The sequence below is a fragment of the Streptomyces sp. NBC_00385 genome (assembly GCF_035917155.1).
Taxonomy (GTDB): Bacteria; Actinomycetota; Actinomycetes; order Streptomycetales; family Streptomycetaceae; genus Streptomyces; species Streptomyces poriferorum.
The window spans coordinates 4,941,849-5,172,534 of sequence record NZ_CP107951.1 but is presented as its reverse complement, the minus strand read 5'-3'; the positions used below and the strand labels follow the sequence as shown (position 1 = coordinate 5,172,534).

197 protein-coding genes, 3 tRNA genes and 5 pseudogenes (2 of these 205 only partly in view) are annotated in these 230,686 nt (G+C 70.4%); 100 read left to right on the top strand and 105 right to left on the bottom strand.

What is annotated here, in order from left to right; genetic code table 11:
- Positions 1-1,636 carry the 5' portion of a phosphoenolpyruvate carboxylase gene (gene ppc, locus OG959_RS23170; protein WP_326661315.1) on the bottom strand. 1,094 nt of this gene lie to the left of the window's left edge, so 1,636 of the gene's 2,730 nt are visible here — the first part of the coding sequence; it begins with the start codon at positions 1,634-1,636; its stop codon lies off the left edge, out of view.
- A 341-nt stretch (positions 1,637-1,977) separates the two neighbouring features.
- Here ppc and OG959_RS23165 point away from each other — a divergent pair, with 341 nt between their 5' ends.
- The 4 genes from OG959_RS23165 to OG959_RS23150 all read left to right on the top strand — a co-directional run bounded on the left by OG959_RS23165 (position 1,978) and on the right by OG959_RS23150 (position 7,421).
- Positions 1,978-2,958 carry an acyl-CoA desaturase gene (locus OG959_RS23165; RefSeq protein WP_326661313.1) on the top strand — a complete coding sequence of 327 codons (981 nt, stop codon included), beginning with the start codon at positions 1,978-1,980 and terminating at the stop codon, positions 2,956-2,958.
- A complete protein-coding gene (locus OG959_RS23160) occupies positions 2,955-3,641 on the top strand; it encodes a TetR/AcrR family transcriptional regulator (RefSeq protein WP_219570392.1) in 687 nt (228 codons plus the stop codon). The genes OG959_RS23165 and OG959_RS23160 overlap by 4 nt, the downstream gene beginning before the upstream one ends.
- Positions 3,642-3,861: 220 nt before the next feature.
- Entirely contained in the window at positions 3,862-5,583 is a 1,722-nt protein-coding gene (locus OG959_RS23155; RefSeq protein ID WP_326661310.1) for a VCBS repeat-containing protein, read from the top strand.
- A 128-nt stretch (positions 5,584-5,711) separates the two neighbouring features.
- On the top strand, positions 5,712-7,421 hold the full coding sequence (locus OG959_RS23150) for an FG-GAP-like repeat-containing protein (RefSeq protein ID WP_326661308.1): 1,710 nt from the start codon (positions 5,712-5,714) through the stop codon (positions 7,419-7,421).
- A gap of 40 nt (positions 7,422-7,461) precedes the next feature.
- On the opposite strand, the gene OG959_RS23145 is transcribed toward OG959_RS23150, so the two are convergent.
- Together OG959_RS23145 and OG959_RS23140 are read right to left on the bottom strand one after the other, a co-directional pair.
- Positions 7,462-7,845, bottom strand: coding sequence for a VOC family protein (locus tag OG959_RS23145; RefSeq protein ID WP_326661306.1), 384 nt, complete (start codon positions 7,843-7,845; stop codon positions 7,462-7,464).
- The gene (locus tag OG959_RS23140; protein WP_326661305.1) at positions 7,842-8,642 is read right to left on the bottom strand and encodes a trans-aconitate 2-methyltransferase; all 801 of its coding nucleotides are present in this window, start codon (positions 8,640-8,642) and stop codon (positions 7,842-7,844) included. Before OG959_RS23140 ends, OG959_RS23145 begins: the two co-directional genes overlap by 4 nt.
- An 88-nt stretch (positions 8,643-8,730) precedes the next feature.
- On the opposite strand from OG959_RS23140, the gene OG959_RS23135 reads away from it, so the two are divergent.
- Positions 8,731-9,228 carry a MarR family winged helix-turn-helix transcriptional regulator gene (locus OG959_RS23135; protein WP_148019081.1) on the top strand — a complete coding sequence of 166 codons (498 nt, stop codon included), beginning with the start codon at positions 8,731-8,733 and terminating at the stop codon, positions 9,226-9,228.
- On the opposite strand, the gene OG959_RS23130 is transcribed toward OG959_RS23135, so the two are convergent.
- A complete protein-coding gene (locus OG959_RS23130; RefSeq protein WP_326666559.1) occupies positions 9,187-9,984 on the bottom strand; it encodes a response regulator transcription factor in 798 nt (265 codons plus the stop codon). The genes OG959_RS23135 and OG959_RS23130 overlap by 42 nt on opposite strands.
- 279 nt (positions 9,985-10,263) lie before the next feature.
- Here OG959_RS23130 and OG959_RS23125 point away from each other — a divergent pair, with 279 nt between their 5' ends.
- Complete coding sequence (locus OG959_RS23125) at positions 10,264-10,731, top strand: GNAT family N-acetyltransferase (protein ID WP_326661304.1); 468 nt, start codon at positions 10,264-10,266, stop codon at positions 10,729-10,731.
- Between the two features lie 14 nt (positions 10,732-10,745).
- Here the strand turns inward: OG959_RS23125 and galK are convergent, their stop codons facing one another.
- From galK to galT, 3 genes are read right to left on the bottom strand one after another with little or no spacing between them, the layout of a single operon-like run.
- Positions 10,746-11,912 carry a galactokinase gene (gene galK, locus OG959_RS23120; protein WP_326661303.1) on the bottom strand — a complete coding sequence of 389 codons (1,167 nt, stop codon included), beginning with the start codon at positions 11,910-11,912 and terminating at the stop codon, positions 10,746-10,748.
- Positions 11,909-12,889, bottom strand: coding sequence for a UDP-glucose 4-epimerase GalE (gene galE, locus OG959_RS23115; protein WP_326661301.1), 981 nt, complete (start codon positions 12,887-12,889; stop codon positions 11,909-11,911). Before galE ends, galK begins: the two co-directional genes overlap by 4 nt.
- Positions 12,886-13,929 (bottom strand): galactose-1-phosphate uridylyltransferase, encoded by a 1,044-nt coding sequence (gene galT, locus OG959_RS23110; RefSeq protein WP_326661299.1) that lies wholly within the window; start codon positions 13,927-13,929, stop codon positions 12,886-12,888. Before galT ends, galE begins: the two co-directional genes overlap by 4 nt.
- Before the next feature lie 234 nt (positions 13,930-14,163).
- Between galT and OG959_RS23105 the strand changes: the two genes are divergently transcribed.
- Entirely contained in the window at positions 14,164-15,834 is a 1,671-nt protein-coding gene (locus OG959_RS23105) for a sodium:solute symporter family protein (protein WP_326661297.1), read from the top strand.
- Positions 15,835-15,849: 15 nt separating this feature from the next.
- Positions 15,850-16,146, top strand: coding sequence for a hypothetical protein (locus OG959_RS23100; RefSeq protein ID WP_326661295.1), 297 nt, complete (start codon positions 15,850-15,852; stop codon positions 16,144-16,146).
- An 88-nt stretch (positions 16,147-16,234) separates the two neighbouring features.
- On the opposite strand, the gene OG959_RS23095 is transcribed toward OG959_RS23100, so the two are convergent.
- Both OG959_RS23095 and OG959_RS23090 read right to left on the bottom strand, forming a co-directional pair.
- Positions 16,235-16,930, bottom strand: a complete 696-nt coding sequence (locus tag OG959_RS23095; protein ID WP_326661293.1) for a helix-turn-helix transcriptional regulator — start codon at positions 16,928-16,930, stop codon at positions 16,235-16,237.
- 468 nt (positions 16,931-17,398) lie between these two features.
- Positions 17,399-17,821, bottom strand: a pseudogene (locus OG959_RS23090) (RNA-guided endonuclease InsQ/TnpB family protein); the annotation flags it as partial.
- Positions 17,822-17,866: 45 nt separating this feature from the next.
- Between OG959_RS23090 and tnpA the strand changes: the two are divergent.
- Positions 17,867-18,133: pseudogene (gene tnpA / locus OG959_RS23085) on the top strand (IS200/IS605 family transposase); the annotation flags it as partial.
- Positions 18,134-18,327: 194 nt separating this feature from the next.
- On the opposite strand, the gene OG959_RS23080 reads toward tnpA, so the two are convergent.
- The 4 genes from OG959_RS23080 to OG959_RS23065 form a co-directional block, all read right to left on the bottom strand.
- Positions 18,328-20,205 (bottom strand): outer membrane protein assembly factor BamB family protein, encoded by a 1,878-nt coding sequence (locus OG959_RS23080; RefSeq protein ID WP_326661291.1) that lies wholly within the window; start codon positions 20,203-20,205, stop codon positions 18,328-18,330.
- A 112-nt stretch (positions 20,206-20,317) separates the two neighbouring features.
- Positions 20,318-22,165 (bottom strand): outer membrane protein assembly factor BamB family protein, encoded by a 1,848-nt coding sequence (locus OG959_RS23075; RefSeq protein ID WP_326661289.1) that lies wholly within the window; start codon positions 22,163-22,165, stop codon positions 20,318-20,320.
- A gap of 252 nt (positions 22,166-22,417) precedes the next feature.
- Positions 22,418-24,127, bottom strand: coding sequence for an outer membrane protein assembly factor BamB family protein (locus OG959_RS23070; protein ID WP_326661287.1), 1,710 nt, complete (start codon positions 24,125-24,127; stop codon positions 22,418-22,420).
- A 172-nt stretch (positions 24,128-24,299) separates the two neighbouring features.
- Entirely contained in the window at positions 24,300-26,117 is a 1,818-nt protein-coding gene (locus OG959_RS23065; protein WP_326661285.1) for an ABC-F family ATP-binding cassette domain-containing protein, read from the bottom strand.
- A gap of 194 nt (positions 26,118-26,311) precedes the next feature.
- Here OG959_RS23065 and OG959_RS23060 point away from each other — a divergent pair, with 194 nt between their 5' ends.
- The 3 genes from OG959_RS23060 to OG959_RS23050 all read left to right on the top strand — a co-directional run bounded on the left by OG959_RS23060 (position 26,312) and on the right by OG959_RS23050 (position 27,569).
- On the top strand, positions 26,312-26,968 hold the full coding sequence (locus tag OG959_RS23060) for a lipoprotein (protein WP_326661283.1): 657 nt from the start codon (positions 26,312-26,314) through the stop codon (positions 26,966-26,968).
- Between the two features lie 92 nt (positions 26,969-27,060).
- Entirely contained in the window at positions 27,061-27,312 is a 252-nt protein-coding gene (locus OG959_RS23055; RefSeq protein ID WP_326661281.1) for a type II toxin-antitoxin system Phd/YefM family antitoxin, read from the top strand.
- Entirely contained in the window at positions 27,309-27,569 is a 261-nt protein-coding gene (locus OG959_RS23050) for a Txe/YoeB family addiction module toxin (RefSeq protein ID WP_326661278.1), read from the top strand. The genes OG959_RS23055 and OG959_RS23050 overlap by 4 nt, the downstream gene beginning before the upstream one ends.
- Here OG959_RS23050 and OG959_RS23045 read toward each other — a convergent pair.
- From OG959_RS23045 to rsmI, 6 genes are all read right to left on the bottom strand, one after another.
- Positions 27,557-28,462, bottom strand: coding sequence for a 4-(cytidine 5'-diphospho)-2-C-methyl-D-erythritol kinase (locus OG959_RS23045; protein ID WP_326661276.1), 906 nt, complete (start codon positions 28,460-28,462; stop codon positions 27,557-27,559). The two genes, OG959_RS23050 and OG959_RS23045, sit on opposite strands and share 13 nt — an antisense overlap.
- Positions 28,459-29,331 carry a 16S rRNA (adenine(1518)-N(6)/adenine(1519)-N(6))-dimethyltransferase RsmA gene (gene rsmA / locus OG959_RS23040; RefSeq protein ID WP_326661274.1) on the bottom strand — a complete coding sequence of 291 codons (873 nt, stop codon included), beginning with the start codon at positions 29,329-29,331 and terminating at the stop codon, positions 28,459-28,461. Before rsmA ends, OG959_RS23045 begins: the two co-directional genes overlap by 4 nt.
- 72 nt (positions 29,332-29,403) lie before the next feature.
- On the bottom strand, positions 29,404-30,609 hold the full coding sequence (locus OG959_RS23035) for a ubiquitin-like domain-containing protein (RefSeq protein WP_326661272.1): 1,206 nt from the start codon (positions 30,607-30,609) through the stop codon (positions 29,404-29,406).
- 114 nt (positions 30,610-30,723) lie between these two features.
- On the bottom strand, positions 30,724-31,590 hold the full coding sequence (locus OG959_RS23030; RefSeq protein ID WP_326661270.1) for a TatD family hydrolase: 867 nt from the start codon (positions 31,588-31,590) through the stop codon (positions 30,724-30,726).
- Positions 31,591-31,624: 34 nt separating this feature from the next.
- Positions 31,625-31,987 (bottom strand): hypothetical protein, encoded by a 363-nt coding sequence (locus tag OG959_RS23025; protein ID WP_326661268.1) that lies wholly within the window; start codon positions 31,985-31,987, stop codon positions 31,625-31,627.
- A 159-nt stretch (positions 31,988-32,146) separates the two neighbouring features.
- Complete coding sequence (gene rsmI, locus OG959_RS23020) at positions 32,147-33,043, bottom strand: 16S rRNA (cytidine(1402)-2'-O)-methyltransferase (protein WP_326661266.1); 897 nt, start codon at positions 33,041-33,043, stop codon at positions 32,147-32,149.
- 53 nt (positions 33,044-33,096) lie between these two features.
- On the opposite strand from rsmI, the gene OG959_RS23015 reads away from it, so the two are divergent.
- The 10 genes from OG959_RS23015 to OG959_RS22970 all read left to right on the top strand — a co-directional run bounded on the left by OG959_RS23015 (position 33,097) and on the right by OG959_RS22970 (position 43,440).
- The gene (locus tag OG959_RS23015) at positions 33,097-34,875 is read left to right on the top strand and encodes a dolichyl-phosphate-mannose--protein mannosyltransferase (RefSeq protein WP_326661264.1); all 1,779 of its coding nucleotides are present in this window, start codon (positions 33,097-33,099) and stop codon (positions 34,873-34,875) included.
- A gap of 133 nt (positions 34,876-35,008) precedes the next feature.
- Positions 35,009-36,652, top strand: a complete 1,644-nt coding sequence (locus OG959_RS23010) for a penicillin-binding transpeptidase domain-containing protein (RefSeq protein ID WP_326661262.1) — start codon at positions 35,009-35,011, stop codon at positions 36,650-36,652.
- Between the two features lie 34 nt (positions 36,653-36,686).
- Positions 36,687-37,454, top strand: a complete 768-nt coding sequence (locus OG959_RS23005) for a hypothetical protein (RefSeq protein WP_326661260.1) — start codon at positions 36,687-36,689, stop codon at positions 37,452-37,454.
- 19 nt (positions 37,455-37,473) lie between these two features.
- On the top strand, positions 37,474-38,325 hold the full coding sequence (locus OG959_RS23000; RefSeq protein WP_326661258.1) for an EamA family transporter: 852 nt from the start codon (positions 37,474-37,476) through the stop codon (positions 38,323-38,325).
- A 141-nt stretch (positions 38,326-38,466) separates the two neighbouring features.
- Positions 38,467-39,051 (top strand): Uma2 family endonuclease, encoded by a 585-nt coding sequence (locus OG959_RS22995; RefSeq protein WP_326661256.1) that lies wholly within the window; start codon positions 38,467-38,469, stop codon positions 39,049-39,051.
- The gene (locus tag OG959_RS22990; protein WP_326661254.1) at positions 39,048-39,266 is read left to right on the top strand and encodes a helix-turn-helix domain-containing protein; all 219 of its coding nucleotides are present in this window, start codon (positions 39,048-39,050) and stop codon (positions 39,264-39,266) included. The genes OG959_RS22995 and OG959_RS22990 overlap by 4 nt, the downstream gene beginning before the upstream one ends.
- 313 nt (positions 39,267-39,579) lie before the next feature.
- Positions 39,580-40,689: a DUF1996 domain-containing protein gene (locus OG959_RS22985; protein WP_326661252.1), complete on the top strand. Its 1,110-nt coding sequence runs from the start codon at positions 39,580-39,582 to the stop codon at positions 40,687-40,689.
- Positions 40,690-40,801: 112 nt separating this feature from the next.
- Positions 40,802-42,559 (top strand): discoidin domain-containing protein, encoded by a 1,758-nt coding sequence (locus tag OG959_RS22980; RefSeq protein WP_326661250.1) that lies wholly within the window; start codon positions 40,802-40,804, stop codon positions 42,557-42,559.
- Positions 42,560-42,578: 19 nt separating this feature from the next.
- Entirely contained in the window at positions 42,579-43,028 is a 450-nt protein-coding gene (locus OG959_RS22975; RefSeq protein ID WP_326666557.1) for a DoxX family protein, read from the top strand.
- Between the two features lie 82 nt (positions 43,029-43,110).
- Positions 43,111-43,440 (top strand): MarR family winged helix-turn-helix transcriptional regulator, encoded by a 330-nt coding sequence (locus OG959_RS22970; protein WP_326661247.1) that lies wholly within the window; start codon positions 43,111-43,113, stop codon positions 43,438-43,440.
- A 40-nt stretch (positions 43,441-43,480) separates the two neighbouring features.
- Here OG959_RS22970 and OG959_RS22965 read toward each other — a convergent pair whose 3' ends face one another.
- The 5 genes from OG959_RS22965 to OG959_RS22945 all read right to left on the bottom strand — a co-directional run bounded on the left by OG959_RS22965 (position 43,481) and on the right by OG959_RS22945 (position 48,154).
- Positions 43,481-44,275, bottom strand: coding sequence for an SDR family NAD(P)-dependent oxidoreductase (locus OG959_RS22965; protein WP_326661245.1), 795 nt, complete (start codon positions 44,273-44,275; stop codon positions 43,481-43,483).
- Positions 44,272-45,432 carry a serine hydrolase domain-containing protein gene (locus OG959_RS22960; RefSeq protein WP_326666555.1) on the bottom strand — a complete coding sequence of 387 codons (1,161 nt, stop codon included), beginning with the start codon at positions 45,430-45,432 and terminating at the stop codon, positions 44,272-44,274. The genes OG959_RS22965 and OG959_RS22960 overlap by 4 nt, the downstream gene beginning before the upstream one ends.
- A 123-nt stretch (positions 45,433-45,555) precedes the next feature.
- Positions 45,556-46,335: an energy-coupling factor ABC transporter ATP-binding protein gene (locus OG959_RS22955; RefSeq protein WP_326661243.1), complete on the bottom strand. Its 780-nt coding sequence runs from the start codon at positions 46,333-46,335 to the stop codon at positions 45,556-45,558.
- A complete protein-coding gene (gene cbiQ / locus OG959_RS22950) occupies positions 46,332-47,093 on the bottom strand; it encodes a cobalt ECF transporter T component CbiQ (protein ID WP_326661241.1) in 762 nt (253 codons plus the stop codon). The genes OG959_RS22955 and cbiQ overlap by 4 nt, the downstream gene beginning before the upstream one ends.
- On the bottom strand, positions 47,093-48,154 hold the full coding sequence (locus tag OG959_RS22945) for an energy-coupling factor ABC transporter permease (RefSeq protein ID WP_326661239.1): 1,062 nt from the start codon (positions 48,152-48,154) through the stop codon (positions 47,093-47,095). The genes cbiQ and OG959_RS22945 overlap by 1 nt, the downstream gene beginning before the upstream one ends.
- Positions 48,155-48,341: 187 nt before the next feature.
- Here OG959_RS22945 and OG959_RS22940 point away from each other — a divergent pair, with 187 nt between their 5' ends.
- Positions 48,342-48,704, top strand: coding sequence for an SsgA family sporulation/cell division regulator (locus OG959_RS22940; protein WP_326661237.1), 363 nt, complete (start codon positions 48,342-48,344; stop codon positions 48,702-48,704).
- A 192-nt stretch (positions 48,705-48,896) separates the two neighbouring features.
- On the opposite strand, the gene OG959_RS22935 is transcribed toward OG959_RS22940, so the two are convergent.
- Together OG959_RS22935 and OG959_RS22930 are read right to left on the bottom strand one after the other, a co-directional pair.
- Positions 48,897-51,122, bottom strand: a complete 2,226-nt coding sequence (locus OG959_RS22935; RefSeq protein ID WP_326661235.1) for an MMPL family transporter — start codon at positions 51,120-51,122, stop codon at positions 48,897-48,899.
- Between the two features lie 120 nt (positions 51,123-51,242).
- Positions 51,243-51,815, bottom strand: a complete 573-nt coding sequence (locus tag OG959_RS22930; protein WP_326661233.1) for a TetR/AcrR family transcriptional regulator — start codon at positions 51,813-51,815, stop codon at positions 51,243-51,245.
- A 175-nt stretch (positions 51,816-51,990) separates the two neighbouring features.
- On the opposite strand from OG959_RS22930, the gene OG959_RS22925 reads away from it, so the two are divergent.
- The 3 genes from OG959_RS22925 to OG959_RS22915 all read left to right on the top strand — a co-directional run bounded on the left by OG959_RS22925 (position 51,991) and on the right by OG959_RS22915 (position 57,227).
- On the top strand, positions 51,991-55,275 hold the full coding sequence (locus tag OG959_RS22925) for a S41 family peptidase (protein ID WP_326661231.1): 3,285 nt from the start codon (positions 51,991-51,993) through the stop codon (positions 55,273-55,275).
- 383 nt (positions 55,276-55,658) lie between these two features.
- Positions 55,659-56,645, top strand: a complete 987-nt coding sequence (locus tag OG959_RS22920; RefSeq protein ID WP_326661229.1) for a MarR family transcriptional regulator — start codon at positions 55,659-55,661, stop codon at positions 56,643-56,645.
- A gap of 81 nt (positions 56,646-56,726) precedes the next feature.
- On the top strand, positions 56,727-57,227 hold the full coding sequence (locus tag OG959_RS22915) for a hypothetical protein (protein ID WP_326661227.1): 501 nt from the start codon (positions 56,727-56,729) through the stop codon (positions 57,225-57,227).
- A gap of 85 nt (positions 57,228-57,312) precedes the next feature.
- On the opposite strand, the gene OG959_RS22910 is transcribed toward OG959_RS22915, so the two are convergent.
- The gene (locus OG959_RS22910; protein ID WP_326661225.1) at positions 57,313-58,986 is read right to left on the bottom strand and encodes a tetratricopeptide repeat protein; all 1,674 of its coding nucleotides are present in this window, start codon (positions 58,984-58,986) and stop codon (positions 57,313-57,315) included.
- A gap of 474 nt (positions 58,987-59,460) precedes the next feature.
- Between OG959_RS22910 and OG959_RS22905 the strand changes: the two genes are divergently transcribed.
- The gene (locus tag OG959_RS22905) at positions 59,461-61,578 is read left to right on the top strand and encodes a PrsW family glutamic-type intramembrane protease (protein WP_326666553.1); all 2,118 of its coding nucleotides are present in this window, start codon (positions 59,461-59,463) and stop codon (positions 61,576-61,578) included.
- An 11-nt stretch (positions 61,579-61,589) separates the two neighbouring features.
- On the top strand, positions 61,590-62,081 hold the full coding sequence (locus OG959_RS22900; RefSeq protein WP_326661223.1) for a hypothetical protein: 492 nt from the start codon (positions 61,590-61,592) through the stop codon (positions 62,079-62,081).
- A gap of 267 nt (positions 62,082-62,348) precedes the next feature.
- Here OG959_RS22900 and OG959_RS22895 read toward each other — a convergent pair whose 3' ends face one another.
- Together OG959_RS22895 and OG959_RS22890 are read right to left on the bottom strand one after the other, a co-directional pair.
- Positions 62,349-62,810 (bottom strand): ATP-binding protein, encoded by a 462-nt coding sequence (locus tag OG959_RS22895; protein WP_326661221.1) that lies wholly within the window; start codon positions 62,808-62,810, stop codon positions 62,349-62,351.
- A complete protein-coding gene (locus tag OG959_RS22890) occupies positions 62,807-63,025 on the bottom strand; it encodes a hypothetical protein (protein ID WP_326661219.1) in 219 nt (72 codons plus the stop codon). Before OG959_RS22890 ends, OG959_RS22895 begins: the two co-directional genes overlap by 4 nt.
- 120 nt (positions 63,026-63,145) lie before the next feature.
- Here OG959_RS22890 and OG959_RS22885 point away from each other — a divergent pair, with 120 nt between their 5' ends.
- Complete coding sequence (locus tag OG959_RS22885) at positions 63,146-64,024, top strand: helix-turn-helix domain-containing protein (RefSeq protein ID WP_326661217.1); 879 nt, start codon at positions 63,146-63,148, stop codon at positions 64,022-64,024.
- Complete coding sequence (locus tag OG959_RS22880) at positions 63,981-64,184, top strand: DUF397 domain-containing protein (RefSeq protein WP_326661215.1); 204 nt, start codon at positions 63,981-63,983, stop codon at positions 64,182-64,184. The genes OG959_RS22885 and OG959_RS22880 overlap by 44 nt, the downstream gene beginning before the upstream one ends.
- Before the next feature lie 18 nt (positions 64,185-64,202).
- On the opposite strand, the gene OG959_RS22875 is transcribed toward OG959_RS22880, so the two are convergent.
- Together OG959_RS22875 and OG959_RS22870 are read right to left on the bottom strand one after the other, a co-directional pair.
- Positions 64,203-64,631: a nucleoside deaminase gene (locus OG959_RS22875; protein ID WP_326661213.1), complete on the bottom strand. Its 429-nt coding sequence runs from the start codon at positions 64,629-64,631 to the stop codon at positions 64,203-64,205.
- Entirely contained in the window at positions 64,628-65,479 is an 852-nt protein-coding gene (locus OG959_RS22870; protein ID WP_326661211.1) for an LLM class flavin-dependent oxidoreductase, read from the bottom strand. The genes OG959_RS22875 and OG959_RS22870 overlap by 4 nt, the downstream gene beginning before the upstream one ends.
- A gap of 94 nt (positions 65,480-65,573) precedes the next feature.
- Here OG959_RS22870 and OG959_RS22865 point away from each other — a divergent pair.
- Positions 65,574-66,054 (top strand): annotated as a pseudogene (locus tag OG959_RS22865) (Lrp/AsnC family transcriptional regulator).
- Positions 66,055-66,169: 115 nt separating this feature from the next.
- Here OG959_RS22865 and OG959_RS22860 read toward each other — a convergent pair.
- The 4 genes from OG959_RS22860 to OG959_RS22845 all read right to left on the bottom strand — a co-directional run bounded on the left by OG959_RS22860 (position 66,170) and on the right by OG959_RS22845 (position 69,882).
- Positions 66,170-66,400, bottom strand: a complete 231-nt coding sequence (locus OG959_RS22860) for a hypothetical protein (protein ID WP_326661209.1) — start codon at positions 66,398-66,400, stop codon at positions 66,170-66,172.
- Positions 66,401-66,488: 88 nt separating this feature from the next.
- Positions 66,489-67,400, bottom strand: coding sequence for an SDR family oxidoreductase (locus OG959_RS22855; protein WP_326661208.1), 912 nt, complete (start codon positions 67,398-67,400; stop codon positions 66,489-66,491).
- Complete coding sequence (locus OG959_RS22850) at positions 67,397-68,314, bottom strand: alpha/beta fold hydrolase (protein ID WP_326666552.1); 918 nt, start codon at positions 68,312-68,314, stop codon at positions 67,397-67,399. Before OG959_RS22850 ends, OG959_RS22855 begins: the two co-directional genes overlap by 4 nt.
- Before the next feature lie 23 nt (positions 68,315-68,337).
- The gene (locus OG959_RS22845) at positions 68,338-69,882 is read right to left on the bottom strand and encodes a flavin-containing monooxygenase (RefSeq protein WP_326661207.1); all 1,545 of its coding nucleotides are present in this window, start codon (positions 69,880-69,882) and stop codon (positions 68,338-68,340) included.
- A 194-nt stretch (positions 69,883-70,076) separates the two neighbouring features.
- Here OG959_RS22845 and OG959_RS22840 point away from each other — a divergent pair, with 194 nt between their 5' ends.
- Positions 70,077-70,718, top strand: a complete 642-nt coding sequence (locus tag OG959_RS22840; RefSeq protein ID WP_326666551.1) for a MerR family transcriptional regulator — start codon at positions 70,077-70,079, stop codon at positions 70,716-70,718.
- Between the two features lie 13 nt (positions 70,719-70,731).
- Here OG959_RS22840 and OG959_RS22835 read toward each other — a convergent pair whose 3' ends face one another.
- On the bottom strand, positions 70,732-71,547 hold the full coding sequence (locus tag OG959_RS22835) for an exodeoxyribonuclease III (protein WP_326661205.1): 816 nt from the start codon (positions 71,545-71,547) through the stop codon (positions 70,732-70,734).
- 49 nt (positions 71,548-71,596) lie between these two features.
- Here OG959_RS22835 and OG959_RS22830 point away from each other — a divergent pair, with 49 nt between their 5' ends.
- Entirely contained in the window at positions 71,597-72,079 is a 483-nt protein-coding gene (locus tag OG959_RS22830; RefSeq protein WP_326661203.1) for a GNAT family N-acetyltransferase, read from the top strand.
- Here the strand turns inward: OG959_RS22830 and OG959_RS22825 are convergent.
- Both OG959_RS22825 and OG959_RS22820 read right to left on the bottom strand, forming a co-directional pair.
- Complete coding sequence (locus OG959_RS22825) at positions 72,076-72,894, bottom strand: alpha/beta fold hydrolase (protein WP_442805610.1); 819 nt, start codon at positions 72,892-72,894, stop codon at positions 72,076-72,078. The genes OG959_RS22830 and OG959_RS22825 overlap by 4 nt on opposite strands.
- Positions 72,891-73,685, bottom strand: coding sequence for an SAM-dependent methyltransferase (locus tag OG959_RS22820; protein ID WP_326661201.1), 795 nt, complete (start codon positions 73,683-73,685; stop codon positions 72,891-72,893). Before OG959_RS22820 ends, OG959_RS22825 begins: the two co-directional genes overlap by 4 nt.
- A gap of 186 nt (positions 73,686-73,871) precedes the next feature.
- Here OG959_RS22820 and OG959_RS22815 point away from each other — a divergent pair, with 186 nt between their 5' ends.
- The 3 genes from OG959_RS22815 (at position 73,872) to OG959_RS22805 (ending at position 76,079) form a co-directional block, all read left to right on the top strand.
- The gene (locus tag OG959_RS22815) at positions 73,872-74,858 is read left to right on the top strand and encodes an aldo/keto reductase (protein WP_326661199.1); all 987 of its coding nucleotides are present in this window, start codon (positions 73,872-73,874) and stop codon (positions 74,856-74,858) included.
- Positions 74,859-75,006: 148 nt separating this feature from the next.
- Positions 75,007-75,558, top strand: a complete 552-nt coding sequence (locus OG959_RS22810; RefSeq protein WP_326661197.1) for a hypothetical protein — start codon at positions 75,007-75,009, stop codon at positions 75,556-75,558.
- The gene (locus OG959_RS22805; RefSeq protein WP_326661195.1) at positions 75,555-76,079 is read left to right on the top strand and encodes a hypothetical protein; all 525 of its coding nucleotides are present in this window, start codon (positions 75,555-75,557) and stop codon (positions 76,077-76,079) included. Before OG959_RS22810 ends, OG959_RS22805 begins: the two co-directional genes overlap by 4 nt.
- A 98-nt stretch (positions 76,080-76,177) precedes the next feature.
- Here OG959_RS22805 and OG959_RS22800 read toward each other — a convergent pair whose 3' ends face one another.
- Positions 76,178-77,071, bottom strand: coding sequence for an alpha/beta fold hydrolase (locus OG959_RS22800; protein ID WP_326661193.1), 894 nt, complete (start codon positions 77,069-77,071; stop codon positions 76,178-76,180).
- Between the two features lie 85 nt (positions 77,072-77,156).
- Between OG959_RS22800 and OG959_RS22795 the strand changes: the two genes are divergently transcribed.
- Positions 77,157-77,633: a MarR family winged helix-turn-helix transcriptional regulator gene (locus OG959_RS22795; protein WP_326661191.1), complete on the top strand. Its 477-nt coding sequence runs from the start codon at positions 77,157-77,159 to the stop codon at positions 77,631-77,633.
- A 58-nt stretch (positions 77,634-77,691) separates the two neighbouring features.
- Here OG959_RS22795 and OG959_RS22790 read toward each other — a convergent pair whose 3' ends face one another.
- Entirely contained in the window at positions 77,692-78,717 is a 1,026-nt protein-coding gene (locus OG959_RS22790) for a HEAT repeat domain-containing protein (RefSeq protein WP_326661189.1), read from the bottom strand.
- Positions 78,718-78,848: 131 nt separating this feature from the next.
- On the opposite strand from OG959_RS22790, the gene OG959_RS22785 reads away from it, so the two are divergent.
- Positions 78,849-79,253: a DUF6416 domain-containing protein gene (locus OG959_RS22785; protein WP_326661187.1), complete on the top strand. Its 405-nt coding sequence runs from the start codon at positions 78,849-78,851 to the stop codon at positions 79,251-79,253.
- A gap of 97 nt (positions 79,254-79,350) precedes the next feature.
- On the opposite strand, the gene OG959_RS22780 is transcribed toward OG959_RS22785, so the two are convergent.
- Complete coding sequence (locus OG959_RS22780) at positions 79,351-80,400, bottom strand: aldo/keto reductase (protein ID WP_326661185.1); 1,050 nt, start codon at positions 80,398-80,400, stop codon at positions 79,351-79,353.
- A gap of 109 nt (positions 80,401-80,509) precedes the next feature.
- Here OG959_RS22780 and OG959_RS22775 point away from each other — a divergent pair, with 109 nt between their 5' ends.
- Positions 80,510-80,926, top strand: a complete 417-nt coding sequence (locus OG959_RS22775) for a MerR family transcriptional regulator (RefSeq protein ID WP_326661183.1) — start codon at positions 80,510-80,512, stop codon at positions 80,924-80,926.
- A 297-nt stretch (positions 80,927-81,223) separates the two neighbouring features.
- On the opposite strand, the gene OG959_RS22770 is transcribed toward OG959_RS22775, so the two are convergent.
- From OG959_RS22770 to galU, 7 genes are all read right to left on the bottom strand, one after another.
- Positions 81,224-81,297: transfer RNA gene (locus tag OG959_RS22770), tRNA-Ala, on the bottom strand.
- 98 nt (positions 81,298-81,395) lie between these two features.
- A complete protein-coding gene (gene sepX / locus OG959_RS22765) occupies positions 81,396-82,571 on the bottom strand; it encodes a divisome protein SepX/GlpR (RefSeq protein WP_326661181.1) in 1,176 nt (391 codons plus the stop codon).
- A 169-nt stretch (positions 82,572-82,740) separates the two neighbouring features.
- Complete coding sequence (locus tag OG959_RS22760) at positions 82,741-83,358, bottom strand: GNAT family N-acetyltransferase (RefSeq protein WP_306070414.1); 618 nt, start codon at positions 83,356-83,358, stop codon at positions 82,741-82,743.
- 17 nt (positions 83,359-83,375) lie between these two features.
- Entirely contained in the window at positions 83,376-83,891 is a 516-nt protein-coding gene (locus OG959_RS22755; protein ID WP_326661177.1) for a MogA/MoaB family molybdenum cofactor biosynthesis protein, read from the bottom strand.
- Positions 83,888-84,388 (bottom strand): cyclic pyranopterin monophosphate synthase MoaC, encoded by a 501-nt coding sequence (moaC, locus tag OG959_RS22750; protein ID WP_326661175.1) that lies wholly within the window; start codon positions 84,386-84,388, stop codon positions 83,888-83,890. The genes OG959_RS22755 and moaC overlap by 4 nt, the downstream gene beginning before the upstream one ends.
- A 123-nt stretch (positions 84,389-84,511) precedes the next feature.
- Positions 84,512-85,822 (bottom strand): molybdotransferase-like divisome protein Glp, encoded by a 1,311-nt coding sequence (gene glp / locus OG959_RS22745; protein ID WP_326661173.1) that lies wholly within the window; start codon positions 85,820-85,822, stop codon positions 84,512-84,514.
- A 4-nt stretch (positions 85,823-85,826) separates the two neighbouring features.
- Complete coding sequence (gene galU, locus OG959_RS22740; protein ID WP_219572692.1) at positions 85,827-86,729, bottom strand: UTP--glucose-1-phosphate uridylyltransferase GalU; 903 nt, start codon at positions 86,727-86,729, stop codon at positions 85,827-85,829.
- Between the two features lie 107 nt (positions 86,730-86,836).
- Between galU and OG959_RS22735 the strand changes: the two genes are divergently transcribed.
- Positions 86,837-87,424, top strand: coding sequence for a 5-formyltetrahydrofolate cyclo-ligase (locus tag OG959_RS22735; protein WP_326661171.1), 588 nt, complete (start codon positions 86,837-86,839; stop codon positions 87,422-87,424).
- Positions 87,425-87,453: 29 nt separating this feature from the next.
- Here OG959_RS22735 and OG959_RS22730 read toward each other — a convergent pair whose 3' ends face one another.
- Positions 87,454-90,204 carry a penicillin acylase family protein gene (locus tag OG959_RS22730; RefSeq protein ID WP_326661169.1) on the bottom strand — a complete coding sequence of 917 codons (2,751 nt, stop codon included), beginning with the start codon at positions 90,202-90,204 and terminating at the stop codon, positions 87,454-87,456.
- A gap of 276 nt (positions 90,205-90,480) precedes the next feature.
- Between OG959_RS22730 and OG959_RS22725 the strand changes: the two genes are divergently transcribed.
- The 6 genes from OG959_RS22725 to OG959_RS22700 all read left to right on the top strand — a co-directional run bounded on the left by OG959_RS22725 (position 90,481) and on the right by OG959_RS22700 (position 96,721).
- On the top strand, positions 90,481-92,043 hold the full coding sequence (locus tag OG959_RS22725) for a potassium/proton antiporter (RefSeq protein ID WP_326661167.1): 1,563 nt from the start codon (positions 90,481-90,483) through the stop codon (positions 92,041-92,043).
- A gap of 304 nt (positions 92,044-92,347) precedes the next feature.
- Positions 92,348-93,634 (top strand): MFS transporter, encoded by a 1,287-nt coding sequence (locus OG959_RS22720; protein WP_326661166.1) that lies wholly within the window; start codon positions 92,348-92,350, stop codon positions 93,632-93,634.
- A 203-nt stretch (positions 93,635-93,837) separates the two neighbouring features.
- Entirely contained in the window at positions 93,838-94,212 is a 375-nt protein-coding gene (locus OG959_RS22715; protein ID WP_326661164.1) for an FmdB family zinc ribbon protein, read from the top strand.
- A gap of 118 nt (positions 94,213-94,330) precedes the next feature.
- Entirely contained in the window at positions 94,331-95,164 is an 834-nt protein-coding gene (locus OG959_RS22710; RefSeq protein ID WP_148019146.1) for an S-methyl-5'-thioadenosine phosphorylase, read from the top strand.
- Between the two features lie 345 nt (positions 95,165-95,509).
- Positions 95,510-96,076: a hypothetical protein gene (locus OG959_RS22705; RefSeq protein ID WP_326661160.1), complete on the top strand. Its 567-nt coding sequence runs from the start codon at positions 95,510-95,512 to the stop codon at positions 96,074-96,076.
- 123 nt (positions 96,077-96,199) lie between these two features.
- Entirely contained in the window at positions 96,200-96,721 is a 522-nt protein-coding gene (locus tag OG959_RS22700; protein ID WP_326661158.1) for an MscL family protein, read from the top strand.
- A gap of 25 nt (positions 96,722-96,746) precedes the next feature.
- Here the strand turns inward: OG959_RS22700 and OG959_RS22695 are convergent, their stop codons facing one another.
- From OG959_RS22695 to OG959_RS22670, 6 genes are all read right to left on the bottom strand, one after another.
- On the bottom strand, positions 96,747-96,956 hold the full coding sequence (locus OG959_RS22695) for a hypothetical protein (RefSeq protein WP_148019148.1): 210 nt from the start codon (positions 96,954-96,956) through the stop codon (positions 96,747-96,749).
- 129 nt (positions 96,957-97,085) lie between these two features.
- On the bottom strand, positions 97,086-97,463 hold the full coding sequence (locus OG959_RS22690) for a hypothetical protein (protein ID WP_326661155.1): 378 nt from the start codon (positions 97,461-97,463) through the stop codon (positions 97,086-97,088).
- Positions 97,460-98,173 carry a Rieske (2Fe-2S) protein gene (locus tag OG959_RS22685; RefSeq protein ID WP_326661154.1) on the bottom strand — a complete coding sequence of 238 codons (714 nt, stop codon included), beginning with the start codon at positions 98,171-98,173 and terminating at the stop codon, positions 97,460-97,462. The genes OG959_RS22690 and OG959_RS22685 overlap by 4 nt, the downstream gene beginning before the upstream one ends.
- Positions 98,170-98,772 carry a 4Fe-4S dicluster domain-containing protein gene (locus tag OG959_RS22680; RefSeq protein ID WP_136327991.1) on the bottom strand — a complete coding sequence of 201 codons (603 nt, stop codon included), beginning with the start codon at positions 98,770-98,772 and terminating at the stop codon, positions 98,170-98,172. Before OG959_RS22680 ends, OG959_RS22685 begins: the two co-directional genes overlap by 4 nt.
- Before the next feature lie 7 nt (positions 98,773-98,779).
- Entirely contained in the window at positions 98,780-101,104 is a 2,325-nt protein-coding gene (locus OG959_RS22675; RefSeq protein WP_326661151.1) for a molybdopterin oxidoreductase family protein, read from the bottom strand.
- Entirely contained in the window at positions 101,101-102,252 is a 1,152-nt protein-coding gene (locus tag OG959_RS22670) for an MFS transporter (protein ID WP_326661149.1), read from the bottom strand. The genes OG959_RS22675 and OG959_RS22670 overlap by 4 nt, the downstream gene beginning before the upstream one ends.
- Positions 102,253-102,526: 274 nt before the next feature.
- Between OG959_RS22670 and OG959_RS22665 the strand changes: the two genes are divergently transcribed.
- Together OG959_RS22665 and OG959_RS22660 are read left to right on the top strand one after the other, a co-directional pair.
- Positions 102,527-103,678: a P1 family peptidase gene (locus OG959_RS22665; protein ID WP_326661147.1), complete on the top strand. Its 1,152-nt coding sequence runs from the start codon at positions 102,527-102,529 to the stop codon at positions 103,676-103,678.
- Positions 103,679-103,811: 133 nt separating this feature from the next.
- Positions 103,812-104,591 carry a DUF6227 family protein gene (locus OG959_RS22660; RefSeq protein WP_326661145.1) on the top strand — a complete coding sequence of 260 codons (780 nt, stop codon included), beginning with the start codon at positions 103,812-103,814 and terminating at the stop codon, positions 104,589-104,591.
- 98 nt (positions 104,592-104,689) lie between these two features.
- Here OG959_RS22660 and OG959_RS22655 read toward each other — a convergent pair whose 3' ends face one another.
- Positions 104,690-106,231, bottom strand: a complete 1,542-nt coding sequence (locus tag OG959_RS22655; RefSeq protein ID WP_326661142.1) for an MFS transporter — start codon at positions 106,229-106,231, stop codon at positions 104,690-104,692.
- 62 nt (positions 106,232-106,293) lie between these two features.
- Here OG959_RS22655 and OG959_RS22650 point away from each other — a divergent pair, with 62 nt between their 5' ends.
- Positions 106,294-107,262 (top strand): helix-turn-helix transcriptional regulator, encoded by a 969-nt coding sequence (locus tag OG959_RS22650; RefSeq protein WP_326661141.1) that lies wholly within the window; start codon positions 106,294-106,296, stop codon positions 107,260-107,262.
- A gap of 122 nt (positions 107,263-107,384) precedes the next feature.
- Here OG959_RS22650 and OG959_RS22645 read toward each other — a convergent pair whose 3' ends face one another.
- Positions 107,385-108,383 carry a sigma-70 family RNA polymerase sigma factor gene (locus OG959_RS22645; RefSeq protein WP_148019156.1) on the bottom strand — a complete coding sequence of 333 codons (999 nt, stop codon included), beginning with the start codon at positions 108,381-108,383 and terminating at the stop codon, positions 107,385-107,387.
- 148 nt (positions 108,384-108,531) lie between these two features.
- Here OG959_RS22645 and OG959_RS22640 point away from each other — a divergent pair, with 148 nt between their 5' ends.
- The gene (locus tag OG959_RS22640) at positions 108,532-109,086 is read left to right on the top strand and encodes a GNAT family N-acetyltransferase (protein WP_326661137.1); all 555 of its coding nucleotides are present in this window, start codon (positions 108,532-108,534) and stop codon (positions 109,084-109,086) included.
- Positions 109,087-109,125: 39 nt separating this feature from the next.
- Here the strand turns inward: OG959_RS22640 and OG959_RS22635 are convergent, their stop codons facing one another.
- Positions 109,126-109,908 carry a dioxygenase family protein gene (locus OG959_RS22635; RefSeq protein ID WP_326661135.1) on the bottom strand — a complete coding sequence of 261 codons (783 nt, stop codon included), beginning with the start codon at positions 109,906-109,908 and terminating at the stop codon, positions 109,126-109,128.
- A 135-nt stretch (positions 109,909-110,043) separates the two neighbouring features.
- Here OG959_RS22635 and OG959_RS22630 point away from each other — a divergent pair, with 135 nt between their 5' ends.
- Positions 110,044-110,556 (top strand): MarR family winged helix-turn-helix transcriptional regulator, encoded by a 513-nt coding sequence (locus tag OG959_RS22630; RefSeq protein WP_326661133.1) that lies wholly within the window; start codon positions 110,044-110,046, stop codon positions 110,554-110,556.
- A gap of 145 nt (positions 110,557-110,701) precedes the next feature.
- On the opposite strand, the gene OG959_RS22625 is transcribed toward OG959_RS22630, so the two are convergent.
- Both OG959_RS22625 and OG959_RS22620 read right to left on the bottom strand, forming a co-directional pair.
- The gene (locus OG959_RS22625) at positions 110,702-112,234 is read right to left on the bottom strand and encodes an MFS transporter (RefSeq protein WP_326661131.1); all 1,533 of its coding nucleotides are present in this window, start codon (positions 112,232-112,234) and stop codon (positions 110,702-110,704) included.
- A gap of 179 nt (positions 112,235-112,413) precedes the next feature.
- A complete protein-coding gene (locus OG959_RS22620) occupies positions 112,414-113,076 on the bottom strand; it encodes a TetR/AcrR family transcriptional regulator (protein ID WP_326661130.1) in 663 nt (220 codons plus the stop codon).
- Between the two features lie 269 nt (positions 113,077-113,345).
- Here OG959_RS22620 and OG959_RS22615 point away from each other — a divergent pair, with 269 nt between their 5' ends.
- The gene (locus tag OG959_RS22615; protein WP_326661129.1) at positions 113,346-114,623 is read left to right on the top strand and encodes a M6 family metalloprotease domain-containing protein; all 1,278 of its coding nucleotides are present in this window, start codon (positions 113,346-113,348) and stop codon (positions 114,621-114,623) included.
- On the opposite strand, the gene OG959_RS22610 is transcribed toward OG959_RS22615, so the two are convergent.
- Positions 114,610-116,154, bottom strand: a complete 1,545-nt coding sequence (locus tag OG959_RS22610; RefSeq protein ID WP_326661128.1) for a class I adenylate-forming enzyme family protein — start codon at positions 116,152-116,154, stop codon at positions 114,610-114,612. The two genes, OG959_RS22615 and OG959_RS22610, sit on opposite strands and share 14 nt — an antisense overlap.
- A 529-nt stretch (positions 116,155-116,683) precedes the next feature.
- Between OG959_RS22610 and OG959_RS22605 the strand changes: the two genes are divergently transcribed.
- Positions 116,684-117,307, top strand: a complete 624-nt coding sequence (locus tag OG959_RS22605) for a glyoxalase (protein ID WP_326661126.1) — start codon at positions 116,684-116,686, stop codon at positions 117,305-117,307.
- Between the two features lie 38 nt (positions 117,308-117,345).
- Here the strand turns inward: OG959_RS22605 and OG959_RS22600 are convergent, their stop codons facing one another.
- On the bottom strand, positions 117,346-117,789 hold the full coding sequence (locus OG959_RS22600) for a hypothetical protein (protein ID WP_326661124.1): 444 nt from the start codon (positions 117,787-117,789) through the stop codon (positions 117,346-117,348).
- 119 nt (positions 117,790-117,908) lie between these two features.
- On the opposite strand from OG959_RS22600, the gene OG959_RS22595 reads away from it, so the two are divergent.
- A complete protein-coding gene (locus OG959_RS22595; RefSeq protein ID WP_326661122.1) occupies positions 117,909-118,820 on the top strand; it encodes an alpha/beta hydrolase family protein in 912 nt (303 codons plus the stop codon).
- A gap of 65 nt (positions 118,821-118,885) precedes the next feature.
- On the opposite strand, the gene OG959_RS22590 is transcribed toward OG959_RS22595, so the two are convergent.
- The 4 genes from OG959_RS22590 to OG959_RS22575 all read right to left on the bottom strand — a co-directional run bounded on the left by OG959_RS22590 (position 118,886) and on the right by OG959_RS22575 (position 132,916).
- A complete protein-coding gene (locus OG959_RS22590; protein WP_326661120.1) occupies positions 118,886-119,962 on the bottom strand; it encodes an alpha/beta hydrolase in 1,077 nt (358 codons plus the stop codon).
- On the bottom strand, positions 119,959-122,259 hold the full coding sequence (locus tag OG959_RS22585; protein ID WP_326661119.1) for a thioester reductase domain-containing protein: 2,301 nt from the start codon (positions 122,257-122,259) through the stop codon (positions 119,959-119,961). The genes OG959_RS22590 and OG959_RS22585 overlap by 4 nt, the downstream gene beginning before the upstream one ends.
- Positions 122,260-122,293: 34 nt before the next feature.
- Positions 122,294-131,068: an HAD-IIIC family phosphatase gene (locus OG959_RS22580; protein ID WP_326661117.1), complete on the bottom strand. Its 8,775-nt coding sequence runs from the start codon at positions 131,066-131,068 to the stop codon at positions 122,294-122,296.
- A gap of 87 nt (positions 131,069-131,155) precedes the next feature.
- A complete protein-coding gene (locus OG959_RS22575) occupies positions 131,156-132,916 on the bottom strand; it encodes a fatty acyl-AMP ligase (protein ID WP_326661116.1) in 1,761 nt (586 codons plus the stop codon).
- 172 nt (positions 132,917-133,088) lie between these two features.
- Here OG959_RS22575 and OG959_RS22570 point away from each other — a divergent pair, with 172 nt between their 5' ends.
- Positions 133,089-133,730, top strand: a complete 642-nt coding sequence (locus OG959_RS22570) for a TetR/AcrR family transcriptional regulator (RefSeq protein WP_326661114.1) — start codon at positions 133,089-133,091, stop codon at positions 133,728-133,730.
- Between the two features lie 67 nt (positions 133,731-133,797).
- Here OG959_RS22570 and fabI read toward each other — a convergent pair whose 3' ends face one another.
- Both fabI and OG959_RS22560 read right to left on the bottom strand, forming a co-directional pair.
- Positions 133,798-134,577, bottom strand: a complete 780-nt coding sequence (gene fabI / locus OG959_RS22565; RefSeq protein WP_326661112.1) for an enoyl-ACP reductase FabI — start codon at positions 134,575-134,577, stop codon at positions 133,798-133,800.
- Positions 134,574-135,431: an alpha/beta hydrolase gene (locus OG959_RS22560; protein WP_326661110.1), complete on the bottom strand. Its 858-nt coding sequence runs from the start codon at positions 135,429-135,431 to the stop codon at positions 134,574-134,576. The genes fabI and OG959_RS22560 overlap by 4 nt, the downstream gene beginning before the upstream one ends.
- A gap of 149 nt (positions 135,432-135,580) precedes the next feature.
- Between OG959_RS22560 and OG959_RS22555 the strand changes: the two genes are divergently transcribed.
- From OG959_RS22555 to OG959_RS22525, 7 genes are read left to right on the top strand one after another with little or no spacing between them, the layout of a single operon-like run.
- Positions 135,581-135,754, top strand: a complete 174-nt coding sequence (locus OG959_RS22555) for a hypothetical protein (RefSeq protein WP_219569885.1) — start codon at positions 135,581-135,583, stop codon at positions 135,752-135,754.
- Complete coding sequence (locus OG959_RS22550) at positions 135,751-136,701, top strand: hypothetical protein (protein WP_326661107.1); 951 nt, start codon at positions 135,751-135,753, stop codon at positions 136,699-136,701. The genes OG959_RS22555 and OG959_RS22550 overlap by 4 nt, the downstream gene beginning before the upstream one ends.
- Complete coding sequence (locus tag OG959_RS22545) at positions 136,698-137,048, top strand: ferredoxin family protein (protein ID WP_326661106.1); 351 nt, start codon at positions 136,698-136,700, stop codon at positions 137,046-137,048. The genes OG959_RS22550 and OG959_RS22545 overlap by 4 nt, the downstream gene beginning before the upstream one ends.
- Positions 137,032-138,822, top strand: coding sequence for a fatty acyl-AMP ligase (locus OG959_RS22540; protein WP_326661104.1), 1,791 nt, complete (start codon positions 137,032-137,034; stop codon positions 138,820-138,822). Before OG959_RS22545 ends, OG959_RS22540 begins: the two co-directional genes overlap by 17 nt.
- Complete coding sequence (locus tag OG959_RS22535) at positions 138,819-139,085, top strand: MoaD/ThiS family protein (protein ID WP_326661102.1); 267 nt, start codon at positions 138,819-138,821, stop codon at positions 139,083-139,085. The genes OG959_RS22540 and OG959_RS22535 overlap by 4 nt, the downstream gene beginning before the upstream one ends.
- A gap of 4 nt (positions 139,086-139,089) precedes the next feature.
- Positions 139,090-139,938 carry an acyl-CoA thioesterase gene (locus OG959_RS22530; protein WP_326661100.1) on the top strand — a complete coding sequence of 283 codons (849 nt, stop codon included), beginning with the start codon at positions 139,090-139,092 and terminating at the stop codon, positions 139,936-139,938.
- Positions 139,935-141,662 carry an acyl-CoA dehydrogenase family protein gene (locus OG959_RS22525; RefSeq protein ID WP_326661098.1) on the top strand — a complete coding sequence of 576 codons (1,728 nt, stop codon included), beginning with the start codon at positions 139,935-139,937 and terminating at the stop codon, positions 141,660-141,662. Before OG959_RS22530 ends, OG959_RS22525 begins: the two co-directional genes overlap by 4 nt.
- 250 nt (positions 141,663-141,912) lie before the next feature.
- Here the strand turns inward: OG959_RS22525 and OG959_RS22520 are convergent, their stop codons facing one another.
- The gene (locus OG959_RS22520; protein ID WP_326661096.1) at positions 141,913-142,059 is read right to left on the bottom strand and encodes a hypothetical protein; all 147 of its coding nucleotides are present in this window, start codon (positions 142,057-142,059) and stop codon (positions 141,913-141,915) included.
- Here OG959_RS22520 and OG959_RS22515 point away from each other — a divergent pair.
- Together OG959_RS22515 and OG959_RS22510 are read left to right on the top strand one after the other, a co-directional pair.
- Complete coding sequence (locus tag OG959_RS22515) at positions 141,992-142,219, top strand: acyl carrier protein (protein ID WP_326666548.1); 228 nt, start codon at positions 141,992-141,994, stop codon at positions 142,217-142,219. The genes OG959_RS22520 and OG959_RS22515 overlap by 68 nt on opposite strands.
- Positions 142,216-144,603, top strand: coding sequence for an acyl-CoA dehydrogenase family protein (locus OG959_RS22510; RefSeq protein ID WP_326661094.1), 2,388 nt, complete (start codon positions 142,216-142,218; stop codon positions 144,601-144,603). Before OG959_RS22515 ends, OG959_RS22510 begins: the two co-directional genes overlap by 4 nt.
- A gap of 62 nt (positions 144,604-144,665) precedes the next feature.
- On the opposite strand, the gene OG959_RS22505 is transcribed toward OG959_RS22510, so the two are convergent.
- The 14 genes from OG959_RS22505 to OG959_RS22440 form a co-directional block, all read right to left on the bottom strand.
- Complete coding sequence (locus tag OG959_RS22505) at positions 144,666-145,100, bottom strand: nuclear transport factor 2 family protein (protein WP_326661092.1); 435 nt, start codon at positions 145,098-145,100, stop codon at positions 144,666-144,668.
- 51 nt (positions 145,101-145,151) lie between these two features.
- A complete protein-coding gene (locus OG959_RS22500) occupies positions 145,152-146,336 on the bottom strand; it encodes an FAD-dependent monooxygenase (protein ID WP_326661090.1) in 1,185 nt (394 codons plus the stop codon).
- Position 146,337: 1 nt separating this feature from the next.
- Positions 146,338-153,651: a non-ribosomal peptide synthetase gene (locus OG959_RS22495; RefSeq protein ID WP_326661089.1), complete on the bottom strand. Its 7,314-nt coding sequence runs from the start codon at positions 153,649-153,651 to the stop codon at positions 146,338-146,340.
- 41 nt (positions 153,652-153,692) lie between these two features.
- Positions 153,693-154,685, bottom strand: a complete 993-nt coding sequence (locus OG959_RS22490; protein ID WP_326661087.1) for an acyl-ACP desaturase — start codon at positions 154,683-154,685, stop codon at positions 153,693-153,695.
- 122 nt (positions 154,686-154,807) lie between these two features.
- The gene (locus tag OG959_RS22485; RefSeq protein ID WP_326661086.1) at positions 154,808-156,259 is read right to left on the bottom strand and encodes a DHA2 family efflux MFS transporter permease subunit; all 1,452 of its coding nucleotides are present in this window, start codon (positions 156,257-156,259) and stop codon (positions 154,808-154,810) included.
- A 109-nt stretch (positions 156,260-156,368) separates the two neighbouring features.
- Positions 156,369-157,229 carry an alpha/beta fold hydrolase gene (locus tag OG959_RS22480; RefSeq protein ID WP_326661085.1) on the bottom strand — a complete coding sequence of 287 codons (861 nt, stop codon included), beginning with the start codon at positions 157,227-157,229 and terminating at the stop codon, positions 156,369-156,371.
- Positions 157,226-158,680 (bottom strand): class-II fumarase/aspartase family protein, encoded by a 1,455-nt coding sequence (locus tag OG959_RS22475; RefSeq protein ID WP_326661082.1) that lies wholly within the window; start codon positions 158,678-158,680, stop codon positions 157,226-157,228. The genes OG959_RS22480 and OG959_RS22475 overlap by 4 nt, the downstream gene beginning before the upstream one ends.
- On the bottom strand, positions 158,677-160,650 hold the full coding sequence (locus OG959_RS22470; protein ID WP_326661080.1) for an FAD/NAD(P)-binding protein: 1,974 nt from the start codon (positions 160,648-160,650) through the stop codon (positions 158,677-158,679). The genes OG959_RS22475 and OG959_RS22470 overlap by 4 nt, the downstream gene beginning before the upstream one ends.
- A gap of 56 nt (positions 160,651-160,706) precedes the next feature.
- On the bottom strand, positions 160,707-161,603 hold the full coding sequence (locus OG959_RS22465) for a prephenate dehydrogenase (protein ID WP_326661078.1): 897 nt from the start codon (positions 161,601-161,603) through the stop codon (positions 160,707-160,709).
- A complete protein-coding gene (locus tag OG959_RS22460; RefSeq protein ID WP_326661077.1) occupies positions 161,603-162,520 on the bottom strand; it encodes a phytanoyl-CoA dioxygenase family protein in 918 nt (305 codons plus the stop codon). Before OG959_RS22460 ends, OG959_RS22465 begins: the two co-directional genes overlap by 1 nt.
- A 212-nt stretch (positions 162,521-162,732) precedes the next feature.
- Positions 162,733-163,797 (bottom strand): 4-hydroxyphenylpyruvate dioxygenase, encoded by a 1,065-nt coding sequence (gene hppD / locus OG959_RS22455; protein WP_326661076.1) that lies wholly within the window; start codon positions 163,795-163,797, stop codon positions 162,733-162,735.
- A 17-nt stretch (positions 163,798-163,814) separates the two neighbouring features.
- Entirely contained in the window at positions 163,815-165,080 is a 1,266-nt protein-coding gene (locus OG959_RS22450; protein WP_326661074.1) for a beta-ketoacyl-[acyl-carrier-protein] synthase family protein, read from the bottom strand.
- Positions 165,077-166,726, bottom strand: a complete 1,650-nt coding sequence (locus tag OG959_RS22445; protein ID WP_326661073.1) for a class I adenylate-forming enzyme family protein — start codon at positions 166,724-166,726, stop codon at positions 165,077-165,079. Before OG959_RS22445 ends, OG959_RS22450 begins: the two co-directional genes overlap by 4 nt.
- Before the next feature lie 180 nt (positions 166,727-166,906).
- A complete protein-coding gene (locus OG959_RS22440) occupies positions 166,907-167,170 on the bottom strand; it encodes an acyl carrier protein (RefSeq protein ID WP_326661071.1) in 264 nt (87 codons plus the stop codon).
- Positions 167,171-167,187: 17 nt separating this feature from the next.
- Here OG959_RS22440 and OG959_RS22435 point away from each other — a divergent pair, with 17 nt between their 5' ends.
- Positions 167,188-167,856, top strand: a complete 669-nt coding sequence (locus OG959_RS22435; protein WP_326661069.1) for a 4'-phosphopantetheinyl transferase family protein — start codon at positions 167,188-167,190, stop codon at positions 167,854-167,856.
- A gap of 5 nt (positions 167,857-167,861) precedes the next feature.
- Here the strand turns inward: OG959_RS22435 and OG959_RS22430 are convergent, their stop codons facing one another.
- Positions 167,862-169,166: a class I adenylate-forming enzyme family protein gene (locus tag OG959_RS22430; protein ID WP_326661067.1), complete on the bottom strand. Its 1,305-nt coding sequence runs from the start codon at positions 169,164-169,166 to the stop codon at positions 167,862-167,864.
- 408 nt (positions 169,167-169,574) lie between these two features.
- The gene (locus tag OG959_RS22425; protein WP_326661065.1) at positions 169,575-170,654 is read right to left on the bottom strand and encodes an alpha-hydroxy acid oxidase; all 1,080 of its coding nucleotides are present in this window, start codon (positions 170,652-170,654) and stop codon (positions 169,575-169,577) included.
- 144 nt (positions 170,655-170,798) lie between these two features.
- Between OG959_RS22425 and OG959_RS22420 the strand changes: the two genes are divergently transcribed.
- The 11 genes from OG959_RS22420 (at position 170,799) to OG959_RS22370 (ending at position 180,299) form a co-directional block, all read left to right on the top strand.
- Positions 170,799-171,443 carry a TetR/AcrR family transcriptional regulator gene (locus OG959_RS22420; protein ID WP_326661063.1) on the top strand — a complete coding sequence of 215 codons (645 nt, stop codon included), beginning with the start codon at positions 170,799-170,801 and terminating at the stop codon, positions 171,441-171,443.
- A gap of 46 nt (positions 171,444-171,489) precedes the next feature.
- A complete protein-coding gene (locus OG959_RS22415; RefSeq protein ID WP_326661061.1) occupies positions 171,490-172,440 on the top strand; it encodes an alpha/beta hydrolase in 951 nt (316 codons plus the stop codon).
- 3 nt (positions 172,441-172,443) lie between these two features.
- On the top strand, positions 172,444-173,787 hold the full coding sequence (locus OG959_RS22410; RefSeq protein WP_326661059.1) for an aminotransferase-like domain-containing protein: 1,344 nt from the start codon (positions 172,444-172,446) through the stop codon (positions 173,785-173,787).
- A gap of 157 nt (positions 173,788-173,944) precedes the next feature.
- Entirely contained in the window at positions 173,945-175,393 is a 1,449-nt protein-coding gene (locus OG959_RS22405; RefSeq protein ID WP_326661057.1) for a cytochrome P450, read from the top strand.
- A 228-nt stretch (positions 175,394-175,621) separates the two neighbouring features.
- Complete coding sequence (locus tag OG959_RS22400; protein ID WP_326661055.1) at positions 175,622-176,224, top strand: TIGR03086 family metal-binding protein; 603 nt, start codon at positions 175,622-175,624, stop codon at positions 176,222-176,224.
- 88 nt (positions 176,225-176,312) lie between these two features.
- Complete coding sequence (locus OG959_RS22395; RefSeq protein WP_219575382.1) at positions 176,313-176,573, top strand: hypothetical protein; 261 nt, start codon at positions 176,313-176,315, stop codon at positions 176,571-176,573.
- A gap of 26 nt (positions 176,574-176,599) precedes the next feature.
- A complete protein-coding gene (locus tag OG959_RS22390) occupies positions 176,600-177,565 on the top strand; it encodes a hypothetical protein (protein WP_326661051.1) in 966 nt (321 codons plus the stop codon).
- On the top strand, positions 177,555-177,893 hold the full coding sequence (locus OG959_RS22385; RefSeq protein WP_326661049.1) for a holo-ACP synthase: 339 nt from the start codon (positions 177,555-177,557) through the stop codon (positions 177,891-177,893). Before OG959_RS22390 ends, OG959_RS22385 begins: the two co-directional genes overlap by 11 nt.
- The gene (locus OG959_RS22380) at positions 177,890-178,315 is read left to right on the top strand and encodes an acyl-CoA thioesterase (protein WP_326661047.1); all 426 of its coding nucleotides are present in this window, start codon (positions 177,890-177,892) and stop codon (positions 178,313-178,315) included. Before OG959_RS22385 ends, OG959_RS22380 begins: the two co-directional genes overlap by 4 nt.
- A complete protein-coding gene (locus tag OG959_RS22375) occupies positions 178,312-179,829 on the top strand; it encodes an AMP-binding protein (protein ID WP_326661045.1) in 1,518 nt (505 codons plus the stop codon). Before OG959_RS22380 ends, OG959_RS22375 begins: the two co-directional genes overlap by 4 nt.
- Positions 179,830-180,226: 397 nt before the next feature.
- Positions 180,227-180,299: transfer RNA gene (locus OG959_RS22370), tRNA-Arg, on the top strand.
- 47 nt (positions 180,300-180,346) lie between these two features.
- Here OG959_RS22370 and OG959_RS22365 read toward each other — a convergent pair.
- Together OG959_RS22365 and OG959_RS22360 are read right to left on the bottom strand one after the other, a co-directional pair.
- On the bottom strand, positions 180,347-182,008 hold the full coding sequence (locus tag OG959_RS22365; RefSeq protein ID WP_326661043.1) for a site-specific integrase: 1,662 nt from the start codon (positions 182,006-182,008) through the stop codon (positions 180,347-180,349).
- Positions 182,005-182,685, bottom strand: coding sequence for a helix-turn-helix domain-containing protein (locus tag OG959_RS22360; RefSeq protein ID WP_326661042.1), 681 nt, complete (start codon positions 182,683-182,685; stop codon positions 182,005-182,007). The genes OG959_RS22365 and OG959_RS22360 overlap by 4 nt, the downstream gene beginning before the upstream one ends.
- Positions 182,686-182,779: 94 nt before the next feature.
- On the opposite strand from OG959_RS22360, the gene OG959_RS22355 reads away from it, so the two are divergent.
- From OG959_RS22355 to OG959_RS22335, 5 genes are all read left to right on the top strand, one after another.
- A complete protein-coding gene (locus tag OG959_RS22355) occupies positions 182,780-183,010 on the top strand; it encodes a hypothetical protein (protein ID WP_103492428.1) in 231 nt (76 codons plus the stop codon).
- A 215-nt stretch (positions 183,011-183,225) separates the two neighbouring features.
- Complete coding sequence (locus OG959_RS22350) at positions 183,226-184,461, top strand: DUF3631 domain-containing protein (protein ID WP_326661041.1); 1,236 nt, start codon at positions 183,226-183,228, stop codon at positions 184,459-184,461.
- Between the two features lie 195 nt (positions 184,462-184,656).
- Entirely contained in the window at positions 184,657-185,466 is an 810-nt protein-coding gene (locus tag OG959_RS22345) for a DUF2637 domain-containing protein (RefSeq protein ID WP_326661039.1), read from the top strand.
- 266 nt (positions 185,467-185,732) lie between these two features.
- Complete coding sequence (mobC, locus tag OG959_RS22340; RefSeq protein ID WP_326661038.1) at positions 185,733-186,182, top strand: plasmid mobilization relaxosome protein MobC; 450 nt, start codon at positions 185,733-185,735, stop codon at positions 186,180-186,182.
- The gene (locus OG959_RS22335) at positions 186,183-187,829 is read left to right on the top strand and encodes a relaxase/mobilization nuclease domain-containing protein (RefSeq protein WP_326661036.1); all 1,647 of its coding nucleotides are present in this window, start codon (positions 186,183-186,185) and stop codon (positions 187,827-187,829) included.
- Between the two features lie 147 nt (positions 187,830-187,976).
- Here the strand turns inward: OG959_RS22335 and OG959_RS22330 are convergent, their stop codons facing one another.
- From OG959_RS22330 to OG959_RS22305, 6 genes are read right to left on the bottom strand one after another with little or no spacing between them, the layout of a single operon-like run.
- Positions 187,977-188,414 carry an NUDIX hydrolase gene (locus tag OG959_RS22330; protein ID WP_326661034.1) on the bottom strand — a complete coding sequence of 146 codons (438 nt, stop codon included), beginning with the start codon at positions 188,412-188,414 and terminating at the stop codon, positions 187,977-187,979.
- Between the two features lie 30 nt (positions 188,415-188,444).
- Positions 188,445-189,236 (bottom strand): SDR family NAD(P)-dependent oxidoreductase, encoded by a 792-nt coding sequence (locus OG959_RS22325; RefSeq protein ID WP_326661032.1) that lies wholly within the window; start codon positions 189,234-189,236, stop codon positions 188,445-188,447.
- Complete coding sequence (locus tag OG959_RS22320; RefSeq protein WP_326661030.1) at positions 189,217-190,335, bottom strand: hypothetical protein; 1,119 nt, start codon at positions 190,333-190,335, stop codon at positions 189,217-189,219. Before OG959_RS22320 ends, OG959_RS22325 begins: the two co-directional genes overlap by 20 nt.
- Positions 190,332-192,278 (bottom strand): nucleotidyltransferase domain-containing protein, encoded by a 1,947-nt coding sequence (locus tag OG959_RS22315; protein ID WP_326661028.1) that lies wholly within the window; start codon positions 192,276-192,278, stop codon positions 190,332-190,334. Before OG959_RS22315 ends, OG959_RS22320 begins: the two co-directional genes overlap by 4 nt.
- 18 nt (positions 192,279-192,296) lie before the next feature.
- Entirely contained in the window at positions 192,297-192,476 is a 180-nt protein-coding gene (locus OG959_RS22310) for a hypothetical protein (protein ID WP_326661026.1), read from the bottom strand.
- Complete coding sequence (locus OG959_RS22305) at positions 192,473-192,802, bottom strand: hypothetical protein (RefSeq protein WP_326661024.1); 330 nt, start codon at positions 192,800-192,802, stop codon at positions 192,473-192,475. The genes OG959_RS22310 and OG959_RS22305 overlap by 4 nt, the downstream gene beginning before the upstream one ends.
- A gap of 174 nt (positions 192,803-192,976) precedes the next feature.
- Between OG959_RS22305 and OG959_RS22300 the strand changes: the two genes are divergently transcribed.
- Positions 192,977-194,296 carry a tetratricopeptide repeat protein gene (locus OG959_RS22300; protein ID WP_326661023.1) on the top strand — a complete coding sequence of 440 codons (1,320 nt, stop codon included), beginning with the start codon at positions 192,977-192,979 and terminating at the stop codon, positions 194,294-194,296.
- Positions 194,297-194,500: 204 nt separating this feature from the next.
- Here the strand turns inward: OG959_RS22300 and OG959_RS22295 are convergent, their stop codons facing one another.
- On the bottom strand, positions 194,501-195,460 hold the full coding sequence (locus tag OG959_RS22295) for a hypothetical protein (RefSeq protein ID WP_326661021.1): 960 nt from the start codon (positions 195,458-195,460) through the stop codon (positions 194,501-194,503).
- A 1-nt stretch (position 195,461) separates the two neighbouring features.
- Positions 195,462-199,961: an AAA domain-containing protein gene (locus OG959_RS22290; RefSeq protein WP_326661020.1), complete on the bottom strand. Its 4,500-nt coding sequence runs from the start codon at positions 199,959-199,961 to the stop codon at positions 195,462-195,464.
- Between the two features lie 373 nt (positions 199,962-200,334).
- Here OG959_RS22290 and OG959_RS22285 point away from each other — a divergent pair.
- The 3 genes and pseudogenes from OG959_RS22285 to OG959_RS22275 all read left to right on the top strand — a co-directional run.
- Positions 200,335-200,537, top strand: a pseudogene (locus tag OG959_RS22285) (hypothetical protein); the annotation flags it as partial.
- A gap of 128 nt (positions 200,538-200,665) precedes the next feature.
- On the top strand, positions 200,666-202,174 hold the full coding sequence (locus OG959_RS22280) for an AAA family ATPase (RefSeq protein ID WP_326661018.1): 1,509 nt from the start codon (positions 200,666-200,668) through the stop codon (positions 202,172-202,174).
- Positions 202,174-203,073: a hypothetical protein gene (locus OG959_RS22275; RefSeq protein ID WP_326661016.1), complete on the top strand. Its 900-nt coding sequence runs from the start codon at positions 202,174-202,176 to the stop codon at positions 203,071-203,073. Before OG959_RS22280 ends, OG959_RS22275 begins: the two co-directional genes overlap by 1 nt.
- Positions 203,074-203,398: 325 nt before the next feature.
- Here OG959_RS22275 and OG959_RS22265 read toward each other — a convergent pair whose 3' ends face one another.
- On the bottom strand, positions 203,399-207,061 hold the full coding sequence (locus OG959_RS22265) for a KAP family P-loop NTPase fold protein (protein WP_326661014.1): 3,663 nt from the start codon (positions 207,059-207,061) through the stop codon (positions 203,399-203,401).
- Between the two features lie 413 nt (positions 207,062-207,474).
- On the opposite strand from OG959_RS22265, the gene OG959_RS22260 reads away from it, so the two are divergent.
- The 4 genes and pseudogenes from OG959_RS22260 (at position 207,475) to OG959_RS22245 (ending at position 209,942) form a co-directional block, all read left to right on the top strand.
- Positions 207,475-207,544, top strand: a tRNA-Leu gene (locus OG959_RS22260).
- Between the two features lie 170 nt (positions 207,545-207,714).
- Positions 207,715-207,867, top strand: a pseudogene (locus OG959_RS22255) (SAM-dependent methyltransferase); the annotation flags it as partial.
- A gap of 194 nt (positions 207,868-208,061) precedes the next feature.
- Positions 208,062-208,553 (top strand): NUDIX hydrolase, encoded by a 492-nt coding sequence (locus OG959_RS22250; RefSeq protein ID WP_326666547.1) that lies wholly within the window; start codon positions 208,062-208,064, stop codon positions 208,551-208,553.
- A gap of 456 nt (positions 208,554-209,009) precedes the next feature.
- Positions 209,010-209,942: a GDSL-type esterase/lipase family protein gene (locus OG959_RS22245; protein ID WP_442805609.1), complete on the top strand. Its 933-nt coding sequence runs from the start codon at positions 209,010-209,012 to the stop codon at positions 209,940-209,942.
- A gap of 90 nt (positions 209,943-210,032) precedes the next feature.
- On the opposite strand, the gene OG959_RS22240 is transcribed toward OG959_RS22245, so the two are convergent.
- The 5 genes from OG959_RS22240 to OG959_RS22220 all read right to left on the bottom strand — a co-directional run bounded on the left by OG959_RS22240 (position 210,033) and on the right by OG959_RS22220 (position 216,861).
- Positions 210,033-210,773 carry a class I SAM-dependent methyltransferase gene (locus OG959_RS22240; RefSeq protein ID WP_326661011.1) on the bottom strand — a complete coding sequence of 247 codons (741 nt, stop codon included), beginning with the start codon at positions 210,771-210,773 and terminating at the stop codon, positions 210,033-210,035.
- 138 nt (positions 210,774-210,911) lie between these two features.
- Positions 210,912-211,136: a hypothetical protein gene (locus tag OG959_RS22235; protein WP_326661010.1), complete on the bottom strand. Its 225-nt coding sequence runs from the start codon at positions 211,134-211,136 to the stop codon at positions 210,912-210,914.
- Positions 211,137-211,257: 121 nt separating this feature from the next.
- The gene (locus OG959_RS22230; RefSeq protein WP_326661008.1) at positions 211,258-212,103 is read right to left on the bottom strand and encodes an adhesin; all 846 of its coding nucleotides are present in this window, start codon (positions 212,101-212,103) and stop codon (positions 211,258-211,260) included.
- A gap of 147 nt (positions 212,104-212,250) precedes the next feature.
- The gene (locus tag OG959_RS22225) at positions 212,251-214,086 is read right to left on the bottom strand and encodes an MFS transporter (RefSeq protein WP_326661007.1); all 1,836 of its coding nucleotides are present in this window, start codon (positions 214,084-214,086) and stop codon (positions 212,251-212,253) included.
- 234 nt (positions 214,087-214,320) lie between these two features.
- Positions 214,321-216,861 carry a serine hydrolase gene (locus OG959_RS22220; RefSeq protein WP_326666545.1) on the bottom strand — a complete coding sequence of 847 codons (2,541 nt, stop codon included), beginning with the start codon at positions 216,859-216,861 and terminating at the stop codon, positions 214,321-214,323.
- Between the two features lie 194 nt (positions 216,862-217,055).
- Between OG959_RS22220 and OG959_RS22215 the strand changes: the two genes are divergently transcribed.
- The 3 genes from OG959_RS22215 to OG959_RS22205 all read left to right on the top strand — a co-directional run bounded on the left by OG959_RS22215 (position 217,056) and on the right by OG959_RS22205 (position 219,345).
- Positions 217,056-217,778, top strand: a complete 723-nt coding sequence (locus OG959_RS22215; RefSeq protein ID WP_148019213.1) for a GOLPH3/VPS74 family protein — start codon at positions 217,056-217,058, stop codon at positions 217,776-217,778.
- Positions 217,779-218,025: 247 nt separating this feature from the next.
- Positions 218,026-218,895, top strand: coding sequence for a helix-turn-helix domain-containing protein (locus OG959_RS22210; protein ID WP_326661004.1), 870 nt, complete (start codon positions 218,026-218,028; stop codon positions 218,893-218,895).
- Positions 218,896-219,138: 243 nt separating this feature from the next.
- Positions 219,139-219,345, top strand: coding sequence for a DUF397 domain-containing protein (locus tag OG959_RS22205; protein ID WP_326661003.1), 207 nt, complete (start codon positions 219,139-219,141; stop codon positions 219,343-219,345).
- 143 nt (positions 219,346-219,488) lie between these two features.
- On the opposite strand, the gene OG959_RS22200 is transcribed toward OG959_RS22205, so the two are convergent.
- Complete coding sequence (locus OG959_RS22200; RefSeq protein WP_326661002.1) at positions 219,489-220,358, bottom strand: hypothetical protein; 870 nt, start codon at positions 220,356-220,358, stop codon at positions 219,489-219,491.
- Positions 220,359-220,437: 79 nt separating this feature from the next.
- On the opposite strand from OG959_RS22200, the gene OG959_RS22195 reads away from it, so the two are divergent.
- Together OG959_RS22195 and OG959_RS22190 are read left to right on the top strand one after the other, a co-directional pair.
- Positions 220,438-221,220 (top strand): SDR family oxidoreductase, encoded by a 783-nt coding sequence (locus tag OG959_RS22195; RefSeq protein WP_326661000.1) that lies wholly within the window; start codon positions 220,438-220,440, stop codon positions 221,218-221,220.
- Between the two features lie 377 nt (positions 221,221-221,597).
- Positions 221,598-223,169: a sodium:solute symporter family protein gene (locus OG959_RS22190; protein WP_326660999.1), complete on the top strand. Its 1,572-nt coding sequence runs from the start codon at positions 221,598-221,600 to the stop codon at positions 223,167-223,169.
- 117 nt (positions 223,170-223,286) lie between these two features.
- Here OG959_RS22190 and OG959_RS22185 read toward each other — a convergent pair whose 3' ends face one another.
- Positions 223,287-224,402, bottom strand: a complete 1,116-nt coding sequence (locus OG959_RS22185; RefSeq protein ID WP_326660997.1) for an ADP-ribosylglycohydrolase family protein — start codon at positions 224,400-224,402, stop codon at positions 223,287-223,289.
- Positions 224,403-224,531: 129 nt separating this feature from the next.
- Positions 224,532-224,840 carry a hypothetical protein gene (locus OG959_RS22180; protein WP_326660996.1) on the bottom strand — a complete coding sequence of 103 codons (309 nt, stop codon included), beginning with the start codon at positions 224,838-224,840 and terminating at the stop codon, positions 224,532-224,534.
- A gap of 139 nt (positions 224,841-224,979) precedes the next feature.
- On the opposite strand from OG959_RS22180, the gene OG959_RS22175 reads away from it, so the two are divergent.
- Both OG959_RS22175 and OG959_RS22170 read left to right on the top strand, forming a co-directional pair.
- Positions 224,980-225,804: a helix-turn-helix domain-containing protein gene (locus tag OG959_RS22175; protein ID WP_326660995.1), complete on the top strand. Its 825-nt coding sequence runs from the start codon at positions 224,980-224,982 to the stop codon at positions 225,802-225,804.
- Complete coding sequence (locus OG959_RS22170) at positions 225,801-226,001, top strand: DUF397 domain-containing protein (RefSeq protein WP_326660993.1); 201 nt, start codon at positions 225,801-225,803, stop codon at positions 225,999-226,001. The genes OG959_RS22175 and OG959_RS22170 overlap by 4 nt, the downstream gene beginning before the upstream one ends.
- A 23-nt stretch (positions 226,002-226,024) precedes the next feature.
- Here OG959_RS22170 and OG959_RS22165 read toward each other — a convergent pair whose 3' ends face one another.
- Positions 226,025-227,053: a S66 family peptidase gene (locus OG959_RS22165; protein WP_326660992.1), complete on the bottom strand. Its 1,029-nt coding sequence runs from the start codon at positions 227,051-227,053 to the stop codon at positions 226,025-226,027.
- 239 nt (positions 227,054-227,292) lie between these two features.
- Here OG959_RS22165 and OG959_RS22160 point away from each other — a divergent pair, with 239 nt between their 5' ends.
- From OG959_RS22160 to OG959_RS22145, 4 genes are all read left to right on the top strand, one after another.
- Positions 227,293-227,799, top strand: a complete 507-nt coding sequence (locus OG959_RS22160; protein ID WP_326660990.1) for a carboxymuconolactone decarboxylase family protein — start codon at positions 227,293-227,295, stop codon at positions 227,797-227,799.
- 64 nt (positions 227,800-227,863) lie between these two features.
- Positions 227,864-228,772: an aminoglycoside phosphotransferase family protein gene (locus OG959_RS22155; RefSeq protein WP_326660988.1), complete on the top strand. Its 909-nt coding sequence runs from the start codon at positions 227,864-227,866 to the stop codon at positions 228,770-228,772.
- Positions 228,773-228,866: 94 nt separating this feature from the next.
- Complete coding sequence (locus OG959_RS22150; protein ID WP_326660986.1) at positions 228,867-229,958, top strand: tyrosine-protein phosphatase; 1,092 nt, start codon at positions 228,867-228,869, stop codon at positions 229,956-229,958.
- Positions 229,959-230,164: 206 nt separating this feature from the next.
- Positions 230,165-230,686: the 5' portion of an SDR family oxidoreductase gene (locus OG959_RS22145; RefSeq protein WP_326660984.1), read on the top strand. The gene runs 411 nt beyond the window's last position; 522 of the gene's 933 nt are visible here — the first part of the coding sequence; its start codon is at positions 230,165-230,167; its stop codon lies beyond the right edge, outside the window.

Here is a 230,686-nt window from a genome sequence, read left to right as displayed (position 1 = left end):
GGTAGGACGGGTCGGCGAGCATCTCGTCGAGGATGACGTCGGCGGCCTTGAGCTCGTCGGTCGTCTCCAGGAGCGGCACGATGCCGATCTTGGCCCAGCCGCCGTGCAGGTCGAGGAGTCCGGCCTCACGGGCGAGGACGGCCGCGGCGAAGACGTCGTCGGCGCCCTGGCACATCGAGATGATGTAGGACTCGATGACCTCGGGGCCGAAGCGCTCGAAGGCCTGGCTGATGGTGTGGAAGACGCCGAGGGTCTTCTCGCCCGCGGCGTCCAGCGGGGCCGGGGTCGGGGCGAGCGGGCGACGGGAGCGGAGCTCCTTGGCGAGGAGCTTCTGCCGGTAGTCGCGCGGCATGTCGGCGTAGCGCCAGGACTCCTCGCCGAGGCGGTCGAAGAGCTGGCCGAGCGCGTGGTGGTGGGCGTCGGCGTGTTCGCGTACGTCCATGGTGGCGAGCTGGAGGCCGAACGCGGAGAGCGTGCGGATGGTGCGGTCCATCCGGCCGTCGGCGACGATGCCGCCCTTGTGCTCGCGCAGCGAGGTCTGGATGAGGGCCAGGTCGGCGATGAGCTCGGCGGTGCCGAGGTAGTCGCAGCCGGGACGGTGCGGGGTGCCGGAGGCGAGGCGCTCGCGGGTGTTGACGAGCTTCTGCCGGATGCAGGTGGCCTTGAGCCGGTAGGGCTCCTCCGCGTTCAGCCGCTTGTAGCGCGGGCTGATCTCGGGGAGGGCCTCCAGGTCGGCCTGGAGGGAGGCGAGGAGCTCGTCGGTGGCTCCGGTGTAGCGGATGGAGTTGGAGAGCAGTCCGCGCAACTGGTCGACGAGTTCGAGGGCGTCGGTGATGCCGTGCTCGTGCTGGAGGATCAGCACGTCCCAGGTGACGGTGGGCGTCACGTTGGGGTTGCCGTCGCGGTCGCCGCCGATCCAGGTGCCGAAGGTGAGGGGGCGGGTGCCGGCGGGCAGTTCGACGCCCACGCGCTCCAGTTCGGCGGCCAGGTCCTCCAGGACGTCGCCCACGGCGTTGGCGTGGAGCTCGTCGAGGTAGTAGATGGCGTTGCGGGCCTCGTCGGCGGGCTCCGGGCGGACCACGCGCAGCTCGTCGGTCTGCCAGATGAGGTCGATGTTCTCGGCGAGCCGGATGTCCTGGCGCCGCCGGTCGGCCTCGATGACCGGGGTCTCCAGGAGTGCGGCGATGCGGCGGAGCTTGTTCAGTACGGAGCGCCGGGCGGCCTCGGTCGGGTGCGCGGTGAAGACCGGCCGGACGTTGAGGTTCTTGACGGTCTCGCGCAGGTGCTCGGGGTCCGCGTCCTTGAGCCGGTCGGCGGTGCGGGCGAGCAGACCGCCCTCGGCGGCGCGCCGGTCGCGCATCTCGTGGGCGCGGTGGACCTGCTCGGTGACGTTCGCGAGGTGGAAGTAGGTGGAGAAGGCGCGCACGAGCTGTGCGGCGGTCTCCAGGTCCGTGTCGCCGAGAAGCTCGGCCGCGGCCTCGCCGTCGGTGCGGGTCAGGGCGCGTACTCGCTCGACGAGGTCGAGGAGCTCCTGCCCCTCCTGGCGTACGAGGGTCTCGCCCAGCAGGTCGCCGAGGCGGCGGATGTCGGCGCGCAGCTCGGGGCTGGCGGCAGGGGTCTGGTCGGCACTGCTCACAGTGTGCGGCTCCTTGCAGTGGTTGAGCACGGGATCCGGGGCCCGCGGCCGGCGCGGTGCCGACGCGACCCCCCGGGTGGCAGGGTGCGGACCGCGCTGTCCGACCTCTCCAGGATAGGTGTCCGTGCTGTCGGCGCTGTTCGCGCCCCGAGGCGTGCCCGCTGTTCATGGCGGGTACGTGCGGGGTGCGTCCTCTGTCCCCTACCCCGTACGGCACCGTCCGTGCCCGGTCCGTCGTCCTCTCGTGTGGCGGGCCTTCGCGCTGCCATACTTACGACGCCGTAGGTTACGGGTGCGTAGCCCCGCCTGTCCGCTGCATTCCTACCCACAGGGGACTCCCCATGAAGTCCAGCCCCGATGTGATCGAGGCCGCCGAGGCGGCTGACGGTCAGGTTCTTCCCCCCGCCACGCTCGGCGGGGACAACAAGCGGTCGATCGAGCAGATCGCGCTCCTGCTGTTCATCGTCGTGCCGTTCGTGGCTCTGGTCGCGGCGGTGCCGCTGGCCTGGGGCCGCGGTGTGAGCTGGCTCGATCTGGGCCTGCTGGTGGCGATGTACTTCATCGGCTGCCATGGCATCACGATCGGCTTCCACCGCTACTTCACCCATGGTTCGTTCAAGGCGAAGCGTCCGCTCCGCATCGCCCTGGCCGTGGCCGGTTCGCTGGCCGTGGAGGGACCGGTGGTCCGCTGGGTGGCCGATCACCGCAAGCATCACCGCTTCTCGGACGCGGAGGGTGACCCGCACTCCCCGTGGCGCTTCGGTGAGACCCTGCCGGCCCTGATGAAGGGCCTGTGGTGGGCGCACATCGCCTGGATGTTCGACGAGGAGCGGACGCCTCAGCAGAAGTACGCCCCCGATCTGATCAAGGACCCGGCGATCCGCGGGATCTCCCGTCACTTCCTCTCCTTCACCATCGTCTCGCTGGCCATTCCGCCGCTGGTCGGCGGCCTGGTCACGATGTCGTGGTGGGGTGCGGCGACCGCGTTCTTCTGGGGCTCGCTGGTCCGGGTGGCGCTGCTGCACCATGTGACCTGGTCGATCAACTCGATCTGTCACGCGGTCGGCAAGCGCCCGTTCAAGTCCCGTGACAAGTCCGGCAACGTGTGGTGGCTGGCGGTCCTGTCGTGCGGTGAGTCCTGGCACAACCTGCACCACGCCGACCCGACGAGTGCGCGGCACGGGGTGATGCGGGGTCAGATCGACTCGAGTGCCCGGCTGATCCGCTGGTTCGAGAAGCTGGGCTGGGCGACCGACGTGCGCTGGCCCGACTCCGAGCGTATCGAGTCCCGGCGCCACCCCGCGCAGGCCGACGCGGCATGATTGACGACGTGGCGACCGATGGAAGCACGAGCAGCGAGAACACCCGCGCACCCTCCGCCCGGCGTACCCGCCGGGTGCGGATGACCGGGAAGGAACGCCGCGAGCAGCTGCTGGACATCGGTCGCACCCTCTTCGCCGACAAGGGGTTCGAGGGCACGTCGGTGGAGGAGATCGCGGCGCGTGCCGGGGTCTCCAAGCCGGTCGTGTACGAGCACTTCGGCGGCAAGGAGGGGCTGTACGCCGTGGTGGTGGACCGGGAGATGCGTCAGCTCCTGGACATGGTGACCAGTGCGCTGACCGCCGGACATCCGCGTGAACTGCTGGAGCAGGCGGCGTTCGCGCTGCTGGACTACATCGAGACGTACACGGACGGCTTCCGCATCCTGGTCCGTGACTCGCCGGTGGCCCAGTCGACGGGCACGTTCGCCTCTCTCATCAGTGATATCGCCACGCAGGTGGAGGACATCCTGGGGCTGGAGTTCAAGGCCCGGGGCTTCGACGCGAAGCTGGCTCCCCTGTACGCGCAGGCGCTGGTCGGCATGGTGGCGCTGACCGGTCAGTGGTGGGTGAACGCCCGGAAGCCGAAGAAGGCGGAGGTCGCCGCCCATCTGGTGAACCTGGCCTGGCACGGTCTGGAGAACCTGGAGTCGAAGCCTCGGCTGATCGGACACCGCAAGAGTTGAGCGGGGTGTCCCGATTGCTTCCCGCCGCCCCGCCGCGTGTCCGATCCGAGACGTCGTTCACCGCTAAAGCACTTCAGTCCCGCTGGTCACGGTTGTAGAGTCTGTGACCATCCCGGGAATGCTTCACCCTGCATGTAATGCACCTGTGAAGGCGTTTCTCCCGGTTCCACCATTTACCCCTGGGGGGGCTTTGTCTTCTGTGGAACCCGGCCGTCGTGCCATGCCCGCGCGCTCGAAGCGCGCGGGCCGGATCGCGGCCTGCACCGCTCTCGTTCTCTCGGCCGGCATGCTGCTGGCCGCCCCGGCCTCGGCCGATGACACCGCACCGCACCGCACCGCGGTCGAGCAGTCCACGCCGGCCATCGGCGCACTGCCGTCCCTCTCACTCCCGAAGCACCCGGCGAAGAAGTCGCGTGCGGCGGGTGTCGAGGGTGCCGCTGCCGCGGTCGTGCCCGCCAAGCCGCGTCTCGATGTCGACGGCGACGGTTACAGCGACACGGTCTACCGCGGTATCGACGGCGTCGTGTACGTCTCGACCAGCACCGCCGAGCACGAGTACACGATCAACGGCGACCCCTACGAGCAGTACAAGGATCTCGTCGCGCCCGGCGACCTGAACGGGGACGGCACTCCCGAGATCCTGAGCCTGACCGCCACCGGCACTCTCTCGCTCCACCCGGGCGAGAGCGAGAACGGCGCCGGTTTCGCCACCTGGTCCGGCAACGGCTGGGCCATGTACAACAAGCTGGTCGCCGCCGGTGATCTGACCGGCGACGGCCGCGGCGACGTGCTGGCCCGCACGCCCTCGGGCGAGCTGTATCTGTACGCCACCACCGGCGCGGTCGCCTCCAACCCGTTCAGGTCCCGGGTCAAGGTCGGCAGCGGGTGGGGCGTCTACGACCAACTGGTCGGCGCCAACGACGTGACCGGCGACGGCATCGGCGACCTGTTCGCCCGTACGACCGCCGGTGAGCTGTACTTCTACGCCGGCACCGGCAACGCCGCCAAGCCGTTCGCGGGGCGGGTGAAGGTCGGCAACGGCTGGAACGGCTACAACCAGATCGTCAGCGTCGACGACGCCAACGGTGACGGCCTCGGCGACATCGTCGCGCGGACCACGGCCGGCGCCGTCTACTACTACGAGTCGACGGGCGTGGGCAGCTTCCTCACCCGTTCGGGCGGCGGCACCGGCTGGAACGTGGCGTCGCTGTTCGTCGGAGCGGGCGGCAACCCCGACTTCGGCAAGAACGAGATGCTCGGTCTCGACACCCAGGGCGACCTGTACTGGTACTACCCGAAGAACAACGGCCTGCTCGCCGCCCGGCAGCTGGTCGGTGACAACTGGGGCGGTGCCAACATCACGTTCGCGTCGTCCTTCGACTACGACGGCCGCGCCGAGCTGATGGAGCTGTACGCCGGCACGCTGTACAACGGCGGCAACGTCATCGGCAACGGCTGGGGCGTCTACAACAGCCTCGTCGGTCCCGGTGACCTCAGCGGCGACGGCAAGGGCGACCTGCTGGCCCGCACCTCCGGCGGCACGCTCTACCTGTACCGGGGCAACGGCACGGGCACCGGGTTCGCCTCCCGGATCAACGTCGGGGGCGGCTGGGACACGTACAACAAGCTGCTCGGCGCCGGTGACTACAACGGTGACGGCCTCACCGACCTGCTCGCCCGCAGCAAGAGCGGCTACCTCTACCTGTACCCGGGTACGGGCGTCGCCTCGAAGCCGTTCAAGTCGCGCCTGAACATCGGCGGCGGCTGGAACACCTACAAGAAGCTGGCCGCGCCCGGCGACATCAACGGGGACGGCAAGGCCGACCTCGTCGGTGTGGACGCCAAGGGCGACCTGTACCGCTACACCTCGACCGGCACCGGCAAGTTCGGCGCCCGGGCCAGGGTCGGCGGCGGCTGGGGTTCGTACGTCAACCTGTACTGAGCCGTCGCACGACCGCGCCATCACGTTCCGACGGGCCCCGTCACCGGCACTCCGGTGACGGGGCCCCGGACGCTTCACCACCACCCCTGGGGGGGGTCATGCTTTCCGTGAAATCCGGCCGTCGCGCCATGCCCGCACGCTCCACGCGTGCGCGCCGCCTCGCGGCCTGCACCGCACTCGTTCTCTCGGCCGGCATGCTGCTGGCCGCCCCGGCCTCGGCCGATGACACCGCACCGCACCGCACGGCGACCGAGCGGCTCGCGCTCCCGGCGGACCTGCGGCCGTCCCTGGACCTGCCGGAGCACGCCGACCGGCTCGGGGCGGCCCTGAAGCCCCGTGCGGACTTCGACGACGACGGCTCGTTCGACCTGGTCCTGCGGACGTACGAAGGCGGACTCGGCATCATGCCGAGCAGCTCGGAAGGGGTGTACGGGTTCGAGATCCCCGGCATCGACGGGACCGCGCACAAGGACATCATTCCGGTCGGCGACCAGACGGGGGACGGGTTCTCGGACCTGCTGACGCTGTCGCCGTACGGCGCGCTGTCGTTCCGCTCGGGCATGTCCGGGGCGGGCACCGGCAACACCGAATGGACCGGCAAGGGCTGGCAGATCTACAACAAGGTCCTCTCGCCCGGCGACCTGACCGGGGACGGGCGGTCCGACCTCCTGGCCCGCACACCCGCGGGCGAGCTGTACCTGTACCCGGCCACCGGCAACACCTCCACCGCACCGTTCGGCGCACGGGTCCTCGTCGGCAAGGGCTGGGAATGGTACGACCAGCTCATCGGGGCCAACGACGTCACCGGGGACGGCGTCGCCGATCTCTACGCGCGGACCGTCTCCGGCGAGCTGTACTTCTACGCGGGCACCGGATCGGCGCGGACCCCCTTCACGGAGCGGGCCCAGGCCGGGCGCGGCTGGCACATCTACAACCAGGTGATCGGCGCCGACGACCTGGACGGCGACGGCCGCGGCGACCTGATCGCCCGCGCGGTGAACGGCGACGTCTTCGTCTACACCTCCACCGGCGACAGCGGCAAGCTCTCGGTCCGGGTCGCAGGCGGCTCCGCTCTGAACACGGCGACGCTCCTCGCCGGCGCGGGCGGCGCCCCCGACTACGGCAGGAGCGACCTTCTCGGGCTCGACACCACCGGCAGGCTCTGGGCCTACCGGTCCCTGAACAACGGCGAGCTGGACCGGCGTGCGGCGATCAGCGGCAACTGGAAGGGCAAGCCCTTCCTCGCCTCCTCGCTCAACGAGAACACCCTCGTCGACCTGATGAACGTGTCCGGCGGCGAGCTCTCCAACCACAGCTTCGGCCCGCAGGACATCCGCCGTGTCAGCAGCGGCTGGGGCGGCTACGACCTCACGATCGGCCCCGGCGACCTGACCGGCGATGGCAGGGCCGACCTGCTGACCCGTGACACCAAGGGCTACCTGTACCTCCACCCCGGCAACGGCACGGGCACCGGTCTCGCCGCCCGGATCAGGGTCGGCGGTGGCTGGAACGCGTACAACGTGATCATCGGCGCCGGTGACTTCACCGGGGACGGCCGTGCGGACGTGGTGACCCGTGACCCGGCAGGGGTGCTCAAGATGTACCGGGGCACCGGTGACAAGTACCGGCCGTTCCTCTCCCCCTTTCCCGTCGGCGGGGGCTGGAACACCTACACGAAGCTGGCCGCGCCCGGTGACCTCACCGGGGACGGCAAGGCCGACCTCCTCGGGGTCGACCGCAACGGCAGCCTCTACCTGTACGTCTCGAACGGCCGCGGTCAGTTCCCCCTCCCGGTCAGGATCGGCGGCGGCTGGAACACGTACGGCGTCCTGAACTGATCCACCGCACGACCGCACCATCACGCAGGGCGGGGCCCCGTCACCGGTCTTCCGGTGCCGGGGCCCCGTCCGGTTCCAGGAACTCCAGCCGGTTGCCCACCGGGTCGTGGCTGAAGAAACGGCGGTGGCCCGGCAGGTCCCCGTCCCAGCGGACCTCGGCGCCGCGTTCCGTCAGCCGGGCCGCGAAGGCCTCGATGTCCCGGACGCGCAGGCCGGGATGTGCCTTGCGGGCCGGGCGGAAGTCCGCCTCGATGCCCAGGTGGAGCTGGACCGGGCCGGCCTGGAACCAGCAGCCGCCGCGGGCGGCCAGGACCGGCGGCTTGGCCGTCTCCGTCATGCCGAGGGTGTGCACGTAGTACGTGCGCAGCGCCTCCTCGGAGCCCTCGGGGGCGGCCAGCTGGACATGGTCGAGGGCGGCGATCATGACTTCTCCCGGTGGGCGACGGCGAAGATGCGGCGGAACGGGAAGACCGTGCCGTGCGGGCCCGCGGGGTAGGCGGCGCGCAGCAGGTCGCGGTACTCGGCGAGGAAGGCGTCCCGGGCCTCCTCGTCGTCGGCGAGGGCGGTGAGGACCGGGCGCAGTCCCGTGCCCTTCACCCAGTCGAGGACGGCATCCCGGCCGTGCAGGAGGTGGAGGTAGGTGGTCTCCCAGACGTCTGCGGTGATGCCGGGGGCCGTGAGGTGTTCCAGGTAGCCGGCCGGGCTCAGGACCGCGTCCGCGTGGCGCAGGCTCCCTCCCAGGCGGGAGCGCCAGCGCGGGGACTCGGCGAGTTCGCGCATCAGGGCGTGCGAGGGCTGGTCGAAGTTGCCCGGGACCTGGAGGGCGAACGTGCCGCCGGGGGTGAGCGCGTCCAGCCAGTCCGGGAAGCGGCCGGCGTGGCCGGGGACCCACTGGAGCAGGGCGTTGGAAACGATCAGGTCGTGCGGGCGGCCGGGGGTCCAGGTCGTGGCGTCGGCCTCGGCGAAGTCCAGCAGGGCGGTGGCGTGGGCGCGGGCCCGTTCCAGCATCTGCGGGGAGTTGTCGTAGCCGGTGATACGGGCCCGGGGCCAGCGCTCGGCGAGCAGCGCGGTGACGTTGCCCGCGCCGCAGCCGAGGTCGGCGATGCGGGGGGCGGAGCCGTCCGGCAGCTCGGGTACGCGGGCCAGCAGGTCGTGGAAGGGACGGGTGCGATGGTCCGCGTGGCGCAGGTACTGCTGCGGATCCCAGAGGGGTGCGGTCATGCCGTCCAGGATCGACCCGAAGTATCTTGATGTCAAGACACTTGAATTCAAGAGACTTCATGTCGACAGACCCTCTACACTGATCCACATGGAGGACGAGGTCGACCGACTGGTCGCTGCATGGCGCCGAGAGCGCCCCGACCTCGACGTGGAACCGCTCGAGGTCCTCAGCCGCGTCTCCCGCCTGGCCCGCCATCTCGACCGGGCCCGCAGAATCGCCTTCGCCGAGCACCACCTGGAGCCGTGGGAGTTCGACGTCCTCACGTCGCTGCGCCGCGCCGGCTCCCCGTACCAGCTCTCGCCCGGCCAGCTCCTCACCCAGACGCTGGTCACGTCGGGCACGATGACCAACCGCATCGACCGGCTGACCAAGAAGAACCTCGTCGAGCGGCTCCCCGACCCCAGCGACCGCCGCGGTGTACTGGTCCGGCTCACCGCGGAGGGCCGCGACAAGGCCGACCAGTCACTGGCCGGCCTGCTCGCCCAGGAGCGCGCCATCCTGGGCGAACTCTCCCGTCAGCAGCGGGGCGAACTGGCGGGACTGCTACGCCAGTTGACCGCCCCGTTCGACAACGTCCCCGGCTAGGACCGGCGCCTCCAGGTCGGCGGGACCGACACCCGCCCTCCGGGCCAGCGCGACCGCCGCCAGCGTCGAGTGCACGCCCAGTTTCCCCAGCACGTTCTGCATGTGCGTACGCACCGTGTGCGGGGAGAGGAAGAGCCGCTCCGCCACCGCCTTGCGGCCCAGGCCCGCCACCATGCAGCGCAGCACCTCGCGCTCGCGCGGGGTCAGGGACTCGACGAGCTGTTCGCTCTCGGTGCGGTGCTTGCGGTCCGCCATCAGCTCCCGCAGTACGCCCGTGAGCAGCGCGGGCGGCAGATGCGTCTCGTCGCGCAGCACGCCCCGGATCACCGCGAGCAGCCGTTGCAGCGAGCTGTCCTTGGCCACCCAGCCGCAGGCGCCCGCCTGGAGCGCGAGCGCGGCCCGGCGCGGGTCGTCCTTCTCGGCGAGCACCACCGTACGCACCCGGCACCGCAGCGAGCGGATGCCGGCGACCAGGGAGATGCCGTCGACCAGGCCGTTCTCCCCCGCGTTCGGAGCGGGCACCGGGACCGGGCCTGCGGCCGGGCGGCCGGGCGGGCGCAGGATGCCCAGTTCGGCGTCGACGAGTATCACGTCGTAACCGCGGCCCTCGGACGCCGCGCGTTCCAGGCAGCGCAGAGCGGCCGGGCCGTTGCCCGCCGCGGCCACGTCGACATCGGGCTCGGCGGCCAGCGCCGCGGCGAGCGACTCGGCGAAAATGCGGTGGTCGTCGACGACGAGAACCCGGATACGGGCCACAGGCACCCCCATGCTGTGTGTTCTGGGGCACGCGAAGGATGCGGCCCCCGGCAGGGACGGACCGGCGCGGGTGCGACGCCCGGAGCGGGAAGTTGAACCGCAGTCCACGGCCGCCGCCGTGCACCGACTGCCCTCCCGCCCGGGCGTCGCACCCGGCTGTCTCGTACCCCTGAATCAGCACCGGCCCCCACCGGTGCTGTGCATCAGGGTACGGGCGGCGGCTCCGGGGGGAAGGAAATTCGCAGAACTGACGGACAGTCGGGTCCTAGGGTGTTGTTCATGTTCCGTCTTGAGACAGAAGTGGACAAAGAGCGACGTCAGCTGCTGAACAAGTGGCTGCGCGACGACAACACCGCTCGCTCACCGCGGCTGCGCGCCCTGCGCGATACGCCGGCAGCGCTCGAAGTCCCGCTGGAGGTATGGGCGCTGGACGCCGATGACCGGCTCGCCGCGGGACTGACCGGCCGCACCTGGGCGACCTGGCTCCATGTGGACCTGCTCTGGGTCGACGCCCGCCATCGCGGTTCCGGCCTCGGCTCGCGGCTGCTCGCCGAGGCGGAACGGGTGGCCCGGACCGAGCGGTCCTGCGTCCGCTCGCGGGTGGAGACCTGGGACTTCCAGGCCCCGGACTTCTACCGGAGGCGGGGTTACGAGGTGCGGGGGCGGATCGAGAACTACCCGCCGGGCATCACCGAGTTCACCCTCGTCAAGGAGCTCGGACCGGTCCGGCCGGGGGCGCGCCCCTGACCGGACCGGCGGGCTCAGACGAGCCGGCGGGCTCCCGCGGACGGCACCGCGGGGAACACGCCCGGGGCCGCGTAACCGGCTGCGGCGAACGCCTCCCGCACGGACTTGGTGACGGTGTCCTCCTGCGACTCCTCGACGAGCACGATCGCCGAGCCGCCGAAACCGCCGCCGGTCATCCGCGCACCGAGCGCGCCGGCCGCGTTCGCCGTCTCGACGACCAGGTCCAACTCCACGCAGGAGACCCGCAGATCGTCACGGAGCGAGACGTGCCCGGCGGTGAGGACCGGACCCGCCGCGCGCACCTCGCCGGAGTCGAGCAGCGCGATGACCTGCTCGACGCGCTGGTTGTCGCCGACCACATGGCGCACGTAGCGCACGACGGACTCGTCGGCGCCGGAGGCGGCCAGTGTGTCGAGCGCGGTGCCCAGCTCCGCGTACGGGAGTTCGCGCAGGGTGCGGATGCCGAGCAGCCGGGCGCCCTCCTCGCAGCCGGCCCGCCGCTCCGCGTAGGCGCCGTCGCCCAGCGCGTGCTTGACGCGGGTGTCGACCACCAGGAGCCGCAGACCGTGGGCGGCCAGGTCGAAGGGGACCTGGCGCTGGGTGAGGTCACGGGTGTCCAGGTGCAGGGCGTGGCCCTCGGTGCAGCAGGCCGACGCCATCTGGTCCATGACGCCGCAGGGGACGCCGACGAACGCGTTCTCGGCGCGCTGGGCGAGGACCGCGAGCTCGGCGGCGGTGAGGCCGAGCCCGAAGAGGTCGCTCAAAGCCAGTCCGGTCACCACTTCGAGGGCGGCGGACGAGGAGAGGCCGGCGCCGGTGGGGACGGTGGAGGACAGCTGGATGTCGGCACCGGTGATCGCGTGGCCGGCCTCGCGCAGCGCCCAGACGACACCGGCCGGGTAGGCGGCCCAGCCGTGGCCGGAGTGCGGGGCCAGCTCGTCGACGCGGAGCTGGACGACGCCGCCCGGCACATCGGTGGAGTGCAGCCGCAGCTCGCCGTCGCCGCGGCGGGCGACGGCGGCCCGTGCGGTGTGCGGCAGGGCGAGCGGCATCACGAAGCCGTCGTTGAAGTCGGTGTACTCGCCGATCAGGTTGACCCGGCCGGGGGCGGCCCAGACTCCCTCGGGCTCGGTCCCGTAGAGCTCGGTGAACGAGGCGGTCAGCTCAGCGTGGTCGGTCATGGTGCGGTGGGCTCCTCTCGGCGGGCGAACGTCCAGGCGTCGGTGACGATTCCGGCCAGGTCGGCGCGGGACGGCTGCCAGCCGAGGCGCTCCCTGGCGGTGGCGGCGGAGGCGACGAGCACGGCCGGGTCGCCGCCGCGGCGCGGGGCCGCGGTCTCGGGGACCGGGTGGCCGGTGACCCGGCGGACCGTCTCGATGACCTCGCGGACCGAGAAGCCGTTGCCGTTGCCGAGGTTGCAGACCAGGTGCTCGCCCGCGGTGGCGGCGTCGAGGGCCAGCAGGTGGGCCTCGGCGAGGTCGGCGACGTGGATGTAGTCGCGGACGCAGGTGCCGTCGGGGGTGGGGTAGTCGTCGCCGTAGACGGAGATCGACGCGCGCTGCCCGAGCGCGACCTGGAGGACCAGCGGGATGAGGTGGGACTCGGGGCTGTGCCGCTCGCCGCAGTCGCCGTACGCCCCCGCCACGTTGAAGTAGCGCAGCGAGACGGCGGCCAGGCCGTGGGCGGCCGCCTCACCGGTGATCATGTGGTCGACGGCGAGCTTGGTGGCGCCGTACGGGCTGGTCGGGGCGGTGGGGTCGGCCTCGGTGATGGGGCTGGAGACCGGTTCGCCGTAGGTGGCCGCGGTGGAGGAGAAGACCAGGGTGCGCACCCCGGCGTCGCGCATCGCGGCGAGCAGGGCGGTGGAGCCGCCGACGTTGTTGACCCAGTACTTCTCCGGGTCGGCGACGGACTCGCCGACCTGGGAGTACGCGGCGAAGTGCAGCACCCCGTCGTAGGAGGAGTCCAGCCATTTGGCGGCGTCCTGGATGCGGCCCTCGATGAACTCGGCGCCGGCCGGGACGCCCTCGCGGAACCCGGTGGAGAGGTCGTCGAGGACGGTGACGGTGTGCCCCGCCTCCAGCAGGTGCTGGGCGACCACACTGCCCACGTATCCCGCGCCGCCGGTCACCAGGTACTTCTTCGGGGACTTGCTCACTCGCTCGCTACCTCTCGCAGTCGCTGGGCCGCGGTCTCCGGCGGCACGTCGTTGATGAACACGCTCATGCCGGATTCGGAACCCGCGAGGAACTTCAGCTTGCCGGAGGTACGTCGGATGGTGAAAAGCTCCAGATGGAGCGCGAAGTCCTCCCGCCCCTCGACACCGAACGGTGCCTGGTGCCAGGCGGAGATGTACGGGGTCGGCGGCTCGCCGGGGCCGAAGATCCGGTCGAATCGCCTCAAGAGTTCCAGATAGACCTGTGGGAATTCCGTGCGGGCCGCCTCGTCGAGCTGCCGCAGGTCGGCGACGCGCCGGCGCGGGTACAGATGGACCTCGTACGGCCAGTGCGCGGCGTACGGCACGAAGGCCACCCAGTGCTCGCCGGCCAGCACGATCCGTGAACCGTCGGCCTCCTCGCGGGCGACGATGTCGTCGAAGAGGTTGCCGCCGGTCTCCGCGCGGTGGGCCGCCGCGGAGCGGAGCATCAGCTCGGTGCGCGGGGTGACGAAGGGGTAGCCGTAGATCTGGCCGTGCGGGTGGCCGAGAGTGACGCCGATCTCGGCGCCCCGGTTCTCGAAGCAGAACACCTGGCGGACCTGGGGGAGCTCGGCGAGCTCGGCGGTGCGGTCGGTCCACGCCTCCAGGACGAGTCCGGCCTGCTCCTCGGTGAGGTCGGCGAAGGAGGCGTCGTGGTCGGAGGTGAAGCAGACGACCTCGCAGCGGCCGGAGTCACCGGCGAGCGAGGGGAAGCGGTTCTCGAAGACGGCGACGTCGTAGTCCGGCTCCGGGATCTCGCTCTGCCGGCCCTCCTGCGAGGGGCAGAGCGGGCACTCGTCGGCCGGGGGGTGGTAGATGCGGCCCTGGCGGTGCGAGGCGATGGCGACGCTGTCGCCGAGGAGCGGGTCGCGGCGGACCTCGGAGGAGGTCGAGACGGGATCCAGCGGGCGCCGGTCGACCGCGTCGCGCACGACGTCGTCACGGCTGTCGTAGTAGATCAGCTCCCGGCCGTCGGCGAGCGTCGTAACCGTCTTCTTCACCAGACTCCTCCCAAACAGAACCGAACACAATGAACCACAAATCAACAGACTCGTCAATGATTCGGCATCCGCGACGTGACAGGGAATCTCGGGGGCCACGCGAGGGTTGGGACTGGCTTTTTCGGCAATACGATCACAATCCAACAAAGAACCTCATCGGAAGTGTTCAGTTTCTGAACACAAGAGCGTAGTTTCCTTCGGGTTCAGTTCGCGCAACGAAGCGAGTACCCCCACATGCAATATCTGGCTGCAGGGCTCCGGCTCCCCACGAACGGGCTCGACTACACGATCCTGGCGATCTACTTCGTCGTCGTTCTCGGCATCGGCTTCGCCGCTCGGTCGAGCGTGAAGACGAGCCTCGACTTCTTCCTGTCCGGACGGTCACTGCCCGCATGGGTGACCGGTCTGGCCTTCGTCGCGGCGAATCTCGGCGCCACGGAGATCCTCGGCATGGCGGCGACCGGCGCGCAGTACGGCGTCGCGGTCGTCCACTGGTACTGGATCGGCGCCATCCCGGCCATGGTCTTCCTGGGCCTCGTGATGATGCCCTTCTACTACCGGTCGAAGGTGCGCTCCGTACCGGAGTTCCTCCTCCAGCGCTTCGACAAGTCGGCTCACCTGCTGAGCTCCATACTCTTCGCCTTCTCGGCGGTCCTGATCGCGGGCGTGAACCTGTACGCCCTGTCGATCGTCGTGGAGGCGCTCCTCGGCTGGCCGCAGTGGGTCGCCATCGTGGTCGCGGGCCTCTTCGTCCTGATCTACATCACCATCGGCGGGCTCTCCTCCGCGATCTACAACGAGGTGCTGCAGTTCTTCGTCATCCTCGCCGCGCTGATCCCGCTGACCGTGCTGGGCCTCAAGCGCGTCGGCGGCTGGGACGGACTGAGCGACTCGCTGGAATCGAGCCACGGCGCGAACTTCATGACCGCCTGGGGCGGCACCGGCATCGGTGACGCCAACCCCCTCGGGGCCAACTGGCTGACGATCATCCTCGGCCTGGGCTTCGTGCTCTCGTTCGGCTACTGGACGACCAACTTCGCCGAGGTGCAGCGCGCCCTGTCCGCGAAGAACCTCTCGGCCGCCCAGCGCACCCCGCTGATCGCCGCGTTCCCGAAGATGTTCATCGTCTTCCTGGTGATGATCCCCGGCCTGGTCGCCGCCGTGGTCGTGCCCAACATCGGCGCCGCCGGCTCGGACACGACCTACAACGACGCCATCCCGCTGCTGATGCGGGAGTTGCTGCCCAACGGTGTGCTCGGCATCGCGGTGACCGGCCTGCTGGCCGCGTTCATGGCCGGCATGGCCGCCAACGTCTCCTCGTTCAACACCGTGTTCACCACGGACATCTGGGCGCGGTACGTGAAGAAGGACCAGCCGGACGCGTACTACCTGGGCTTCGGTCGCAAGATCACGGTGCTCGGGGTGCTGGCCTCCATCGGCACGGCGTTCATCGCCTCCAGCTTCTCCAACATCATGAGCTACCTCCAGACGCTGTTCTCCTTCTTCAACGTCCCGCTCTTCGTCGTCTTCATCATCGGCATGTTCTGGAAGCGCGCCTCGATGAAGTCGGGTGTCTGGGGCCTGCTGGCGGGCACCACGGCCGCGATGGTCAACTACTTCGTGATCTACAAGCAGGGTGTCATCGACATCCCGAGCGACCAGGGCGCCAACTTCGTCTCCGCGATCGTCGGATTCGTCGCCGGTGCGGTCGTCATGGTCGTCGTCACGCTGTTCACGGCTCCCAAGCCCGAGGCCGAACTGGCAGGTCTCGTCTACGGAACCGAGTCCCCGGACGCCGACGAGGTGCCCGCGGAGGGCGACGACGCCTGGTACCGCAGGCCCGCACTGCTGGGCTGGAGCGCGATCGTGATCGCCGCCCTGTGCTACGTCCCCTACTCGTTCTGATCGGAGTCACCCACCATGTCCGACCTGCACAAGGAAGTCTCCGATCTGGAGAAGAAGTCCGCCACGGCGGCCCGGCTGTTCGACATCCGGACGATCATCGGCGGTCTCTTCGTGGTCTACGGGGTCATCGTCACCATCGCCGGGATCAGCCCGTCCGACGCGGATCTGAAGAAGGCCGAGGGCGTCCACATCAACCTGTGGACCGGTCTCGCCATGCTGGTCCTGGGGCTGTTCTTCCTGGGCTGGATGAAGCTGCTCCCGGTCCAGCCGCCGGCCGCCGCGCCGGACACCACGGACACGCCCGGTAACTGACGCCAAATCAGCACCGCGGGCAGGGTCCTTCGTCCGGGCCCCGCTGGCCCGGCGTGATCCGAACGAGAGACCCAAGGGCCGGACACCGTCAGCCGACGGTGTCCGGCCCTTGCGGCGCCTCCAGCACCGCCCGGTCCAGCAGTCCGGTACGGGCGGCGAGCGCCGCGGCCTCCAGCCGGGAGCCGACACCCAGCTTCATCAGCACGCGCTGCACATGGGTACGGGCCGTGCTGGGCGCGATCCGCATGCCGGCCGCGATCAGCCGGGTGTCCTCGCCCTCGGCGACCCGGACCAGGACCTCGACCTCGCGCGGGGTGAGCATCCGCAGCAGCCGCCGGCCCTCGTCGTCCGGCTGCGCCGCCGGGTTGAGCAGTTCGGCGAAGGCGCCCTGGAGCAGTTGCGGCGCGATCGCCGCCTCGCCGGCGCGCACCTTGGCCATCGCCCGCTCGACGCCTTCGATGCGTTCGTCGTGCCGGACGTACCCCGCGGCGCCGGCCGCGAAGGCCGCGGCGATGCCGCGGGGGCTGGGCACCGGACCGAGGACCACCACGGCCGTCTGCGGGCGCTCGCGCCTGATCCTGACGACCGGGTCGAAGGTGCCCGGTTCGGCAGGTGCCGCCGTGCCGAACAGACAGATCTCCGGAGCCCTGCTGACGACCAGTTCCGCCGCCCCGGAGGTGGGCGCGGCGGCGGCGAGCACGCGGTGTCCGCGCAGTTTCAGTGCCGAGGCGAGCGCCTCGGCGAGCAGTCGGTGGTCATCGATCACCATGAGCCGCACACCCATCGGGCACTCCCCCCTCGCAGCGGCAGGCCCCCCGGCCCCCTACAGACCCGGCAAGTTACACGCTTGTTCGAGGCAGCGGGCCCATTGGCGGACAGAAGGATCGAGATAGCCGACTTCGGGTGCTTTGGGAGCGAGTTGATAACCCATCATGGTCGGATACTGCCTGTTGTAGTCAGCGTGCTGACCTATCCGGACCACCTTCTGGGGGAATCGCGCGCCTCAAGAACGCTCTGCTCGTCTCGGCGGACACGTGTGCGGTGCTCGCAGGGCCCGCGTTCACAGGGACGGCCGCCGCCTCCAACGCCACCGGCGGCGCCGGCACCCACTACTTTCCGATCCACCGGGTCTCCACCGGCGCCGGCACCGCATGGGGCGCGACCAGCTACGCAAACCCCGGTGGCTGGATCAGCACCGCGGATCGAGCTGTGCCAGGTGACTCCTCCCCGCCGTGAAGGGCGGGGCTTCTCGCTATGCCTGGTTGGCGTGGCGACGGACCAGCCCGGCCCGTAGGACGTTAAGTGCCCCGACCTCGTCGGCGTGGGCCTGGTGGCCGCAGTCGACGCAGTGGAACTTCTCCTGTGTGGGCCGGTTCACCTTGGCGGTGTGCCCGCATTGGGGACACGTGCGGGAGGTGTTGCGGGGGTCCACGGCCATCACTTCCCGCCCGGCACTCTCAGCCTTCGCGTTCAGGATCGTCAGGAACACCCCCCATCCGGCATCAGCGATCGAGTAGTTGAGTCCCGCCTTGGCTGCTGCCCCGTTGGGCAGGAACGCGCCCGCAGTTTCGGGGTTGGGCTTCGGAGCGGGGGCTTTGCTCATGTTGCGGATCTTGAGGTCTTCGTGCGCGATGAAGTCGTGCTCACGGACCAGGGTGAGTGCGGTCTTGTGTGACCGGAACGTCGCTTCACTCGCAGGAGTGACCATGCAAGTCAGCTCTCCGCGGCAGAGTTGCGCGAGCTCAACGGTGAGGACGACCACGTCCACCTTCCGGTGCACTACCCACCAGAGGTCCAGCTGCCCAAACCGGTCAACTTCCTCAAAGGGGTCTTCTCCCGACACCTGTGCAAGGAGTTCACCGGCCGCACCGACCGGGCAATCACGCACGGCCGTTTCTGGTCCCCGTCCTCCTTCGCAGGGTCCTGCGGCGGAGCACCACTGAGCAGCGTCAAGCAGTACATCGAGCAGCAGAAACGTCCGCTCTGAGCGTCACGTCGGAGCAGCCACGAGATCGCATTCCCGCCCGGCCTGAAGGCCGGGATTCCCTGCGAAGATCAGGGATGGTTCGTCCCGGGCCCGGTCGAGACCCACGGATACACCGAAGCGGTCTTGCGGGCGGGACGGGACATGCGTGAGGGGGTGGAGCCGGCCGGCTCCACCCCCTCACGCATGCTCTGGGGTCAGTTCGTACTGAACGAGACGACGAGGTACTCCTTGTCGTTCAGCGAACTCTCCCGCGGCTTGCTGACCATCGTCTCGGAGATGAACAGCTTGCCGCCGCCGTAGACGTACTCGGCGTAGTCCGAGGAGAAACTGGTCTCCGCGTCCCGGACGGACTCGTCGCCCGGGTTGTCCATCAGCACGGTCTGCTTGAAGGTCGCGCCGTCGATGGAGACGATCTGGCCGCCCTTGTCGTAGGGGGGCTCCTTGTACGCGATGAGGTTGCCGCCGTCCATGCGGACCGGGAACATCGAGTAACGGTCGCCCGCGTCGGCCCGGTCACTGGTCGGCTTGCCGGTCGTCAGGTCGAACGACACGATCTCGTTGGTGTTGCCGTACTCCCCGGTGCCCTCGTGCTCCTCGGTGGGCACGTAGACGCGGTTGTTGCCGACGGCGAGGTGCTGGCAGCTCTCGACCTTCGTGGCGCGGCAGCTCGCCGCGTACTTCTCGCCGTCCGCCGCGATCCGGGTGAGCAGCTTGCCGCTGGCCGCGTCGATCGAGAAGAAGTCCGAGATGCCGCTGCCGTCACCCGCGGTGTCGCCGACGTCGGCGGCGACGACCAGGGGCTTGGTGGAGACGATGCTCGCGTAGTCGACGCCGGCCGGCATCTTGTACGAGGAGAGCGGGGCGCCCGACGTCGGGTTCAGGGCCTGGATGATGAGCTGCGGGTCGTCGTAGGTACCGCACTTGCGGACCACGGCGAGTGCCTCGCCGCCGCCGTACCCCTTGTCGTAGCAGCCGTCGGTGCTGACCTTGGGCTTCCAGCGCTCGGCGCCGGTGTTCAGGTCGAAGGCCGCGCCGCCTTCGGTGCCGCCGGCGGCGACCGTGCTGCCGCTGAGCGTGACCTCGTCGAAGCGGACCGGGCGGTCGCCGCCGGTGGAGGCGGTGACCGACTTGTTCCACATGAGCTTGCCGGTGTTCAGGTCGAGGGCGCCGACCTGGTTGCAGCTGGGGTACTTGTTGGCCGTGGTCCGCTTGCCCTCCTCGAAGGCGATGGCCGTCTTGAAGTCCTTGCTCATGTGCCGGGAGGCGGCACACACCTGGCCGTCCAGCGGGATCGACCAGAGCTTGGTGCCCTTGGCCGGGTCGTAGGCGACGATCTCGTTGACGCCCGTCTTCACGTACGCCTTGTCGGTCAGCCAGGAGCCGACGACCGTCGTGACGTCGGTGACCTTGGGCTGCGGGAGCTGGAAGCCGACGTGCGCCTTGACGTCGGCCGGGGCCTTCTCCTTGCCGTCACCGCCGAGGCTGCTGCCCGAACCGCCCTTGTTCTCACCGGTGGTGCCGGCGGAGCTGACCGCCTCGTCCTTCTTGTCGTCGTCGCCGCCGCTGGACGCGAACCAGACACCCGCGCCGACGATCAGCGCAACGGCGACCGCCGCGGCGACGATGATCTGGGCCTGTGTGGAGAACTTCTTCGGCCCGTTGCCGCCGGGCTGCTGCGGCTGGTACGGCTGCTGCATCGGGGCGGTCGGGTAGCCGTAGCCCTGCTGCGGCGCCTGGCCCGGCGGGAATCCGTACCCCTGCTGCGGCTGGCCCTGCGGGGGCGTCTGCGGGAATCCGTACCCGGGCTGCGGCGGCCGGCCCTGCGGGTAGCCGTAGCCGGGCTGCTGCGGCGGCGGGCCCGCGGGCGGCGGGGTGCCGTAGCCGCCGGGGGCCGGGGGCGGCGGCGTGGCCGGCGGCTTGCCGAACGGGTCGGCGGGCGGCGGCGTCGGGGCGCCGAAACCACCGGGGGGCGGGTCCTGCGGAGCGCCGAAACCACCGGGCGGCTGGTCCTGGGGGGCGCCGAACCCGCCCTGGGGCGGGTCGTTGGGCGGCGGCTGGGGCGGCTGCGTCATGGCGTTGCGTACCTCTGGAGAAGGGGAGTCGGTCGGTGGGCGGGAACCGGTCGCGGACGGGTCTGCCGCCGTCCGCGACCGGTGGTGTTCCTGCGGGTGCCGTGGGGAGCTGTTACTTGCCGAAGGCCATCATGGTCTTCGTCTCCAGTTCCTTTTCGTCGTTGCTCGCACTGATCCGCCCGCTCGTGATGAACGAACGGCCGCCCGCGTAGAGCACCTCCTCGTCCCAGAAGGAGCTCTCGATCTGTGCCGTCGACGCCGGGTGCTGGAGCACCATCTTCGGACTGCCGCCGGAGGGGGACAGGGTGGCGATCCCGCCGCCCTTGTTGTACCCGGCGTCCACGTAGAGGAGCACGTCGGCGCCCTCCATCCGCAGCGGCTTCATGGTCTGCTCGGCCGGGGCCTTCGCCTTCCACTTCGTCCTGCCGGTGTTCAGGTTGAACGCGACGACCTGGTTGGTGCGGCCGGTGCCGCTGGTGTCGTCCTGCGTCGCCATGTAGAAGGTGTTGGCGTCGGCCGCGACACCGGTGCAGCCGTCGAGGCGCTGGCCGAAGACGGCGAACGCGCCACCGCAGTCAGGGGCGAACTTGTCGCCCTTGTCGCTGGTGATCTGGGAGCGGAGCGTGCCGTTCTCCCGGAACGCGACGATGCTCCACTTCTTGCTGTCGCCGCTGCCCTTGTTCAACGACACGACAAGCGGGCTCACCGAGTAGACCTTGTCGACCTCCACACCGCGTGCAAGCTTGTAGGTCCACTTGGGCTTGCCGGTGTTCGGATCGATCTCCTCGATCTCGTGCTGCGGATTCTCGACGTCGTCGGTACGGCAGCTGGTGGCGGCGATCAGCTTGGAGCCGCCCGCGAAGGCGAACGGCTGGCAGATGCCGGAGCGCTTGCCGAACAGTTCCTTGCCGTCACTCACCCGGAACGCGTTGGAGGCGCCGGTGCGGCCGACCGTCACGGTGTCGCCGCTGATGGCGAGGGAGATGTCCGACATCAGGTCGAAGAGCCCGCTGCTCTTGACCGGCTTCTTCCAGCCCGTCTTGCCCGTGTTGAGGTCGATCAGCTGGAGGTCGGAGCAGTCGGCCTTGTCGGACGTGCCGTTCTTGACCCCGATGACGATCCTGCCGTCCGTGGTGGTCTGCGCCGGTGCGGCGCAGATGTCCGCGGGCAGCTTCAGCGTCCACTTCTGCTTGCCGTCGGCCACCGAGTAGCCGGAGACCGTGCGGTACATGCCCTTGACGATGGTGTCGCCTACGATCCACGGCCCGTACACGTCCGCGCCGTTGCGCGGCAGGTCGACGTCGTTCTTCTGGAGCCAGAGGACCTTCGCCTCGCCGGGCTTGCGCCCGCCGTTCAGGTCGTCGCTGCCCTCACGACCGGTTCCGTCGCCGTCGCCCTCGTCGACGGTGGGCGACGTGGTCGGCTTCTGGACCTCGCCGCTCTTCTTCGCCACGGGCTTCTTCTCGTCGTCGTCCTTGCCCGCCAGCAGGAAGATGCCGCTGCCGATGACCAGGAGCGCGGCGACCGCGGCCCCGATGATCATGGCGGGCTTGCCCTTGAAGGGGTTGCCGCCGCCGGGTCCGGCCGGACCGGCGGGGGCCGGCGCGCCGGGGTACTGCTGCTGCGGATAGCCGTAACCGGGCTGCTGCGGCTGGCCGTACGGGCCGGGCTGCTGCTGCGCGTACGGGCCCGGCTGCTGCGGCTGACCGTAGGGCCCGGGCTGCTGGGCGTACGGTCCGGGCTGCTGGGGGTAGCCGTAACCGGCCTGCGGCGGCTGGCCCGGTGCCTGGGGCGGCTGCTGCGGGTAGCCGTAACCCGGCTGGCCGGCCGGTGCCTGGGGCGGCTGCGCGGGCGGCGGTGTCTGCGGCGGGCCCTGGGGCGGCTGAGGAACTCCCTGCGGCGGATCCTGCGGAGCGCCGAAGCCTCCCTGCGGCGGTTGCTGGCTGGGCGGCTGGGTCATCAGCGCGTCCCCCTTCATGCGGTCCGGTGCCCGGTCCGGACTCCCCCGCGATCGCGCCGGAGCCCCCGGAAGTCGGCGAGGACTCCGCGGATTACCAGCGAAATGGAGCGAATCGGGCATGGATCCCGCAGTGTTACGTCAGTCGAGCGGGGCTTCTTTGTACCACCCGGCCCGGCACCGGCTCCGGTTCGGTCCACCCCTGTTCCCAAGGGAGAACCGCCCCGTGATGCCGCCGTTACGCCTGAACGGCTGTCAGTTGCCGAAGGCCGCGATGGACCGCGTCTCGATCTCCTCGTCGTCCGAGCCGCTGATCCTCGAATACGTGAGGAAGCTTCGCCCGCCCACGTAGGAGACGGTCGGTTCGAAGAAGGCGCGTTCGACGAGGGTGGCCGCCGCCGGATGCCGCAGCACCATCTGCCAGTTACCGCCGGTGGACGGGACGGAGGCGATACCGCCGCCCTTGTTCTTGGCCGGCGCGAGGTACATCAGCAGCTTGCCGCCGTCCGTCCGCACGGGCGAGAGGGGCTGGTCGACCGGAGAGGTGACCGCCCACTTGAACTTGCCGGTGGACAGGTCGAAGGCGGCGACCTTGTTGCCCTCGCCGGCCTTGATGTCGACGGCCCCGGTCGCCATGTAGAACGTGTTCGCCCCGGCGGCGACCCCGACGCAGCTGTCGAGGTTGGACCCCTGGACGTGCCGGTCCTTGTCGCACTTGCGCGCGAAGTTGCCCGGTCCGCCGGAGAGCTGGGTGCGGTAGGTGCCGTCGGCGTTGAGCACGAGGACACCCCACTTGTCCTTCGTCTCCCCCTGCGTGAGCGAGACCACGATGGGGTCGGCGGAGTAGATCTGCTCGACCTGCCAGCCCTTCTTCACCTTGTACGTCCACTGCACCTTGCCGGTGGCGGGGTCGATCCGCTGCACCAGGTGTTCCTTGTGGTCGTCCGCGGCGGTCTGGCAGCTCGCCGCGGCGATCGCCACGGGGCCGCTGGCGAAGCCGAACGGCTGGCAGTTGCCGGGCAGCTTCCCGAACAGCACCTTGCCGTCGCTGACGCGGAAGGCGTCGGTCCTGCTGGTGCGTCCCACGGTCACGGTGTCGCCGTTGACCGACATCGCGAGGTCGGAGAGCCCGTCCCAGGCACCGTCGCGCACGTACGCCTTGCGCCAGCCGAGCTTGCCCGTCGTGAGGTCGACCATCTGGAGGTTGTCGCAGGACGCGTCGCTCGCGGTGCTGTGCTCGATGCCCAGGACGATCTTGCCGTCGGCGGTGGGCTGTGTGGGCGCCGCGCAGGCGTTGGCGGGCAGCCTCAGGGTCCACTTGCGCGTGCCGTCGGCGATCGAATAGCCCGTGACGGAGTGGTACATCGCCGTGACGACGGTGTCGCCGGCGAACCAGGGGCCGTAGACGTCCTCGCCGCCCTCCGGGAGGTCGATGCCGCTCTTCTGGAGCCAGAGGAGCTTCGCCTCGCCGGGCTTGCGCTCCGCGTTGATCTCGGCGGTCTCCTCGCGGGGGGTGCGCGTGCCGTCGTCGTCGCCGTCACCCTTGCCGTCGCCCTGGTCCAGGGTCGGCGAGGGCGAGGGGTCAGGCTGCCCCGAGTCGTGGCCGCCGGCCGTGGGCTTCTTGTCCGTGCCGTCCCCGTCGGAGGCGAACCAGATGCCGCCGCCGGCCAGGAGCACCACCCCGAGCACCGCGGCGACGATCACTCCGGTCCTGCCGCGGAGACGCCCGCCGCCCCGGGGGCCGCCTCCGCCGGAACGCGGCGGCTGCGGTGCCGGCTGCGGCGGGTACCCGTACCCCTGCGGCGGCTGGTGGTACGGGCCGGGCTGGTGGTACGGGCCGGGCTGGGCGCCGTACGGACCGGCCGGCTGCTGCGGGGCGGCCGGTGGCGGGTACGACCCGGGCGGCGGGTCGTAAGGAGCTCCGAACCCACCCTGCGGCGGCTGCTGTCCGGGCGGCTGGCTCATCGGCCCGTCCCCCTGTTCCGTTGTCGTTCCGTCGGTGCCTGCGCTGCGAAGTGGTCCGGCAGGTGCGCCGGGCAAGGTTTCTTTCTACCACCCGCCCCACCGGCCTCATCGGCCACACCAGTCACGGCAGTTGCACCGGCCACGCAGCAAGGCGCCCCGGAACGACGGCCGGTCAGGCGTCCTCGGCCAGTTCCAGCCAGCGCATCTCCAGCACATCGCGTTCCGCGACGAGTTCGCGCAGTTCGGCGTCGAGCTTCGCGACCTTCTCGAAGTCCGTGGCGTTGTCGGCGATCTGGGCGTGCAGCGTCGTCTCGCGGGTCGACATCTTGTCGAGCTGCCGCTCGACCTTCTGCAGTTCCTTCTTCGCCGCGCGCGCCTCCTGCGGCGAGACGCCCGGCGCCGGGGCGGCGGCGGTCCGGGAGGCCGGGGAGGGCGCGGCGGGGGCGGCGGACCCGGCCATCTGGAGCCTGCGTTCCAGGTACTCGTCGATGCCGCGCGGCAGCATCCGCAACGACTTGTCGCCGAGGAGCGCCAGCACCTTGTCCGTGGTCCGCTCGATGAAGAACCGGTCGTGCGAGATCACGATCATCGACCCGGGCCAGCCGTCGAGGAGATCCTCCAGCTGGGTCAGGGTCTCGATGTCGAGGTCGTTGGTGGGCTCGTCGAGGAAGAGGACGTTCGGCTCGTCCATCAGCAGCCGCAGGATCTGCAGCCTGCGCCGCTCACCGCCCGACAGGTCGCCGACCGGCGTCCACTGCTTCTCCTTCGAGAAGCCGAACTGCTCACAGAGCTGGCCCGCGGTCATCTCCCGGCCCTTGCCGAGGTCGACCCGGTCGCGCACCTGCTGCACGGCCTCCAGCACCCGCAGGTTCGGGTTGAGCTCCGCGACCTCCTGGGAGAGGTAGGCCAGCTTGACGGTCTTGCCGACGACGATCTTCCCGTCCGCGGGCTGTGCCTCGCCCTGGGTGCGGGCGGCCTGTTCCAGCGCCCGCAGCAGCGAGGTCTTCCCGGCGCCGTTGACCCCGACCAGGCCGATCCGGTCGCCGGGGCCGAGCTGCCAGGTGAGGTGGGTCAGCAGCGTCTTGGGGCCGGCCTGGACGGTGACGTCCTCCAGCTCGAAGACGGTCTTGCCGAGCCGGGCGTTGGCGAACTTCATCAGCGCGCTGGTGTCGCGCGGCGGCGGCACATCGGCGATCAGTTCGTTGGCGGCCTCGATGCGGTAGCGCGGCTTGGACGTACGGGCGGGGGCGCCGCGCCGCAGCCAGGCCAGCTCCTTGCGCATCAGGTTCTGCCGCTTGCCCTCCTCGGTGGCGGCGATCCGCTCGCGTTCGGCCCGGGCGAAGACGTAGTCGCTGTAGCCCCCCTCGTACTCGTGGACCGTGCCGCGCTGGACGTCCCACATGCGGGTGCAGACCTGGTCGAGGAACCACCGGTCGTGGGTGACGCAGACCAGTGCCGAGCGGCGGGCGCGCAGATGCCCGGCCAGCCAGGAGATGCCCTCGACGTCGAGGTGGTTGGTCGGCTCGTCGAGGACGATCAGGTCCTGCTCGGCGATGAGGAGCTTGGCCAGCGCGATCCGCCGGCGCTCACCGCCGGAGAGCGGGGCGATGACGGTGTCCAGGCCCTGCTCGAAGCCGGCCAGGTCGAGGCCGCCGAAGAGCCCGGTCAGGACGTCACGGATCTTGGCGCTGCCCGCCCACTCGTGGTCGGCGAGATCGCCGATGACCTCGTGGCGGATCGTGGCCTTCGGGTCGAGCGAATCGTGCTGGGTCAGGACGCCGAGGCGCAGTCCGCCGTTGTGGGTGACCCGGCCGGTGTCCGCCTCCTCCAGCTTGGCGAGCATCCGGATAAGGGTCGTCTTTCCGTCTCCGTTACGGCCGACGACACCGATCCGGTCCCCTTCGGACACGCCGAGGGACACACCGTCGAGCAGCGCACGGGTGCCGTACACCTTGCTGACCTGCTCGACATTGACGAGGTTGACGGCCACGAACGCTCCAGCTCGAAGGAGAAACACTGACCTTCAGCGTAGTCGCCATGGCGCCGGGCTCCTTACGAGCGCCCGCTCACCTGTGCGGGACGGTGCCGGGCACGGTGTCCTCGCGGACACCCCTGTGCGGTACCTTGCCCGCATTGATCAAGCCCGGGGCCGGTCCCCGGGTGTCACCCGGGGTGGGGAACTTCATGACACGACGTACGGTTCGCGGGCTGGCGCCCGTCCTGCTGGCAGCCGTGGCGCTGACCGGCTGCTCGTCGGGGTCCGACGGCGCGACGACGGTGGACACGAAGCCGGGCGGCGCCCCGGCGAAGACGACGGCGAAGGCGACGGCGGAGACGTCCGCGACCAAGGGCGGCACGGTCGGGGGCTCCGGCTCCGTGTGCAAGCTGCCCGTCGTCCTCGACACGGCACAGCACTGGACGGCGGAGGCCGTGGTCGCCGGCAAGCCCGGCTCGGACTTCGCCGAGCTCGGCATCCAGGGCCCGGTCACCCTGGCCTGCGAGATCGACGCGAAGCCCGCCGGGCACATCGGGTTCCTCCGGGTGTGGAAGGGCGACGACAAGGGGAGCACGGCGCGCCAGGCCCTGGAGGGCTTCGTGAAGGCGGACACCAATCCCTCGAAGATCACGTACACGCAGACCACGGTCGGGAAGCTGTCCGTGACCGAGGCCCGCTACACCATCTACAGCGAGCTCCTGGACGAGTCGCGCCCGAACCGGGCCTTCGCCGTCGCCACCCCGGACGGGCCGGTCGTGGTCCACCTGGGCGGGCTGGACGCGGACGAGCACAAGTCGATGCTGCCGGCCTTCGAGCTGGCGAAGCGGAGCGTGCGGCTCGGCTGAGGCCGTACACGTATCGCCGTGGCCCTCCCGGGAGTGCTGTACGTACACCTATCTGTACGTACAGCATCCTGTACAGCACTGAGGAGGCAGCCGTGCGCACGATGACCTACACCGAATCGCGGGCCAAGTACGCGGAGACCCTCAGCGCGGTCGTCGACGACCGCGAAGAGGTCATAGTGACGCGTGCCGGGCATGAGCCCGTGGTGATCGTGGCGCTCGACGAGTACGAGGCCATGAAGGAGACGGCCTACCTGTACCGGAGCCCCGAGAACGCGCGTCGCGTGCTGGCGGCGATCGATGATCTCGAGAACGGTGGCGGCTCGGTTCGGGACCTCGTCGAATGAAGCTTGTCCGGCATGAGACCGCATGGGCCGACTACGTCTGGTGGCAGGCCCAGGACCGGAAGGTCCTCAAGCGGATCAACGCCTTGCTCCAGGACGTCGTCCGCAACGGGAACGAAGGCATCGGTAAGCCGGAACCTCTGCGGCACGGATTCCACGGGTACTGGTCCCGAAGGATCAGCGACGAACACCGCCTCGTCCACCGCGTGGCCGAGGACGAGGTACGCATCGCCTCCTGCCGCTACCACTACGGCCGCTGAACCGTCGCCCCCGGCGCCGGGGACGACGCGATCCGGGCGGTGCGACAGGACCCCGAGGCGGTCAGCGCGTCGGCGATGGCGCGGGCCGACGCCTCGTCCTCGGTGAGGAACGCGGTGGTAGGCCCGGAGCCCGAGACCAGCGCGGCCCGTGCGCCCGCGACGGTGCCCGCGGCCAGGGTGCGGGCCAGCGAGGGCCGCAGCGACAGCGCCGGGGCCTGGAGGTCGTTGCTGAGGACTCCGGCGAGGGCGGCGGTGTCGCCGGACCGCAGGGCGCCCAGGAGCGCGGGCGACACGACGGGCTCGGGCACCCGGGTGCCCGCCGTGAGCCGGTCGAACTCGCGGTAGACGGCCGGGGTGGAGAGCCCGCCGTCGGCGACCGCGAAGACCCAGTGGAAGGTGCCGCCGACCTCGACCGGGGTGAGCTGCTCGCCGCGGCCGACCCCGAGGGCCGCCCCGCCGACCAGGCTGAACGGCACGTCGCTGCCCAGCTCCGCGCAGATCTCCAGGAGCTCCTCGCGGGAGGCGCCGGTGGACCAGAGCGCGTCGCACGCGAGCAGCGCGCCGGCCGCGTCCGCGCTGCCGCCGGCCATGCCGCCCGCGACGGGGATGTCCTTGGCGATGTGGAGGTGGACGTCGGGTGCGATGCCGTACCGCTCGGCCAGCGCGGTCGCGGCGCGGGCGGCGAGGTTGGAGGCGTCCAGCGGCACCTGGTCGGCGTCCGGGCCCGAGCAGGTGACGCGCAGCGCGTCGGCCGGGGTGACGGTGACCTCGTCGTACAGGCCGACGGCGAGGAAGACGTTGGCGAGGTCGTGGAAGCCGTCGGGGCGCGCGGCGCCGACCGCGAGCTGGACGTTGACCTTGGCCGGCACCCGGACGGTGACGCTCGCGCTCATGCGGACAGCTCCGGCTTGTTCTCGGCGATGGCGGCGAACTCCTCGACGGTGAGGGCCTCGCCGCGGGCCTGCGGCGAGACGCCGGCCGCGACCAGGGCCGCTTCGGCGGCGGGCGCGGAGCCCGCCCACCCGGCCAGGGCGGCGCGCAGTGTCTTGCGGCGCTGGGCGAAGGCGGCGTCGACGACCGCGAAGACCTCGGCCTTGCTCGCCGTGGTGGCGACGGGCTCGGTGCGGCGGACCAGCGACACCAGGCCCGAGTCGACGTTGGGCGCGGGCCAGAAGACCTTGCGGCCGATGGAGCCGGCGCGCTTCACGTCGGTGTACCAGTTGGCCTTCACCGACGGCACTCCGTAGACCTTGTTGCCGGGCCTGGCGGCCAGCCGGTCGGCGACCTCGGCCTGCACCATGACCAGGGTCCGCTCGATGCTGGGGAAGCGGTCGAGCATGGTGAGCAGCACGGGCACGGCGACGTTGTACGGAAGATTGGCGACCAGCGCGGTCGGCGGCGGGCCCGGCAGCTCCCGGACGAGCATCGCGTCCGAGTGGACGAGGGTGAAGCGGCCTGCGCGCTCCGGCATCCGGGCGGCGACCGTGGCCGGCAGGGCGGACGCCAGCACGTCGTCGATCTCGACGGCGACGACCCGGTCGGCCGCCTCCAGCAGAGCCAGGGTCAGCGAGCCCAGACCGGGGCCGACCTCCACCACCACGTCGTCCGGGCGGACCTCCGCGGTGCGCACGATCCGGCGGACCGTGTTGGCGTCGATGACGAAGTTCTGACCGCGCTGCTTCGTGGGACGTACGCCCAGCGTCGCGGCCAGCTCGCGGATGTCTGCGGGGCCCAGGAGGGCGTCGGGCTCTGTGGTGCTCACCTGTTAAGCGTACGGGCTGTCGCCAGGGCCTCTCGTTTGGAACAGGCGAGCCCCGCACGGCAGGGACAGCCCTCAGCCTGCCGTCCCTGCCGTGCGGGGCCCGGTACCGGCCTTCACGACCTGGCTGACCGGTTCCCGTACGACCTCGGTGGCCAGCACCCTGGGCTTCTGCCGGACGCCGTTGACGGTCCGCAGGGCGTACATGACCCGGCGCGACCCGTCCCGGCCCTCCCGTACGACCACTTCGGTGCCGGCGGCCAGGGCCCCGTCCCCGGACCGTTCCACGGCGTACGGCAGCAGTTCCTCGCGCACCACCCGGGTCGTCGCGATCCGGAGCACGGAGACGGTCTGGCCCTCGCGGGGGAAGCTCTCCGGGGCCACGGACGTGGTGTCCTCGCCGTGCAGGACGATTCCGGCCCGGGCGACGGCCTCGCGGACGGTGGCGGCGTTGGTGCGGACGGTGTGCTCGCGGCCGTCGGCCATCACGGTGACGGTGCGCTCGGTGCGCACGTCCAGCGTCAGTCCGGTGCGCCCGATCGGTGCGGCCCGGGAGACGGAGAGGTAGGCCCCGTCGGCCCGCACGCCGAGGCGGCGCAGCGCGGCGCCGACGGTGGGCTCGGAGGTCCAGACGCGGCGCCGCACCCCGTCGAGCGTGAGCGTCACCGGGCGCGGGCCGCCGACGGTGATCACGTCGCCGTCGCCGAGGCGGGTCCCGGGGGCCGGGGACACCGCCGTGCCGTCGTCCGCGGCGATGCCCTGTTCGGCGAGGAGTTCGCCGACGTCGTCCGCGAAGGTGTGCAGGGTGCGGGGCTGCCCGTCGACGTCCAGCGTCACCGCCTTGTCCTCGGCGACGAACGCGGTCGTCCCGCCCGCCAGGAACGCGACCACGAGGGCCTGCGGCACCAGGCGGCGCAGCTGCTCGGGCCGGACGGTCACCCGACGCCGCCGGGTGCCCCGCCGCGCCCCGGACCTGCCGCCGGGGGCCGGCACGGTGAGCGCGGTGACGGTGGGGGCCTGCGCGGTGCGGCCCGGGGCGTGCGGGCCCCCACCACCGGCCTGCGCGGTGCGGCCCGGGGCGCCGGTCGCGGCCGCGGTGCGCCCGGTCGGCATGTCCACGACGGTCGGGGCGCGCCGGGGCCAGGCGGCGAGCGTGAGCTCCTCGTGCGGCGGGACGGGGGACGGGCCCGGCACGACGACGGTGGCGGGCCCGCGCTTCCCGGCCGGCGACGTACGCCCTCTGCCGCGTGCTGCACGGTGACTGCCCTGCGAATTGCTCACGACGCTCGCTCCAGAAGGTCCGTACCGCCCGGCTCACTCTTGGCGCCCGGGACGATAGCCGAGGGGACGTGACTCTCCAAAGCGGCGCGACTACGCAGGGTCGCGAGAGGCGGGTCAGTAGTCGAACGCGCGCGCCGTGTTGTCGGCGATCGCCGACGCCAGGGTGTCCTCGTCCATGCCCTTGACCGCCGCCATGGCGCGCAGCGTGACCGGAATCAGATACGGCGCGTTAGGCCGTCCGCGGTACGGGGCGGGCGTGAGGAAGGGCGCGTCGGTCTCGACGAGGACCAGTTCGACCGGCGCCACGGCCAGCGCGTCACGCAGCGGCTGGGCGTTCTTGAACGTCATGTTGCCCGCGAAGGACATGAAGTACCCGGCGTCCGCGCAGATCCGGGCCATGTCGGCGTCGCCGGAGTAGCAGTGGAAGACGGTCCGCTCGGGGGCGCCCGCGTCGGCCAGGATGCGCAGCACATCGGCGTGCGCCTCGCGATCGTGGATGACGAGTGCCTTGCCGTGCCGTTTGGCGATCTCGATGTGGGCGCGGAACGACTCCTCCTGGGCCGCCATGCCCTCGGGCCCGGTCCGGAAGTAGTCGAGTCCGGTCTCGCCGACGCCACGTACGTGGTCCAGTGCGGCCAGCGCGTCGATCTCGGCGAGCGCCTCGTGGAGCGCGGCGGTCCCGCCGCCCTCGCGCGCCCCCTGCCGCGACCAGCCATCCGGATCTCCGTGCACGATCCGCGGCGCCTCGTTGGGGTGCAGTGCGACGGCGGCGTACACGGACGCGTGCGCCGCCGCGGTCTCGGCCGCCCAGCGCGAGCCCTTCACGTCACAGCCCACCTGGATCACGGTCGTCACGTTCACCGCGGCGGCCCTGGCCAGGCCCTCCTCGACGGTGCCGTCCTGCATGTCCAGGTGAGTGTGCGAATCGGCGACCGGCACCCGGAGGGGCTCGGGCAGCGGCGGGGCTTCGGTACGGCTCATGGCCACGATCGTACGAGGACCGTGGCCGGGACCCTCACTTGCGGTGGAAGGGGTGGAGCAGGTCGGAAAGGTGCCAGTGGTGGTCACCCGCGGGAGCAGCCGTGGCGGCCACGGGCTCCCGCACCTCGGCGGCCGGCCGGCGGTTCTGCAGCAGCTGCTGCACCGTGGAGACCCGGCCGGCCCGCATGATCCTCACGACGTGGCCGCCGCAGTTCGTGCAGGTCGGCGTGGAAAGCGGCGACGGCACACGTTCGCCGTCCGCCTTGTAGACCACGAATGCGTGGTTCGAGGCGTCGACGTGGTGCTCTATTTCGTAGGCCTGTTCCCAGCCGTATCCACACCTCATGCAGGCGAAGGCATACGCCTCGTGCACGGTGGTTGCTGCGATCTCGCTCATGCCTGCTCCTCTTGTCCGCCGGACAAGCACTCCGGAGAATGCGTCCTGGATCCAGTGGACGCCTTTACCGGCGGGAGCGCACCAGGCCCTGTCGAGTGTTGGAGCGGATTTGGCCTTCTCGTGGCAAAAAGGCCCGGAACGCGACTCGCGCTTTGCTTTTCACGATAGTCCTTTACCCTCCGCCGGGCCGGTCCGAGCCGCATTCTTTGCTGCGACGACCGCGTCGAACACCTCGCGTTTGGGCAGCCCCGCCGCGGCGGCGACGGCGGCGATCGCCTCCTTGCGCCGCTCCCCCGCCTCCTCGCGCACCTGCACCCTGCGTACCAGTTCCTCGGCGTCCAGTTCCTCGGCCCCGGAGTCGGCCGCGCCCTCGACGACGACGGTGATCTCGCCGCGTACGCCTTCGGCCGCCCAGACGGCGAGCTCGCCCAGCGGGCCGCGCTTCACTTCCTCGTACGTCTTGGTCAGCTCGCGGCACACCGCGGCGCGCCGGTCGGCGCCGAAGATCTCGGCCATGGCCACGAGGGTGTCGTCGAGCCGGTGCGGGGCCTCGAAGAACACCATGGTGCGGCGCTCGTCGGCGACCTCGCGGAGCTTGCCGAGGCGCTCACCGGCCTTGCGCGGCAGGAAGCCCTCGAAGCAGAACCGGTCCACCGGCAGCGCGGACAGCGCGAGCGCGGTGAGAACCGCCGACGGGCCCGGCACCGCCGTGACCTTGATGTCCTTCTCCACGGCCGCGGCGACCAGCCGGTAGCCGGGGTCGGACACGGACGGCATCCCCGCGTCCGTCACCAGCAGCACCCGGGCACCGCCCAGCAGCGCCTCGACGAGTTCGGGCGTACGGGCGGTCTCGTTGCCCTCGAAATAGGAGACGACACGCCCCGTCGTGTGGATGCCCAGCGCCTGGGTCAGCCGGCGGAGCCGGCGGGTGTCCTCCGCGGCGACGACATCGGCCGTCTCCAGTTCTGCGGCGAGGCGTGGCGGGGCGTCCGCCACATCACCGATGGGGGTCCCTGCGAGTACCAGCGTTCCAGTCGTTCCAGTCACAACGTCCATCCTCCCAGCACGGGCGACAGCACTCGCACAGATGCGTTCCCTACGATGGCGCGGTGACGAGTACTGCGCCCGAAGCCCGGCAGGGCCAAGACGCCGGGGAACTGCACGGCCCGGAGCCGACTTCCTGGCAGCAGCGGCTGCGCCGCTTCGGCCATTTCCCGCGCCCCGGTATCGGGCTGCGGGAGCGGCTGGTTCCGCCGTACACCCGCCCGGGGGGCCAGGTGTGGGCGGTGCTCGCGGTGCCCCCGCCGGTCGCGGAGCGGCTGGTGCGCTGGTCGGCCTGGGGCGGTCCGCTGCTGGTCGCGGCGGTCGCCGGGGTGCTGCGGTTCTGGAACCTGGGCAGCCCGCACGCGGTGATATTCGATGAGACGTACTACGCCAAGGACTCCTGGGCGCTCATCAAGCAGGGGTACGAGGGGTCGTGGCCCAAGGACGTCGACAAGCTGATCCTCAACGACCCGTCGCAGGTGCCGGTCCCGACCGATCCCGGTTATGTGGTGCACCCGCCGGTCGGCAAGTGGATCATCGGGATCGGTGAGCAGCTCTTCGGGTTCACGCCATTCGGCTGGCGGTTCATGGTCGCCGTGCTCGGCACGCTGTCGGTGCTGATGCTGTGCCGGATCGGCCGCAGGCTGTTCCGCTCGACGTTCCTGGGCTGTCTGGCGGGCGCGCTGCTCGCGGTGGACGGACTGCACTTCGTGATGAGCCGCACGGCGCTGCTCGACCTGGTGCTGATGTTCTTCGTACTGGCCTCGTTCGGCTGTCTGCTGATCGACCGGGACTGGGCCAGGCGCAAGCTCGCCGCCGCGCTGCCCGTCGACGAGGACGGCGTGCTGAGGCCGGACGCCGGGATCGCGGAGGGGTTGCGGCTCGGCTGGCGTCCGTGGCGGATCGCGGCCGGGATCTCGCTGGGACTGGCCTTCGCCACCAAGTGGAACGGGCTGTACATCATGGTCGCGTTCGGCCTGATGACGGTCTTGTGGGACGTGGGCGCGCGGCGGACGGCAGGCGCCGTGCAGCCGTACAAGGCGGTGCTGAAGCGGGACCTGATGCCGGCGTTCGTCTCCACGGTGCCGGTCGCGGTGCTCACGTACCTCGCCTCGTGGACCGGCTGGATCATCCACAACGACCCCGACCGGCACGGCTACTACCGGGACTGGGCGGCGACCGACGGCAAGGGCGGCAACTGGACCTGGCTGCCGGACTGGCTGCGCAGCCTGTGGCACTACGAGAACCAGGTGTACGAGTTCCATGTGAACCTGACGTCCGGTCACACCTACCAGTCCAATCCGTGGAGCTGGATCGTGCTGGGCCGGCCCGTCTCGTACTTCTACGAGGAGCAGAACGGCTGCGTCCAGTCGTCGACCGGCAAGTGCGCGCGCGAGGTGCTGGCCCTCGGTACGCCCCTGCTCTGGTGGGCCGCTTGCTTCGCCCTGCTGTACGTGCTGTGGCGCTGGTTCTTCCGCCGCGACTGGCGGGCGGGCGCGATCGCCTGTGGCGTGGCGGCGGGGTGGGTGCCGTGGTTCCTGTACCAGGAACGCACCATTTTCCTTTTCTACGCGGTCGTGTTCGTGCCGTTCCTCTGCCTGGCGGTCGCGATGATGATCGGCGCGATGCTGGGCCCGGCTGCCGGCACCGGGGAGAAACACGAACTGGGCCTGGCGAAGGGTGATCCGTCAGGTGAACGACGCCGGACCGTGGGGGCCGTCGCGGCCGGCGTCCTGGTCCTCCTGATCGTCTGGAATTTCATTTACTTCTGGCCGCTCTATACGGGGACCCCGATTCCGGAGGATTCCTGGCGGGATCGCATGTGGCTGGATACCTGGATTTGACCGGTCTGTGCATGCTGCATCGGATCGCATTCCGATAACAACCTGCTCCCCCGTCACGGCAGTCCCGTAAAGTGCCGGGAAAAGCCCCCTTGAACATGTTCAAGGGGGCCTCCTGGGGAGGGGGACTGCAGGGATGCGCAGTGGAGCGAAGGTAGCCGTGGTCGGCGGGGTGTTCGCCGTCGTGGTCGGTGGGGTGGGGTACGGGGCGTACAACGTCCTGGACGGCCTCGGCGACAGCGGGGTCGGGGGCGGTTCGGACACCAAAGCCACTTCGTCCGAGGTGAAGACGGGCCCGGTCACCGAGGACGAGATAGCCGAGACGTCGAAGGCGTTCCTCGCCGCTTGGGCGAAGGGCGAGGCGACCGTCGCGGCCGAACTGACCAACAACAAGGGCGACGCCGAGCCCGCACTGGCCGGCTACAGCGAATCGGCCCATGTCACGAAGGCCGTGATCACACCGGGCCCGGCGACCGGCTCGAAGGTGCCGTACACGGTCAAGGCGACGGTCTCCTACGAGGGCAGGACGAAGCCCTGGACGTACGCCTCCGAGCTCACCGTCGTACGCGGCCTGACCACGGGCCGCCCGCTCGTCGACTGGGTCCCGTCCGTGATCCATCCGGAGCTGGGCAAGGGCGAGTCGCTGGAGACCGGCGAGTCGAAGACCGCGTCGATCGAGGCCGTGGACCGCAACGGCAATGTGCTCACCAAGGAGAAGTACCCGTCGCTGGGCGCCATCCTGGACGACCTGCGCAAGCGGTACGGCGCGAAGGCCGGCGGCACCGTCGGCATCGAGACCTGGATCAACAGCGCGAACGCCGACGGTGCGGACAAGACGCTGCTGACCCTGGTCAAGGGGAAGCCGGGCAAGGTGCCGACCACCCTGGACGCGAACGCCCAGGCGGCGGCCGAGACCGCGGTCAAGCAGTACAGCGGGGCCTCGGTGGTGGCGGTGAAGCCGTCCACCGGCGAGATCCGCGCGGTGGCCAACAACCCGGCGACCGGCTTCAACACGGCGATGAAGGGCGAACAGGCGCCGGGCTCCACGATGAAGATCGTGACCGCCGCGCTGCTCATCGAGAAGGGGCTCGCGTCCGCGAACAGCCCCGTCGAGTGCCCCAGGGAAGTGCTCTACCAGGGCAGGACGTTCCACAACCTGAACTACTTCTCGCTCCCGTCCACGGACACGTTCACGTCCAGCTTCGCCCAGTCCTGCAACACGGCCTTCATCAAGCTGATCGACGACACGAAGGACGACGCGGCGCTCGGCAAGGAGGCCCGGGACGTCTTCGGGATCGGCCTGGAGTGGAAGACCGGTACCGTCTCCGTCGACGGCAGCGTGCCGGAGGCGACCGGTGGCGAGGCGGCGGCCCAGTACATCGGCCAGGGCACGGTGACGATGAACGCGCTCAACATGGCGTCGATCACCGCGACGGCCCGCACCGGCACCTTCCGTCAGCCGGTCCTCGTACCGCGCAGTCTGGACGGCCGTCAGCTCGCCACCGCGTCCCGGTCGCTGTCGCCAAACGTCACCGGGCAGCTGACCGCCATGATGCGGGCCACCGCCTCCTGGGGCACCGGCAAAGCGGCCATGTCCTCGGTTCGCGGCGACAAGGGGGCCAAGACCGGCTCGGCGGAGGTGGACGGGCAGTCCACGTCCAACAGCTGGTTCACCGGGTTCAGCAACGACCTCGCGGCAGCGGCGGTCGTCCAGTCCGGCGGCCACGGCGGGGACGCGGCCGGCCCGGTCGTCGCCGCGGTCCTGCGCGCGGGGCAGTGAACGTAACGACCGACACGCTGGGAGAAGAAGCACCATGATCGCCGGACTGCCCCTGCTGCTCGTCCTGGCCGCCCTCGTCGCCGCAGGCGCGGCCGGCCGGCAGCTCCACCGCTACCCGGGAGGCTGGAAGTTCGCGTTCGGCGGCGCGTACGCCGCCGCACGCCACGACCTCGACACCGCGCGCAACACACTGCGCACCCTGGAACGGGCGGCGCAGTGGGAGTTGTCCGGCGCGCAGAACGCCGTCCGGAAGGCCGACTCCACCCACCGGCGCGAGGTGCGCAGAGCCGAGGAGGAACTCGCGTATCTGCGCGAGCCCGGCCGCGGCGGGTACCGGGACGAGATCAGGGACCTCAGCCTCTACGAGCACGTCCTCGTGGCGAGCGGCACCGACGACTGGAGCGGCGACCTCCATCTGCCGCTGCACGAGATGTCCATCCGCGCCGACTACTCCGCGGGGGAGTCCCACGTCTACCTGACCGGCCCGGACGGACGCCGGCACCTGCTGACCTACCCGCACACGGAGCTCGCCGAGGAGTACGTCCGCAGGTTCGTCCTCGACGTCCAGAACGCCATCGCCACCGACAAGGCCTTCCAGCGGGACCGGCCGAGGCTCATCCGTGAGGCCGGGGCCGAGCTGCGGCGCCTGCGCAGCAGCGCCACCGGACCGACCGAGGAAGGGCGCAGGCTCGAAGAGGTCACCGCCCGTCAGAGCGGCGACCCCCGTATCCCCCGGGCCCGCCAGGAACTCGACGCGGCCCACGCACGCTGGCAGGCTCTCACCGGCCGCCGCCCCCGCTGAACGGAATCCCGGGTACCACGTGACACCGCTCGTCGCCATGGCCGTCCTGACGGCCGCCTTCACCCACGCCGGCTGGAACGCCATCGCTCATGCGATCAAGGACCAGCTGCTCTCCTTCACCCTGATCGCCGGGGGCGGTGTGCTGATCGGCGCGGCCGCCGCCTGCTTCGTCCCGTTCCCGGCCGCGGAGGCCTGGCCGTACCTGCTGGTGTCCGCCGCCCTGCACGTGGCGTACATGCTGTTGCTGATGCGGTCGTTCACGCTCGGCGACTTCGGCCAGATGTACCCGATCGCACGCGGCACGGCACCGCTCGTGGTCACCGTCCTCGCCGCCGTCTTCGTGGGCGAGCGCCCGGACGGCTGGGCGACGGCGGGCGTCGCGGTCGCCTCGGCGGGGCTGGTCGGGCTGGCCCTCTGGGGCATCCGAGGCGCCGGTAAACGCCCCCAGTGGCCCGCGATCCTGGCCGCGCTCGCCACGGGTCTGGCCATCGCCGGATACACCACGGTCGACGGCGTCGGCGTGCGCGCCTCGGGCAGTTCGCTCGGCTACATCGCCTGGCTGATGATCCTCGAAGGCCTCGCCATCCCCCTCTACGCCCTCCACCGGCGCCGCTCCGCCCTCCCGGCCCAGCTCCGCCCCCACGCGGTACGCGGCCTCCTGGGCGCCGCCCTGTCGGTGACGGCGTACGGACTCGTCCTGTGGGCGCAGACCCGCGCGGCACTCGCCCCGGTGGCGGCGCTGCGCGAGTCGTCGATCATCGTCGGCGCGGCGATCGGCGCGGTGTTCTTCAAGGAACGCTTCGGCGCCCCGCGCATCGCGGCGGCCGGGCTGATGGTGGTCGGCATCGGGCTGATGCTGCATACGAGTTGAGAGCGGTGGTGACGGCGTGGGACGGCTCACTCACGTCGCCGGCCGTCACATGGCGGGCTCCGTCAGCGCAGGACGACCCACCGGATTCCGGAGCGACTCCGGAGATCGAAGGTGGCATATGATTTTTGATATACTCGGGCCATGGTCCTGGACTATGCGTGGATGCGGAAGGTAGCCGACGAGCTGTCCGAGTATGCCGAGCATCTGGAGGGCTCCTGGAGCGTGGAGATCGGCGCCGGCGGTCCCGTCATGGCGATGATGAGGCCCGTCAACCGGCACGAGCGGATCGCGGGCCGGATCAGGGATCAGATCAATCAGCAGATCGCCTCGACGCATCCGGGGTGGATCGCCGAGACCGGGCCGGAGGTCGAGGATCCACAGATAGGCCGCATGCGCCGCCCGGACGTACTGGTATGCGAGGAGAGCGCGCTGGATTCCGACCGGGACTCACTCGTCCCGGACGAGGTACTGGCCTGCGTCGAGGTGGTCTCGAAGTCGAACCCGAGCAGCGACTACGTCGAGAAGATGGCCGACTACCCGGCCATGGGAATCGGCCTGTACCTGATCGTGGACCCGCGGGACGGCACGATCACGGTGCATGACGAGCCCTGCCACGGCACGTACCGGCACAGCGAGCCGTACATCTTCGGAGACACCGTCACCTTCGGAGCATGGAGCATCGATACCAGCACCTTTCGCCGGTACGGGAAGATCGGTGACGCATGAGGCTCGCCGAGTTGCGTGAGCAGGCCGGCCTGACCCAGGCCGAGGTCGCGACACGGATGGGTACGGCCCAGCCCAACGTCTCCCGACTGGAGCGCCTCCCGGTCGAGCAGATCAGCCAGCGACAGCTCCGCCGCTACCTTCGCGCCCTGGAGGCCGACCTCGTCCTGCTGGCCACGACGTCCACGGGCGACCGGATTCCGCTGACCGCTCCCTGACCGGCCCGCCCTCGCAGCGGCCTTCAGCGGCCACGCCGCACCCGCGCACACACACGCCCCGCCCGCCTCCGGCCGGTGCGCGCCCGCCCGTCCGGCGCAAAGGTTCACCCACCACGCGGGGTGCACACCTCGCGAACCTCCTCGCAGGTCACCGGGCAACTCCACCGCCGGCACGCCGCGTTCCGCCCCGTCCGCGCACGGCGGTCGTCGTTAACCAACTATTGACACGCTCTTGTCAGGAGCGGAACACTCCGAGTTGGGAGAGCGCTCTCCCAACTCCATGCACGCCCCCACGACGCAGCAGGAGGTCTCCATGCCCCGGAGGTCGAGAACCCTCACCGGACTGCTCTTGTTCACCTCGCTGACCCTGACCACGGCAGGGATCGCCGGCATCGCGGCGACAGCGAACGCTTCCCCCGAGAAGCCGGCCGCGGCAGCGGGCACGCACGCGGAACACGCCGCGTACTCCATGCCGGGCATGCCCGGCATGCCCGCGTCCACCCAGGCCTCCGGCGACGATCCGGACGGGGACGGCTACATCATGGCCGACCCGCCCGTCACCGGGGTCACCCCCTCGATGGAGGTCCCGCCACCGGCGTACTTCCACGAGTTCCAGGCCAAGTGCGCCCCGACCCACACCGCCCCGGACGACCCGATCGTCTACCCGGGGCAGCCCGGCAAGTCCCACGACCACACGTTCATGGGCAACACCACCACGAACGCGAACACCACCACCGCCTCGCTGGAGACGGGTGACACCACCTGCCTGGCACCCGGCGACAAGTCCGGCTACTGGATGCCGAGCCTGTTCAACGGTGACACGAAGATCCTCCCCGAGGGCGTCCAGACGATTTACTACAAGTCGGGCGTCACCGACTACACCAGCGTGCGGCCCTTCCCGCGCGGGCTGCGGTACGTCGTCGGCAGCCCGATGCAGACCGAGGACGAGTTCAAGAACCTCAAGGGCACCGTCGAGGGCTGGGAGTGCGGTGAGGCGTACAAGAACTACGACTTCCCGGCGAGCTGCCCGACCAGCCAGGACACCCAGCTCAACCTGCGCCTCCAGGCGCCCAGCTGCTGGGACGGCATCCACCTCGACACGCCGGACCACAAGAGCCACATGGCCTACCCGGTGGCGTCGGGCAACAACTACAACTCCTGCCCGGCCGACCACCCCGTCGCACTGCCGATGATCGAGTTCAAGATGGCCTGGCCGGTCAAGGGCGACATGTCCCAGGTGAAACTGGCGAGTGGCGCCGGCTTCTCCTTCCACTACGACTTCATGAACGGCTGGGACGCCGCCACGCTCGACGCGATGGCCACGCACTGCATCAAGGGCGGCCTGCAGTGCGACCCGCACGGCTACGACGAGAACCACCCCGACCAGGGTGCCGTGCTCGACGAGAACTACGAACTTCCGTAGCCCGCACCACCACACTTCCCCCCACGGAACGAGGGGCCTTTTTTCCGGCCCCGACGGAGAGCGCTCTCCAAGATCATCACGCCAACCTCCCCCACTCGCAAGGAGCAGGAAAATGCACCATCCCCCCACCCGCCGGGCCAGGCGCCTTGTGGCACCCCTCGCAGCGGCAGCCGTGCTCGGCGGCGGCCTGCTCGCCGTCCAGGCACCCGCCGCCCAGGCCGCCGGCAGCGTCGTCAAGGTCACCGGATCCCAGGGGAACTGGGCGCTGAGCGTGGACGGTTCGCCGTATACGGTCAAGGGCCTGACCTGGGGCCCGTCGGTCGCCGACGCCGAGAAGTACATGCCCGACGTGAAGTCGATGGGCGTCAACACCATCCGCACCTGGGGCACCGACGCCACCAGCAAGCCGCTCTTCGACACGGCGGCGGCCAACGGCATCAAGGTGATCGCCGGCTTCTGGCTCCAGCCGGGCGGCGGCCCCGGCGCGGGCGGCTGCGTCAACTACCTGACGGACACGCAGTACAAGAACGACATGCTCGCCGAGTTCCCCAAGTGGGTCGACACCTACAAGGACAACCCCGGTGTGCTCATGTGGAACGTCGGCAACGAGTCGACGCTCGGCCTGCAGAACTGCTACGGCGGTGACGAACTGGAGGCCCAGCGCAACGCGTACACGACCTTCGTCAACGACGTCGCGAAGAAGATCCACGAGGTCGACCCCAACCACCCGGTGACCTCGACCGACGCCTGGACCGGCGCCTGGCCGTACTACAAGAAGAACGCCCCGGACCTCGACCTGTACGCGGTCAACTCCTACCAGGCGACCTGCAACATCAAGGCCGACTGGGAGCAGGGAGGTTACGACAAGCCCTACATCGTCACCGAGAGCGGCCCCGCCGGTGAGTGGGAGGTCGACGACGACGCGAACGGTGTCCCGGCCGAGCCGACCGATGTGGCCAAGGCCGAGGGATACGAGAAGGCCTGGGGCTGCATCACCGGGCACACCGGTGTGGCGCTCGGTGCCACGATGTTCCACTACGGCGTCGAGGACGACTTCGGCGGCGTCTGGTTCAACCTGCTGCCGGGCGGCGAGAAGCGCCTTTCGTACTACGCCGTGAAGAAGGCGTACGGCGCCGACACCTCGGGTGACAACACCCCGCCGGTCATCACGGACATGGCGGTGGAAGGTGCCACTACCGGTATCCCCACCGGCAGCGACGTGAAGATCAGCACGCACACCAGTGACCCGGACGGCGACGCGATCACCTACCAGGTCCTCTTCAGCAGCAACTACATCGACGAGAACAAGGCACTGGTCCCCGCCGACACCAAGGACAACGGCGACGGCACGCTGACCGCGAACGCGCCGAGCAAGACCGGTGTCTACAAGGCCTATGTGAAGGCCACGGACGGCAAGGGCAACGTGGGCATCGAGACCACGTCCGTGAAGGTCATCCCCCCGAAGGTGGACGGGACGAACATATCCCAGGGCAAGACCGCCACGGCGTCCTCCGCCCAGACCGACCCCACGGGCGGCTGCCCGTGCGGTGCGGCCAACGCGGTGGACGGCAAGTTCGACACCCGCTGGGCCAGTGACTGGAGCGACCCGCAGTGGGTCCAGGTCGACCTCGGCGCCTCGACGAGCTTCAAGCACGTGCAGCTCGCCTGGGACCCGGCGTTCGGCAAGGCGTACGACATCCAGACGTCCGAGGACGGGCAGAGCTGGACGACGGTGAAGTCGGTGACGAACGGCAACGGCGACATCGACGACATCGACGTCAACGGTACGGGCCGCTACGTGCGGATCAACGGCACGGCCCGCGGCTCCGGTTACGGCTACTCGCTGTACGAGTTCGGCGTCTACAACTGACGGGAGGCGGACACCCATGATGGTCACTCGCCTCGGCCGGGCTCAGCCGTATGCGCTCAGCACGTTCCGGTTCGTCGTCGGGCTGCTCTTCACCTGTCACGGAGTCGCGTCGCTCTTCGGCGTGCTCGGCAGGCCGATGCTCTCCGCCGGCACCTGGCCGGGGTGGTACGCGGCCGTCATCCAACTGGCCGGCGGCATCCTGGTGGCGCTCGGCCTCGGTACGAGAACGGCCGCGTTCGTGGGCTCCGGCTCCATGGCGTTCGCGTACTTCGACGTACACCAGCAGACAGGCCTGCTGCCGATGCAGAACGGCGGCGAGGCGGCGGTCTTCTTCTGCTGGACGCTGCTCCTGCTCGTGTTCACCGGTCCGGGTGCGGTGGCCGCGGACCGGCTGTTCACCACCCCCCGGGGCGCCGCCCGCCGGGACACGGGGACACGGCGGGAGCACCGCCTGGGCGTACCCGTTTGAGGGGACGGGTACCCGCGCACCGGCCTTCCGGGACTGCCCCGGGAGGCCGGTGCCGTGTGCGGCACCCAGCAGCCGTCACACCGTGGTGTGCTCCCCCGCCCCCGCGAACTCCTCGCCCTCGGGCCGCGCCTTCTTCGGCAGCAGGCTGGACGCCTCGACGGCGGCGACGACCCTGGTGATCGACCGGCTGGTCGCGGGCGGTCACGCCCTCCGCGAGCCGCACCCCACCGATCGCCGCAAGGTGATCGTCACCCCGGCCGAGCACTGGGGCGCCACGGCGTACGAGCACGTGGCGCCGGTCATCGGCGGTGTCACCGACGCCGCCGCGGAGCTCTCGTCGGACGAACAGGCCGTCGTGGCAGCCTTCCTGGAACGGATCGTGGCCGTCTACGACGACGCGACCCCTCGCTGAACCGGTCCGAGGCCCTCCGGCAGGAACCCGGCCGGAGGGCCTATTCCGGTGCGAGCGCCTGCCGGAAACCCGTGTTCACCGCGGTCAGCCCGCCGTCCACGCACAGCGTCGTGCCGGTGACCCACGCCGCGTCGGACGAGGCGAGGAAGGCGACGGCCGCCGCGATGTCCTCCGGTTCGCCGACCCGGCCGAGCGGGTAGAGGCCGCTCACCCGGGCCAGTTCGGCCTCGCGGCCCGCCCAGCCACCGGTGCGGACCGTGCCGGGCGCGACCAGGTTGACCCGAACCCCGCGCGGTCCTGCGTGGCCCGCGAGGGTACGGGTGAGGCTCGCCAGGCCCGCCTTGGCGGCGCTGTAGGCGTGGTTACCGAAGTCCTGCACCCCGTTGACCGAGCCGATGCTCACGATCGCGCCCCGGCCGGAGGCGGCGAGATGCGGTAGCGCGGCCCGCGCGCACCGGTAGGCGCCGCTGAGCGTGACGTCCAGGTCGCGCTGCCAGACCTCGTCCGGCTCGTCCTCGAACAGCGCGGCGTCCGGGGTGCACGCGTAGGCGTTGTTGACCAGCACGTCGAGGCCGCCGAACAGGGAGACGGCATGCTCCACCGCTGCTTCGACGGCCGCCCGGTCGGCGACGTCGCAGGTCAGCGGGTCGGCCGCGCCGCCGCTCTCCCGGATTTCCGCCGCCACCGCCCGTGCCCGGTCGCCGTCCAGGTCGGTGACCAGGACACGGGCCCCCTCGGCCGCCAGCCTGCGGGCGGTGGCGGCGCCGATGCCCTGGCCGGCGCCGGTGATGAGGACGCGGTATCCGTCGAATCGCGAGAGAGCGGCAGAAGTCATAGCGCCGAACGTACTGCGCGCACCAGTGCCTGGGCACGGGGGTCGGCGGTGACTCCCTTCTGCAGACCGTTCGTCACATAGCCGAAGGCGATGCCGGATTCGGGGTCCGCGAACCCCAGCGAGCCGCCCCGGCCGGGGTGTCCGAAGGAGCCCGGGGCGAGCAGCGGGGCCGCCGGTCCGTGCAGCATGTAGCCGAGGCCGAAGCGGGTGCCCACGACCAGGACCCGGTCCGGTCCCGCCGACTCCTCGGTGCGGGCCAGGGTGAGGGTGGCGGGGGCGAACAGCCGGTGGCCGTCCACCGTGCCGATCATCGCGGCGTAGCAGCGGGCCAGGCCACGGGCGGTGGCGATGCCGTTGGACGCGGGGAGTTCGGCGGCCCGGTAGCCGGGGTCGTTCTCGTCGGGGAACGGGTCGATGGCGCCGAACGCCCGCCGGGTCAGCGAGTCCGGGTCACGGTAGGCGTCGACGACCGAGCGCTTGGGGCGTATCCGCAGCGCGCCCGTGCCGTCGCCCGCGGGCGGTTCGACCGGGCCGATCCGGCCCACCCGGTGCGCCTCGTCCGCCGGGATCCCGAACCAGAAGTCCAGGCCGAGCGGGCGGGCGATCTCCTCGGCGACCCAGCGGCCGACGGTCCGGCCGGTGACCCGCCGCACCAGTTCGCCGACGAGCCAACTGTAGGTCTGCGCGTGGTAGCCGTGGTCGGTACCGGGCTCCCACACGGGGCGCTGCGCGGCGACCGCGCGGGGCCCGCTCACCCCGTCGGCCGCCTCGTCCGGCGTCAGGGGGTGGTCCAGCGCCGGGATTCCGGCCCGGTGGGCGAGGAGGTGGCGGACGAGGACGCGTTCCTTGCCGTTCGCCTTGAACTCCGGCCAGTACGTGCCGACCGGGGCGTGCAGGTCGATCTGGCCGCGCTGGTGCAGCAGCAGCGGGACGGCGGCGGCGATGCCCTTGCCGGCCGACCGGACGACCTGCACGGTGTCGACGGCCCAGGGTTCGGCCCCGTCGACATCTCTGGTGCCGGCCCACAGGTCGACGACCTTCTGCCCGTGCCGGTAGACGGTGACCGCTGCCCCGCGGTCGCCGCGCTGTTCGAAGTTACGGATGAAAGCATCCCGGACCGGTTCGAATCCGGGCGCTGCCGTGCCCCGTACGTCCACGCCTGCTCCTGCGCTCCCGCTCATCCCCCCATGGTGCATTGCGCCGCAGGTCGCGGGTGGGGCGGGTCACCTCATGTTCACCGTCACGGAACGCGAACCGTCACCGGACCACGGACGCGAACCTCACGGAACCCGAACCGTCACGGACCGCGGGTCGAACCCGAAGGGGAGCTCCAGCCGGTGTGCGCGCATCAGTTCCTCGTCGCACAGGAGGTCCTGGGTCCGGTCGTCGGCGGCGATGACGCCCTCGCTGAGGATGACCGCGCGGCCGCAGAGCTCCAGGGCGTACGGCAGGTCGTGCGTCACCATCAGCACGGTGACGTCCAAGGACCGCAGGATGTCGGCGAGTTCGCGGCGGGAGGCCGGGTCCAGGTTGGAGGAGGGTTCGTCCAGGACGAGGATCTCGGGCCGCATGGCGAGGACCGTGGCGACGGCGACGCGGCGGCGCTGGCCGAAGGAGAGGTGGTGAGGCGGCCGGCTCGCGTACTCCTCCATGCCGACCTGCTTCAGGGCCTCGGTGACGCGCTCCTCCAGTTCGGGGCCGCGCAGCCCGCCGGAAGCCGGTCCGAAGGCGACGTCCTCGCGGACGGTGGGCATGAAGAGCTGGTCGTCGGGGTCCTGGAAGACGATGCCGACGCGGCGGCGGATCTCGGCGAGGTTGCGCTTCTCCACGGGCAGTCCGGCGACGCGGACGGTACCGGCGCCTGCGTCGAGGATGCCGTTGAGGTGGAGGACGAGGGTGGTCTTGCCGGCGCCGTTCGGGCCGAGCAGGGCGACGCGCTCACCGCGGGCGACGGTCAGGTCGACGCCGAAGAGCGCCTGGTGGCCGTCGGGGTAGGCGTAGGCGAGACCGCTGACCTCCAGGGAGGGCGGCGGAACGGGTGTGGCGGGGGGCTGGCTCATGCGGTCCATCCCAGCAGACACACGACGAGGGCGAGCACGGGGAGTGCCGCGGCGTACGCCCACTGGGTGCGCGAGGCCGTCACCTCGTCGATCACGGGCATGGAACCGGTGTAGCCGCGGCTGACCATCGCGAGGTGGACGCGTTCGCCTCGCTCGTACGACCGGATGAACAGGGCGCCCGCCGACTTGCCGAGGACACCCCACTGCCGTATGCCGCGTGCCTCGAATCCGCGCGAGCGGCGGGCGATGGACATCCGGCGCATCTCGTCGGTGATCACGTCGCCGTACCGGATCATGAAGGAGGCGATCTGGACGAGGAGCGGCGGCAGCCGCAGACGCTGGAGGCCGAGCAGCAGCGAGCGCAGTTCGGTGGTGGAGGCCAGGAGCACGGAGGCGGCGACGCCGAGGGTGCCCTTGGCGAGGACGTTCCAGGCGCCCCAGAGTCCGGGAACGCTGACGGAGAGCCCGAGGACCTGCGTCTGCTCGCCGGGGACGACGAACGGCATGAGCAGGGCGAACGCGACGAACGGCACCTCGATCAGCAGCCGCTTGAGGAGGAAGCCGGCCGGGACGCGGGCCACGGCGGCGGCGCCCGCGATCAGCAGCGCGTAGAGGCCGAAGGCCCACACCGCCTCGCGCGGGGTGGTGACGACGACCACGACGAAGGCGAAGACCGCGGCGAGTTTGCAGTGCGGCGGCAGGTCGTGGACCGGCGAGTGCCCGTGCCGGTAGAGCTTGTGGGCGTGTCCGGCGCCCATCAGACCTTCTCGTCGGTACGGGTGGTGGCAGCGGGTTCCTCGCCGGCCCGGCGGCGACGGCTGACCACGTAGAACGCACCGCTGCCGACGACGAGGGTGGCCCCGACGCCGATGATGCCGGCCAGTCCACCGGAGAGCCGGGCGTCGGACACGTCCTTGACGCCGTAGTCGGCGAGCGGGGAGTCCTTGGCGGCGTGGTCCTTGGCCTCCTTGTCGATGCCCTGGTCGGTGGCGACCTTCTCCAGGCCGTCCGGGTTCGCCGAGGCGTAGAAGGAGACGAAGCCGGCGAGGACCAGGGCGGTGACCAGGCCGGTGACCCACAGGCCCTTGGTCGGGCGGTGGGCGGGGGCGGGCGTGGGCGCGGCGGTGGGGGCGTCGACGAGTTCGCCGTCGATGCGGAGCTTGAGCGGGGCGGTGAGGCCGCGGGCGCCGTGGACCAGGTCGGGGCGGACGGCGATGACGGCGCCGACGGTCAGCGCGGTGATGGCGGCCTCACCGAGGCCGATCAGGACGTGGACCCCGACCATCGCGGTGAAGACCTTGCCGATCGGGATGTCGGTGGTGCCGCCGATCCAGTACATCAGCGTGAAGGCGGCGGCCGCGGCCGGTACGGAGACCAGGGCGGCGACGAAGGACGCGGCGGTCATGGAGCGGCGGGTGCGCGGCAGCACGCCGAGCAGACCGCGGAACAGCGCGTACGCGACGACGGTGGTCACGACGCCCATGTCGAGGATGTTCACGCCGAGCGCGGTGAGCCCGCCGTCGGCGAAGAGGATGCCCTGCATCAGCAGGACGACGGATATACAGAGCACTCCGGTGTACGGACCGACCAGGATCGCGGCCAGCGCCCCGCCGAGCAGGTGCCCGCTGGTGCCGGCCGCGACGGGGAAGTTCAGCATCTGCACGGCGAAGATGAAGGCGGCGACCAGCCCGGCCAGTGGCGCGGTGCGCTCGTCCAGCTCGCGCCGGGCCCCCTTCAGGCTGACGGCGACGGCGCCGGCGGCCACGACTCCGGCGACGGCGGACACGGGGGCGTTGATGAATCCGTCGGGTACATGCATGGGGGAGGCTCCGCTTCCTGCGTTCCTGCATTGCTGCGCGGGGTCGTGAACCTCTCAATGATAGAGCCTTGTTGCGAACCGTTCGCAAGAGCGGGGTTGTTACAACTGCCCAGAGTTCTCACAGTGCTCTTTTAGGAAAATATGGGACATTGGATGACGAAGACGCATACACAGGAGGAGCCGGCCCATGTCCCCCGTGATCAAAGAACATGCCCGAGCCCGGCTCGTCACCGACGCCCGCGACCTGCCCGTGGTGCCCGTCGAGCTGCGCTACGACACCGCCACCACCCCCGACACGATCCAGGTCGCCTTCCCCGGCGGCGCGCAGTGGGCCGTCCCACGCGATCTGCTGGAGCGCGGCCTGCGCGCCCCCGTCGGACACGACAGCTTCCGGATCTGGCCCTGCGGCCGGGCCCAGCTGGTCGTCGAGTGCCATACCGCGGACGGCGTCGAGGTGGTGCAGTTCGACTGCGCGCCGCTGATCCGTTTCCTGCGGCGCACCCACAGCCGGACGGCGACCGGGGCCAGGCCCGAGGCCGCGCCCGCCTGATCCACGACGGCATGACGCCTGATCCCACGACGGCATGACGAGAGCCCCCGTGCGCATGCGCACGGGGGCTCTCGTCGCCCCGGTCCCCCGTCCCCACAGGTAACCGGTGCTGTCCGGGGCCGCGCTCCGCTCAGACGCGGCCCCGGAGGTCAGCGGCTCGTCAAGCAGCCCAGGGGCGGCTCACCGGCCTGCTCAGACCCGGGTCAGCTCACGCGCGTCCCCGGCGTCCGGACCGGCGTCGCCGGCGGTGTCGGCCAGCTCCTTGCGCAGGCCCTCACCCTCGACGTCCACGTTGGGCAGCACCCGGTCCAGCCAGCGCGGCAGCCACCAGGCACGCTTCCCGAGCAGTGCGAGGACCGCGGGCACGATGGCCATGCGGACGACGAACGCGTCGAAGAAGACGGCGATCGCGAGCGAGAAGCCGATCATCTTGATCATCGACTCGCTGGATCCGATGAATCCGGAGAAGACCGCCATCATGATCACGGCCGCGGCCGTGACGACCCGGGCACCGTGCTTGAAGCCGGTGACGATGGCCTGCCCGGGCTTCTCGCCGTGGACGTACGCCTCACGCATCCGGGTCACGAGGAAGACCTCGTAGTCCATCGCGAGACCGAAGACCACACCCACCATGAAGATCGGCATCATCGACATGATCGGACCGGTCTGCTCGACCCCGAACAGTCCGCCGAGCCAGCCCCACTGGAAGACCGCGACGACCGCGCCCAGGGCCGCGACGACCGAGAGCAGGAAGCCGAGCGCCGCCTTCAGCGGCACCAGGATCGAGCGGAAGACCACCATCAGCAGCAGGAAGGCGAGGCCGACGACGAGCGCCAGGTACGGCAGCAGCGCGTCGTTCATCTTCTGCGAGAAGTCGATGTTCATCGCGGTGGCACCGGTGACCAGCACCTCGGCGCCGGTGTCGGACTTGATGTCCTTGCCCGCGTCGCGGATCGCGTGGACCACGTTCTCCGTGTCGACGGAGCTCGGCCGGTCCTTCGGGACGACGGTGATCATCGCCGCGTCGCCGGCCTTGTTGAAGGTGGCCGGGGTGACGGCGACGACCCCCTTCATGCCGGAGATCTCGTCACCGACCTGCTTCGCGGCGGTCTTGCCGTCGGAGCTGTTCGCCGTGTCGACGACGACCAGCAGCGGGCCGTTGAAGCCGGGGCCGAAGCCCTCGGAGAGCGCGTCGTAGGCGCGGCGCTGGGTGGTGCTGGTGGGCTGGGAGCCGTCGTCCGGCAGGCCCATCTCCAGCGAGGCCGCCGGTACGGCGATGGTGCCCAGGCCGATGACACCGACCAGCAGCACCCACACCGGCTTGCGCAGCACGAACCGCGCCCAGCGGGTGCCCATGTTCGGCTTGGCGTCGGGCTTGTTCTCGGCCTCGGCGGCCTTGCGCGCCTTGCGTCCCATGATCCGCTTGCCCACGAAGCCCAGCATGGCCGGGACGAGGGTGAGGGCGATGAGGACGGCGATCGCGACCGTGCCGGCCGCGGCGAAGCCCATCTTCGACAGCATCGGGATGTTGACGACCGCGAGGCCGACCAGGGCGATGACGACGGTGAGCCCGGCGAAGACGACCGCGGAACCCGCCGTGCCGACCGCACGGCCGGCCGCTTCCTCGCGTTCCCGGCCCTCGGCCAGTTCGGCGCGGTAGCGGGAGACGATGAAGAGCGCGTAGTCGATGCCGACCGCGAGGCCGATCATCATCGCGAGGGTGGAGGTGGTCGAGCCCAGGTCCAGCACGTTGGCCAGCGCGGTGATCGACGAGACGCCGATCCCGACCCCGATCAGGGCGGTGAGCAGGGGCAGCCCCGCCGCGATCAGCGAGCCGAAGGTGATGACGAGCACCACCGCGGCCAGCGCGATGCCGATGATCTCGGTGGCTCCGGTCTCCGGCATCACCTGGAGCGCGTCACCGCCGATCTCCACGGTCATCCCGCTCTTCTGCGCCGCCGTGCCCGAGTCCTCCAGGGCATCCCGGGTCGCGTCGGTCAGCTCCATCGAGTTGACCTTGTACGTCACCGAGATGTACGCGGTCGAGCCGTTCTTGGAGACGGCCTTCCCTGCGTACGGGTCGACGACCGAGGCGATCTGGTCGGAGCCGGACTTCAGCTCTCCGGTGATCTTGTTGACCTCGGCCTTGTTGGCCGGGTCCGTCATCTTCTCGCCCTCGGGGGCCTTGAAGACGATGCGCGCGGTCGCGCCGTCGGCGCTGGACGCGGGGAATCGCTGTTCCAGCAGGTCGAAGGCCTTCTGCGCCTCCGTACCCGGAATCGAGAAGGAGCTGGAGGTGGCGGTGGACGCGGTGGCCGCGCCGAATCCGGCGAGCGCCAGCAGTGCCACCCAGATCAGGGCGACATAGCGGCGGCGCCGGAAGGCGAGCCGTCCGAGCTTGTAGAGGAATGTGGCCACGGAGGCGTACTCCCGGTCAGGTCGAGTGGAAATGGGCGTGAGGAACCAGCCCGACGACGAGAGCGGCGTGTCAGGTGGGGCTTGGGGAGAGGGCCGTGCGGGTGCCGTGGGGACGGCGGGTCAGGCTCCGAGAGCGGGGAGAATCACGGAGTCGACGTAGTCGGAGAGGAACGCCTGGTCCACCGGGCGGTCCTCGACCATCTGCCGGGCGGCGAACGCACCGATCAGCATGTGGGGCAGGTACTTCAGCGCCGGATTGTCCGGACGCACTTCCCCCCGGTCCACGGCTCGGCGCAACAGCATGTCGAGACCGGTCATCTCCGGCTCGATCAGCAGCTCGCGCAGGGCCTGCAGAAGATCGGGGTTGTCATGGACGGCATGGCTCAGGCCCCGCATCAGCGCGGAGTCCTTCTCCATCTGACAGTCGTCACTACGGCCCAGGACGGCATGGAAGTCACCGCGCAGCGAGCCGGTGTCGACATCGCTGAGGGAAACGGGCTTGTTGTGCCGCATGGCCGTGACGACGAGCTCGGGCTTGCTCCCCCACTGGCGGTAGAGGGTGGCCTTGCTGGAACGGGTACGAGCGGCGACGGCGTCCATCGTGAGGGCGTCGTAGCCGACCTCGCGGAGCAGGTCGAGCACGGCGGCGTACAGCTCGCTCTCACGCTCGGGCGTGAGCCGTGTGCGTGCCATGGTCGACCTCCTGTTCCCTGAGCTCGGGTGTTCCGTACGTCAGCACGTCAATCAATCGAACGAAACTGTTTCGTACACATCGACGGTACCCCGCGCACCCAGCGAAACGAAATCGTTTCGCTTGTGTTCCGCACCACAAGTTGCCGCGGCCCACGCGCACCGAAAGCATTGGGGGGTGAGTGACGACGTCTCGTATCTCCGGTTCCCGCACCTCCACGAGGATCTGCTCTGCTTCGCCGCGGAGGACGATCTCTGGGTGGCCCCCCTCGTCCCCGAGGGCGAGGTGCCCGGGCGCGCCTGGCGTGTCACCGTCGACCGCACCAGAGTGAGCCATCCCCGCTTCTCCCCCGACGGGACCCGGATCGCCTACACGACCTGGCGCAGCCTGGACCCCGAGATCCACCTCGCGCCTGTCGCCGGCGGACCGTCCCGCCGGCTCACCTACTGGGGCTCGACGGACGCCCGGGTCTGCGGCTGGACCCCCGACCCCGGGGACAGCGCCCAGATCCTCGCCGTCTCCTCGCACCGGCAGCCGTTCTCGTACTTCTCCTGGGCCTACAGCGTGCCCACGGACGGCAGCCCCGGCGGCCGGCTGCCCTGGGGCCCGGTCTCCGACATCGCCGTCGCGGACATCGACGGCGAGCGCCGCACCCTGCTGCTCACCGGGAAGCCGCCGCACGAGCCGGCCGCCTGGAAGCGGTACCGGGGCGGCGCCACCGGACGGCTGTGGCTGCACGGCGAGCGGCTGCTCCCGGACATCGGCGGGCACCTCGACTCACCGATGTTCGTCGGCGGCCGGATCGCGTTCCTCTCCGACCACGAAGGCGTCGGCAACCTGTACTCCTGCCTCCCCGACGGCACCGGCCTGCGCCGCCACACGGACCACGACGCGTTCTACGCCCGGCACGCCTCCAGCGACGGACGGCGGGTCGTCTACCAGTGCGCGGGCGAGGTGTGGCTGGTCGACGACCTCCAGTCGCCCGACGCCGTGCCCCGCAAGCTGGAGGTCCGGCTCGGCGGCCAGCGCACCGGCCGTCGTACGTACCAGGTGCCGGCCGCCAGCAACGTCGACTCGCTCTCCGTGGACGAGACCGGCCGCGCCAGCGCCGTGTCGGTGCGCGGCAGCCTGTACTGGCTCACCCACCGCGACGGTCCCGCCCGCACCATCTCGGACACCCCGGGCGTCCGCGTCCGGCTGCCGGAGATGCTGGGCAGCGGCGGTCAGGTCGCGTACGTCACCGACGCGGACGGCGAGGACGCGATCGAGATCGCCTATTTGCCGCGTGCCAGCGGCGACCGCGCACCGCGCCGGCTCGCCTCGGGCCTGCTGGGCCGGGTCCAGGAACTGATCGCCGACCCGGACGGCGAACGGCTCGCCATCGCCTCGCACGACGGCAGGCTGCTCCTCCTGGACACCGACGAGGAGACGTCCACCGGCGAGCCCACGGAACTGATCCGCTCCGTCAACGGCCCGGTCCGCGATCTGGCGTTCTCCCCGGACGGTGCCTGGCTGACCTGGTCGCACCCGGGCATCGGCCGCTCGCTGCGCAAGATCAAGCTCGCCCGCATCCAGGGCCCCGGCGCCCCCACGATCGTCGATGTCACCAACGGCCGCTTCGAGGACGAGAACCCCGTCTTCACCGGCGACGGCCGCTATCTCGCCTTCCTCTCCTGGCGCGGCTTCGACCCGGTCTACGACGTACACACCGGCGACCTCTCCTTCCCCCTCGGCTGCCGCCCCTACCTCGTCCCGCTCTCCTCGGCGACGCCCTCCCCCTTCGCCCTCTCCCCCGACGGCCGGCCCGCTGCGGGCGGCCTCGACCCGGTGGACTCCGACGAGGCGGGTACGGCGGAGGGCTCCACGGTCTCCGTCGAGTTCGAGGGCCTGGAGAGCCGGGTCACGCCGTTCCCGGTCTCCGCCTCCAAGTACTCGGCGCTGTACCCGGTCAGCGGCGGCGGCCTCGTGTGGCTGCGCTGGCCGATCTCCGGAGCGCTCGGCGAGACGTTCGCCAACCCGGCGGACATGTCGGGGCGGCCGACCCTGGAGTACTTCAACATCGCCAAGGCGAAGAAGACCGAACTCGTCGACCACCTCGACTGGTTCGCCGTCAGCGGCGACGCCTCCCGCCTCGTCGTCATGGACGACGGCGAACTGCGCGCCGTACCCGCGACCGAGCCCGGCGACAACGACTCCACGGTCTACATCGACCTGCGCCGCATTCTGCACGAGGCCGACCCGCCGGCGGAGTGGCGGCAGGCGTACGGCGAGGCGGGCCGCATCATCCGCTCCTACTTCTGGGAGCCGGACATGTGTGGCATCGACTGGCCGGCCATCCTCGACCAGTACCGCCCGCTGGTCGAACGGGTTGCCACACCGGACGAGTTCGCCGACCTCCTGCGCGAAGTCCTGGGCGAACTGGGCACGTCCCACGCCTACGTCTCCCCCGCCCGCCGCAACGAGGGCCCCCCGCACTACCAGCGGGCGATCGGCCTGCTCGGCGTCAACTTCGTGTGCCGCGACGGCGCCTGGACCCTCGCCCGCATCCTGCCCGGCGACTCCTCGGACTCCAAGGCCCGCTCCCCGCTGGCCGGTACGGGCATCCGCGAGGGCGCGGTCCTCACCCACGTCGACGGCCGCCCCGTCGACCCGGTCACCGGCCCCTACCCCCTCCTCTCCGCCGCGGGCGGCACCACGGTGGAACTCACCTTCCGCCCCGCCGAGGGCGAGGGCCGCGCCCGCCGCGTCGCGATCGTCCCGCTCGTCGACGAACGCCCGCTGCGCTACCAGGACTGGGTCGCCAAACGCCGCGAGGTCGTCCGCGAACTGAGCGGCGGCCGCTGCGGATACCTCCACATCCCCGACATGGGCGGCTCCGGCTGGGCCCAGTTCAACCGCGATCTGCGCCTGGAGGTCTCCCGCCCGGCGCTGATCGTCGACGTACGCGGCAACGCGGGCGGTCACATCAGCGAACTGGTCGTCGAGACACTCACCCGCACGATCCTCGGCTGGGACCTCACCCGCGACGCCCAGCCCGTCTCGTACGCCTCCAACGCCCCCCGCGGCCCGGTGGTCGCCCTGGCCGACGAGGCGACGTCCTCGGACGGCGACATGATCACCGCCGCGTTCCGCCTGCTGAAGCTGGGCCCGGTGGTGGGCCAGCGCACCTGGGGCGGGGTCGTCGGCATGACCGGCCGCCACCGCCTGGGCGACGGCACGGTGATCACGGTGCCGATGAACGCGGCCTGGTTCGACACATACGGCTGGTCCGTCGAGAACCACGGCGTCGAACCGGACGTGGAGGCCCTGCGCACCCCCCTCGACTGGGCGGAGGGCCGCCACGCGGTGCTCGACGACGGAGTCTGGGCCGCCCTGGACCTCCTGGCCGCGCACCCGCCGGCGACGCCTCCGACGTACGACACGGCCCCGGACCGGCGAAGGCCGCCACTGCCGCCGCGGTAGGGGTCGGAGCGGTGAGCTCCGAGATCCGAGCCCCGAGATCCCGGATCCGAGCTCCGATCCCCGAGCTCCGAAAGGCCCTGTTCACTCTTTCGTGGGTACGTGACGGGAGCTCCGCCCGAGTCTCGAACCTCGGGATCCGGGCGCCGAGTTCCGGGCTCCGAGATTCGAGCGATGCCTGACAACCGGTAGGTAAAAGAAGGAGGTTGGGAAAATCCTCCCCACCTCCCCACCCCGTAGCGGCGAGCGGATGTGACAATTTGTGACCGACTTGCGGCGCAGCGTCGCGACTGCTTACGGTGCCCACGACGTAGCGACCCCGACGCGGTGTTGAAGCACCGGCCGGGGTCTCACCCCAAGATCGAAAAGCAAGGAAACACGATCTCGTGGCTACCCCGAACTTTAGCTCCGCCCTGCCGACGCCCGCAGTCACGGCTCCGTGCCCGAAGGCCAGTCCCGGCTACGGCAAGCGTTCCGTCCCGGACCAGTGCCCGCCGCGCGCCGACGACTTCGCGTTCCTGCCGGAGCGGGAGCGGTACATCGCCGATTACGTCGACACGCTCCCTGAAGGCGCCGCGATGAACATCAAGTCGCTCGCCAAGCAGCAACCCCTGTACGGGCAGATGGCCGTCGGCAGCGCGCTGCGGGCCCTGGGCGTGGCCGGTCACCTGCGCCAGGCGCGGTGCGCAGTCGGTGACGGCGACAGCCTCCGCTGGGTCACCCGCACCTTCTGGTCCCGCACGGCCCGCGACAACGAGTGGTGGACCACCTTCCTGGCCGCCGAAGCGACCCACCGCCTGCCGCAACCGGTGGCCGCATCGCCCACACCCCCACCGCCGTGGGTTCCGGCCGCGCCCGACGAGCCCGCCCCCGTCCCGCCCGTACCGCAGCAGCGCACCATCTCGCAGGACGGGTCACCGGACTATCTCGCGTTGACCCAACTGGGCGCCGCCGACAAGCGCCTGGGACTCTCCGAGGACGACTGCCGGGCGCTGGAGGAGCTGGCCGCCGAGTGGTTCGCACGCGGCGCGGACGCCGACTACCTCGTCCACACCCTCACCGCCGGGCTGCCCGGAACCGTCGACTCGCCCCGCGGCTTCGTCAGGAAGCGCCTCGTCACCAAGGTCCCGCCCCAGCGACCCGCCACCCCGGCCCCCGCACCGCCGGGCACGTCGGCACCCCGTCTGATGGTCGAGTGCACCGACTGCGGGGCGCCCGGCAGGTCCGAAGCGTTCCGCGACGGCCTGTGCGGGCCCTGCCGCCAGCCTGCCGGTGCCCCTGCCGGTGCCCCTGCCGCGGAACCGGTCCCGGACATCGAGCGCAACGTCCAGGCTCACGTGACGCGGCTTCGCGAACAACTCAAGCTGCGCTGACGGTCTCACACCCCGAACCAGCGGTCGCTGACGCACGCAACTCCACTTCAGCCACGCGGCGTCGGCTGCCATACTGCCGTCGTGGATCCCACCCCCGAGCACATGAGCTCCAGGACAGCCGCCGCATGGACGGCCGCGCTTGCTGCCCTCGGCGGGATGACCGGCTTCGTCTGGGGAGGCGGGTTCCTCGCTGTCACCTGTGGCCTTTCTCTGGCGGGCGGTGGTGCGCTGGGGGCGGTTCTGTCCCACCGTCGTATGGTCGCGGCCGCTCAGGGAGACCGGGCGGCCGGGACGGCCGCCCCTGGGCACGGCGACAGTGCCGCGGACACGATGATGCTGGGCATACACGCTTACAAGCACTCCGTGTTTCCGCTCTCCGGCCCTGGCGCTGTGGACCCTGTGGAGCGCAGGGCTTGCCGTGAGGAGGCCTACCGGCTCACGGCCGCCGAGGGGCTTCCCCACCACATCCGTGAGGCCGCGGCCGCCACTCTGGAAGCAATCGACGGCGGCTGTGAACGTGCTGCCCTGGCCGCCGTCGAAGACCTCAGGGGAGTCATCCGGAAGCGGCACTGCGACCTGTAGACACCTCCGGAAAGGGTTTCCGGGCCCGCGGTCGCCCTCCGGAGAGAGCGACCACGGTCCCGCATCGCGGCCCCGTCGCTGAAGGTCACGCCGACAGGGCCGCCTCCACCTCCTCCAGCACCTTCTTCGGACGGACCATGCGGGACAGGAGGTCGAGGTCGTCGCGGTCGTAGCGGGACCTCACGTCCTCCTCCCACCGGTCCACGGCTTCCTCCAGCGGTTCGACGGCCTCCTCCGAGCGGCCGAGCCGGTGCAGGACGAGGCCGTAGTATCCGGCGGCCTCCGTCCAGTACGCGGAGCCTTCGCCCTCCTCCCAGGCGGTGCGCAGGAACGGCTCCGCCTCGGCGTACGCGCCCCGCTGGGCCTTCAGCTTGCCCGCGAGCATGGAGTTCAGCAGGGGCCCGCCGTCGGCCGCGCGCACGTACCAGCGCTCGGCCTCCTGGTAGTCGCGGTGCTGCTCGGAGAGCCAGCCCATGTGGTGGCAGGAGTGGTGGTCCCCGCCCTCGGCGGCCCTGCGGTGCCACGCGTCGCGCAGCGGGAAGCGGCGCAGCGCCGCGTAGAGCTCCGCCACGTCGTACGCCGCTTCCGAGTCCCCCGCCCCGGCGGCGGGCTCCATCCAGCGCAGCAGGTAGCGGGCGTTCTTGCCGCGCCAGTCGTTGAGCATCGCCGCGTACTCGTACCCGGCCCGCGCGTCCCCGGCCTCGGCCCGCTCGCGCAGCCCCGGAAGGAGGCGGAAGTCCACCTCGCCGGAGGTGGGGGCGCCGCCCTCGCGGAGCGCGGTGATCCGGGCGAGTTGCTGGACGGCGTCCTTGTCGTCGTCGCCGAACTCCGCGAACCAGCGCTCGGCCTCCTCGTACCGGGCCTGCCGCATGTACAGCATCCCGAGGTTCCACATGGGCGGTTCCTCACCCGCGTCGACGGCGAGCAGGTGGCTGCGTTCGGCCTCTTCGAGCTCGCCGCGCTGCTCGTGCTTGATCCCGAGCTGGGCCGCAGCCTGCTCGCACCCGGCCTCGTGTGCCCGGAGCAGCAGGTCACGGGCCCGGGGCCAGGACTCGTCGCCACCGGTCTCGGTGAGGAACAGTGCGTAGTAGAGGCCCGCCCGGGCGCTGAGCGCGGAGCCCCGGCGGTAGAGGGCGTCGGCTTCGGTGATCAGCCCCGGGTAGTCCGCGAAGTGCTTGTCGAGTGCGAAGAGGGACTTGACCGCCGTCGCGGCGGCCTCCCCGTCCTCGTCGGCCTCAGCCGCTTCGAGGCCCGTGGCCGTGGCGTCGAACGCCGCCTTGAACGAGTCGAAGAGCTGGGACCAGCGGAAGACCGCGATGTCGCCCAGCTCGGTGTCGCTCATCAGGAACGCGGACGCTTCCTCGACCCGCCCCTCGGCCGCCATCAGCTTGCCGAGCTCGATCTTGCAGTCCAGATTCCGCCCGTTCTCCCAGCCCCGCCGCAGCCACTCGGCGGCCTCCGGGTCCCCGTCCTCCTTCAGCAGCACGCCGAGCCCGTACGCACTCCCCGAGTGCCGTTCGGCGACGGCCCGGTAGAGCGCGTCCGCCGCCGGCCGGTCGCCGCGGATCTTCCGGTACCGGGCCAGCGTGTAGTGCGCGAAGGCGTCCCCGGCCGCCGCTGCCTGTTCCCAGTAGGGGATGCCTTCGTCGATGTGATTCCCGAATACGAAGAAGTCCGTACCCCGTCGCACGCCTTCGTTGTCACCGGCATGAGCGGCGGCGACGAGCGCCTCACCGCGAGCCTGTATGTCCTCCGTCATCCCGGCATCGTGCCAGGGGCCACCATGTACCGGCCAATCGAGGGCTGTTGGCCACCCGGCCACCGTTCCCCGGGGATCCATCCTCGCTACGCGGACTCCACCAGCACCTGAAGCCGCGCTGACGACCTCCCCCGCCCGTCACTCTGTTCCGCGGCGTGTCGTGCCAGACAGTGGCGCCCTGACCGGCGGCTACGCGAAATCCGCGCCACTGCACCCACCCGCCCGACAAGGCTGCTGAGTTGTAGCCGGATCGACCAAGGCCATGCACAGGGCGAGGCAACCCCGCCGAGGATGATCCGTCCAGCAACTCGGCATCGACGTCCACAAGGGACCAATAGGGGCTCAATCCACATCATCTCAGCCCGCTGGCCGACCAGTTGTGTCCGTATACCCACTTGCTGACCACCGAGCCACACACCTACCATGACGTTCGCTTGTGCAAATTGCAGTTGCGCTTCAATGCCGGGGGTGGGCATGACATTGGTGATGGCAGTTGCTGCAGTCTGGGGCGTGCTGCAACTGTTCGCGCTGTCGTGGCCTACACGCTCGGTACGGCTCTCAACGGTGCTGTTGGCGTTCGCGGCAGGGGTGTACGGGTGCGGCGTGGCGACGGCTCTGCTGCAGCTCACCTACACCCGCCTGTATGCGGACCAGTCCGGACAGCCACTGTCCGAGGTGGTGGGGTCCTCCAGCTACACGGTGGCACCCTGGCTGGAGGAACTGGTCAAGGTCTCGCCCCTGTTGCTGGCCGGCCTCTACGCCAAGGTCCGCAGGCAGTGGGGGCTCACCGACTTCGTCGTGCTGGGCGCCGGGCTGGGAGCCGGGTTCGGCCTGCTGGAGGCGGTGCTCCGATACGGCTTGGACACGAGCCGGGCGATCCCGCGCGAAGGCGGCGGGTGGGTCATCCCGGACAGCCTCTTCCCGCCGTACATTCCGGGTCCGGAGCAGGTGCTCACTGCCTGGCTGCCCGGCCCCACCGGCCAGTCGGCGATCATCGGGCCACAGGTCGCCGAGACCTTCTCGCATCTCGTGTGGACAGCCTTGGCAGGGCTGGGCGTCGGATTGCTGTGGCGAACCCGGGGCTGGGTGCGCGTGCTGGCGGCACTACCGGTAGCAGCCGCGTCCGCGCACCACGCGGTGAACAACTACGCCGCCGAGAAAGCCACGGAACAGGCCGAGCAATGGCTGGAGACTCTGAACGAGCATGCCTGGGCCGTCCCCCTGGTGTGCCTGGCCATCGCCATGGCCATCGACGTGTACCAACTGCACAGCGGGAAACGCACCGTTCCGGGGGTACTGACGGCCGCCGAGCGCGCCGACGGCGACACTGCGGCCGCAATGCTCCGCTACGCGTCCTGGCGCCCGCAATGGACTCTGCTCATCGCGCTTCGCTACATCCGGCTGCGCCGCTCCCTGCTGTACGCCACCGCTCTCTCACCTCCACGCGAAACCGAGCCGCTACGCCAGGCAGTCGCCCGGATCACCGAACAAATAGACGCCACCGACCGGCAGAGCGCCTGGGACCCCGAAGAGATACGGACGCGTCTCAAAGCCGCCCGGGCCGGCACTTCCGGGCACAGATGGCTGCTCCTCATCCCGTGCGTGCTCATGCTCCCCGGGGTGCTCTTCCTGGGCGTCGGCTCGTTCAAGTCCACCGCCGAACTCCAGAAGTACTTCACCACCGGAAACGGCCCAAAGATTCTGATGGGCTTCGGAATCGCGGCCCTGGCCTGGATCGCCTGGCAACTGATCACCCTGCTCCGCACCTGGCAGCCGACCTCGATCCAGCCTCACGGTGAGCCCCTGGCCGCGCACCGCTTCCGCATCGCCACCGCCCTCGGAGGGGCCACCACCGGCCTCCTGCTCCTCTACCGAGGGCTCGGCGACGCCGGCCCCGACGGCAAGGCCGTCCCCACGCTCCACCTGATCGACGCCCTCGACAACTTCCTGGTCTACCTCGGTTTCGCCCTCGTCCTGCTCTCCCTCCTCGCCCTCTTCCCGCCCGGCGGCCTCGCATTCGCCGGCATCGGGGCAGCCGGTGCCGGAACAGCCGGCGCCGTCACGGCCCAAGCCGCCATCAATGCCGCTCTACTCGGAACAGTCGGCGTCGTTCTCATGGCCGCGGGAGCTCAGGGAGGGACGGGTGATTCGAGCGGCGGGAACCGCAGCACTACGCCACAGTGGCTTAAAGACAAATGGAAAAAAGGACGTCAGTTCAACAGTGACAATTGGCCCCGCTACCCCGCCAATGAGATCTATCTGGAGAATGGAAAATATCTTGACTCATACCGCCCGGGCAAAGAAATTGTATCGCGTAAAGATACACAGATAGCCAAGATCAAGCAAAACACGTTCCGAAAGAATCTGAGTGAACTGATAGGCAAATACAAAGAAGGTACCAAGATCCCGGATACGGCAAAGGCCAGAATGGAGTATCCACACCTCATAGGCAAGAGACTGGAAGGTGACTACTATCTCGAAGTCCCCGTTCAAACTTCTCCGGTTCCAAAATGGGCACTTAAGGACGCAGAGAAGAGCGGCGTGATCATCCGAGACATCAAGGGTTTCATCTATAAACTCCCGAAGGGATAGGATCAGGAACTATGAACTGGACATACAGCGAACGATGGAACAAGTTGACCGAACGCCCCATGACACCGATGACCGAAAGAAAGGCCCGCTCCCGGCACTCGACCGGTCAGCTGTACACCGCCGTACCTGCCTCCGACACGCAAGGCTCTCCGGCCTTGCGTGTCGAGATCCGCTGGGAGACCGAATACGCCGGGGTCATCTTCATGGACCACTACGGGCGCGACGAGTTGCGATATTCGTTCTCCGTGATTAACGGACGACTCTTTCTTGACGGAGTAAGGCGATACGAATACGGCAATTCGCTAGTACGCGGAGGGTATGCGAATGCCACCTACATGGAATCGTACGACTTCACCCCCGACGGCGTTGCCCATCGGACCGTTGAGTCCGGGGCCGACTCCTCCAGGGAGAGCCGGGAAATGGACGTCACCCTCAACTGGGAGAGGATCCCAGAATTTGGGGAGTACGACTCCCTTATGCGACGTGATCGCGAACACCCCTGACCAACATCGCACTCCGACGACATTTCTACTGCAGTTCTTGGTGTCGCAGAGAAATCCATTGAGGGATGCCCGCCGCCCACCCGCCGGGGTACGACACGGCCCCTGACTTCCAGGATCGCAGCTGAGGTGTGCGTTCGAGCCAGCCCCTCGCATCCTGCAGCGGCAGTGCCCCCGAGCCGGTTGCCCAACCCGGAGTCGAAAGCGATCCGTGCGTCTACGCACGCGCGCAAGGCCGCCCCTGCCACATCCACCACAGCCACCTCGCTCTCAACTCCCCACCGGCTTCCGGACCGGGACGCGAAGCGGACCCGAGCGGCAGTTGGGCGCGGCCCACGGGGCGTCGGCGCGCCGGACGGGCGCCCGCAGTTCGCACCACACCGTCTTGCCGTGCAGCCCCCGCTCCACGCCCCACCGCAGCGCCAGCGCGTCCACGAGCAACAGTCCCCGCCCGGACTCGTCACCGGCGTCAGCTGACCGGAGCGCCGGCCAGACGCCGGGTGAGGGGTCGCTCAGCTCGGCGCGGACGCGGCCGGTGTGCGTGCCGCTCACCCGGAGCGTGACAGGGACCCCCTCACCGAGATGCACGATCACGTTCGTCAGCAACTCGCTGACGCAGAGCGTCAGATCGGTCGTATCCGCGCCCGCGAACCGCGCCCGCAGCGTCCGCCGCACCTCCGGCACCGCCTTCGGCACGGCGAGGAGGTCCACCGTGAACGGCAGCACTGTCATCCTCCGGCCGCCGGGCGCAGCACCTCGGCCAGCCGACGTGCCGTCTCCACGTTGCAGTTGCCGAGTGCGATCAGCGGTGGCCGGGTCGTGCGGGCGGCGAAAGTCAGGGGGTCGACGCCCAGGGACGGGAGGGTGATGCCGTGCGCGGTGAGTGCGGCGCGCAGGGCGTCGATGGCCGCGCCGACGTCGTACGTCTCGTACTGCGAGTCGTTCATGAGGGGCCGTACACCTTTCGTTGCTGTCTGTGACGAACGCCTCACACGCTGCCGTAGGGACCTCTACCGTGAAAAGGGATTCCCGCTCCACAGAGCACAGCGCGAAAGGCGGTCGGCAGAGTGGCCACACGCAAGGAGATCGACGGATCTGCGGGAGTCCCGCAGTTCTACGGGAAGGAGCTGCGCTTCAAGAGGGAGGAAGCGGGCCTGACCCTGGAGAAGCTGGCGGACGGCAGCTTCTTCGGCATCACGTACTTGAGCGAGATCGAGCACGGGCATCGGCGGATGCCGAGGGAACTGGCGCAGCATGTGGACCGGGTGCTGGGGACGGACGGGTTCTTCCAACGGCGTTGTGAAGACGTGCGGAAGGCCAGGCGTAGGGGGCACGCGGAGTACTTCGAACGCGTGCTGGAGGCGGAGAAGCACGCCGAGTCCATCGAGCAGTGGTCACCGACCGTCTTCCCCGGCCTGCTCCAGACAGCTCAGTACGCCCGGGCCGTGATCTGCGCAGAGCGCACGCCTGAACTCCCCTCGGAGATCGACGAGAAGGTCAGCGCACGGCTGGAGCGGGCACAGATCTTCGATGCGAGTCACAGGACCCCGCAGTACTGGGTGGTCCTGCACGAGTCGCTGCTGCGCCTGCCGATCCTGCCGTCGGCACACCTTGCGGACCAGCTGGACCACGTCGCCGCCCTCATCAGGCGCGGCCGGATCTTTACGCAGATCCTTCCGTGGAACACGGGAGCACACGCCCTGATGCTGGGCAACGCCATGGTCCTGGACTTTACGGACGCACCGCCACTGGTCTACATGGAAGGCCAGCACCACGGAAACACCGTCGACGATCCGGCCCTCGTGAAGCAGTATCGGAGGTCGTACGATCTCCTCAGGGCCGCCGCTTTGCCGCCGGAGGCGTCCCTCGCCATGATCGAGGACGCGGCAGAGGAATACCGAAATGGTGCGCAACCAGACCGACTTGAGCGACGCCCGCTGGCGTAGGAGCAGCTACAGCAATAGCAGCGGCGGCGACTGCCTCGAAGTCGCCGACGGCCACCCCGGCCTCGTCCCCGTCCGCGACTCCAAGCGCCCCCACGGCCCCGTGCTCATCGTGAACGCGGCCGCCTGGGCGCCCTTCGTCGAGGCCGTCAAGGCGTCCTGAACCGCCGGACGAGCGTGTTCAGGCGTAATACGGCTCCATCGCCGCCCGCACCTCCTCCAGCAGCGCAGGTCCCTCCTGCGGCACGGGCGGGCGGCCGTTGCCCGGCCTGAGGGTCAGGAGCTGTTCGCCGGAGAGGGCGAACACCACGCGACGCAACCCCGCTTGCTGGACGGCCGCCGCGCACCTCGAGCAGGGCTCGCAGCTGGTGTACATCGTGGTGGCGGCCGCCGTGGGCGCGTCCAGTTCTCTCGCCGCCCATCGCGCCAGCTTCAGTTCCGGGTGCGCGGTGATGTCCCGGTCGGTGAGCGTCGTGTTGCGGTCCTCCGCCAGGACCGTTCCGTCCGGGGCCGCCAGCAGCGAGCCGAACGGCGGGTTGCCGCTCTCGATCGCCTCAGCCGCGAGGGCGATGGCGCGCCGGAGGAGGGTGTGGTCGTCGGGCGTGGTCATGACTGCTCCTTCAGGTTCAGGTGTGCCGCCACCGTGGCGAGTGCCTGCTGGGCCGGTTGTGGATTACTCGTCTCTCGGGGGTCGCCGTTGTACGGGTCGAGGACGACCGTGTCGGCGCCCAACAGCCGTAGTTGGTCGAGGTCGTCCATGATCTGGTCGATCGTGCCCTCACCGGCGAGGCGTTCCGGGCCGGTGACCGGGGTCGAGGTGGGCCGGAGCGCGATCCGGGGAGCGAAGGCGGGAACCGGGAGGCTCTGTTCGTACGCGGCCGAACGAAGCCGGTCCGCGGCCTCCCGCAGCCAGGGCATCGTGCAGCGCAACGGGTGCCAGGCGTCACCGAGGCGCACGGCACGGCGGACGCCCGCATCGCTGTTGCCGCCGACCCACAGCGGGATCTGCCCACTTCCGTACGCGGCCGTGTCGGACCAGGCCTCCCGCAGGTCCCGCAGGGCGGCATCGGTCAGCCGTCCCCGCTGCTGGAAAGGGATGCCGAGGGCGGCGAACTCCTGCCGCGCCCAGCCGATCCCGACGCCGAGGACGAGACGGCCGCCGCTGAGTGCGTTCAGGTTGGCCGCCATCCGGGCGGTCAGCAGCGGGTGCCGGTAGGGGGCGATGAGGACCGTCGTGCCGAGGCGGACCCGGGTGGTGAGGCCGGCCAGCCAGGACAGGGTGGTGAAGGGCTCGTAGAAGGGCGCCGGATACCGCTCGGCGACGTCCGGTGTGATGGCGATGTGGTCGGAAAGCATCAGCAGGTCGAAGCCCAGGCCTTCCACGGTCCGGGCCCAGTCGTGCAGGACGCCGGGGTCGGTGCCGGGTCCGAAGTTGGGGACGTTCACTCCGATCTTCACCCGGTCGAGCCTAGCCACGTCGCACGGCCCACCAGAAGAGATTCCTGCCGGTCCAGGCGGAGTTCACCCGTGGATAACCCGGTAATCTGCGCGAATGGCCGAGAATCTTGACGCGACCGACTGGGCGATCCTCGACGAGCTCCAGCGGGACGGCAGGATCGCGTTCACGGAGCTGGCCCGGCGGGTGAACCTGAGCGCGTCGGCGACGACGGAGCGGGTGCGGCGGCTGGAGGCGGCCGGAGTCGTCACGGGGTACCGGGCCGAGGTGGATCTGGAGCGGGCCGGGTATGTGGCGCTGGCGATCGTGCGGCTGAAGTACCCCGGGAGCCGGCACGAGCCCCTTGCACCGGATGCTCGGGGAGCGGGCGGAGATCCTGGAGTGTCTGCGTACCACCGGGGACGACTGCTACGTCCTGAAGGTGGCGGCCACATCGATGGCGCACCTGGAGGAAATCGTCGACGCGCTGGCCGAGTTCGGGAGCACGACCACCAATCTCGTCTTCAGCCGGACCCTGCCGTCGCGCGGCCCGCGGGAACCCCACGCTCGGCCTTCGAAGGCATCGGCACAGCAGTGACCTGAGGGCGCGGTGCCGGAGGTCGCTCAAGGTAAGGCACCCGCACCGCGCGGAAGGGGCGCACCCGGAACGAACCGGGTGCGCCCCTCAGCGCGCGACGCTCAGAGACGCGACGTCAACGGTCGAAGCGCTCCTGCACGCCGTCCGCCGCACCCTGGGCGCGGTCACGACCCTGCTCGGACGCCTGACGGGCCCGGTCGTTCGCCTGCTGGCGACGGTCCTGGCCCTGGCCCTGGCGCTGGCCCTGGTTCTGGCCCTGGTTCTGGCCCTTGCCGTCCTTCATCTTCTTCTGACCCTGGTCGGCAAGCTCCTGCGCCTTGTCCTTGAACTGGTCGGCGATGCCCATGCTGTTCACTCCTATGTGGGGGTGCGTGGGGATGGCCCCGTGGGGGCCTCGACCAGACTTACACGCTGGGACATTCAACGCATTTCGATCACTTACGCTGCGTATCCGCCGCCGCCCGCGACGCCCGTTCGTCCTGGTCAGCCGCACCTCCGGCACCCACGAGCCCCTTGCCGACCCCCTCCAGTCGGGGGCCGAAGCGCTTCATCTCCCGTTGGCCGACCGCACCGATCAGGCTCGGCAGGTAGCCGCGTACGGACTGCATGCCGCGCAGCCACCACTGGGCGTACACATGCGGGGAGCGCCGCTCGATGCCGGCCACGATGCGGTCGACGGCCGGGCCCAGCGGGTACGTGCGGTTGGACGGCCACGGCAGCCGCTGGCGCAGCTCGCGCATCACGTCGTCCTCGTCCGCGCCGCGCACCATGTCGGTGTCCGTCCAGGAGAGGTAGCCGACGCCGACCTTCACGCCCCGGTAGCCGACCTCCGCCCGCAGGCTGTGTGCGAACGCCTCGACGCCCGACTTGGAGGCGCAGTACGCGGTCATCATGGGCGCCGGGGTGATCGCGGCGAGCGAGGCGATCTGGAGGAAGTAGCCGCGGCTCTCCATCAGGACCGGCAGGAACGCCCGGCCGGTCACCGCGCCGCCGATCAGGTTGACCTCGATCACCCGCCGCCAGGCCACAGGATCGGAGTCGACGAACGGTCCGCCCGAGGCGACGCCCGCGTTGGCGACGACGATGTCGACCTTCCCGAAGCGCTCCTTGACCTCCTGCGCGACCCGCGCCATCGCCTCGTGGTCGGTGACGTCCGCGTGCCAGTGGTCGCTGTCCCCGTGCAGCCGCTCGGAGACCTTCTTCAGCTCGTCCGGCTCCAGGCCCACCAGTGCCAGTGTCGCGCCGCGCGCCGAGAGCTTGCGCGCGAGCAGCTCACCCACACCGCGCGCCGCGCCCGTGACGACGACGACCTGTCCGTCGAGACCGCGCCTGCCGCTGCCGCTCATACGACCTCCTCCTTGCCGTCGATGTGGGTCGTACCCCGTACCGGGAGGTACGTGGTCACCAGTTCCCGGATCTTCGCCGTGACGGTCTCCGGCGCCTCGACCGGCGTCATGTGGCCCATGCCTGTCAGTTCGGTGAGGCCGAGGCAGTCGGGCAGCGCCGCCGCGAGCGCCCGGGCGTGGACGGGCGGGGTCAGCCGGTCGTCCGTACCCGCGATCACCGCGGTGGGCACCCGCAACTCCCGTACGCCCTCGTCGAGATCGAGGTCCGCGAGCACGTGCCCCCAGGCGACCCGGGCCGCCCGCGGGCAGGCGTGCACGATCCGTGCGCAGGCGTCGACCCGGTCCGGGGCCGAACCCGCCCCCATGGTCCCGTACTTGAGTATGCGGCGGGAGACCGGTGTGACCGGTCCGAGCGGCGCCCGCGCCCCGAGGATCGCACGCGTCATCCGGGTCCGCACGGCGCCGGGCCGCATCGGCACGACGAGGGACTCCGCGATCAGCCGGGAGCTGCCCGTGCTGCACAGCAGGGCGGCGGCCGCGTGCTCGCGCAGCCCGGCCCGGCGCGAGGCCGACATGATCGTCATGCCGCCCATCGAGTGCCCGGCCAGGACGGCCTTCTCCCCGGGCGCGAGGGTGGCGGCGAGGACGGCTTCGAGGTCGTCGGCCAGCGCCTCGGTGGTGTATCCCCCGCGCCCCGCCGACGGCGAGGTGCCGTGGCCGCGCTGGTCGTAGGCGATGACTCGGTGGTCGACGGCGAGGTCCCGGATCTGGGCGTCCCAGAAACGGGTGTTGCAGGTCCAGCCGTGGGAGAGGACCACGGCCGGGGCGCCGTCCTGGCCGTGCACCTCGACGTGGATGCGGGAGCCGTCGGCGGAGACGGCCATCAGTTCCCGTACGGGCAGCGGCCGGCTCATCCCGCCGCTTTCTCGGCGACTGCTCATCCCGCCACCTCCTCGGTGACGGCGGTGACGGTGGCGGTGGTGGCGGCCTTCTGCACGTCCTGCGGTGCCTTGGCCCGTACGACCTGGTACTCCGTGATGTCGACCTCCCGCGTCACCTTGCGGAACTCGGCGGTGGTGCCCGGCCAGACCGTGGTGTTGCGCCCACTGGCGTCCAGGTACCAGCTGTCGCAGCCGCCGGTGCTCCAGACCGTGCGCTTCATCCGCTCCTGGACGCGACGGGTCCAGGACGCGACGGACGAGGGGCGCGCGTCGAGGGCGACGCGGCCGCCCAGCACGTTCAACTGCCGCATGTAGTCGGCCATGTAGTTCAGCTGGGCCTCGATGATCAGGATCATGGAGGAGTTGCCGAGCCCGGTGTTGGGACCGATGACCGTCATCCAGTTGGGGAAGCCGGCCGCGCTCGTCCCGCGCAGCGCCTCCATGCCGTCCTTCCAGGCCTCGGCGAGCGTGATGCCGTCCGCGCCCACCACCCGCTCGGCTATCGGCATGTCGGTGACGTGGAAGCCGGTACCGAAGATGATCGCGTCGACCTCGGCCTCCGTACCGTCCGACGCCACGACCGTGGAGCCGCGGACCTCGCTCAGACCGGAGGCGACCACGTCCACGTTGGGCTGGGCGAGTGCCGGGTAGTAGGCGCTGGAGAGCAGGATGCGCTTGCAGCCGATGCGGTACGAGGGGGTCAGCTTGGCCCGCAGCGCCGGGTCCTTGACCGAGCGCGCCATGTTGGACTTGGCTATCCGCTCGATCATGCCCAGCTGGTTCGGGTGCTTGGTGAAGGCGCCGACCTGCAACTCCCGTATCCCCCACAGCAGTCCGCGGCGCGCGGTGCCGGTGAAGGGGAGCGTGCGGTGCAGCCAGCGCTCGGCGCCGCTGATCTGCCGGTCCATCCGGGGCATGACCCAGGGGGCGGTGCGCTGGAAGAGCGTCAGCTTGCCGACCTCGGGCTGGATCGACGGAACGATCTGGATGGCGGAGGCGCCGGTGCCGATCATCGCGACGCGCTTGCCGGCCAGGTCGGCGTCGTGGTCCCAGCGGGCGGAGTGGAAGACCTTGCCGGGGAAGTCGGCGAGCCCCGGTATGTCGGGCATCTTCGGGTCGGAGAGCGGGCCGGTCGCGGAGACGACGACGTCGGCGACGATCGTGGCGCCGTTCGCGGTCTCGATGACCCAGTTCAGCTCGTCGTTGTCCCAGCGCATCAGGCTCACTTCGTGGTTCAGCCTGAGGTGCGGCCGGAGCCCGAAGGTGTCCGCGACGTGCTCCAGATAGGCGCGGATGTGCTGCTGCCCGGAAAAGGTGCGCGGCCACTCGGGGTTGGGCGCGAAGGAGAACGAGTAGAGGTGGGACGGTACGTCGCAGGCGCATCCCGGATAGGTGTTGTCGCGCCAGGTGCCACCGACCGATCCGGCCCGTTCCAGGATCACGAAATCGGTGATGCCCTCACGGCGCAGCCGGACGGCGGCCCCCAGACCTCCGAACCCGGATCCGATCACCGCCACGCGTACATGTTCGTGCTCGGCCATACTGCCGCCTCCTGCGGTACGTCCCACGACTCTGCCAGCAATCACTGGCATTGTTGGGAGAGTAGAGCAGCTTCGTACCGATGGGTAGGGGTGCGGCGAGGGAAAGTTACCGGCGGTACAACAAGCGGCCCGCGCGCGGGGGAGGCCGATAGGGTGCGGAGGTGGCAGAAGGACGCGAGCACCGCGAATACCGCATGGAGGAGCTGGCCAAGGAGGCCGGCATCCCCGTCCGCACCCTGCGCTTCTACCGGGAGCGCGGCCTGATCTCGCCACCCCGGCGCGAGGGCCGCATCGCCTGGTACGACGACCATCACCTGGCCCGCCTGCGCACCATCGCCGGGCTGCTGGAGCGCGGCCACACCCTCACCGGCATCGCCGACCTGGCCCGCACCTTCGAGAGCGGCCGGGATGTCGCCGAGGTGCTGGGCCTGGGCGAACCGACCGAGGAGACCCCGGTCCGGCTCACGCCCGAGCAGCTGGCGGACTACTTCAAGGACGACTCGACGCCGGAGAACCTGGCGACAGCCATGGAGCTGGGCTACCTCGGCACGGACGGCGACGAGATCGTGCACATCAGCCGCCGCCTGCTGGAGGTGTCGGCCGAGCTCGTACGCGAAGGGGTCCCGCTCGCCGAGGTGCTCGCCTCCGGCCGCCGGGTCCGCGAGCACGCGGACGCCCTGGCCGACCTCTTCGTCGCGACCCTGCGCGCCCACAGCACGGAGGCCGAACCACCCCAACTCCGCCCGCTGGCCCGCGCGGTGGTGGACGCGGAACTCTCCATGGCCCTGGACCGGCGACTGCGCCGCGACGCGAAGCCGCCCCAGCCGCCGGCGTAGGCCGTACCGCGTCCTACCGCTCGTACACCACCGTCACCGGCGCGTGGTCGCTCCACCGCTCGCCGTGCGTCGCGGCCCGCTCGACCAGGGCCTTCACGGCGCGCCCGGCCAGACCGGGCGTCGCCACCTGGTAGTCGATGCGCCAGCCCGTGTCGTTGTCGAAGGCGCGCCCGCGGTAGGACCACCACGAGTAGGGCCCCTCCACGTCCGGGTGCAGGGCGCGTACGACGTCGACGTACGCGGCCTCGTCGAAGACCCGGGTCAGCCACTCCCGCTCCTCGGGGAGGAAGCCGGAGCTCTTCTTGTTGGCCTTCCAGTTCTTCAGGTCGGCCTCCCGGTGCGCGATGTTCCAGTCGCCGCACACCACGACCTCCCGGCCCTCCGCGGCGGCCCGCGCCTTCAGGCCGGTGAGGTAGGGCAGGAAGGCCGCCATGAAGCGCTCCTTCTCGTCCTGCTTCTCCGTACCGACCTCGCCGGAGGGCAGGTACAGGCTCGCGACCGTGACGCCCGGCAGGTCGATCTCGACGTACCGGCCGCTCGCGTCGAACTCCTCGCTGCCCGCGTCACCGAATCCGCCGAAGCCGGTCTGTACGCGCTCGGGCGCCCGGCGGGAGTAGAGCGAGACCCCGGCCCGGCCCTTGGCGGCAGCCGGTGCGTGGACGGTGTGCCAGCCCTCGGGCTCACGCACCTCCTCGGGCAGCTGCTGCGGCTCGGCCCGCACTTCCTGGAGGCAGATCACATCGGCATCGGTCTGCGCCAGCCACTCGACGAAGCCCTTCTTGGCGGCGGCACGGAGTCCGTTCACATTTACGCTGGTAACGGTGAGCATTCCGGCACGATACCGACCCAGCCGGTCGCATACATGTACCATAATTCGCATGAATATCCAGCAGCGGCCTTACGATCACCCCGACGCCGTCAAACTCAACGACCAGGTGCAGCTCGAATACGCCGAGCGCTACGGGGACGAGGGCGACATCACACCGCTGGACGCCACGATGTTCGACCCTCCGCACGGGCTGTACCTGCTCGCGTACGACGCGTCGGACCGCCCGGTCGCCACCGGCGGCTGGCGCTCGCAGGAGCGCAACGACGAGGGCTACTCGGACGGTGATGCCGAGCTCAAGCGGATGTTCGTGATACCCGAGGGACGCGGGCATGGCCTGGCCCGCCGCATCCTGGCCGCCCTGGAGGCCGACGCCCGTGCGGCGGGCCGCACCCGCATGGTGCTGGAGACCGGCGACCAGCAGCCCGAGGCGATCGCGCTCTACCTCTCCAGCGGCTACGCGCCCTGCGAGAAGTTCGGGCACTACCGGACGTACGACAGCAGCCGCTGCTTCGCGAAGCCGCTCCGGCCCTAAGGCCTGTCCCGCGCCAGGAACCGCACCACCGCGTCGTTGAACGCCTCGGGCCGCTCCAGACCGGGCAGGTGCCCGGCCCCCTCGACCACGACCAGTTCCGCGCCCGGAATCAGCCCGTGCAGGATCCGGGCCTCCGCGACGGGCGTGTAGACGTCGTCCGCCCCCACGACGACGAGGACCGGCACATCCGCAACGGCGAGCGAGTCGCGGTAGTCGGGCCGCTCGGCCCGGCCCCGCAGCGCGGCCGCCGCCCCCTCGGGAGCGGTACCGCGCATCATCCCCAGCACCTGCGCGGCGACATCCGGCAGCCCGGTGACGTTGTACGGCGCCAGCATCTTGTCGATCACCTCGTCCGCGTACCCGCCCATCCCCTCCGCGAGCAGCCGGTCGGCGAGACGGTTGCGGAACGCCTTGCCGTCCTCGGTCTCGGGGACCGGTGAGGTGTCGGCCAGGACCAGCGCCGCCACCCGGTCCGGGTGCGAGCGATGGAACTCCATGGCGATCTGCCCGCCCATGGACACCCCGCCGACGACCGCCCGCGCGATGCCCAGGTGGTCCAGCAGCTCGGCGATGTCCGCGGCGAAGACAGCGAACAGGGTGCGTCCCGGGACGACGCCGCTGTCCCCGTACCCCCGCAGGTCGGCCACGACCACCCGGTACCCGGCCGCGACCAGCGCGTCGGTCTGCGGCTGCCACATGGTCCGGTTGAACGGATGCCCGTGCACGAGGACGACGGGCGGCGGCTCGGCGTCCGCCGCTCCCAGGTCGTCGTACGCGATCAGTGTGCCGTCCTGCGCCGTGAACCGGCCGCTCACCGGACCACCCGCCCGACTCCCACATAGAAGCCACTGCGCTCGACGACCGGCGCCGGCTCCTCGCGGTACCACTCGGTCGCGGGAACGAGCCCGGGCTCGACGAGCTCCAGCCCCTCGAAGAACGGTTCGACCTCGGCACGCGTACGCATCTGCAACGCGATGGCGCCCTTCTTGTACGCCTTCTCGGTCTCCTGCCTCAGCTCCGGGTGCTGATCGGCGGTGCCGTGCGTAAGAGCCAGGTAGCTGCCGGTGGGCAGGGCGCCGACGAGGGTGCGGGTGATGCCGTACGGATCCTGGTCGTCCGGCAGGAAGTGCATCAGCGCGTTCAGCGAGAGCGCGATGGGCCGGTCGAAGTCCAGTAACCGCGCTGCCCGTTCCAGGATCACCTCCGGTTCCCGCACATCGGCGTGGAGGTAGTGGGTGGCCCCTTCGGGGGCGCTGACGAGGAGTGACTCCGCGTGCCGCAGAACGACCGGGTCGTTGTCCGCGTAGACGACGCGGGCCGTCGGCGTGATCGCCTGGACGATCTGGTGGAGGTTGGGTTCGGTGGGGATGCCGGTCCCGATGTCCAGGAACTGGTCGATCCCGTCGCGCGCCAGCCAGGCGGAGGACCGGTGCATGAACGCCCGGTTCCGCGCGGCGTTCCCACGCGTCTCCTCCGGCAGCGTCCGCGCGAACTCCTGGTCCGCCGGGTAGTTTTCCTTGCCGCCCAGGAACCAGTCGTAGACCCGGGCGGGATGAGGCCTGCTGGTGTCGATCGGGGGCTGGGGTTCGGGTATGTCCGCCGTCACTGGTCGCTCCTCGGTGCGGAGAATCTCACGATCGGGTAAACGCTTTCAGCGTAGGCGACGGCTGCCGCCCCCGCGGCTGATCCCCTTCGACTTCCTTTCGACTCCCTTGCGTTGAAGTGCACTTCAACAAGCACACTCCCTTTCGCGGCCACCCGAAGACGGTGACCGGAACCGGAGGGGAACGTCATGAAGTACCGCACCATCGGCACAGATCCCGCCACCCGCCGTGAGGTGAGCGTCCTCGCACTCGGCGCCATGCTCTTCGGGTCGGTCACCGACGAGAAGACCTCGTTCGCGATCCTGGACCACTTCGTCGAGTCCGGCGGCACGTTCATCGACACCTCCGACAACTACGCGTACTGGGTCGAGGGCGGCCTCGGCGGCCAGAGCGAGCGCCTGCTCGGCAAGTGGCGGCGCAGCCGCGGTATCGGGGACGAGATCGTCATCGCCACCAAGCTGGGCGCCGAACCTCTCGCTCCCGGAACCGGGTTCGTCGACAACCCGGAGGGCCTGTCGGCGAAGGCGGTCCGTGAGGCCGCGGAGCGCAGCCGCGAACGCCTCGGGGTGGAACGGCTCGACGTCCTCTACGCCCACATCGAGGACCGCTCCGTCCCGCTCGCCGAAACGGTCGAGGCGCTCGGGGAGCTGAGCGCGGCCGGCACGGTGGGGCTGCTGGGGGCCAGCAACCACGCCGTCTGGCGGGTGGAGCGCGCCCGGGCGCTCGCGGCCTCCGCCGGCCTGCCCGGCTACGAGGTGCTGCAGTACCAGCACAGCCATCTGCGCCCCCGCTTCGACGTCCCCAGCCCTCTCTTCGAGGACGGCAGCCTGGGCCATGCCGGGCCCGAACTGCTCAGCTACCTGCGCGCCGAGCCGGACCTGACCCTCGTCGCCTACTCGCCGCTGCTCGCCGGCGCGTACACCCGCCCGGACAAGCCGCTCCCCCAGGACTACGACCACCCCGGCACGCCCGCCCGCCTCCGGGTCCTGCGCGAGGTCGCCGCGGAGACGGGGGCCGGAATCAACCAGGTCGTCCTGGCCTGGCAGATCGGCGGCCGACTGCCCGTGATCCCGCTGGCCGGGGCGTCGTCGGTGGCGCAGCTGAAGGAGAACCTGGCGGCGGTGGATCTGGAACTGACCCACGAGCAGCGGGGGCGGCTGGACGGGGCGCACTGAGAGCGCGGGCTCCGCATTCGTCCGGCCTCCCTCAATTCTTCCTCAGAGATTCCGGCAGACTCCCGATAAACGCTTCCGGGGCCCGTAGGTTCTCCCCTGACCTCGTTGACCTGACCAGTCAACCGAGCATCCATCAAGGGGGAATTGAATGCACAACACCGTACTGAGGCGTGTCCTCGTTCCGACTGCCGCGGTGGCGTTCGCCATGGCGGCGACCACCACGGCCGACGCCGCGACGGGCAGCGGGGCACTCGTCGTGCCCCGCTGCGACAACCCGGTCAAGCAGTGGGTCCAGGTGAGCGGCAAGAAGAGCTACCACGTTCCGTCCTGGTGGCACGGCACCAGCTTCAAGGACGGCCCGGGCGGATCCATCAGGGTCAGCGTCGAGAAGGCGGGCAAGATCGGCGTCGAGGTCAGTGGCACCGCGGGAGTGAGCGCCGGTGTCCTGCTCGCCGAGGTGAAGGCCGAGTACAGCGTCAAGGTGGTGGGAGAGGTGGGGGTGACCGTCGGACACCACTACACCCACGCCGTGCCGGCGAAGAAGTACGGGCACCTTCAGTACGGTTCCTGGGGCTACAAGGTGAACTGGACGAAGTACAAGACCAGTGCCGACCGTTGCGGCAAGGTGAAGATCGGGTCGGGCACCGCGAAGCTCCCCACCAAGGAGACGGGCTGGCGCTACTGGACGACCAACTCATGACGCCGCACCCGCTCCTCGCACGACGCGGCTCCGTGCTCGGCTGCGTCTCCGCGGCGGTCCTCTCCCTCGCCGTGGGATGCACGAGCGTCTCCGACGGTCCGGGCCTGCCGAGCGCCTCGTCGAGCGGTCGGGCGACGTCACCGGAGTCCCCGTCCGCACCGCGGGCCGACGCCGAGAAGCGACTCGGCAGACAGGTTCGGGAAACCCTCGGCACGGCGGATCTCGGCGCGAACGAGCCACGATTCGTCGAGGCGGGCCTGGAGCGGGTCGGTGACGGTTCCCACAGCGAACCGGAGCTGAACCGGGGGAGCTCGTACGAGGTGGCGGTCGTCTGCGCCGGATCGGGGAGGATCACGCTGTCCATCGCCCTGAAGAGCCCCGTCCGCCGAACGGTGTCCTGCGACGGCGTCCCGTTCAGCCAGGAACTCGCCGCCTCGTCCGGCAAGGTCCGCATCGATACGGCGGCACTGCCGGGGGCCACGGGCATGGTGGGCTGGCGCGTGGACCGGGCCGAGGGCTGACCACCCCGCCGGCAACGTCCGAGCCGGGCCCGTGCCCGGGGCCCGGCTCGGACTCGGCCCGGTTCAGTGCCCCGGCCCGATGACGCTCAGGCCTGCTGCTAAGGGCTGTCGATCCTTCCGGTGAACTCCAGGAGGGCGGCAGCGAGTGCTTCGGGGGCTTCCTGCGCGATGAGGTGGCCGACCCCTTCAAGGTGCACCGCGGTGACCTCACCGGCGGCCACCTGCCGGAAGGTCCTCTCGGTGATCCGTCCATGGCCCGCCGCCTCAACGGTGAGCACCGGTACGGCGATCGGGTGCGACTCGGCAAGCGCCTGGGTCGCACCTCCGTCGGAAAGGACGCCCCGGTAGAGCCCCTCCGTACCCCGCCAGGCGTTCGGGCGCGCGTAGGTCCGGACGAACTCGTCGATATCGCCCTCCCCGAGGGCGCCCTCCGTCCCGTTCATCAACGGGAAGGCCCAGTCGGCCAGGAGCTCTCGTTCGTGGCCCGGAAGGAGCATTCCGGGTATGCCCGGGGCGCCGAGGAATCCGACGTGCCAGGAACCGCGGTTGTTCACATCGGCAAGAGCCTCGAATCCGTAGCCGGCCAGGGCGGTCTCGATCCCGGTGAAACTGATGACGTCCTCGGGGTGAGTCGCCGCGAAGCGGAAGCCCGTGCCGCCGCTGATGTCCTGGCACACGAGGTGAACGGGACCCGCGCCGACCTGTCCGACGAGATGGTGCAGATCCTCGGCGGAAACCGCCTCGCCGTACTCGGTGTCGGCGTTGCCCGAGTCGCCGAACCCGCGAAGGTCGAGGGCGAGGACCCGGTGGGTCCGGGCGAGGAGCGGAATCAGCTTGCGGAACGCCCACCACGTCTCCGGCCACCCGTGAACCAGCAGGATCGGGGAGCCGCCGCAGCCGGCGGAGACGTAGTGCAGTTGCGTGCCGTTGACGTCGGCGAGGTGGTGGGTGGCGCCCGGAAGGGTCGCACCGGAGGGCATGGTGAGGGTCACAAGCAGCTCCCACATAGGCAACCTGGTTGCCAATCAAGATAGGCAACCAGGTTACCCATGTCAACGGTGACCGTATGCTGGCCGCATGTCCAGATCAGGCGCCGATCTCGCGCTGCTCCTGCTCGCCGGCTTCCGCACCCTGGCGGACCGAGCCACCGCCGAGCTCGCCGAGCGCGGGCACGAGGACGTGCGGACGGTGCACGATTTCGCCCTCCACTCGATCCTGTCCGGCGCGGACAGCGTGTCCGAGCTGGCCCGCAGGATGTCGGTGACGAGGCAGGCCGCCGCGAAGACGCTCGCCGTACTGGAGGAACGCGACTACGTGGCGCGCCGGCCCGACCCGGCCGACGGCCGACGGACACGACTTCGCGTCACCGATCACGGACTCGCACTGCTGGCACAAGGCGAAGCGATCTTCGACGAGCTGCGTGAGCAATGGGAGGAGCAGGTGGGCGCCTCGTCGGTCTCCGCACTCGAGGAGGCGCTCCGATCGCTCGTGGGCGACCATGCGATCCGGCTCGACGCACCGGGCTGGAGCGCACGCGACCCCGACGTGCCGTAGTCCCCTCCGCAGTCCCCTCCGCGTGCATGTCCATGAGGGCAGACCCTCTACGAACGCACTACACGGGCAACGCCCCTGCGGGATGGCCGTGTTCCCGGCCGCACGCGGTGAGAGCAAGGGCCCCCTGGCCCGAAGTCCTCGTATGCGTCCCCAGAGCCCTGGGGTCGACCGACAGCCGCGCCGCGATGTCGTCGGCGTAACAGGTGTCGGGTATCCGCAGGTCCTCCTTCACCTGGCGGTACCGGGCGACGACCGCATCGGCGTCTGCGGCGTTCACGCCGTCGAAGGCGCCTCGGGGAAAGCCGTTCTCCTGGTGCGGCAGGAGGTAGCCGGTTTCGGCCGGATGCGCGGGACCGCCATCGCCGTTCTCCTCGGCGTCGAAGGCGTCGTAGTGACGGACGACTTCTCCGTCTTCGGCAATGCACCAGGCGGTCCAGCCGTCACCGCCGCTCACCCCGTACCAATGGGCCGATCCGAAACGGCGGCTGAGCTCGGCACACCGCTCCCTCACGACGAGGCCGAACACCTCTTCCCGGTCGTCCGCGTCCTGAATGCGGTGGGTGTCCTGGGAGGAGTGGCCGAAGACGAGCGTCCAGCCGTCCAGAGCGGGACTGACGAAGACGCGGGAGCAGGCGGAGTGCGGACGGTTCTGCTCCCAGCTGTGGTAGACGCGGTGCCAGACCGCCTCGCCGGTCCGGAGCGTGGCCGGCTGCGGGTTGCCGAGATCGAACGCTGCCAGCACCGCGTCCTGGTCTGCGGTCGGCACCGCGTACCAGGCCCCGCACAGCCGCATGCCGACCGGCGTCTCGGCCAGTAGCTTGATCCGTGACAGACGGCGCCAGGCCTCCTGGTCCCTGGAGTCGAGGCCGTCCGGCCCCGCGATGTCGGCGAGCACCTCCAGCGCCCCCGCTCGCACCCCGGGGCCGGGTGCCGGCCGACTGCGCACGCGCCGCAGGTGGGGCACGGCCGCGGTGCCGATCTCCCGAAGTGCCCGGACCGTGTTCTGCCGGACCTCGGGGTCCGGGTCCCCCAGCAAAGGGATCAGCCGCTCGATGTGACCCCGGGAAAGCAGTCCCTCGTCCATGGGAGGCACCCTAATCGGGGGTACTGACAGGGGCGTCGGACGTGAGGCCGGTCAGGTACGCAGAAGCCCCGTGCCGCGCACCCATGGGCCGAGGCAGAATGATGACCCCAACAGGAAGCCGGGGATGGGATGTGACGGTGTATCTGTCCGAGGGTGATTCCCGCTGGGCCGAGCATTCCGGTGGCACGGGGCACTCCGGTGCCCCGGAATGGGGACCACAGGACCTGGAGCGTGCCGCGGCGTTCCTGGCCGAGCTCACGCCACAGGCCCAGCAGGTGTTCGACTACCTGCTGCGCAACCCCGGCCGGATGGTCCACTGCACGGAACTGGTGGACAAGGCCCTGGGCGGGCCGGTTGAGGGCAATCCGGCCCGCCGCGTGGCAGGTGTGCTGTCCGGGATGAGCAAGGGTTACGGCAACAGTGGGCGGCGGTACCCCTTCTACTGGTGGGAAGCCCCTGACGGAAGCGCGGGGGCGACGTACGCCGTCCGCCCCTCGGTGGCGGCGGTGTTCCTGGCCGCTCGGCTCGGCCGGTGACTTCCCCCCTCCCCCGCTCCTCCACCGCCATCGTGTCCGGCCTCTGAAGGCTGACGGACGGCCCACGGACCCTGCCACCGGACCCGCCCCGCCGCCCTCAGGCTGCGGCGCGCTCGGCGAGCGGGCGGCGGCGCAGCGCGGTCTCGGTCAGCGTGCGCGGCGGGAACGAGGCGGCGGGGTTGTACAGGTTCGTCCCGGGCGGCACGATGGCGTCGATCCGGTCGAGCGTCGCATCGTCCAGGGTGAGCGCGGCACCCTTGAGCAGGTCTTCCAACTGCTGCATCGTCCGCGGTCCGATGATGGCCGAGGTGACGGCCGGGTGGGCCACGGTGAAGGCCACCGCGAGCTGTGGCAGGGTGCAGCCGATGCTTTCCGCCAGTTCGACAAGCTGTTCCACGGCGTCGAACTTCGCGGCGTTCGCGGCGACCGCGGGATCGAAGTTCGCCGGCCGGATCGCGGCCCGGCCGGTCCCCAGGTCCGATGGCCTGCCCTTGCGGTGCTTGCCGGTGAGGAACCCGAAGGCCAGGGGACTCCAGACCAGTACGCCCATGCCGTAGCGCTCGCAGACCGGCAGCAGCGAGGACTCGATGCCGCGGGCCAGGATCGAGTAGGGCGGCTGGTCGGTACGGAAGCGGCCCAGGCCGCGGCGCTCGGACACGTGGTGCGCCTCGACGATCTCCTCGGCCTGGTAGTTCGAGCAGCCGAACGAGCGGATCTTCCCCTGGCGCACGAGGTCGTCGAGGGCGGAGAGGGTCTCCTCGATGTCGGTCGTGTGGTCGGGGAAATGGATCTGGTAGAGGTCGATCCAGTCGGTGTTCAGGCGCCGGAGGCTGCCCTCGACCGCCTTGAGGATCCACCGCCGGGAATTTCCACCGCGGTTGGGACCCTCACCCATCGGAAAGTGGACCTTGGTGGCGAGCACGACGTCGTCACGACGCCCCCGCAACGCCTTGCCCACGATCTCCTCGGACTCGCCCCGCCCGTACATGTCGGCGGTGTCGACGAAGTTGACGCCCTGGTCGAGGGCGGTGTGGATGATGCGGGCGCAGTCGTCGTGGTCGGAGTTGCATCCTTCCTGGAACATCATGGTGCCGAGGCAGTGGACGCTGACCTCGATGCCCGTTCTGCCGAGCGTGCGATAGCGCATGGCGGTGCTCCCCTACTGGCCGATCACGCAGGACGACGGAAGCGTCGGCCGCACGAGGCACCCTAGGAACTAGAGTCCCCTCTAGATCAACCCCGTTACCCTGAGCGGCATGGTCGAGGTCCCCACGAGTCTGAGCATCGGACAGGTCGCCGAGAGCACCGGTCTGAGCGTGCACGCCCTGCGCTTCTACGAGCAGGAGGGCCTCTTCGTCAACGCAGTGCGGCGCGGCCCCGGCGGACGCCGTGTCTACGGCCAGGACGACGTGGACTGGCTGACGGTCTGCATCATTCTCCGCGCCTCAGGCATGCCCCTGACCGTGCTTCGCCGCTACACCGACCTGGTCCGAGAAGGCGCCGGCAACGCGGAAGAGCGGCTCGCGCTCATGCGTGAGCACCAGGAGAGGGTCACGGCCCAGATCGGCCGGCTCACCGAGTCCCTGGACCTGATCAGGTTCAAGGTCGGGGTGTACGAGGACCTTGTCGACCAGGGCGATGCCGCCGTCGAGCAATGCTACGGACCCGCCTGAAGAACCTGGAAACGTGGGCCGGCCGGAACGCTCCTCATGCGCGTCCCCAGGACCATCTGGGACCCCAGCAGCACAGGCCGGGATCAAGCACGCCCGCCCACAGCCCGGAAACGCCTCACGCACCCGAACCACCCCGAAACATCAGGCCGACGACCGCCAGGCAACCGCCTCCGGCACCGATCGCGCTCGGATCACTCCTCGAACCGACCCCGGAAACGCCAAGATCCCGCCCGATCAATCAGATCGGACGGGATCTTGTGAACTCTTCCTGAGTTGACTCAGGAACAGTCGTGCAGGTGGACCTGTGGGGATTTGAACCCCAGACCCCCTCGATGCGAACGAGGTGCGCTACCAGACTGCGCCACAGGCCCTTGCAACGAGTGAAACTTTAGCACCCCGACCGGGGTGCTCGGAAATCCATTCCGCGCTGGTCAGCCGAGCCGGTGTCGCAGCGGGCGGGGTGGCCGTCTCACTCGTTGGCCGCGCGGGGGCGGTCGTCCTCGTCGTACTGGTCGAAGAGCGGGGTCCGGCCGCGGTCGCGGGCGCGGCGGGACTGGGCGGAGCGCTGGCGGGGCGCCGGGTCCACCGGGGGTGCCGCGGGCTGCGGGGTGGCGGGCTGGGCGGGTTCGGCGGAGGAGGAGCGGGCCGCGCTCCAGGTCTCCGGGTTGCCGACCTCGATGCCGCCCGTGGCACGCGGGGCGACCGGGGCCGTGACGTAGGTGGGCAGCGGGACCGGGACGGGCTCCCAGCTGTCGCCCTGGACCCGGCCGCGCTCACGCTGCTGGTCGACCCATTCCGCGTGGTCCGTCTGCTCGACCAGGGCGCGGCGGCCCGCCTCCTGCGGGGAGACCGTGGGGGTGGGCTCGGGTGCGGGGTGGCGGGCTTCGGGGTCCTCGTCGGCGTCGGCGGGGGCCGTCGCGGCCGGCTGGTGGCGGCGCGGGCGGCTCTCGCGGAGCCGCTGCGCGGCGACCTCCGCCCGGCGCCGGTCCATGGTGAAGGCGAACCTGCGACGCTCCTGCGCGCGCAGATGCACGATGTACGTGCTCAGCAGCACGGCGGGGACCGCCGGTGCCCAGAGGAAGCGAAGGCCTCCGACCGCCGCGACGACCGCGCCGAGCGTGAAGCCGAGGAAGAGGACCACGGTGGTGCGCCGGCGGCGCGCGAGGACCTGGAGGCGCTGTGCACGCCGGGCGCGCTCCGCGTCGATTCCACCGGGGCGCGGACGCCGGGTGGAGGCGGGTGCGGGGGCGGAGGAATCGAGGGAGGGATCGGGGCGGTCGCGCGCCGGGCGTTTCTGCGCCGCGCGCTCCTGGGCGGAGTGCTCCGGCGTACGAGCCGGGTCGTGGACCCGGGCCTCGGTGTGCGCCGGAGGCGCGGAAAAGGCCCGGACGTCGACGGAATCCATTCGGTCCGTGACTACATCCGGGTCGGCGTCGGGCGCCGCCTCCTCGTCGGTGCGCTCCCGCAGCTCCTTGGCGTACCGGCGCTCCATCGCCGCCCGTCCGGACAGCAGCCGGATGGCGGTGCTGAAGCGTTCCGTCGGACGGGCTTCGTTGAGCTCGTCCTGCCTGCGGAGCCACATCGGTACCAAGTAGGCGGCCCAGGCCCCGACAATGACTGCGTAGATGAGGCCGCTGCTGCTCACATCTCACACCGTAGAGGGGTTTGCCTGGAGGCATCCGCCAATTGGCGCGGTGTGTCGCACGATCCGGCTGATATCACGGACTTTTTTTGTGATTGTTCGGATCAACAGTCGGCGTTTGCGCGTCCGTTAGCGGTCATCGCCCGATCAATTTCGAACAGATATTTCATTCTTAGCGGTACTCCGGCCGCTCGGGGCGCTCCGGACGCGCCCGGCGCCACCTCCGGAGCAGGCCGTCGGGCACCTCCTCCGCGGTGAGCGCGTAGATCAGGTGGTCCCGCCAGGCGCCGTCGATGTGCAGATAGCGGGGCCGGATCCCCTCCTCGCGGAATCCGAGTTTCTCCACGACCCGTCGGCTGGGCCCGTTCTCGGGGCGAATGCACACCTCGATGCGGTGCAGTCCGACCGCGCGGAAACAATGGTCGACGGCGAGGGCGACCGCGGTCGGCATCACGCCCCGGCCCGCCACCTCCTGGTCCACCCAGTAGCCGACGTGGCCCGAGCACATCGAACCCCAGGTGATCCCGGCCACCGTCAACTGACCGACCAGACGGCCCTCGTACTCGATGGCGAACGGCAGCATCCGGCCGGCGTTGGCCTCGGATCGCAGATGGCGGACCATCTGGCGGTACGTGGGGCGCTGGGCGACCGGTCCGCCGGGGGCGGGCGGGGGCACGGTCGCCTCCCAGGGGCGCAGCCAGTCCCGGTTGCGCCGGTTGACCTCGCGCCACATGCGCTGGTCGCGCATCTTTATCGGCCGGAGGGCGACGTCGCCGTCCACCAGGATCACCGGCCAGGTCGGGACGTTCAGCTCGGGCTCCCCGGTCGGGGGTGATCGCCGCCGCGGAGTTGGTCGACGGCGTGCACCAGGAGTCGGCTCAGGACCGCGAGCCCGTCGCGCACCCCGCCGGTGGAGCCTGGCAGGTTGACGACGAGCGTACGTTCTGCCACCCCGGCCACACCGCGTGAGAGCGCGGCCGTGGGGACCTTGTCCCGGCCCTCCGCGCGGATCGCCTCGGGGATGCCGGGGACCTCGTAGTCCAAAACGTTGGCCGTGGCCTCGGGAGTCTGGTCGGTGGGCGAGACACCCGTACCACCGGTGGTCACGATGACGTCGTACGCGGCGGCCACCCCGTCCCGCAGCGCCCGCTCGACCGGTTCGCCGTCGGGCACGACCCGCGGCCCGTCGACGGTGAAGCCCAGCCCGGCCAGCGCCTCGACGATCAGCGGGCCGCCCTTGTCCTCGTAGACCCCGGCGGAGGCCCGGTTCGACGCGGTCACCACGAGGGCGCGGTAGCCGGAATCCGTCACCCGGGCGCTCATGCGTCCGCCCCGGCCTGCGCGGTGCGGCGGTAGTCGCCGGACTTGCCGCCCGACTTCGCCTCGACCCGGACGTCGGTGATGACCGCGGCCTTGTCGACCGCCTTGATCATGTCGACGACCGTGAGCGCGGCGACGGACACCGCGGTCAGCGCCTCCATCTCCACGCCCGTGCGGTCCGTGGTCTTCACGGTCGCCGTGATCTCCACCGCGTCGTCGGCCACGGCGAGGTCGACCGTGACGCCGGAGACGGCGAGGGGGTGACAGAGCGGGATCAGGTCCGGGGTGCGCTTGGCCCCCATGATCCCGGCGATGCGCGCGGTGGCGAGGGCGTCGCCCTTGGGAACCCCCTCGCCCCGGAGCAGCTCGATGACACGCGGGGAGACGAGGACCCGGCCGCTGGCCCGGGCGACGCGCGCGGTGACGTCCTTCGCGGAGACGTCGACCATGCGGGCGGCCCCCGCCTCGTCGATGTGCGTCAGCCTGTTCTGCGTACTCAACTAACTCCGCCTAGCGGTAGGGCGCCGGTTGCCCCGGGTGCTGCACCGGGGTGCAGGTCCGGGGTCCGGGGGGTGTCCCCCGGAAGGCACAGCGGCAGATACCGTACCGCCACCGGGCGCCGGTCAGCGGAGCAGGATCACCTCGGTGTCCGCGCCGGGCTCCGCGGAAGTGACGTCCTCGGGCAGCACGATCAGCGCGTCCGCCTGGGCGAGAGCCGCGATGAGATGCGATCCGGAGCCGCCGACGGGGGTCACGGTGCCCGCTTCCGCGTCGTACGTCCCGCGCAGGAACTGCCGCCTGCCGGCCGGCGAGGACAGGGCCTTGTCGGTGACCAGCGAGGCCCTGGCGGTCGGGCGGTTCACGTCGGGCAGGCCCATCAGGGTGCGGATCGCCGGTCGTACGAAGAGTTCGAAGGAGACGTAGCTGGAGACCGGGTTGCCCGGGAGCGCCAGGAGCGGGGTGTGGTCCGGGCCGATGGAGCCGAAGCCCTGCGGCTTGCCCGGCTGCATGGCGAGCTTGCGGAAGTCGACGCCGCCGCCGGGCTCGTCCTCGTCGCCCACGGAGGACAGGGCCTCCTTGACGACGTCGTACGCGCCCACGCTGACGCCGCCGGTGGTGACGACGATGTCCGCGCGGATCAGCTGGTCCTCGATCGTGGCCCGGAGTGTCTCGGCGTCGTCGGAGACGGCGCCGACCCGGTAGGCGATCGCTCCGGCCTCACGCGCGGCGGCCGTCAGCGCGAAGCTGTTCGAGTCGTAGATCTGGCCGCCGGTCAGCTCCTCGCCGGGCTGCACCAGTTCGCTGCCGGTGGAGATGACGACGACGCGGGGGCGGGGCCGTACCTTGACCGTCGAGCGGCCGATCGCGGCGAGCAGGCCGATCTGGGGCGGCCCGATCACCGACCCCGCGCGCAGCGCGAGGTCGCCCGGCCGTACGTCGCTGCCGCGGGCCCTGACGTGGGCGCGGGCCTCCGCCGGGCGGTGGACGCGGACCTCGCCGGCCGCGCCCTCGGGGGCGTCGCTGTGGGCACGCATCGTGGCGGCGGGACCTTCGCCCGTGCCGCCGTCGGTCCACTCCACGGGGACCACGGCCTCGGCGCCGGCCGGGAGCGGGGCGCCCGTCATGATGCGGGCGGCCTCCCCCGGCCCCACGCGCTGGTCGTCGCTCAGTCCGGCGTCGCCCGCCGCGACGTCCCCGATGACGGTGAGGACGGCGGGGAACTCCTCGGTGGCGCCCTCCACATCGGCGACGCGGACCGCGTACCCGTCCATCGAGCTGTTGTCGAAGGGCGGCAGGGCGATCTCCACCACGACGTCCTCGACCAGGACGCAGCCCTGGGCCTCGGGCAGTTGCAGCTCGATGGGTTCGAGCGGCCTCACCGCGGCAAGGATGTCTTCCAGGTGCTCGTCCACCGACCAGATCGTGCTGCTCAAGGTGCTACATCTCCTCGGTGACGTAACTGCGGAGCCAGGTCCGGAAGTCCGGGCCCAGGTCTTCACGTTCGCACGCGAGTCTGACAATGGCACGGAGGTAATCGCTCCGGTCACCGGTGTCATAGCGGCGGCCCTTGAAGACGACGCCGTGCACCGGGCCGCCCGCCTTCTCGTCCTCGGCGAGGAGCTGGAGGGCGTCGGTCAGCTGGATCTCGTCGCCGCGGCCCGGCTCGGTCCTGCGCAGTATGCCGAAGACCGCGGGGTCCAGGACGTAGCGGCCGATGATGGCGAGATTGCTGGGCGCGTCGGCCGGTTCGGGCTTCTCGACCAGGCCGGTGATCCGCATCACGTCGGCCTCGGCGGTCGGTTCCACGGCCGCGCAGCCGTACTGGTGGATCAGTTCGGGCGGGACCTCCATGAGCGCGATGACGCTGCCGCCCTCGCGCTCCTGGATCTCCACCATGCGGGAGAGCAGCGGGTCGCGCGGGTCGATCAGGTCGTCGCCCAGAAGGACCGCGAACGGCTCGTCGCCGACGTGCGGCTCCGCGCACAGCACCGCGTGGCCGAGGCCTCTCGGGTCGCCCTGGCGGACGTAGTGCATGGTGGCGAGATCGCTCGACTCCTGGACCTTGCGCAGCCGTTCCGCGTCGCCCTTGCGGGTCAGCGCGGACTCCAGCTCGTAATTACGGTCGAAGTGGTCTTCCAGGGGGCGCTTGTTGCGACCGGTGATCATCAGCACGTCGGAGAGTCCGGCGGCGACCGCCTCTTCGACGACGTACTGGATGGCAGGCTTGTCGACGACAGGCAGCATCTCTTTGGGAGTGGCTTTGGTGGCCGGCAGGAAGCGGGTGCCGAGGCCCGCCGCCGGGATGACAGCCTTGCTGATCCCGTGGTTCGACTGAGTCATGCGCAGAACCTTAACGGTCACGCATGGGCGGAAGATGAGGCTCCGGTTAACTTTGTACTCAAATATGCCGGTAAGAGAGATCTATGGGTGCCCCGTTGAACACCGACATGTCCGCAAAGACACTACTGAGGCGTGAACTGCTCGCCGCGCGACGCCTTCTGACCGGCGAGGACGTCGAGCGGGCCGCCACGGTTCTGGCTCGTCGCGCGCTGGAACTCCCGGAGGTCGCGGGGGCCCGCACCGTCGCCGCGTATGTCTCGGTGGGGAGCGAACCGGGGACCCGCGCCCTGCTGGACGCGCTGCGCGCGCGGGGCGTACGCGTCCTGCTGCCGGTGCTCCTGGCGGACAACGACCTGGACTGGGCGCCGTACGAAGGCGCGGAGGGCCTCAGGAAGGCCGGGCGCGGACTGCTGGAGCCCGCCGGGGCGCCGCTCGGCCCCGACGCCGTCCTGGAGGCCGACGCGGTGCTGCTGCCGGGCCTCGCCGTGGACGGGCGCGGGATGCGGCTCGGCCGCGGCGGCGGCAGCTACGACCGGGTGCTGGCCCGCCTCGCGGCGGCCGGGGCGCGCCCCGCGCTGATCGTCCTGCTGTACGACGACGAGGTGACCGCGCGGGTCCCGGAGGAACCGCACGACCACCCCGTGGACGCCGTGGTGACACCGGCCGGCCCGCGGCGCTTCGGCGACGGCCCCTGAAAGGTCCGTCGAAGCGCCGCGGCCCGCCCCTACGGCTTCAGCGTTAGCGTGTCCTTCGTCGCCCCGGCCACCGCGTTCGTCCCGAAGGACCAGTCGAGCAGTTCGCCGTTGACCCACTTGTCGGTCTGGTCGGTGTAGTGCGCGCTGAACGCGTGCCCGGAGGCGCCGGTGAGGTTGATCCAGCGGGACTTGTCCCAGTCCCCCACGTTGACGACCATCCGCATCGAGGGGACCCAGACGACCTCGTAGCCGCCGGCCGCGTTCCAGCCGGTGGCGTTCACCGCGGCCTCGCCGCCGCCGAGGTTCCAGGGGCCGCGGTTGAGCACCCGCTGAAGCAATCCGGGGCCTTCCGTGCCGAGGGTCTGGTTCTTCAGGGTCAGCTGGTGCAGCCGGCCCCAGCTCCACGTGGTGATGTCCTTGCCGAGCTTGGCGGTCAGCTCCCAGCGGGCGTCCTCCATGGCGCGGGCGAAGAGCTCCTCGCGGTTGTCGGTCGCCCGGTCCTTGCGGTTCGCCGGCGCCTTCCACCAGGCGCTGTCCGGCTTGTCCATGAGGTTCGCGACCACCTGGTACCAGCGGTCACCGCCGTCCGGCTGCGCCGAGTCGGCGTCGCGCTGGCCGCATTCGCGTACCAGCCGGTCCTGCTCGTCGACCGGACCCGAGCTCTTGGCCGGGGGCACGTTCAGGCACTCGCCCTCGACGCGCATCTCCTTGGGCAGCTTGTCGCCGAAGGCCAGCTTGAGGATGTTGCGCCAGACCGCGTTGAAGTACGCGGCGGCCGCGGAGTCGGCCTCCTGGGTGTAGTCCCAGCCCTCCAGCAGCTTCTGCGCCTCGCGGATGTCCTTGTCCGAGATGTTGATCTTCATCAGCTCGGGCACCAGCAGCGCGGCGATCTCGCTGGTGTTGTCCATCTGCATCTTCTGCATGTCTTCGGTCGAGATCTTCCCGCCGCCCTTGATCTTCGACTCGATGAGGTCGTTGATCCGCTGACTGCGGCTGCCGTAGCCCCAGTCCTTGGTGAGCATGTTCGGGTACGTGTCCTCGTCGATCACGGCCTGGTTGGCGGTGACGATGAAGCCGCGCGCCGGGTCGTACTCGTAGGGCAGCTCGTCGAACGGGATCGGGTCCTTCTTCCAGCCGTACGACGAGGACCAGCCGGGGCTGGGCATCGTGCCGTCACCGGCCTTGCGGACCGGGATCTTCCCCGGCGCCTGGTAGCCGATGTGGCCCTTGGTGTCGGCGTAGATGAGGTTCTGCGAGGGAACCTCGAAGTGCTCGGCCGCGGCGCGGAAGGAGGTGAAGTCCTTGGCCCGGTTCAGCTCGAAGACGGCGTCCATGGAGTGACCCGGCTCCAGCGCGGTCCACTTCAGCGCCACCCCGTAGCCGTCCGCCCGGTCGGGGGCGGCATTGCTGACGGGGGCCTTCTGGCCGACCTTCTCCAGCTCGCCGCTGCGGTCGGAGACCAGCGGGCCGTTGTTGGTCTCGCGGACGGTGATGTGCCGGCTGTCGCCGCCCGCGACCTTGATGGTCTCCTCGCGGACGGTGAACGGCTTCACCTTGCCGTCGTACAGGTAGCCGTCGCCCGAGACCTTCTCCAGGAAGAGGTCGGTGACGTCGGCACCGAGGTTGGTGAAGCCCCAGGCGATGTCCTGGTTGTGACCGATGATCACACCGGGCATGCCGGAGAACGTGTAGCCGGCGGTGTCGTACTTGCAGGTCGCCGAGACGGCGCGGCAGTGCAGCCCCATCTGGTACCAGAGCGAGGGAAGCTGCGGCGCCAGGTGCGGGTCGTTGGCGAGCAGCGGCTTGCCGGTGGTCGTGTACTTGCCCGCGACGACCCAGGAGTTCGACCCGATGCCGGTGCCGTTGGGGCCCAGCAGCGCGGGGATCTCGTCAAGGGTGTCGGAGAGCGCGCCGAGCTGGGAGGTGAGGCCCTCGGTGGCACCCTCGGCGGTCGCCGAACCGATGCCGTCGGACGGTGTCGCCTCCGGGTCGAACTTCCCGGTGGCCGGGGAGATCCCGCCCTCACCGACGATCGGCTTGTGCTTGTCGTACGGGTAGGCCGGGTACAGGTCCTCGATCTGGTCCGCGTCGAGCCGGCTCGTCATCAGCGAACGGTCGATCTCGTCCTGCATGTTGCCGCGCAGGTCCCAGGCCATGGCCTTCAGCCAGGCGACCGAGTCGACCGGGGTCCACTCGGTGGGCTTGTAGTCGTTGGTGAAGCCGAGGGCCGCGTACTCGACGGAGATGTCCTTGCCGTCGCGGTCCTTGAGGTAGGCGTTCACGCCGTCCGCGTACGACTGGAGGTTCTTCTTCGTCTCGTCCGACAGGACGGTGTCGTACTCCTCCTGCGCGACCTTGCGCCAGCCCAGCGTGCGCAGGAAGGCGTCCGTCTCGACCTGGCCGGAGCCGAACATCTCGGAGAGCCGGCCGGCCGTCATGTGGCGGCGGACGTCCATCTCCCAGAAGCGGTCCTGCGCCTGGACGAAGCCCTGGGCGCGGAACAGGTCGGCGTCGGAGTCCGCGTAGATCTGCGGGATTCCGTAGCTGTCGCGCTTGACCTCGACGTTGCTGTCGAGTCCGGTGAGCTGGATCGTCCCGTTGGTCTGCGGGTACGAGGCGCGCACAGTGGATACGGACCAGTACGTTCCGTAACCGATACCCGCGACAAGCGCCAGCACCAGGACGATCACGATCAGGCGGGCGCGTCGCCCCTTCTTCTTGCGCGGCCCGCCGCCGGCGGAACCGGTGGAGCCGGAAGAGGCGGTTGTGTTGGCGGGCATCGCTGTCCTTCGAGGGGCAGGGTGGTCCTGGGAGTGCAGGAGCAACCATAGGCGCAGCGTCGAGGCCACTCGGACGCGGTATCGGGATGGCTCGAATTGCGTAGCGATCGTACGAATACTCGAACGCATCAAGAAAACGTTAAAGATTAGGTAAGGTAACGAAGTACCGGCCACCGGAAGTCGATCCGGCAGGCGTACGCAGGGAAGGACCGGCCACTGACTGTCCACGCGCTCAACGAACTCCTGCTCGTCTGCTCGCTTGTCCTGCTCGTCGCGGTGGCGGCGGTACGCATCTCGTCGCGCAGCGGGCTCCCCAGCCTGCTCCTGTATCTCGGCATCGGGATCGCCATGGGGCAGGACGGGTTCTTCGACGTCAAGTTCGACAACGCCGAACTGACGCAGGTGATCGGCTACGCGGCCCTGGTCGTGATCCTCGCCGAGGGCGGCCTCGGCACGAAGTGGAAGGAGATCAAACCCGCGCTGCCCGCGGCCGTCGTCCTCTCCCTCGTCGGCGTCGGCGTGAGCGTGGGCGTGACCGCGGCCGGAGCGCACTACCTGGTCGGTCTCGAATGGCGGCAGGCGCTGATCATCGGCGCGGTCGTCTCCTCCACGGACGCCGCCGCGGTCTTCTCCGTGCTGCGCAAGGTGCCGCTGCCCGCCCGGATCACCGGCGTCCTGGAGGCCGAGTCCGGCTTCAACGACGCCCCCGTGGTGATCCTCGTCGTGGCCTTCTCGACCGTGGGACCGGTCGACAGCTGGTACGTGCTGGTCGGCGAGATAGCCCTGGAGCTGGCGATCGGCGCCGCGCTCGGCATCGCGGTCGGCTGGCTCGGCTCGTACGGACTGAGGCATGTGGCGCTGCCCGCCTCGGGTCTCTACCCGATCGCCGTGATGGCCATCGCGGTGTCCGCGTACGCGGCGGGCGCGATGCTCCACGGAAGCGGATTCCTCGCCGTCTACCTCGCCGCGATGATCCTCGGCAACGCCAAACTCCCGCACTGGCCCGCCACCCGCGGCTTCGCAGACGGACTCGGCTGGCTGGCCCAGATCGGCATGTTCGTCCTGCTCGGACTGCTGGTCACCCCGCACGACCTGGTCGACGACTTCTGGCCCGCCGTCGTGGTGGGACTGGTGCTGACCGTGGTGGCCCGTCCGCTGGAGGTCTTCATCTCGCTGGCGCCCTTCCGGCTGCCCTGGCAGGAGAAGGCCCTCATGTCCTGGGCCGGGCTGCGCGGCGCGGTGCCCATCATCCTGGCGACCATTCCCATGGTGTCCGGAATCGAGGGCTCCACCCGGGTCTTCAACATCGTCTTCGTCCTCGTCGTCGTCTACACCCTCATCCAGGGACCGACGCTGCCCTGGCTCGCGAAGGCCCTCAAGATCGCCGACGATCCCTCCGAGACGGCCGACCTGGGCATCGAGTCGGCGCCCCTGGAACGACTGCGCGGCCATCTGCTCTCGGTCGCCATCCCCGCCAAGTCGAAGATGCACGGCGTCGAGGTCGGCGAACTGCGGCTGCCCGCCGGAGCGGCGGTGACGCTGATCGTCCGGGACGGCAAGAGCTTCGTACCCGCGCCCTCGACCGTGCTGCGCCGCGGCGACGAACTGCTGGTCGTGACGACCGACCCCGTACGCGACGCGACCGAGGTCCGGCTGCGCGCTATCGGTGAGGGCGGCAAGCTGGCCGGCTGGCTGGGGACCGGCGGGAACACCGCCGACGAGACCCTCGCCGGACCGAACGTGGCCAACGCGCTCAAGGCGGTCAAGAAGCTGGGCAGGACGGACGACCACCGAAAGCACGACGGCCGGGCCGCCCGGGATGCCAAGGCGCACCACTGAGGACACAACCGTGTTCACAGGCCAAAAGGGTCGAGTTGGACACAATCACAGGTACTTGAGGGCTCTTGCCTGTAGCATGAAGAAAACCTAGATCGACCTATTTGATCCACCAACTCTGCCTGACGCAGAGCTGGCGCGACCGTATGGCGGTCGTGGCGTCCTCCGCCTCTGCTGCGAGCGCCCGGCATCTACCGCAGTTCCGCGCGAAGAGGACAGCTCTCGGCAGCTCCTGACCGGGTCCGCACCCACGTGCCGGCCGGGTACCGCAGGGGCACGGCCACCAGGCGGCAGAAAGGCAAGGACCGTGGCGTCCACGGTCTCCGACCGCCCCGGATACGGGCAGTTGCTGCGCACCCCCGGTGCGTGGACCTTCCTCCTGCCGGGCTTCGCCGCACGGCAGCCCTTCGCGATGCTGACCATCGGCATCGTCCTGCTCGTCCAGCACACCACCGGTTCGTACGGCAGCGCCGGCGCCGTCGCCGCCGTGACCGGGGTCTCCATGGCCCTGTTCGCTCCGCAGACCGGCAAGCTCGCCGACCGCTTCGGCCAGCGCGCCGTGCTGCTGCCCGGCGTCCTCGTGCACACGGCCTCCGTCTCGTGCCTGACCGCGCTCGCGCTGGCGGACGCCCCCATGTGGGCGCTGTTCGCCGCGGCCGTTCCGGCAGGTGCGTCCGTCCCGCAGATCGGACCGATGGTCCGGGCCCGCTGGGCGGCCGTGCTCGGGGCTGCACCGGGCCGGGAGGCCTCGCCGCTCATGTCGACCGCGGCGGCCTTCGAATCGGTGACGGACGAGTTCACCTTCGTCATCGGTCCGGTCCTCGCCACCGCGCTGTGCACCGGAGTGCACCCGGCGGCGGGACTGATCGCCGAAGCCGCCCTCACTCTGTTCGGCGGCCTGTTCTTCGCCGCGCAGCGTGCCACCCAGCCCGCGGTACGCACCACCGGCACCGCCGGATCACAGCGGCACGTCTCCGCACTGTCCATCCCCGGCGTACGTGTCCTCGCCGTGGCCTTCCTCGGGATCGGCGCGGTCTTCGGCGGGATGCAGGTCTCGCTGACCGCCTTCGCCGAGGAGATCGGCAGCCCCGGAGCCAACGGTCTGCTGTACGGGATCTTCGCGGCCGGCAACATGCTGGCCGGGATCGCCTGCGGCGCCATCGCCTGGAAGACCGGCCCGCGCCGCCGGCTGATCGCCGGGTACGCGGCCCTGACCCTCACCGCGTCGGGCCTGTGGGCAGTGCACTCCGTGCCGCTGCTGGCCGGGCTCGGACTGCTGGTCGGCCTTTCCATCGCACCCGCCCTGATCAGCGGCTACACCCTGGTCGAGGCCCTCGTCCCGGGCTCCGCACGGACCGAGGCGTTCACCTGGCTGACGGGCGCCGTCGCACTCGGCCAGGCGGGCGCGGTGACGGTGGCCGGGAGGCTCGCGGACGCCCACGGCGCGAGCACCGGATTCCTGGTGCCGCTGGTGGGCACCGTGCTGGCTCTGGTGACGTTGGTGGCGCTGCGTTCGCGGCTGGCACCGGCCCGCGCGACCATCACAGCCGCACGCGGCACGGTTCACCGCGACCGTATCGCGGCCAGAGAATGACGTCGTTCCCGAGGAATACGTCACTGTGACTCCTCCGCCACGAAAGGAGGCGGCTTCCCACTCGGGCCGAAGACCCTCATGACGGCCAAGCCCTGACCGCTGCCTTCCGGCAGGTGACAGACATTACTGCAAGCAACAGCCTGCAGGAGCTACTATGGACGACTGTTAGCACTCATCCAGTGAGAGTGCCAGGAGGAAGACAAGTGCCGACCTATCAGTACCAGTGCACCGAGTGTGGCGAGGGCCTCGAAGCGGTGCAGAAGTTCACCGATGACGCCCTCACGGTGTGCCCGAGCTGCGATGGACGCCTGAAGAAGGTGTTCTCGGCGGTCGGCATCGTGTTCAAGGGTTCCGGTTTCTACCGGAACGACAGTCGCGGATCCTCGTCGAGCAGCACGCCGGCCCCGGCCGCTGCGAAGGCCTCGGGTTCCGGATCGTCGTCCTCGACAGGATCGGACGCGAAGTCGTCGTCCTCGTCGTCGACGTCCTCTTCCGGTTCGTCCGGCTCCTCGACGGCGTCTTCCTCGTCGTCCTCTTCTTCTTCGTCGTCCTCGTCGAGCGGTTCGTCGGCCGCCTGAGGCGCCTGCCCGACCGTTTCACCTGGCTTCACCGGGACCCCGCCGATTCACTCGGCGGGGTCCTCGGCGTTTCCCGCCCGGCTGCGTCGCGCGCCGGGCGAACGCCTACTGTGACCGCATGGTGAACGCAGAGATCGGTGTGATCGGCGGTTCGGGGCTGTACTCCTTCCTGGAGGACGTCACCGAGGTACGCGTGGAGACCCCTTACGGAGCGCCGAGCGACTCCGTCTTCCTCGGCGAGATCGGCGGCCGCCGGGTCGCCTTCCTCCCCCGTCACGGGCGCGGCCACCATGTGCCGCCGCACCGCATCAACTACCGCGCCAACCTGTGGGCGCTGCGCTCGGTCGGCGTACGCCAGGTGCTCGGCCCGTGCGCGGTGGGCGGACTGCGGCCGGAGTACGGGCCGGGGACGCTGCTCGTGCCGGACCAGCTGGTCGACCGCACGAAGACCCGTGTCCAGACGTTCTACGACGGGGAGACCCGGGCGGACGGAGTGGCGCCGAAGGTGGTGCACCTGGGCTTCGCGGACCCGTACTGCCCCGAGGGGCGCAAGGCCGCCCTCGCGGCGGCTCGCGGACGGGACTGGGAAGCGGTGGACGGCGGGACGCTCGTGGTCGTCGAGGGGCCGCGGTTCTCGACCCGGGCGGAGTCGCGCTGGCATGCGGCGATGGGCTGGTCGGTGGTCGGGATGACCGGACACCCCGAGGCCGTGCTCGCCCGTGAGCTGGGTCTCTGCTACACGACGATGACGCTGGTGACGGACCTGGACGCGGGCGCGGAGGCCGGCGAGGGCGTCTCCCACGAGGAGGTCCTCAAGGTGTTCGCGGCCAATGTCGACCGGCTGCGTTCGGTGCTCTTCGACGCGGTGGCCGCGCTGCCGGCGGAGGCGGACCGGGGCTGTCCGTGCGCGCATGCGCTGGACGGGATCGAGACGGGGATCGAGCTGCCGTAGGCGCTCACACCTGGGGGCCCACGAGCGGATGAGGTCTCGCAAGCAGGTGGGATCCCGCAAGCGGATGAGGTCCCACAAGCGGGTGGGGCCTCAAACAGGTGGAGCCCCTCAAACAGGTGGAGCCCCTCAAGCGGGTGGAGCCCCTCAAGCAGGTGGAGCCCTTCAAGCGGGTGACGGAGTTTTCCACATCGTGTGGGCCGTCCACAGGGCTCAGCGGGAATCTGGCGGGTGGTGAATCGTGGGTGCTGTCCGGCCGGTCGTCTCCGGCCGCCGGGCCGCTCGATCCGATTCATCCGCACTCGTCCCCCTGTCCTCTGAACTCCCCTACCGCAGGCGGTGTTTGGCATGTCCTCGTACGGATCCCCCTCCCCCCTCTCCGCGCCTCCGTCCGCTCCGCCACCCGGCGGGGTGCCGCCGTTCCCCCCGCTGCGGGTGCGCGGGGGCAGCGGCCACCGGCTGCGGCGGGCGGTGTGGCGGCAGCGGCGGGCGATGGCCGCGGGGCTGGCGCTGACGGCTGCCGCGCTGGCCGCTTCGGGGCTCGGCGGCGGTGAGGCCGGGAGCGGGGACGGGGGCGGGCCGGGCGGCGGGCGCGGTGCGGCCGAAGCAGCCGGAACCGCCTCGCGCCGGGTGCCGCCGCCGGTCCGCCTGGTATCCGCGCCCGTCCGGATCGCCGATGCGGAAACCGTCCGGCTGCTGCGCCCGGGAGACCGGGTCGACGTGATCGCGTCCGAGGGCGCCGGAGCCGGCTCGCGGGTGCTGGCGAAGGGTGCGCGGGTGACCCGGGTGCCGGCGGCGTCCACCGAGGGCTCCACGGAGAACGGGGCGCTGATCGTGCTCTCCGTGCCACGGGCGACGGCCACGACGCTGGCCGGTGCGGGAATCTCGGCCGGGTTTGCGGTGATCCTGTGTTGATTCGCACTGACGAGCCATCACGTCACCTGCCATCAGCCGCGGATGAGGTGAATCTCCCTTGTACTGCCGTAAGTTGCGGAACAGTTGGCTCCTCTTACGGCACAGACGAAGGACGGCTCGGGCGTGAGCGAGAAGAAGAAAGTCAGTCTGCTGGAGGGCTTCAAAGCCTTCCTGACGCGCGGCAACGTGATCGACCTGGCGGTTGCCGTCGTCATCGGCGCCGCGTTCACCAACATCGTGAACGCCGTCGTCAAGGGTGTCATCAACCCGCTCGTCGGTGCGTTCGGAACCCAGGATCTGGAGAACTACAGCTCCTGCCTCAAGGGCCCCTGCGTGACGGACCCGAAGACGGGCGAGGCGACCGAGGGCATCCGGATCCTGTGGGGTTCGGTACTCAGCGCCACTCTCAGCTTCCTGATCACCGCTGCCGTCGTCTACTTCCTGATGGTGCTCCCGATGGCGAAGTACCTCGCCAGGCGGGCCGCCATGCAGGCGGCGAAGGAAGGCGTGCAGGAGACGATGGAGGTGAGCGAGCTGGAGGTCCTGAAGGAGATCCGCGACGCTCTGGTCGCACAGCGCAGCGGCGGCAGCAGTTCGGCGGAGGGGAACCGCGGCGAGGAGCCGGGGCGGGGCGACCTGAAGTAGAACCGCGGTCCGGGCGGAGGCGGGCTCAGACGTGGTGGGGCGGCTTCTCGTCGAGGAAGCGGGCCAGGTCGGCGGCGCTGCCACCGGAGGGGGCCCGCTCACCCCACCCCCGGTCCGTATCGTCCGCGGACTGCTGGTCCAGCGGATCGTCGAAGATCAGTGCCGGCTTGGGCTTCGGCCGGTCCGGCTCGCTCGGCTTCGAATCGCGCGGTCCGGGGGCGGGGGCGGTACTCATACCTCCCAGGGTACGGCCGCTCCGGGGCGGCGGGGACGCCCTGCGCCCGCCTCCGGGCGGGGGCGCCGGCCCGGGCCCTGACACTGACCGGGCGGGGCAGGGGGTCCCCGCCCGGACCGGCGGCCTCGCTCAGCGGTCCTTGGGGTCGAGCCACCACAGGCCGAGCACGACGAGGAACGACAGGCAGAGGAATCCGGCCCCCCACCAGGCGGTACCGGTGTTGCCCTCCATGTACTCGTCGATGATGACCGTGAGCCCCCAGAGCTGCCCGATGACGACGGTCATGGCCAGGGTCAGCCGTGCCGTGAGTTTCGAGGACCGCTCCGGTTCCTGGTCGCTGCCCGCTCCCGGGCCGGGCCCGGTGTGGCGGACGCGCGGGTCGCCGTAACCGCTGGTGGACCGGATCTGCGGGTAGCGCTCGTGGACCGGCCGGTTGAGTTCGGGCCGTGCGCTGCCCGGGTGGTACTCCGGGTAGTGCGGGCCGGGAGGCTGCTGGGCGTCGCTCATGTCCGCCTGCCGGGGGTCTCGGGCTCGGTGGCCCTGGTACGGGAGCTGCCGGCGGCCTCCGGGGCTTCGGCGCCCCCGCGGACTCCGGGGCAGCCGATCCGGGAGGCGAGGTCCGGGCGGTCGTCGCCGAGCTGGCGGCACAGCCCCTTCTCGATGCTCTCGCCGGAGCGGGTGGTGCCGACGGCCCAGATGCTGCCGTCCGTCTGCTCGGTGAGGACGACCTTGGGCAGTCCGCGGGGCGGCGGTCCGGCGGTGACCTCGCCGCTACGGGCATCGAAGACGCCCTCGTGGCAGGGGCAGTACAGCTCCCCCTCGGAGCCCCGGTCCTTCCGCCACAGCACGGCGCAGGCCAGGTGGGTGCAGATCGCCGAGTAGCCGACGAGGGTGCCGTCGTCGAGCCGGACGGCGACGGCCTTGTCCTCCTCCTCCGGGTAGCTGAAGGCGAGGGACTCCCCGGGCAGCAGCTGGGAGCTGATCCGCTTCGGTGCCGGGGCCTTGTCGTCATCGGGGTCGCCGTGGCGCGGCAGCATGCCACCCGCCACGCCGAGTCCGCCGACCGCTAGGCCGCCGGAGACCGTGGCGACGATGCGGAGGTAGTCCCGGCGGGTGGTGAGGGAGTCCGCGGCGATCCGGTCGTGCAGGGCCTCGCGCGGGTCCCCGGAGGACGGTTGCCGCGGGTCCCCGGGGGACGGCTGTTCGGTCACGGTCATCGGCGGACGTCCTTCCCGTTGATCTCCACGACGGGCAGGCCGCCGGGCACCGGCCACTGGACCCGGTCGGCGGGCACGACCATCGCGACTCCGGTGCGGACCTCGGTCTCGCCGAAGACGAAGGTGTCGGCGACCTGGACGCCGGGACGCTCGGCCTGGAGTTCCTCGACGGTTCCGTAGAAGAGCGCCCCGGTCGGGCAGACGGTGGCGCACATGGGGGCGAGACCGTAGGCGGTGCGGTCGTAGCAGAGGTTGCACTTCATCTGCAGCTTCGCCTGGAGGTCGATCTTCGGTACGCCGAAGGGGCAGGCGTTGACGCAGTTGGCGCAGCCGATGCAGCGGGTGGTGTCCGCCTGCTGCACCACCCCGTCCGCGGTCACCAGGATCGCGTCGGCGGGACAGACCTCGGCGCAGGGGGCGACAGGGTCCTCGCAGTGCATGCAGACGGTGGGAAGGGAGGCGACGGACTGGCCCTCGTCGGTGTAGTCGAGGTGGATCATCGACTTGCCGCGGTGGGAGTCGCATTCCCGGCAGGCGGAGACACAGGCCTGGCAGCCGATGCAGCGCCCCGGGTCGATAAAGATCGTTCTGCCCATCATGCGGGCATCAGCTCCTCTCCGAGGTGCCACGGCCCTGCGGGGACGTGGGGGGCAGCGGGTCGGTGCGGGAGACCTGGGTCTCCGGGTAGGCGACGTGGCCCGGCGCGACCGGGGGCGCGGGTACCTCGTCGATCTTCTCGGCGTGCTCGATGCGGCAGGCGCACACCTTGTACTCGGGGATCTTGGAGCGGGGGTCCAGGGCGTCGATGGTCAGCGCGTTGGCGGCGGTGGGGACCGGCCAGTGGTACGGAATGAAGACGGTGTCGGGGCGGATCGCCTCGGTGACCAGGGCGGGGAAGACCTCGCTGCCGCGCCGGGTGACGACGCGGACCGGTTCGCCGTTGCGGAAGCCGTGGGAGGGGTGGACCTCGGCCCAGGGGCGCGGGGTCTGTTCGACGAGGGCGCCCAGGCGGCGTGTCTGGTTGCCGGAGAGGAAGTGCGCGACGGTGCGGCCGGTGGTGAGGGACATGGGGTGGTCGTCGTCGTACGGGTCCATGGGCAGGTGCCAATCGACGACCTGCATATGGATCTTGCCGTCGGGGTGGTAGGTCCTGCCGTCCTCGAAGAGCCGGGGGGTTCCGGGGTGATCGGTGGAGGGGCAGGGCCAGGCGATTCCGCCGGTCTCCTCCAGCCGTTCGTAGGTGATGCCGTAGTAGTCGTTGACGGTGCCGGCGGAGGCGATCCGCAGTTCGTCGAAGACCTCGCGGGAGTCGGCGAAGGCGAATTTGTCACCCGCGCCGAGCCGCTTGGCGAGTTCGCACATCACCCAGGTGTCGGTCCGTACGCCGGGGGGCGGGTCCTGGGCCTTGTTGTGCTTGACCACCCGGGCCTCTGCGTTGGCCATCACTCCTTCGTCCTCGGCCCAGGTGGTGACGGGGAAGACCACATGCGCGTTGGCCGCGGTCTCGGAAAGGAAGAAGTCGAATTGAGCATGGAACTCCGCTGTGTCGTATCCCTCCTTGACCACCTTGTAGTTGGGCAGGGAGACGAAGGGGTTGTTGCAGATGCCGATCAGTCCGCGGATCTCGCGGCGTTGCATCTGCCAGACCATTTCCATCATCGAGGTCCCGGCGCGGGGGAGTTCGGACTCCTCGATGCCCCAGATCTCGCAGATCTGCCGACGGTGCTCGTCGTTCATGATCGAGCGGCCGCCGGGCAGCAGGTCGGACTTCTGGCCGTGTTCGCGGCCGCCCTGCCCGTTGCCCTGTCCGGTGATGGTGCCGTAGCCGGAGCCGGGCTTGCCGATGTGTCCGGTGGCGGTGCAGAGGTTGATCACGGTGAGGCAGTTCTCGACGCCCTGCGAGTGGTGCTCGATGCCGCGGGCGTGCCAGGCCATGGCCTTGGGCGCGCGGGCGAAGGTGCGGGCGACCTGCACGACCTGTTCGGCGGGGATTCCGCAGATCTCGGCGGCCCGGGACGGCGGGTACTCCGCGGCCTTGGCCTTCACCTCTTCCCAGCCGGTGGCGTGGTCGGCGAGGTACGCCTCGTCGGCGAGGCCCTCCTCGATGATCACGTGGAGCACGGAGTTGAAGAACGCCGCGTCGGTCCCGGGCTTGAGGGCGACATGGATGTCGGCGGTCCGCGCGATGGCTGTCTCGCGTGGGTCGATGACGATCAGACTGGCGCCGCGGTCCCGGGCGCCCCACACGTACTGGGTCATCACGGGGAAGCACTCGCCGACGTTGGAGCCCGCGATGAGCAGGCAGTCGGTGAGGAGGATGTCGGAGAAGGGGTTGCCGGCCCGGTCGATGCCGAAGGCGAGCTTGTTGGCGCCCGCCGCGCTGACCATGCAGAGCCGGCCGTTGTAGTCGACGTGCCGGGTCTTGAGGGCGACCCGGGCGAACTTGCCGACCAGATAGGTCTTCTCGGAGAAGAGGCTCGCCCCGCCGAGCAGGCCGAAGGCGTCGTTGCCGTAGGTCTGCTGGATGCGCTTGATCTCGGCGACGGTGTAGTCGAGCGCCTCGTCCCAGGAGACCTCCCGGAACTCCTCGTCGCGGGAGCGGCGCATGAGCGGGGCGGTGAGCCGGTCGGGGTGGTTGACCTGCTGGTACGCGTTGATGCCCTTGGGGCACAGGCGCATCCGGTTGATGTCGTGGTTGCGGGGTTCGACGCCGAAGACCTTGCCGCCTCGGTCGACGCGCAGATACATCCCGCACTGCACCCCGCAGAAGCAGCAGTGGGTGGGGACGAGCGTCTCGCCGTTCTGGTCGGCGTGCCACTGGTCGGCGGGGATGCCGCCGGCGTCGCGGAAGGCGCGGGTGCCGGGCGGGGCGAGGGAGGGGTCGAGGGGGACGACCGCACGGGTGTCGGCTGCTCGCGGGTCCGCGGTCACTTGAAGCCCTTCTTCACCTGGGAGAGATAGGCGCTGCCGCGCAGCACCCGCTTGCAGCGCGGGCAGTACTCGGCCCACTCGTCGAAGTCGAGGCTGAGGTCGCGCATGGTCCCGCGGAGGTTCTCGACGTACGGGGTGGTGTCGATGGGTTCCTCGCACCGGCGGCAGCTGAAGACCTCCTGGTCCTGCCGGCCGGTGTACTTGAACAGCTGCATGCCCACGGCGGCGGGGCGCTGGACGATGTGGAAGAACTTGCCGAACGGGATGTAGATGAGGGTGAAGACCACGGAGACCATGTGGAGGATCGCCAGGAACTCGTATCCGCCGCCGTGCAGGAAGATCGACGAGAAGGTGAGGAGCAGGCCCGTCACGGAGATGACGATCAGCGCGATGAGCGGCACGAGGTCGTAGCCGAACCGCTGGCCGGTGATGGCGCCGCGGTCCTTCATCCGGCGCCACAGGAAGTAGGAGGCGCCGGGGATGACGAGGACGGCGGCGATGTCCAGGCCGTGGAACATCAGCCAGCCGAGGATGTCCAGGGAGTCGAAGCCGACGATCTTGAAGCCCCAGATACGCATCTCGTAGCCGGGCCCGGATCCGGTACCCGAGGTGAAGGTGAACCAGCCCCAGGTCAGCGGAAAGGTGATCAGGGACGCGAGGATGCAGCCCCAGAAGATCAGCTGGTGGGCGGCCCAGCGGGCGTGGGAGCGGGCGCCGAGGAACTTCTGGAAGCCGAGGTAGGTGGCGATCATCTTCGGCAGGGCGGTGGGTGCCTTACGGAAGTTCTCGACCGAGAAGAGGCTCCCCCAGCCCTTCTTGAAGAGCCGTCGGGCGCCGGGTGCGGAGACCCAGACCGTGTAGCGGTAGGCGACGCCGAAGGCGAGGAAGACCGTGGCCACGGCGTACGGCAGCAGCGCGGAGTCGAAGTTCTCCAGGAACCTGCTGCCCAGCACGATGGCCACGATCAGCAGGAGGGAGACGATCACACCGGCCGCCGTCGCGCGGGCGGTGACGGACCGGGGGACGGCGGCGCCGGAGCGGGCGGATCCGCCGGAGGCCGGCGGGTCGACGGCCGCACCGGCGGAACCGGTGGGGTCACCGGGGGCGGGCTGCGCTGCTGCGGCAGAGGCTTCTGGTGGCTCGGTCACGCCGTCAGCGTAGGGCTGTATGGGGATATTAGTCCTGTTTTATGGCCTTCCGGGGTGAGCGCGTCGCGACTGCTCCGCGGCACCGGACAGCCAGTCGGACGTACGGATCGCACGGAGGGCGGCCGTGCGCCGCCGCGGGGGGGGGCGTCGCACGGCTCACGTACCGCCGACGCCCACACGGTGATCGCCGCTCCTGGATCCTCGGCAGGCTCCGTGGGTACGTTCACCGGACACGGCCCCCGCCGTCAGCCGCCCGCGTCACGAGGAGCACCGGATGACCCGCCAGGACACCACGCCCCCGACGCCACCGAACGTGCCGCCGGCGGCGCCGCACCGGAGGGACGCGCTGACCGATGTCGCCGGGATCCGCGTCGGACATGCGCGGGTCGCGGGCGCGGGGGCACTGAGCGGCACCACCGTGGTCCTGGCACCAGAAGGCGGAGCGGTCGCGGCCGTCGACGTACGCGGCGGCGGACCGGGAACCCGCGAGACGGACGCGCTGGATCCGCGCAATCTGGTGCAGCGCATCGACGCCGTGGTCCTCACCGGCGGCAGTGCGTACGGCCTGGACGCGGCGTCCGGGGTGATGGCCTGGCTGGAGGAGCGGGGGCGCGGCGTGCGGGTCGGAGCCGATCCGTCCCAGGTGGTTCCGGTGGTCCCCGCGGCCTGTGTCTTCGACCTGGGAAGGGGCGGCGACTGGCGGGCCAGGCCGGACGCCTCGACCGGCCGGGCCGCGGCGGAGGACGCGGCGCGGGCGGCGTCCGGGGGCGCGGTCGCGGAGGGCTGCGTCGGCGCCGGCACGGGTGCGGTCGCCGGGCAGCTGAAGGGCGGGGTGGGCACGGCGAGCGTCCTGCTGCCGTCCGGGATCACGGTGGCCGCCCTGGCGGTGGTGAACGCGGCGGGCTCCGTGCTCGACCCGCGTACCGGGGTGCTGTACGGGGAGTACGGGGGCGCCGAGCCGGCCGTCGCACCCGCGCCGGAGATCCACCAGGAGGCGCAACGGCGCCTGGCGCAGGCGCACGAAGCGAACACGCGCCCCCCGCTCAACACCACGCTCGCCGTCGTCGCCACGGACGCCGGCCTCGGCCGCGCGCAGGCGCAGAAGCTCGCGGGGACGGCGCACGACGGGCTGGCGCGCGCCATCCGGCCCGTCCACCTGATGAGTGACGGGGACACCGTCTTCGCCCTGGCCACCGGTGCCCGCACACTGGATCCGGCGAACCCGCTCGCACTCAACGACCTGCTGGCAGCGGGTGCGGAGGCCGTGACCCGGGCCATCGTGAAGGCGGTACGGGCGGCCACGGGCGTCAACGGCCGCGCCGGCGGCGGCACATACCTCGCGTACGGCGACCTCTACGGCACACCGCGGCAATCGGCTCAGCAGCCGGACCATACGGGGCGCGAAGCCGACTCGCCGTCCACGTAGGGAAGTTCGGGCGAACAGCGGGAACCTTCTGCGTGCACCGTACGTTTTTCCCAACCCCGGTCACGATGTCAGACCCAGGGACTACGTTGAGCACGCACCAAGTCACACGCGGCGACGGCCTGGAGACAGCACCTTGAGCGATCCGTACGAGACAACCGAGCAGCACCTCGAGCGAATCCTGCGACGGGCTCTCAACTCGTTCGACCTGCCCGACAGTACGGTCGAGCGGCTCGGCACCGCGCTCGCCCACAGCAGTTCCCTGCACTCCTCGCACCACAGCCCCTCCCTGCACCGCGAGACCTACCGGCACACGTACCTGCTGGCCGACGGCACGCCGCTCACCCTGTGGGAGCTGGTGCACTGCGGCCCGCGCCAGACCACCGCCCCGGTGAACCCGGGGTACGGCGCGGAGCCGGGCCCTCGGCAGCACGAGCTGTACGACGACGAGGCGGACGCCCACGTCGCGGCGGCCCGGCTGACCGGCGGCTTCTGCGACGGCCCGGTCTTCGGGAACGACGGGCCGCAGGCCGACCTGGAGATCATCGACGCCCTGATGGCGGCGCCCCCGGCCCCGCTGCCCCGGATGTACGCCCCGGACAATTCCGCGGACCACGCCCGCCGGGTGCTGCGCCGGGCGGAGAACCGGAACGGGCCGGGCGAGGAGACGGCCCTCCTGCTGCGGGCCGCCTTCGCTCACCACATCACCCAGATCTTCGGCCGGCAGTGCCAGGTGGGCGGTCGGGACGCGGGGTTCACGCTGTACGAGCACGCCTTCCTGCTGCTCGACGGCAGCGAGAGAAGCCTGTGGGAGGTCGAGCACACGGCGACGCCGGACGGCCGTCACATGTGTGAGGTGTACGGCGACGAGGAGGCCGCCCGCGGGGCGATGGAGAGCCGTACGCGCATCTGCTGACGCGCGGCCCGGCCCGTACGTACGTGACGGTGCCCGCACCCCCGGTCGGGGGTGCGGGCACCGTCGGTTCTTCCGTCTTCCGCTTCCGCTCCGCCTGCTCAGTGCGTCAGCACCGGCTCCTGGACGGGCTCGTCGAACGGCTCGGCGCTCTCGTCGCCGCCCTCCACGTGCTGCTTCGGACGGGCCGGCAGTGCGAACATCACCAGGAAGATCACCGCGAGCACACCGGCCACCCACCACAGCGAGTGCTCGAAGGCGTCGGCGAACGCCGGACCGATCTCCGGCGGCGTCAGCCTGTCACCCATCGCCCCGAAGAAGACGACCGAGACCAGGGCGAGCCCCAGCGCGTTGCCCATCTGCTGCACCGTGTTGAACAGCCCGGAGGCCGATCCCGCGTGCTCCTTGGGCACCTCGGACAGCACCGCGTCGGCCAGCGGGGCAACGATCAGCCCCATGCCGACGCCCATGACCACCAGCGGCAGCGCCATCTGCCAGGACGTGATCGCCATGCCGTAGCGGCCCGACTCCCAGATGTAGAGCAGCAGACCGGCGATCATGAGCAGCGCCCCCGCCTGGAGCACCTTGCGGCCGAAGCGCGGCACCAGCTTCTGCACGGAGATACCGGCGGCGAACGAGACGGCGATCGAGAACGGGATACCGGTCGTGCCGGCCCGCAGCGCGCTCCAGCCGAGCCCCTCCTGCATGTACAGCGTCCAGACCAGGAAGAAGATCCCGAGGCCGATACCGAAGGTCAGCTGCACGGCGATGCCCGCGGCGAAGCTCTTGACCCGGAACAGCGACAGCTCGACCAGTGGCGAACCGTCCCGGCGTGCCTTCACCCGCTCGAACAGCACGAGGCCGGCGAAGACCACGATGCTGCCGGCCATCGACAGGTAGCCCCAGAGCGGCCAGCCGAGCTCCTCGCCGCGGGTCAGCGGGTAGATGAGCATGAGCATCCCCAGCGTCACCAGCACCACACCGACGAGGTCGAGGCGGAGCGCCTGCGGCGCCTTGGACTCGGTGATGAACTTCCGGCCCAGGATCAGACCCGCGATGCCGACCGGCAGGTTGATCAGGAAGATCGGGCGCCACTCGAGACCGGCGATGTTCCACTCGGTGAGCAGTGCGCCGAGCAGCGGGCCGGACACGGCGCCGAGGCCGACGATCGCGCCGAAGAGGCCGAAGACCTTGCCGCGCTCGTGCGCCGGGAAGGTGGCGTGCACGATGGACAGCACCTGCGGCACCATCAGCGCGGCCGTACCGCCCTGGAGGATGCGCGAGGCGACGAGCATCTCCGGGTTGGCGGCGAATCCGCAGAGCGCGGAGGCCACGGTGAAGCCGCCGATTCCGATGAGGAAGAGCCGCTTGCGGCCGTAGATGTCACCGAGCCGGCCACCGGTGATCAGACCGGCGGCGAAGGCCAGGGCGTATCCGGCGGTGATCCACTGGATGGAGCTGAACGAGGCTCCGGTGTCCGCCTTGATGCTCGGGATGGCGATGTTGACGATCGTGACGTCGACCAGGTCCATGAAGGCGGCGGTCATCACGATGGCCAGCGCGAACCACCGTCGGCGGTCCGACGGGTCCGGGGACACCGTGGGAACGGCCGCCGGCGACGGCTGGGATACGGAAGAAGTCATAGGAAGAAGTTAAACGCCCATTAGGTCAGGTCATGACCCAATGGGCGGGCATCCTGGGTGACATGACCGACACCCCGGCACGACTGCTGAATCTGCTGTCACTGCTCCAGACGCCGCGCGAGTGGCCGGGCAGTGAACTCGCCGACCGGCTCGACGTCAGCGCGCGCACCATCCGCCGCGACATCGACCGCCTCCGCGACCTGGGCTATCCCGTCGAGGCGTCGCGCGGCTCGGTCGGCGGCTACCGCCTCGTGGCCGGTACGGCGATGCCACCGCTGCTGCTGGACGACGAGGAGGCGGTGGCCATCGCGGTGGGGCTGCGGGCCGGGGCCGGCCACGCCATCGAGGGCGTCGACGAGGCCTCCGTACGGGCGCTGGCCAAGCTGGAACAGGTGCTGCCCTCACGGCTGCGCCACCGGGTCTCCACCCTGCAGAACGCGACGATGCCGCTGGCCAGGGGCGACGGCTCGACGATCGACCCGCAGACGCTGACCGTGATGGCGTCGGCGGTCACCGGGCGGGAGCGGCTGCGGTTCGCGTACCGGGCCGGGGACGGCGCCGAGACACGGCGGCAGGTCGAGCCGTACCGCCTCGTCAGCACGGGGTGGCGCTGGTATCTCGTCGCGTACGACCTGGAGCGGGAGGACTGGCGCACCTTCCGGGTCGACCGGGTCAGTGACCCGTTCGCGACGGGTGCCCGTTTCACGCCACGCGCGCTGCCGACCGGCGATGCGGCGGAGTTCCTCAGCAGCTCCATGGCGCGCCGACAGCCGGAGCTGGAGGTCGACGTGAGCTTCGCGGCCCCCGCCGAGTTCGTCGCCTCACGGCTGCCCGCCTCGATCGGCCCGCTGGAGCAGCACGGCGAGCACGGCTGCCGGCTGCGGGCGGTGCTGACCGACTCGCTGGAATGGGTGGCGCTGCGCCTCGCACTGGTGGACTGCGAGTTCACCGCGCACCGGCCGCCGCAGCTGGTGTCGTACCTGAACGACCTGGGCGGCAGGCTCACCCGGGCAGCGGCGCCCGGCTCATAGGGGCTCTCGTCGTCCGGAAAAAGGGATGAGCCCCGGCGCCAGGGGGGGGGTGGGCGCCGGGACTCAGCTCTAGGGGGCCGCCGATGTGAAGCGGCCCAATTCGGAGGTTACTGGACTCGGGCTCACGCCGCAGCGTCAAAGCCCGTGTCGTGAGCCATTCGCTTCAGTTCGAGGAGCGCGTGCTTCTCGATCTGGCGGATCCGCTCGCGGGTGAGCCCGTGCTGCTTCCCCACCTCGGTCAGGGTCCGCTCACGGCCGTCCTCGATGCCGTACCGCATACGGATGATCGACGCGGTGCGGTGGTCGAGCTTGCCGATCAGCTCCTCCAGCTCCTCACTGCGCAGCAGGGTCATCACGGACTGCTCGGGCGACACCGCGGAGGTGTCCTCCAGGAGGTCGCCGAACTGCGTGTCGCCGTCGTCGTCCACCGACATGTTCAGACTGACCGGGTCGCGGGCCCAGTCCAGGACGTCGCTGACGCGCGATGTGGTCGAGTCCAGCTCGGCGGCGATCTCCGAGTGCTCCGGGTCGCGCCCGTTCTCACGGTTGAACTCGCGCTGGACACGGCGGATCCGGCCGAGCTCCTCCACCAGGTGGACGGGGAGCCGGATCGTGCGCGACTGGTCGGCTATGGAACGGGTGATGGCCTGGCGGATCCACCACGTCGCATACGTGGAGAACTTGAAGCCCTTGGCGTAGTCGAACTTCTCGACCGCGCGCACCAGGCCCGCGTTGCCCTCCTGGATCAGGTCGAGCAGGGGCAGCCCGGCCCGCGGATAGCGGCGGGCGACGGCAACGACGAGCCGGAGGTTGGAACGGATGAATATGTCCTTGGCGCGCTCGCCCTCGGCGACCAGCGCCTCCAGCTCCTCGCGCGAGGCCCCGCCGGCTTCGCTCTCCACCGCACCGTCGAGGACCTGCTGGGCGAAAACGCCTGCTTCCAGGGTCTGCGACAGCTCGACCTCCTTGGCGGCATCGAGCAACGGCGTGCGCGCGATCTCGTCCAGGTACATGCCGACCAGGTCGCGATCGGCGATCTCCCCGCCCACGGCGCGAACACTGCTTGCCCGGTTGGTCCCGCCGGTGGCGGACGAACGACGGGCGACGGCACGGGTTGCCATGCGTGCTCCCTTGCTGAGTAGGTCGCGACACCCTCTCGGGTGCCCTGCATCCGATGGAAACAACGACTGGAATCCGGACAGAATTCCCATGACCGGCATTCATTTTCGCGATCATGCAGTACCCTGTCGCGCCAAAAGGGGAGGGCACATGCCACAGCTGGGCACGGAAGTGCAGGTCAGGGCGGGCGACGAGCGTGATCTGGGCGCTCTGACGGACATCTACAACCACTACGTACGTGAGACCGCCCTCACATTCGACGTAACCCCCTTCACCCCCGAGCAGCGCCTGCCCTGGCTGCGCTCCCATCCTGAAGACGGCCCGCACCGGCTTCTGGTTGCTCAGGACGTCCGTCACACGGACGGAGGGAGCGGGGCCGGCCCCCGGATCCTGGGCTACGCGACCAGCAGCGCGTTCCGCCCCAAGGCGGCGTACTCCACCTCCGTCGAGGTGAGCGTCTACTGCTCCCCCGACGCCACGGGGCGCGGCATCGGCACCCTGCTCTACGCGGCGCTCTTCGAGGCCCTCGCCGGTGAGGACCTGCGTCGCGCGTACGCGGGCATCACCCAGCCCAACGACTCCTCGGTCCGGCTGCACGAACGGTTCGGGTTCCGCCCCATCGGCACGTACACGGAGGTCGGCCGGAAGTTCGACCGGTACTGGGACGTCGCCTGGTACGAGAAACAACTCGGACCGCGGACCTAGGGTCCCACCCCGACCGGGACCGCAGCCCGTTACCGGGGCTCAGCCGAACTGCACCGAGCGCTTGGCCAGCCCCATCCAGAACCCTTCGATCACGCTGCGCCCCTGCCCCAGCTCCTGCTCCGCGGCCCCGAGCGTGACGAAGAGCGGGGCGAAGTGCTCGGTGCGCGGGTGGGCGAGGCGGCCGGCCGGGGACTTGTGCTCGAAGTCCAGCAGCGCGTCGACGTCCTGCGCCTGGAGCGCGCGGTGCCCCCAGTCGTCGAACTCCGCGGACCAGCCGGGCACGCCGCCGCCCGTATGCCGCAGCGCGGCCAGGTTGTGCGTGAAGAAGCCGCTGCCGACGATCAGGACGCCCTCGTCGCGCAGCGGCGCGAGCTTGCGCCCGATGTCCATCAGCTTCTGCGGGTCCAGCGTCGGCATGGAGATCTGCAGGACCGGGATGTCGGCCCCGGGGAACATCTCCACCAGCGGGACGTACGCCCCGTGGTCGAGGCCGCGGTCCGGGATGTCCTGGACCGGCGTACCGGCACCGCGCAGCAGCTTGCGGACGTTCTCGGCCAGTGCGGGGGCGCCCGGCGCGGCGTACCGCACCTGGTAGTAGTGCTCGGGGAAGCCCCAGAAGTCGTAGACCAGCGGGACCGTCTCGGTGGCTCCCAGAGCGAGCGGCGCCTCCTCCCAGTGGGCGGAGACCATGAGGATGGCGGCGGGGCGCGGCAGACCGGCAGACCAGGCGGCCAGTTCGCCGGGCCAGACCGGGTCGTCGGCCAGCGGCGGGGCGCCGTGGGAGAGATAGAGGGCGGGCATGCGCTCCGCGGTGACTGTCATGACACTCCCCATCCACTGCTACTCAAGGTAAGTCTTCTACCGGGACCTTCGACAGGAACTTTTCTTTAATATTCAAGTTCCTATCCCTGGAGACCTTAGCTCTATCTTGTTCAACTTTCAAGAAAAGGTCGTACAGTGGAGTACATGACCACGGCATCCACCGGTGGGCCGCGCTGGCTCACCGACGAAGAACAGAGCGTCTGGCGTGCGTATCTGCACGCCACCACGCTCCTGGAGGATCACCTCGACCGCCAGTTGCAACGCGATGCCGGCATGCCGCACATCTACTACGGGCTGCTCGTCCAGCTCGCCCAGGCGCCCCGCCGCCAGCTGCGGATGACCGAACTGGCCAAGAACGCCAAGATCACCCGCTCCCGGCTCTCGCACGCCGTCGCCCGGCTGGAGAAGAGCGGCTGGGTGCGCCGCGAGGACTGCCCGTCCGACAAGCGCGGCCAGAACGCGGTCCTCACCCAGGAGGGCTACGAGATGCTCCGCCGCTCGGCCCCCGGCCACGTCAGCGCCGTACGCCAGGCGATGTTCGACCGGCTCACCCCGGAGCAGGTACGCACGCTCGGCGAGATCATGCAGGTCATGGCGGCCGGGCTCCAGCCGGAGGGCACCGACGCGGACCTCCCCTGGCTCCGCTGACCCCACCCGCGCACTCCCCCGCACACGCGACCACACCCCCGCACTCCCCCGCACACGCCTCTGCCCCGGCTCCGTGGATACGGAACCGGGGCAGAACTCGCTTCACGCCCCGTCACGGGAGTGACGGAACCTCACGGACGGGCGCTCAGTGCGCGACGACCGGGATCTTGAACTCGTCCTCGACGGCCTCGGCGTCACCGGAGCCGGTGCCCCCGGACGTCGTGGTGGCCGACGGACGGCCGGCGTTGATGAAGGTCCCCGCGATCGCGGCGGCCACCACCAGGATGCCGACGGCCCACCAGATGGCGCCGGTGAAGCCGTGCACCATCGACTGGAGCTTCAGCTGCTCCGGGTCGGTGGCGCCGAGAGCGGCGTGCGAGGTGGCGTACGCCGTGGCGGCCGAGGCGGCGATGGTGTTGAGCAGCGCGGTGCCGATCGCGCCGCCGACCTGCTGCGAGGTGTTGACCATCGCGGAGGCGACACCGGCGTCACGCGGCTCGATGCCGTGCGTGGCCAGCGACATGGCGGGCATGAACGCCGTACCCATGCCGAGACCCAGCAGGAGCTGACCGGGCAGGATGACCGCCGCGTAGGACGAGTCGATCTCCAGCTGCGTCAGCAGCAGCATGCCGACGCCCGCGAGCAGGAAGCCGGGGGCCATCAGCAGACGGGCCGGGACCCGCGTCATGAGCCGGGCGCCGATCTGCGTCGAGCCGGTGATCATGCCGACGATCATCGGCATGAAGGCGAAGCCCGTCTTGATCGGCGAGTAGCCCTTGACGACCTGGAGGTAGTACGTGAGGAACAGGAACAGGCCGAACATCGCGATGACGGCCAGGCCCAGCGAGAGGTACACGCCGCCGCGGTTGCGGTCCATCACGACGCGCAGCGGGAGCAGCGGCGACTTGACCTTGGACTCGACCAGGACGAAGGCGAGCAGCAGCACGGCGGAGGCGACGAACGTGCCGATGGTCAGCGTGTCCGACCAGCTACTGGACTCGGCGCGGGTGAACCCGTAGACCAGCGAGACCAGACCCAGCGCGGACAGGACGACGCCGGGGATGTCGAGCGACGAGCGGTTGCGGCTGCCGGCCGGCTCGCGGATCACGAAGTACGCGCCGGCCGCGGCGACGATCGCGAACGGGATGTTGACGAAGAACGTCCAGCGCCAGTTCAGCGTCTGGGTGAGGAAACCGCCGAGGATCAGGCCGACGGCGCCACCGCCACCGGCGATCGCCCCGTAGATGCCGAACGCCTTGGCGCGCTCCTTGGCATCGGTGAACATCACCGCGAGCAGCGAGAGTGCCGCCGGGGCGAGCAGCGCGCCGAACACACCCTGAAGGGCGCGGGAGCCGAACAGCATCCCCTGGTTCTGCGCCGCGCCACCGAGGGCGGACGCCAGCGCGAAGCCGATCAGACCGACGACGAAGGTGCGCTTGCGGCCCCAGAGGTCGGCGATCCGGCCCCCGAAGAGCAGCAGTCCGCCGAAGGCGAGGGCGTAGGCCGTGATGACCCACTGCTTGTTGGCATCGGTGATGCCGAGGTCCGTCTGGGCGTGCGGCAGCGCGATGTTCACGATGGTGGCGTCGAGGACGACCATCAACTGCGCGAGCGCGATGAACGCCAGCGCTTTCCAGCGACTGGGGTCCGGGAGTCGGATATCAGCTGTTTTTGACATGGGAGTAGCCACCTAAGGACGCGCGAGAGCGCGCGAGGTCGTGAACCGTGCGTTCGGTGAAGGCCGGGCGAAAGCGAGGGCCGGACTGGCTGGACTGTGGTCAGGAAGAAGAGGGAGAAGGGGGTCGCGGTGTCGCGGACACGCGGCCGGGCGTCCGGTTCAGGAGCCCGGGGCGCCGGTCAGGTCCGGCGCCGCAGGTCCTCCAGGGTCGCCGCCGTTCCGGGGAGTACGGACCGGGCCGGGGTCTCCAGTCCGTCCAGGAACAGCTGGATGTGGCGGTGGGTGAACCGGTCGATGTTCAGGCAGGCGATGCCCGGCAGCGGCCGGGTGAGCTGGGAGAGGGCGACCAGTACGTCGCCGACGGCGATGTCGGTACGCAGGCGCCCCGCGGACATGGCGCGCTCGACGAGTCCTTCGACGGCCTCTTCGAGGCGCCGGCGCTCGGCGAGCAGTTCGGGGTGGTCCTTGTCGAAGCCGCCGGACAGCATGGGGCACAGGGCCCCGATCCGTTCGTCGGCCGCCGCGTGCACGAAGCGGCTGAGCGCGACGAAGGGATCCTGCTCCTCGTTCGCGGCCTCCTCGGCGCGGTCGGTGGTACGGGAGGTGACCGCGAGGACGACCTCATGGGTCAGTGCGGCCCGGTCGGGAAAGTTCCGGTAGAGGGTGGCGTTGCCGACGCCGGCGCGGCGGGCGACCTCGTCGAGCGGCACATCGGGGCCGAACTCGACGAACATCTCGCGCGCCGCCGTCACGATCCGCTCCCGGTTGCGCAGTGCGTCGGCCCTCGGTCGGGGCGTACGCGGCTGCGCGGTTCCGGCTGCGGTGCGGGTGACGGTGTCCACGGCGGCGCTCCTTCTCTTCCGGTGTTCGTAACTCCGGCGACCCCTCCGTGTAACCGGGGACCGCCTCCCCGTTTCGCGGGGACACCGGTGCAAACGGGGAAACGATCCCCGGTTATTTCCCGGGCCGATGTGACCTGTGCCACACGCCTCGAACAGGGAAAAACCAACCGATCGGCGCACCCAACGCGCGGCCCCGCATCGCCCGGCCAATGCTGATCGACAGAGCGCAGTCAGGGTCGGCCGGCTGCCGCGGACCCGAAGGCGCCTCTATGCAGCAGCCCCGCCACCGGATACGCAAGCACCGCCACCCGGTCGCACTCGGCGCGGCAACAGCCCTGGTCATCGCCTCCCTCGCCTCGGCGAGCAGCACCCTCCCCCTGCCCAGCCGGGCCTCCGCCGGTCCGATGACCACCAGCCAGGCGGCGGGTCTCGGCCCGTGCCGGATATCGGCGACCATGGGGGTGCAGATGTCGGAGGGCATGCCCACGCAGCCGGGCTACGCCCGTTCCACCGGCCAGGTCCACGCGCTCAACCTGATGATCGACTTCCCCGACGCGCAAGGGAAGGAGCCGGCCATGGACCGGCTCGCGGAGTTCTTCCCGCAGACCACGGACTGGTTCCGCACCAGCTCCTACGGGCGGCTCACCTACGTACCCGAAGCGCCGGTGAAGACCTGGCTGCGGATGCCGCTGCCGTTCGCGGAGTACGGAATCGAGCGCGGGTCACCGTACGAGCCGGGCTACCGCCACCTCGTCCAGGACATCGTCGCCGCCGCCGACCCGAAGGTGGACTTCACCGCATACGACCTGGTCAACATCCTGGTCACGCCGAACGCCGGCCCCTCGGCCCTGGACACGGTGCTGTCCGTGACCTTCTCCGGCAACGACGACGCCCCGTACGCGGACGGCGTCCCGCTCTCCAACACGTCCTTCGTCTACAGCCGCCAGGACGACGGCTCGGGCTCGTACCCCCAGACCGGCTACCGCGTCCTGCCGCACGAGAACGGCCATGTGTTCGGCCTGCCCGACCTCTACACGATGGAGGGCGGCGGCTCGGTCGGTCACTGGGACATCATGTCCGAGGACTGGGGCGCCAACAACGACCTGCTGGGCTGGCACAAGTGGAAGCTCGGCTGGCTGGACAACAACCAGATCAGCTGCGCCTCCCGGACCGGCACCAGCGACCACGTCCTGGAGCCGCTGGCCACCCACGGCGGCACCAAGCTGGCGTTCGTACCGCTGACCGCGGAGTCCGGCTACGCGGTGGAGGTGCGGACCCAGGCCGGCAACGACCAGGAGGTGTGCCGGCCCGGCGTGCTGATCTACAAGGTGAGCTCGGACGTCGACACCGGCCAGGGGCCCGTGTCGGTCACGGACAGCACGAAGGACAGCAGCGGCTGCACCCGGCTGCCCAACGTCCACGCCGAACTCTCCGACGCCCCGTTCCAGCCCGGCCAGTCCTTCACCGACCGGGCCAACGGGATCAGCATCTCGGTGCTCGACAAGGACTCCCAGGGCGACTACCGGGTACGCATCACTCGCCTCTGAGCGTCTCCCCCGCCGTCTCGGCCTCCTCTGCGCTCTCTGCTCCCCCTGCCTTCCGGCCGACGACGTCGACCCGCCCGTCACGGATCACCGCCAGGTCGCCGGTACGGAACCAGCCGCCGGTGAACGCCTGCGCCGTGGCCTCCTCGTCCTGCCAGTACCCACGGGCCAGCGCCTGGCCACGGAGCCACAGCTCGCCGGCCTCCCCCTCGGGCAGCGCCTCGCCCGCCGGACCGGTGATCCGCACCTCGGTGCTCGGCGCCGGCCGCCCCGCGCTGCCCGGATGGAGCCGGTACTCGGCGCCGGTGTTCGCCAGGACCGCGCCGCCGGTCTCGGCCGGCCCGTACCCGCTGTACGGCTCGATCCGCTCCCCGCAGCGGGCGGCCAGCCGCGCGACCAGGGCGTGCGGCGGCGCGGACCCGCCGGTGTCGAGCATCCGGAGGCTCTCCGGCCGGTCTCCCGTCCGGTCGGCCTCGGCGAGCAGGTCAAGGGCGGTTTCCGGCGTCCCGGCGTAGCTCGTGACGCCGTGTTCCCGGATCAGCCGCAGCGCCTCCTCCGGGTCCCACTCGCCCATCAGGACGACGGCGCCTCCTGCCGACATCGCGGCACAGAGGCCGCTGAGCGCGGCGACGTGGAAGAACGGGAACGTCAGCAGCGTGACGGGCGCGGGCTCCAGCCCCGGGATGCCTCCCCGGCCGAGCGCGGAGGCCGCCGCGTGGAACCGCGGGTCGCGCGCGGCGCCCGCCCGGGCGAGCTGGGTGGCGACGACCCCCTGGAGCCTGCCGGTGGCGCCCGGGGCGTAGAGGATCGTCGCGTCGTCCTCGGGCCGGACCTCGACGTCGGGCGGCGCGGCGAGCGGATCGGGCGCCGGCAGGTCCTCGTACCGCTCGACGCGGTCCTCCTGAGCGCGGAGGTGGTCCTCGCCGTGGAAGACGATCACGCGCGCCCCGGCCTTCCGCGCCCAGTCCGCGACCGGCGGCAGGCGTTCGCCGTCGACCAGCAGCACCCGGGGCCCGGAGTCGTCGAGCGCGTACGTGAACTCGGCCTCCGTCCACCGCGGGTCCAGCGGAACGGCGACCAGCCCGGCCAACTGGGCGGCCCAGAAAGCGATCTGCCACTCCGGGCGGCTGCGCATCGCCACCACGGCCCGGTCGCCCGGACGGAGCCCGTACGTATCGCTCAGCCGGCACGCCAGCGCGGACGCCGCGGCGAAGAACTCCCCGTACGCGTAGCCGCGTTCCCCCGCGGTCCCCGCGATCAGGAACGGCCGGTCCCCGAAGGCCCACGTGGTCTCCACGAACTCACGGAGCGTCCTGGGCCCGTCCGCGTACATCAGTGACCCGGCCTGCGGTCCGTCCTCGGCCCGCACCACGGCGAACGGACCGCCGGGACCGGCCAGCGCGGCGTGCACACGGGCCGCTGCCGTGGCCGCGGCCACGGACTCGGATTCGGCGGGCGAGGGAGGTGAGGCGGGCGAGGGAGGTGTGACCGGGGTCCGACCGGGATGGGGCACGAACGGCCTTTCTGGGCGCATGCTCACGATCTTGGCGACGCTAAGGGCTGTCCCGCAATTCCTGGTGGATCAGCGCGCGGCGTCAGATGCGGTGCATCGCAAGGCGGAGAGGCGCCCGCATACTGGATGTATTCGGGCGTTTCGACAACGGAGGGGGTCCCCCCGTGCCGTTGAGGCTACGGGGGAGAGGTGCCGTAGCTGTCGTCGTGCGCCCGCCAGGAATTGCGGGACAGCCCTTAGGCCCGCCCTCACAACCCGTCAAGGACGCCCTCCGTACCCCGCCGCCCGGCACCCGACGGGCGCCGCGTCGAGGTCAGCCGTCTCTGTACCCGAAAAGTGCGAAAATGCCCCGGGGCGGCCAAGGCCGAAAGCCGCGCAACGAGGCGCGCGCCCAGATGTTCGAGGCACACAGCGAGCGGACGCTGACATCGTTTTCCTTCACCGTCACCGGCTGACGCCCGGGGGCCGTACGCGGTGCCCGCGAGGCCGGCGGCCAACCGGTCAGGAATCGAGAAGCACCGGTGCCGGAGCCGCACTTAGCGTGAAGCACATGACCTTCATCGAAGCCCTCACCCTTGAGGTGGCCGACACCGCCGCCGCCCACCGCTTCTACACCGCCCTCGGCCTGGACACCCGGGTGGGCCTGCGCGCCTCGGACGCGCCCACCACCGGATTCCGCGGATTCTCGCTGTCGCTCACGGTCTCCCAGCCGGCCGACGTCCGGGGCCTCGTCGACGCCGCCCTCAACGCCGGCGCCACGGCGCTGAAGCCCGCCTCGAAGTCCTTCTGGGGCTACGGCGGCGTCGTCCAAGCCCCGGACGGAACGATCTGGAAGATCGCGACCACCGCGAAGAAGGACACCGCCCCGGCCACCGGACGGATCGACCAACTGGTCCTCCTGCTGGGCGTCGACAGCGTGACCGCGACCAAGCGTTTCTACGTCGGGCGCGGCCTCGCCGTGGCCAAGAGCTTCGGCAGCAAGTACGTGGAGTTCGACACCCAGGACAGCCCCGTCAAGCTGGCTCTGTACGGGCGCCGCGCCCTGGCCAAGGACGTCGGCGTCCCCGTCGACGGCACGGGCTCGCACCGCCTGGCCCTCGTGGGCGACTCCGGCGCCTTCACCGACCCGGACGGATTCGGCTGGGAGGCCGCCACCCTGACGACCGCGCCCTGATCGCACCGAGCGGGCGCGCGGGACGCCGGGCCCAGGTGTCAGGCGGGCCACGCGGACCGGCCGGAGAGCAGGGCCCGGGCGGCTTCCTGGGTGGCGTCCATGTCGAAGCCGTCGGTCTGCCAGGTGGTCGCGCGCATGCTGCCCCGGTCGCGGTAGGAGCGCACGATCCTCATGTGGTCGCGGCGGGCCACGAAGGCCCGCAGATCCGGCTCCGTACGCCACACGGAGACCGAACCCGACCTCGGCCGGAACGGATCGGGATCCACCCACAGCCACAGGCCGACCGCACCCTCCAGGTCCTGCCAGATCCGCCGCAGGGCGATCCCCTCGACGGTGACGCCGACCGCGGTCAACGGCCGGTGCGGGATGAACTCGGTGACGCTGACGACGGCCGCACCGTCCGCGCTCCCGTCGCTCCCTCCGGGCGCGACGTCCGCCGCGGGACCGGGCTTCCACGGTGTGAACCAGAGGGTGGCCGACATGGTGTTCTCCTCGTGAGAGCGGGGCTGCGGACTTCCCCCCACCGGACTTCCCAGCTATAAAAGCACGGTCGTTCGTGCTAACTTATCATGCTCCGGATACCTATCGAGGAGTACTGGGCATGGTCCACACCGAGACACTCGCCAGCGCCGCGCTCAACACCGTGTCCCGGGTCTCGGGCGGACTCGCCGGGGCGGGGACCTACACCCTGTTCCACATGCCACTGGCCCGGAGCAGAATGCGGAACTCGGAACGGGAGCTGTTCGGCAAGGCGGACATCAGGCGGCTGAAGGTCAACGGCAAACTCGCGGTGACCTACCGCTGGGGCAACGGCGAACGGCCCGTCCTCCTGGTGCACGGCTGGCAGTCGCGCGGCTCGCGCCTCGCGGACTTCGTCCCCGGCCTCCTCGACCGCGGCTACAGCGTCATCACCTTCGACGCGCCCGGCCACGGCGACGCCACCGGCCGCAGCACCACGATCCTCGAGTACCGCGACATCATCACCGGACTCCAGAACGAGTACGGCGAGTTCGAGGCCGTGGTCGCCCACTCGCTGGGCGCCCTGGGCTCGTTCTTCGCCCTGCAGGGCGGGGTGACGGCGAAGAGGGTCGTCACCATCAGCGGAGTCTGCGACTACGACTATCTGATCGAGGAGTTCTCCTCCGCCCTCAAGCTGCGCCGGCCGCTGAAGGCGCAGCTCCACCAGCGCGTCGCGAAGAACCTCTTCCCCGGCATGCCGGCCGAGCTGACGCCGTTCTCCGCCGTGAACACGGTGGCGGACCTGGAGCCCCCGCTCCTGGTCATCCATGACGAGGACGACACGAGGATCAGCGTGAAGCAGGGGCGCCGGCTCGCCGCCGCGTTCGGCGGTCAGGCGCGGCTGATCATCACGAGCGGACTCGGGCACCGCCGGATCCTGGGCGATCCGGACGTCGTGCGCACCGTCCTGGACTTCGTCGAGCACGGGCCGGACCGTTCCACGGACACGGCCACCGAAGCGGACGCGGACAGCGAAGCGGCCGCGACCCAGTGATCGCGGCCGTGCGGGCCGGCGCCTGACGCCGCCGCCCGCACGGCCGCCCCGGCCCTCGCGCACCGTCAGACGTGCGCGTCGAGGAACTCCAGGATGTGCCCGAACACGTCCAGTGCGGCGCCCCGGCCGACGAACGTGTCGAAGTGGCCGTAGCCCGGGATCTCCTCGTACCGCACGTCCAGTTGCGGCTGCCGGGCGGCGAGCACCTCGTGGCAGAGCTTCTGGGAGTCCAGCCACATGCCGTTCTCGCTGCCGGAGACCAGCAGCACGGGGCAGTCGATCCGGCCGGCCTGATCCAGGGCGTTCTCGGGCAGCGCCCGGTACCGGTCGTCGCCCTGATTCCAGCGCACCACGCTGCGGGCCAGCGCGACCCGCCGCAGATGCGGCAGGATCCAGAGCGGTGCCGGGCCGAGGAGCTGCGCCAGGCGTTCATGGGTGGCGTCCGACAGGTTCTCGTGCACGAACAGTGAAGCACCCACACACCAGGCCGAGTTGGACAGGATCTGGCAGGTGGGATCGGGGCAGCTCGCCCCCTTCGACGCCAGGGCGAACAGCGGGGTGTAGCGCGACCAGAATCCGACCTTGCGGAAGTCCACCGGGATGTGGTCGAAGCGGGACCGGAAGAGTTCGCCGGCCATCGTCATCTTCAGCGAGGTCCGGGCCGCCAGCTTGGGCGTCAGGAACACCCCCTGCGCGACCACGCCCGCGAGGCCCGGCACCAGCCCCGCGGTCATGCTCATCGACAGCGAGAGCGCGCCGATGCAGTGCGCCACGGCGAACAGCGGCCGGTCGCCGATCCGCCGGCGTATGTGCGTGACCGCGGCGGGGATGTCGTACAGCGCGACGTCGTCGTAGGTGTAGCGGCGGCCGGTCTCGTTGTACGGCAGCCGGCAGCTGCCGCGCCAGTCGAGCAGCCACGGCTCGTACCCCTCGTCGAGGAGCACGTCGACGAGATTGCGGGTCTCCGGTTGCAGGAACATGTCCGACGAGGCCGTGTGGCCGTGCAGGAGCAGCACCGCGGGCCGGTCCCCGCGGCCGGTCCCGATCCGGGTGAGCCCCAGCCGGGTGCCGTCGCCCGCCCGGAAGGGGATCTCCTCGACGACGGTCTCGTCGAGCCGTGTGTACAGGGGCCGGAGGATCATCGCTTGCGCTCCGTGAGGGTCGGGTGCCGGCGTAGGTCGAGGAGGTCCGCGCCGACCCGGGCGAACGGGCCGAGCAGGCCGCGTCCGATCTCCAGGCCGAACCAGGCGAGCCAGCTCAGCTTGGCGAGCCGCTTCTCCTGGCTGGACAGGCGTGGATCGACCCGGATGCCGTCGACCTGGTCCCGTACGTAACTGTCGGAGGGCACGACGATCTCGCCCTCCAGCGTCGCCGGTCCGTCCTCGCGCCCGAGCTCGATCGTCAACGCGCGCGTCTGGCGCCACAGGTCACGTCGCGCGTGGGCGGACTTCCTGCCCTCCAGCCACCACACCCCGCCCTCGGCGTCACGCAGCCGCAACCGGTAGCGGAGCAGCGGATGGTGCACACCGTGCTCCAGCGGGATGCCTTCCTCGGGACGGACCCACAGATCGCCCTGCTCGACCACGAGGGGTTCGGGGTGCAGGAGGGAGCAGGAGAGCTCGCCCCGGACGTCCACCCGGCGCTCCTTGACCAGTTGGTACATGCTCACGATGGACAGGGTGAACGCCGCGGCGCACGGGGTGTCCGCGGGGCCGCCGGCCGGGCCCAGACTGCCCCGCATCGTCTCGGGGAACCACAGATAGGGCTGGTCGGTACGTTGCGGGAGCCGGGCGAGGCCGTCCCCGGCCAGCCGTTCGAAGGTCTTCAGCTGCTCCTGCATGCCGTACCGGGTCGAGGCGGGCAGGTTCCGCGCGGCGACGAACGCGTCGGTGCGCTCACCGGTGGCCGCCGGCCCCATCAGGGTCGCCTCGCACAGTTTCACGGCGGTGGGACTCGCCAGCACCCGTGCCAGGAAGTCGAGTTCGGTGATCGGCTCGTCCCGCAGCCGGGCCAGGACGTCGAGCCGCCATGCGTCCCAGTCCTGGACGCGCACGTTCATGCCGCCGAGCTTCATGTCATGGACCACGTCCGGCAGGGAGTTCGGCGTGCCGCTGAGGTGGTAGTTGTAGCCCCAGGCGTCGGGCTCGCAGATCGTGGCCACCGCCACCCGGCTCACCCAGTCCACCGGCGCGGCGTTGAGATGGCGGAACGCGGGCACCGTACGGAACCGGCTGAACACCGACATCATGCCGCTGCTGAGGTCCTGGGGGTTACTGGCCCCCGTCCTGGTGTGCCCGCCGATGCCACCCGGCCGCAGGAGTGTGACCACCAGACCGTGTTCGCGGGCCCGCCGGAGCGCGGCCTCCGCGGCCCACTTCGACTTGTCGTACCCGGCGACCAGGCCGTCGATGTGCGCGACGGGGTCGTCCTCGCCCATGGACTCGATGCCGATCTCGTTGAAGACCGCGATCGAGGAGATGTGGTGCAGCGGCTTCGGCCGTCCGGTGGCCGCCAGTTCCGCGAGCGTCAGCGGCCCGATCACATTGCTCTGCCGCAACGACGGATAGCCGCGCAGGAAGTCGACCGCCGCGGCCACGCTCACGACGGAGTCCAGTTCCCCGGCCAGCTCCTCCCAGCGTTCGTCCGCCAGACCGAGGCGCGGCAGGCGCAGGTCGCCCGGCAGGACCGTCACCCGTCGGCGGATCTCACCGGACCAGGGCAGGTGGAACCGCTTGAGCGCCGCGCCGAGCCGTTCGGTGCCTTCGGCCTCGTCGGTCGCGCGCACCAGGCAGAAGACATGCGCGTCGCTGTGGCGCAGCAGGTCGAGGAGCATATGGCCGCCGAGGAAGCCGGTCGCCCCGGTCAGCAGGACCTTGCGGGGCGGGGCGGGCTCCGGGCGGCGGGCCCAGGGCAGGCCGTCGGCGCGGGCGAGGTCGGCCAGGACCAGTTCGAGGTCGGCATCGGTGCCGGGGCCGGTCTCGGTCCCGGCTCGGGCCCCGTGCGGCGGGGCCGGCGACGCCTGCGGGGCGGACCCGTCCGCCGGAAGCACGCGTGCGGCGAGGCGGCGCGGTCTGGCGTCGGCGAACACGTCGTCGAGGCTGAGTTCCAGGCCGAAGTCCCGGGCCAGGCCGGCGACGAGCGCCACCGCGTCGACCGACGTTCCTCCGGCGTCGAAGAAGTCGGTGTCGGGCCCCATCGACCCGCCCGGCAGCAGGCGGGCCGCCTCGGACGCGATGATCTCGGCAAGCCGCGCCGAGTCCCCGCCGGTTTCCGGACCCGCCTCCGTCGGTGCCGGGACCGCCGGGGCCGTCGCCGGCCGGACCCTGGCCAGCAGACCGGACACCGTCAGCCGGCCTCCGCCCCCTTCGACCGCCTCACCGGCCCGCTGCTGCCCGGTACTTGGGCGGCGTCGCGGCACGTCCTCGTTCACTTCCCCCATGGTGCGCCTCTCAGGTGTGCACTGCCTGGTGTCATCACTGCCGCCACGACCGGAAAGCCCGCAGCCGCTCCGGGGTGGTCCCGGCCTCCGGGCGGCCTTCCGGGTCGCCTCCGCCGAGCGCCGCGACCAGGCGGCGCGCCGGTACGTTGCGCGGGGTGCGGTCCGCCGTCATGCGGACGGTGGTGCAGCCGAGCCCCTCGGCGCGGCCGGCCAGCCACTGGAGCACCCGCTCCTCCACTCCGCGGCCCAGCACCCGGCAGCTGAGCAGCCAGGCCAGGACCTCCAGCCGGTCGCCGTCCGGACGCAGGGCCAGCAGACCGATCTGGCCGTAGTCGCCGAACCGGTCGCGGGCGGCGACGGTCCAGACCTCGCCCTGCTCCTGCCACCGCCCGAGGTCGCCCCCGTCCGCCGACCGCGCGCGCAGGGTGAACTGGTTGGTACGACGGATGAGCTGGGCGGCCCGCAGGCTGTCGGGCTCTTCCAGGGGCCGGATGTCGAGGTCCAGCTCCAGCTGGTCGAGGAACTCCTCGAAGCCCGCTTGCTCCCGGGCGGCGTCCCGGGCCCGCTCCTGCTCGTAGAAACCCGCGCGCAACGCGTCCTCCGCCGTAGCCGCTGCGGGAACCAGGGGCCACAACTCGGCGAGGAACGACTCCAGTTCGCCGGCCGCGGGACAGGGGACACAGAGCACCTCGGGCAGGGCGGACCGCATGGCGGCGATCTCGGCCGGGTTGTCGTCGAGGTAGAGGAAGCTGTCGAGACCGAGGTTCAGCGCCTGTGCCGCCGCCTCCAGACGGTCTGCCTTGCGGCCCCATCCGGCGTCGAGCACGCTGAAGTGCTCCGCTCGCAGCACGCTGTCCGGCCGTTCGAGCACGGCGCGCACGGTGTCCTCGTCGTTGTTGCTGAGCAGGACGAGCAGGACCCCGGCTGCCCGCCACTGGAGCAGCCTGCGGGCCAGGAGTGCGCGGGCGCCGCCGAGATCCACGCGCTCCGGTCCGCTCTCCCCGGCCACCCCGCCCCACAGCGTCTCGTCACCGTCCACCGCGATCACCTTGGGCGGTGGACGACGGACCGCGGTGGCGACGTCGGCCACGGTGAGGGCCACGGCTGCCTGGAACTCGGGGCTGAACGGCAGGTGCGCCAGCTCGTCCGTCCTGTCGTCGAACCGGTCCTCGACGGCATGGTGGCGGGTCCAGTCATCGGGGTGCAGGACCGCGATGCCGGGCAGGTCCGACAGCAGGGAGGCGACCTCGCGCCGCCACCGCTCGTGGCGGTCGTCCGGCCGGGCGGACGGCAGGAACCCGACGATCAACGGCAGTCGCGTCCGCGCGGACAGCGCTGTCAGGGCCGCCGCGTACTCAGTGCGGAGCTCGTCGAGCAGCGCGTCGTCCACCGGGCCGAACCGTTCCAGGTCCGATGCCCGCAGCAGGACGACACCGATCCCGGTCGAGGCCTCCGTGAAGACGCCGGACGGGTCCTTGAGGGCTGCCAGCACATGGTGGTAAGGCGCCTCGGCGACCCGGGGCGCGGTGGCGCGCGGATCGTCGGACACGCTGTCGGCCAGGGCCGCTTCGCACAGCAGCGGCAGGTCACCCAGGGCGAAGGTGGCCGCGACGGCGAGCGAGCCGGGCCGCACCGGCGGCGGGCCCCCGGGCACGGTCCCGGCCGCGTTCCCGGCCAGGTCCCCGGCGACGTCCCCGGCCCCGGGCGGTGCTGCCGGGTGGGGTGCCAAGGCGGCCGGCGCCGGGAGCGCCGCCCGGGCCGGGGCGGCAGGATCGTCGGCCGCCTCGTCGAGCAGCCGGAGGAGACCGGCGGCGAGCTCGGCGCAGTCCGCCCCGTCGATGATGTCCAGGTTGTGGTCGAAGCGGAGCCGGCCGGCGTCCGGCATCATGATGATCATGAGGTCGAGGTCGGAGTGGCCGGTTCCGGCCGGGAGCACTTCGAGACGGCCGAGTTCCGCCGTGGACCGTACGTAGTTGAAGTAGACCTCGACCATCGGGGCGTTCTCCCGGTGCAGTCCCTGGGCGGCGAGCACCGGCAGGGTGTCGGAGAACATGGCGCCCTTCGCGAGGACCCGTTCGAGGCGGCCGTCGGTGCGGCGGAGCACCTCGTCGATCCGCTCGCCCGGCAGTGCCTCGGCCGGGAACGGCACCGGCACGCCGAAGAAGCCGACCGCGCCTGCCGCGTCGGCCACGTCGGCATGGATGCGGGTGTCGACCGGGACGGCCAGCACGAACCGGTCCCGCTGCCGCTCGCGGGCGAGGAGCACCGTCAGGGCGCCCAGGCAGAAGGCGGCAGGAGTGATCCCGAGCCGTCGCGCCCGGGATGCCACCCGGTCCATGAGGCCCTCGGGGATCGCCAGGGTCAGGCTGCCCGCCCGGAACGAGCGCACATCCGGCCGGGCCCGGGTGAGCGTCAGGTCGAGCCGGCGGCTGCCGGTGAACGCGTCCCGCCAGGCGGCCGCCGCAGCGTCCGGTCCTTCGGCGGACCGCGATGCGTCCGAGGGTGCCGGCTGCGCCGCGAGCAGCAGGTCGACATCGCGGTTGGAGACCGCGTCGCCGAGCGGCGTACCGGACAGTTCGGCATCGATCTCGGCGGCCACGAGCAGCAGCGACTGCAGATCGCTCACCGCGTGGTGGGCCCCGATCAGCAGGGTCTGCTCGGCGCCGGCGCGATCGATCAGCTCGAACCGCCACAGGGGCGCGGCCGTCAGGTCGAACGGAGGAGCGAGCAGCTCGTTCAGCCGGTCCCCGGCTTCCCCGTCCTCGTCGGGCGCCTGCTCCGACCATCGCAGCAGGGGACGGTCCGGGGCCCGCTCCACCCGCAGCTGCCGCTCCGGGCCCCGGCCGTTGACGATGCCGGTACGCAGCGCGGCGTGACGTCCCGCGAGGCGTGTGAGGATGTCCGTGAGCTGCGGGCGCGTGGTCGGCCCGGAGAGCCGGAACGCGAGACCGATGGAGTGCGCCGCGCTCGGGGTGCCGTGCTGGGCCGCGCGCAGCAGCCGGACCACATCACGGGTGACCGGCTTCAGTTCGGCCTCGGGCACCGCCCGGTCGATGCCTGCCGGCGTCCGCCCGGCGGGCTCCGGGGAGGCGGCCCGCCCCGCCAGCGCCGCGTACAACTCCTTGGCGAGACCGTGACTGTCGGCCGCGGAGAACACCGCCGAGGCGGACAGTTCGACACCGGCCTCACGGCTCAGCGTGTTGCGCAACCGGACGATCATGAGGGAGTCGAGCCCGAGTTCCTTCAGGCCTTCGGCCGGGACGTCCACGGCGGAGTGACCGGTCAACTCGCCGATCCTGGAGCGCACATGGGCTTCGAGGACGGCAATCCGCTCCTCCTCCGTCCCGGCGGCGCGCACCTGGCCGAGCAACAACAGCCCGGAGGCGTCGCGCGGGCCGGTGGGAGGCGCGACAACGCCGTGCAGGAGCGGCCGCGAGCGGGCCAGGTCCGGATCGCGGGCGAACGCCTCCCGGTCGAGCGAGAGCGGCACGAGCTGACGCCGGGCCGTGGGCAGCACCCGGTCGAAGAGCTCGCCGCCCTGCTGCGAGGAGAAGGCGACGAGCCCCGACCCGCCGGCCGCGGCCGTGCGCGTCGCCGATCCGGCGACCAGGCCGGCCTCCGCCCAGATGCCCCAGTCGAGGCTCAGGGCCGTCCGGCCGGCGAGCGCGAGATGGTGCGCCCAGGCGTCCATGAACGCGTTCGCCGCGGAGTACGGGCCCTGCCCGGCCGAGCCGAGCAGGCCGGCGGCCGACGAGAACAGGACCAGCGACTCCGCTTCGGGCACCAGCTCGGTCAGCAGCGCGGTGCCGAGCACCTTGGGGGCCAGCACGCGCCCGATGCGCTCCGGAGTCAGGCCGGGCAGGGTCGCGTCGTCGAGCACACCGGCGGCGTGGATGACACCGGCGACCGGACCGCAGGCCGCGCGCAGCGCGTCGAGGGCCGCCCGCAGGCCCTCCCGGTCGGCGACATCGGCCCGGACGAGCCGGACGGTGACCCCGTCCTGCCGCAGCGCGGCGATCCACCGTGCCGCGTCCGCGTCGGGTGCGCCGCGGCTCAACAAGGCCAGCCGGCGGGCCCCTTGACGCACCAGGCGGCCGGCCACGACCCGGCCGAGGCCGCCGAGACCACCGGTGATCAGATACGTGCCGTCGGGCCGGACCGCTCCCGGGCCCGACCGGTCGGGGCTCGTGTGCACCAGCCGCGGCACGAGCCGGCCGGTCTCACGCAGGGCGACGAGACGTTCGTCGTCCGCGTGCCACAGCTGGGCCCACAGCGCGTCCTCGCCCCCGTCGGCCGGCAGGTCGATCAGCGTGGTGGCCAGCTCCGGATGCTCCTGGGCCACCGTGGTGCCGAATCCCCAGCCGAGCGCCTGCTGAGGGCAGGTCACATCCTCGCTGCCGGAGGCGGCCTGGCTGCCGCGGGTCACCAGGAAGAGGCGCGGGGACCGGCCGTGCCCGCGTCCGGCGAGCGCCCGCACCAGGTTCAGGGTGCTGACGCAGCACAGCCGGGCGGCCTCCGCCGCCGTGCCGGCCGAGTCGACCGCCGGGGCGTCCAGCCCGGCCAGATGGACCACCCGCTCCGGCGGGGCCGCGGCGAAGGCCTCGTCGAGCAGCCGTGTCAGCTGCCGCGGGTCCTGTGGGTCGACCGTGTAGCGTCCCGGCGCGTCGGCGGCGTAGGTCCCGCCCGTACGGGCGATCACGTGCGGGGTCGTGCCGAGGCGGCGGGAGAGGTCGTCCGCCACGCCCGATTCGTCGGCCAGGATCAGCCAGCTTCCGCGGACCGGCCGTTCCTGCGCGGCGGTCCGGGGCTGCCAGCACACCTCGAAGAGCGCTCCGTCCAGCGGGGACAGCGCGGCCAGCTCGAACTCCTCTATTTCCACGACGGGTTGCCCGTCCAGGTCGAGGAGGTGCAGATCCAGCGTGACGGTGTCCCCGTCCACGGCACGCAGCCGGCAGGCCGCCCATACGGGCGCGGTACGCCGTCCGGTGAAGCGCAGCCGCCCGGTCCTGCGCGGTACGAAGGCCCGGCCCGAGGGGGCGTCCCCCACCAGGGCGGCGGTGTGGAAGGCCGCGTCGAGGAGCGCGGGGTGCGGCAGATGCCCCGGGCCGGGTGTCCTCGCCAGCCGGCCCAGCGCCCGGTTCCGTCCGCTCCATCCCTCCTCCAGGAGGCGGAAGGACGGCCCGTAGTCGATCCCGAGAGCTGCCAGACCGGCATAGGCGCCGGGCACGTCCGCCGGCTCGGTGCAGTGTTCCCGCAGCTCGGACAGGGTCGTCCCGGCGTCCGAACCGGCGCCGGCGGTCAGGGGGACGGACCGTCCGGCGGCATGCCGCACCCAGGGCGTCCGCCGGTCTCCGGTCCGCCGCGAGGCGATGGTGAAGCCCCGGACGCCGTGTGCGTCGGCGGGCCGCAGGACCAGTTGCAGCCGGACGGGGTGCTCGGCCGCCAACGGGAGCGGCTCCTCGAACACGACGTCAGCCAACTGGACCTCGGCCGTCTCCTGGAGCGAGGACGCCGCTTCGAGCGCCATTCCCAGGAAGGCGGCAGCGGGCAGCCGGACCGTCCCGGCGACCTGGTGACCGGCCAGGTAGGCGAACCGCGGGTCGCGCAGGTCGACCACGGTGTCGAAGAGGTGCCGGTCCGGTTCGTCACTGGACTCGACGTGTACGTCGACGAGTGGCGTCCCGCTCCGGCCGGCCGGGCCGGACGGTGCCGCCTCGGTCCAGTGGCGCCGCGCGTCCCATGCGTACGTGGGCACGTCCACCGGCGCTCCGCCCGGCACCAGGCGCCGCCAGTTGATCTCCCCGCCCGCGACGTGCAGTTCGGCCGCGGACCGGTCCAGGCAGGCGGGCCCGTCCTCGTCCCGCAGCAGGGAGCCCACGGCGAGCAGATCGCGTCCGGTCTCCTCGACGACGGCCCGGGTGGCGGTGATCAGCGCCGGGTGCGGGCTCAGCTCGACGAAGTGGCGGTATCCGTCGGCCGCCATGCGCGCGACGGTGCGGGCGTAACGGACGGGCTCGCGCAGGTTGCGGTACCAGTAGTCGGCTTCCAGCGGCTCGTCGGGGACAGGTCCGGCCAGAACCGTGGAGTACCAGGCGACGGTCGTGGGATGGGTGGTGATGCCTTCCAGGTCGGCGAGGAGGGACGTGCGCACGGGCTCGACCTGCGCGCTGTGCGAGGCGTAGTCGACGGCCAGCCGGCGGACGAACACCCGCTCCCGTTCCAGCCCCGCGAGGAGGGCGTCCAGCGGCTCCGTGTCACCGGCCACCACCGTCGACGTACCGCTGTTGACCGCGGCCACGGACAGCCGTCCGTCCCACTCCGCCAGGCGCGCCTCGACGTCCGCCTGCGGCAGGGTCACCACGGCCATCCCGCCGGTCCCCGCGAGCGAGGTCAGGGCCCGGGCGCGCAGCGCCACCACGGCCGCCGCGTCGTTCAGGCCGATCGCTCCGGCGACGCAGGCCGCGGCGGCCTCGCCCTGGCTGTGGCCCACGACGGCGTCCGGCCGTACCCCCCGGGCCCGCCACACCGCCGCGAGCGACACCATGACGGCGAACAGCGCCGGCTGGACGACATCGACCCGGTCCAGGGACGGCGCCCCGGCGTCACCGCGCAGCACCGCGAGGACGGACCACCCGGTGTGGGGGCGCAGCGCCGCGTCGCAGCGGTCGATCTCGTCGGCGAACAGCGGGTTCCGGTCGAGCAGATCGCGCGCCATCCCGGTCCACTGGCTGCCCTGACCGGGGAAGACGAAGGCCACCTTGCCCCGGGCGAGCTCTTGCCGGGGCAAGCTGACCAGTTCCGGCGCGGGCTCTCCGGCGGCCAGGGCGCGCAGCCCGCTCAGCAGCTCCTCCCGCCGGCGTGCGACGACGACCGCGCGCTGCTCGAAGTGTGTGCGGTGGTGCGCGAGGGTCCGGGCGAGGGCGGGCAACGGCAGTGCCGGATCGGCCGCCAGGGCGTCGAGGAGCCGCTCGGCCTGTCCGCGCAGCGCGGGCGTCGTGCGGGCCGACAGCGGGAACAGCGCGACGGACGGCTCGGGCGCCGGCGGGCCGTCGCCGGACAGGGCCGGGGCGTCCGGGTCGTCGCCGGACGGGGCCGGGGCCCGCGGTGCCTCTTCGAGGATCACGTGGGCGTTGGTGCCGCTGATCCCGAAGGCGCTGACCCCCGCGCGGCGGGTCCGGGCGCCGCGCGGCCACGGCCGTGGACCGCCGCACAGTTCGAGGCCGCCGGCCGCCCAGTCGATCTGCTCGGTCGGGGTCTCGGCGTGCAGCGTGGCCGGCAGCCGTTCGTGCTCCAGCGACAGCACCGCCTTGATGACGCCGCCGATGCCCGCGGCCGCCTGCGCGTGCCCGATGTGGGACTTAAGCGACCCCATGAGGAGCGGCCGGTCCGCGGGGCGGCCGGTACCGAAGACCCGGGCCAGCGCCCGGCCCTCGATGGGGTCGCCCAGCGCGGTGCCCGTGCCGTGCGTCTCGACGTAGTCCAGGTCGCCGGGGAGCAGCCCTGCGGCGTCGAGCGCGGCCCGGACGACGCGCTCCTGCGCCGGGCCGCTGGGGGCGCTCAGCCCCTGGCTGCGGCCGTCCTGGTTGACGGCGGAGCCCCTGATGACCGCGAGCACCCGGTCGCCGTCGCGTCGCGCGTCGCCGAGCCGCTTCAGCAGCACCAGGCCGCAGCCCTCGCCCCACACGACGCCGTCTGCGTCCTGGGCGAACGGCCGGCACTGCCCGGACGCCGACAGCCCGCCGAGCCGGCTGAACTCGACGTGGCCACGCGGGCTGACCATCAGCGTCGCACCGCCGGCCAGGGCCAGGTCGCACGAGTCGTCGAGCAGCGCCCGCGCCGCCAGATGCAGGGCCACCAGCGAGGAGGAGCAGGCGGTGTCGACCGTGAGGGCAGGCCCCTGGAGGCCGAGTTGGTACGCGATCCGGCCGGAGGCCACGGCGGACGACGTACCGGTGCCGACGTACCCGTCCAGTTGTTCCATCCGGGCCGCACCCAGATAGCCGCTCCCGTAGAGGCCGACGTAGACGCCGGTGGAGCTGCCGTTCAGGGACGCGGGCAGTATCCCGGCCCGTTCGAGCGTCTCCCAGGCGGTCTGCAGCAGCAGCCGCTGCTGGGGGTCCATCGCGGCCGCCTCCTGCGGCGGGATACCGAAGAACTCCGCGTCGAAGCGGTCGATTCCGCCGAGGAACCCGCCCCGCAGTGAGTACGCCTTGCCCGCGGCCTCCGGATCCGGGTCGTGGAGCGCCTCGGCGTCCCAGCGGCCGGCCGGGGCGTCCGAGAGGGCGTCCACGCCGGAGTCCAGCAGCCGCCAGAGTGCCTGCGGATCCTCGGCGCCGGGAAAGCGGCAGGCCATCGAGACGACCGCCACCGCTTCGGTCTCCGGGGGCGCCTGTCCGGCAGGCTCGCGCGCGGCGGCCGGCCCGGCTGCGGGCGGCAGGCCGGGGCCGGCGTGCGACACCGCCCGGGCGATCGACGTGATGGTGGGGTGGTCGTAGACGAGTGTCGGGTCCAGTGTTCGGCCGAGAGCCCGGGCGAGGCGCACGCCCAGCGTCATCAACTCGCGCGACCCGAGGCCGAAGTCGGCCATGGGCCGGTCGAGCCCGACCTGTGCCGGCTCGATGCCGGCCGTACGGGAGACGGCCTCCGCCAGCCATGCCTCGACGTCCGCGGGCGTGGGGTCGGTGAGGGGACGTACGTCCGTGTCGGCCGAGGTGTCGGTCGCGGCGTCGGACACGCTGTCCACCGAGGTGTCGGACCGTTCCCTCCGCGTTGCTCCGGCCGGGGATTCATCGGACTCGTTCGCAGGCATCTGGGCACCCGTCTTCGCAGGCTCGGTCTCGGGACTTCTTCCGTGCGGGCCGGCGCCGCGGGCCGGACGGGACCTCACGGACACCGCTCAGGACATCGGGCCGGCCGGACCGGCGGCCGGCAGCGGCTCACCGACGGTGTCCAGGGTTCCGTCGAGGTAGGCCGCCCTGCAGGCCTTGCGCTGGATCTTCCCGCTGGACGTCTTGGGGATCGTGCCGGGACGGATCAGGACGGCCTGCCGGAGCGAGAGCCCGTGGGCCTCACCGATGGCGCCGCGAACCGCCGCTTCGATCTCGGCGCACCCGGACCCTGTCGTCGCCGTCGTCTCCGCCACGACGACGGGACGTTCGCCGCCCGTCCCGTCCTCGACGGAGAACGCCGCGATGCAGCCCGGCCGGATCGCGGGATGGGCCGTCTCCACCGAGAGCTCCAGGTCCTGCGGGTAGTGATTGCGCCCGTCGATCACCAGCAGGTCCTTGAGCCGCCCGGTGACGTACAGCTCCCCGTCCCGCATGAAGCCCAGATCACCGGTGCGCAGGAAGCCCTCCCTGCCGTCCTTCAGGGTGGCCCCGAACACCTCTCGCGTCGCCCGCGCGTTGCGCCAGTAGCCGCCCGTGACGCTCTCCCCCGCGACCCAGATCTCTCCGATCCCGCCCTCGGGGCACTCCCGTTGCCGCTCACCGTCGGCGATGACCACCGTCAGGCCCGCCCCCGGCGGGCCGCAGCTCACCAGGTCCCCGCCCGTCGCACCGCCCGAGGCAGCTTCGGACCCGGGCCGCCCGGCCGTCCTCGGCACCCGCCCCACCGGCCCGCCGCTCACCATCAGGGTCGCCTCGGCGAGCCCGTAGCCCGGGTGCAGCGCCTCACGGCGGAACCCGGCCGCGGCGAAGGTGCCGGCGAACCGCGTGAGTGTCGCGGCCCGCACGGGCTCGGCCGCGTTGAGCGCCACCCGCCACCGGCTCAGATCGAGGCGGTCGAGGAGCTCGGGGGTGGCCTCGCGCAGACACAGTTCGTACGCGAAGTTGGGGCCTCCGCTGGTGTGCGCCCGGTACCGCGATACCGCGGTCAGCCAGCGCTCGGGCTGCTGAAGGAAGTGCAGCGGGGAGAAGAGCGTGGAAGTCCCGCCCATGTAGAGGTTGTTCAGCACGGGAGCGATGAGCCCGAGGTCGTGGTAGACGGGCAGCCAGCTGACATAGAGCTCGCCGCCCCACTCCTCGACCGTCTCGGGGGTGTGCCCCATGCCCCGGGAGAGGACGCGCTGGTTGTCCATCAGGTTCCGGTGGGTCACCATCACCCCGCGCGGAGCGGAGGTGGAGCCCGAGGTGTACTGCAGGAAGGCCACCGAGTCCGGTGCGATGCCGCACTCCCGCCAGGAGGTCTCGGCCTCGTCCGGGATGTCCTCCGTCGCGATGCGGAACGCGGAGTCGAGTTCCGGAAGTTGCTCGGCCATGGCGCCGAGCGCGGAGAGGATCTGTCCGGTGCCCAGGATCACCTTGGCGTCCGCGTCGGCGACCAGGCGCCGTATCCGCCCGAGGGCACGCCGGCTCTGCGACCGGCCCTGCGGCGGCAGCCCCGGCACCGCGACGACCCCGGCCGACAGACAGCCCAGGTAGGCGGCGATGAACTCGAGGCCCGGCGGGTAGAGCAGAACGGCCCGGGACCCGGCGAGGCCACGCTCCTGCAGGTGGCCGCCGATGGCCCGGGAGCGCCGGGCCAGCCGGCCATAGGTCCATTCCTCGGTCCCGCCGTCGCAGTCCCCGTCGGTCAGGAAGCGGAAGGCGGCCCTCTCGGGCTGCGACGACGCCTGCGCCAGCAGCACGTCGACCATGGAACGGAACGGCCCGGCCATCCTTTGTCCTTCCACCCGGCACGACACATGAACAGCGGACAGCGAACTGACAGCACGATCGTTCGTCCATCTACACCCTTACATACTGTCCGCACGGTCGTCTACTTAATCGGTACAATGGACTCTCGGCGGCGGCACCAAGAGGGTCTGGCCCAGGGGATTGGCAGAGGGCATGGCAGAGACACACACCGACGGGCGGATCGCGCGCGGGAACCAGACGCGTCAGCTGGTCCTCAAGCGTGCTGTGGAGATCGCCTCCGTCGAAGGCCTGGAGGGCCTCTCGCTGGGACGGCTCTCGACCGAACTGAAGCTCAGCAAGAGCGGCGTGTTCGCCCTGTTCGGCTCCAAGGAGGACCTGCAGCTCGCCACGGTCCGGGCAGCCATCAAGGTCTACCTGGAGCACGTCGTGCAGCCGGCCCGCGACCTGCCCCCGGGGCTGGACCGCCTGTGGCAGGTGTGCACCGGCTGGCTCGACTACTCACGGCGGCGGGTCTTCCCCGGCGGCTGCTTCTTCTACTCGGTCACGGCCGAGTACGACGCCCGCGAGGGCAAGGTCCACGACACGCTCGCCTCGGCCCGCGCCAACTGGTTCACCTTCGTCGAACAGACCGTGCGCGAAGCGCAGCAGTCGGGCGAGGTCGAGGAGGGGGCCGACGCGGCCCAGCTCACGTTCGAGCTCGTCGCGCTGATGGAGATGGCGAACGCCGAATCCGTCCTGCACAACGAGTTCACCTGCTACGACAAGGCGTCCAAGGGCATCCTGAACCGCCTGCGCGTCGTGGCCACCGACGCATCGGTGCTCCCCGCCTCCTGATGCCGCGGCGGCCCTCCTGCCCCCACCTCGGCGGCAGCGGGGAGCGGAGGGGCCGCCGTGGACGGCCTCATGCCCCGATGGCGTGCACCCCGCCGTCGACATGCACGATCTCGCCCGTCGTCCGGGGGAACCAGTCCGAGAGCAGCGCGACGACCCCACGGGCCGCCGGCTCCGGGTCGGACAGGTCCCAGCCGATGGGCGAGCGTGTGTTCCACACCTCGCGGAACGTCTCGAACCCCGGGATGGACTTGGCCGCCATCGTCTTGACCGGCCCCGCCGCGACCAGGTTGCAGCGGATGCCGCGTGGCCCGAGATCCCGGGCCACATAGCGCGAGGTGGACTCCAGGGCCGCCTTGGCCACGCCCATCCAGTCGTACGCCGGCCAGGCGGTCTGCGCGTCGAAGTCCAGCCCCACGATCGACCCGCCCCGCTCCTCCATGAGGGGCAGACAGGCCACGGCCAGGGCCTTCAGCGAGTACGCGGACACCTCGACGGCGGTCGCGACGGAATCCCAGCCGGTCTCCAGGAAGTTGCCCCCGAGCGCGTCCTGCGGCGCGAAGGCGATGGAGTGCACCACGCCGTCGAGGCGGGCGTCCTGGCCGACGCTCTCCCCGATCCGGTCCGCGAGGCTGTCGAGGTGCCCCTTGTCCTGGACGTCGAGCTCGATCAGGGGCGCCGGCCGGGGCAGCCGCTTGGCGATGCGCTCGACCAGGCTGAGCCGGCCGTACCCGGTGAGGACCACCTCGGCGCCCTGCTCCTGGGCGAGCCGGGCGGTGTGAAAGGCGATCGAGGACTCCATCAGGACCCCGGTCACCAGAACGCGCTTGCCCGCGAGTATGCCGCTCATCCCGTTGCCACCTCGGTCTTCCGTCCGGCCTCCGTGACATCGGAGGTCATGAAGTTCGCTATTTCGTCGATGACTTGGGGCGAGCCGAGAATGCGCCGGTGCCCGAACCTGCGGGTGGTGACCAGGCGGGCACCGAAAGCCTCGGCGACCCGCCTCCCCTGACCCGCGTCGACCATGCCGTCCTCCTCGTCATGGATGACGAGGAGCGGGATCCGCACGCTCGCGGACTCGTGGAAGACCGAGAAGCGGGTCCACATGTCCGCCTCGCCCGGGTACACATCCCGTTCGATACGCCCCCGGAGCTCCTCCTTGAGATGCGGCTCCAGCCCCATCCCGGCGCTGAACGCGTCGACGAGGTACGTGAAGTCGGGGACCGCGCTGATCGCCACGATCCGGCCCGCGCCCACCCCGTACCGCAGGGAGAAGAAGGTCGCGGTGACACCGAAGGAGTGCGCCACGACAGCCTCGAAATCCCCGTGCGCACGGTGGAGTTCGGTGATGATGTCGCGGTACTCCAGCAGGGTCGTGGAGTCTCCGGTGGCCTCTCCGTGGCCCGGCGCGTCGAAGGACACCGGGCTGTAGCCCAGCTCCAGCAGCCGGGCGACGGCCTTCGCGTAGCGCGATGCACGCGACTCCCAGCCGTGCACGAGGAGCACCGGGCGCTCGCCGCTGCCCCAGCGGTAGACGACCGCCACCTTGCCGTTGACGGTCAGCTCGCTCGTCCGCGCGCTCTCGATGGCCGCGCGCTCGTCGGGCCGGGTCCTGCTGCGCCCTTTCGGCCGCCGGAAGAGGTCGAAGACCTCCTCGCCCCTGTCCCTCGGGGCCGCGCCTACGACTGCCGTAGCGGGATCCATTCCACGCCCTCCAGATCGATCATCATGCGGCGAGATGTTAGCACGATCGTTCGCTCACATTTAACAACCGGCGCATGCGCGGGACTAGAAAACTGCACGGACGGTCGTGCTAACGTCTGCTCAGTCCACTCTCCCCCTTGGAGGTCGGTATGACGCTCCCGCACCCCTCTCCCCGCACGGGCGAAGTGATCGACACGGGCCCCGGCCCGAACCAGTGGATCAAGGACCATCTGGACGGCCTGATCGACGCGCAGCTCCTGACGGACTGCCCCGCGCCCGTCCCCGCCACCACACCGGAGCTCGAGAAGGGGCTGCTGCCATGACCGACGCGGACACCACGGAGCGCATCGGCATCGCCGTCGCCTCGGGCATGCTCAAGGGCGTGTACAGCCACGGAGTGCTGTCCGCCTTCGAGGCACGCGGGCTGCGCGCGGACGTGTACGGCACCGCCTCGTCCTCCGGCCTGTCCGGTGGTCTCGCCGCGACCGGCCGGGCGGTTGAGGTCGGCGTGGACTACTGGCTCGGCGCCGCCGCGGCCGCCACGGAGAAGGGCATGAGCAGCGTCGCGCTCGACAGCATCAAGGAGCACGGCCCCGCGATGCGCGAGGGGCTCTTCCGGCCCGGGGCGCCCGAGTTCCTCCTCGCCACCAGCAAGGTCACCAACGCGGAGGCGGCGGAGGTCACCCAGGGCCCGGAGGCCAAGGCGCTGGGCAAGCAGCTCCTGCGCAACATCTTCACCGGGGACCGGAGCTGGGTCGAGAAGAACCTGGCCGCCACCGTGTTCTCCTCCCACGCCGCGGCCGGCGGCGCGGAGCCCCGGCTGACGGCGGACAACTACGAAGCGGTCTCCTACGCCTCGACGCGCATGCTGCACGCCTGGGCCGTGCCCGCCGAGGTCGACGGGGAGGCCTACGTCGACGCGTCGTACACCTGCGCCTGTCCGGCACGGGAGGTCGCGGCCAAGGGCGTCGACGTGCTCATCGCGATCGGCAGCGACCCCTTCCCGCTCTTCCGCGACCTCTACGCCTCCGAGGAGATCGCCGACGGCTCCGTCCTGGACGAGGCCCGGGTCCTGGTGATCAAACCGGACGACGACCTCAAGCTGCTGGGCGTCGACTACGCCGCGGCGACCCCGGAGGGCCTGGTCAAGGCCTATGAACTCGGTCTCGACGCCGGGCACCTCTTCCTGGACCGGCACGCCGGGCTGCTCACCGCGGCCGCCCCGGGGCAGACCGGCATACCGGACGCGACCGTGAAGGACCTGCCGTGACACACGTGGTCACCGAGCAGTGCGTCCACTGCAAGTTCACCGAGTGCATCACCTACTGTCCCGTCGCCTGCTTCCGTGAGGGCGGGACGTTCCTCGTCATCGATCCCGAGGAGTGCATCGACTGCGGGAACTGTGTGGAGGCGTGCCCCGCCGACGCGATCTACCCGGAGGGCGAACTGCCCCCCGAGCTCATGCCGGCCCTGGAGTGGAACGCCCGGCTCTCGGCCGAACTCCCCCTGGCCACCACGCGCGTGGAACCGCTGCCCGATGGCGAGGAGTGGCTGGGGATGCCCGGCAAGTGGGCATCGCTCCCGGCGGAACAGGCTCCCGGTGTTCCCAGCCGGTGACCACAGCCTCGCCTCGCTGCTGCGCGAACGGGCACAGCAACAGCCCGATGCAGTCGCCTACCGTTTCGTCGGCGAGGACGAATCGGCCGAGGAGATCACCTACGGCGAGCTCCATCGGCGGGCCCTGGCGGTCTCGGCGAGCCTCCTGGAGGCCACCCGGGGGCGGCCCGACCCGGCGCTGCTGCTCTTCGCGCCGGGCCTCGACTACCTCGCGGGCCTGTTCGGCTGCTTCTGCGCGGGCGTGCCCGCGGTGCCCGCGTTCCCGCCGGACCCGTCCCGCCTGGCGCGTACGCTGCCGCGGCTCGCCGCGATCATCCGGGACACCGGCTCCGACGTCGTCCTGACCACCTCGGACATCGCGCCGCTGATGACGGACTGGCTCGCGACGACACTCGACGGCCGCGCCCCCCGCCTGATCACGACCGACGCACCGGCCGGAGCGGACGCCGGGGCCGGCGCCGAAGGGCCGTCTCCGGTGATTCATCCGGACCGCCTCGCGCTGCTCCAGTACACCTCCGGCTCGACGGCGCTCCCGCGTGGCGTCATGCTCAGCCACGAGCGGCTGCTCGCCAACTGCCGTGACATCGAGCGCGGGTTCGGGATCCACCCGGGCAGCTCGGGAGGCCTCTGGCTGCCGCCGTACCACGACATGGGCCTGATCGGCGGCCTCCTCACCCCGCTGTACGCCGGGATACCCGTGACGCTCATGTCGCCGGTGACCTTTCTGCGCCGCCCGCTGGCCTGGCTGCGCATGCTGTCCCGGTACGGCGCGACGATCACCGGTGCTCCGAACTTCGCGTACGACCTCTGTGTCCGCCGGGCGACGGACGCCGATGTGGCGGGCCTCGACCTGTCCGGCGTCGAGCTCTCCTTCACGGGTGCCGAACCGGTGCGCCCCGAGACGATGGCACGGTTCACGGAGCGTTTCGGACCGAGCGGCTTCCGGGGCGAGTCCTTCTGTCCCTGCTACGGCCTCGCCGAGGCGACCCTGTTCGTGACCGGCGGCAAACCACTGGACGGCTGGCGCTCGGTGGAGGTCGGCCGGGACGCGCTGGAGACACGCGGCACGGCCGCACCCGCCGGACCGGAACAGCGCTCCCGTTCGCTGGTCGGCTGCGGTCACCCCGGCCCCGACACCCGGCTGCTGATCGCCGACCCGGCCACCCGTGAGCCGCTGGCGGACGGCACGGTCGGCGAGATCTGGGTCGACTCACCCGGCGTGGCCGACGGCTACTGGCGGCGCCCGCGGGAGAGCGCCGAGACGTTCGGCGCGACGACGGTGACCGGGGACGGCCCGTATCTGCGCACCGGCGACCTCGGGTTCGTCCGCGGCGGCGAGCTCTTCGTGGCGGGGCGGCTGAAGGACCTGGTCATCGTCAACGGCCGCAACCTCGACCCGGTCGACATCGAGCGGGTCTGCGAGGCCGAGGTCCCCGGAATCCGCCGCAACTGCGGAGCCGCGTTCGCGGTGGAGGACACCGCTGGAGGCACCGAGCGCCTGGTGGTGGTCTACGAGGCCGACGCCGGCGACGAGGAACGGTACCGCGCGGCCGTCGACAGCATCCGGCGGGCGGTGTCACGGGAGTTGAGCGTTCCGCCGCACGCCGTCGTCCTGACGACGCTGCGGAGCATCCCCAAGACCTCCAGCGGCAAGGTGCAGCGCTGGCTGGCGCGCCGGGCCTACCTCGCCGGTGAACTCCGGGAACTCGCCCGCTGGCAGGCACCCACCCGCAGCAGCGACAGCAACCACACCGACGAAGGGACCGGCCGGTGATCATCAAGGTCAGGGGCGTCCTGCTCCGCTTCACGGAGTACGACAACGAGATCGAGGTCGGCGGCGGGACCGTGCGGGCCGGTCTGACCGCGCTGACCGAGCGCTATCCCCGCCTGGGCGAGGTGCTGCTCGACCGGACGGGAGAGGTGCGCCCGACGCATCTCATCGCGCTCAACGGCGAACGGCTCACGAAGAACGAGCTGGAGCGCATCGCCACCGAGGACGACCGGGTCGACATCGTCACCGCGGTCTCCGGAGGCTAGGGCCTTGCCACGCAGCTCCACGTACGAGGCCGTACTCGACGCGAGCCTCTTCACCCCGGCCCAGTTGCAGCCCACCGCCGTCGGACGGATCGCCTTCCAGGCAGGCACCCGCTGGATGCGCGACCACGTGTGCAGCCACCGCACCCTGGTGCACGAGCACCGGGTGGGATTCGTCCTGTGGTCCTGGCAGTTGGAGTACGTCCACCCGCTGCGGTTCCTCGACGCCGACGAGGCACGCGTCGAGGTGACCGCGCGCGTCCGCGGCCCGCGCGCCTCGCAGCTGGAGGTGGAGATGACTCTCGAAGGCCCGGCCGGTGTCGCGGTGCGCACCCGGGCCGCGTCGGTGCCGCTGCGGCTCAGCGGCGACGAGGCTCTCTCCGGCGCGCCCCGGCCGCTGCCCGACGCGCTCGCCGGCGCCTTCCACGACGACGAGACCGAGCGCACCCCGCACCGTTCGCGGATCCGCGCCCTGCGCGCCGGGTTCGCCCGGGACGGCGAGCAACTCGCCTCGGGGCTCACACACTTCCGCGTGCACCGCCACCACTGCGAGGTCGCCGACCAGTGGTACTGGGCCGAGACGCTCGGGTTCGCCGCCGGTGCCCGCGAGGAGCTCGTGATGCGGCACGGCAAGGCGCTTCCCGTACTGCGCCGCGCGCTGGCGGCGCCGCTCCGCCGGGTGGACGTGACATGGCTGCGCGCCGGCCAGTTCCGGGACCTGTTCGAGGTCCGCACCACCGCCCATCAGGTCGGCGACGAGCTCGCGTTCGTCCATGAGCTGTGGCTCGCCGGGAACGAGGGCGAGAACGGAATCGAGGACGGCGGACCGTACGCCGTCGTGGTGGAGCGCATATGACCTCCCCGGCCGGACCCACGGGCGCACGGTCCACGTTCGACGCCGCGGAGCGCCTGGAGCAGGCGCTCGGCTGCCCCTTCGACCCGGGCAGCGGCATATCGCTCGCCGAGGGTGTACGGGCCGACGAGCTGGAGGCGGAGCCCACCGCGGCCTACGAGGCCGCCTGGTCGGCCGGCCTGCACGAGCAGCTGGTTCCCGTGTCCGAAGGCGGCCGGCTCGGCTCGTTCGAGTCGCTGACGGGCGTGGTGCGCGCGGCCTCGCGGCGCGATCTGGCGGTCTCCGTCGGTCTCGGCTCGACGCTCCTCGCCGCGACCCCGGTATGGACGTGGGGCGACGACACCCAGCGGAGCAGGGTCGCCGAGCTCGTCCTCGGCCGCGCCTGGGGCACCGCCGGCATCAGCGAGGAGGCGGCGGGCAGCGACCTGCTCGCCACCGGCACGCGCGCCGTCCCGGCCCCCGGCGGGTATCTGCTCGACGGAGAGAAGTGGCTGGTCGGCAACGGCCGGCGCTCCTCGTTCGCCACGGTCCTCGCCGCATCCGACCCGTCGTACGGGCTGTTCCTGCTCGACTTCGACGCCCTCGACGGCACCACCGTGAAACGGCTCGACAAGGTGCGCACCCACGGTCTGCGCGGCCATGATCTGAGCGGCTTCGCCCTCAGCGGCTGCCAGGTCGGCGCCGAGGCCGTGCTCGGCCGGCCCGGCCGCGGCATCGAGATGGTCTCCGGCATGCTGCAGTTCACCCGGACCCTGGTCGGCGCGAGCAGCCTCGGCGCCGCCGACACGGCACTGCGGATCGCGCTGCGCCACGCCCGTGGGCGCATGCTCTACGGCCGGCCGGCCCTCGCCATGGCCCCGGTCCGCTCCCTGCTCGCCCGGGGGTTCGCCGATCTGCTGGTCGCCGAGTGCACCGAGCTGTCCGCCGCACGCGGGCTCGATGTCGCGCGGCAGCGCATGGCGCTCTGGTCCGCGGTGGCCAAGTACGTGGTGCCGCGACTGTCCGTGGACACCGTGACCGCCTGTGCGGAGGTGCTCAGCGCACGCGCCCACCTGCGCCAGGGAGTCGCGGGCGGCGCCTTCCAGAAACTGCTGCGGGATGTCGCCGTCACCCCCGTCTTCGAGGGCACCGAACTGGTCCAGCTGGACACGGTCCGGGCCCAGTTGAGCGGTGCGGCCCGACGCCGCCGGGCGCCCGCGACGCTGCCGCTCCCGTTGCTCTTCGGGTTCGGCGAGCCGGTGGTGTCGCCCGCGCCGCGGGAGCTGCGCCCCTCGCTCACCTTCGGCGGCGCCGACGAGGTCGTCGACCTCCTGGACGACGCGGTCGAGGAGCTGGCCGACGACCCCCGGCTCGCGGCCCTGGCCCGCACGCTCCTGCGGGTCCGTGACGAGACCCGGACTGCGTTCGCCGGGCTCGGCACCCTGCGGACCGCCGAGGCCTACGAGGCCGCCCGCCGGCACTGCCTGGTCCACGCGGCGGCCTGCTGCATCCACACCTGGCTCCGGCGCCGGGCGGCGCTCGGGGGCCTGGCCACCGAGCGGGCCTGGCTCTCGCTCGCGCTGCGCCGCGTCGTGGCGCGGCTCGGCCTGCCGGTCCCGCCCGACCCGGAGGCCGAGGACGTGCTGGTGCGCCGGCTCGAAGAACTCGACGACGAGGACCGGGCGTTCTCCCTCGTACCGACGCGGCTCGCACCGCAGCACCGTGATCCCTCGCCCGAGCGAAGCTAAGGGCTGTCCCGCACTTCCTGGTGCGCCCGCCAGGAAGTGCGGGACAGCCCTTGGGGCCTGTCGTTTGGGTCATGCCGGGCTCGCGGACCCCGGCACGCGCTCCCCCGAGGTCTCGGCTTCGCTCGACCAGGGGGGACCCCCTCCCGCGTTCTCGTCGGTCGCCCATGCTCCGCACTGACTCCCTCCTCCGCCTTGCAGCCGCACGCACCGGACCCCGCTCCCTGATCCGGCCCGACCCAGACGAAAGACCCTAGGAGTACGCCATCACCACCTCGCGCACCGACCCTGCGGACCCCGCCACCGAGCCCCTCTCCACCTGGCTGTCGTCGCTGATCGCCGACCTGCTGGGCCTCGACGAACCGTTCCCGGCCGGTCTGCCGCTGGGCGAGCTGGGCATCGACTCCCTCACCGCGGCCCAGCTCTCCGTGGAGGCCGAGGAACACACCGGTGTCCATGTGCCGCTGACCCGGTTCCTCGGCGACGAGACCCTCGACGACATCGTCCGGGCCATGGCGGACGCCCCGGTCCCCGGCCCGGCGGCCGGGGCGACCGCGTGACGGCCCGGGCCCGCGCCGCCGATGTCATGAACCGGGGCGGCGGGGACCGCCACGGGCCGCACCGCACGCTCGACGCACAGGTGGAGGAGGTCCGGTCCGAGGCGCGTCGCAGGTTCGCCGGTTTCGTTCTGGACACCGCCAACCCCGGCTCGCACTTTCGCAACCACGCCCGCCGGCCGCTCGACAGCCGCGTGTTCGAGCAGGCGGGCGCGCTCGGGCTGATGCGGTTCTCGCTGCCGGCCGAGGCCGGGGGCGACGGGCGGGACAAACTGGCCTGGGGTGTGGTGGTCGAGGAGATCGCCCGTCTCTCGCGCGATCCGGGATTCGCCGTCCTGCTCGACATCACCGTCGAGATCACCGAACTGATCCTGTCCAGCGGAACCCCGGAGCTGATCGAGCGCTATGTGCCCGACCTGATGGCCGGCCGGCGCTTCGGCGTACAGGGCGCCTACGAGAACCGGGACCCGTACGACTACACGTCCACCGCACGCCTCGAAGGCGACACCTGGGTGCTCAACGGCGCCAAGCGGTTCCTCGCCGGTGCCGCGTTCGCCGACCTGTTCATCCTGTTCCTGCGCGACGAGGCGTCCAACGACATGCTCGCCTTCGTGGTCGAGAAGGACGATCCGGGTGTCACCCCGGTTCCGCTCGACACCATGGGCCTGCACACGATGGGCCTGGGCCAGGTGCTCCTGCACGACGTACGTCTGCCGCCGTGGCGGCTCGTGTGGCGGGCCGACGCGCTCAGCGAACTCAACACGTACGCGCGCATCCGCCGCACGATGAGCGCGTGCGGGGTGCTCGGCGCACTGGACGCGGTGGTGGAGAACTGTGTGGAGTCACTGGCCGCGCGCAGGCGCGGCGGGCGCCCGGTCCTCGACTACACCAATGTGGAGCGCTCGGTCGGCGAGATGCACATGCTGCTGCAGAGCGCCCGGGCGAGCGTCTACCGGGCGCTCGACGGAACCCGCTCGGCCGACCGCGACCCGCACTTCGACGAGCTCGCCACCGTCGCCAAACACCGGACCGCCGAAAGCGCCCTGCGCGTGGGCCAGTTGGTGATGGGACTTCAGGGCGGCGAGGCGTACATGGCCACGTTCCCCTGGGAACGCTTCATGCGTGACGTCCTGGGCCTGGTCTCCGGTCAGGGTTCCCAGGAGACGCTCCTCATCCAGCTGGGCCAGCGTTCGATCGTCGGCCTGGAGGGAAAGCGGGTGCGTCAGGAGGCCGCCGAGCGCGTCGTCGCCCGGCTGACGGACTCCTGGTGGGCGCTGCACGCCGCGGTCGCGTACGACAGCCCCGGCGAACCGGCCGGCCCCGTGCGCGAGGTGCTGTCGGCGGCCGGCCTCGCATCCATCGGTCCGGCCCCCCGTGCCGAGGCGGCCGCGCTGCTCGGCCGCGCCCACACGCTGTGGGCAGCCGTGTGTTCCGGGGCTGCGCCCGACGCCCTGCCGCAGGGGCCGCGGGGTCTCCTCGACGGGCGGCTCGCGGAGCCGGCCACGCAGGCGTGGGCGCTGCTGGCGTGCGCCGTCGCGGAACGGACCGGGCTGCTGGCCCGGCTGCTCAGGCCGTGCACGGCGAAGGAGGCCGCCGCAGGACTTCCCCCGGACCTTGCCGAGGGTCTGCTGGAGGTTCTCACGGACGCCGCGCTGGTTCGGCGGGACGACGAGGGCCGCTATGCGGCCGCCGAGGGCCTGGAGCGCGTCCTCATCGGTGGCCCGCGCGCCTCCGCGTTCGCCGCACGGCTGCGGCGCGCGGTGACCGGGGGCGCCCGGCTGCGGTCCGGGGCGGGAGCCCCGGAGGGCGAGCCGGCGCCCGGATGCGGCGGCGAGGCACCGGCGCTCGCGGAGGCGCTGGTCGACTCCCTTCTGGGCGGGCTGGAAGGACTGCCCGCGATGCTGGATCTGCCCGGTGCGCGGGTCGGCTGTGCGGCCGGTGACGGAGGCCGGTCCGCCGTCGAGCTGTCGCGCCAGATCCCCGGACTGCCGGTACTCGCCCTGGAACCGCGGCAGTTGCCCGCGCCCGCGGCCGACGGGCGGGTACGGGTACGGGTCGGTGACCCGGCCGGCTTCGAGGAGGACGACCGGCTCGCGCTCGTCTGGCTGCCCGTCGCCGGGCTGCCGGGCGGCGGTCTGCGCCGGGCCGTTGCCGCCGGCGCCGCCGCACTGCTGCCCGGCGGGTGGATCGTCCTGCCGTGCCCGCTCCTTCCGAAGCGCCCTCTCGGGGTCGCCACGGCACGCCTCTGCCTGGCCGTCACGGGCGGGACGGCACCTGCGGACGGTGAGGTGGAGGGCCTGCTCCGGGCTGCGGGCCTGGGCCATGTCCGTACGGCGTGGGAGGACCGCTCCCTCGGCATCCGGCTGATCGCGGCCCGCCGCCCCTGACCGGGCCTAGGCGGTCAGCTCCGGCCCCGGACCAGGCGGTCCGGGGCCGGAGCGGGTCCGTCTCAGGCCTGGCCGAAGAGGGTCCGGCCGAAGTACTCGGTGTCGAAGTACTCCCGCATGCTCCGGATCTTCCCCTCCCTGACGGTGAACTGCGCGCTGATGTCCAGGACGTACGGGGCACCGTCGCGGGTGGTGGCCCGGGTGACGCACTCGACCGAGACCTCGTCGCCCTCTGCGATCACGTGGAGGATGTCGACCGCGTACTCGGCCTCCGGGTCGAAGCGCTCTCCCATGGGGATCAGGAACCTCTCGGCGATCTCGCCCAGCCCGGTCCAGGTCCCCGCCACCGGATGGCTGCCGGGTATGCGGTAGACGGCGTCGGCGGCGACGACGCCGGAGATCACCGCCGCGTCGCGCTCCCGCAGGCCCTGGAGGTAGCGGTGCACCACGCTCTTCGCGTCGAGGTCTTCCTGGGTTCGTTCGGCGGCCTGGGTCATCGGTTCTCCTCGGGTTGTCGCTGATCGGTCGTGCGGGCGGCGAGCGCTTCGTCAGTTCGCCGGGGCGTCATCCAGCAACTGGGGCGTCAGGGCCCGCTGGAAGGGCTTGAACAGCACGGACTGGGGTGCGTGGCGCAGATACAGATCGCGCACGACGCGCAGGGCGGGGTTCTCCAGCTGCTCGAAGCCGCCGAACCTGCGGGAGACCTCGACCATTTCCCGGGTGCGCTCGCGCCGCAGGTTCTCGTACCTGCGCAGCGAGGCGACGGTGTCCGTGCCCGCGGCCAGGCACTGGGCGAGCACCACGGCGTCCTCGATGGCCGTGCTGCCGCCCTGGCCCAGGCTGGGGAGCATCGGGTGTGCGGCATCGCCCAGGAGGGTCACCGGGCCCTCGCCCCAGTTCTCCAGGAACGGGCGGTCCTGCGCCGGTACGGCGACGATGTCCTCGGCCGGGGTGGTCGAGATGGCCTCGCACACCTCGTCCGCCCATCCGGCGTAGGCGCGCACGATGGGGTCCTTGTCCCCGTCCCAGCGGCCGGCCGCCTCGGCCGACATGTTCAGGGTGCCCCACCAGTAGGCCCGCCCCTGGCCCACGTCGTGGATGCCGAAGCGCTTGCCGAGGCCCCAGTAGTGGGCGTTGAACCCCTTGGTGATCTTCGGGTGGGCGAAGGGGGTGACGGAGAGCCAGCAGAGGAATCCGCCGTACCGAGGGCCGCTGTCGTCGCCGGTACGCAGGCGGCGGACCGCGGAGTTGATGCCGTCGGCCCCGATCAACAGGTCGCCGGTGGCTTCCCTGCCGTCCTCGAAGCGGACGCGTACGCCGTCCCCGTTGATCTCGTAGCCGGTGGCGGTCGCGCCCACCGCGATGGGCATTCCTCCGAGGGCGTCGAGCAGGGCGGCCTGCAGGTCGCCCCGGTACATCGCGACGCTGGGGGCGCCGAGCCGGTCACCGGCGGTCTCGACCGGCAGGGACCGCAGGGTCCGGCCCTTGTCCGTCATGATCCCGGTGTGCAGGATCGTCTGTCCGTGCTTCTCCAGACCGAGATCGATCCCGAGGGCGCGCAGGGCCGCCACGGCGTTGCTCATCACGGAGATGCCGAATCCGGCGGGGCGCAGATCGGGTGCGCGCTCGTACACCTCCACGTCGACGCCGACCCGGCGCAGGGCCACGGCGGTCGCGAGCCCTCCGATGCCGGCTCCGATCACGATGGCCCGGGGGCTGGTTCGCTGTGCCACGTCAGTGTCCCTTCTCTGCGGTACGGGGAGCGGGCGCCGGGCCCGCGGGGTGCGGATCGCCGCCACCTTCGGCCCGCGCCAACTCGCCTACGATGCGGGCGACTTCCGCCACGTGCGGCTCTTCCATGAGGGAGAGGTGGTCGCCCGGCACCTGAATGACCTCGACCCGGCCGGTGGTCATGGTGTGCCACCCGTTGGCGGGGTCCTTGTGCTGCGTACTGCCCGCGCCGTGCATCGCGTGCAGGACCTGCGGCAGCGGCTCGACGGCCCGGATCAGGGTGACGTCGTCCGCCACCGGTCCGGGCCGGTAGTGCTGGGTCGCGCGCCAGTTGGCCTCGTACACCCCGAAGAGGCGCCCGACGAGCGAGCCCTTGCTGTCGGCGGGCAGGACGCCCTCGTCGGCGGCGACTGAGGCGATGAAGTCGAACTTCTCCTCAAGGGTCGTGAGTTCGGCGGGAATGGCCTCCAGGGGTGAGTCGCCGCCACGGCCCAGCAGCAGGAGTTCCCAGAAGAACCAGCCGAGCAGCGCCTCGTCGGTGAACGCCCTGTGCTGGTCCGCCGGTCCCAGGGCCACGGTGTCCAGGAGGATCACCCTGCCGACCTCCTGTCCGGCGGCCCGCAGCTGCCGCGCCATCTCGAAGGCCACGAAGCCGCCGAAGGACCAGCCGCCGATGACGTACGGGCCCTCGGGCTGGACCCGGCGCATGGCGGCGACATAGTGCGCCGCGATGGCCCGCATCGTGCGCAGGGGCTCGGTGCCCGGGTCGCCACCGGGCGCCTGGAAGGCGTACAGCGGCTGGTCGTCCGGAAGATGGCGGGCGAAGGGCACGTAGCAGAGCACGTTGCCGCCCATGGGGTGGACCAGGAAGACCGGCGGTCTGCTGCCGGCCCGGCGGATCGGCACGAGCGGGTCGAAGCCGGGCGTGGCGCCGCCCTTGCGCAGCAGTGCCGCCACGGCGGCCACCGTCGGCGCCGTGATGAAGGCGGATATCGGGACCGGGACCCCGTACCGCTGCTCGATCAGCACGACGAGCCGCATCGTGGTGAGGGAGGTGGCGCCCAGCGTGAAGATGTCGTCATGGACACCGATCCGTTCGAGGCCGAGGAGTTCACCGAGCATCTCCACCAGGGTTCGTTCGTACGCGTCCCGGGGTTCGTCGCCGTCCCCGGCGGCCGGCCGGGTCAGCGGCCGGGCCCGCAGCGCCTTGTCGTCACGCTTGCCGCTCGGGGTCAGCGGCAGCACGTCCAGCCACTCGAAGTGCTGCGGGACCATGAACTCGGGCAGCAAGGCGCGCAGTTCGGTGCGCAGGACGTTCAGGTCGGTCCGCTCGGCGTCGCCGGCCAGGAAGGCCACCAGTCCGGTGCGTCCGTCCGCACCGCTCCGGGCGACCACCGCGGCCTGCTGGACGTCGAGGGCCGGATGGCGTGCCGCGAGGCCGATGAGAGCGACCTCCGCCTCGGCGGGCTCGACCCGGTAGCCGCGGATCTTCACCTGGGTGTCGGCCCGGCCCGCGTAGGCGAGGACTCCGCCGGGCAGGACGCGGCCCAGGTCTCCGGTCCGGTAGGCGGTGACCTCGCCGTCGGGCCCGGCGATGCGCACGAACCGCTCGGCAGTCAGTGCGGAGGCCCCGAGATAGCCGTCGGCGAGGGCCGGTCCGGACAGGTACAGCTCGCCCTTCACACCTGTCGGGACGGGGCGGCCCAGCGGGTCGAGGACCCGTACCCCGGCGCCGGGGACGGGGGTGCCGATCGGGACGAGTGCCGGAAAGCCGGCCGGGTCCCCGGTCATGGTGTGGCGGGTCACGACATGCGACTCGGTGGGCCCGTACTGGTTCTCCAGGATCGCTCCCGGCAGCGCGGCGACGAAGGCCCGGATCTCGTCGGTGACCCTCAGCTGCTCACCGGAGGACACGATCACACGCAGCGCTCGCGGGACGATGCCGAGGGCCCCGGAGGCCTCGGCGAGCTGCTGCAGCGCCACGTACGGCAGGAAGATCCTTTCGACGCCGGCGTCGTCGAGCAGGCGCAGCAGCGCCGGCATGTCGCGCCGTTCCTCCTCCGTGACCAGGCGCAGTGTGCCGCCCGCGCAGAGCGTGGAGTAGATCTCCTGGAAGGAGACGTCGAAGCTGAGCGGCGCGTACTGCACGGTGGTCCGGCCGGCGGACGCGCTCTCGGCCCGGATCTGCCAGCCGGTCAGGGCGGCCAGGGAGCGGTGGGGCATCACCACGCCCTTGGGCCGGCCCGTGGAGCCCGAGGTGAACAGGATGTACGCGGTGCTGTCGGGGGCGATGGTGTCCGGCAGCGGCCCCGGCTGCCCAACGGCCGTGACTGCCGGCTCCGGGCCGAAGAGCGACTCCGCGGCCAGCAGCAGGTCCGGGTCCGGCAGGAGTGCGGCGTCCGCCGTGCGGGCGATGATCCGGAACGGCTCGGCCTGCTCGACCATGGCGGCGATCCGCGCCTCGGGGTAGGCGGTGTCCAGCGGCACACAGGCGGCGCCGGCCATGGCGGTGCCGAGGATGGCGGCGACGGTCTCCGGTGAGCGGTCCATCGCGATGCCGATCCGGGCGCCGGGGCGGGCACCCAGGGCGGTCAGCCGGTGGGCCACCCGCTCGGCGGACGCACGCAGTTCGCGGTAGGTCCAGGTGCGGTCGCCCGTGGTGACGGCGGGTGCGTCGGGGTTCCGGCCGGCCTGCCGGCCGAAGAGCCGTACGACGTCATCGGTGAACGCGTCGGCGGTGGGGGTGGCGCTCTGCCGCGTACCGGCCGGGAAGGCGAGGCCGGGCGGCTCCCCGGGACCGGTGACGAGGCTGCGCAGCACCTCGGTGTAGGTGTCCCCGAACAGTTCGGCCTGTGCCGGGGTGATGGTGTGGCCGTCGCCGTCGATGCGCAGCCCGATCGTGCCGTCCTGCGGGTGCAGGAAGGCGTTGACCAGGAGCTGGAAGTCGGTCTCCTCCCACGTCGTGAACTCCTCCAGGCGCACGTCGGGAAGACGCAGCACGTCGGAGAGCACATGGAAGTGCACGTAGTTGAACGCGGTGTGCAGGACCGGGCTTCCGCCGTGGTCCGCCTGCATGGCGCTCAGCGGGTAGCGCTGATGGGCCTGGCCCTCCGACTCCTGCCGGTGGAGCTCCCGGACCACGTCGAGCAGGCTGCCCCCGGCCCCGTCGGCTCCGAGGCGTACCGGGACGGTGTTGAGGAAGAGGCCCACCATGCGTTCGGCGTCCGCGTACTCCGGACGCCCGTGTGTGATCACGCCGGTGGTGAAGTCGTCGAGCCCGGAGAACAGCCGCAGCGTCAGGCAGTGGGCGGCCAGCAGCACGGACTTCAGCGGCAGTGCGTGCTCCCTGGCCAGGGAGCGGGCCTGCCGGGTCAGCCCGTCGGGCAGCACGAGCTGGTGCACCACCTGCGCCGCGCCGCGCGGTGCTTCGGACGGTGCGAAGCCGTCGAGCCGGAGCACCTCCGCTCCCGCCAGGCGCCGCTGCCAGTGCGCGCGGGCTGCGGGGTCCGCCTGCGTCTCGCGTTCGCCCCGCACATGGTGGGCCGGGGTGGGCAGTTCGCTGTCGGGCACCGGGGCGATGTCGGCGCCGAGCGTGTGCAGGTAGTCCTGGAGGAGTTCCCGCAGCAGGTTCGCGACGCTGCCTCCGTCGAGCAGCGCATGGTGGAAGCTGAGGACCAGGTCGACGGCGTCGTCGTGCACATGGGCACGGAAGAGGTAGAGCAGCGGCCGGTTGAACACGTACGGGTGGAAGCGCCGTTCCTCGATGTGCCGGCGGATCTCCGCCTCGGCGTCGGCGTCCTCGCGCCCCCGCAGGTCGGAGATCTCCAGGCCGCCCGGCGCGCTCGTGTGCACGATCTGCAGCGGCTCGGTGAGCCCGCCGAGGTCGAACGAGGAACGCAGCGCGGGATGGCGGGCGACCAGACGCGCGAAGGCGTCCTGGAAGCGTGCCTCGTCCCACTCCATGGCGAGGCGGTACCGGAAGACGTCGTGGTAGACGGCGGAGCGCTCGTCCCGGCGGCTGTGGTAGACGAGCCCCAGCTGCAGCCGGGTCAGCGGCCAGGCGTCGGCCGCGTCCCCGAGGCGCGCCCGGTCCACGTGCGGGACGAGCGCGAAGGGGGCCAGGCCGGCCGCGGGTCCGGACTCCTCGGTGGAGTGCGCCGCGAGGGCGGCCACCGTCGGGTTCCGCACCAGGTCGATCAGGGAGAAGTGGATGCCCTGGCGCTCGGCCAGCGCGCGGATGCGGAGCATCAGCAGGGAGTCGCCGCCGAGGGCGTAGTAGTCGTCGTGGATCCCGACCTGCCGCACCCCGAGCACATCGGCCCAGACCGCGGCGAGCGCCGCCTCGGTCCCGTTGCGGGGCTCCGCGCCCGGCTCCCCGGCCGGCTCGGCTTCCGGGGCGACGAGCCTGCGCCGGTCCAGCTTCCCGTTGGGGGTCAGGGGGATCGCGTCGATCCGCCTGAACCGCCCCGGGATCATGACCTCGGGGAGTTCCTCGGCCAGTCGACCGCGCAGGAACGCCGTCTCCAGGTCGTGCTCGGACACGTAGTGGCCGACCAGGAACGTGCCGCGCCCCGGGGCCGTGTGGTCCGTGACGGCGGCGTACCGCACGCCGGGTATGCGGGACAGGGCGTCCTGGACCTCGCCCGGTTCGATGCGGTTGCCGCGGATCTTCACCTGCCCGTCGATCCGGCCGAGGTACTCCAGGGTGCCGTCGCCCAGCCAGCGGGCGAGGTCGCCGGTGCGGTACATCCGGCCGCCGTCGACGAAGGGCGCGTCGACGAACCTCTCCCGGGTCAGCTCGGGCCGGCCGAGGTATCCGCGGGCCAGGCCGACGCCGCCGACGCACAGCTCACCCGGCACGCCCACGGGCTGCGGCTCGCCGCTCCGGTCCAGGACGTGCAGCTCGATGTTGTCGATGGGCCGCCCGATGGGGACCCGCGGGACGGTGCGCCCGTCCGGCGCGGGGCAGACCTGCGCGGAGACGTCGACGGTGGCTTCGGTGGGCCCGTACAGATTGACCAGGACGGGTGCGCCCTCGCCGCCGAGGACCCGGTGGAACTGCTCCACGTGGCCGGGGGTCAGGGCCTCGCCGCTGCAGAAGACATGGCGCAGCGAACCGGCCCGGGCGCGCAGCCCTTCCGACTCCTCCAGCAGGTCGAGGAAAGGTCCCAGCATCGAGGGCACGAAGTGCACGACGGTGACCCGCTGCCGTTCGACCGTGTGCAGGATCTGCCGCGGGTCCTTCTCGCCGCCCGGCGGCAGCAGCGCCACCGAGGCTCCTTCGAGGGCCCACCAGAACAGCTCCCACACCGATACGTCGAACGAGACGGGCGTCTTCTGCAGCAGGACGTCGTCCGCGCCGAGCGGGAACGCGCGCTGCATCCACGCCAGCCGGTTCACCACCGAACGGTGCTCGACCATCACGCCCTTGGGGCGCCCTGTCGAGCCCGAGGTGTAGATGACGTAGGCCAGATCGCGGGCTCCGGCCTCGGCCCGCACCGCGTCCGCCGGGCCTTGGAGCAGCTCGCCGACCGGGCAGACCTCGGTGCCCCCGGGCACCGGCACCCCGCTGTCCGCGGAGTCCGTCACGACGGCCCTGGCGGCGCTGTCCTCCAGGATGAAGGCGATCCGCCGCGCGGGATGTCCCGGGTCCACCGGGACGTACGCGGCACCCGACTTGAGGATGCCGAGGACGGCGGCGAGCATCCGGGGGCCGCGCTCCATCAGTACGGCGACCCGGTGGCCGACGCGTACCCCCCGCGCGCGCAGGGACCGGGCCACCTGGTTGGCCCGGGCGTCGAGCTCGGCGTAGCCGAGCGCGTCCTCGCCGTCCGCTCCGTGCACGGCGGCCCTGCCGGGATACCGGGCGGCCTGCTCCTCGAACAGGGTGTGCAGGGTCGTGTCGTCGGCGAACGGGATGCGCGGGCCGCGGGTGAGGCCCTGGATCTCGTCCTGCTCGCGCTCGCTGAGCATCAGCAGTTCAGCGGCCGGCCGTTCGGGCTTGTCGAGCCCATGGGCGATCAGCGAGGTGAAGTGCTCGACGAAGGAGGAGACGGGCAGGTCGGCATCGAACACATCGATGGCGTACCGCAGTTCGACCTGGAGCTCCGACCGGCCGCGGGTGCCCACGACGCTGACGACCAGTGCCTCGTCGTCGTGCGGCGGCGCGGTGAACGCCGCTCCCCCGCGTACCACGCCGTCGAGGTCCAGCGGCTTGCGCAGGGTCATGTAGGTCAGCGTGACGTCGAAGAGCCGGCGTTCCCGGGAGCCGTCGGCCGGCAGCTCCCGCAGGACGTCCCCGATCGGCAGCCGCTGGTGCTGCTGCAGCAGGCCGACCGCCTCCTGGACGCCGGCGGCTATCCGGGCCAGGGGCTTACCGTCGGGGACCTCGATGCGCAGGGGCAGCGTGTTGGCGTACTGCGCGACCGCGGTCAGCTCCGTCCTGCTGCGCCGGTTGAGCAGGGGCACACCGATCACCGCCTGCTCGGTGCGGTGCACCCGGGCGAGCCAGGTGCCGAGCGCGGCGGCGAAGAAGGCGAAGGGGGTGCTGCCGCTCTCCTTGATGCGGTCGGCCACCGCCCCCGGCAGGGTGAACGTGTGGAGTCCGGTGGCGGGCGCACCGCCCTGGGTGCGCCGGGTGAAGAAGCGGGGTTCCGTCGCCGCGAGTTCGGCGCGGTGGAAGGCCCGGTCGTCCTCCTGCTCCCGGGAGCCGAAGTAGGCGTCCCGGCCGGTGACCGCGGTGAGCACCGACGGGGCGGCGCCGCGGTCGCGGGGTGCCTGGCCGCGGGACCGGCGGGCGTAGTCCTCCATCACCTCGGTGTGCAGGATCTCCGCGCCCCGGCCGTCGACGAGCAGATGGTGCCCCATCAGGAACAGATGGAGCGCGTCCGCGCTCTCCCGCAGCAGCACCGCGCGGAAGAGCCTGCGGCGCCGCAGCTCGAACGGGGTGGCCATGGCCTCCTCGCGCCAGGCCCGGCACGCCGCGGCCGGGTCGGGTTCGGCGGAGAGGTCGACCAGGTCGACCGCGGGCGCGGCGTCGTCGGTCAGCGCGTCGGCCATCCACTGCCGTGGAACGCCGTCGAACTCGTCGAATCTGAGCCGGAAGGCGTCGTGCCGCTCCAGGGCGCGGGTGAAGCACGCCCTCAGCAGCTCGCCGTCGACGGCGCCCGTGAACCTCTCGAAGACGGCCCCGTTGAACTGCGGTGTGCCCGGGGTACGGGACTCCGCAAGCCAGATGTCACGCTGATACGGCGACAGCCGCACGTTCTCGGTACTGATGACTTCCCCCTGGTCTTGAGCGGGTGCCGCACTGGGCACGCCGACACCTTCCGGGCGCGACCGGTCCCGGATCTTCTCCGTCAGGCAGCGACGGCCGCCGCTCGCTTGGCCCGTGCGGCACGGATGCCTTCGCGCCGGTCCGTGAAGGACGTGGCCTGGCTGTCCAGCCGGGCCACGAACGCGGCGAGGTCCTCGCGCGCCGCGTCGCCGGCCGGGCCGAGCCCGCCCCGCTCGAACACGCGCAGATTGCGCAGGATCGGCATCACCACGCTGTCGTGGTGCAGCCGCAGGTCGTAGATGCCCGCGATGGCGATCTCCGCCGACTTGCGCCCGAAGTCCTTGATCGTCGAGCCGGGCATCTCGAACCCGGTCACGACATCGCTCACGGCTTCCATCGCCTTGTCGGGAGCGAGTTCGAACGCGGCGTCGACCAGGTTCCGGTAGAAGACCATGTGCAGGTTCTCGTCCGCCGCGATTCGCGCGAGCAGTGCGTCGCACACCGGATCGGCGCTCACATGGCCGGTGTTGCGGTGCGAGATCCGGGTGGCGAGCTCCTGGAAGGAGGCGTACGCGATCGCGTGCAGGGCGCTGAAGCCGTCGGGGCGGTCGTATCCCGCCGACATGTGTGCCATCCGGGCCCTTTCCAGGGCCCTCGGGTCGACGGCCCTGGTGGCGAGGAGGTAGTCGCGCAGGGCGATGCCGTGCCTGGCCTCTTCGGCCGTCCAGCGGTTGACCCAGTTGCCCCAGGCCCCGTCCTTGCCGAACTCGGCCACCGCGAAGTGGTATCCGGGCAGGTTGTCCTCGGTCAGGAGGTTGACCACGAGCGAGGTACGGGCCACCTCCGGGAGCTTCGCCTCGTCCTGGGTCCATGCCTCACCGCCGAGCGGACCCTCGAAGTCCCGGCCTTCGCCCCACGGGATGTACTCGTGCGGGAACCACTCCTTGGCGACGTCGAGGTGGCGGTGGAGATTGCTCTCCACCACGGGCTGGAGCTCGGCCAGCAGGGAGCTCTCGGCCCGTGCTGCGGAACGGTCCGAAGGGTCGGGACGGCCGGAAAGGTCGCTGGATGGCATTGCGCTCTCTGTTCGTCTCGTCAGGAAGGGAAGGGGGGTCGGGCGGGGTGGAGGGGGCAGACGGTGGGCCTGTTCGGGCCCACCGCCGCGGTTCCCCTGCCGTGGTTGCGTGGCGCTGTGCCCTACGGGGCCCGCCGGCCCCTCGCCCGGATCACCGGGGCGACCACCGCGGCCGCGACGGACCCGATGGCACACGCGAGGAACACCTGCAGATAGCCCTGGTCGTCGAGGACGTTGTGGCGTTCGAGGATGGCCGCGAGAGCCGCGATGCCGAGCGCGCCGCCGATCTGGCGGGTCGTCATGAGCAGTCCGGTACCGGAGGCGAAGCGCTGCGGCTCCAGCGAGGCGGTGGCCGCGTTCGAGATGGCGGTCAGGGCCGCGCCGATGCCGACACCGGCCACGACTCCGATGGGCAGCCAGACCGCCGCGTACTGCCGCTCCGTACCGAGCAGCAGATACATCGCGGCGCAGGAGATGCCGAAGAGCCCGGCGCCCACCGCCACCGCGGCCCACTGGGCCCGGGGTGCGACCCGGCGCCCGACCACCAGGGCGCCGACGGCGGCGCTGAAGGCTCCCGGCGTGACGGCCAGGCCGGCCTTCAGCTCCGAGTACCCCCATACGGCGTTGAGGAAGAGCAGCGAGCCGAGGAGATAGGAGTACATGGCCGCGCCGAAGAGCAGCGACGACACGTTGGTGGCGGCGAAGGCGCGGTTGCGCCACAGGTCCCACTCGATGGCGGGCGCGACATGCCGGCGGGAGAGCAGCAGGGCCACCAGCACCAGTACGGCGCCGCCGCCCAGCAGGGCGAGGACCCGTCCGCTGCCCCAGCCCCACTCCGTTCCCTGGGTCACACCGAAGACGACGCCCCCGATCCCCAGGGCGAGCGCGAGGGTGCCCACCGGGTCGGGCAGCCTGCGCCCGCTCGGCGCATCACCCGCGAGCCGGGCCGAGATCGCCACGATGGCCAGCCCGATCGGCAGGTTGATCAGGAAGACGCTGCGCCAGCCCCACACGTCCACCAGCAGACCGCCGAGGCTCGGCCCCACGGCCGCGGCCATGCTGCCGACCGCTCCCCAGACGCCGACGGCGACCTGGCGGCGGGCCGCGGGTGTGTGCTGGAGCACCAGACCGAGCGCCGAGGGAATCATTCCGGCCGCCGCCACACCTTGCAGCGCACGGGCGCCGACCAGCATCGGCACTCCGGTGGCGAAACCGCTCAGCACGGAGGCGAGGGTGAACAGGACCGTGGACCAGAGGAAGAGCCGCTTGCGTCCGATGACGTCGGCGACCCGGCCCGCGACGGCGAGCAGTGCGGCGAACACGACCGTGTACGACGTGACGACCCAGGTCAGCTGGGACAGCGAGGCGTCGGGGAAGTCGACGCGCAGGTCGGAGAACGCGATGTTCACGACCGTGGTGTCGAGGACCGCGAGGAAGGTCGCCCCGGACGCGACGAACAGCGCCAGCTTCGAGGCGGCGGATGCCTCCGGTGAGCCCTGCGGCGCCTGTTCCCCGGCTGACGCCGCGACGTCAGCCCGGCCCGCCCCGGGTGACTGCGGTGAAGCGGTGGTCATGCGTGGTCCCTTCGTCAATGGATCCACGGCATGGGACCCACAGGTAAAACTAAACGACCGTGCGTGCATTTAAAAGGCCGATACGACAGCGGGCGTGGGTCCGAGGCGGTCACTCCCCCGGCACCGGACGGGCGATGAAGTCCATCGCGGAGTCGATGACCGCCGCTTCACCGAGGACCTTGCGGTGCCCGAGCCCCGCCGTGATGACCAGGTCCGCCCGGTCGCCGTACGCCGCCTTGAGCGCGTACGCCTGCTCGACCGGGACCATCTCGTCGTCCTCGTCGTGGATGATCCGCATCGGCACCTTGATCTCGTCGGGCCTGCGGGTGGCGTCGAAGAGCTCCCACGGGCGGGACACCTCCGCGAACAGCTGGTGCTCGATCCGGTCGCGCAGGTCCCGCCGCAACCCCGGCCGGAGCCCCAGGATGTCCGCGAACTTGTCCGGGAAGTGGCCGAAGTCCTTCACCGCGGCGACCGTGACCAGACGGCCCGCCTCGGTGCCGCTCCGCAGCGCGAGGAGCACGCTGGTGGCGCCGAGGGAATGGGCGACCACCGAGTGGAAGGCGCCGTATCCGTCCTGGAGCCGGCGGATGATCTCGCGGTACTCGAGGATCGTCGCGCCCCGGCCTCCCGAATCCCCGTGCCCCGGAGCGTCGAAGGAGACGGGCGTCAGGCCCAGTTCCTGAAGCCGCGGCACGAAGCCGGCGTACCGCGAGGCCCTGGACTGCCACCCGTGGAGCATCAGAACGGGGCGTTCGCCGTTGCCCCAGCGGTAGACCCGCACGCGCTGCCCGCCGACGTCCAGTTCCTCGGTGCCGGCCTGTTCGTGAACGGCCTGCTCACGGGGCAGGACCTTGCCGCGCCGGACCGGATTGCAGAAGAGGGAGAAGACCGCACGGCCCGCGAGACCGGGCGCCGGCCCGGACAGCGCGTTCAGCACGGCGCCCGCGGACGGCGCCCCGCGGGTCATGCCCCGGCTCCGCGGAGCCGGCCCTCGTACCGCCGCAGCGCCTGCTCCGTCAGCTCCTCGGCGGCGCCGGTGTAGCCGGCCGGGTCGAGCAGCAGGCGAAGGTCCTGCGCGTCGAACCGGCCGGCGATGGCCTCCTCCTTGGAGAGGACCTCCGCGAGGGACAGGCCCGAGGCCGCCGCCTCGCGCGAGGCCCGGCTCATGACCTCCTTCGCGGCGGCCTTGCCGAGCACGGGCGCCAGCACGGCCGCCAGCCGCTCCGAGACGATCAGGCCACCGGTCAGGTCCAGATTCGCCCGCATGCGGGCGGGCGCCACCTCCAGACCGGCCACCAGCTCGCGTGCCGTGTGCGCGGCGCCTCCGGCCAGCCGCAGACACTCCCGCAACGGCTGCCACTCGGCGTGCCAGGCACCGGCCGAACGCTCGTCCTCGGACAGCATCGCGTGCGTCAGCACACCGGCGTACGCGGGAACCTGCAGGGCCGCCGAGCGGATCAGCGTGGCCAGTGCGGGGTTCCGCTTCTGCGGCATCGCCGAGGAAACCCCCCGGCCGGCCGCGGCGGGCTCCGCGACCTCCGCGGTCTCGGTCCGGGCCAGCGACTGCACGTCCACCGCGATCTTCCCCAGCACCCCGGTGGTCAGCGCGAGTTCGGCAGCCAGGGCCGCGATCGGGGCCCGGTGACTGTGCCAGGGCAGCACGGGGGCGGACAGACCCGTCTCCGCGGCGAACCGCTCGGTGAGCCGCGCCGCGTACCCTTCGGCCACCGTCTCCTGCTGCGCGGCCCGGTGGAGCTTCTCGTACTCGACATAGCCCGCCAGCGTGCCTGCCGCGCCGCCCAGTTGGACGAAGAGGCCGTCGGCTCTCACCCTGCGCAGCCGGCCGGCCGCCTCGCACACCGCCGCCAGCCAGCCGGCCGCCTTCAGGCCGAAGGTCGTGGGCACGGCGTGCAGCGCGAGCGTGCGGCCGGCCATGAGCGTCCGCGCGTGCTCCCCGGCCAGCGCGCCCAGGCTCTGCGCGATGCCCTCCAGATCCGCCACCAGAAGGTCCAGGGTCCGGCCCGCCACGAGCATCAGCGCGGTGTCGAAGATGTCCTGACTGGTCGAGCCGCGGTGCACATAGTCGGCGGCATCCGGGGCCCTGTCGGCCACCAGCGCGGTGAACGCCTGGACCAGGGCCACCACCGGATTGGCCGCTCCCCGGCTGAGCACGGCGATCTCACGCAGATCCAGCGCGTCGGCCCGGGCCAGCGCGGTGATCGCCTCGGCGGCCTGGGCCGGTACGTTGCCGAGGCTCGCCTGGGCACGTACCAGCGCGGCTTCCGCGTCGAGCAGCGCCTGCAGCCAGGCACCGTCGGAGGTGGCGGCCTCCGCCGGCGTGCCGGCCCGCACCGGACTGAGCAGCCCGGCGTCCAGGACGTCCGGCAGGGGCGAAGGGGGCGGGGTGGTGGTGCTCACCTTGTCAGCTCTCCCATCATCTCGGTGTCCGGCAGAAGGCCCCGGTCCAGGCCGAGTACGGCGTGCGCGATGGCGTCCGAGTCCTGAAGGGTCACCGAGTTCACCCCTGGTCTGATGCCTGCGGCCGTCGCCCAGTGCACGGACTCGGTGGGGACACCGAAGGCGAAGCGCCGCGGATGGGCACGGCCTGCGGCGTCGATCAGGTGGAACGGTGCGTCGGTGACGGCGAGTCCGCCCGTCTCGTACACCGAACCGTCGGGGTCGGTGACCTCGTAGGTACGGCACTGCCCGGAGGCGAGGAGCTGGATCAGCAGCGGATCGGCGGTCACCCGCAGGTCGATCTCCGGCAGGCGTGCCTCGATCAGGGTGGTGGCCCGGGTCAGCGAGCCCGGCACCGAGGCGGACTCGATGGTGAACGCCCGGGCCTCCTCGTCCGTGCCCGACCGGACGTCGGGGCCGAGCACCCGCAGCACCCCGGCCTCGATCAGGGCGATCGCCTCCTCGATCCGCCGGGCGGGCGGACCGATCGAGAGGAACGCGTTGAGAGGCGTGTACCAGCCGTCCAGGTGGCGCCGGTGCGAACTCCCCGTGAGGCCGCCGTGATCGACGATCAGCCGGAGCTCGTTGCGCAGATCGCGCAGGACGTCGAGGGCTGCCTTGAGCGGGCCGTCCACGTTGCCGTCGCGCGCCGCACGAAGGTCCTCGTGCAGGTGGCCGAGCAGCCAGTCCTGGAAGTCCTGCGTCGAGGAGAAGTCCCGGTCCGCGTACGGACGGGCGATGCTGTCCCAGTCCCAGTGGTCGCGCGGGACGATGCCGAACTCGGCGATCACGTCCTGCTCCTGGCGGCTGCCCGGCTCGGCCTCCAGGTAGCGGACCCGCAGCCGTCGCGCGTCGCCGGCCCGTCCTTCGGCGGTGAGCAGGGCCGTGTAGTAGACGGTCTCGACCTCCTTGGAGACCAGCGGCCACAGCGTGGCGTGGAAGTCGATGCCGTCCTGCCGCCGGGACTGCTCCCGCAGCTCCCCGATCACTTCGGCGGTCAGTACGGTCGGCGTATGGCGGCCGTGGGCGCCCTTCTGGTTCTCCCCCCGGGAGTGGAAGGGCAGCCCCCTGCGGGAGCCCGCCACCAGGCGTGGTTCGCGGCCCGAGGGCAGATAGACGAGCCGGTCGGAGCGCCGGACGAAACGGCCGCCGCGGCCGAGCGTCAACAGCGCCATGTAGTCGAAGAAGTTCAGGCCCAGCCCGAGCAGCGCGACGGTCTCACCCGGCTGCACCGGCGACAGGTCCACGTCCGCCGGGTTGGCGGGCACCACGTAGCCGAGACCGTTGGCCCGCGCGAAGCCGCCGAACTCGCGCTGCCGGCGGGACCGTCGTACGGGCAGATGCCCCTGGGCGAGGACGACCGCGTCCAGGCCGTCGATGAGCGTGCCGTCGTCCAGGAGCACGCTCTGCCTGCCGCCCGGACCCCCGCCGTCGGCCGGCTCCTCCTCGATCGACACCGCGCGGGCGCGGTGCACGACGGTGGTCAGCCGGCTCGGCGCCGTCTTCGTGACGCGCTGGAAGACCCATTCCAGGTAGTGGCCGTAGAAGGCACGGGACGGATAGGAGTCGGCTCCGAGAGCACGCGCCTCGGCCAGGACCTGCGCGTCGTACTGCTGGTCGTCCATCGGCCCGATGAGGGTGAGGAAGCGTGCCCATTCGTACAGGCTCGGCCCCGGGGCGAGCACGCCCTCGACGTCGACGCTTTCATCGGTGAACATCGTGACCTGGGACGCCACGGTGTTCATCAGCAGGTGTTCGGACTGGTCGGTGCGCCACACCTGCCCCGCCCCGGGGGGATAGGGATCGACCACGTGCACGGTGATCGGCACCTCCTGGGGCGCCGACCCGGCGTTCGTACACAGCCGTTCAAGGAGCGAGAGCCCGCGGGGCCCGGCACCGATGAGGCAGACGTCGAGCTGTCGGCTGGTCATAGTCAGTCTCTCCACTGAATCGGAAGTCGTTGCCGGGCCCGCGGGGCGGCCGCGGCTCACTTGCCCGCGGCTGCGCCGCTCAGCCGCATCCCGCCCGGCGTCCGCACCGGGATCCGGCCATGGCCCTGCACACCGCGGGCCAGGGCCGTGGTCAGATGGGCCCTGCCGGCGCGGTGCCGCTCCGGAGCGCCCGCGCCCAGATCGCGCAGGGCGTCCACGACCTCGCGGAGATCCAGGGCGATCTCCGCGAGGACATCGGCGACGGCTGTCGCGTTGGAGCCGAGGATGTCGGTCCACAGCTCGGCGTCCCCCGCCGCGATCCGGGTCACGTCGCGCAACCCCTGCCCGGAGAGCTGGAGTTCGGACTCGTCCCCGTGCAGCAGTCGGGCGGCCAGCAGACTCGCCACCATGTGGGGGGTGTGCGAGATGAGCGCCACCGCCCGGTCGTGCTGCGCATGGCTCATCACGACCGGGCGGGCACCGCAGAGTTCGGCGAGCTCCGTCACCCGGTCGACGGCCTGCCGGCGGGCACCCGCCCCCGGCGTGATCACCCACGGCTTGCCCTGGAAGAGGTCGCCCTGGGCCGCGAGCGGCCCCGACCGCTCCCGCCCCGCCATGGGGTGCCCGCCCACATAGCGGCTCAGGTCGCAGCCCAGCTCCGCCGCCTCCTCCTGCGGCCTGGCCTTGACGCTCGCCACATCGGTGAAGTCATGCGCCAGATCACGCAGTTGGTGCTCGCGCAGCGCCGAGGCCACATGCCGCGGAGGTACCGCGAGGATCGCCAGGTCCGCCGGCGCCGGCGGGACGGCCACCAGGCCCGCGCCGAGACCGGCCGCGGTGCGGGCCGCCTCCGGGTCCTGGTCGATGAGATAGGTGGCCACACCCCGGCCCCGCAGGGCCAGGGCTATCGACGTACCGATCAGGCCGGTTCCGACCACTGCGGCACTGCGCATCAGCGGCTGCTCCACAACACCGGCAGATACTCCGGGTCGCTGTAGTCGGGCGTGCCCTCCGCGGTCCTGCGCACCAGCTCGTCGTGGTTGTACGCGACCTGGGTGCCGTCCGAGCGGGAGAAGTCGCGGTAGCGGTTCTCGCCGTCCTGCAGGTGGAACGAGATGGCGCGGCGCGGACGGTCGCTGACGTTCGGACCGCTGCCGTGGTAGGTCCGGCAGTGGTGGAAGTTCACGTGCCCCTTCGGGATGTGCACGGGGATCTTCGCCACCTCGACGCCGTTGTAGTGGGCGTTCTCCTCCAGCATGAGGTCGAGCTCACTGCGGTCGCGCTCGGCGAAGTGCAGCGACGTGGCATCGTTGTCCGCCGTCTCCTTCCAGCGGTGGCTGCCGTCCACCATCGTGATCGTGCCCATCTCCTCACCGCAGTCGTGGAAGGGGATGAACGCGGTCAGCATCCGCTCGGACGTCGACGTGGCCCAGTAGTGACGGTCGAAGTGCCAGGGCACTATGTTCGACTGCTCCTCCGCGACCGGCGGCTTGAAGATCAGGGTGGACTGGAAGACCCGGATCTCCTCGGTCTCGGCCAGCCGCGCGGCCACGGCGCCGAGCAGCGGCTTGCGCAGGATGCGGCCGATCGTGTCGTCCTCGTAGTGGATGTAGTCGTTGTGCCGCTGCACATCGCCGTGCTCCGGCTCCCAGTACGCCAGCTTGGACGGGCGCAGCGGCAGCGTGCGGTCGCGGTGGCCGGCGTAGAAGCGCTCACTGGCCGACTCGAGGAGATCCACTTCCTCGTCGGTGAAGAGCTTCTTCGAGAGGTACCAGCCGTGCTCGGCGTAGAAGGCGACGTCTTCGTCGGAGGGCAGGAGATCCCGCTCCTCCTCGGTCAGGGTGAACAGAGAGGCGTCCTGAACAGTCACGGTCTTCCTTCGGTACAAGTGAGACGAATCGTTCGGGAGTGGCGGCTCCGCACGCGGCGGACCACGCCCTGGGCCTTTCGTTCGGATCAGGGCGGATCAGGGAGCGGGGTCCGGTGCGTGCGGCTGCGAGGCGGAGGAGGGAGTCACCGCGGAGCGTGGGCGACCGCCGGGGCCCGCGAGCCCGGCATGATCCCGACGAGGGCCCCGGGTGGTCAGGCGGTCGCCTTCTCGCGGGCGACCGCTTCGTAGAGGGCCTTGATGTTGCCGCTGCCGAAGGTGCGGGCACCGTGCCGGTCGATGACCTCCCAGAAGAACGTCTTCCGCACGTACACAGACTGCGTGAAGATCTGGAAGACCTGGCCCCAGTGGTCCTGGTCGACCAGGACGTTGGTGCGCCTGAGGTCCTCGATCTCCAGGTCCGGGCTGCCCAGGCGCTCCACCAGCTCGCTGTAGTACGCGTCGGGCGTCCCGAGGAACTTGACCCCCCGGTCCTCCAGCGCCGGCACGGTCGTCACGATGTCGTCGGTGAGCAGGGCGAGGTGCTGCACGCCCGCACCGTTGTGACGTTCCAGGAAGCCGTCGATCTGGCCGGGCTTGCGGTCGGCCACCGGCTCGATGAGGGTGAAGGTGACCTTCCCCGAGGGGCTCTGCACCACCATGGAGTCCATGGCCTGCTCCCCGACCTCGATGAACTCCTCGAAGATCTGGCTGAAGCCGAAGACCTTCTCGTAGAAGGCGACCGTGGGACGCAACTGGCCCACCGGCAGGCAGATCGCCGCATGGTCCACCGTGCTCAGCAGGTGCGCGCCCTCGTCGGGGTCCTCGGCGATGATGTCCATCTCACCGGGCATGAACTGCTCCGGGTCCCCGCTGCGCTGCACGAACCGGTGGGCGACGTCGCCGAAGCCGAGCACGGACGCGGTGACGACCTCCGCACCGTCCTTGCTGTGCGTCCTCGGCTCCTCGACCGCGACGGCGCCCCGCTCGACGGCGAGCGCGAACGCCTTGGCGGCATCGGTCACCTCGAACGCGATGTTGGCCACGCCGTCACCGTGCCGCGCCACATAGGCGGCCGCCGGGTGCTCCGCGCTCAGCGCGGAGGTCAGCACGACCTTGATGCCGCCCTGCTTCAGCAGCAGGGAGCGCCGGCCGGCCTGCCCCGTCTCGGGACCGGCCTGGCCGCACACACGGAATCCGAACGCGGTGCAGAGGTAGAACGCCGACTGCTGGGCGTCCCCCACGTAGAACTCGATATGGTCCACGGCTCCGATGTTCACGCGTTGTTCCCTTTCCTCTAGCGCTTCTTGGGGGTGCTCGCCGCACCGAGCAGGAGGCTGACGTTGTGACCGCCGAAGGCGAACGAGTTGGAGATCGCCGCCTCGATGCGCTGCTGCCTGGCCTCGCCGCGCACATGGTCCAGATCGCAGGCCGGGTCCACCTCGTCGAGGTTGTGCGTCGGAGGCATCCGGCCCTGCGAGATCGCCAGCGCGCAGACGGCCGCCTCCAGCGCGCCGGAACCGCCGAGCAGATGGCCCGTCATCGACTTCGTACTGCTGACGGCCGGCGAGCGGTCCCCGAAGACGGCGTGCACGGCCTTCGTCTCGGCGATGTCGCCCAGCTTGGTCGACGTGCCGTGCGCGTTGATGTAGCCGATGTCCTGGGGGCCGAGCCCGGCCGTGGCGAGTGCCCCGCGCATGCTCATCGCGGCGCCCTCACCGTCGGGGCGCGGTGCCGTGGGCCGGTACGCGTCGGTGGTGGCGCCCCAGCCGAGAAGATCGGCGTAGCCCGCCGCACCGCGGGCCTCCGCGTGCCCGGCCCGCTCGACGACGAGCACGCCCGCGCCCTCGGCCAGCACGAATCCGTTGCGGCGCCGGTCGAAGGGGCGGCTGGCCGCCTCCGGGTCGTCCCAGCCGTGGGACAGCGCCCGGGCGTGGGCGAACGCCAGCGCGGAGGTGGGGTTGAGCGGGGCCTCGGCGCCGCCGCAGACCACCACGTCGGCCTCGCCGTACCGGATCAGCCGCGCCGCCTCCGCCACCGCGTGGGCACCGGCGGCGCAGGCGGTCGCGATGGCCGAACTCCAGCCACGTATGCCGTACTTGATGGCGATCCTGGCGGCCGCCATGTTCGGCAGCATGCCCGGCAGCAGATAGGGACTGACCGCGGTCGGGCCGCGCTCCGCACGGGCCAGCGCCTGCGCCTCGTACGTGGACAGACCGCCCGCCCCGCTGGAGATGATCACCGCGACCCGGTGCGGGTCGGCATCGCGCCCGACGACCAGACCCGCATCGGCCATCGCGTCGTCCGCCGCGGCCAGGGCCATCAGGGCGTAGCGGTCGACGAGGCGGCCCTCGCTCGGCGGCAGCACCTCACCGGCCGCGATGTCCGGCGCGATGCCGGCCACGTCCACGCTTCCGTCGAGGAGGTGCCCCGCCGGCGGCCTGACCAGGCCGGACTTGCCGTGGCACAGCGCGTCGAAGGTGTCCGCCGCGCCGCGGCCCAGCGAGCTGAAGGTGCCGATCCCCGTGATGACGGCGCCCGACTCCGTGATGCGCCCGGTCATACGCCCACCTGCTGAGCGGTCTTCTCGGTACCGAGAAGCTCACCGTCGAGGAAGCGCTGGCGCAGCAGGATCTTGCGGACCTTGCCGGTGGTCCCGAGCGGAATGCTCTCCGGGCTGACGACGACCACACGTTCGACGGTGCCGACGACATGGGGATCGAGGGCGGCGAGGACCTCCTCGGTCCGGTCGGCCTCCTGGTCCGCCGCCGGGTCGAGGACCAGCAGGACGGAGGTGACGACCCGGCCCCCGGTCCGCAGGGCGACGACGGTGCACTCACGCACGTCCTCGCACTGCGCGAGGACCTGCTCCTCGCAGAGCATCGTGAAGAGCTTCCTGCCCTCACCGAGGTCCACGGCGTCCACGGCGCGGTCGACGTGGTAGTAGTACCCCTCCTGGTCCCGGAAGACGAGGTCGCCGGTGAGGAAGTAGCCGTCCCGGCGGGTGCGGTAGGTGGTCACCGAGTCGTTCCAGTAACCGGGCGACAGCGTGGGCGCGTTGATGGCGAGCTGACCGACCTGCCCGGTGCCGACCCTCTCGCCGTCGTCGTCGATGACCGCCACGTCCGAGAAGGCGTGCGGCTTGCCGATGCACCGTCCGTACCGCGCGGTGTCGGAGGTGTGGGTGATGAAGAACTGGGAGTGCCCCATCTCCGACGAGCCGAGACCGTCCACGAAGAACGAACCGGGGCGGCGGACACGGCCCTGCGAGGTGACGGACTCCCGGCTGCCCACGGCGATGAGCTTGCGGATGTGCGCCTCGTGCGCGCAGTCACCGGTGTTCCACCAGGTGCTGACGGAGTCCAGCTTGCGCGCCGACAGGTCGATGCCGGCCAGTTCGGACCAGGTGGTGGCGAAGCCCAGCACGCTGTGCGGCTGCCAGGACTCGATGGCGTCGAGCACCGGGCCGGCGGTCTGCTGCGACAGGATGGCCAGCTGGGCGCGGTTGGTCAGCGCCAGGTTCACGGCGATGACCGTGGCCGCGTGCGCGGACGGGAGGACGCCCAGCATGCGGTCGACACCCTGGCCCTTGGGCAGCGTCAGCCGGTGCCGGATGGCCGCGAAGAGGCTGTGGTGCGTGTGGGTCACCGCCTTGGGCAGGCCGGTGGTTCCGGAGGAGTGGGTGATGACGGCGGGCTCGCTGCCGTGGTGCCGGTAGGGCTTGGGGGCCGCGGCCGGATCGCCCTTGCCGAGGTCGGCCGGGTCCGCGAGCAGCGGCGTCGTGGACCCGGCCGACGACAGCGCTTCACCGTGCGCGGCATCGGCGATGACGCCGACCGCCCGCAGCCGCTTGATGTACTCGACGGCGAGCTCGGCGGGGACCCTGCCGTTGACGAGGGCGGGGATCGCGCCGAGGCGCGTCAGAGCCAGATAGCTGAGCACCTGGTCGGCGCCGGTCGTCACGAAGACCGCGACCGGGTCCCTGGGCCTGACGCCGAGCGCGTGCAGCGCGGCAGCCCGGGCCGCCACCCGGTCGCCCAGCTCGGCCAGCGACAGGGCCTGCCAGGCCGGGTGCCCGTCCACGTCGGTGTCGAAGGTCAGGGTCGGCGTGTCGAGACCGGTGCCCCGATCGAGGAGGGTCGTCACCACGTTGCCGACGCCCAGCCCCTGATCGGCCGCGAATTCCACGCGCTCGTTCTTCGGATTCATTCCTCGGTGTCTCCACTTTCTGAATCGGACTCTTCGCGTACGACGCGCTGCGGGCGAGGTGTGCAAGGGGCGCGCCTTCTTGCCGCGCCTACCGATCCCGTGCCGCCCCCTCCCACCCGTGCCCGGAGGCGAGCGGGCAGGGAGGGGCACTGGACTCCCGGGCCGGGACCGGCCGTGGACTCACTTGGCCGCGGCGGCGGCGGACACCCGGTCGACGATCTCCTTGACCAGGCCGGCGACCGTCAGCAGCGCGACGGTCTCCATCTCGTCCTCTTCGAACTTCACGCCGTACGTGTCCTCGACCTGGATGGCGACCTCGGCGACGGAGAGCGACTCCAGGTCCAGTCCGGCCGGGCCCAGCGGGGTGTCGCCGGTGACATCGGAAACGTCGTAGTTCATGTTCGCCAGGGCCTCGATGATGAACTTCTCGACCTCAGTGGACATTTGATTGACTCCTCTTCATGGACATGCACCCGGGACTGGCCCCGGACACGGTGACGGTGCTGTGGTGCACCACGGATGGGGACGAGCGTCGGAAGGCGCACACCCTGCTGGTGCGGACCGCAGCCGACATGCTCGATGTCCCGCTATCCGAGCTCTGGTTGACGCACAGGGAGGACGGCCGCCCGGTTCTCGGCGGCGCCGGTGAGGCGCTGCGGGTCAGCGTCACTCATGCGCGCGGGGCACTGGCCGTCGCACTGACCGGCGGGGCCCCTGTGGGGGTGGATGTGGAAGTCGTACGCCGGCTGAGGGCCGAGGCGATGGCGCGGGCCTGGCTCGCCCCGGTCGAGGCGGCCTGGGTGGCGGGTCTGCCCGAGGAGGACCGGTCAGCCGCCTTCCTGTGGTTGTGGACGCAGAAGGAGTCGGTCGGCAAGGCGCTCGGCCGGGGGCTGCGCCGGGGAGGCATGAGCCGCCGGGTTCCGCTGCCGGAGCCCTGGCCTCCCGTCGAGGGTGCCCCGCCGGTCCTGCGGCCGCTGCCCGGCGATCCGGAGACCGCTTCCGCGGCCGCCGTCGTCGGGGGCGGAAGCCTTGTCGTCGGTGTCGCCCTGCACGGTGGCACCGGGAGCGGGCCGCGCCCCGGTGCCGTACATCTCAGGGTTCATCAGGTCTCCCCCGTCGCGTACAGCTGACCTGGTCACACAGCGGCCGCCGACCGTACGGCGGCTCGTAGGATCTCGGTGTTCCGCACCGGCTTCCCCGTCGCGGTGCGCGGGAGTTCCGGCAGCAGGTTGAGCGAGCGCGGCCGCTTGTACGGCGCCAGGCGGGTCGCGAGACAGGCGGCGAGGCCGTCGAACGCGGCCTGCTCGGTGACCGTCACGAACGCCTCGATCCCGGTGCCGTGCACGACCACGGCCTCGGTGACGCCGGGGAGCGCGGAGATGGACGCCTCGATCTCGGAGAGGTCCACCTTGAGTCCGCCGATGGACACCTGGGAGTCGAGCCGGCCGTGGACCGTCAGCAGGCCCGTCGCCTCGTCGAAGCTGCCCGCGTCCTTCGTACGCAGCCAGCCGTCCACGTACCGGCTCGGGTCGGTCAGTCCGACGTACGGTGTGGCCGGCAGGCCGAGCAGGATCTCGCCGTCCTCGACCCGCACCCGCACGCCGGGGGCCGGCGTCAGGCCGGGACGGGTCGCTCCGGTGAGGTCCGTGGCGATCACGCCGACCTCGGTCATGCCGTACATGACGCCCAGTTCGGCGCCGTAGCCCTGGGTGAACCGGTCCCGGACGGCCGTCTTGACCAGCTCGCCGCCGGTGATCATGCGCCGCAGCTGGGGGAGTCGTGGCGGCGTCTGCGCCGCGGCGAGCACGGCCGCCTGGGACGGGACGCCGAGGACGGTCGTCGGCTCGCTGCCCGCCGCGACGGCCTTCAGGATGCCGTCGACGGTCTGCCGCCTGGGCAGGACCACCTGTGTTCCGCTGGCGAGTCCGTAGAGCAACCCCCCGACCAGGCCGAGCACATGGACGATCGAGGCCAGCACCACGGTGCGTTCGCCCCGGCGCGGGAATCCCTCGAGCCGTCCGTACCGGTCGATCTCCGCGAGGAGACTTCCGGCGGTACGGCCGATGACCTTGGACGGGCCCGTGGAGCCCGAACTCAGTTGCAGCAGTACGTGCTCCGTGGAGGCCGGCCGGCCACCGCGCAACGGGGTGACACGGGTGTCGACCTCGAAGAATCCGCGGAGTGTTCCACTGACGTCGGCAACCGGCTCGACGACCAGCTGCGGTGCCAGCCGCGCGACCGCCTTGCCGACCTCATGGGTCGTCAACCGATAGTCGAGCAGCACCACTTGCGCGCCGGCACGCCACCCGGAAAGCATCGCGACGATACAACCGAGCGAGGGCGGCAGCCGTACGGCGACGGTGCCTCCGGCGACCAGGCCGGCCGCTTCGAGGCGCTGTTGCTGCTCCTCGACCAGCCGCCGAAGCTCCGCCCGGCTCACGGGTTCACCCAGATGGAGGGCGATATCCCGCCCTTCCCCCTGAAGTAATATCTCGTCGACCCAGGCGCCCTCGGCGCAAACGGGCCCGCTGGGCACCGTTCCCCCCACAGGAATCCCCACCTATCACAGATTGCGGAACGACCCGACTCGCGATCGGACGACTCTGTCCATCGGCTAAGCGGACGTGCAGTGCCACCACATTTCCCTCGGCGACACATTCATGCTTGCGGACTACCAGTGAGTAATCAAGCAAAGCTTGAGGTGAATTAATACTCATCGGTAGCCCTGACCGCAGCCCCGGAAAGCCCTTTCCGGGCACGCCAAAAGCCCCCATTCATTGATGAACAATAAATGAATAGGGTCCGACGTGATCGCCTTATGCGCGTGATTCGACCCGGCTCGGCCGGTTCAGTGACGAACAATTCCCGAAGGCTGGAAATCGCTGATGCGGGGAGCACCCATCAGCGCCATGACCTCGGAGAACTCGTCCATCAGAGTCCGAAGAACGGACTCGACCCCGTCACTTCCGGAATGCGCAAGACCCCAGAGCGCCGGCCGCCCGACAAATACGGCGTCCGCACCCAGACACAGCCCTTTCGCGATATCGGCACCATGCCGAACCGCCCCGTCCAGGACAATCCGACAGCGGCCCCCGACGGCTTCGGCGATCTCCGGGAGGGCATCGGCTGCAGGTTGCGCAAAATCCAACTGCCGTCCACCGTGGTTCGAGACGACAAGCCCTTCGATTCCGCACTCGACGGCCCGGGCGGCGTCCTCGCCCGAGAGGACACCCTTCAATACCAGGGGCAGCGAGGTGTGCCCACGAAGCCACTCAAGATCCGCCCAGGTAATAGAAGGATCAAATTGTTCCTTCGAATGCCGCGCGATAGCGGACTCCCCCGCCTCCGCCTCGTACGAGACGGACATGACGGAGGAGTCGACGTTCACCGCACGAATTCCCGCCGGCACGGCGAAGCCGTTCCGCGCGTCCCGCGGGCGGTGCGCCACCAGCGGAGCGTCGACCGTCAGAACCAGCGCCCGGTAGCCCGCGTCCTCCGCGCGCCGGATCAGGTCGATCATCAACTCGCGCCGCTTCAGCCAGTAGAGCTGCAACCAGAGCGGGCCGGTCGCCGCCGCCGCGATGTCCTCGATGCTGCGACTGGCGAACATGCTGACCGTGAAGAGGGCACCCGCGGCGCCGGCGGCACGTGCGGTCGCCACCTCGCCCTCGGGGTGGGCGAGTTGGTGGTAGGCCACGGGCGCGATTCCCAGCGGAGCCGCCAGCCGCGCTCCGAGCAGCGTCGTACCGGGCTCGCACGCCGAGACGTCGACGAGACACCGGGGGCGCAGCCGGAGCCGGTCGAGCGCGTCACGGCCCGCGGTCAGCATCGACTCGGTGCCGCTGCCGCCCTCCAGGAAGTCCCATACCGGGCCGGACAGTTGCTCCCTGGCCGAAGCCTCGTAGTCACGTAACGCCAACGCCGCCACTCTGCATCCCCCCGTTACAACTAACCGCACGGCCGTACGGTAAATGTACTCTTGCACAATGACCGCACGGTCGTCCACTTAGTACAGTGGGCGGGCCCGCCGCACGGGGATGTGACCCCCGCAGGGGAGATGAGGAGGTGTCGCGTGACTCTGGCGCGCCCCGATGGACGGATCGAACGCGGCAACCAGACCAGGCAGTTGATCCTGCAGCACGCAGTCGGCATCGCATCGGTCGAAGGCCTCGAAGGGCTGTCTCTGGGACGACTGGCCAATGAACTCAAGCTGAGCAAGAGCGGGGTGTTCGCCCTGTTCGGCTCGAAGGAGGAGCTGCAGGTCGCCACCGTGCACGCCGCCATCAAGGTCCTCATCGAGCACGTGGTGCAGCCGACCCGTGAACTGCCCGCCGGTCTCGGCCGGATCCTGCTGCTGTGCCGCAGGTGGCTCACCTACTCGGAGCAGCGCGTCTTCCCCGGAGGCTGCTTCTTCTACTCGGTCTCGGCCGAGTACGACGCCCGCGAGGGCAGGGTGCACGACACGGTCGCCGCGGCGCACAGCAACTGGTTCTCCTTCGTCGAGCAGACGATCGACGACGCCCGGCAGGTGGGAGAGGTCCGGGACGACACGGACATCCCCCAGCTCGCCTTCGAGCTCGTCGCCCTCCTGGAGATGGCCAACGCCGAATCGGTACTGCACGACAACTTCACCTGTTACAGCAGGGCAGCCAACGGCATCCTGACCCGCCTGCGCGGCGTGACGACGGACCCCTCACTGCTGCCCGACAGACCCTGACACCGTCCGCGGTCCCGCGGACCGTGAACCATGTCCCGGAGGCACCATGCCATTCGACCCACAGCTCCAGGCCCTGTACGACCAGCGCGCGGCGCAGGGCGTCCGGCCGCTCTACACGATGACACTCGACGAGGCCCGGGCGGCCGACCTCGCCGCCATCCAGGCCGACGCGGGAACCCCCGAGCCGGTGCGGGAGGTGATCGACGAGTCGATACCCGGTCCGGGCGGACCGCTCCCCGTCCGGATCTACCGCCCCGCCGGTGAGGGCCCGCTGCCCATCCTCGTCTACTTCTTCGGCGGCGGCTGGACGCTGGGATCCATCGAGACCAGCGACGCGATCTGCCGGAGCCTGGCCAACGCCGCCGGCTGCCTCACCATCGCGGTGGGCTACCGGCTCGCACCGGAACACAAGTTCCCCGCCGCCCCCGACGACTGCTTCGCCGGCGTGCGCTGGGCCGTCGAGCACGGCGGCCGCTTCGGCGGCGACACCACCCGCGTAGCCGTCGGCGGCGACAGCGCGGGAGGCAACCTCGCCGCCGCGGTGTCCCTGATGGCCAAGGACGCGCAGGGCCCGGACCTGCTGGCCCAGCTGCTCGTCTACCCCAACACGGACCACCTCGCGGACACCCTCTCGCGCCGGGAGAACACCGACCCGCTGCTCTTCAACGACAAGTCGGTGCAGTGGTACTGGGACAACTACCTGGCATCCCCCGAGGACGGCGGCCACCCCCTCGTCTCGCCGCTGCGGGCGCCCGACCACTCAGGTCTGCCGCCCGCTCTGGTGATCACCGCCGAGTACGACCCGCTGCGCGACGAGGGCGAGCAGTACGCCGAGCGGCTGCGCGACTCCGGCGTCCTCGTCGAGTCGACCCGCTACCCGGGCGTGGCCCACGGCTTCTTCGCCATGGCCGGCAGCCTGGACGCGGGACGCCGCGCCGTCGGGCAGGCCGCCGCCTACCTGCGGAGGACCTTCGCCGACGCCCCGACGAGAGGCTGACCCATGGGCGACAACACTGCCCCGGCCACCCGGGCCGCCCGGGCCCTCGACCTCACCGAACTGCACGCGTCCCTCACCGACCCGGTGCTCGACGCGATGAACTTCCTGAACGAGGTCGTCTCCCGCTTCCCCGAAGCCCTTTCCTTCGCCCCCGGCAGACCGTCCGAGGGCACGTTCGCCACGGACGATCCGGCGCGCTACCTCCGGGCCTACACCGACCACCTGACGTACGGACTCGGCTGGTCCGAGGACCGGGTACGCACCCAGCTGTTCCAGTACGGCCGGACCAACGGCATCATCCACGACCTCATCGCCCGCACCCTGGCCAACGACGAGGGAATCCACGTCGGTCCGGAGTCGGTCGTCGTGACGACCGGCTGCCAGGAGGCGATGCTGCTCACGCTGCGCGCCCTGTTCGCCCGGCCCGAGGACACCCTGCTCGTCAGCTCGCCCTGTTACGTCGGGGTCACCGGCGCGGCCCGGCTGCTGGACATCGCGCTGTGCCCCGTCCAGGAAGGAGCCGCCGGGCCGGACCCGGAGGCGATCCTGGCCGCCGTGCGGCAGACACGGGCGGCAGGCGGACGGCCCCGCGCCCTGTACGTGGTGCCGGACTTCGCCAACCCGTCGGGCGCGAGCATGACCGTCGCCGCCCGCGAACAGCTCCTGGAGATCGCCGCGCAGGAGGATCTGCTGATCCTGGAGGACGATCCCTACGGGTTCTTCGTACGCGAGGGGTCCTCCCGGCCCACGCTCAAGGCCCTGGATCGCGAGAGGCGGGTCCTGCACCTCGGATCGTTCGCGAAGACCGCGCTGCCCGGGGCACGCGTCGGCTATGTCGTCGCCGATCAGGAGGTCATCGGACCGGCCGGTGAACGCACGCTGCTCGCCGACCAGTTGTCCAAGATCAAGAGCATGACGACGGTCAACACCTCGGCGATCAGCCAGGCCGTCATCGGCGGGCTGCTCATCGAGTCGGACTGCCGGCTCCGCGCGGCGAACGCCGATGCCATCGCCTTCTACCGCACCAATCTGAACACCCTCCTGGACGAGCTGGAGCGGCACTTCCCGGCCGCGCGCCGGAGCGGGCTCGGTGTCGACTGGAACCGGCCGGACGGCGGGTTCTTCCTCGTCGTCACCGTCCCGTTCCTCGCCGACACCAAGGCCCTCGAACACTCGGCACGGAACTTCGGGGTGCTCTGGACGCCGATGAGCGACTTCTACCTCGACGGCGGCGGGAGCACCCAGCTCCGGCTGTCGTGCAGCGCCCTGACTCCGGACCAGATCTCGGAAGGCGTGAGCAGGCTGGCCGCGTTCATCACCGCACAGGCGGCCCGAGCGGGCCGGTAGGGGCCGGCAGGTACGCGCGAAGAAGGGGGCCCGGTCCGCCGCGCCCTCATGAGCCGGCCGGCCCCCTCCCTTCGCCGTCCCGGCCACGGCAGAGACAGTGCCGGCGCCGGAACCGGGGCCGGCGACGCAACCACCCGCGACAAGGAGCCGAATCGGTATGAGACAACGACAGCATTCCGACGCGTCGGACGCCCGTCCTCGCCCGGAACCTCCCAGGGCGCCCGAGCCGCCCACCGGCGCCGGCGCGGACATCCCCGCGGGCATACCCCAGCTCGCCGGGGTCCCGCTGCTCGGCTCGCTCTTCGACATGAAGTCGGACTCGCTCGGCACGTACTTACGCGCGATGCACGCGCACGGCGACGTCGTCCGGATCATCGCGGGCCCGCCCGGCCTCCGCGCCGAGATGCACTGTGTGTTCTCCGCGGAAGGCGTCCACCAGGTACTGGGATCCGAGGCGGCCAACTTCCGCAAGGACAACCACTTCTACCAGGAGATCCGCGACTCCTTCGGCAACGGCCTGCTGACCAGCCAGGACGACGACTATCTGCGCCAACGACGCCTGGTGCAACCGCTGTTCACCAAGCGCCGGGTCGACGGGTACGCGGGCGCCGTCGTCACCGAGACCGAGGCGACGCTCGCCTCCTGGGAGCAGGCACCGGACGGCGTCGTCGAGCTCTCCCACGAGATGATGCGCCTAGCGCTGCGTGCAGTGGCCCGGATCCTGTTCGGCACCGACGTGGAGGCCACCATCGACGTGGTGGACCGGTGCTTCCCGGTCATCACCGAATACACGATGCGCCGCGGCTACTCGCCCGCGAACCTCCCCCGCGACTGGCCCACCCCGGGCAACCGGCGTGCCGCCGCCGCGGTGAACGAGCTGTACGGGGTGTGCGACCGGATCGTCGCCGAGCGGCGCAGCACCGAGGCCCCCAGGGGTGAGGATCTGCTCTCGCTGCTCGCCGCCGCCACGAGCGAGGAGGACGGGGAGCTCGACGCCACCGAACTGCGCGACCAGATGCTGATCTTCCTGCTCGCCGGGCACGAGTCGACCGCCACCTCGATGGCGTTCGCCCTGCATCTGCTGGCCACCCACCCGGAGATCCAGAGCCGGGCCCGCGACGAGATCGGCCGCGTCCTCGGCGACCGCACGCCGGAAGCGGCCGACTTCGACCGCCTCCCGTACCTCATGCGCGTGCTCAAGGAGGCGATGCGGCTCTACCCGGCGGCTCCCGTCACCGGCCGGCGCGCGGTCGCCGCGAGCGAGATCGACGGCCACGCCATCCCGGCGGGCGCCGACATCATGCTGGTCCCCTGGGCCACCCACCGCCACCCCCGGTACTGGCCGGACCCGGAGCGCTTCGACCCCGACCGGTTCACCCCGGACGCGGAGGCGGCCCGCCCGCGCTACGCCTACTTCCCCTTCGGTGGGGGCCCGCGCGCCTGCATCGGGCAGCACTTCTCGATGCTGGAGGCGGTGATCGCGCTGGCGATGTTCCTGCGGGCGTACGAGTTCGAGGCCGTGGACACCGACCTCGCGGTCGCCGCGGGGATCAGCCTCCGCGTAGCCGGTACGGCGCGCTGCAGGATCCGCCCCGTGGCCTCCTGACCTCTTCCGGCCGGCCTCCACCGGCATCGCACCCGGGAGTGGCCGGCACCCGGCACCGGCCGCTTCCTTCCCCGGCCGGAAGCCCTCCCCCCGGCACCACGGCACACGTTCTCCCCTCCCCTCCCCCGGACACACTAACTAAACGTACGGTCGTGCTATTGTTTTTCTGCTCGCGCACTCCACCGGGGGAGGCGGCTGCGTGTGCCCACACTCGCCGAAAGGACCCGTATGGACATCCGGAAGCTGGACCGAGCGGCCGTGCTGGAGACCCTGCGCATCCTGGAGCAGGCGGAGCCCGAGGACTGGGACCGGCCCACCCCGTGCACCGGCTGGACACTGCATCAGCTGGTGGCCCACATGACGGCCCAGCACCACGGCTTCGCGGCCGCCGCCGCGGGAATCAGGACCGGCCTCGCCGCCTGGCACCCCGGCGCACTCGGCGACGATCCGCTGAAGACCTACCGCACCGCGGCCGAGGCAGCCCTCGCGGCCTTCGCCGAACAGGCCGTACTCACAAGGGAGTTCAGCCTCCCAGAGATCAGCGACACCCGGCGCTTCCCCGCCACGGTCGCGATCGGGTTCCACTTCCTCGACCACGTGGTCCACGGCTGGGACCTGGCCCGGACCCTCGGCGTGAGTCTCGACCTGGACGAGGCGACCACCGAGGCCGCCCTGGTGATCGCCCTGCGCGTGCCGGACGACGAACGACGCCTCGGCCCGGACGCCCAGTTCCGCCCGGCCCTGCCCACCGCGCCCGGCGCGCACTCGCTCGACCTGGTCCTGACCACGCTCGGGCGCTCGCCCGACTGGTCCGCTCCGGCCCCCCGCTAGCCGCCCGCGCCCTTCGCGCGGACGGCGGATCGAGCCCGGTTCGAGCCCCGCCCCGCACCCACACCCCGACATCCACAGGGAGACACGCATGCTCGCCGACCTCAGAACGCATGTCGCACGCCGGCTCGGCCTGACCGAGGAAGAGGTGTTCGCCGGCCAGCCGCTCTCCGCCGTCCTGGTGGCCTCGCCGAGCGCCATCAACTCCATCGACCTGCTCGACGCGTTCGCCGGGGCGCTCGCCGACGTCGGTGTCGACGACGACGTCGAACTGCCGACGATGACCCTCGATCACACCGCCGAGGAAGTCGTGTCGGCCCTCGGTAAGCAGCTCGCCACCACCTCCTCCTGAACCGGAAGGCGCGAACCGTGCTGATCATGACCGACATAGTCAAGGAGCTCCGCGCCGGGGCCACCATCACCGATGTGCTGCGCGTGCAGCAGAGCTACCACGAACAGCGCCGCTGGGGAACGGACAGCCTCTTCGACGGCCGCCGCCTCGACCGGCCGCGCGCCGGCGACAAGGCCGCCCTGTGGCACGCCTCCCGCGCCGAACTGACCACCCAGCCGGCCGGCCTCCGGCTGGCGGTCGACGGCGTCAAACTGGCCAACGAGATCCGCGAGTCCAACCCGCTCGGCGCCGACGTCCTGCACATCGCCGCGGCCTGGTCGGCCCGCTACTGGCTGGAGGAGGAGGCCCACCACGAGATCGCCTTCGGCCGGCTGATGGAGATGGCGGGCATCGACCCCATCGACGAGGACGAAGTCATCGAGTGCCGGGGCGAGCTCCCGATGGACAACTACGTGCGCGTCTGCATGCTCCAGGCGTGCGTGGAGATCGAAGCCTGTGTGTCGTACGGCTGGCAGTCCCGCGCCACCGAGGACGCCCTGGTGCGCGACGTCTTCCACACGGTCATGAAGGACGAGGTGCAGCACCGGCAGTACTTCGCGTCCTTCGCCAAGGCCCTGGTGGACACCGGCGTCTACCCCGTGAAGGACGTCCTGTCGATGGCGTACACCTGGGTCCGCCCCGACGGGGGCGAGACCTTCGGCGCGGCACGTGAGGCCCAGACCGAGCGCCAGGGCCACGTCAACTGGTGGGAGCGGACCCGCTCCGGCGACGAGGAGTTCGCGCTCGCCGACGACGCACTGCACGAGGGGTCGGTGCACGCGAAGAAGCTGACCAGCGTGTTCGCCCTGGTCCGCGAGGTGACAGGCGTCCAGACCCAATCGTATGAGGACTTGAAGCGTGCCTACTTCGCCAGTCTCCGCACGAACGATGTCGACCGGATTCGATCTGCAGTCCGTAACGGAGCTGCGCGCGAAGCGGCACTTGCTCAGTAGCGGCGCGCTGTTCACCGCCGGCGAGCTGGCGCACTGCCACTCCCGGCCCGACCCGTACGCCTCCTTGGCCGGGCTCTTCTCGGCCAAGGAGGCCTTCGTCAAGGCCCTCAGCTCCCTGGGTGGCGCACCGGCCCACACCTTTCCCGAGGTCGAGGTGGTGCACGGCCCCGCGGGGCAGCCACGGATCCAGCTGCACGGGCCGATCGCCCAGTGGCGCCTACAGCAGGGCCTCGCCGTGGAAGTGTCGATCAGCCACACCGGTGATCTCGCCGGTGCGGTGGTCGTCCTCCTGGCCGGGCCGGCACGGAGCGGAGTCCAGACCCCATGACCGCCGTCACACCGCAGGAGTTCGAGCACACCTGCGAAGTCGCCCTGCGTCCCAACGACTTCGACTGGGCCGGGCACCTGAACAACAGCGTGCACGTCCAGCTCCTGGAGTCGGGCCGCTGGCAGTGGGGGCTCGCCCTGGGCGCCGACCTGCGGGACAGCTCCCTGGTGGCCGTCGTGCTCCAGCTCCAGCTGGACTATCTGAAGACGGTCGACTGGGACCCGGTGGGACGCCTCGTCGTCCGTACGTCCCTGGCGGGCCGGTCCTCGTACAGCTTCACGCTCAGCCAGGACATCGAACGGACCGACGGCACGGTGGTCGCCCGGGGAAAGGTCCGGCTGGGGCTCGTCGACCGCGACACCAAGCAGATCCACCGGGCGGACCTTCAGGCGCTGTTGAACACGCCCGGGAGGGTGGCATGACCGGGAACACACTGCAGGAGGCCGTCGCCGGACAGGCCCACCGGCACGACGCGACCGTCACCTTCGGCACCTCCGCCAAACGGGAGTCCCTGACCTACCCCGCGTTCGCCGAACAGATCGCGGCCGCCGCCGGCGGCTTCGTCCAGCAGGGGGTACGCCCCGGGGACCGGGTGATGATCCGCATCGGCAGCTCCCGTGAGGGGGTGCTCGCCCTCCTGGGTCTCATGCACATGGGCGCGATCCCCGTCTCCGTGAAACCGCGCGTCCCGGGCGCGATCACCGCCCAGTACTTCGCGCGGGTGACGCACCAGCAGCACGTACGCCACGCCTTCCGGATCGCCGGACACGGGCTGAACGAACTCCAGTTGGTACTCCGCCCCGGCGCCACGCCCGAACCCGCCCCCGGGGACCGTGACGGCCTCGCGTTCATCCAGTACACCAGCGGCTCCACCGGAATGCCCCGCCCCATCCCGCTCAGCCACCGGGCCGTGCTCGGCAACATCCAGGCCATCCGCGTCGTCGCCGGCATGAAGCCGGGCCACGCCGGCCTGATCGCCCTGCCGCTCCACCACGACATGGGCCTGATCGGCGTACTGACCTCCCTGGTCCAGGGCATCGACCTCGTGGTCGAGGACCCGGGCACCTTCCTGCGCAGACCCATGGCGGCTCTGCGGCTGATGCGCGACGCGGAAAGCGTGCACAGCGCCCTGCCCGACTTCATGCTGCGCTACCTCGCGGCCCGGATCGACGAGGCGGCCGCGGCACAGGAAGCCCCCGACCCGCGGCTGCTCAGCGTCTGGCGCACCGTGTTCTGCGGAGCCGAACCCATCCGCCCGCACTCCGTGCGTACCTTCCTGAACGCCGCCGGCCCCTGGGGATTCGACTCCACGGCCCTGGTGTTCTGCTACGGACTCGCCGAGGCGGCGCTGATGGCCACCTCACACCGCTACGTGGACGCCGCCACCAGTTTCCGGACGGACGGCCCCACCACATCCGCCTGCCTCGGCCGCACCATGCCCGGCCTGGACCTGCGCATCGTGGACGAGCAGGGCCTCGACTGCGCGGAGGCGGAGGTCGGCTCGGTACAACTGCGCGGCGCCACCCTGTTCGACGGCTACGACGGAACGACCGACCACCGCACCACCTGGTTCGACACGGGCGACCTGGGACACCTGCGCTCGGGCCGCCTCCACCTGAGCGGCCGCAGAGGCGACCGCATCTCGGTCAGCGGCGTGAACATCTTCGCCACCGACATCGAACAGGTCGCGGCAACGGTCCCCGGCGTCGCCGAATGCGTGGTCCTGCCGTCCGCCGAATCGTTCGCCGTCGTCGTCGTACCGGAACGTTCCCAGCACATCGACACGGCCCAGGTCGCCACCCGCATCGCCGCCGACTTCGGCATGGCCCCGGAGCGCGTGATGGAGGTGACGCACAGCGCGGTCGCCCGTACGGCGAGCGGCAAGCCCGCCCGCACCCACATGGCCGCACAGCTGGAACAGGGCACGCTGGGATGACCTACTTCGCCGCGCCCCGTGCGGCCGTCCAGTCCGTCAGCGCCTGCGAACGGCAGACATGAACGAATCCGGCCCGGTCCGACACCACCCGCCTCCCCGCGCATACACCGACACCTTGATCGAACCGGCTCGACCACACACTCACCCATGGGGAACATCCCAGGTCAGAAGGCGTACCACGAGCCGACGGCGGCGCACAGCGACAACGGGGGCGACCTCCGCAACCCCCATCCGCTAGGCTGTCAGCGGTCAGTCGACCTCGAGTGCGCCTGCCCGGGAAAGTGTCCTACCGGACCCTGCCCAGGCACCGCCGCAAGGCCGCATGACCAGGGCGTTTGCCTCACTCCGCCCCGGCATTCCCCCCAGGGGTTTCCGGCAAGGTTTTCGGCAAGCCCCCGCCTTCGTAGCTCAGGGGATAGAGCACCGCTCTCCTAAAGCGGGTGTCGCAGGTTCGAATCCTGCCGGGGGCACAGCACAACAAGCCGCTGACCTGGGGTTTCACCCCCAGGAAGGCGCTCTACTCGGCCCCGGACTCATCGTCCGGGGCCGTTTGCGTGAGCGGTGCGTGAGCGGACGGGGCAGCGCCTTCCCTAATCCGCCCCCACGGATCAGCACCGTCCGGCACGGAGACGTCGGCCTCTGCGGGCTCGGTGCCCACCCCGGGCCGAACGTCCTCGGCGGTGGTGCGCGCTCGCGGCACCAGCCGGGCCGCAGCCTCCGCGATCGCCAGATCCGCCTCGGGGAGCAGGCTCGTGTACGTGTCCGACGTGATGGTGATCGAGGAGTGGCCGAGCATCTCCTGGATGTCCTTCAGGCCGGCACCTGCTGCGTGAGCCAGAGTCGCGGCGCCGTGACGGAGGTCGTGGAGCCGGACCGGCGGGAGGCCGACCTCCTCGTACAGCTCGATGAATCGCCGCGTGACGTTGGCAGGGTGGAGCAGTTCTCCGTTCTCACGGGTGAAGACCCTTCCGGTCTCCACCCAGGCGCTCCCCCACTTCTCGCGGTCCTTGTCCTGCTGGGTGCGGTGCTGCTTGAGGGCCTGGACCGTGTCGGAGTCGAGGGCGATGGTGCGCGCTCCGGCGTCGGTCTTGGGGTCGTCCTCGTACACCTCCCAGCCGTTCACCACCAGTTGCTTGGCGACGGTAAGGAGGCCGGCGCTCAGGTTGGTGTCGGTCCACCTCTGACCGCATGCCTCGCCTCGCCGTAGCCCACGGAAGGCGACCAGGTGAAACAGCGCGTACAGCCGGTCCTCGGCTACATGGTCGAGGAAGAGCCCGGTGTGTTCCGGCGTCCAGACCATCACCGGCGAGGGCGTCTCTCCGGTGCGCCTCCAGTGGAGGATGCGCTCCTCGGTCCACACGAGCGCCTTGGGACGCCTGCCCGCCTCCAACTCGACGTGGGAGGCCGGGTTGAAGGTGATCAGCTGTTGAGCGATCGCGGTGTTCAACGCAGCACGCAGTGTGGAGCGAACGCGTTGGCGCGTTGCCGGACCGACGATCCGGCGGTAGGGCTCCATCTCAGCGATGGCCGCTTTCATCGCCTTACGGCGGGCGCGCGGCTCGCGCCCCTTCCAAGGGATCTGCGCGAGATCCTCGACCGCTTTGCGCCGAGCGGCGTTTCCCTCGGCGATCTCGACGTTGGCCTCGGCTATGGCCTCGAACATCTCCGACAGATGGGTGACCCGAAGGCGGTCGAGTCGCAGGTGTCCAATGCGCGGCTGAAGATGGACACGAATGTTGCTCTCGTCGCGGCTGATCGCGCTCTGCCGCCCCTTCTTGCCCGCCAGCCAGATATTCAGCCAGTTGCCGACCGTGAGGCGGCTGGTGAGGTCCAAGCCGTGGCTCAGCCGCCGACGGGTCGACTCGATGTCCGGCAGCGGGGCCTTCTCGTCCCCCACCTTCTCCAGCAACTCTGCGATCTGATCCAGACCTTCGGAGTCATCGGCGTCGGCAAGGCCGAGGAGTGCGCGTATGTGGTCGAGGTCGGCTTGCGCGGCTTTGAGGCTCTCGTAGCCGGCACGGCTGAACGAGCGGCGGGTTCCGTCGGCACGGGGCGGGAGTTCCTGGCGTACGGAGTAGGAGCCGTGCTTGCGGCCGGCGAGCTTGGGGCACTTCTTGCCGAGCGGCTTTCCGGTCTTGGGGTCGCGGCAGTAGCAGCGGCGGTGGGTGGAGCCCTTCAAGGGCGTTCCTCCTGGGTGGTCTCAGGGGCCCATTTGGGCGGGTCTACGTCGTGAAGTGCGGGTGGGAGGTCGGGCGGGGTGGCTCCGTCTTCGCGGAGCTCGCGACGGAGGTAGCGGAGCTTGTACTTGGCGGAGATGGCCTGGTCGGCGTACGCGCTCTGCTTGCGTTCGGCCTCTTCCTGCTGGGCGCGGCTCGTTGCCGTCCTGGCCGCGAACCGTGCCTGCTCTTCCTCGTCGAGCGCGGCCAGTGCGGTGCGCACGAGACTGGTGTGGGCTTCGAAATCGGGCACGAGGCCCGAGTCATAACCGAGCACTTCCTCTTCGCCGGTGAAGCGCCGCAGGGCATCCCAGGTCGGCACGAGGCCCTGAAAGGGGAGTTCCTGCGTCCGGTCGACGTAACCGACCGGGAAGATCAGGCAGGCCGGATACGTCTCCAACGCGGCGGCCAGGACGATGACGTCCACCAGCGGGAGGCCGGCCCGACGGCCCGACTCCATGTTGGCAATCACGTTGCGGGGAATGGGGTGCCCGAGCTCCTCGCACCGATCGGCCAGATCCTGCGCGCTCCACCCCATCTCCTTCCTTCTCCGGCGGACCTCACCGGCCACGTTTGCCTGGACCCGGTCCACCCACTCCGGGAAGTCATCCTCTTCATCATCCGAACGACGTTGTGTCATGTAGACACATTAGCTTGAGGATGCTGATTGGTAGACGCCTGGAGCCGGACGGGATGACCACGTTCGCCGAGGGCTGTACCGAAAGGGATGCCGCATGCGCGATAACACCACAGGGGGACAGCCCAAGGGCATGAGCCGGGAAGACCTGTTGGCCTTGCCGGTAGCCGTTGACCTGGAAACAAGCAATCGAGCCCTGGGCCTCGGCCGAAGCAAGGGGTATGAGCTGGCGAAGCGGGGCGCGTACCCGTGCAAGGTCCTGCGGCTCGGCAACGCCTACCGCGTCGTGACCGCAGATCTGCTGGATCTGCTCGGGCTGGCGGCATGAAGGGACGGCAGCGTAGCAAAGCATTCTGCGTTGAGCTGACACAGAATCGCTGGACTGTCGGCAGGAGTGGACGTACGGTCCGTGTTCCCTCGGGGTACGAAGTGGGCCTCCGGCGAGGCAACGCCGGAGGCCCGAGCAGCCCCGAACGGCCCTGGAAGAACCAACCCGGCGGCAAGGGCAGGCAAGCCCACCACCGCCAGACGAGGAGCTGCCCCGTGGAACACGCGGCAACCGAGCCCTATTCCACCCCTGACAAGCCTTCGTGGCCGCCGGTGGCCATACCCGGCCAGTCGACGGGCCACCCTGCTTCACCGGGAGAGCCGCCCGCAGCCGTCTCCGAGACTGCCCCGGTATCCGAGGGGGATGAGGTGCTGACGGAGCTGCTGGAGCAGATCCGCCGTTACGTCGTACTGCCGAGCGAGGAAGCGTTCACGGCCGTGACGTTGTGGGTGGCGGCGACTCATCTGCAGACGGCATGGCAGCACGCCCCGCGCCTGGCTGTGGTCGGGCCGGCGAAGCGGTGCGGCAAGTCGCGGCTGCTGGACGTGATCACCGAGAGCGTCCACGATCCGCTAATCACGGTCAACGCGTCAGCCGCCGCGGTGTTCCGGTCGATCACCGCCACACCGCCCACCCTGCTGGTCGACGAGGCCGACACTCTCTTCGGCTCCGTGAAGGTCGCGGAGAAGAACGAGGAGATGCGCGGCCTGCTCAACGCGGGGCACCAGCGTAACCGCCCCACCCTGCGGGTTTCCGGACCCAACCACGAGGTCTCGAAGTTCCCCACGTTCGCCATGGCGGCCCTCGCCGGCATCGGCGACCTGCCGGACACGATCATGGACCGGTCGATCGTCATCCGGATGCGGCGCCGCAGGCCGGGCGAGAAGGTGGCGGAGTTCCGTACCTTCCGTGACACCCCGCCCCTCCACGCGCTGCGCGACCGGCTCGTCGCCTGGCTGGCCCCGCTGCACGCCGAGGCGATGGAGCTGACACCGGCCATGCCGGTCGAAGACCGCGCGGCCGACACCTGGCAGCCGCTGATGACCGTTGCCGACCTTGCCGGCGGGACGTGGCCCGACCTTGCCCGCACAGCCTGCCGGGTCATGGCCAAGCACGAGGCCGAGCAGGACCAGGACAGCAGTAGCCTCGGCATCCGCCTCCTGGCCGACATCCGCCGCGCCTTCGCCACCGAAGGCAATCCGCCGGCTCTCCGCACCAGCCGGCTCCTCGACATCCTCAACCAGGACGCCGAGACCCCCTGGCCGGAGTACACCACCAACGGCCTGACTCCTCGGGGCCTGCAGATCCTGCTCAAGGAGTACGGCATCAGCTCCGCACCCCGCCGCTTCCACGGCAACGTCCAGGCCCGGGGCTATGCCCTCCTGCATTTCACCGACTCCTGGGCACGCTACTGCCCCGAGCCCGCACCGGAAGCCACGACCGGGGCCTGACCCGGCACGACCCGTCACGACTCGTCTCCGCGCAGGTCAGCGCGGTGACGAGTCGGGACCCGGTGACGAGTCGACTCGATGTCACCTCCGCACCCGTACCTGCCCTGACCAGGCACGCGACGAGTTGCGACGGGTCTCTCCCACCCGCCACCGGGCCACACCAGTCTCATCTCCGTACCCCTGGAGCGCTCCCCCTTGCCTTCTCCCACTTCCACCGCGGCACCTTCCCCTGCCCCGGTGCCCTTGACCGCAGCGATCCGCACAGGCGTGGCGCTGCTGGCCGTGGCAGCCTTCGCGCTTTCCTACGACGCCCTGCGTCAGATGGCCGCCGCCAGCCACATCCACCCGGCGCTCACCTACGCCTTCCCGCTCGTCATCGACGGGTTCATCGCCATCGGGATCGGCGCCCTGCTCGTCCTGCGGACCGCGCCCCTGTCCGCCCGCCTCTACGTCTCGGCGCTAGTCGGCACCGCCACCGCCACAAGCATCTGGGCCAACGTCCTGCACGCCATCCGCCTCAACCAGCAGACCCGCCACGACGGACTCTCTCTCGACGACCTCACCGTCGGGGCCATCTCCGCCATCGCGCCACTCGCCTTGGCCGGAGCCGTCCACTTCTACCTCCTCGTCGCCCGGCGCCCCGCTGCCCCTGACCGCCACAGCCCCGAAGCCCGCCACGAACCCGCCAAGGAACACCAGACCGGCCCGCTCGCTCCGCCAGCCCTCACGGGTACCGACGACGAGGTGCCGGGGCCCATCGCGAAGCAAGAGACGGAGACGCCACAGCAGCCTGGGAAGCCGGTAAGCAAACGGTTGAGCGTTTCCCGAGAGCAGGCCGTAGCCATCGGCCGCACGGCTCCGCTCGGGCGGGCCGGCCGTGCCTCGCGCCGCAGCATCGAGAAGGCAGTCAGGGACGAGGGTTTCGGGATCTCCCGAAGCCGTCTGGATGAGGTCAAGGACCTACTTCAGGCCGAGCTCGACGCTGCCACCACAAGCACCGGCTGAGGCACGCAGCCCACGTTCCCCAGCCCGTTCCTCCCTCGACCAGGAGTGGAGGAACGGGCCCTCTCCCTCCACCACCGCTTGCAGGAGCCCACATGCACAGCCCCGACCACGAACCCTCGTCACCCAAGCAGCAGCTGATGTCATCCCCAGCACCAGGCGGAGCAAGGTATGGCGTTGGACCGTCCAAGGGCCGGTCCAACGCGATCCCCGCCCCAGGGGTGGCGGAGATACCTGGGAGCGAGGGCGCTCCCAGGACAGAGACCGGCGTGGTGCGAGCTGCCGATGAAGCCGCGCTCTATCGGGTGGCCAGCCGCCGTGCACGCCAGGACGTGCAGCGCACCGAGCGCGTCGACGTCCGGTACAGCGTGGACGAGAAGAGCGAAATCATGGCCGAAGCCCGGCGGCTCGGGCTTGCCGGCGCCCACTTCGTCGGTGCCGTCGTCATGGCCCATCTCCACGGCGACCATGTGTTGCCTGCCCACCGCACACGGATCGACGACCTGATCGACGAACTTGCCGCCCTGCGCACCCAGGTCGCCCGGATCGGGACCAATGTCAACCAGATCGCCCACCGTCTCAACGCTGGTGGCAATCCACACCCTGGGGACAAAGACACGCTCGCGACGGCTGGCCAGGTCCTGGTCCACGCCCGCCAGGCGGCGACTGCGATCGATACCGTCGCGGTCGCGGCCGCCACAACGCACCGGGATGCTTAATTGATCGCGAACATCGTCAAGCCCGGCCGCAAAACCCGCGGTGTTCTCAATTACCTCTATGGTCCAGGCCGCGCCAACGAGCATGCGGATCCCCACCTTGTGGCCTCCTTCGACGGCTTCGCCCCCGACCCCGGCCGACACCCCGACGCCACCCTCGCCCAACTGACAGCCGTCCTCGACCTGCGCGTGCTGCAGGCCGGCGAACGGGCTCCGAAGGAGCATGTGTGGCACTGCTCGATCAGGGCCGCGCCTGAGGACCGGCCCCTGTCCGACCGGGAGTGGGCCACAATCGCCCGGCGCGTGCTGAACGCCACAGGCATTGCCCCGGCCGGTGACCCCGATGCCTGCCGCTGGATCGCCGTCCGCCACGCCAACGACCACATCCACATCGTGGCCACCAAAGTCCGCGGCGATCTCCGACCGCCACGGAACTGGAACGACTACCTGCATGCCGACAACGAACTCGTCGCCATCGAGAAGGAGTACGGACTACGCCAGGTCCCGCGAGGAGACCGAACCGCCGCGAAACGATCCACGCGCGCCGAGCGGGAGAAAGCCCACCGCACCGGTCGGCCCCAGACCGCCCGCGAGCGCCTGCGGATCACCGCCCGCACTGCACTTGCCGCAGCCACCACGCCGCAGGATCTTTTCACCATCCTCGGCGGCTCTGGGGTGCTCGTGGAGATCCAGCGCTTCCCCTCAGGAGACATCCGCGGTTACAAGATCGCCCTCGACGGCGACACCAACAAGGAAGGCCAACCCGTCTGGTTCTCCGGATCCACTCTCGCCCCTGACCTTTCCTATCCCAAGATCAGCGAGCGTTTGGCACCTGCGGAAGCGTCCTTGGCAATGCCGCCCCAACCCGACGCCTGGCGACGACTCGCACAGGCCACGGACCGCGTGCCCGATCTGCTCTCATGCAGCGATGGCAGGACCGGGCAGGCGCACATCGCGGCCCTCGCCGAGACCCTCGACGCACTGCCCCTGCGCGCTCCGGCCGAGCTGCGCCCCCAGCTCATGCGGGCAGCCACCGCCTTCGAGCACGCCGGCCGATCACGCATTCGCGCCCACCATCAGCAAGCTCGTGCCACCCGGAGCGCCGTCAAGGCAATCCTGCGTGAACCCGCTCCAAAGGACGGGGCGGCCCTCGCAATCCTTCTCGACGCCCTCGTCCTGGCCGTCATCGCTGCACGTCACTGGCACCAGACCCACCACCACGATCAACAGGCCGAAGCCGCACGACAGGCAGCCGAGCACCTCCGTGCCGCATACCAGGCGGCCACAGTCCAGCCGATTGTTGTGATTCACCAGCGGGGCCGCCACCTCGCCCTCTTCCTGCAGGAACAACAAGCCGCAGTCGCCCGCCAGGCCCTGCCAGACCTGGCCGAGCAGATCCTTGCCGAACCCGGCTGGCCCGCTCTCGCGGCCACACTCGTCGCCACGAAGAAGGCCGGACACGATCCAGCCGCTCTCCTCACTCAGGCTGCCCGGCACCGCGAACTGGACACGGCCACCAGCTACAGCGAGGTCCTCACCTGGCGCCTGAACCGCCTCGCCGACCTCCCGCAGCACACCCAACCCACTGCGACCGAAACACCGTCCCCGCCCCGAGCCGTCCGACCCACTCAACAGCGCCGTACACGCTGAGTCTCCGCATGCCCAGGAGAACTCCGACGGATTTGGCCCCCACGCCCGCGCGCCCGTCACCTGTCTGACTACGCGGGCATGACCCCGTGATGCCACCGGGGCCCATGTGCGCAGCGCTGGCCCCGGTGACATGCTCACATTCGTCTCTCAGGCCGTAGCAACACCTGAGAGAGTTCCGTCACGAAGCGCACCTCGGAGGACGTGGGCGATCTCCTCGGGCTTGAGATCGATGCCGTCGATCCCCTCCACGGTCAGTGGAACCTCCTCCAGTGCGTATTCGCCCCGGCCCTGGGCACTGAACTCGGGCCCGGTGCGGTCATCGAAGGACCAGGTCGCAATGCGGGTGAGGTAGAACAGCTGACGCTCGTCGTCGGACTCCATCGTGTGAAGGAGGCGGACGATGTCCGCCTTCCCTGCGATCTCCTCGTGGATCTCCCGGTGAAGGGCAGCCTCCCGGGATTCGTCTTCGGCTTCGACACCTCCACCGGGAAGCACCCAGTACACGGGAACTCCAGGCTTGGTACGGCGGATGACCAGCATCGTGTCGTGCTCGGTGACGAGGACGGCGCGGACTCGTTCGATCATTCGGCTCTGTCTCCTTGCTTATTGACGGTCTCAGTGCATCAGCCAGCCGCCATCGACGTGGACTGATTGCCCAGTGATGAACGATGCGGAGGGCCCGACGAGGAACGCCACGAGCGCCGCCACATCTTCGGGCCGCCCCCGGCGGGGAACACACTGGCGCCTGATCTGGTCCTCCGGACTGGCGCGATGGCGGGCGGGGATCGCGGTCTCGGCCTCGACCTGGATGGCGCCGGGTAGGACCGTGTTGACGCAGACTCCGTACGGGCCCAGTTCACGAGCGAGGGATCGGGTGAGGCCCAGGAGCCCTGCCTTCGCGGTGCTGTAGGCGACGAGGTTGGTCCGGCCGGCGCGGGCGTTGACGCTGCTGATGTTCACGATGCGGCCCCAGCGCCTTTCGACCATGCCGGGGGTCACCGCGTGGCAGGCGCGGTAGTGCGCTGTGAGGTTCACGTCGAGGGAGTAGTTCCAGGCAGCCTCGTCGGTGTCCTGCCACGGGACACGTGGGTAGGCCCCGGCGTTGTTCACGAGGATGTCGATGGGGCCGGCCTCTGCACGGACCCGGTCGGTCATCGTCTGGACTGCGTCAGGGTCGGTCAGGTCGGCGTCCATGGCCACGCCAGGACTTCCGCCGCGGTCGAGGGCGGCGAGAAGTGCCTGCGCCTCCCTCTCCTGACCAAGGTGGTTGATGGCCACGGTCGCTCCTGACATGGAGAGTGCGCGGCCGATCTCGGCACCGATGCCGGTGGCCCCGCCGGTAACGAGGGCCGTTCGGCCTTGCAGCGGCCGGGCCTGGAGATGGGCCTCAAGCAGGGGCAGGGACATTGCGGCTCCGTTCGGCGGGGTCGGGGTGCAGGGCCGGTGCGGTGGAGAGGAAGGCATCGAGGTCAGTGCCGGGGTGCTGGCTCTCAGCAAGCTTGACCAGGACGAGCAGGAGGTCGTGGCCGGTCAGCCGGGCCGCCGGAATGACTCCGAGGATGCGCAGGGCGAAGAAGGCGCGGAGTGCCTCCATACCGATGCCGCCAGGGCCACAGAGCCCGCGCAGTGCCCCCACTAGGGCAGCGTGGCGGCCGGCGCCGGTGTTCCAGCTGTACCGAATGTCGATGTGCCGTGTGGCGGCGTCCAGTTCCAGGTGGTCGATGCGAGGGCTGGTGTGGGAGGGCAGTGCCAGACGGAGAGTCCGTGCGTACACGTCGGGCTGGTAACAGGGGACGAGCCAGCCGCCCAGGGCCATGAGGTACCAGAGCAGGTTCGCGGCCTCACCCGCGACGGTGTTGCGACCGGCTAACTCGAAGTCGAGCCAGCACAGCGGGTCAGCGATGTTGGGCTCGGTGGGATCGCCCTGCGTCAGCCCGGTTGGCCAGAGCCGGTCGGGGCTCAAGACATGGCGGACACGGTCGATGGATGCGGCGACGTTCAACGTGAGCGGGCGGCCGTTGGCGGTAACTGTGTAGCCGGCCAACTCCTGGACGGTGAGCGTCACAGCTGTGTAAGGCAGGGTGATCGGCAGGTCCCGCCGCGTGTACCAGCGGTCGAGCCGGCCGCCGGGCCGGATCCGGTCGAGGTAGAGATCCGGCACGCACTCGGCGAGTCGAACCACCTTTCCGGTCTCGTCGGCCGCCGCCCGCAGGTCGTGGCAGACGCCGCCCACGAGTCGGGCCAGGCGCGGCAACACCTCCGGATCGCGATCGGCCAAGGCGATCACATCGCCGAGCAGTAGCTCGCACCGTCCGCTCGCGAAGACATCCTCGTACGCCAGTAGATGGCGGCCCGGCAACGCCGGACACCTCTCCAGGGCCGGGACCCGGATGCGGGAGGCAAGCTGCGACCAGCCCCGTACTTCGGCTTCGGCGGCCTCCCGGGTCGCGACTTCTTTACGGAAGGTGGCCGCGGTTGAAGCCCTCGGCCCGCCGCTCGCGCTCACCCCGCTTCTCCGGGAAGGGTGGCCAGCCAACTGCGCAGGACGACCTGCGCCAACTCCTCGGCGGCAGACCGCTCGGTGCGGGCCGCCGCGACCATGCTCGTGTCCGGCCAATCCGCCTCTACAAGGGTCTGCAGGGCGTCGCTGTCGGAGGGGCACTCGATCCCGCTGAACCGCAGCTGGATCTTCGCCAGGAGTGCGGTGACCTTGTAGAGGTCGCGAAGGTCGGGCGCCCCCTTGAGGAGCTGGCGCCGGATCTCGACGGCAGCCTGGATCCCGTCACGCAGGCTCACGTCAACGTCGGTGGCCGCGTCCGGGGCAGGCAGAGCCAACCCCTGGTCACACCACAGGGGGACGAGGCTGCCGCTGCCGATGAGCGCAAGGATGTGCAGGAGTCTGGAAGTGACGGCTCCGGCCAGGCACTCAGCACGGGTCAGCACGGTCAGACCGAGTTTGACTCCGCCGAGTTCGGTTTCCAGGTCTGCCAGGACGCGGCGCATCCCCTCCAGGGACTCGGCGTCGGCAACAACGAACACGTCGAGGTCGCTCCAGCCGTGCTGGTACTTGCCCCGGGCCCCGCTGCCGGTGACGGCCAGAAGGTCGATCAGGGGCTGCGGTCCGGTCAGGCGGTCGAGGAGTGTGGAGAGGTAGGACTCCAGGTGTACCGGCAGGCCCAGGGCGTTGACCGGCATGGTGCTCGGCTGGTGCTCGGGCCACTGGCGGGCCAGGACCAAGTGGTCCAGACGGCGTTCCAGCGCCAGGCGCGGCCCGTCGTTGCTGATGACCTCCTGGGCAATGGAGGCGATCTTGTCGGCACCCCTGGCGCTCTTGACGCGGTCCCGGTCTGCCACGTCTTGTGCACCCGCAGTCCCACGCTGCGCGCGAACGGCTGCGGAGGTGTCCAGGTAGGTGACGGTGAGCTGGGATCCGAGCATCCTGGCGAGCTCGACCGCCGAGTCGAAGTCGTGCAACGACTCCACGCTGACACAGTCGAGGAAGTGGTGGGCCTCGCAGTACCGATCGAGGCCGTCCACGATCAGTTCGGCCTGGACAACCGGCGGCACCCGGTACGGGTCCTCGATGCCTGCCCGCTCGGCGGCGTCCTCGATCAGGTAACCGATCTTGAGGCGGGCATGCCTGTGGTGGGTTCGTAGGTACTCGCCGGCCGTGCTCTTGCCGCTCTCCGACATCCCGCCGAGGGCGGTGATGTGCACGTCTGCCAGCGCTCGGCTGGGAATGGCGGGGTGCAATGGCGCAAGGTGCCTGCGGACCTCGTCCTGGATGGTGATGGTCGGTCGGTCGCCGATGCGGATCAGCATGGCGAAGCGGCCTTCCGCGATAAGCCGGTTGATCTGCATGTGGAGGTGGCGCTGGTAGGCCGCGTAGATGTCCGTGACGGTTGCCTCGTGGGACAGGCTCCGGCGGGTACCTTCCTCGGCGTCCTCACAGTGCAGGAGCAGGAGGGCGCGTTCGTCTCGTTCTGCTGCGCGAAGATCGGACTCGTACGGCGCCAGGAGGGAGCGGGCGCGGTCGGCGGCCCGCCAGGCATTCAGGTTCTCCCGTACGGCGGCGGTGGCCGCGACGGACGCCTCCAGCATCGGGATCCCGCGGTCCAGAAACCGCACGGGCGCGGAGTACGGATACCGGGAGCGCTCCAGGTAGGAATGGGCGAGGACATCGGCGACCTCCTCGACCGGCCCCGTCTCGAACCACCAGCGGGCCATGCCGTCGGCCTTGATGGCCGCCCAGCGCCCGTCGTAGTAGTCAAGAGGACCTGCCGAGGTGGCTGCGGAGCCCATGCGGCGGGCGAGGATTCCGATCTGTTTGGTCTTGCCGGTGTTGTCTGGACCGCTGAACGCGACTGACACAGGCAGGGGCTGCGTATCGCTGCTGAGCTGGCTGATCATCGGCTTCCCTTCGCAGGTGGTGCAGAGCAGGGAGGACATGGCGGGAAGGCGGTGGCCCTATCCGGCGGCGTCATCCGGACCCGGGTCGTCGAGCGATGTGTGTGCCAGGAAGTCCTGATCAGCCGAGTACTCGCCTTGGGCGAGCGTGCCGATCATGGCGAGTCCTGCGGCTGTGCCGAGCGCCCACACCCAGGTCAGGGCAGTTCCGAGCGGATCGGATAACGCGAGCCGGATCACGTGGCCGCTGCTTCCTGGGCCTTCGCGCGCAGGGCGACGGCCCGCTCCAGCTGGGCGCTCAGCAGGAGGACTCTGCCCGGGTCCATTTCGAGGGTTGTGGTGGTCTTCGTACCGTCGAGGAAGCAGACCTCGATCGCCAGGGCAGCGTGCCCGGTCCGTCGGTCGTAACGGGGGTCCTTGTCCAGGAGGGCGAGGCTGCGGACGATCGCAGTCGTCTGCCGGGAGTCACGTTCGGCCACCTTGTAGGGCGGCGGATTCTGCGTCGTCTCGCCCGCCGCCGAGGGCGGGATCGTGCGGCTGCGGTGGTCATGGCCCGTCGTCGTCACCGATGTTCCTCTCACGCGTCCGAGCAGGCATCAATAGGCCCTGAGCAGGGCCTGTTCGAGCCAATCGGAGATCCAGGGGGTGATGTTCAGTCAACGACGATCCGCGCTCCCGGGGCAGGGCCCAGGATGTAGTCCTGCGTAATCCCGCGTAATCCAGGTGGGGAGGGTGACGGGGTGCCGAAGAACCCGGCTGTCGCGGAGCTGATCAAGCAGGCTTGCCAGGAACGCGGCTGGGGCCCGTCAGAGTTGGCACGCGCGCTCGGACTGGCAGAGAGCGGCGACCCCCGTCGTCTGCAGCGCCAGCACGCTCGGCGCTGGATCGCGGGGGAGCGGACCCCCGACCACTGGTGGCCCTACATCGCGCAGGTATTGGGACTGGACCCGGAAGCGATCAACCTTCCAGAGATCGCGCCGACGGCACTCCACGCCGATACCGTGGCATCAGTCCTCCAGCTGGGAAGGAACGACGTGGACCGCCGGAACTTCATCCTCGCCTCCAGCGGATACGCCCTGTCTGCCCTCGGCCTGCCCGACATGGACAGCATCACCCGCCGGACCACAACCGTCTCGCCAGGGGCCGTCCGCGTCGGCAGGGGTGAAGTGGCAGCTGTGCGCCACATGGTGAAGGCCCTCGGCGACTCGGCGTCCGAACTAGGCGGCGGCCACGCGCGCCATCTCGCAGTCCGCTACCTGACCCAGGACGTCGCTCCCTGGCTGGAAGGCCGCTTCACCGAAGCCACCGGGCGCGAGCTGTTCGCCGCGACCTCCCAGCTGGTCCACCTCGCCGGCTGGATGGCCCAGGACGAAGGCGACACCCCAGAACTGCGTGGGCTCGCCCAGGGCTACTACGCCCACTCCTTCCGCCTGGCAGCCGAGGCCGGCGACGCGGAACTGTCCGCCACCGCCCTGCGGGGGCTCGCCGTCCAGTGCGTCGACCTGGGCTACCGAGCCGAGGCCGTCCAGCTCGGCGAAGCCTGCGTAGAGTACGGCCGCCACCTGGACAACCCGCGAGCCGTCGCCTACTACGAAGCCACCCTCGCCAACGCCGCCGCCCAGGACGACGACCGCAACATGGCGACCAAGCACCTCGCCATGTCCGAGACCGCCATCGGCAAAACCGCTACCGCAGGCAGCGACTCCTGGGCCGCCCACTACTCCCCCGGCCGCTGGGCCCACGAATCCGGCATGATCCTCTCCCGCCTCGGCGACCTCGACGCCGCCGAAGAACACCTCCACCTCGCCCTCGACATCCACGGCCTCGACCGCCGCCGCACCCGCGCCATCGTCCTCGCCGACCTCGGCGGCGTCCGCCTACGCCAAGGCGACGTCGACGGCGCCATGGCCACCTGGCGCGACTTCCTCGACTGCGCCGACGGCATCCGTTCGGTCAAGGTCCAGGCCGCGCTGCGGGACATGCACGTACGCCTGCGGCGGTACAGCGGAGTTCCTGAGGCGCAGGAACTCCGCGAACGAGCAGCACGCGTCACTGCCTGATTTGACGAGGGCCGGAGAGCAGCGCGGCCGGTCACCGCTGGGCATCGTCAGCTAGTGGCCGCCTGTCCGCACTCCGCACCGCACCTGCGACCACTGCCTCGGCACTCGTCCCCACGCTCGCCAATCGTCACGACGACGATCGGCAACGTCTGCATGGCGGGATACGCGCTTCTCCACCTGCGCTGGAATGGGGACACCCCCGGCTCATGTGGCCGCCACCGCTCCGCCGCCCGACCGACGACGAGCGACGGAGGCTGGCGTTGGGCGTTGTGCGGGGCCGTGGGGGGCACGGCCACGACCTGGCGCTGAGGGCGCAGGCACTGAAACCGAGGCAGGGGGCACTGTCGCTGTCGCCGCGAGATCGTTCAGCGTGGCGTTCACAACCGGCCAGCACATGTCGAGCGTGTCGCGGTTCGGACTGTGTCCGGTCTTCTTCTCCGCCAAGGGATGGACGAGATTCCTGTAGTGCCGGACAAGCTCGGAGGCCAGCTTGGCATCGTGCTCGATCCATCTGTTCTTGAATGCGAACTCCACGAAGTCATTTAGCCCCATGCTTCGCAACGGCTTTGGCATGCGCTCGCCCGTCGTGCGGACCTGTGCCGCATGGGCGAGCACTCCCTCGAGAAGGCTGCCCAGCATGATGATCGCCGACGTGTAGGCGCCGTGCTCGTAGCAGGTGCGTGCCTCGTCCAGCCTAAGCTGCACAGCTGTAGCGAGATCCGGGTCGCTCACCACATCCTTCACAGCGACCTTCAGCTCGACACGCGGCAGCTGCAGTACCTCGTCTTCGAAACCGGCTTCGCAGCGGACGAGGGCCGGCTGACCTCCGTCCTCGCCGATCCGGCGCCCGTCGAGCACGAGTACCTCGTTAAGGCGCTTTAGCGTGGCGCGGTACTCATGCTGTTGGTTGTAGTACTCAAGGCGGTTCGCGAGGCGCAGGATTGCGCGCTTGGCGTCGTCCGTGCCGTCCTCCTGCCGCTCCTTGAGGAGTTCCCGGGCCCACTTGTGTCTAGGTGTGCCGTCGTAATCCGGAACGTCGTCCCAGCCCGCCCGCTGAAAGAACGCAGCAATCTCGTACCCCTTCCGGTAGAGAAGCGGCGTCTCGTCCCCGCAGATCAGGTGGGCGATCTCTGTCAGCGTGCTGTCGTCAAAAATCTCTTTCACATCAGACTCCTTCGAGATAGACGGACGCATCCTCATCGAGCATGGCGTCGAGTTCATGGGCGGTGAGGTCGGCATCATCCGCCTCGACCGGGACCCATGTGCTCGCCGATACGCCCTGGGTCTGCTCGATGACCCCGGGCCGGATGCCCAGAGCGTCAAGGCGCTTCCACAGCGGCGCTAGCGAATCCTCCGGGGACAGAGCGAACTCGCTACTCCGGACACGCCAAAACTGCCAGCCTGCCCGGCGCAGTTCCCGCTCTCGCTCGTAGTCGTCACGGATCTGGTCAGGGGAGGAGTGATACGGGCTGCCGTCGCACTCCACGGCGAGGCGCCCCGTCTCTCCGACGACGACGAGGTCGATACGTTTGCCGCTGGCCTTCCACTGCGGGACGACGTGATAGCCGTTTTCTTTGATTCTGCGAAATACCCGCTGCTCAAACAGAGAGTCGAACGGTTCGCATCGATCGTCGGGTGACACCGTGGATAGGCCGGGAGAGGTTCCCTGGAGTTCCGGCGGCGCCTGCATATAGGTAAGCAGAGAGTGGCGCAGGTCCTTGCTGCGCAGCTGGTCCGGCGTGACGGAGGTGAACAGCCACATCTGGTCACGGGCCCGGCTGGCGGCCACGTTAAATCGCCTTCCGTCGCCCTGGCCAGTCAGGGCCCGAGTGTTGTCAGCATCGACTACCAGAGAGAGCAGGATGACATCCCGTTCATCCCCCTGAAACTGTTCGGCCGTGCCCACTCGCATGTTGTGCCGCTCCTGGACCGCGGAGTCGATCCGTGTGTCGATGAGATTTTCAAGCAGCCGCGTCTGGTGTCCGGAACGGAGCACGATCACTCCGAGACTCTTTTTCGCGTACGCCTTATCCTCTGCGAGTTCCTGCAACTTGGCGACGATGCGCTCAGCCTCTGGCCGGTTGATCAGCGTCTCTCGCCGTCCTTCGCAGTGGCCTTCATGGACGTGGACGACTTCGAGGGGCCGTAGCCGGTCCGCTCCGTACTGCCGCAGGGGTACTAGTTCGTTATCGGGATAGAACTGAGCGGAGGACCACTTGATGATCTCTGGCATGCATCGGAAGTGCTCGGTGAGTCGGATCGTCTCGCTGAATCGCGCGGACAGCAGATCGTAGAGGTTCGACTTGGGACTGAGCCCGTCCCGCTGCCAGTCGGTGAGATGGGGCAGGAGTGAGTCGAGGAGTTCGTTGAAGCGCTCGTGCTTACCGCCCGTGTAGAACGGAACACACTGCTTGTCGTCACCCACGACGATGACCCTCGGAGCGAGCCACAGCAGCATCAGGCCATCCAAACCGACCTGGCTTGCCTCGTCCACGATGACGACATCGAAGGCGTCCGGTTCGGGATCGATCATTTCGGCTACTTGCTTTATCGGCATAACCCACGCCGGCACCGCTTCACGTGCGTCACGCATCGCGGAACGAGCCGCTTTAAGATGCCGTTTGCCGAGTGCCGTCATTCCCCTGCCGGCGTTCGCCGTGGCCGACGCGTAGGCACTCAGTGCCTGCTTCTGGCCGGCCGTCATCCGGTCCAAGCAGTGGTACAGCGCTCTGTCGGCCGCCAGTTGGGTCACCGTGCTCTTCAACTGCGCCTCGACCGCTTCCAGCTCCCCTTCCAGCTTGGGTTCCCTGCCAGGTGTCAGCATCGTGTCCTGGAAGGTACGCGCACGCCGCCACGCCCAGGCACCGTCCAAGTGCACGAGGCGGCTCTCCCAAGCCTCATCGGTCGGGGACTCGGCAAAGCGACGGGACAGTTCGGGGTGATCCCCGGACAGTCGGTCCAGGAGTTTGCGGGCCTCCCGGCGATCGGCCTCGCGATGGAACGCCTCGGTCAGTGACTCGATCGCGGCCCCGTACGCTTGCGGATCACGGGTGGTGACGGCTCGGTGCACCTCCGTCAGCTCAGCCACTCCGTTGGCATCGGGTCGCGGCAGCTGCTCGCCGATCGACCGGAGCCTCTCCTCCGCCGCTCGGGCCTGCAGCAGCAGTCCCGCACAGTTCGCCGATGTACGGACGTCGTCCCACTGCTGCGCCGTCCGCACTGTGGCCTTGATGCGGGCCTTGAGTAGAACGTCGTGCAGCGTACGCACGGACTGAGTGAACCCGTCCACCGCACGGAGGGTCGGCACCCGGTCCAGCAGCTCCGACAGAGCGACCTCCGTGGAACCCTCGGCGGCAGGTGCGCCGACACTCTGCCAGCGCTCGTTCAGCTGCCGAACGCACTGGCGTGCGGCCAGGTGAGCCACGAGTGCGGAGATCTCCTCCGGCGTACTGGGCAGTCGCCCGTCTACACGGCAACCTTGAAGCAGGACTTGGGCTTCCTTCTGGACCGGCTTCGGCACCAATTTCCGCAGCTTGCCGCCACCTCGCAGGAACTGTTCGAGGTCCCTCCCAGCGGCGATGAGGCGCGACTCCTCGGCGAGCGCCACGTCAGGTACGTCGAGCACGGCAAAGGGATTTCGCTGAAGCGCGCTTTGCGCCTCCTCAGCGCGTGCGGCCGACCGGCGCACTGCGTCCCACAACTGGCTACGCTGGCCGGCCATACCGTCTCCCAGGGCACGCGTGGTCCATTCGCCCGGCAACCACGCCGCTGGCTCACCTGGTAGCCCTTCACTCTGGAGCGCGTGCTCAGCTGCATCCAGAAGCTCTACCAACGTCGTGATCAGATCGGGCCCCTGATTCGCGAGTTCGACGGACAGCGTGTCGGATGATGCTTCGGCGCAGGAGCGCACCGCTGCGTCCAAGGTGCTGACCGCCTCTTCGAACAACACGGGTGACACAAAGTCTGCGGGGTCCGGGCAGCGAGCAGCATGCTCTTCCAGCACCCCAGCCCCATGCCGGGCCACTAGACCTAGTAAGCGCTGGGCCTCGTTCTCGCTGAACGAGGGTTCACGCGGTGCCGATGTGGGCAAGGCGGGCATCCAGTCATACTTCGGCGCACTGGCAGCGACGGTCTCCACGATCTCCGCGAGCCGCCCCTCGTAACCCGGTGCCACATCGAGGTGTTCGTACCACTCCGCCTCACGAACAGTGCGGAGTTCGTCCCGAAGCCGCGCGCGGGTGTCAGACAGCTTCGAGCGCAGCGCCTCATGACCCTTGATCCGAATGTCCAGACGCTCCGTCGACTGGGTGGCACTGAGCTGGGAGAGTGCGCGCACGGACTGCTCAAGGTCACCGCTGCCGTCCTCGCGCCGGCCGCCCTGGAGGACACATAGGCTGCGCAGCTCGGCGGGCAGCTGTTGCCTCAAGACCTTTAGTGCCTGGCTCTTCTCGCTCGTCACGAGCACCCTCTTGCCATCCGCCAACAAGGCACACACGAGATTGGCGATGGTGTGCGTCTTTCCCGTGCCGGGCGGCCCCTGAACGACGACGCCGGTATCGGTCTGCAGGCGCCTAAGCACCTCCCGCTGGGCTTCGTTCGACAGCAGCGGAAACAGCGGGTCGGGGCCGAGGGCGGGAGGCACATCCCGGCCACCCGCCGTGCCCCACACCCTGCGGTCCTCCGCTTCCAGCTTGTACAACAACTGAGCCAGCCCTAGGGGGGCTATGGCGCCAGGCTTGGAAAGGCGGTTCGCGATGCCATCGTAGAAGTTCACGAGGGCGCCCTGGCCCCGCTGACGGAGAATGATCGCCGGCGTGAACCCGAGTGTGGGCACCGGCAGCGCCGGGTCGGCAGGCGGGCGGCCCCAGCCGTGGTGGAAACCCACCGCGCGATCGGTACCAAATGCCCTCTCCGCCCAAGCAGCCAGCGCATCCTGGGAGTCACGGGACAGCGGATGGAATCCTTCCGCGTCGACACGGTCCCGCAGCGCGCCCAGTAGTCGTGTGCTGTATCCCTCGTCCGCGTCGAGGAACTCGCTGTCCTCCAGCCGCGCAGGGTCGCCGGGCGTGAGAGCGACGGTGATGGTCATATTGACGGAATTCATGGTGAGCATCAGCGGCGCCGTCAGGATATGCCGGGCTATCCGCGCCGACGGACGCACAGATCCGATATTCAGCAATCCGGCCCCCAGCACAGCCTCGTATTCCTCGCCGTCCTGCTGAATCCTGGTCACCATTCGGTATAGCTGCTGATGAAGTTCCCGATACGGCCGGTCAACACGCTCCTTTTCCGACCACTTACGCCACACGTCGAGCCATCGCGAGTAGGCCCGCAACACTTCGTGTGCTTCCTCCCGGAGGATTTCGGAAACCTCGAACAGGTCTCCGTTCTCGTCCTCCTGCCACCCCTGCCCCGGCCCCGACTCGGCTAGCGGTGGCGCTTCGGGCGTCGCGGTAGCGGCGGCCTCGGGGTCGACCCATCCCACCAGCACCTCGGGCAGTGCGGGAGCCGGCCTTGGCGGGCGGTGTGGCACCTTGAGCAGCAGCCGGTCACCGTCCGGGTGCCGCTGCAGCCTGTCGTCCGGCAGGCTGGAGAGCCAGAGGACCTCCGGATACTTCTGCCAATCCCGCACCGGCTTGTGCGAGCCGCGAACAATTTCGCGCATATATTCGATAAGTTGGCGCGTGCGGTGGACCGCCTCTGGATTGTTCGCACGAAGTGCAGCGTGAAGAGACACCTATCCCCCAGGTCATGGCTCGATGGAAAGCCTTCCAGGATGCGAGAAAGGAGCGGTTTCATCAACAGGGACCGGCGAGTAACGACGCGAACAAGCCGCATCCCGCGAAAGTTGGCTGTAACCCGGCCAATCGTTAGGTTCGATCGTTCAGCGGCGATTGCTCCTGGGTCAGGTGATTGGTTCGCCCCATTGGCGGTCGAGACCTGCTCGGGTCGCTCCGGCTGGCGCCGGGGTTCCACGACTCCCCGGGGTGATTTAGATCGATCTAGAGGATCGCGTAACCGGTGAGGCAGCTGCTGCGTTGCTCGGGCATGAGTCTGGCGCTTCAGCGGATGATCCGAAGTGGATCGAACCGTTCTCCGGGTTGACCGAGGTGCAGTTCGCCAGGCTGGTGGCTCTGGTTCGACGCTTCAGCGCGGTCGGCCGTTGTGGCTGCCGCTGGCGACGTGTTGGCGCACGGATTTAACGTTGTGGCGGGTGGGCCCGCTGTCCGGGGTGAGCGAGGGCGGCCCAGCACTGGTCGAGGGTGGTGCCGCCACGTAGCTCGGCCTGCCCTGCTCTGCTAATCCGTACTCCTGTCCGGTCGGAGGAAGTTTCCCGTACGGCAGGAGCGCGTTCGGTAATGTGACGCGGTGTACTTCACTACGGCGCCCAACGCGCGGGAAGCAGCGCGTACTCGTCCAGGCATAGCCTGGATCGGAGACGACAACTGGGATGACTACGGGTTCAAGACGGTCTTCCATCTGCGTTGCTACAACGGTAGCCGCGGCGTCAACGTCGGCGCATTGAAGATCGGCTCCTTCGGTATGGAGGCCGGCCGGACTCCCCTACCTAGGCGCTTCGAAGCTCTCGAGCCAGGCTTTTTCTCCCTGGGGATCGATGAGAACTACTACGCAACGCTCCGTGACGAGTTCGATGACGAAACGCGCCTGGCCATCTTCTCCGGTCTGCGCGATGTTGCCTACGACGCTGAGCTCTTTGAACAAGCACGCAACGAACCCGTCATGCGGGAATCGCTGCTGCGCGGCACCGATGCCGATACGGTCCGTACGCAGTACCGCAGGATCGTCCAGGGCGGGCCCACACTCTCACGCTTCCAGGTCCGCTACCGGCAGGAGGCGCTGGCCGGGAGCGCCCCGACACTCACAATCGAGCTGACGGTAGACCCCGACAAGAACCCTCCCAGCAACATCCATGCGGTCACCGGAAGCAACGGCGTAGGCAAGACCCGCCTCCTACACAACATCGCCCAGACCACACTCGCACCACGCGGCAAGTGGCGCCGTAACTCGCTAGAGGACCGGCTCGACCACCGTCAGCATCCCTTCACCAATGTCGTGTACGTATCGTTCAGCGCATTCGACTCTCGAGGCCCGCACCAGGTCAGCAGATCGGTCACCCGGGTCGGTGACCGCGTCGACTACCAGTACGTTGGCCTGAAAACAGCTGATGGTGCGGGAGTGAAGAGCTATGTCGCTCTGGGCTCCGAGTTCGCTGAGTGCGTACAGAGGTGCGTGGAAGACCACCCTGCGAAGGCTCGCCGTTGGAGGGACGTCCTGGCCAAGCTCGAAGAGACTGATCCTCTCTTCGAGGACCTGGAGATCACGCGCCTCGCGCGCGCCCAGGACCGGCCGGACCCCGAGCAGGTCTTCGACGGACTCAGCTCGGGACACAAAATCGTTCTACTGACCCTGGCCCGGCTGGTGCAGCACACCACCGAACGCACCCTCGTCCTGATCGACGAACCGGAGGCCCATCTCCACCCCCCGCTGCTGTCGACGTTCGTGCGAACCCTGTCCGAGCTGCTGGGAGACCGTAACGGCATCGCGATCATCGCCACCCACTCGCCCGTAGTACTCCAGGAGACGCCCCGTGAGGCAGTCTGGACCCTACGCAGGGCGGGCGATGATCTACGTGTCGATCACCCGGAAATCGAAACGTTCGGCGAGAACGTCGGAGTGATCACCCGGGAGATCTTCGGATTGGAGGTGCGCCGCACAGGGTTCAACCGACTGATCCAGTCGCTCGCCGATGACGGCATGTCGTTTGAGGACATTCTGGAAGAATTCGATGACCAGCTGGGTGCCGAAGGGCGGGCACTGGCCCGCTCCGCGACCCGCCGCCGCGAAAGCGGGCACTGATGCGCCGACTCGACCCTCCTCAGATCGGAACGCCAGAAGCGTTCCGTATGTGCATCAGTACGAAGATCAGCCTGCCGATGTGGACTCTACTCAACAGTTATGAGTTGAGAGTTGTGATCGCCGCCGGTGCGTATGAGCAGGCATGCCGCACTTCCACGCTTCACCTGCTGCAGCCTGCCTCGTTCGCCCCCCTTCCGTCTAAGAAGCGCGATAGAGACGCGTTGATCGCCATGTACGAACGGCGGATGGGGCCACATCATCCTGGCCGCCCCGTGTACGAAGAGGCCCGCAATCGCAGAACAAAGTGCCCCATGTGCGGTGTCGGTGCGGTGCGTCAGGTTGATCACCATATGCCCAAGTCGATCTATCCCTACCTTGCCGCCGTACCGATCAACTTGCTGCCCATCTGCTCAGACTGCAACTTCGAGAAGAGGGACCGCGCACCGACCTGCTACGAGGAACAGACCCTCCACCCCTATTTTGATGACATCGACGACAACCGCTGGCTAAGGGCACGGTTGATAACTCGCTCGGCTGATGGCCGGGCCTATCAAGCGAATCACCTGGATAGCCCGGCGAGCTGGGCCATCGATTTCTATGTGGATCCGCCCGCATCATGGAACATGCAACTTGCGAAGCGCGTCAGATACCACTTCGAGACCTTCAAACTGGCCCAGCTGTATGAGGAACAGGTCGCTGACGACCTGCCGGGTATCGAGCTGTCGATCGAGGAAGCTTTCCAGGTCGGCGGAGCACCAGATGTCCGTGTGCACTTGGAAGGACTCGCACGCTCACGTGCCCGCCGGAACAAGAATTCCTGGATGGTGGCCCTGTATGAAGCGCTCGCCGCCCACGACTGGTTCTGCAGCGGGGGCTTCCGCCAGGTAGCAGCCGGATAAAGGCTGTCCGTATGGGCATGCATAACCCGCTAAGGGCCATGCTGTGCAATTGAGTGATGCCCAGCATGGCTTGTAAACGCCGCGGCTCCTGAGCGGGCTGTCACGCGGGATCTTCCCGTTCCTCAGTCGAGGCAGCGCACGCTCGACCCGTGCTCGGGCCGCGCGATGGACGGTGTTCTCCGACTCCTGCCACAGGCCAGGCGCCTCTGGCCGCGTCTTTGCGGTGCGGGATGAGCAGGCCGGCGCCCAGATATGAGTGCTGCCGTACGTCCGAGAAGGGCAGGCAACCGGGCTTCAGCCCCAGTCCGGCCTCAGTCCCGGCCCCTCAATCGTCGTTGCCGCGGCTGATGCGTTCGCGCAATCTCAGTAGACCCGTACGTTCGGTGGAGTAGCCCACTGCCTTCAGTGCCTTAGTGCCACGTGGCGCGAGGCTACTCCATTTCGTGCCACTTGCTTCGACGGCCTCGCGTACGGCCTTCCCCATCCCCGTGGGGACCGACTGCATCACTTGCGGCAGGTAGAGGATGGCGAACTCGGCCGCTCCCTGGTTCGCCTCAAGCATGGGTAGGAGGATCTGCTGAATCAGATCGCGTCGTGCAGCAACAGATGTGACGTTCGCAGCCTTCCACAGGTCGAGGATGGCTCGGCGGTCGGGATTTCTTGATGCGCCGGTATACCTGTCGATTAGCAGCTCGGCTGTGAAGGTGTCTGGGAGTGATGGCCATCCGGCTGCGGTCAGCGTCTGCTCCGGCAGGCGAGTGCCCGGGCCTCCAAGCAGATCCCTCCAGAAGGCGGCCCGGTACTGCGCGGGCAGATCGGCCAGCCGTGAGGCCACTGCTTGGAGCAGCGTCGCGTTAGTCTGCAGCGACGGCTGTTGCCGCAAGCCTGCCGAAACGGCTGTGAGCAGATCTGTAGCCGAGGGCCTTTCGAGAGCGATCCAGGCAGCCAACGTTTCGCCGACATGGTTGGGGCGCCTACGGACGTGGGCGGCCATTTCCGCCGCCGACGGCAATGCCTGAAGGCCGTCCCTGTCGACGCCGCCAGTCAAGAGCGAATGGCTCGCGCGGATACGTAGGCGGGTGTGCTCAAGTTCTGGGAGCCAGTTGCAGTTATCCAGGGCCTCCACCAGAGCGCGGGCCCTCTCGGTACTCAGCGGTGGCGATCCGGGAGAGTCCAGGTCACGAAGGCAGTCGATCAGTAGCGCCTCAACGTAGGACAAGATCGCACCATCCTCCGAAACGACGAGGTCGTCACCATCGGCGAGCAACTCGGCAAGTGCTGACGCCTGGTGAGAAACAAGGTCTGCGCGCCTCAACAATCCGCCGTTCTCCAACGGCTCAAGCGCGCCGAGCAACCGTAGCTGCTCTGTAGCTTCCTCGTCGGTCGAGGGCCGGAACAGCGACGGCAGGACGAAGGCCGTGATGTGCGGATAGCGGTCGGGGGGCTGAGTGTCGAAGAGCCGCATAAACCCGTCCGCAGCGCTAGCGACCACTTCTGGCTCTAGGGCGTTCTTACGATTGCTGACTCTTCCCCACAGCACCTCCAACAGCTTTTCGAACTCCTCCGTCATATTGTCGATGGAGGAGCGGGGATCCAACATCCCCAGCCAATCTGGCCACTGGTCGGTCGAACGTCGCGAGGCGCTGGAGAGAATCGCCCGAGCCAGAGCCTCTTCCCTGACTGCGGGGATAGCATCCGCTTTCTTCTCAACGATGGACCGGCAGAGTTGGTTGTCGGACGCCAGCAGCAATTCCACGACGACATGTGCCGCATCGGGACTTTCCTCGCACCAATGCTCGAGAAGCCGTTCCAGTCTCTGCAGCGCCTCGTCAGGAGATCTTGGCTCTGTTGAGGCATCCGTTGCTGCGGCTCCCGGCTGAGCTTCTGCTTCTCTCCACGCTTCGTGCTGCTCGATCAGCGCTCGCAGGTCCTTCGCGACAACGGGACCGACCTGCGTCATAAGAGTCGCGGCTTCCGAGGAGGGAAGTTCGGCAAGCATGTCCACCAGGTGTTCCTCCTCACCCAGAAGGTGCCCGGACACCAACTCCTCGACGAGGCTAGGGTCTGCTGCCAAGGCCGGCTCGACATGACGAATCACCATGGCGGCTACCAGAGCGCTCTTTCTGACCAACGAGTGTCGTAGGACCGTCGTGCGCATCTCAAGAGCGGCCGGGCGGTCACTCGCCAAAGCTAGCCGCCAGCAACCCTCCAGCACCTCGTCCGGAAGTGCATGGGCAGAGTTGGTCAGGATCGGTGTCAGCGTCTCGACCGCGATGTCCGCAGCGCCGTTCAGTGGGATAGTTGTGTCACCACAGACCGCTAGAACGGCATAGGCAACGTTCTCCTCCTCCAGCCCGATCGCGTCCCGGGCCTGCTGAGTCAGAAGGGCCAGCGCGGCGGGACGGTCCTCGACGGCGAGGCCACCGATGGACGCAAGCACCTCGTCCAACTCGGCGTTCTGGGCATGCTGCTCCAGCGTCTCAGCCACGACGGCCGGCAGCCCGAACACGCTGCCGCTGGTCTCCAGGAAGATCAGGTCACGGCCCGGGCCCGGAAACTTCCGTGTCCGCTTGAGATAGGCCACGAGCTGCTGGCCATGTCGCTTTCGGACGTCAACTGCTTTCTCATCCCCCTCCTCGTTGGGGTCTTCAGGGTCACTAAGTCGCCGATCGACGTCGGCATCGAGATTCGCGTACCTGCCCGCCGCCTGCCTGACCTCTTCTCCCACGTGGCCCAGGTCGGCCCGGGGATTGGCGTCCAGGGCAAGTACGTACTCGCACAGCCTGTGGTCGAGCAGCAGATCCCTGGCGAAAAGCGGGAATTCCACCCGAAGACAGGTCAGTTTGGCTATCTCCTCGACCCGCGTAGCCGGGTCGGTCTCTAGCAGCCCATCCGCTGCCCTCCGCTGGGCCAGCCGGTAGGTCAGGGCGAACGTGTTCAGAAGTGCCTTCACCCGGCGGGGACTGCGCACATGCGACGGCACGAGGACACTCACCACCAGGTTGACATCTATGGCCGCCCACAAACCGTCCCGTCCACGGACCAGATCAGCGGCGAAGCTGGTCACCTTGGGCACCAGCAGGGGCGGGAGGCTGAGCTGGTACTGGAATACCTTGTCCAGATAGCCGCTTCCGCTGCTGTAGTACGGATTGACGGAGTCGTTAGGAGTGGCCTGTTGCAGAGCGCGTGTGAGTGCCTCCTCCAGAACCTGCTGGTCGGCGGCAACGATGAAGACGCAACCGCCGACGCCTAGAAAGGTGCGCAGAGCGTCGAGCGTGGCCACAACGTCGGAGGGTTTACACCTGTCCAACTCGTCAACGAACACGACGATGCGCTCCACGCCGGCACGCGCGACGAGATCGGCGAAGATCCGCTCGAACTGCTCGTCGCTGTCAGCAGCTTCCGTCTTGTGCTCGCGTGTGAGGGTCCGAGAGACCAGCACCATCAGGGAGGTCAACAGGACCGCAGGCGCCATCCCCGCCCTCAGCGCTCCTGCGGCCATGTCAGCGAACGTGGGCCGGAACGCTCCTCCATGCAGCCAGGCGAACAGCGCCATCGCGACGCCAAATAGAGCAATGACAGCTCCGAAAGACAAGCCGAACATCCTCAGAAGACGCCCTACGTCGTTCCGCCCAAATTGAAGCTTCACGGCGACCCGTCCGCCATACAGCTCCTCGTGGAACTTTGCGTCCTTGATTCCCAGGGCGGTCGCGGCCGCGATGATGAAGTTCCTGCGCAGCGGATTTTCCGCATACTTGAAGGCGTCGAAGCGGACGAACCGCACACCCTCCTGCTTATCGAGCAAGCCCTTCAGGAGGTTGGCCACACCAGACTTGCCGGAGCCCCAAGGGCCCCAGACCGCAATGTTGGTCGGCGTGGGCACCGACAGGACCACGTCTAGGAGTTGATCGGCGATGTGACCGTGAGCAAGCCGGTCACTCCGCGCACTCTCCACCTCGCGGTCCCGGATGAGGTCGTCCGGCGCCATACGGCCACTGTCCCCATGTACCACTGCTGCCCCACTCTCGACCTCTGCGCCCACATCCCCTTGAAGTGCACGGCCTTCACCGCTACTTCACCAGGGCTCCACAATATGTGGCAGCACTGACAATGGGATGCCCCCTGTGCTCACGGTGTTCTGCCTGGGCGCACGACGGAAGCGAGCATTGCTGCCACGATCCCGGGTATGTGTCGGCGAGAAGCCAGCAACTGATACCTCGATCAGCTGTCCACGCCTCCCACACCCCTAACGAGGGGCGGGATCACAAACGCCCCGCCCAGCGGGATGAGATGCGTGCGCGATGCGTGAGCGGACAGTCCGGCACAGTGCCTCAGGAGCCGGATGGGGTACAACGCCAGAGGGCGCTGATCAGGCAGAACAACACCCTGCGGCACGCTAGAGCACCCTCCGGCAAGGATTCGATCCCACTCCTCAAGCGGGTGTCGCAGGTTCGAATCCTGCCGGGGTGCAAGCGAAGGCCCCGGAGCAGGCCATTACCGACTCCCCTGGGCGATCTCATATCCAAGATCCGAAGGTACGAAATGCCTCCACCCTGAGTGCCGGTCGCAGTTGTCCGGTACTCGTTCATCGGCGGGGCAAAGCACATGCGATGAGCGTCCGGCGCTGTCAGGCTGCGCGCCATGAACCGCGAAAAGATCTCTCAGTCGGCACACGCTGATCACCCCATCAACAGCCCTCTTGACGATGATTCGGTGCGTCGGCTGCTTCACCGAACCGTGGATCGAGGAGATGCACGCGTGCTCGACCTCGGCTGCGGCGAGGCGGCTTGGCTCCACCCACCGCTCGCAGTGGCTGCACAGCTATCGCGACAGCTTCGGCTTCATCACCCTTGTACTTCGCCGAACCTCCGAGTGACCACCGCGGGCGGCAGGCTCTGAATCCGGCTCTGACCAGACTTGCGTGAAGCTCGGCCCGGTGACCAGGTCCGGCGGCCGCCCAGGGACCGTGGCTCTAATCTGGCGAGGTGATGAATCCGGAGGGGAGCCTGGTGCCGCGCCCGGGCGCGCGCGTGGTGTTGCTGGACGACGCCAGTCGACTACTGCTGTTCTCTGCCCTGAACAAGGAGGACGGTTCCGTTCGGTGGTTCACCCCTGGAGGCGGACTCAAGCCGGGCGAAAGCCACGAGCAGGCAGCCCTGCGGGAGTTGCGAGAAGAAACCGGGCTGACGAACCTCTCGCTGGGTCCGGAGATCTGGCGAGGGCGTCCGTGGACAACGGTCCGGAGCGGCGTCGCTTATGAGGTTCGCCAGCGCTACTACATGGCCCGGACGCCTGCGTTCCAGGTCGATACCTCGGCATTCGAGGAGATCGAGAAGGCCGCGATCACCGGGCACCGCTGGTGGACCATAGCGGAACTGGCCGCGACCTCGGACGTGCTGCGCCCGGCTGAGCTGCCGAACCTGTTGGCGTCCCTGCTGACCGACGGCCCACCGGACCGGCCGATCCCCGTCGACGGCTGAGCCGACGTCCCTAAGGCCACCGCCGGCCCATAGCCGGTCCTGCCGCTGGTGCACCCAAACGACCAACACAGCGGCAACGCGCAGTGCCGGAGGCCCTCGGTGGTCCGTCCGACCTCGGACCGGTCGGCAAACGGGCCGAGGATGCGTTGCTGTGTGCGGTAGTCCCACTGCCCGATGATCTCACCGCGCGCGCCGAGTCCGACCCCGTCCCGGTTATTGACGTGTCATCGCCAATCGTGGCTTGATGAACGATACGCAGCGTGGGAGCGCTCCCACGTCGCGTGTACCCGCACCCCCCGCCTCCGCCCCACTTCGGGAAGGAACCCCGTGCGCAGCAGACACCGCCCCCTCCTCGCCACTCTCCTGGCCGCCCTCCTCGCCTGCGTTGCAGGTTTAGGCCTGGCAGGCGCCCCGTCCGCCACCGCCGCCGCGAACGCCGCCGCCCCGGTGCGGATCATGCCGCTCGGCGACTCCATCACCGGGTCCCCGGGCTGCTGGCGTTCCCTCCTCTGGGACCAACTGCAGAAGGCCGGATACACCGACATCGACTTCGTCGGCACCCTGAACGCCCAGAGCTGCGCCCTCACGCACGACGCCGACAACGAGGGCCACGGCGGCTACCTGGCCACCACCACCGCCGACCAGAACCTGCTGCCCGGGTGGCTGGCGGCGACCGCGCCGGACATCGTGGTGATGCACTTCGGGACCAACGACGTCTGGAGCAGCATCGCACCGGACACCATTCTTGCCGCGTACACCAAGCTCGTCGGCCAGATGCGGGCCGCCAACCCGGCGATGAAGGTGCTGGTCGCCCAGATCATTCCGATCAATCCGAGCAGCTGCGCCGAGTGCGCCGCGCGTACGGTCGCCTTCAACGAGCGCATTCCGGCCTGGGTCCAGGGCATCACCACCGCGGAGTCGCCGGTCACCGTCGTCGACCAGTGGACCGGCTTCGACACGGCCACCGACACCTACGACGGCGTCCACCCCAACGCCTCCGGCGACGCCAAGATGGCGGCCCGTTGGTACCCGGCGCTGTCGGCCCTGCTCACCCCGGGAGGCCCGGTGGACCCCGAGGAGCCCGGAAGCGGGGGCTGTTCGGCGGCCTTCCGAACGGTGTCGGCGTGGCAGGGCGGGTACCAGGGTGAGGTGACGGTCACCAACACGTCTGCCACGAAGCAGACTTCCTCCTGGGCGGTGACCCTCGGACTCCCGGCGGGCAGCCGGCTCACCCAGGTCTGGAACGGCGCGCTGACCGGGACCACCGTGCGCGACGCCGGGTGGAACGGCACGCTGGCGGCGGGGGCGAGCACCACGTTCGGCTTCCTCGCGAGTACGCCGGAGGCGGCGGGCACGCCCTCTCTGGCGGCCTCGTGTACCGCCTCCTGATCCCCGGCCCCTGGTAGGGGGCCGGGTGCCCTGCCGTCCGGGTGGGCGGCAGGGCACCCGGCCGGCAGGGCGGCGCCCGTACGGCGGTGTCTACGGTTTGTGGGTCACCCAGAGCATTTCTGCCGGCCAGCGGTGTGCCCAGTCGGGCGGATCGGTCCGGTTGTAGCCGTTGGCCGTTCCGGGTTCCGGCCGCGGCTCGATGAGGTCGTCGATGACGAGCCCCGCGCCGCGCAGGACCTTGATCCAGTCGCCGTAGGTGAGCTGATAGCTGACCGCGCTCTGGCCTTCGGCGATGGCGTCCAGCCCGAAGTAGTCCTGCTGCAGCGTCGCCGTTGCGCGGCCGGCGGCTTCGTCGTAGCAGGCTTCGAACCAGGGGCTGGCGGTGTTGAACACCAGACGCCCACCGCGGCGCAGGACGCGTGCGGCCTGCGGGACGGCCAGGCTCGGGGGCGCCCAGCTGAGTCCGCCGTAGTCGCAGAACACCACGTCGAAGCTGTCGTCGGCGAACGGCAGCTGTTCGGCGGCGCCTTGCACCAACGGGTAGCGGGCCGCTCCCATCGCGCGAGCTGCCGCGGCGAGCTGGGCTTCGGACAGGTCGATCCCGACCACGGTGGCGCCTTCCGCGGCGAGCGCCCTGGACCACTGACCCGCGCCGCAGCCGAGTTCGAGGACGCGCTTGCCGGTCACGTCGCCCAGGGCGTGCAGGTGCGCGTCAGGGATGGCGTACGTGCCCCACAGCCGGGGCGTCGCGCCGATCTGCGGGTCGTGCTTCCGCTGGTAGGCGCCGCTGATCCGGTTCCAGAACCGCCGGTTGGCAGGAATGCTGTCCACGCGCCGACCCAAGCACTGCCTGCCGGGGCGGTCAACACGATTGCGCTGCGGCCGGGAGGGCTCACCGGTTCACGGGCGTCCTGTCCGTGAACCGGAAACCCGAGGAAGGATCCTTACCCCGAACGACCCCGGACACGGTCAACGACCTTTGTTTCTGGGGTGGTTGCGAGCCATCCGCTCGTTGCCGAACTTGTACGCGCCCGTCCAGCGGGCCATCACGGCCTGGGCGTCGCCGGACTCCGCCTCGGCCACGAACTTGGCCGCCCGGTCGCCGCGCAGTGTGGTGGCCTTGCGGTCGCGGTGGGTGATGACGACGGTGCCGTCGGCATGGGATACGTAGCTGAACCCGGAGGGTGCCGGCATGGGCGGACCTGCCTTCTTTCGTCGCCGTAGCTGCTCGGCGTTAGCTGCTCGTGCGTTCTGTTCGTTCTGTTCGTTCCGTTCCGTTCCGGGAAGTATTCGCGCCGGCCGGACGCCGGTCACCTCAGCGGCAGGAAGCCTTCAGCTGCGCCGCCGCATGGTGCGCGCCCACCAACCGCGTGCTGCCCCAGTCCCGGCCCCGGTCGATCAGCTGGACCGCGAAGGTGTCGCCCTTGACCGGGTAGCTTTTCACGTCGACCGCGCTGCCCCGGTGCGCGGTCTGGCCCACGGCGAAGCCCGTGTACGCCGAGTCGGCGTCGAAGGGGTCGGAGAGCACCCGGTACACCGTGGGGTTTCCGGCGACGTCCTGGTCCCGGTCCGAGCGCGGGACGAAGACGGTCAGGGCGCACTCCCGGAACCCGGCCCCCAGGTGCCAGGACCAGGTGGCGGTGGACCCCCGGTCCTCGTCGGGGCTGCCGGACATCGGGACGGCGCTGAACCGGCCGTCGCACGAGCTGCCCCGGAACCCGCCCGAGTCGACCGTGTACCAGCCCGCGTCCCCGTTCTCGAAGCGCCCGTACTCGCGGTACTCCCCCGTCGAGCAGCCGGGGCCCGCCCACGCCGTGTAGCGGTAGCCGGGCCGGGCCGACGCTGCGGGAGGCGTGGCCGGGGAGGAAGGGGAGGAGGCGCCGGGGGCCGAGGGGCTGATGCGGGTGGGAGCGCCGCCGGCCCGGTCGCCGGCACCGGGGCCCGGGCGGCCGACCGCCCCGGTCCGGGTCTCGCCGCCCGCCGACGCGAGGAACGACACCGCCGTCACCAGCGCGCCCGTCAGTACCACCACCCCCGCCGCCAGCCAGGCCTTACGGCTCGCCGGCAGGGTGGACATCCGGCCCGCGAGCGTCTCCCGGGCGATCCACGCACCGTCACCGCCGCCGGCCCGCGTCACCGAGTCGCAGTCGGGACAGCTCATACCGGGCAGCGCACCACGTCGTTGACCGCCGCACTGTTGGCACCTCATGGCAGCACACCATGCCAGTGCCGCGTCCCCGCTGGGAGGGATCGTGCGGAATTGGCCCGGCGCCGGTCCCGCACCGCTGCGCGGGGCCGGCGGCGGGCGTCAGCGCAGTTCGTCCGGGCACGGAGTCCCGGGCTGCAGCTGATAGGGGGCGCCGAGCCGGTACACGCCGGGGCGCGGGGCGAGCAGTTCCGTCCACTCGTCGCCGTACTCGTCCTCGTCCATCTTGATCAGGCAGCCGTTCGTGTTGGCGAAGGACTTCGGGGTGTCCTTGTCCGCACGCTGCTTGGACGCCTCGGTCTCCTGCGGCCGCTCCAGGCTCTTGCCCTTCTCGTCCACGACGGCGAGCCAGGGTGAGTACGGGATACGGATCAGCACCCGGCCCGCCTCCTTCACATGGATGGTCAGCTCCCCGGCCTCGGCCTTGTCCACCGTCGCCGGCGGATCGGCCATCGGCACGGGGCCGTCGACCGCGAAGAGCCGCCAGTTCTCGTCGGACCAGATCGCCTTGAGGTACGGCAGCCCCTTGTCGACCAGCTCCGTCTCCTGGGCGGCACCGCTGGAGTCCGGGTCGCCCTTCGGCAGCACCACGTAGTGGACGGCCCAGCGGTCGAGCCACTGGCGGTAGTTGACGGGGTTCAGGGTGTCGTCGTAGAAGAGCGGGTTGCGCTCCATGTCGGCCTGCCGGTTCCAGCCGCGGGCCAGGTTGACGTGCTGCAGCATCGCGGCCGACTCCCGGTGGCTGCTCGGCGGCACCACCTCGACCCTGCCCCGGTCGGCCCCGACCTGCTGGAGCTGATCGACCAGCGGTGCCAGCGCCCGCGTCCAGGACGCGGTGGGGGCGGTCCGGACGATGTCGTCGACGCCCTTGAACCCGATCCAGAAGTTCAGCCCGACGAACGCGAGGACCAGTGCGTACCACTTACGGGAACGGGGCACGGTGTACGGCAGCGCGGCCAGCAGCACCACGCCGGCGAACAGCATCGCCATCCGCGAGACGTTCGAGCCGATCTGCGAGTCGATCACATACGTCAGCAGCGTCCCGGTGCCGTACACGGCGGCCGCGGTGCGCACCGTCCGCCAGTCGCCCGGCACCAGGAAGAAGACGAGCCAGGCGAAGATGAACGGCCCCGACAGCGTCGCGACCGACATCGGCTGCGTACCGGAGAACGGGAACAGCCACGAGGACAGCGCCACCACCACGACCGGCGCCAGCCCCAGGGCGTACGCGCCGGGGCGCCGCTTGTTCAGGAACAGCGCGGCCGCGATCACTCCGAGGAAGAGCCCGGCCACCGGGCTGCCCGCCGTGGCGAGGGCGGCGAGCGGTGCGGCGACGGCCGCCTTCGCCCAGCGCTTGTACCGCCAGCGGTAGGGCCAGCAGAACACCGCCGCCGTCGCACCGACCGCGAACATCATGCCGAGCCCGAACGTCACCCGGCCCGACAGCGCGTTGCACAGATACGCGAAGACACCCGCCATCGAGCAGGCCAGCGGATTGCGCACCGCCTTCACCCGGTAGAGGATCAGCGAGGTCAGGCCCGCCGAGACCGTTCCGGCGATCATCATCGTCGTGCGTACGCCGACCAGCGACATCAGATACGGCGAGACGACGCTGTACGAGACGGGGTGCATGCCCCCGTACCAGGCCAGGTTGTACGCCGTCCCGGGATGCCGGCCGACGAACTCGGCCCAGGCGTCCTGGGCCGCGATGTCACCGCCGCTGTTGGCGAAGAAGAGGAACCAGAGAATGTGGGCGACGGCCGCGACCGCGGTCGTCAGCAGGACCGGATGCCTCAGGCACCGCTCCTTGAGAGCGTCGAACCTCCCGGTGAACCCACCGGTCGCGTCCGGTCCGCCCGGCCCGTCCGGCCCGCCCGTACTCCTCGCGGAGCTTGCGGAAGCCGTGCTGCTCGCCCGTGTCGGCTCGGCAGTGGTCACTGCGATTCTCCCCGTCCCTCCCCGGACGCGTTGGAACCGCCGGCTTGCCTGCTCGGGTCTCATGCGCGGGAAGACGCGTTCCAGGGTCCACGCGTTGCCCCCGGGACGCTAACACGCACATTCTCGTCACCGCCCGGAAAGGGCCCGGGAAGAGCCGTGAGGTGCCTCGCACCCCAGGTCCTCCCGGGCCCTTCCCCGGCTTTCCCGGCCCTTCCGGGCCGGGTCCGCGGAGCGTCAGCCGATCCGGGTCAGCTTCTGGCCGAAGCCCGGGTCCTTCAGGTCCTCCTGGAGGGCGACCGGGGTGCTGACCCTTCCGGGGCCCGTCCCCACGGTCACCACGCCGACCTTCGTGCCCGCCTTCATGCTGCGCGAGATCTCTTCGCCGTCGCCCTTCACGGACAGCTCGATCTTGAGCCCCGCCCAGCCCTTCGCCTTGAGGTCACCGGTCGCGACCAGCGGAGTGTGGCCGCCGAACCCGTCGTCGACGTATCCGACGACGTCGCCCTTCTTCACGACCGTGGCGGACGTCACGGCCTTCTGCGCGTCCTGGATCAGCTTGAGGCTGTTGTTCAGCGACATCACGAGGCTGTCGTACGGCTGGCCGGTACCCGCCTGCTGCCCCATGACCGCGCCGTAGATCCAGAGCGTCTTGCCGTCCACGACCGTGTTGGCGGACCAGACCAGGTTGCCGCCGGCCGGCGTGGAGGAACCGGTCTTGATGCCGCTCACACCCGGCTCCAGCAGGATCGAGTTGTTGTTGTAGATCGTCCCGTCGATTCCGTCGATCTTGATCTGCGGGGTGTCGACGATCTCCCGGAACACCTCGTTCTGCATCACGGCCCTGGCGAGCTTGAGCTGGTCGGCGGCGGTGGACACCGTCGTCTTCTTCAGCCCGCTCGGGTCCGTGTACGTGGTGCCGGTCATGCCGAGGTCCTTGGCCGCGGCGTTCATCTTCGCGATGAACTCCGTCTCGGACGAGTCCCAGCGGGCGAAGAGGCGCGCGGCGTTGTTGCCCGACGGGATCATCAGGAGCTGCAGCAGCTGCTTCTCGGTGAACTCCTGGCCCTGGCTGATCGGCGCGGTGGACTCGTCGCCCAGCTTGGACTCGTCCTCCGCCTGCTGGTCGACGGTGATCTTCTCGCCCTGCTCCTTGCCGGTGAGCGGGTGCTCCTTGAGCACCACGTACGCCGTCATGATCTTGGCGACGCTGGCGATGGGCGCCGGCTTCTGCGCTCCCGCCGAACCGAGCGAGCCGACACCGTCCACGGTGACCGCCGACTGCCCCTGCTCGGGCCAGGAGAGGTTCAGGTCGCCGCCCTTGAAGGTGTACGCGGACTCCGCCGTCATCGTCAGCGCCGGGGCCGGCAACGGCCGCACCATCTGCACGACTGCAAAGATGATCAGCAGCAGGATGGCCAGCGGGGTCCAGATCTTGACCCGGCGCACGGCGGTGCGGACCGGGGTCTCCGGCGGCGGCGGGGTGTTCGTCAGCTCCGCCAGCAGGTCGAGCGGCGGCCGGGGCGGCATCGGCTGCTGCCGGGTCCGCTCGGCACCGCTGAGCGACACGGCGGGCTGCTGCTGAGCGGCGCCGGGGGTCGCGGGGGCGGCCGCCTCCGGGGTGCGGGGTGCGGGCGCCGGGCGTACGTCGTCCGCACGCAGCTTCACGAACTTGCTGGTCCGCTCGGCAGGGGCCTCCGGCTTCGCCCCGGTCTCCGGACCGGGCTTCGGCTTCTGCTCCGCCGGCGGCGGGGTGATCTTCAGCGCGGTCGTCGGCTGGTCGACGCGGGGCAGCCTCGGCGCCTTGAAGACGGCTGTCGCCTGATCGATTCCTCGCGTGTCCGCGGCGGGCTGCGCCTCGTCGCCGGACTCCTCGCGGGTCCGGGGAACGCGCACGTCGGAAGCGGTGTCGGCAGCGGTTTCGGACGCGTCGTCGGTATCGGCGGCGTCGGTGTCCGCGTCGGTATCGGCAGAGTCGGTATCGGCGGTGTCGGTGGTTTCGGCGGTGTCGGTCGGCGTCCCGTCGTCTTCGGGCGCCGCGTCTTCACCGTCCGACGCCGCAGGCGCCTCGGACTCCGCCGGCGCCTCCGGCTCCGCAGCACCATCGGCCGCGTCGTCGCCCTTGGACACCCACGCGGCAACGGCGGCACGCAGCCGCGCATCGCCCTCCTCGGGCTCGGCGGCCTCGGCCGGCTCTTCGTCGGGCTCGTCCTTCGCGGCCTCCGCAGGCTCGGCGGGCTCGCCCTCCTCGCCCTCCGCGGACTCCGCGGACTCGGAAGGCTCCACAGCCTCCACAGGCTCCTCGGACTCCGCCGGCGCCTCCGCAGCGTCCGCAGCGGCCTCGGGGGCCTCTGCCGGGCTCTCAGTGCCTTCCACGGCCTCCGTGACCCCTTCGGCGCCCTCGGCGCCCTCGGGCTCCTGAGGAGTCACCGCATCCGACTCCTCGGATTCGTCCGAAGCGGAGCCGTCCGAAGCGGATTCGTCCGGACCGGACCCGCCAACGGACGTGTCAGCGGACTCGTCCGCTCCGCCGTCGCCCTCGGCCACACCCACCTCGCCGCCATCGGAGCCCTCGGCACCCTCGGCGCCGTCCGACTCCTCCGGCCCCTCCGGCTCGGACCGCTGCGTGCGGAAAACCGCCGTCGCCGTGTCCGTACCGCCTCCGGACTCCGCCGGAGAGGCGGGTTCACGGAACACGGCAAGACGCGGATCGGTCTCGCTCCGAGTCGTTCCCGACGACTTCTGCTGCTCCGACTTGTCGGGGGACTCGCCCGCCACCGATGCCTCCTCCATGCGGCGCGGGGACATCCCCGCGCTGTCCGAACCATCTACCAGTGTCCCGTGTGAACCCTTGGCCGGGCTGCTAGACGAGAACGACATACCTACTGGTTCCCGTATAAAGCACCCAGGCACCCTCGACAGACAGATGTGAGAGGGGTCACCCTGTCACTCATCCACGCGGGGAGGCATGGATGGGCAGGAGCCGCAGAACAATTCCGGAGGAGCTTCTGCTGCTCGCTCTGGACCCGACCACGGGTACCACAGCGCAGCCGCAGTCGCTCGACCTCGGCCTGGCCGGGGCACAGCTAGTAGAGCTGGCTCTGGCAGGACGGATAGCCCCTGATGGGGATCGTATCGCCGTGGTGATGCCACGGCCGACAGGAGATCCGACTCTGGACTCCGCACTGGAACTGCTGCGCAGACGCGGCAGCCCGGTCCGGGCCGTCCACTGGATCGGCGGACCCCGGCTGGGGCTCCGCCAGATTTACCTCGCTCATCTGGAGCGGTGCGGCATGGTGCATGCCGTGGCGGGCCAGATGTGCGGAGTGCTGCCGACGACTCGCTACCAGGCGACGGACACGGCAATCAGCCGGGACATCAGAGCCCGGCTGGACAGTGCGATCCGCACCGGCGTACCGCCGGACCCGCGGACCGCGGCGCTCGCCGCACTGGCCCACGCGGTCGGACTCGGCAAGCACCTGTACCCCGGGAACGAGGGGCGCTCATCGCGCTCCCGGCTCCGGGACCTGATCAGACACGACCCCATGGGCGGTCTCGTGGCGCACGCCGTCATGGACGTCCAGAACGGGGCCGTCGCACAACCGCGCCGCAACCAGGCGGCCGGCGTTCCGTTGCAACAGCAAGTGCAGTCGCAGTCACGCCGCGACAGCATGGCGCACACCGTGGCTCACTGAGGCCGCACGGGCGTCGAGGCAGCACATGCACCGCCGAGCACCACAACGCACCACCGCAACAACCGAACACCGCCGCGCCGTCGTCCCCACAGACCCGGTTCGGGAGCCGCACCAAGCGCGGGGCAGCCGGTACCACCGGCTGCCCCGCGTTGCTGCGTGTGGCCGTTTTCCAGCGCGGCCGGGCCCACGGGTGGCAATCTGCTGAGCAGTAGATACGCACAGCTACATAGCCGGAGGTGCCGTTTCCGTGCCGTCCAACGTCAATCCCACCGTCAGGCGACGCCGGTTGGGTCAGGAATTGCGCCGACTGCGCGAGATCAAGGGCATGACGGCCGAGGAGGTGGCGGAGCGGCTGCTGGTCTCGCAGTCAAAGATCAGCCGCCTGGAGAACGGCCGCCGCTCCATCAGCCAGCGCGACGTACGCGACCTCTGCGGGGTGTACGAGGTCGAGGACGTCCGGATCGTCGACTCGCTCATGCAGATGGCCAAGGACTCCCGCCAGCAGGGCTGGTGGCATGCCTTCGGCGACATCCCGTACAGCGTCTACATCGGCCTGGAGACCGACGCCGAGTCGCTGCGGGTGTACGAACCCCAGGTGATCCCCGGCCTGTTGCAGACGCGGCAGTACGCCGAGGCGCTGATCAACGGCGCGCTGCCGGAGGCCCCGCCGACGGACATCGACAAGCGCGTCAGCGTCCGTTCGCGCCGCCAGGACCGGATCACCGCCCCCGAGCACCCACTGCGGCTGTGGGCGGTCATCGACGAGTCCGCGCTGCGCCGGCTGGTCGGCGGCAAGCAGGTGATGATCGAGCAGCTGGAGCGGCTGGTGGAGTTGTCGCACCTGCCGCATGTGACCGTCCAGGTACTGCCGTTCGACATGGGGGCGCACCCGGGCATCAACGGGCAGTACGCCATTCTGGAATTCCCGGACGCCGCGGATTCCAGCGTCGTCTATATCGAGGGCGTCACCAGCGACCTCTATCTGGAGAAGGCGAATGACGTGCAGCGGTACAGCGTCATGTACGAGCACCTGAGGGCACAGGCGCTGAATGTGGAGCAGACCCGGCATTTCATCGACGGGATCGCGAAGGAGTACACCCGCCTGAACACGGGGTGAACTCCAGCTGGACGGGCATGTAAACCAGCCAGCCCACAAAGTCCGGTATGAGAGAAATGAAGTGATGTTACGGGTGAGGCGACGGCACGGTACACCGTCGCCACCTCAGAGCGGAAGACCTGCATGGTATATACCATCCGGTCGAGTGAACGGCCCCTTCACTCGGGGAGCTTGGCGAGTAGCGTCGATCACGCCACCGGGGAATCCGCTGGCGCTCACACAACTCTCTGAACCGGAGTGAACATGGCCATTCGTCAGGGTGCTACGGAAAACTGGACGAAGTCGTCGTATTCCGGGGGCAACGGCGCCTGCGTCGAAGTCAAGTCCCCTCTTGTGCAGGCGATTGCGGTACGTGACTCGAAGGCCCCCGAAGGCCCTTCGCTGACCTTCGTCCCCGGCGCCTGGAACACGTTCGTGCGCGACGTCGCCAAGGGCTCCGTCTCCGCCTGACCGATGTTTCCCTTACGCCGCACCGCCGCACCGACTCAGGTGCAGCCGGTAGCCCTCTCGTCCGGTTCGCCGTCCTGGCCGAGAGGGCTCCTCGCACGACCGCGGGGAGCCCGGCCACCGCACGGCACCACCCGCCGCCCGATTCAGCGCAGCTGATCGACGTACCGGTCCGTTCCCGGCACGGTCGGGATGAACGGCGCCACCAGCTCCACCCGTCCCAGACCCGACTCCGCCACCGTCGCGTCGAGCCCGGCGAAGTGCTCCGCCCAGCAGGCTCGCGGATCCTCCTGGAGGAACCAGAGCAGGGTCAGCCGGGTGTCGACGCCCTCGACCTGCTTCACATAGGTCATCCGGTCCCCCGGCAACGGCGTGGGACGGAACACGGTCACCATCGCCGCGGGCGACCCGCTCAGCCGCTTCGGCAGATGCCGGGAGCGCAGCCACTCCAGCAACTCGGCCCGCTGCCCGGGCCCTTCGGCGTCGATCACCTCAAGGACCAGTCCGCGGTAGGGATGGTCGAGGGCGTGGAAGTCACGGGGCCCCGCGGCCCCGTCCCGGTAGACCGTAGCCTCGTGGTCCTGGAACGCCGTGAAGACGTGGGTGCGGTCCTGGTAGACCCGGCCGTCGCGGTTCAGCCGCTTGTTGATGCCGACGGTCCACTTCATGTGGTCGTCGTAGCGCCCGTCCGTCACCCAGTACGTGGACAGGTAGCACCCGGCGCCGACCGGCTGCGCGATCGCGGACTTGTCCGGGTAGCGCAGCTCCTGGAGCTCCCGGGTGGCCACCCAGCGCCGGCCGGAGAACATCCAGGGCATCGCCATCGCGCCTGCGTAGTAATGATCATCTTCATACCATCGGTTGTACGCGAACTCGTGGCCCGGGTGCGGCTCCACCATGGTGATCAGCGCGTGGCCGGGATGGACTCCATACGGCCCCAGTGCGGCCAGTTCGGCGTACGTTTCACTCCGCGTCCCGCCGCCCCGCTCCTGTTCGGGCTTCGTTCCCTCACCCATGCCGTTCCCCTTCCGTACTCCGCCGGAGGGACCTACTCTGACGCCCCGTCAGAAGAAGTTCCAGAGCCGGGAGGCGCCGATGTTGCTCACGGGGAAGACCGTCATCGTGTCCGGGGTGGGCGCCGGGCTCGGGCATCAGATCGCGGCCACGGTCGTGCGCGACGGGGGCAACGCCGTCCTCGGGGCGCGGACCGCGGCCAATCTCGCCAAGTCGGCCGCGGAGATCGATCCGGAGGGGCTGCACACCGCGCACCTGGCCACCGACATCACCGACGAGGCGCAGTGCGAGGCGCTCGCGGCGCTGGCCGTCGAGCGGTTCGGGCGGATCGACGCGGTGGTCCATGTCGCCGCCTGGGACAGCTATTTCGGCGGGGTCGAGGATGCCGATCTGGACACCTGGAAGGCGGTCGTCGACGTCAATCTGCTCGGCACCCTGCGGATGACGCGCGCCTGCCTGCCCGCCCTCAAGGAGCGCGGCGGCTCGGTCGTCGTCATCGGCACGCAGTCCGCGGTGGCGGCGCCGTCCCAGGTGCGGCAGGCGGCGTACGCGGCCTCCAAGGGTGCGCTGACCTCGGCGATGTACTCCATGGCCCGGGAGTTCGGACCGCACCGGATCCGGGTGAACACCGTGCTGCCGGGCTGGATGTGGGGGCCGCCGGTGCAGGCCTACGTACAGTTCACCGCGCACACCGAGGCGGTGCCCGAGTCCGAGGTGCTGGGGAGGCTCTCGGAACGCATGGCGCTGCCCGAGCTGGCGACGGACGGCGATGTGGCGGAGGCCGCGGTCTTCCTGGCCTCCGACCGGGCACGGGCGATCACCGGGCAGTCCCTGCTGGTCAACGCAGGCGAGCTGATGCGCTGACGGGCGGGCGCGACCCGCACGCTCCGCAGGGAGTTCGGCAAGCTCAGTTCTCCTCCTTCTCGGCCGCACGGGACCCGCATCCCGTGCGGTCTTTCGGCGTTCCTTGACGTTCCTCGGTTCTCTGCACAGCCTGACGAAGTGCCCGCTCATCGTGTGGCCGCCGTCACGTTCACGACAACGCTTTCGTAGGTCAAGAACTAGTAAAATCGTTCGGCTTACTGATCCGCGTTCACATCCCTGACCGTTGAAGACCTTGACCGAGGTACCGAACAGGCGGTTCAATCCCCGAAGTCCCCGTTCCCGCACGGGGACGCCGCTGAACGGCCGTACTGACGAAGTGCGTACCCGTTCACAAGGCGGACCCCAGGAGGGGGCACATGAACAGTCTCGACTGGGTCGTGCTCATCGGCTACTTCGGCGTGATGATCGCGATCGGACTCTGGTCCCACAAGCGTGTCGACAACGTCAGCGACTTCTTCACGGCCGGCGGCAAGATGCCGTGGTGGCTCTCCGGTATCTCGCACCACATGTCCGGCTACAGCGCCGTGATGTTCACCGGCTACGCGGGCATCGCGTACCAGTACGGCGTCACGTCCTTCGTGACCTGGTCGCTCCCCATCGCCATCGGCATCGGGATCGGCGCCAAGCTCTTCGCCCCACGGCTCAACCGGCTGCGCTCGCGGCTGTACGTCGCCTCGCCGCTCGAATACCTGAAGAACCGCTACAACGTCCCGACCCAGCAGGCGCTCGCCTGGTCCGGTCTGCTGCTGAAGATCGTGGACGTCGGCGCCAAGTGGGCGGCCATCGCCACCCTGCTCTCCGTCTTCACGGGCATCACCCTGACCCAGGGCATCTTCATCACCGGGCTCATCACGGCCATCTACTGCACGGTCGGCGGCCTGTGGGCCGACGCGCTCACCGAACTGGGCCAGTTCATCATCCAGTTGTTCGCCGGCATCGCGATGCTCGTGACCGCGATGAGCAAGCTCGACGGTTTCAGCACCCTGTGGACGGTCTGGGACAAGCTGCCCGAGGGCCACACGGACCCGACCGCCGGTCCGTACACGGTGACGTTCCTGCTGGCGTACCTGTTCATCAAGACCTTCGAGTACAACGGCGGCATGTGGAACCAGGCCCAGCGCTACATGGCCACGGACTCCGCCGCCTCCGCCACCCGCTCGGCGCGGCTGTCCGCCGTCCTGTGGCTGGTCTGGCCGACGGTCCTGTTCTTCCCGATGTGGTGCGCCCCGCTGCTCGTCGACGCGCAGAAGCCGGACGCCTCGGACAGCTACGCGCTGATGACCGAGCAGCTGCTGCCGCACGGTCTGCTGGGCCTGGTCGTCGTCGGCTTCTTCTCGCACACGATGGCGATGTGCTCCTCCGACGCCAACGCCATCGCGGCGGTCTTCACCCGCGACATCGCCCCGGTCCTCTCCAAGTCGGCCCGCACCTGGAACGCCCGGGCCGGTCTGCTCGCCGCACGGCTCTCCACGCTCGGCTTCCTGGGCCTGTCCATGGCCCTGGCCACCCAGATCAACTCGCCGACGTTCAAGGACATCATCTCGGTCGTCATCAAGTGGGTCGCCGGTCTGATGGGTCCGATCGCGATCCCGTTCATGCTGGGTCTGCTGCGCAGGTTCCGTAAGTCGGGGCCGACGGCGGCGCTCACCAGCTGGGCGGCGGGTCTGCTGGCGTTCTACTTCACCAACTACAACTTCGACGGTTCGGTGAAGACGGACGTCGCCCTGCAGTACCAGGTGGCGCTGCCGCTGGCGATCTCGCTGGTGCTCTACATCGTCATCGGCTTCATCAAGCCGGAGGACACCCCGGAGCGCGACGCGATCATCGAGCGGATCAACACGGACGGCGACGACCCGGCGGCCGGTGCGACCGTGCCGGCCCAGGGCGGTCCCGAGGACGTTGCGGTCGTGGAGGGCGTGAAGGACTGACGCCTGCGGCTGTACGGGGTGGGGGCGGGTGGTACGTACGGATGCGGCGGCTTCCGTACGTACGGCCCGCCCCTTTTCCCTGTCGGGAGCCTCAGCCGCTCTTCCCTGCCGGGAGCCTCAGCCGCGCGGGTAGCGGGCCAGCCAGCCCGGTGCGGCGGCGGCCGGACCGTGCAGGGCGGGCCCCTGCGTCATCTCCATGGAGAAGTCGTCGGCAAGCTCCAGGAGGGTGGCGCGCCCCTCCAGCTCGGCCAGCCAGGCGGGCGGCAGCGCCGTCTCGCCGTGCAGCGCGCCGAGCAGCGCCCCGCACAGGGCCCCGGTGGCGGCGGACGGCCCGCCGTGGTTCACGGCCAGCCGCAGCCCGTGCCGGATGTCCTCACCGACCAGGGCGCAGTACACGGCCACCGCGAGGACCTCCTCGGCGGAGTCCGTGGCACCCAGCGACTCGATGAGGGCGGGGCCGGGAATGCCCTGGCGCACGGTGCCGAGCGCCTGCTGGAGCGCCTCGGTGACGGGCTCGTGGCCCGGCCGCTCGGCGAGCAGGGCCAGCCCGTGCTGCACGGAGCCGTCCAGCGTCTCGCCGCGCGCCAGCCCGTGCACGATCACGGCCAGCGCGCCGGCGGAGAGCAGGGCGGTCGGATGGCCGTGGGTCTGGGCGGCGCACTCGACGGCCAGCTGGAACACGAGCTGCGGCTCCCAGCCGACGAGCAGCCCGAACGGGGCGGAGCGGGTGAGCGCGGCCGAGTCGTGCGCGGTGGGGTTCTTGGGCCGGTCGAGAGTGCCCATGACGGTGTCACCGAAGCCGCCCAGGCACTCCCGGGTGGGGGCGCGGCGGCTGTAGAGCCACTCCTGCGCGGCGAGCCAGCCGTTGTCCTTGCGCCGCTCGTCGGGCCCCCAGTCGTGCTGGGTGGCGGCCCAGCGCAGATGGGCCTGGTGCACATCGGTGGGCGGGTGCCAGGCGCCGGTGTCGCGGCGGACCTGGGCGCGGATCAGCCCGTCGACGGTGAACAGGGTGAGCTGGGTGACAGCGGTGACGCAGCCGCGCCCGCCGTGCGCGGCGACGAAGTCGGTGACGGCGTCGGCCCCGTGGGCCTCGCGGATCTCCTCCAGCGTGAGCGTGCTGACGCCCGCGCCGAGCGCGTCACCGATGGCGCCGCCGAGCAGTGCGCCGCGTACCCGGCTGCGGAAGTCCTGCTGCTCGGCACGGCCCCAGACAGCTGTGGTCGCTGAGCTCACCGTGCCCCTTCCCGTCGGTCCGTCGGTTTCGTTCCCGTGTGCGACTGTGCGGTGACTGCGCAGCACTGTAATCGAACGGGTACGGGGTCGCCGGGGGCGGAACGGTATGTACGGAGTAGCTGGTTCGGTTCAGTTTTGCGCGGCATTCTCCGGAGATTGCCGCTGCATCCGGTGCCCCCGGCTCTGCGCGATCCGCAGCAGGTCCCCCAGCGACTCCGTCGCCCGGGTGAGCGCGAACCGCACCGCCCGCTCCCCCGCCGCCCGGTCCGCCAGCACGGCCCGCGACCCGGCCCACACCTGCTCGCCGCACTCGATCTGCTCGTCCTCCATGTCGTCCGCCAGCCGTGACATCAGGCTCCCCGGATCGTCGGTGCTGAGCCAGCACGGTTTGCCCTCCGGGGAGGCCCAGGGAAGGAGGCGGGGAGGAAGGTCGGCCATGACTGCTCCTGACGGCCGGCGGGCGCTGTGTCCCACCGACGGGTGACGGTGACGGATCGTGACCCGATGATGACGCGCCCGCCGTACGCTCGGAAAGACAGACACGATTGCCCGCGCGCAGGACAACGGAGGGCCGCCGATGACCGAACTCACCCCCACGGACGACGAGTCGGGCCGTGCCGCGCTCGGCAGGGCCCTTCGGTACTTACGCGAGAAGGCGGGCCTGTCGCTGGGGCAGCTCGCCGAGGAGACCCGTTACGACAAGAGCTACCTCTACCGCCTGGAGGTCAGCCAACGCCTGTCCAAGCTCGCGGTGATGGAGGACCTGGACCGGTTCTACGACTCCGGGGGCCTGCTGGTGCAGCTCTGGAAGGTGGCGCGCAAGGAGGTCTTCAAGGACCGGTACAAGGAGTTCATGCGGCTGGAGCCGACGGCTCGCATCATGCACCTGTTCACGCTCGGCATCCCGGGCCTGCTCCAGACGGAGGAGGTGGCCCGGGTGCTGTTGTCCGGCGCCCAGGAAACCGACGCCGAGGCCGAGTTGGTGGAGGAGCAGGTCATAGCCCGCATGGGACGTCAGCAGCTGCTGCACCGTAAACCGGCTCCGTCCGTACGGATCATCATGGACGAGTACGCGCTCCGCAGGCCGGTCACGGACCCCAAGGCCTGGGACGAACAGCTGACGCATCTGATCGACATGGGCGAGACAGCCTCCGTCGTCCTCCAGGTCCTGCCGTTCGCCGCCGGGGCGCACCATCTGATGGACGGTTCCCTGACGTTGCTCTGGCAGGACGACGCGAGCGCCGTTGCCTATACGGAGGGCAACGGATGCGCGGAGCTGATCGAGGATCCGGCGGCCGTGACGCGCTACCGGCTGTCCTACGATCGGCTCCGGGATCTGGCGCTGCCCCCGCCGGACTCCACCGCGTTCATCAGGGGTGTCCTGGAGGAGCACAGATCATGAGCCGAATCCCCGACCTCTCCACCGCGGCCTGGCGCAAGTCCAGTTACAGCGACGGCGGCGCCAACAACTGCGTCGAGGTCTCGGACACCTTCCCCGCCCTCGTCCCCGTCCGCGACAGCAAGACACCCACCGGACCCGTGCTCGTCTTCGGCCCGGGCGCCTGGTCCGCGTTCGTGGAGTACGCGGCCAGGCGCTGACACCTGCCGGCCGGCTCGGGGCGTCAGTCCAGTGTCTGGGTCAGTTCGCTCCGGTTCGGGGTGTGCACGAGCCTGCCGCGCGCTCCGTTGACGATCGGCAGGTACGGCGGAACGTGGCCGCACTCGACATCGGCGATGATCGGCACGTTGAGCGGGCCCAGCGCGTCGAGAACGGCTTCGTGCTGGGTGAGCGAGGCGGCGTCGGGTGCCGAGGTCCGGCCGACGAGGACGGCGTTCGCCGCGTCGAAGAAGCCGGCCAGCCGCATCCCGTGCAGGTTCCTGCAGATGGTGAGGGCCTCGTCGCCGCCCGCTTCGACATAGACGAGCAGCCCCTCCGGGGCGTGGGCACGCGCGAAGGCGGAGACGTCGAGGTAGCCCGTTCCCGTGAGGTTGCAGAGTGTCTCGATACAGCCCCCGATCAGGCGCCCCTCGACCTCCACGTCACCGTCGGCGTCCAGCCTGGTCCACCTGCCGGGCGTATCGAGCGTGTACTCGCTCACCTCGGGCCGGGCACGGTAGTCGTCCCAGCCCGTGGCGCGGTGGCGGTCGGGCGGGGACTGCGTGAAGGGGTGCCCCTGCGGAGCGGCGGCGATGTCGAGCCAGGACAGGAGTCCCTCGGGCGCCCGGTAGGGCGTGTCCATCAGGTTGTTGCCGTGCAGGGTCGCCGCACCGGTGAGGAGGGTGAGCGGCGTCATGACGGTCGACATGTCGGAGAACCCGACCAGCCAGGTCGGCTCGGCGTCACGCAGCCGGTCCCAGTCGAGCAGGGGCAACAGGTCGATCGACATCTCCCCGCCCCAGGGCGGCACCACCGCTCTGATGTCGGGGTCCGTCAGCATGGCCATCAGTTCGGCGGCGCGGTCGGCGGCAGGAGCACTGACATGACCGGCGCCGTCCATGCAGCGGCCGACGACCGCCTCGTATCCCCGCGCCTCCACATCGCGAATGGCCACGTCGAGGCGTGCGCGAAGGGCGTCCGGGACGCCGCTCGAAGGGGAGGTGATGCCGACGCGGTCACCGGGGCGCAGGGGGCGTGGATATCGAACTGTCATGCGCCGGATCCTGGCACGCCCGACGCGGTGGTTTCCACGCCGTTTCGGGGCAGCGCCGGGCCCGTACCGGCACAGCAGAGCAGCCGCGTCCATGGCCTCCTGGGCCGGAGGCCGTGTGTCCGGCAGGCGCGTTCACCGCTCGGTGAGCCCCGGTCTGTCTGTCCCGGTCGTCGGTCACACTTCTCTGCCGCGATTCGTCAGGGCAGTGAAAGCAACGCGATGACCCGAAGGAGACAGCGATGGAGACACGTTCGATCACGGCAGAGATCCCGATGGTGCCGCGGATGCCCGAGGACCCGGCGGAGCTGGTCCCCGAGCTGGCGGAGGTCTCGGCTGCCCTGTTCAAGGTCACCGGCAACGGTTCCGTACCGCGCTCCACGATCGGCCTCGTCCACCTGCGCGCGGGTCAGATCGTCGGCAGCACCTACCTGACCGTTCTGCATACGGGCTTCCTGCGCAAGGGCGGGCAGTCGGAGGAGCGGATCACGTCGGTGGCGTCCTGGCAGGACTCGCCGTACTTCACGGCTGCCGAGCGTGCCGCGCTGGCGCTGGTGGAGGCAGTGCTTCAGCCGTCCGCGGACGGCGAGCGGGTCTCCGACGCGCTGTACGCGCAGGCGGCCGGGCACTACGAGCCCAAGGCGCTCGCCACGCTGATGTTCGCGATCGGCCAGGTCGGCTTCTTCAGCCCCGTGGCCCTCATCGCCAAGCCGGTGCCGGGCCGGTCGTTCAGCGATCCCTGGAAGTGAGGCCACCGGGGGTGGGGGCGAAATCTCGTTGTGTCGCCCCGCCGTCCGGAGCGATGATCGCGTGATGGCATCCCCCCACCCCGACGGTCGCGCCGGCATCGACGCCGCGCTCGTGAAGCGCCTGATCGACGCCCAGTTCCCTCGGTGGAGCGGGCTTCCCGTGACACCCGTCGAGGTCGACGGCTGGGACAACCGGACCTATCGCCTCGGCGACGCCATGACGGCCCGGCTGCCCACCGCCGCCGGGTACGTCCCCGCCGTGGAGAAGGAGCACCACTGGCTGCCACGCCTCGCCCCGACGCTGCCCGTCGCCGTGCCTCCGGTGCTCGCCCTCGGCGCTCCGGGCGAGGGCTATCCCTATCCGTGGTCGGTCCGGCGCTGGCTGCGGGGCGAGACCGCCGCCCGGGCCCGTATCGACGGTCTTTCACCGTTCGCGGTACAGGTGGCCGAATTCGTCCGCGCCCTCCAGCGCTGCGACGCGACGGGCGGCCCGCTCGCCGGGCAGCACAGCTGGTACCGGGGCGCGTCGCCCGCCCACTACGACGAGGAGACCCGGCGCTGCCTGGCCGCGCTGGAGGACCATGTCGACACCGGCCGGGCGCGCGTGGTCTGGGACGCCGCCCTGGCCGCCGCATGGCGCGGCGAACCCGTGTGGTTCCACGGCGACATCGCCTCCGGCAACCTGCTGGTCCAGGACGGCGAGCTGTCGGCCGTCATCGACTTCGGAACGTCGGGCGTGGGCGACCCGGCCTGCGATCTGGTGATCGCGTGGGGGATGTTCCGGGGCGAGAGCCGGGAGGCGTTCCGTGCGGCCGTCGGCCAGGACGCCGGCACCTGGGCGCGGGCCCGGGGCTGGGCCCTGTGGAAGGCGCTGCTGAACCTGACCGGGTACGTCGGCACGGATCCGGAGCGGGCGGACAACGAACTGCGGGTGATCGAGGCGGTTCTGGCCGATCACGACCGCTTCGGCTGACCGGCCGTCCGGCTCACACAGCGTTGGACGCGCATTCGTCCTCTGTTCACCCGGGGTTGTGTCGCTCCACGTGAGGGCCTTCGAGCATGCAGGCATGACGCAGATGACTCGTGTCAGGGCCTCCTCCTTCGCCCTGGCCGCCGCCCTCCTGGCCGGCCTCGCAGTACCGGCGGCCGCGGCCGCCGCCCCGCACGGCCCCGTCGGGAACGGCACCGTTTCCTCCCACGGACGCATACCGTTCACCGCCGCCACGGTGACCGCGCACGACGACGGTTCGTACACCGTGGAGTGGAAGGCCCCCGGCACCCGGCACGTCGCTGTCCGGGCCAACGGCCGTACCGTCGCCTCCGGTGGTTCCGCCGGCAAGGTCACCGTGCGCGGGCTGCCCGCCGCCGACCGCCAGTGGTTCGACCTGGTCCCCGCGCACGGCGGCTCGCTGCACCTCGCCGACCGGCTGATCCGGCTCCAGGGCGCCGTCAACTTCCGCGATGCGGGCGGCTACCGCACCTCGGACGGCCACTGGGTGAAGATGGGCGAGATCTACCGCTCGGACGCCCTCGACAAGCTGACGTCCGCCGATCTGGCGAAGCTGCGTCGGCTGTCCGTCACCACGGTCTTCGACCTGCGCATGGAGTCGGAGCGCGCCGCCGCCCCGGACCGGGTCCCGGCCGGTGCGACGCATGTCGTCGCGGATGTGCTGGCGGGGTCACCGACGTTCACCGCCATGCCGGCCACGGCTGCCGAGGCCGAGGCCATGATGGTCGACGGCGAGAAGTTCATGGTCAGCGGAACCACCGCCAAGAAGGCCTACCGCACCGTGTTCTCCGGCATCGGTGACGACAGCGCCCGCGCGGTCGTCTTCCACTGCACGGCGGGCAAGGACCGCACGGGCTGGGCGAACGCCGCCCTGCTGACGGCCCTCGGGGTGCCGCGCTCCACCGTGATGGCCGACTACCTGGCCTCCAACGACTACCGTGCCGAGGCGAACGCGGCGGCACTCGCCTCGATGCCGGCGGCGCAGGCCGCGGTCTACAAGCCGCTGCTCGACGTCCGGCCCGCGTACCTGAACTCCGGGTTCCAGGAGATCTCCGAGACGTTCGGCTCGTTCGGCGCGTACGAGAAGCAGGCACTCGGCCTGGACGCCAAGGACGTGCGCGCGCTGAAGCGGGACCTGCTGGTCGGCTGATGCCAAGCGCTCCTCGCACCACGCTGCCCCGTACCGGATCCCTCCCGGTGCGGGGCAGCGCCGTGCCCGTACCGAGCCGCGTGAGGAAACACGAAGAAATAAGACACACGGTGTCCGGTTTCGCGTCGACCATGGGGCCATCGGTTCCCGACTACGACCTGCGTGGGCCGGGGCGGAACAAGCAGATACGAACCCCAAGGAGACGCATGCCCGACACCTCGGCACCGGCACCGGCACTCCACGGAAAGATCGCCCTGGTCGCGGGGGCCACCCGCGGCGCCGGGCGCGGCATCGCCGTCCAGCTCGGCGCGGCGGGTGCGACCGTCTACGTCACCGGCCGCACCACCCGGGAGCGGCGCTCCGAGTACGACCGGCCGGAGACGATCGAGGAGACCGCGGAGCTCGTCACCGCCGCCGGAGGAACCGGCATCGCGGTGCCGGCCGACCACCTCGTGCCGGACGAGGTCCGCGCGCTGGCCGAGCGCATCGACGCCGAGCAGGGGCGGCTCGACGTGCTCGTCAACGACATCTGGGGCGGCGAGCGGCTGTTCGCGTTCGACAGGCCGGTGTGGGAGCACGACCTCGACGACGGGCTGCGGCTGCTCCGGCTGGGCGTGGAGACACACGCGATCACCAGCCACTTCCTGCTGCCGCTGCTGGTGCGGCGGCCGGGCGGGCTCGTGGTCGAGATGACCGACGGGACAGCCGCGTACAACAGCGCGAACTAT

Bases quoted from the DNA above. Each gene is read 5' to 3' on its own strand.
- OG959_RS23165 (WP_326661313.1), top strand. From the start codon at position 1,978: ATGAAGTCCAGCCCCGATGTGATCGAGGCCGCCGAGGCGGCTGACGGT.
- OG959_RS23160 (WP_219570392.1), top strand. From the start codon at position 2,955: ATGATTGACGACGTGGCGACCGATGGAAGCACGAGCAGCGAGAACACC.
- OG959_RS23155 (WP_326661310.1), top strand. From the start codon at position 3,862: ATGCCCGCGCGCTCGAAGCGCGCGGGCCGGATCGCGGCCTGCACCGCT.
- OG959_RS23150 (WP_326661308.1), top strand. From the start codon at position 5,712: ATGCCCGCACGCTCCACGCGTGCGCGCCGCCTCGCGGCCTGCACCGCA.
- OG959_RS23145 (WP_326661306.1), bottom strand. From the start codon at position 7,845: ATGATCGCCGCCCTCGACCATGTCCAGCTGGCCGCCCCCGAGGGCTCC.
- OG959_RS23140 (WP_326661305.1), bottom strand. From the start codon at position 8,642: ATGACCGCACCCCTCTGGGATCCGCAGCAGTACCTGCGCCACGCGGAC.
- OG959_RS23135 (WP_148019081.1), top strand. From the start codon at position 8,731: ATGGAGGACGAGGTCGACCGACTGGTCGCTGCATGGCGCCGAGAGCGC.
- OG959_RS23125 (WP_326661304.1), top strand. From the start codon at position 10,264: ATGTTCCGTCTTGAGACAGAAGTGGACAAAGAGCGACGTCAGCTGCTG.
- galK (WP_326661303.1), bottom strand. From the start codon at position 11,912: ATGACCGACCACGCTGAGCTGACCGCCTCGTTCACCGAGCTCTACGGG.
- OG959_RS23105 (WP_326661297.1), top strand. From the start codon at position 14,164: ATGCAATATCTGGCTGCAGGGCTCCGGCTCCCCACGAACGGGCTCGAC.
- OG959_RS23100 (WP_326661295.1), top strand. From the start codon at position 15,850: ATGTCCGACCTGCACAAGGAAGTCTCCGATCTGGAGAAGAAGTCCGCC.
- OG959_RS23095 (WP_326661293.1), bottom strand. From the start codon at position 16,930: ATGGGTGTGCGGCTCATGGTGATCGATGACCACCGACTGCTCGCCGAG.
- OG959_RS23080 (WP_326661291.1), bottom strand. From the start codon at position 20,205: ATGACGCAGCCGCCCCAGCCGCCGCCCAACGACCCGCCCCAGGGCGGG.
- OG959_RS23075 (WP_326661289.1), bottom strand. From the start codon at position 22,165: ATGACCCAGCCGCCCAGCCAGCAACCGCCGCAGGGAGGCTTCGGCGCT.
- OG959_RS23070 (WP_326661287.1), bottom strand. From the start codon at position 24,127: ATGAGCCAGCCGCCCGGACAGCAGCCGCCGCAGGGTGGGTTCGGAGCT.
- OG959_RS23060 (WP_326661283.1), top strand. From the start codon at position 26,312: ATGACACGACGTACGGTTCGCGGGCTGGCGCCCGTCCTGCTGGCAGCC.
- OG959_RS23050 (WP_326661278.1), top strand. From the start codon at position 27,309: ATGAAGCTTGTCCGGCATGAGACCGCATGGGCCGACTACGTCTGGTGG.
- OG959_RS23045 (WP_326661276.1), bottom strand. From the start codon at position 28,462: ATGAGCGCGAGCGTCACCGTCCGGGTGCCGGCCAAGGTCAACGTCCAG.
- OG959_RS23030 (WP_326661270.1), bottom strand. From the start codon at position 31,590: ATGAGCCGTACCGAAGCCCCGCCGCTGCCCGAGCCCCTCCGGGTGCCG.
- OG959_RS23025 (WP_326661268.1), bottom strand. From the start codon at position 31,987: ATGAGCGAGATCGCAGCAACCACCGTGCACGAGGCGTATGCCTTCGCC.
- rsmI (WP_326661266.1), bottom strand. From the start codon at position 33,043: ATGGACGTTGTGACTGGAACGACTGGAACGCTGGTACTCGCAGGGACC.
- OG959_RS23010 (WP_326661262.1), top strand. From the start codon at position 35,009: ATGCGCAGTGGAGCGAAGGTAGCCGTGGTCGGCGGGGTGTTCGCCGTC.
- OG959_RS23005 (WP_326661260.1), top strand. From the start codon at position 36,687: ATGATCGCCGGACTGCCCCTGCTGCTCGTCCTGGCCGCCCTCGTCGCC.
- OG959_RS22995 (WP_326661256.1), top strand. From the start codon at position 38,467: ATGGTCCTGGACTATGCGTGGATGCGGAAGGTAGCCGACGAGCTGTCC.
- OG959_RS22990 (WP_326661254.1), top strand. From the start codon at position 39,048: ATGAGGCTCGCCGAGTTGCGTGAGCAGGCCGGCCTGACCCAGGCCGAG.
- OG959_RS22985 (WP_326661252.1), top strand. From the start codon at position 39,580: ATGCCCCGGAGGTCGAGAACCCTCACCGGACTGCTCTTGTTCACCTCG.
- OG959_RS22980 (WP_326661250.1), top strand. From the start codon at position 40,802: ATGCACCATCCCCCCACCCGCCGGGCCAGGCGCCTTGTGGCACCCCTC.
- OG959_RS22975 (WP_326666557.1), top strand. From the start codon at position 42,579: ATGGTCACTCGCCTCGGCCGGGCTCAGCCGTATGCGCTCAGCACGTTC.
- OG959_RS22965 (WP_326661245.1), bottom strand. From the start codon at position 44,275: ATGACTTCTGCCGCTCTCTCGCGATTCGACGGATACCGCGTCCTCATC.
- OG959_RS22955 (WP_326661243.1), bottom strand. From the start codon at position 46,335: ATGAGCCAGCCCCCCGCCACACCCGTTCCGCCGCCCTCCCTGGAGGTC.
- cbiQ (WP_326661241.1), bottom strand. From the start codon at position 47,093: ATGGGCGCCGGACACGCCCACAAGCTCTACCGGCACGGGCACTCGCCG.
- OG959_RS22945 (WP_326661239.1), bottom strand. From the start codon at position 48,154: ATGCATGTACCCGACGGATTCATCAACGCCCCCGTGTCCGCCGTCGCC.
- OG959_RS22940 (WP_326661237.1), top strand. From the start codon at position 48,342: ATGTCCCCCGTGATCAAAGAACATGCCCGAGCCCGGCTCGTCACCGAC.
- OG959_RS22930 (WP_326661233.1), bottom strand. From the start codon at position 51,815: ATGGCACGCACACGGCTCACGCCCGAGCGTGAGAGCGAGCTGTACGCC.
- OG959_RS22910 (WP_326661225.1), bottom strand. From the start codon at position 58,986: ATGACGGAGGACATACAGGCTCGCGGTGAGGCGCTCGTCGCCGCCGCT.
- OG959_RS22905 (WP_326666553.1), top strand. From the start codon at position 59,461: ATGACATTGGTGATGGCAGTTGCTGCAGTCTGGGGCGTGCTGCAACTG.
- OG959_RS22900 (WP_326661223.1), top strand. From the start codon at position 61,590: ATGAACTGGACATACAGCGAACGATGGAACAAGTTGACCGAACGCCCC.
- OG959_RS22895 (WP_326661221.1), bottom strand. From the start codon at position 62,810: ATGACAGTGCTGCCGTTCACGGTGGACCTCCTCGCCGTGCCGAAGGCG.
- OG959_RS22890 (WP_326661219.1), bottom strand. From the start codon at position 63,025: ATGAACGACTCGCAGTACGAGACGTACGACGTCGGCGCGGCCATCGAC.
- OG959_RS22880 (WP_326661215.1), top strand. From the start codon at position 63,981: ATGGTGCGCAACCAGACCGACTTGAGCGACGCCCGCTGGCGTAGGAGC.
- OG959_RS22875 (WP_326661213.1), bottom strand. From the start codon at position 64,631: ATGACCACGCCCGACGACCACACCCTCCTCCGGCGCGCCATCGCCCTC.
- OG959_RS22860 (WP_326661209.1), bottom strand. From the start codon at position 66,400: ATGGGCATCGCCGACCAGTTCAAGGACAAGGCGCAGGAGCTTGCCGAC.
- OG959_RS22855 (WP_326661208.1), bottom strand. From the start codon at position 67,400: ATGAGCGGCAGCGGCAGGCGCGGTCTCGACGGACAGGTCGTCGTCGTC.
- OG959_RS22850 (WP_326666552.1), bottom strand. From the start codon at position 68,314: ATGAGCCGGCCGCTGCCCGTACGGGAACTGATGGCCGTCTCCGCCGAC.
- OG959_RS22845 (WP_326661207.1), bottom strand. From the start codon at position 69,882: ATGGCCGAGCACGAACATGTACGCGTGGCGGTGATCGGATCCGGGTTC.
- OG959_RS22840 (WP_326666551.1), top strand. From the start codon at position 70,077: ATGGAGGAGCTGGCCAAGGAGGCCGGCATCCCCGTCCGCACCCTGCGC.
- OG959_RS22835 (WP_326661205.1), bottom strand. From the start codon at position 71,547: ATGCTCACCGTTACCAGCGTAAATGTGAACGGACTCCGTGCCGCCGCC.
- OG959_RS22830 (WP_326661203.1), top strand. From the start codon at position 71,597: ATGAATATCCAGCAGCGGCCTTACGATCACCCCGACGCCGTCAAACTC.
- OG959_RS22815 (WP_326661199.1), top strand. From the start codon at position 73,872: ATGAAGTACCGCACCATCGGCACAGATCCCGCCACCCGCCGTGAGGTG.
- OG959_RS22810 (WP_326661197.1), top strand. From the start codon at position 75,007: ATGCACAACACCGTACTGAGGCGTGTCCTCGTTCCGACTGCCGCGGTG.
- OG959_RS22805 (WP_326661195.1), top strand. From the start codon at position 75,555: ATGACGCCGCACCCGCTCCTCGCACGACGCGGCTCCGTGCTCGGCTGC.
- OG959_RS22795 (WP_326661191.1), top strand. From the start codon at position 77,157: ATGTCCAGATCAGGCGCCGATCTCGCGCTGCTCCTGCTCGCCGGCTTC.
- OG959_RS22790 (WP_326661189.1), bottom strand. From the start codon at position 78,717: ATGGACGAGGGACTGCTTTCCCGGGGTCACATCGAGCGGCTGATCCCT.
- OG959_RS22780 (WP_326661185.1), bottom strand. From the start codon at position 80,400: ATGCGCTATCGCACGCTCGGCAGAACGGGCATCGAGGTCAGCGTCCAC.
- OG959_RS22775 (WP_326661183.1), top strand. From the start codon at position 80,510: ATGGTCGAGGTCCCCACGAGTCTGAGCATCGGACAGGTCGCCGAGAGC.
- OG959_RS22755 (WP_326661177.1), bottom strand. From the start codon at position 83,891: ATGAGCGCCCGGGTGACGGATTCCGGCTACCGCGCCCTCGTGGTGACC.
- galU (WP_219572692.1), bottom strand. From the start codon at position 86,729: ATGACTCAGTCGAACCACGGGATCAGCAAGGCTGTCATCCCGGCGGCG.
- OG959_RS22735 (WP_326661171.1), top strand. From the start codon at position 86,837: ATGTCCGCAAAGACACTACTGAGGCGTGAACTGCTCGCCGCGCGACGC.
- OG959_RS22730 (WP_326661169.1), bottom strand. From the start codon at position 90,204: ATGCCCGCCAACACAACCGCCTCTTCCGGCTCCACCGGTTCCGCCGGC.
- OG959_RS22710 (WP_148019146.1), top strand. From the start codon at position 94,331: ATGGTGAACGCAGAGATCGGTGTGATCGGCGGTTCGGGGCTGTACTCC.
- OG959_RS22705 (WP_326661160.1), top strand. From the start codon at position 95,510: ATGTCCTCGTACGGATCCCCCTCCCCCCTCTCCGCGCCTCCGTCCGCT.
- OG959_RS22695 (WP_148019148.1), bottom strand. From the start codon at position 96,956: ATGAGTACCGCCCCCGCCCCCGGACCGCGCGATTCGAAGCCGAGCGAG.
- OG959_RS22690 (WP_326661155.1), bottom strand. From the start codon at position 97,463: ATGAGCGACGCCCAGCAGCCTCCCGGCCCGCACTACCCGGAGTACCAC.
- OG959_RS22685 (WP_326661154.1), bottom strand. From the start codon at position 98,173: ATGACCGTGACCGAACAGCCGTCCCCCGGGGACCCGCGGCAACCGTCC.
- OG959_RS22680 (WP_136327991.1), bottom strand. From the start codon at position 98,772: ATGATGGGCAGAACGATCTTTATCGACCCGGGGCGCTGCATCGGCTGC.
- OG959_RS22665 (WP_326661147.1), top strand. From the start codon at position 102,527: ATGACCCGCCAGGACACCACGCCCCCGACGCCACCGAACGTGCCGCCG.
- OG959_RS22655 (WP_326661142.1), bottom strand. From the start codon at position 106,231: ATGACTTCTTCCGTATCCCAGCCGTCGCCGGCGGCCGTTCCCACGGTG.
- OG959_RS22650 (WP_326661141.1), top strand. From the start codon at position 106,294: ATGACCGACACCCCGGCACGACTGCTGAATCTGCTGTCACTGCTCCAG.
- OG959_RS22645 (WP_148019156.1), bottom strand. From the start codon at position 108,383: ATGGCAACCCGTGCCGTCGCCCGTCGTTCGTCCGCCACCGGCGGGACC.
- OG959_RS22640 (WP_326661137.1), top strand. From the start codon at position 108,532: ATGCCACAGCTGGGCACGGAAGTGCAGGTCAGGGCGGGCGACGAGCGT.
- OG959_RS22635 (WP_326661135.1), bottom strand. From the start codon at position 109,908: ATGACAGTCACCGCGGAGCGCATGCCCGCCCTCTATCTCTCCCACGGC.
- OG959_RS22625 (WP_326661131.1), bottom strand. From the start codon at position 112,234: ATGTCAAAAACAGCTGATATCCGACTCCCGGACCCCAGTCGCTGGAAA.
- OG959_RS22615 (WP_326661129.1), top strand. From the start codon at position 113,346: ATGCAGCAGCCCCGCCACCGGATACGCAAGCACCGCCACCCGGTCGCA.
- OG959_RS22610 (WP_326661128.1), bottom strand. From the start codon at position 116,154: ATGCGCCCAGAAAGGCCGTTCGTGCCCCATCCCGGTCGGACCCCGGTC.
- OG959_RS22605 (WP_326661126.1), top strand. From the start codon at position 116,684: ATGACCTTCATCGAAGCCCTCACCCTTGAGGTGGCCGACACCGCCGCC.
- OG959_RS22600 (WP_326661124.1), bottom strand. From the start codon at position 117,789: ATGTCGGCCACCCTCTGGTTCACACCGTGGAAGCCCGGTCCCGCGGCG.
- OG959_RS22595 (WP_326661122.1), top strand. From the start codon at position 117,909: ATGGTCCACACCGAGACACTCGCCAGCGCCGCGCTCAACACCGTGTCC.
- OG959_RS22590 (WP_326661120.1), bottom strand. From the start codon at position 119,962: ATGATCCTCCGGCCCCTGTACACACGGCTCGACGAGACCGTCGTCGAG.
- OG959_RS22585 (WP_326661119.1), bottom strand. From the start codon at position 122,259: ATGGGGGAAGTGAACGAGGACGTGCCGCGACGCCGCCCAAGTACCGGG.
- OG959_RS22580 (WP_326661117.1), bottom strand. From the start codon at position 131,068: ATGCCTGCGAACGAGTCCGATGAATCCCCGGCCGGAGCAACGCGGAGG.
- OG959_RS22575 (WP_326661116.1), bottom strand. From the start codon at position 132,916: ATGGCCGGGCCGTTCCGTTCCATGGTCGACGTGCTGCTGGCGCAGGCG.
- OG959_RS22570 (WP_326661114.1), top strand. From the start codon at position 133,089: ATGGCAGAGACACACACCGACGGGCGGATCGCGCGCGGGAACCAGACG.
- fabI (WP_326661112.1), bottom strand. From the start codon at position 134,577: ATGAGCGGCATACTCGCGGGCAAGCGCGTTCTGGTGACCGGGGTCCTG.
- OG959_RS22560 (WP_326661110.1), bottom strand. From the start codon at position 135,431: ATGGATCCCGCTACGGCAGTCGTAGGCGCGGCCCCGAGGGACAGGGGC.
- OG959_RS22555 (WP_219569885.1), top strand. From the start codon at position 135,581: ATGACGCTCCCGCACCCCTCTCCCCGCACGGGCGAAGTGATCGACACG.
- OG959_RS22550 (WP_326661107.1), top strand. From the start codon at position 135,751: ATGACCGACGCGGACACCACGGAGCGCATCGGCATCGCCGTCGCCTCG.
- OG959_RS22525 (WP_326661098.1), top strand. From the start codon at position 139,935: ATGACCTCCCCGGCCGGACCCACGGGCGCACGGTCCACGTTCGACGCC.
- OG959_RS22520 (WP_326661096.1), bottom strand. From the start codon at position 142,059: ATGCCCAGCTCGCCCAGCGGCAGACCGGCCGGGAACGGTTCGTCGAGG.
- OG959_RS22505 (WP_326661092.1), bottom strand. From the start codon at position 145,100: ATGACCCAGGCCGCCGAACGAACCCAGGAAGACCTCGACGCGAAGAGC.
- OG959_RS22490 (WP_326661087.1), bottom strand. From the start codon at position 154,685: ATGCCATCCAGCGACCTTTCCGGCCGTCCCGACCCTTCGGACCGTTCC.
- OG959_RS22485 (WP_326661086.1), bottom strand. From the start codon at position 156,259: ATGACCACCGCTTCACCGCAGTCACCCGGGGCGGGCCGGGCTGACGTC.
- OG959_RS22480 (WP_326661085.1), bottom strand. From the start codon at position 157,229: ATGACCCGCGGGGCGCCGTCCGCGGGCGCCGTGCTGAACGCGCTGTCC.
- OG959_RS22470 (WP_326661080.1), bottom strand. From the start codon at position 160,650: ATGACCAGCCGACAGCTCGACGTCTGCCTCATCGGTGCCGGGCCCCGC.
- OG959_RS22465 (WP_326661078.1), bottom strand. From the start codon at position 161,603: ATGCGCAGTGCCGCAGTGGTCGGAACCGGCCTGATCGGTACGTCGATA.
- OG959_RS22450 (WP_326661074.1), bottom strand. From the start codon at position 165,080: ATGACCGGGCGCATCACGGAGTCGGGCGCCGTCATCACGGGGATCGGC.
- OG959_RS22445 (WP_326661073.1), bottom strand. From the start codon at position 166,726: ATGAATCCGAAGAACGAGCGCGTGGAATTCGCGGCCGATCAGGGGCTG.
- OG959_RS22440 (WP_326661071.1), bottom strand. From the start codon at position 167,170: ATGTCCACTGAGGTCGAGAAGTTCATCATCGAGGCCCTGGCGAACATG.
- OG959_RS22435 (WP_326661069.1), top strand. From the start codon at position 167,188: ATGGACATGCACCCGGGACTGGCCCCGGACACGGTGACGGTGCTGTGG.
- OG959_RS22415 (WP_326661061.1), top strand. From the start codon at position 171,490: ATGCCATTCGACCCACAGCTCCAGGCCCTGTACGACCAGCGCGCGGCG.
- OG959_RS22410 (WP_326661059.1), top strand. From the start codon at position 172,444: ATGGGCGACAACACTGCCCCGGCCACCCGGGCCGCCCGGGCCCTCGAC.
- OG959_RS22405 (WP_326661057.1), top strand. From the start codon at position 173,945: ATGAGACAACGACAGCATTCCGACGCGTCGGACGCCCGTCCTCGCCCG.
- OG959_RS22400 (WP_326661055.1), top strand. From the start codon at position 175,622: ATGGACATCCGGAAGCTGGACCGAGCGGCCGTGCTGGAGACCCTGCGC.
- OG959_RS22395 (WP_219575382.1), top strand. From the start codon at position 176,313: ATGCTCGCCGACCTCAGAACGCATGTCGCACGCCGGCTCGGCCTGACC.
- OG959_RS22390 (WP_326661051.1), top strand. From the start codon at position 176,600: ATGACCGACATAGTCAAGGAGCTCCGCGCCGGGGCCACCATCACCGAT.
- OG959_RS22380 (WP_326661047.1), top strand. From the start codon at position 177,890: ATGACCGCCGTCACACCGCAGGAGTTCGAGCACACCTGCGAAGTCGCC.
- OG959_RS22375 (WP_326661045.1), top strand. From the start codon at position 178,312: ATGACCGGGAACACACTGCAGGAGGCCGTCGCCGGACAGGCCCACCGG.
- OG959_RS22360 (WP_326661042.1), bottom strand. From the start codon at position 182,685: ATGACACAACGTCGTTCGGATGATGAAGAGGATGACTTCCCGGAGTGG.
- OG959_RS22355 (WP_103492428.1), top strand. From the start codon at position 182,780: ATGCGCGATAACACCACAGGGGGACAGCCCAAGGGCATGAGCCGGGAA.
- OG959_RS22330 (WP_326661034.1), bottom strand. From the start codon at position 188,414: ATGATCGAACGAGTCCGCGCCGTCCTCGTCACCGAGCACGACACGATG.
- OG959_RS22325 (WP_326661032.1), bottom strand. From the start codon at position 189,236: ATGTCCCTGCCCCTGCTTGAGGCCCATCTCCAGGCCCGGCCGCTGCAA.
- OG959_RS22315 (WP_326661028.1), bottom strand. From the start codon at position 192,278: ATGTCCTCCCTGCTCTGCACCACCTGCGAAGGGAAGCCGATGATCAGC.
- OG959_RS22290 (WP_326661020.1), bottom strand. From the start codon at position 199,961: ATGCGCGAAATTGTTCGCGGCTCGCACAAGCCGGTGCGGGATTGGCAG.
- OG959_RS22275 (WP_326661016.1), top strand. From the start codon at position 202,174: ATGCGCCGACTCGACCCTCCTCAGATCGGAACGCCAGAAGCGTTCCGT.
- OG959_RS22265 (WP_326661014.1), bottom strand. From the start codon at position 207,061: ATGGCGCCGGACGACCTCATCCGGGACCGCGAGGTGGAGAGTGCGCGG.
- OG959_RS22250 (WP_326666547.1), top strand. From the start codon at position 208,062: ATGAATCCGGAGGGGAGCCTGGTGCCGCGCCCGGGCGCGCGCGTGGTG.
- OG959_RS22245 (WP_442805609.1), top strand. From the start codon at position 209,010: ATGCCGCTCGGCGACTCCATCACCGGGTCCCCGGGCTGCTGGCGTTCC.
- OG959_RS22235 (WP_326661010.1), bottom strand. From the start codon at position 211,136: ATGCCGGCACCCTCCGGGTTCAGCTACGTATCCCATGCCGACGGCACC.
- OG959_RS22230 (WP_326661008.1), bottom strand. From the start codon at position 212,103: ATGAGCTGTCCCGACTGCGACTCGGTGACGCGGGCCGGCGGCGGTGAC.
- OG959_RS22215 (WP_148019213.1), top strand. From the start codon at position 217,056: ATGGGCAGGAGCCGCAGAACAATTCCGGAGGAGCTTCTGCTGCTCGCT.
- OG959_RS22205 (WP_326661003.1), top strand. From the start codon at position 219,139: ATGGCCATTCGTCAGGGTGCTACGGAAAACTGGACGAAGTCGTCGTAT.
- OG959_RS22200 (WP_326661002.1), bottom strand. From the start codon at position 220,358: ATGGGTGAGGGAACGAAGCCCGAACAGGAGCGGGGCGGCGGGACGCGG.
- OG959_RS22195 (WP_326661000.1), top strand. From the start codon at position 220,438: ATGTTGCTCACGGGGAAGACCGTCATCGTGTCCGGGGTGGGCGCCGGG.
- OG959_RS22190 (WP_326660999.1), top strand. From the start codon at position 221,598: ATGAACAGTCTCGACTGGGTCGTGCTCATCGGCTACTTCGGCGTGATG.
- OG959_RS22180 (WP_326660996.1), bottom strand. From the start codon at position 224,840: ATGGCCGACCTTCCTCCCCGCCTCCTTCCCTGGGCCTCCCCGGAGGGC.
- OG959_RS22175 (WP_326660995.1), top strand. From the start codon at position 224,980: ATGACCGAACTCACCCCCACGGACGACGAGTCGGGCCGTGCCGCGCTC.
- OG959_RS22170 (WP_326660993.1), top strand. From the start codon at position 225,801: ATGAGCCGAATCCCCGACCTCTCCACCGCGGCCTGGCGCAAGTCCAGT.
- OG959_RS22165 (WP_326660992.1), bottom strand. From the start codon at position 227,053: ATGACAGTTCGATATCCACGCCCCCTGCGCCCCGGTGACCGCGTCGGC.
- OG959_RS22160 (WP_326660990.1), top strand. From the start codon at position 227,293: ATGGAGACACGTTCGATCACGGCAGAGATCCCGATGGTGCCGCGGATG.
- OG959_RS22155 (WP_326660988.1), top strand. From the start codon at position 227,864: ATGGCATCCCCCCACCCCGACGGTCGCGCCGGCATCGACGCCGCGCTC.
- OG959_RS22150 (WP_326660986.1), top strand. From the start codon at position 228,867: ATGACGCAGATGACTCGTGTCAGGGCCTCCTCCTTCGCCCTGGCCGCC.